We start from the raw sequence: 186,770 nt of genomic DNA on the forward strand, positions 1-186,770 counted from the left end.
CTAATCCCCACCGAAGTGGTTCATCGTTCGACTTGCATGTGTTAAGCACGCCGCCAGCGTTCGTCCTGAGCCAGGATCAAACTCTCCGTGAATGTCATCCCGTAATCGGGACAGCATCATGAGAGCGGAACCACCGATCGGAATAAGACCGGTGATTCACAGCGTCCTCGCTGATGTTTTCTTCAAAGGAACCTCATCCCCGACACCATGACGGTGACCGGGAACGGGGTATCAACATATCTGGCGTTGATTTTTGGCACGCTGTTGAGTTCTCAAGGAACGGACACTTCCTTCGTACTCACCCGAGAGACTCTCTCAGGCTTTCCTCCGGGCGTTTCCCTTCGGTCTTGCGTTTCCAACCTTACCAGATTCTCTTTCCGTTCCGTTTCCGGTCGGAATTCGATTCCAGTGGCCAGTTGGAGGGCCTTTGCCTATTCGATTGCCTTGCGGCTTTCTTTCAGCGATTCCGACTTTATCAGAAGTTTTTGGCCGGACTGACCGGCCACTCTTTCCTGAGTTATCGGGAAGGGCTTCTCTGGAATCGCATCCAGGAAGCTGTCAGAAACTAACCGCCGCCACCGAACCTGTCCAGTTCTAGGCAACTGCTTGAATCTACCTCCCCACGCATCCCGTGTCAACGGTTCTTGTGGGGCGAAGAGGAGACTAGCAGCTTGGCCGGTGTGCCTGCACATCAGGCGGCGGTCGGTACGGAGGCGCTGCGCTCGGCCTCCTCGACGTCGCCGGTCTCGCCGGCCCGCGCCGCTCGACCGCCCAGGACATAGACGTACGCGAGGAAGGCCAGCTCGGCGGCTATACCGATGGTGATGCGCGCCCACGTCGGGAGGCCGGACGGGGTGACGAAGCCTTCGATGGCGCCGGAGACGAAGAGGACGAGGGCAAGGCCTATCGCCATGCCGAGGGCGGCTCGGCCCTCCTCGGCGAGGGCCGAGCGGCGGGTGCGGGGGCCCGGGTCGATGACGGTCCAACCGAGGCGTAGCCCCGTACCCGCGGCTACGAAGACGGCGGTCAGTTCCAGGAGGCCGTGCGGGAGGATGAGGCCGAGGAAGGTGTCCAGGCGGCCGGCCGAGGACATCAGGCCGATGCCTACGCCCAGGTTGAGCATGTTCTGGAAGAGGATCCACACGACCGGCAGGCACAGGAAGGCGCCGAGGACCAGGCACATCGCGGCGGCCTGGGCGTTGTTCGTCCACACCTGGGCCGCGAAGGACGCCGCGGGATGGCTCGAGTAGTACGTCTCGTACTGGCCACCGGGGCGGGTGAGGTCCCGCAGCTCGCTGGGGGCGGCGATCGAGGACTGGATCTCGGGATGGGTGCCGATCCACCACCCCAGGAGGACGGCTACGGCGGTGGAGAGGAGCGCGGTGGGGACCCACCAGTGGCGTGAGCGGTAGACCGCGGCCGGGAAGCCGTACGTGAGGAATCGGGTCACATCGCGCCAGGAGGCGCGGCGGGTGCCTGTTACCGCACTACGCGCGCGTGCCACGAGTTGGCTGAGGCGGCCGGTGAGTTGGGGGTCCGGGGCGCTGGACTGGATCAGGGAGAGGTGGGTCGCCGTGCGCTGGTAGAGAGCGACGAGTTCGTCGGCCTCCGCTCCGGTGAGGCGGCGTTGGCGGCGTAGGAGTGCGTCGAGCCGGTCCCATTCGGCGCGGTGGGCGGACACGAAGACGTCGAGGTCCATCGGGTTGGCTGCTCCTCGGCTGCTCGTCCTGTGGTCAGCTTGTCGCATTGCGGCGCGATGTGCCTCAGCTTGGCAGACTGGCTGTCCTCGGGGCAGTTCGGGGAAGGACGGCGGGCGTGAGTGAGCTTGTGACGGGCGAGGCGGTGGCGCTGGAGCTGCGCCCCGCGAAGCTGCCGAGCCGGGTGCTGGCCGTGTTGATCGACCTGGTGGTGGCGGTGGCAGCGTATGTCGCCGTGACCGTGGCCCTGGTGGCGTCCACGGCCGGTCTCGACGAGGCGGCGCAGACGGCTGTGTCGATCGCCGCTTTCCTTCTTCTGCTCGTGGGCGGACCGATCGCTGTGGAGACGCTCAGCCACGGGCGGTCGCTCGGGAAGCTGGCGTGCGGGCTGCGGGTGGTGCGGGACGACGGCGGGCCGATCCGGTTCCGGCATGCGCTCGTGCGTGGGGCGGTCGGTGTGGTCGAGATCCTGATGACGTTCGGGATCGTGGCGTGCATCGCGTCGCTCGTCTCGGCGCGGGGGCGGCGACTCGGTGATGTGTTCGCGGGGACCCTGGTCGTACGGGAACGGATTCCGGCCGGGCATACGGCCTTCGTGCCCCCGCCGCCGCCTTGGTTGTCGGGGCGGTTCACCGGGCTTGATCTGTCCGGGATTCCGGATGGGCTGTGGCTGGCTGTCCGGCAGTACCTGACGCGGATGCAGCAGCTGGATCCGCAGGTCGGCTGGGCGATGGCGGAGCGGCTCGCGGCCGACGTCGCACAGCACACCGGGGCTCCGGCACCGCAGGGTGTTCCGCCGGCGGCGTATCTGGCGGCCGTGATGCAGGAGCGGCAGGCGCGGGAGGTCCGGCGGGCGTTCGGCGGTGTGGCTGCGGCTGGTGGTGGTCCTGTCGCGGGTGGGTACGGCGCCGGTGGTGTGCCGGGCACAGGTCGGCCGGCGATGCCGTACCCGGCGGCGCAGCCGTCTGGGGCGGCTTACGCCCCTTACCCCTCGGGGGCGGGACCCACGATGCCGCCCGGGCCTGGAGCAGCGGTCGCGGACGCGTCGGAAGCGCCGTCCTCGGCGCCTGCCCCGCAGGACCTCGGCACGGAGCGGCCCGCCACGGGGTTCGCCCCGCCCGCGTAGGGCGGGACCGCGTCCAACGCCGTCGTCAGGCGAACACCGACGGCGGTGATTCGAGGTCCTCGAGTTCGATGCCGGGCGCGGAGAGGACCACGTCGCCGGAGAGGTGCACAGCGTGCTGCTCGCCGGTGTCCAGGGCTGTGACCTGGTATTCCTCCACGGTCAGGGGGCCGTTGTCAGTGGCGTGTGCTTCTCTCGTGATCAGGGCCCAGGACTGGTCGAGGGTGCGCGGGGCGAGGACCGGGTCCGTGAAGGCGACGAGGCGTACGCGAGTGGCGGAGGCATCGGGGGTGAGGCGCAGCAGACGTGCGGTGGCGATGAGGAACGCGGGGGATGTGCCGGTGAAGGCGTGTGCGCGGACGTTGCCTTCGGTGGCGTGAGCTCCCGTGGGGTCGGTGCGGACCCAGGTGACGCCCTCGATGGCGGCGCCGCGGACCTGCCAGCCCGAGGCGTGGAGTTCGAGGCGGATGGGGCGGCCGAGGTCGTCGAGGGCGAGGTCGACGGAGCCGGCAGGGTCGCCGGAGGGGGTGGTGAGTTGGGAGACGTAGCGCCAGCCGGAGGGGCCGGGCGCGCAGTGGAACTGTTCTTCGGCGAGGGGGGTGTGGTCGTGCGGATCATGGAGCGAATATCGGCCGCGGGGCATGGTGGCTCGGGTCCTCGTATGGGGCAGGCCCCCGCCTGGGACGGCGAGGGCCTGCTGACAACCGTTGGCTGAGCGCTGGGCTCAGTAGCGGTAGTGGTCCGACTTGTACGGGCCCTCGACCTCGACACCGATGTAGGAGGCCTGCTCGGGGCGGAGCGTCGTGAGCTTGACGCCGAGCGCGTCGAGGTGGAGACGGGCGACCTTCTCGTCGAGGTGCTTGGGCAGCACGTAGACGTCGGTCGGGTACTCCTCGGGCTTGGTGAACAGCTCGATCTGGGCCAGGGTCTGGTCCGCGAACGAGTTGGACATCACGAACGACGGGTGGCCGGTGGCGTTGCCCAGGTTCAGCAGGCGGCCCTCGGAGAGGACGATGAGCACCTTGCCCTCGGGGAACTTCCAGGTGTGGACCTGCGGCTTGACCTCGTCCTTGACGATGCCCGGGATCTTCGCGAGGCCGGCCATGTCGATCTCGTTGTCGAAGTGGCCGATGTTGCCCACGATCGCCTGGTGCTTCATCTTGGCCATGTCCGAGGCCATGATGATGTCCTTGTTGCCGGTCGTGGTGATGAAGATGTCGGCCTTGTCGACGACCTCGTCGAGGGTCGTGACCTGGTAGCCGTCCATCGCCGCCTGGAGGGCGCAGATCGGGTCGATCTCGGTGATGATCACGCGGGCGCCCTGGCCGCGCAGGGACTCCGCGCAGCCCTTGCCCACGTCGCCGTAACCGAAGACGACCGCGGTCTTGCCGCCGATGAGGACGTCGGTGGCGCGGTTGATGCCGTCGATCAGGGAGTGGCGGCAGCCGTACTTGTTGTCGAACTTCGACTTGGTGACGGCGTCGTTCACGTTGATCGCCGGGAACAGGAGCGAGCCCTCACGCTGCATCTCGTACAGGCGGTGGACGCCGGTCGTGGTCTCCTCGGTCACGCCGCGGATCTCCGAGGCGAGCTGGGTCCACTTCTGCGAGCCGTTGGAGATCGTCCGGGTCAGGAGGTCCAGGACGACGCGGTGCTCGTCGGACTCGGCGGTGTCGAGGGAGGGGACCTTGCCGTCCTTCTCGTACTCGACGCCCTTGTGGACGAGCATGGTGGCGTCGCCGCCGTCGTCCAGGATCATGTTCGGGCCGCCGGTGGGGGTGTTCGGCCAGGTCAGCGCCTGCTCCGTGCACCACCAGTACTCCTCCAGGGTCTCGCCCTTCCAGGCGAAGACCGGAATGCCCTGGGGGTTGTCCGGCGTGCCGTTCGGGCCCACCGCGATGGCGGCGGCCGCGTGGTCCTGGGTGGAGAAGATGTTGCAGGAGACCCAGCGGACCTCGGCGCCCAGGGCGACCAGGGTCTCGATCAGGACGGCGGTCTGCACGGTCATGTGCAGCGAGCCCATGATGCGGGCGCCGGCCAGCGGCTGAGTGGCGGCGAACTCCCGGCGGATCGACATCAGGCCGGGCATCTCGTGCTCGGCGAGTGTGATCTCCTTGCGGCCGAACTCGGCCAGGGAAAGATCGGCGACCTTGAAGTCCTGTCGGTTTTCGACAGTGGTCATACGAGCTGCTCCTCGGGTTGGGGCGAGGTGGGTTCGGCTGGTCTGCGCGGCGGCGGGCACTACGGAGCGCCCTCGGGCACACGAATGCCCGGTGCCTGTGCGCAGCGCAGTCCGTCGGAGGCCCTCTCTCCCTCGGTCGGCCCGTACGGGGCCGCCCGACCGCCATCAGCAGCGACGTCTGGCTCGGTTACGAATCTACACCGATCGGCCCAGTGAACCCCAGCCCGCCCTCGGACATATGGCCGGAAGGGCCGGAGGCGTTGTGCCGGAGGCGTTGTTGGGTGCGGGTTGGGTTGGGCTGAGCGCGCCGTTCCCCGCGCCCCTTAAAAGCGCGCCTGCCGTTGGGGAGGTGGGGCGGGGCCACGACGGGACATCCGATCGCCGCTCTCGGGTAGTTGGGTTGGGGCGGCTTGCCGCGGCGATCGGACATCCCGACGCGGCCCCTCGCGTCGGATGGCGGCTGCCGGTTGGTGGGGGTTCGTGTAATGGGTTCGGGCAACGCGGAGGGCCCGCCGAGCTGTTCGGCGGGCCCTGGGCGTGTGCTCGTGCGGTGTAGGAAAGGGTCAGTGCTCGGCCGGTTGTGTGGGGCCGCCCGGGGCTGCCTCGGGGTCCGGGCCCTTTGCGGCCTCGGTTTCGTTGTAGATGTCGGGCTCGAGGTAGATGACGCGGGCGATCGGGACGGCCTCGCGGATGCGGGACTCGGCTGCGTTGATCGCGGAGGCGATTTCGGTGGCCGTGTCGTCGTGCTGGACGGTGATCTTGGCGGCGACCAGCAGTTCCTCGGGGCCGAGGTGGAGCGTGCGCATGTGGATGATGCCGGTGACGGTGTCGCCGTCGACGATCGCGGCCTCGATCTTGTGGACGTCTTCGAGGCCCGCGGCCTCGCCCAGGAGCAGCGACTTGGTTTCGGCGGCCAGGATGATCGCGATGAGGATGAGCAGGATGCCGATGCAGAGGGTGCCGATGCCGTCCCAGACGCCGTCGCCGGTGGCCAGGGCCAGGCTCACGCCGACCAGGGCGAGGATCAGACCGACCAGCGCGCCCAGGTCCTCAAGGAGGACGACCGGCAGCTCGGGCGCCTTGGCATGGCGTACGAACTCCTTCCAGGACTGCTTGCCGCGCGTGAGGTTGGACTCCTTGATGGCCGTCCGGAAGGAGAAGGTCTCGGCGATGATCGCGAAGACGAGGACGCCCACCGGCCAGTACCAGTGGTCGATCTCGTGCGGGTGCTTGATCTTCTCGTAGCCCTCGTAGATGGCGAACATGCCGCCGACCGAGAAGAGGACGATCGAGACCAGGAAGGCGTAGATGTACCGCTCGCGGCCGTAGCCGAAGGGGTGTTGCGGGGTCGCCTCGCGCTGGGCCTTCTTGCCGCCGAGGAGCAGCAGGCCCTGGTTGCCCGAGTCGGCGAGCGAGTGCACGGACTCGGCGAGCATCGACGACGATCCACTGAAGATGAACGCCACGAACTTCGCTACCGCGATCGCGAGGTTGGCGGCGAGTGCCGCCACGATCGCCTTGGTGCCGCCTGACGCGCTCATGTGCTCCCGATGTCCCTTCGTTGCCAACCCGGCCGCTCGTCTGCCTTCTCGGCTGCCGTCCCGGGCTTTGCCCGTCCTTTGCGGTGGGCCATTGTTGCAGCCCGGGCGGGCATCGGTGTGCCGGGTCGCCAGAGTGACCGTGTCAGGCGACGACGGTGGCCCGGAATACCGTGCCCGCGCCGGAGACTTCCACGCTTTCGCCCGCCGGTACGAACACGGACTGGCCGGGTGCGAGGGTGTGTTCGCCCGCCTGTACTGAGCCCGCGGTGCACAGCAGGATCTGCGGGGTGCGGCGGGTGAGGTCGTGGGCCGGGGCGCCCTCCGGGAGGGCGTAGCGGGAGAGGCGGAACTCGTCGATGGGGGTCTCGTAGACCTCCTCGCCGTCGGGGGACGCCTCGGGGCGCAGTACGCCCGGGTCGCTCGCCTCGAAGCGGACGATGCGCAGGAGTTCGGGGACGTCGACGTGCTTGGGGGTGAGGCCGCAGCGCAGGACGTTGTCGGAGTTGGCCATGATCTCGACGCCGAGGCCGTTCAGATACGCGTGCGGAATGCCGGCGCCGAGGAACAGGGCCTCGCCGGGCTGCAGTTGGACGTAGTTGAGCAGCATCGCGGCGATGACGCCCGGATCGCCCGGGTAGTGGTGGGCGAGGTCGGCGTACGGGGCGTGGTCGCCGCCGAGTCGTGCGCAGGCCGCGGCGGCCTCGGTGACCGTGGTGGCCATCTGCTCGCGGTCCGCGGAGAGCACGGCCGTCAACACCTCGCGCAGGGCGGCGTCTTCGGGGTGGGCGTGCAGCAGGTCGACGTACGGCTTGAGGGAGTCGACCTCCAGGGCCGCGAGCAGGTCGGCGGCCTCCAGCGGGGCCCGGAATCCGCACAGGCCGTCGAACTCGGTGAGCGCGCAGATCAGTTCGGGCTTGTGGTTGGCGTCCTTGTAGTTGCGGTGCGGGGCGTCGATCGGGATGCCCCGGCGCTCCTCGTCCTCGTAACCCTCCTTCGCCTGGGCCAGGTCGGGGTGCACCTGGAGGGAGAGGGGGGCGCCCGCGGCGAGGATCTTGAGGAGGAACGGGAGGCGCGGGCCGAACTTGGCGGCCGCCTCGGGGCCCAGTTCGCGCTCGGGGTCCGCGTCGATCACCTCGGTGAGGGGGCCGCGGGCGGTGCGCGAGGGTGCGCCCGGGTGGGCGCCCATCCACATCTCGGCCTGCGGTTCGCCGGTCGGCTCGACGCCGAGGAGCCGCGGGATGGCCGTGGTGGACCCCCAGGCGTAGGGGCGGACGGTGTTGTCGAGGCGATCCATGATCTGTGTTCTTCTCCGTACGTACGCTGCTCAGCGGGCGCTGGTCAGGAGGCGTGGCTCATGATCAGGCCCCCGAGGCGAGCGCCAGGTAAACCGCGGCGAAATCCGTGATGGCGATCAGCTCGGCGAGGGTTTCCAGGTCGCCGCCGTCCTCCGGTTCGAGCTCGCTGATCGCCGTGTCGTGGCTGAGGGCGAGTTCGCGCGCGGCGTGGGCGGCGCTGAGGCCGGTGGCCGGGCGGTCGCGGAGGAGGACCACGCGCGCGTGCATGACCGGGGCGTCCTCGACCCGGTCCCGGAAGAAGTCGTCGGGGTTCGCGCCGGCGGCCAGCGCGCCCGACAGCAGGACGCTGTGCGCGGCGAGGGCCTCGGGGAGCTCGGCGGCGAGTGCGGGGCGGCCCGCGAGTTCGGCGAGCGCGGCGGCGAAACGGCGGCCGGCCGGGCCGACGGCCGGGCCCTCCGTCCAGATCACCGGGAGCGTGTCGGCGAGCTCGGCGGCGAGGGTCTTGGCGGGGTTGCTGTACGTCGCGATGGCGGGGCCGCAGCGTTCGGCGATCTCGTCGAGGCGGTCGGCGACCTTCTGCAGGGCCTCGGGCGGCGCGGCAATCAGGCCGGTGCGGTCGAGGAGCGCGAGCAGCGGGGTGAGCAGCGCCCACAGGACGCCGGGGGCGGACGCGGCGGCGGGCTCGTCGTGCTCGTACGGGGCGGTCGCCATCGATACGAACAGGCCGTGAGCGCCGTCCACCGCCTCGGTGAGCGGGGAGTCGGCGGGGGCCACGGCGACGACGGTGCTGCCGCGGCGGTAGGCCTGCTCGACCAGGAGCGAGAGGCCGGGCTCGCTGCCGTCGGGGGTGGTGACGAGGAGCAGGTCGACGGGGCCGGCCCAGCCGGGCAGCTCCCAGCGCAGGGCGCCCGCGGCCGGGGCGACGCCGGTGGGGGTCAGGCGGATGACGGGGCAGCCGGCGCCGGCCAGGGTGCCGAGCAGGTCGGCGACGCAGCTCGCGGCGGCGCCGGGGCCGGCGATCAGGATGGCGCGGGGGCGGCCGTCCGGTTTGAGCTCGGTGATGCCCGCTTCGGCGGCGTGCCGGGCCGCTGTGCGGACTCGGGCGCCTGCTTCGGCGGCGCCGCGGAGCAGGCCTCGGCGGTCCGCCTCCGACAGTGCCTCGGGGGTGTCGAGCAGCGATTCGTCCAGCATGGGCAGCAGCCTCCGGTCGCCGGTTCGTCCTTGCAGGCCTTACGCGGGGCGGCGGGCCTCGTCGACCAGGAGTACCGGGATGCCGTCTCGTACGGGGTATGCCAGGCCGCAGTCCTGGCCTGTGCAGATCAGCTCTGTGTCCTGCTCCTTGAGCGGGGCGTGGCAGGCCGGGCAGGCGAGGATCTCCAGGAGGCCGGCTTCGAGCGGCATTGGGGTGTCCCTTCGAGCGGGTTCGGTGTGTGGATGTGCAGGTGGCTGCGGCCTGGTCAGGGTACCGCTGTGGGGGGCTGGGCGCCGGGAGTCCTCGCCCCCGCCGCCCCTACCCGTCCCATCCCTGGGGGCTGCGCCCCCAGACCCCCGCATCGGCCTGAACGGCCTCGTCCTCAAACGCCGGACGGGCTGGATGTGCGGGGGCGGGCTGGGTACGTGGGCGGGAGGTACCTGGGCGGCTGGGTGCGCGGGCGGTCTGGAGGGCAGGGCGCAGCCCGCCCTCCAGGGGCGCGGGGAACTGCGCGATCAGCCACAACCCACCCGCACCCGACACCACACCCCACGGGGTCTGGGGCGGAGCCCCGGGGAGCCTCGGCCCGTGACTCCCGGCGTCAACCCCTTCTCGGTTCAGCCTCTGATGATCGTCAGGACCTCGTCGCGGACCTTGGTCATCGTTGGCTCGTCCCGGGCCTCTGCGTTCAGGCGGAGCAGGGGTTCCGTGTTGGACGGGCGGACGTTGAACCACCAGTCCGTGGACGTGACCGTGAGGCCGTCGAGTTCGTCGAGGGTGATGCCCTCACGGCCCTCGTACGAGAGTTTGATCGCGGTGAGGCGGGCCGTCTGGTCGTCGACCGTGGAGTTGATCTCGCCGGAGCCGGCGTATCGGTCGTACTGGGCGACGAGGGCGGAGAGGGTGCCCTCCTGGCCGCCGAGCGCGGCGAGGACGTGGAGGGCGGCGAGCATGCCCGTGTCGGCGTTCCAGAAGTCCTTGAAGTAGTAGTGCGCGGAGTGCTCGCCGCCGAAGATCGCACCCGAGGTGGCCATCTCGGCCTTGATGAAGGAGTGGCCCACGCGTGTGCGGACCGGCGTGCCGCCGTTCTCCCGGACGACCTCCGGCACCGACCACGACGTGATCAGGTTGTGGATGACCGTGCCCTTGCCGCCGTGCCTGGCCAGCTCGCGGGCGGCGACCAGGGCCGTGATCGCGGACGGCGAGACCGGCTCGCCGCGCTCGTCGACGACGAAGCAGCGGTCTGCGTCTCCGTCAAAGGCGATGCCGAGGTCGGCGTCCTCCTCGCGGACGCGCTTCTGGAGGTCCACGATGTTCGCCGGGTCCAGCGGGTTCGCCTCGTGGTTCGGGAACGTGCCGTCCAGCTCGAAGTACATCGGGACGAGCGTGAGCGGCAGGCCGGCGAAGACCGTGGGGACCGTGTGCCCGCCCATGCCGTTGCCCGCGTCGACCACGACCTTCAGGGGGCGGATCGAGGTCAGGTCGACGAGGCCGCGCAGGTGCGCCGCGTAGTCCGTCAACGTGTCCCGCTCGGTGATCGTGCCCGGCGTCGCGTCCGAGGACGGGGCCGGGGCGCCCGAGTCGATCCAGGACTCGACGAGCTCGCGGATCGTGGAGAGGCCCGTGTCCTGGCCCACCGGAGCGGCGCCCGCCCGGCACATCTTGATGCCGTTGTACTGCGCCGGGTTGTGCGAGGCCGTGAACATCGCACCCGGGAGGTCGAACGCCCCCGACGCGTAGTACAGCTGGTCCGTCGAGCACAGCCCGATCTCGGTCACGTCGACGCCTAGCGCCGCCGCTCCGCGCGCGAAGGCCCGCGACAGGCCCGGTGACGAGGGGCGCATGTCGTGCCCGGTGACGATCGAGTCCGCGCCCGTCACCTGTGCGAAGGCAACGCCGAACAGCTCGGCCAGCGTCTCGTCCCACTGGTCCGGGACCACCCCGCGTACGTCGTAAGCCTTCACCAGCTGCGACAGATCAGCAGTCACGGCCACCCCTCCTGGTTTCTCAACAGTGACCCCAAAGTACCCGTAGCCACCGACACTGAGCCGTGCGGGATCTGACAGGGCACTTCGGAAATTACGGAAGCATCCATTCCAGGACGGGCGAGCTCTGTCCGACGACGATCAGGCACATGACCAGCAGCAGTCCGAGGCTCCACGGGAGCACCTTGCGCAGCAGATCTCCTTCGCGGCCCGCGAGCCCGACCGCCGCGCAGGCGATGGTCAGGTTCTGCGGCGAGATCATCTTGCCCAGTACGCCGCCCGAACTGTTGGCGGCCGCGAGGAGTTCCGGGGACAGGCCGGACTCCCGGGCCGCGGTCACCTGAAGGGCGCCGAAGAGGGCGTTGGCCGAGGTGTCCGACCCGGAGACCGCGACGCCGAACCACCCCAGCACCGGTGACAGGAAGGCGAGTCCAGCGCCGGCCGCCGCCACGAAGTGGCCGATCGTGGCGGCCTGTCCGGAGAGGTTCATGACGTACGCGAGGGCCAGGACGGACGTCACGGTGAGGATCGCGAACCTCAACTCGTGCACGGTCGCCGCCCATTCCCTGACCGCCACGCGCGCGTGCACCCCGAGTACGGCGGCCGTGCCGACCCCGGCGAGCAGCACAAGCGTGCCGCCCGTGGACACGAGCGGCAGCGAGAGGACGTTGCCGCTGACCGGCTCACCGTCCGGGTTCGCGACGTTCAGGAAGGGCCAGTCGAAGGTGCGGGTCGCCTTGGCCAACTGGTCCTTCACCACCGGGATCTGGGCGACGGAGAAGATCGTGATGATCAGCGCGTACGGGGCGTACGCCCGGAGCACCTCGGGGCGCGGGTCGTCCTCGTCCAGGTCCTCGCTGCGTACGCCGGTCAGGACCGCTGCCCGTACGGGTTCCGCGGCGGGCCTGCGTGCGTGCGGCACCGCCATCAGGGCGCCCGCGCCGGCCAGGGCGGCGCCGATGTCGGCGAGTTGGGCGGAGAGGTAGTTGGCGGCGGCGAACTGGGCGACGGCGAAGGCGACTCCGCAGGCCAGGGCGGGCACCCAGGTCTCGCGCAGGCCGCGTCGTCCGTCCACCAGGAAGACGAGCACCAGGGGCACCACAAGGGCGAGCAGCGGCGTCTGACGGCCCACTACGGAGGCGACGGAATCCAGTGGCAGGCCGGTGACTTGGGCCAGCGTCACGACCGGTGTGCCCATCGCCCCGAAGGCGACCGGCGCGGTGTTGGCGACCAGGGCGACCACCGCGGCGCGGACGGGGTCGAAGCCGAGCGCGACCAGCATCACCGAGCAGATCGCGACGGGCGCACCGAAGCCCGCGAGGGCCTCCAGGAGCGCGCCGAAGCAGAACGCGACGACGAGCGCCTGGATGCGCGGGTCGTCGGAGAGCCGTCCGAAGGAGCGGCGCAGGATGTCGAAGTGCTGGGTGCGGACGGTCATCCGGTACACCCAGAGGGCGTTGACGACGATCCACAGGATGGGGAAGAGGCCGAAGACGGCTCCCTGGGCGGCGCTGGAGAGCGTCTGGCCGACGGGCATTCCGTACGCGAACCAGGCGACCAGGGCCGCGGCCGCGAGGCCGATGAGGCCGGCCCGGTGCGCCTTCATGCGGACGCCGCCGAGCAGGACCAGGACGAGGACCAGGGGCAGGGTCGCGACGAGGGCGGACAGGCCGAGCGAGTCGGCCACGGGTTCGAGTTCCTGGACGTACACGGAGCCTCCCCGGATTCCGCGATGCGGAAAGCGATTTCTCACCGGCGGAGGCATGGTCGTGTCCGCGACAAGCGCGCGTCAATGCTTGTGCGTCACCGAATGAAATGCGCCGCGAAACGTGCACCGAATGGGCACGGAGTGAAGTCCCCGTCGAGGGAAGGGCGTTGGGAGTGCGGCTCAGGAGTCCGGTGAGCGCAGCACCCGCAGGTGGCCGCGGCGCCCGACCTCCATCGGGTCCGCCCCGCGGGCGCCGCCACGGGACTGCGCGGCGCGCTCCTGCGGGCGGGCGGCCTCGCGGACCGCGTTGGCGAGCGCTTCCAGGTCGTCACCGCTGGGACGGGAGGGAGCGGAGCCGTCGGCGAGACGGACGACCTCCCAGCCGCGCGGGGCGGTGAGGCGCTCGGAGTGCTCGGCGCACAGGTCGTAGCAGTGGGGTTCCGCGTAGGTGGCGAGCGGGCCGAGGACCGCGGTCGAGTCGGCGTAGACGTACGTCAGCGTCGCGACGGCGGGACGGCCGCAAGCAGTGCGAGAACAGCGACGTACGGGGCTCACGATGTTGGACGGTACCGCACTCTTGAGCGGGCCGCGACGACTCCCCTCGGGGTCACTCCACCGTGTCGTGCTGTGACCCTGGACACAGGAGGCTTCGGACCCGGCTTGTTGACCTGGGCGTACGGGTGTTGACGAGATATCGGACGGTCTCGGATACGGTCACAAGCACGCACAAACACGGTCATTATTCGCGATTTCTACGGTCCTGGAAGGATGTGGAAACGAGCCCAAGCTTGGCCGGAATGGTCATGAAGTGACATGCCGTACGGGCCGGTGGAGTGCGCGGACGCTGGTGGGGCGCCGCGTGGGTGTCCGGCGTGCGGACCCTGCGGGGACTACGCTTCGTCAGTGATGGACAACCCCGTACCGCCCCGCGCCGCCGAACCCAGGCCCCGCCGCCGTGACCGCCACGGGCGGGGGATGCGTGGGCCCGTGGCGCCGCCCCAGGTACCGCTCGCCGCCAGTCGTGCCGAGGTCTTCGCGGATCTGGTGCAGGACTCCGTGGAGCGGCTGGAGAGGCGGTGGCCGCAGCTCGCCGACATGGACTTCATGGTGCTGGAAGTGCCTCGGCTCGATCCGGCGCGGGACGAGGACTGGGGCGACGAGGCGGTGCCCCTGGGCGGCACGATCCCGGCGCGCGAGGGGCGGCCCGCCCGGGTCGTCGTCTACCGCCGCCCGGTCGAGATCCGCACCAAGGGGCGCGACGAGCGGGCCGCCCTGGTGCACGAGGTCGTGGTGGAGCAGGTCGCCGAACTGCTGGGGCTGACTCCGGAGACCGTGGATCCCCGGTACGGCGAGGACTGAGCACACACGCGTGGCGTGCTACTTCTGCAGCACCGAGAGGTCCTGCTCCGCGTCCGGTACCGCCACCGTCCCCCGGTCGTCCGGGAGCGTCTGCACCGTGACCATCGGCAGGCCCTCCTCGGAGATCTCGAGCGCGCGTGCGGCGTAGACGGGGCCGCCGGAGACCGGCTCCACCGTGAGCGCGTACGTGCCCTTGAGGCCGTCGGGGACGGGCAGTTCGACGTTCTGGGTGGTGCCGCCCGTGACCTTGTACGTCTTCGTCGCGGGGGCGCCGCCCTCGCTGCCGGCGGAGGCGGTGACCTTGACCTGGGCGGTGCCGCTCGGGGCTGTCAGGGAGAGCGTGGAGCCCTTGGCGCGGTTGTCGGCGGCCGTCGCGCGCGTGCCCACCGGGCCGGTGGCCGGGATGAACGCCGTCTCCTGCTTGTCGCCCTTGCCGCGCACGACCCGGAGGGCCGCGACGACGGGGACGGACTTTCCGGTCGGTGTCAGCACCAGGGAGCCGGCCTCGCCGCGCGTGATGTCGCCGAGGTCGACGGCGGCCGTCATGCCGGCCTTCACGTGCAGCGTCTCGTTCCCGGCCGGTGTGATCGGCCCGGACGGCGAGGCGAGCCGCAGCTTCAGGTCGGCGTCGGCCTCACCGGGCGCGAAGGCGACCAGGCGCACGGACGTGGCGTCCTTCGGGATGCCCGGCAGAACGAGACTGCCGGCCGGGGTCGCGGCGGCGGCCAGCCAGTCGCCGCCCAGCTTCTCGTCGAGGGCCTGGACGGCGGCCCCGACCCGGCCGCTGCGGACCGTGACGTGCACGGTGAGGTTGGTCTGCGGTTCGTCGACGAGCGTGGACAGCAGCACCGACTCGCTGGCGTGCGGCGGGATCTGGATGCCCTCCCCCACCGTCGACTTGAGAGCACCGTCCTTGCCGTACAGCTCGATGTCCGCGACGGCGGCCGAGTCGTCGGGGTTGGTCAGGTGCACGTAGTCGGTGCGTTCCTTGGCAGTGCTGGCACCCGGGAACCAGAACTCCGTGTCCGGGGCGGTGCAGTTGGTGCCGAGCAGGCCGCGGCCGCTGCCCGCCGCGATCTCGGTGGTCTGCTGGACGGTCCAGCCGGGGGCGAACCTGCCCTCGGCGGTGCCGACCAGCGCGGGCGCCTCGGCGCCGGAGGCCTCGCCGGTGACCGGCTTGCCCGGCTCCTTCGGCGTCAGGACGGCCTTCTTCTCGCCGTCCTCTGACTTCTCGGGCTTCTCGTCGCCTTCCTTGGAGTCGTCGGACTTGCCGTCCGCCGGCTCCTCGCCCGCCGAGGTGAGTTCGGCCGTGCCGCCCGTGCCGGCGCCCTTGGTGACGGGCGTGAAGGACGTGTACGCGGTCTCGGCGAGGTCCGAGATGCTGGGAGCCGGGCAGAGCAGGCTGGTGCGCTCCACGGGCAGCTGGGCGGCCGCCTTCGCCGTGTCGGTGCCGGAGGCGGCCGGCTCGGTCAGCGAGGCGAATCCGGTGACGGCGGCGAGCGCGGCCACGCCGGCGATCAGGGACACGGTGGTGCGGTTCACTGCTGGCTCCCGTCGGGGCGCTCACTGTCGGTGCCGTGCGGCGGCTGCGGCTGCGGCGGCTGCTGGGCCGGGTCGTACGGCGCTTCGTAGCCCTGGGCGTACGTCTGCGTCTGGTCGTAGCCCGCGTTCTCCGCGCCCGCGCCGTACGCGTACGGGTCGTACTGGCCGGCCTGGTACGGGTCCGCCTGGTAGGCCTGCTGCTCGTAGGTGCCCGCCGGGTACTGCGGGGCGCCCTGGTACTGCTCGCCGCCGTAGGTGCCGTACTCGGGGCCTGCGTACGCCGTCGTGTCCCACTCGCCGTAGGCCTGCTGCTGCGGGACTTGCGCGGGGACAGGAGCCTCCTCCGGAGGAGGAGGCGGAAACGGCGGCGGGGCGTCGGGGTTGAAGTGGTCGGGCTGGTCCGTCTGATCGGGCTGGTCCGTCTGTTCGGCCTCTGCCTGGGCGCGCAGCCGGCGGGCCCTGCGGCCCTCGCCGGAGACGGCCTGGACGGGGACTGCGACGGGCTCCTCCGGGAGGTCGTCGTCGACGTCGCGGCGGCGGCCGGGCAGGGCGAGCACCACGAGGACGACGGCGAGCGCGCCCTGCGCCCACAGCCAGCCGGTGTGGCCGATCGGCGCCTCGAAGGTGACGTCCAGCCGGCCGCTCGTGGCGGGCAGTTCGAAGCCCTGGGCCCAGCCGTCGAGCGTGGTCCTGGTGAGCGGCCGGCCGTCCAGGGTGGCCGTCCAGCCCTCGTCGGCGGTGTCGGCGAGGCGCAGCACGCGGCCTTCGGCGCCGGCGGGGATCTTGGTGTGCAGGTTGACGGGGCCCGCGGCGATGGGCTGCGGGTCGCCGGACTTGGGGACGATGGCCGCGCGGGCGACCTGCCGGTCGACGCGCCACAGGGCGCTGCCGTCCTGCTGGCTCAGCCGGCTGAGGCCGGGGGTGGCGTCCAGGACGCGGCTGACCTCGCGAGGGGCGCCGTCGCGCACGAGCACATAGCGCACGGCGAAACCGCCGAGCTGGTCGGCCTGGTCGGCTCCGGATCCCGCTACGAGGTTGGCGACGACCTTGTCGAGCGTCTTGTTCTCGCCGTCCGCCGCGGCCAGTTCGGCGTCGCCGAGCCGGACGCCTGAGCCGCGGACCAGCGTGTAGCCGACCCTGGCCGCCGAGTCGCTGTCGAGGACGAGCGTGCGGGCCTGGTCGCGGGTGCCGCTCTCCTCGGCGACGAACGCGGGCACCTGCACGGGGTCGCGACGCTCCAAGGGCCCGTCGGCGCCGCGGATCATCCACCCGGCGGCGACCAGCAGGGGCCCCGCGGCCGCGGCGAAGGCGATGAGCACGGCGACCGGCTGGCGCCAGCCGAAGCTCTGCTCGGCCACCCGCGAGCGGGCCCCGTCGGCGCCGAGCGCGGCGGCCGCGAGGAAGGCGATGCCGTAGACGAGGGTCGCGGGTCCTGCCCAGGTGGAGCTGTTGGACAGGACGGCGAAGACGAGCCCCACCAGGGCAGCCGCCCAGGCCGTCCAGATTCCCGCCTGGCGCTCCCCGCGCAGGAGCGCGGCGACGGCGGCGCACACGATGCCGGTGAGCATCAGTCCGCTGACGGTTCCGGGGCCGCCCGGGCTGCCGCCCAGCAGGTCGAGCGCGGAGGCCGCCCCCGCCCCGTACTCCATCCCGGCCTCCTGGAAGAAGCCGAACGGGAGCAGCGAGAGCGACCAGGGTGCGAGGACCAGCAGCGGGGTGCCGAGCTGGGCCAGGAAGCGCGGTCCGTAGGCGGTGATGTCGGCCCGGCGCACGGCCAGCAGGGCGAGGCCGAGGACCAGCGCGACGGGCCACACGATCGGCGTGAACGCGGTGGCGACGGTCAGCAGCAGCGCGTACGCCCAGGTGGCGCGCCAGCTGCCGCGTGCCGACTCCGAGGCGAGGCCGCTCGCCGCGATGCCCGCGCGCGCGATGAGGGGCAGCAGGACGGCGAGCACGGCGGTGCCGAGGCGGCCGCCCGCGAGCGCGCCGGTGGCGGCGGGCAGGAAGGCGTACGCGACGGAGCCCCAGGCGCGCAGCAGGCGCGACTCCACGAGCGGCCGGGAGGCGAAGTAGGCGGCGACGCCGGCCAGCGGCACCGAGCCGACGAGGAGGACGGTGACCGCGAGCCCGGCGGAGCCGAACAGCACGCTGGCCAGCATCGCGACGAGCGCGAGGTACGGCGGCGCGGACTGCGTGCCGCCGGTGCCGACCGGGTGCCAGCCGTCCAGGTAGCGCGCCCACAGCTCGGAGGAGTCGGCGGGGGCGGGCAGCAGCGCGCCGCCCGCGAGCGCGCCGCCGCCGAGGAGTTCCCGGCAGGCGATGAGCGCGAAGAAAAGGAGGACCACGAAGAGCACGGGTCCCGGCTTGCGGGCGACGCGTTTGAGGCGGGCGAACTGCTCGACCTCCAGGAAGTCGGCGTCGTCGCCGCCCGGCCCGGACTCCACGGCGCCGCCGTGCCGCCCGGCCGCGTTCAGCTCGGGGTCGGAGCGGCCCACGAGGCTGCTCGCGGCCTGTTCGACGGTGGCCCGCACGGTCGCGCCGGGCGGCGGGAACAGCGGGCGCAGCTCGTCCTTGTCGACCTGGGGGCGGCCGCGTCTGCGCCGGCCCGCGATGATCCGCTCCGGGCGCAGCAGCGTCCCCAGGAGCCCACGGATCTCGTCGACCGCCTGTCCGGGGGCCTTGCCGACGAGGTACGCCACCGTGCGCAGCACCGTGCCGAGCACGAGCCGCAGCAGGACCCAGGGGAGCACCGCGCTGCGGACGTTGACGAGCAGGGTGTAGGCGGCGCCCGCCTTGTCGACCTTGTGCGGGGACGCGGAGGTGCGGCCCACGCAGTCGACGGTGCGCCGCTCGCGGGAGGACGCCTCCGCGTGCCGCACGACCGCTTCGGGGGCGATGAGGACGCGGTGTCCTGCGGCCTGGGCGCGCCAGCACAGGTCCACGTCGTCACGCATCAGGGGCAGCCGCCGGTCGAACCCGCCGAGCTGCTCGAAGACGTCGCGGCGGATCAGCATGCCGGCCGTGGACACGGACAGCACGGGCTGTACGTGGTCATGCTGGCCCTGGTCCTGTTCACGGCGGTCGAGGCCGGTCCAGCGGCGGCCGCTGTTGGCGATGGTGACGCCGACTTCGAGGAGCTGCCTGCGGTCGTACCAGCCGCGGAGCTTGGGGCCGATGACGGCGACGTCCTTGCCGAGCTCCCGCTCGTTCTCCACGACGCGCAGCAGCTGGGCCAGGGCGTCGGGCTCCGGGGCGCAGTCGTCGTGCAGGAGCCACAGCCACTGCTCGGGCTCGCCGTGCGGCAGCTCCGGCATGTCGTACGCGTCGTCGCGCCAGGTGCGGGTGACCGGGTCCCAGCCGCTGGGGCGCTTGAGGTACGGCAGGTCGTCCGGGGTCAGTACACCCGCGGTACGAGTGGCTTCCTCGACGGCCTGGCCGAAGCCGGTGCGCCGGGCCAGGTGCAGCACCCGGTCGGCGCCGAGCGCGTCGGTGACCAGCTGCGCGGAGGCGTCCGCGCTGCCGGTGTCCGCCGCCACGGCGTTCTGTACGGGGCGTTCCTGACCGAGTAGCCCGGCGAGGGCGTCGGGCAGCCAGCGGGCACCGTCGTGCGAGACGAGCACGGCGGTGACCACGTGCCTCGGGAACTCAGGGGCGGCAGTGTCGTACTGACCTGCCGTTTGGCTGTGCGCGGACATCGAGGTACGGGCCCCGGTTCGATGGACTGCGGTGGACGTCTGTGTCCCCAGGGGACAGCGGGACGTCTCGGACGGAGGCCCACACTAACGGCTGAGCAACACAGCGGCCCGCCGCCTGTGGATAACCCACCTGCGACGGGCCGTTCGTTACGTATCAGTACGTAGGAATGTGTGCCGTCCGACCTGCGGCGCGCACGCGTGCGCGCGCTTTCAGACGGCGGCCTTCTTCAAACGACGCCGCTCCCGCTCGGACAGGCCGCCCCAGATGCCGAAGCGCTCGTCGTTGGCCAGCGCGTACTCCAGGCACTCGGAGCGGACTTCGCAGGAGAGGCAGACCTTCTTGGCCTCCCGGGTCGAGCCGCCCTTCTCGGGGAAAAAAGACTCGGGGTCGGTCTGGGCGCAGAGCGCCCGCTCCTGCCAGCCGAGCTCCTCTTCGGTCTCGTCGACCAGCAGTTCCTGAAACAGCTCGGTCATGTGTGCCCCTCGTCCGTCTCGCGTCCCCGTGATGCTGCCGTTACCGATTTCGGCTGAACGACACGAGTGAAATTACAATTGCGCCGCTCCGGCCCAGTCAAGCCGAGATCTGCTATTGGGCCCCTTATTCACTCTGCGGAACCAAGGGTATGCAGAAAGTGTTCAAATCGGCATAAACCCTGACAGGCGAAAGGAGACCCGGCCGAGGGCTCCGCCTCCGCACAGGACCTGTACTAGGGAAGGACGCCCAGGAGTTCGATCTCGTTCCGACGCGAACAACGAAGCGAACCTGATCACATGTGGATCACTGCGGATCACACGGGGATCACGGGGTCGCTGCCGAGGTTTGTGCGCCCGGTTGTGCGCCATGTGTCCCCACAAGCTCCTGCACAAACCTTTCGCCACAGAGATGAACCGGATGAGGTGAAAGATCACCCACATACCGGACGGCAAGTTGACAGTCGGTGTGTGAACCGGTGTCCTTGTGGGCATGCTCGCGAACTCGGTACTCACCTCGACCCGCACCGCCGGGTCCCCCGGTGCTGCCCGCGCTCGCTGTAGCTGTTGCTGTCGTAGCTGTTGAGCCGACCGCGCTCCAGTTGCCGCCGCGTCCACTGAGACCGGCCGTTGGTCCCTTCGCCCGTACCAGGGCACTCCTCACGCCCGCGATCCGGGCGGACGGTACGCGACACCCCAGACCTCCAGCACTCTCTTCCGCCGAGGAACCACCGCACCCATGAACAGCGACAGCGACCTTCAGATCGCCGGCGACATCCTCGAAGTACCGCACCTCCTCCAGGCGCCGCGCGAGCACCCGGCCACGGTGGCCGAGTTCGTCGGCCTCGCCCGCTCCATCGCGGCCGACCGCTCCCAGTGGGAGCACCTCGTCCGCTACGACGCGGCCTCCCGCTGGTACCACCGGCTGCGCACCGGGCCCGGCTACGAGGTGTGGCTGCTGTCCTGGGTGCCGGGGCAGGGCAGCGGACTGCACGACCACGGGCGCTCCTCCGGCGTACTCACCGTCCTGGAGGGCGCGCTGACGGAGCGCACCGAGCGCGGCACGCGCGCGTTGAGCGCGGACGCGGGTGCGCAGCGGGTGTTCGCGCCCGGGTATGTGCACGAGGTCGTCAACGACTCGCTCGAACCGGCCGTCAGCCTGCACGTCTACTACCCGGGGCTGACCGAGATGCCGATGCACGCGGCCCGGTGCGCCGTGGCCGAGGTCGTGCGGGCGGGGCGGTAGCCGCGGGCTCGGGACCGGGTCGCGCGACCGGAGCTCTCGTAACCGGCTGACGCGTTGTCGTAGCCGCCTGCAAGACTGAACGCATGCGCATTGTGGTTCTGGCAGGCGGCATCGGTGGTGCCCGGTTCCTGCGTGGTCTGCGGAAGGCCGCGCCGGACGCGGACGTCACCGTCATCGGCAACACCGGAGACGACATCCACCTCTTCGGGCTGAAGGTCTGCCCGGACCTCGACACGGTGATGTACACGCTCGGCGGGGGTATCAACGAGGAACAGGGCTGGGGGCGGGCCGAGGAGACCTTCCACCTCAAGGGGGAACTCGCGGCCTACGGGGTGGGGCCCTCCTGGTTCGGGCTCGGCGACAGGGACTTCGCGACGCACATCGTGCGGACGCAGATGCTGGGTGCCGGGTATCCGCTCAGCGCCGTGACCGAGGCGCTGTGCGAACGCTGGAAGCCGGGGGTCCGGCTGATCCCCATGTCCGACGACCGCGTCGAGACGCATGTCGCGGTCGAGGTCGACGGCGAGCGCAAGGCCATTCACTTCCAGGAGTACTGGGTACGGCTGCGGGCCTCCGTCGACGCGCACGCGGTGGTGCCCGTAGGAGCGGAGCAGGCCAAGCCGGCGCCCGGGGTGCTCGAAGCGATCGCCGAGGCCGACGTGGTGCTCTTCCCGCCGTCCAACCCCGTCGTGTCCATCGGCACGATCCTCGCCGTGCCCGGCATCCGGGAGGCGATCGCCGACGCGGGCGTCCCCGTGGTCGGGCTCTCCCCCATCGTCGGCGACGCGCCGGTGCGCGGCATGGCCGACAAGGTCCTCGCGGCCGTCGGCGTCGAGTCCACGGCCGCGGCGGTCGCCGAGCACTACGGCTCGGGGCTGCTCGACGGCTGGCTCGTCGACACGGTGGACGCCGCGGTGGTGGAGCGGGTCACCACCGCGGGCATCCGGTGCCGGGCAGTACCGCTGATGATGACCGATCTCGACACGACGGCCGAGATGGCCCGGGAAGCGCTGGCGTTGGCGGAGGAGGTGCGGGGCATTTGAGCGGCGGGCCGACCGAGGGGGGTACGGGAATGCCGGAGGACGAAGTTCCACCGAGAGGCGCCGTCGCGCGGGGGGTACCGCGAGTACATGGGGTGCAGGGGGTACAGGGAGTGGCCGAAGGTCTGCCGCCCGGTGTGCCCGGATATCGGGTCTGGGCGCTGCCCGGGCTGCCCGAGGTCCGGCAGGGGGACGATCTCGCCAAGTTGATCGCCAGTGCCGAGCCCGGGCTCGTCGACGGTGACGTGCTGCTCGTCACCTCGAAGATCGTGTCCAAGGCCGAGGGGCGGATCGTCGAGGCGGCGGACCGGGAAGCGGCCATCGACGCGGAGACCGTACGGGTCGTGGCGCGGCGCGGTGCACTGCGGATCGTCGAGAACCGGCAGGGGCTCGTGATGGCCGCGGCCGGGGTCGACGCCTCCAACACGCCTTCCGGGACCGTGCTGTTGCTGCCCGAGGATCCGGACGCGGCCGCGCGGGCGATCCGGGACGGGCTGCGGGACGCGCTCGGCGTCGAGGTCGGGGTCCTCGTCACCGACACGTTCGGACGGCCGTGGCGGACCGGGCTCACCGATGTCGCCATCGGCGCGGCCGGCGTGCGGGTCCTCGACGACCTGCGGGGCGGCACGGACGCGCACGGGAATCCGCTCAGCGCCACCGTCGTCGCCACCGCCGACGAGCTCGCCGCCGCCGGTGACCTGGTCAAGGGCAAGGCCGCCGGGCTGCCGGTGGCCGTCGTGCGCGGGCTGCCCCATGTGGTGGCCGCGGACGGCTCGGAAGGGGAACCGGAAGGGGCGCGGAGCATGGTCCGGGGCGCGCGTGACGACATGTTCCGCCTGGGCACCTCCGAGGCCGTACGGGAGGCCGTCACCCAGCGGCGTACCGTACGGGCCTTCACCGACGAGCCGGTCGACCCGGGAGCCGTACGCCGTGCGGTCGCCGCGGCCGTGACCGCGCCGGCGCCGCATCACACGACGCCGTGGCGGTTCGTCCTGCTGGAGACGGCCGAGGCGCGCAGGCGGCTCCTCGACGCCATGCGGGACGCCTGGATCGCCGATCTGGAGCGGGACGGGAAGAGCGAGGAGTCCATCGCCAAGCGGGTGCGGCGCGGGGACGTGCTGCGCCGCGCGCCGTATCTCGTCGTGCCCTGTCTGGTCATGGACGGGTCCCACACGTACGGCGACGCCCGGCGGGACGCGGCCGAGCGCGAGATGTTCGTGGTCGCCGCGGGCGCCGGTGTGCAGAACTTCCTCGTCGCGCTCGCCGGGGAGCGGCTCGGGTCCGCGTGGGTGTCGTCGACGATGTTCTGCCGGGAGGTCGTACGGGACGTGCTCGGGCTGCCGGAGGGGTGGGACCCGATGGGGGCCGTCGCCGTCGGGCACGCGGCCGAGGAGCCGAAGGCTCGGCCGGAGCGGGACGCGGGGGCGTTCATCGAAGTCCGCTGATGCCGGACAGTCCTCTGATGCCGGGCAGTCTGCTGATACCGGGCAGTCCGCTGATGCCGAGTAGTCCGCCGATGTCGGGCGCGCAGGGCCTACTCTCTTAGGGCCCCTGTGCACCCCTAGGACATCCAGGACTCATTCGTGGCCGGACGATTCGATCCACGGCCCACGCGTACGACCGTGCGCGGCGGGCATGTCTCCGTGCCCGGACAGATACCGCGGCCGGCCGTCGTTGCCGGGCGTACGCGGAGCTGGACGCCGCCCTGGCCGCTCGATCTCGGGCTCGTGCTCGGGCCGTTGCGGCGGGGGCCCGCCGATCCGGCCTTCCGTACGACGCCGGACGGGTCCGTGTGGCGGGCCAGTCTCACGCCTGTCGGGCCCGGGACGCTGCGGGTCTCGGCACGCGGGGGTGTGGTGCGGGGCGAGGCGTGGGGGCCGGGTGCGGAGTGGCTGTTGGATCAGCTGCCGCGGATGCTCGGGGAGTTGGACGAGCCGGAGGCGTTCGAGCCGCGGCATCGGGTGGTGGCGCTGGCGCGGCATCGGCGGCCGGGGTTGCGGCTGACTCGTACGGGGTTGGTCATGGAGTCGTTGATTCCGTCGATTCTGGAGCAGAAGGTCACGACCGACGAGGCGTATCGGGCCTGGCGGCTGCTCGTGCGGAAGTTCGGGGTGCCGGCGCCCGGGTCCGCGCCCGGGCGGATGTATGTCATGCCGGAGCCTCGGGGGTGGGCGTTGATTCCCTCGTGGGAGTGGCATCGGGCCGGGGTCGACAACAAGCGGGCGTCGACGGTTCTGCGGGCGGTTCGGGTGGCTCGGCGGCTGGAGGAGGCGGTGGGGTTCTCGCCTGTTCAGGCGCGGGCCCGGTTGGAGCTGGTGGCTGGGATCGGGCCGTGGACCTCGGCGGAGGTTGTGCAGCGGAGTCATGGGGCGGCGGATGCGGTGACCGTGGGGGATCTTCATCTGCCGGGGATCGTGGGGTTTGCGTTGGCCGGGGACCGGGAGGCCGATGACTCCGTGATGCTGGAGTTGTTGGAGCCGTATGCGGGGCAGGGGGGTGGGCAGCGGCATCGGGCCGCGCGGCTCATTCTGTTGTCCGGGCGTACGCCGCCTCGGCGGCAGCCGCGGATGCCTCGGGGGGATATCGGGCGGCTTTGAGGTGTGTGGTGTGAGGGGCGGCGGGGTTTTTCGCCCCCGCCGCCCCTACCCGTCCCATCCCTGCGGGCTGCGCCCCCAGACCCCCGCCTATCGGCCTGAACGGCCTCGTCCTCAAACGCCGGACGGGCTGAGTGGGCTGGGTGGTTCGAGGCTACTGGTCCGATGAGAAGCGGAGTGCCGCCGGAGGGATTTGGGCGTCGCACCAGACTCGTACGCCCTCGCGGAGTTCGTTGTCCGGGCCTACCGATGCTCCGTCGCCGACTACGACTCCGGTGAGGATCGAGCGGGTGCCCACCTGGGCTCGGGCGCCGATCAGGGAGTCCGTGATGACCGCGCCCGGTTCGATCACGGCGTCGTCCAGGACCGTGCTGCCGGAGATGCGGGCGCCCTCGCCGACGACCGCGCCGGCGCCGATGACCGTGCCGCCGGTCAGTTTGGCGTCCGGGGCGACCGTGGCCGACGGCAGGACGAGGCAGTCGCCGCAGCGGCCCGGGACTGCCGGGGACGGGGCGCGGCCGAGGACCAGGTCGGCCGAGCCGCGGACGAAGGCGTGCGGAGTGCCCAGGTCCAGCCAGTAGGTCGAGTCGACCAGGCCCTGGAGGTGGGCTCCGCCGGCCAGCAGGTCCGGGAACGTCTCGCGTTCGACCGAGACCGGGCGGCCGGTCGGGATGGTGTCGATGACGGAACGGCGGAAGACGTACGCGCCCGCGTTGATCTGGTCGGTGACGATCTCCTCGGGCGTCTGGGGCTTTTCGAGGAACGCCTCCACGCGGCCGGTCCCGTCGGTGGGCACCAGGCCGTACGCCCTCGGGTCGGTCACCCGGGTCAGGTGCAGGGAGACGTCCGCGCCCGATGACTGGTGGGTGGCGACGAGGGCCGGTATGTCCAGGCCCGTCAGGATGTCCCCGTTGAAGATCAGGACCGGGTCGTCGGGGCCGGAGCGCAGGCGGGAGGCCACGTTTCGGATGGCGCCGCCGGTGCCGAGGGGCTCGTCCTCGGTGACGTACTCGATGTCGAGCCCCAGCGACGAGCCGTCGCCGAAGCAGGGCTCGAAGACCTCGGCCAGATAGGACGTGGCGAGCACGATGTGCTCGACTCCCGCCGCTCTCGCCCGTGCCAGTTGGTGCGTGAGGAACGGTACCCCGGCCGCCGGAATCATCGGCTTCGGCGTGTGCACCGTGAGAGGGCGCAGCCGGGTGCCTTTGCCGCCGACCAGGAGGATCGCTTCTGTCACCTGTCGTCTCTGCTTCCTGCTGGGGCCGGCCGAACTGTCATTCGGCCGGCCAGTGTATGCAGACCGTTCGATGGCTGTGGGGCGCCTCTTGATGGGTGGCTGTGGGGAGCCGTCGGGCATCGCCGCCCGGGCTTTCTCGGCTCTCGACGGTTCGCCGACCGGACCTCATCGTCCCTGGTAGCGGGCCGAACTTGCCCGGGTCTTGCCGAGCTTCGCGTAGAGCCGACCCCCCGGACACTCGGTAGCGAAACCGTCCCGATGACCGGAGATTACATTCAGTCGTACGTTCTTTCCTTTTCGGTAGAGATTTCCACCACCCGACTTGAGATACGTCTTGCCGCGCGGGTTCGCTCCGAAGAGGCCGAGCTTCCATGCCGTGAGCCGGGCGATGGCGTTCACCGCGGCAGCGGGCGGGGCCGAGGCGCCGAAGCTCCCGAGGACGGCGATCCCCATGCTGTTGGTGTTGAAACCGAGAGTGTGTGCGCCCATGACCGGCTTGGCCACACCGCCGGCCCGTCCCTCGTAGATGTTTCCGCACTTGTCGACGACGAAGTTGTAGCCGATGTCGCGCCAGCCGCTGCTCCTCACGTGGTAGCGGTAGATACTGCGGATGACTGAAGAGGCTTGCGCACAGCGGTAGTTGTTGCCCGAGGCGCTGTGGTGAACGAAGGCGGCCTTCACGGTCTTGGTGTAGCTGAAGTTCCGCTCGCGCAGCTTCTCGTCGGCGCCCCAGCCGCGGCGGGTGACGATGCGCGGCCGCGCGCCGATGTACGGCTTCACGCGTTGCCCGGCCGCCGTGTCCGCCATATCCGCGATGTCCCCGCGGGTCGCCAGCAGGTCGGCCTCCGTCTTCTTCTGGCTCAGTTGCGGGATCTCGGTGGCGCCGAGGGGCGCGAGGTCGGCGTTGACCGCGGAGGAGGCGGCGGACTCGACCGTCAGGGCGCTGACGCGCGGGGCCTCCGGTTCGGAGCCCCGGGGCGGGGGTTCGGCGCCGGGGTCGACCAGTTCGAGGTGCAGGCCTCTGGGGAGGGGTCCGGCGGTGACGGCCCGGCCGTCGGGGGCCGCCCTGCCGTCGGCTTCCGCCTGGACGCGGACCTCGACGCCGTCCGAGTCGCCGACCCACAGGGGGGCCGTGGAGCCGCGTACGCGTCCGGAGGTGCGCTCGGCGGTGTCCGGGTCGGCCGCGTGCTCGTGGTTGTGCGTGTCGACGTCCTGCCAGCCGGACCATCTGGTGGTGCCGGTCGCGCGGGTACGGACCTGGACGCGGCCGTGGAGTTCGGTGTCCGGGTTGTCCCAGACGACGCCGACGAGGGAGAAGTGACGTACGTCGCGTTGACGCAGGCCCTGGGTGGGGGCGGCGGGGGTGGGGGGCACGCTGCGGTCGCCGGAGGGCGGGGCGTCGGGGGTGGCGAGGGCGAGGGGGGCGAGCGGGAGGGACTGGGTGCTGCCGGGGACGGCCTGGTCGGGCATCGTCGGGCGGGTGGCCGGGGACACCGCCCGGGTGGCCCCCGTTGTCGCCGGGCTCGCAGCCGCCGGGTGGGCGCGTGCCGCTCGCTCGGGCGCCGGTCTCTCAGCCTCGGGTCTCTCGGCCGTCGGCCGCACGGTCGGCGTGCCGGCCGCGGCGTCGGAGGACAGCGAGAGGGGCAGGGCCAGGGCGGCCGCACAGGTGACGGCGATCGAGGAAGCAAGATGTCCACGCATGCCCCTGATCCTGGACATAGTCATACTTATCTGTCCATCCGGGATGTGACGGACCGTCGGTGTCGTTCGTCCGAACCGGTGGCCCGCACCCCTCCCTCCCGGCAGGCGTCCGCGTACGCTTGCGTCCCGTGACCGCCACCGACCGCACCCCTGCCGACCTGCTGCGATCCGCGCTCGCCACGGATCCCGCGCGGCCCCTGCTGACCTTCTACGACGATGCCACGGGCGAACGTGTCGAACTGTCCGTGGCCACCTTCGCCAATTGGGTGGCCAAGACCGCCAATCTGATCCAGAGCGAGCTGGCCGCCGAGCCCGGTGAGCGGATCGCGCTGCTGCTGCCGGCGCACTGGCAGACGGCGGTGTGGCTGCTCGCGTGCTCCTCGGTGGGCGTGGTGGCCGATGTCGGGGGTGACGCCGGTGCCGCCGACCATGTCGTGGCCGGGCCGGGGCAGTTCGATGCGGGGCTCGCCTGTTCCGGTGAGCGGATCGCGCTGTCGTTGGCGCCGCTCGGGCGGCGGTTCCCGCAGCCGCCCGCCGGGTACGCCGACTACGCCGTCGAGGTGCCCAGTCAGGGGGACCTCTTCCGGCCGTACGCGCCGGTGGATCCGGAGGGGGCCGCGCTGGTCGTCGCCGGGGCGGAGCTCACTGGCGCCGAGGTTGTCGAGCGGGCTCGGGGGGATGCGCCGGGGCTCGATCTGACCGGGCCCGGGTCGCGGATTCTGTCCGCGCTGCCGTATGACACGTGGGAGGGGTTGAGCGCCGGGCTGTATGCGCCGCTTGCCGTTGGGGGGTCTGTGGTGCTGTGCCGGAATCTGGCGCGGCTCGGGGAGGATTCGCTGGCCAAGCGGATTGAGAGTGAGCGGGTTACGGCTACGGCTCGCTGACGGTCCCTGCGGGGCTGGGGCCAGGCTGGGTGGGCCGGGACTGGGCAGGGTGGGCCGGGGCCGGGCTGAAAAGTAGGGCGCAGCCCGCTTTTCAGGGGCGCGGGGAACTGCGCGACCAGCCACAACGGACCCGCACCCGACAACACACCCCACGGGGCCTGGGGCGAAAAGGAAGAACCCTCTCCTCCATTCAGCCCATCCCCCAAAGCCCCCCGCCCTCACCCGGGTCATGGTCGTACCAGTAGGTCCCGTGCGGCATGAGGGGTGGGTGCAGATGTGAGTGGCGTCGGAGGCACGCCCTTGGGGCCCGGTGTGGGGGCGTCCGCCGGCGGGGGTGGCGGCGCGCGGCGTCGGCGGCGGTGGCTGGGGTATACGGCGGTCGGGGTGGGTGTGGTCGTGTTCGGGGCCGCGGGGGCCGGCTGGGCGATGTACGAGAAGCTGAGCGGGAACATCACGTCGGACAACGACGCCGCCGCCGAACTCGCCCGGTACGAGAAGGAGCGGCCCACGGCACTCGTGGGGGACGCGCAGAACATCCTGCTGATCGGGTCGGACTCGCGGTCGGGGGACGGGAACGGGAAGTACGGGCGGGACTCAGGTACCGAGCGGTCCGACACCACGATCCTGCTGCACCTCGCCGCGGACCGGCGCAGCGCGACCGCGGTCTCACTCCCCCGCGATCTGATGGTGGACGTGCCGGGTTGCCGCCGCCCGGACGGCGGCCGCACCGCGCCCGTGTTCGCGATGTTCAACTACGCCTTCCAGAGCGGGGGTTCGGCCTGCACGATCCGTACGGTCGAGAAGCTGACCGGTATTCGGATCGACCACCACGTGGTCGTGGACTTCAACGGGTTCAAGGACATGGTCGACGCGGTGGACGGCGTCGAGGTGTGTCTGAGCGAGCCGATCGACGACCGGGCCGCCAAGCTGAAGCTCCCGGCGGGCAAGGTGAAGCTCGACGGCGAGCAGGCCCTCGGCTACGTACGCGCCCGCAAGAGCATCGGTGACGGCAGCGACACCGACCGGATGGACCGCCAGCAGCGCTTCCTGGGCGCGCTCGTCAACAAGGTGCGCGGCAACGACGTACTGCTGAATCCCGTGAAGCTCTACCCGGTGCTCGACGCGGCGACCTCGTCGCTCACCACCGACCCGGGGTTGGCGAGCCTGCGGGGGTTGTACGACCTGGTGCGCGGCATGCGCAACATCCCTACGGAACGTGTGCAATTCCTGACGGTGCCGAGGGAGGCGTACGCCTACAACGCCAATCGTGACCAGCTCGTGGAGGCCGAGGCGGAGAAACTCTTCGAACAGCTGCGCAGGGACGCGCCGTTGGAAGTCGCCGAGGAACTTCCGGAGGATTCCGGCGTAAAGAGCGGTAATGCGGTGCCGGGTCGCGAGGAGACCCCGTACGAGGGCGGTGGAGAAGACGCGTACGACTCCTCGTACGACTACGAAGAGGAGTCGCGCGGTGACGAGAAGCCGGGTGTGAAACGGCCCGACGGCCCTGCCGGTACACCGGAACCGGCACCGACTTTTCACGGGAACACGGCCGCCCAGGACACCTGCGGGTAAAGCGCACACCAAGGCGGGGAACAGATGCTCTAAGAAATGCGTCGGATTGCCCAGTTGTAGGAACGTGGAATTTGTCACTGGCGTCGCTTGACGTCGAACTGGCCGGATAGTGTGAGCGATCCGGTGCACCCGGCCACCAGGATTGTCCTGAGGTCGAGCACTGGTTGGACCGACTGACCGAGCGTCTTTTGAGGGGGAAAGACGCCGCGTGGCCCCGACGGAGGACTCAGACAACCGTGGACGCGCAAGGCCGTGGGCGGGCGGACGACATCGACCCCGCAGACCAGTGGGTACTCAACCCGAACACCGGCGACTACGAACTGCGACTGCAGGCTTCCGCAGCGCAGCCAGGAGTGCCGGGCCCCCGTGCTCGCAGAGCAGCGGGCGGGGCTGCCGTCGCGCCCCCGCGCGGCCGCACCGCTCCGGGCAGAGAGCGCCGGGGAACGCCCCAGGAGGCGCCGGACCCCGACGTGCCCGGGCCGCGCAGGCGGCGTGCTCCGGAAGGTCCGCCGCCCGGCCGTCGCAAGGGCCGGCCGAAGAAGTCGAAGACCAAGAAGGCGCTGCTCTGGACCGGCGGCACGATGGCCTTCCTGCTGGTCGGGACGAGCACGGCCGGATACCTCTACTGGAAGCACCTGAACGACAACATCACGTCCGTCTCCGACGACGGCGCGGGCACCGGCGGCTTCAGCAAGGACCGCGCGATCAACATCCTGGTGATCGGCACCGACAAGCGCACCGGCGCGGGCAACGGGAGTTACGGCGACGCCAACAGCGCCGGGCACGCCGACACCACGGTCCTGCTGCATGTTTCCAAGGACCGTACGAACGCGACCGCGTTGAGCATCCCGCGTGACCTGATCACCGACATCCCGGACTGTCCCACGGAGCAGGCGGACGGCTCCAGCGAGGTCATCCCCGGCACCCAGCAGACCCGCTTCAACAACAGCCTCGGCCAGGAAGGCCGGACGCCCAGCTGCACGATGCGGACCGTCACCGAGCTGACCGGCATCACGCCGGACCACTTCATGGTGGCCGACTTCAACGCGGTCAAGACGCTGACCTCGGCGGTCGGCGGCGTCAAGGTATGTCTGGCCAAGGACATCAACGACCCGGACTCCAAGCTCAACCTGCCCAGGGGCGAGCACACCATCGAGGGCGAGGAGGCGCTCGCCTTCGTGCGCACCCGCCACTCCGTGGGCTTCGGCGGCGACCTGAGCCGGATCGAGCTCCAGCAGCAGTTCCTCAGCTCGCTGATGCGCGAGCTCAAGTCGAGCGACACCCTCACCAGTCCGACGAAGCTCCTGAAGCTGGCCGAGGCCGGCACCAAGGCGCTCACCGTCGACTCGAAGATCAGCAGCATCACCAAGCTCCGCGATCTCGGCCTGGAACTGGGCAAGTTCGACATGAAGAACCTCTCCTTCACGACAGTGCCCGTGGTCGACAACCCGGCCGAGAAGGTCAAGGCGACGGTCGTCCTGAAGGACGCCCAGGCCAAGGAGCTGTTCGGCCTGATCAAGGACGACGTGTCCCTCACCGCCGTCAAGCAGAAGGAGAAGAAGGAGAAGGCCGCCGTGGCCGCCCGGCTCAAGGGCTCCAAGGCCGAACCTTCCGAGGTGCGCGTCAGGGTCCAGAACGGCGGCGCCCCCGCCGGGTCCGCGCAGGAGACCCTCAACTGGCTGCAGCTCGAAGAGGGCGTGACCAAGTCCGAGAACGCGGGCAACGCCGGGGCGACGGTGCCGAAGACGACGCTGGAGTACGCTCCCGACCAGGCCGATCAGGCACGTACGCTGGCCGGCCTCATGGGTCTGCCCGGCTCGGCGATGAAGCCGGGCGAGAGCGTGACCAACTCCCAGGGCCTGCCCGCGATCTCGCTGACCCTGGGACAGGACTTCAAGGGGGCCGGGGTCTCACTGACCGCTCCGGCGGCCGGGTCGGCGGACGTCGACAAATCCACGGCAGACAAGGTTGAGTGCGCCGAGTAACCCACCGGGTCCCTCGTGCGTCTAACAGACGTACGGGGGATTCCGTGTGTCGGGCGCAGGGTGGGGAGGCAGGGAGATGGTGCAGAGCAGTGTGCGTGGGGAGGGGACCCGAGCACGTGACCGGTCGGCCGCGGGGGCGGGCGGCTCGCACAGTGGTGGGGCCACGCCGGAGGGGGGTGACGCCGGCGGTGGCCGGCGCGGCAGATCGCCGCGACGCCGCGGCAGACAGCACGGCATACTCCGGTGGTCCGCCGCGACTCTCGCGGTGCTCATACTGGGGGCGGCCGGCACCGGTTATCTCTACTACCAGCATCTGAACGGCAACATCCGCAAGGGCGAGCGCACCAGCGGGGACTCCAAGGCCGAGAAGGCGAAGCCGAACGCGGCCGGCCAGACACCGCTGAACATCCTGCTGATCGGCTCCGACAGCCGTAACTCCACGGAGAACGTCAAGCTCGGCGGCAGCAGGGACCAGGTCGGCAGCAAACCGCTGGGCGACGTCCAGATGCTCATCCACCTGTCCGCGGACCGCAAGAGCGCCGCCGTCGTGAGCATTCCGCGCGACACCCGGGTCGACATCCCGAAGTGCACGGATCCCGAGACCGACGAGACGTTTCCGGCGACCAACAACATCATCAACTCGTCGCTCGGCCGCGGCGGGGCCGGCTGCACCCTGGCCACCTGGCAGAACCTCACCGGCGTCTACATCGACCACTGGATGACGATCGACTTCGCGGGTGTGGTGAAGATGGCGGACGCCATCGGCGGTGTCGAGGTCTGTGTCGAGCACAAGATGTGGGACCGCCCGCTGCCCGGCACGCCCGGCGGCTCCGGCCTGCGCCTTGATGCCGGCAAGCAGAAGGTCAAGGGCAAGCAGGCACTGCAGTGGCTGCGCACCAGGCACGCCTTCTACAGCGACCTGGGCCGGGCCAAGGCCCAGCACATGTACATGAACTCGATGGTCCGCACGCTGAAGGACCAGAACGTCTTCACCGACGGCGGGCGGCTGATGGGCCTGGCCGAGGCGGCCACGAAGTCCCTGAAGGTCTCCGAGGAGCTCGGCTCGGTCAAGGAGCTGTACGACCTGGGTATGCAGCTCAAGACGGTGCCGGCCAACCGCATCACCTCGACGACGATCCCGACCGTCGTCGACCAGCAGAACGCCAACCACCTGGTCCCGGCGGGCGCCGACGCCGAGAAGATGTGGACGATGATCCGCGACGACATCCCGTTCGACAAGGGCGGGGACCCGAAGAAGAAGCCGGCCGCGGAGAAGGCCTCCAAGGACCCCGCGGCCGCGGACGACGAGATCGGTGTGATGGTGCGGAACGGCACGCGGTCGGCCACGCTCGGCCCGGTCGGCGGCAGGGCGAACGCGATCACCCAGCTGCTCGCCCAGCAGGGCTTCACCAAGGCGGCGGCCGACCAGTCGGCGGCGGTGGCCGAGGACAAGACGGTCATCCGCTTCCCGAGCGCCGAGCTGGAGGGCGACGCCCAGCGCGTCGCCAAGTCGCTGGGGATTCCGCTCAGTTCGGTGAAGAAGTCGACCGACGTCACCGGAGTCACCCTTGTCGTGGGCGCCGACTGGCGTACCGGCACGGCCTATCCGAAGCAGTCCGCGCCGAAGGCCGGGGAACTCCCCAAGGATGCCGACGCCGTGAGCGGTTCCGACAGCGACGCCTGCATGCCGGTGTACGAGCCGTACCGCCTCTGACGGTCGCCGGTCGGCGTGATGCGCGAAGGGGTCCCGTCCAGCGCGGACGGGACCCCTTGGCGCATCGGTGATCAGATTTCGCTCAGTACCGCCGGCCGCCGCGAGGCGATGACCTTCTTCGCCAGCGACTTCGGGCTGGTCAGGAAGCCGAAGCCCCACGACATGTGCATCGTGGCGAGGGCGACGGGAATCTGCAGCCGCGCCTTCAGCGGCAGCCCCTTGCCCGCGGGGACGGACCCGAGGGCGATCGCCGCGAGGTAGCCGCCCGGGATCAGGAAGCCCAAGGGGTTCAGGGCCGCGCCGACCACGATGCCCGCCGCGATCGCGCAGACCGCGACCGGCGGGGCGAGGTAGCGCAGGTTGATGGAGCCGGAGTGGTAGCGGGCGACGACGTGGCGCCAACGCCCGTAGTCCTTGTACTGCTTGGCCAGCGCCTTCACCGAAGGGCGCGGGCGGTACGAGACCCGCAGCTCGGGCGAGAACCAGATCAGCCCGCCCGCCTCCCTGATCCGGAAGTTCAGCTCCCAGTCCTGGGCGCGGATGAACTCCTCGTTGTAGCCGCCCTGTTGCTCCAGGGCCTCGCGGCGGAAGACACCGAGGTAGACCGTCTCGGCGGGCGCGGCCTCACCACCCGTGTGGAAGGCCGCGTTCCCGACACCGATCTTCGACGTCATCGCGGCGGCGACCGCGTGCTCCCAGTCGTTCTCGCCCTCGGCGTGCATGACGCCGCCCACGTTCTGCGCGCCGGTCTCCTCCAGAAGGCGGACGGCGGTCGCGATGTAGTTCGGCGAGAGGATGCCGTGCCCGTCGACGCGTACCACGATCGGGTGGCGGGACGCCTTGATCGCGGCGTTCAGCGCGGCGGGCGTGCGGCCGGTCGGGTTCGGGACCGTGTGGACACGGGGGTCTTCTGCTACGAGTTCGGCCGCGATCTCGTCCGTACGGTCCGTGGAGGGACCGATGGCGATCACGACCTCCATCTCGCCCGCGTACTCCTGGGCGAGGATCGCTTGGACGGCTCCGCGCAGATGCCGTTCCTCGTTGAGGACGGGCATGATCACGGACACGGCGGGAAGCTGCACGTCGGGCTTGGCGTTCATCGCGGATTACGTTACCGCGAACGGGGGACACCGACGCGCGCCGCCCGGTCCTCGCACCGGTCCGCAGATCGTATGGGCCTACGGTGCTCACGGACCGCCACACCCGGCCGACGCGGAGGTGTCCGCCTTGCCCACGCCGCCCCGCCCACCCGCACGCCCTCAGCGGCCCCGCCCGGCGCGGCCCCCCGTACGGCGCGGCCGGCCGCACTGGGCCATGCGCGTGGTGACCTCGCTGTCCGTGGCGGTGCTCGCGGCGGCCGGTATCGGGCACGCGGTGGTCACCGGTCTCGACGCCGACATCAACCGGATCGACCCCTTCAAGGACATGAAGAACCGTCCCGAGCGGGGCCACGGCATGAACGTGCTCCTCGTCGGCACCGACGGCCGGGACCGCATCACACCGGCCGAGAAGAAGAAGTACCGGCTCGGCGGCGCCCCCTGCCACTGCACGGACACGATCATGATCGTGCACATCTCGGAGGACCGGCGGCGGGCCAGCATCGTCAGCCTGCCGCGCGACTCGTACGCCGAGACGCCCGCGCACCGCGACCGGACCACCGGCAAACTGCACCGCGCGCACCCGGTCAAGCTGAACGCCGCGTACGCCGAGGGCGGGCCGCAGCTGACGGTACGGACCGTCGAGAACATGACCCACGTGAAGATCGACCACTACCTGGAGGTCGACTTCACCAGCTTCATGAAGACCGTGGACGTGCTCGGCGGCGTACGGATGTGCACGGCGCGGCCGCTGAAGGACTCGTACACCGGGCTCGACCTGCCGGCCGGGACGCACGACCTGAACGGCGGGCAGGCACTCCAGTACGTACGCTCGCGGCACATCGACGGTGCCGCTGACCTCGGCCGGATGCAGCGCCAGCAGCGGTTCATGGCCTCACTGATCGCCCGGGCCACGTCGTCCGGGGTGCTGCTCAACCCGATCAAGTTCCGTGACGTGACGGGGGCCGTGCTCGGCTCGGTCCGCGCGGACAAGGGCTTCGGGACGAACGAGCTGATCGACCTGGGGCGGGCGATGCGGGCGTTCTCGCCGTCCTCCTCGGAGTTCACGACGGTCCCGATCGGGAAGATGGGGTACGCCGTGAAGGGCATCGGTTCGACCCTGAAGTGGGACGAGAAGAAGGCGGGCCGGCTCTTCCGGACCCTGCGCGACGACAAGCCGCTCGCCCCGCACCGGGTGCGTGCGAAGGCCCTGCGCGTCGATGTCGCCCCGCAGCAGATCCGGGTCCAGGTCGAGAACGGCACGATGACCGCCGGGCTCGGCAGGCGCGTGGACAGCGGCCTCGCCGCCACCGGGTTCCGCACGACGCGGACCCCCGTGAACGCCCTCGACCGCTCCGTCCGGCGGACGGTCATCCAGTACGACCCCCGCTGGGACCGCTCGGCGAAGTCCCTCGCGGCCGCCCTGCCGGGCAGCGAGCTGCGGCCGATGACGGGCCGGGGCCCCCTGATGAAGGTGATCGCGGGAACCGACTTCAAGGAGGTCAGGAGGGTACGGGCGGAGGACCCGACACAGGGCGAGTTCAAGGCGGTAACGGGCGACCAGGTGGCATGCCCGTAGACCACCAATCCAAAGAGGCCTCACCTCCGAATCCCCGGGTGAGGGGGGCGCGCCCCCAAGGGGCGCGGGGCTGTGACATGTGCGGCTCCGCCGCGTGGGCGCGACAAGCCTCCACCGGCCCGCAGCTTCCGTACGACCTCCCCGGAGCTACAGATCCAGCCCCTCCGCGGAGCGCTTGGCCCGCAACTCCATGATCGCCCGGCGCCGAGCCAACCGGTGCGTACGCCGAATCTGCGCCTCCTGGTAACGCCGCTCATCCCGCTCACTCTCAGGGAGAACCGGCGGCACCCGACGAGGCTTGCCATCGGCGTCGACCGCGGCGAAGACGAGGTAGGCCGACCCGACCTGCTGGGGTGGCGTGGACTCGTTCCAACGCTCGGCGAGGACCCGGACACCGACCTCCATCGACGTACGACCGGTCCAGTTCACCTGTGCCTTCACATGGACCAGGTCCCCTACGCGCACCGGTTCCAGAAACGCCATCTCGTCCATGGAGGCCGTCACGGCGGGCCCGCCGGAGTGCCGCCCGGCCACCGCACCGGCCGCGTCGTCGACCAGTTTCATGATCACACCGCCGTGCACCGTGCCCAGAAGGTTGGTGTCGTTGTGGGTCATGATGTGGCTGAGAGTGGTCCGGGAGGCCGAGGTCGGCTTGCCCGGAATTTCGTATTCCGGGGCTGGGGCCTGGTCTGTCATGGCCCCCACCTTATGCCGGGGTGCGCAAGGCCTGAATTGCATCAGGTCTGCAACAGCGGTGGTGCGATTTTCCACAGACCCTTGTATGCCACATACTCGGGCACTGCACACTGGGGCGCATGAGCGATTGGTCCCAGGGATGGTCCGGAGACAACGGCGGCGACCGTCACGGCCGCGGCAGCGCGAGCGCCCAGCCCGAGGGCGCCCGTGTGATGCGGCAGGTGCAGCGCGGCCCGGGCTCCGTCCCAGGCCAGTCCGCGCCGCCCCACGGGGTCCCGCCACAGCCGGCGTACACCGACGGTTACGGCGAGGACCCTTACAACAACGGGTACAACACGGGCCAGGTCTACGGCACGCCTGGCGGTGGCGGTCCGCAGGACCCGCCCGACGGGTACGGACGCGGTCCGCGGCCCGCGCCGAACTGGCGCAGGCGGATCAAGTGGACCGCGATCACGGTGGTCACCGTGCTGGTCGTGGTCTCCGTGGGCACGTACTTCTGGGCGGACTCGAAGCTCAAGCGTGAGGTCGACCTGTCGAAGGTGATCGAGCGGCCCGACGGGGGCGAGGGCACGAACTACCTGATCGTCGGCTCGGACAGCCGCGAGGGCCTGTCCGACGAGGAGAAGAAGAAGCTCCGCACGGGCTCCGCCGAGGGCAAGCGCACGGACTCGATGATGATCCTGCACGTCGGCGGCAACGGGAACACGATGATCTCGCTGCCGCGCGACTCGAACGTCACGATCCCGACGTTCGTGGGCTCCGAGTCCGGCAAGACCTTCCAGGGCACCGGCCGTCAGGTGAAGCTGAACGCGGCGTACGCGGAGGACGGCCCCGAGCTGCTCGTGCGGACCGTCGAGTCCAACACCGGGCTGCGCATCGACCACTACGCGGAGATCGGCTTCGCCGGCTTCGCGAAGATCGTCGACGCGGTGGGCGGTGTCGAGCTGGACATCCCCAAGGCGTTCAAGGACACGAAGTCCGGCGCCGACTTCCAGGCGGGCAAGCAGACCCTGAACGGCGAGGAGTCGCTGGCCTTCGTCCGTACGCGCTACGCGTTCGCCAGGAGTGACCTGGACCGTACGAAGAACCAGCAGAAGTTCCTCGCGGCCCTGGCGTCCCAGACCGCGACGCCGTCCACGGTCCTCAACCCCTTCAAGCTCTACCCGACCATGGGCGCCGGCCTCGACACCCTCACCGTCGACAAGGACATGTCCCTCTGGGACCTGGGCTCCATGTTCTGGGCCATGAAGGGCATCACCGGCGGCGACGGCAAGTCGATGAACATGCCGATCTCGGGCAACGCCGCCAACGGCAACCTCCAGTGGGACACCGCCAAGGTCAAGACCCTGGTGGACCAGCTGAAGAACGACGAGAAGGTGACGGTGTCGGGGGACTGAGCCGGCCCGGTTCGGAGCCCGTAGCCAGCCCACACAGAGACAGGCCCCCGGCGTGACGCCGGGGGCCTGTTCTGTGTGGGCTGGCTACGGCAGGTTCCTCGCCATTACGATCCGCTGGACCTGGTTCGTGCCTTCGTAGATCTGCGTGATTTTCGCGTCGCGCATCATCCGCTCGACCGGGTAGTCGCGGGTGTACCCGTACCCGCCCAGCAGTTGGACCGCGTCCGTCGTGACCTCCATCGCCACGTCCGAGGCGAAGCACTTGGCCGCCGCGCCCTGGAAAGTGAGGTCGCTGTCGCCGCGCTCGGACTTCGCCGCCGCCTGGTACGTCAGGGCGCGGGCGGCCTCGATCTTCATCGCCATGTCCGCCAACATGAACTGGATGCCCTGGAATTCGGCGATCGCCTTGCCGAACTGCTTGCGCTCCTGGACGTAGCCCTTGGCGTAGTCGAGGGCACCCTGGGCGATGCCGAGGGCCTGGGCCGCGATGGTGATGCGGGTGTGGTCCAGGGTCTTCATGGCGGTGGCGAAGCCGGTGCCCTCGTCGCCGATCATGCGGTCGGCCGGGATGCGAACGTTGTCCAGGTAGACCTCGCGGGTCGGCGAGCCCTTGATGCCGAGCTTCTTCTCCGGGGCGCCGAAGGAGACGCCCTCGTCCGACTTCTCGACGACGAAGGCCGAGATGCCCTTCGAGCGCTTGGTCGGGTCGGTGACCGCCATCACCGTGTAGTACTCGGAAACGCCCGCATTCGTGATCCAGCGCTTCACGCCGTTGAGGACGTAGAAGTCGCCGTCGCGGACCGCCCTGGTCTTCATGCCCGCCGCGTCCGAGCCCGCGTCCGGCTCGGAGAGGCAGTACGAGAACATCCCGTCGCCCTTGGCGAGCGGCGTCATGTACTTCTTCTTCAGCTCCTCGGAGCCGGACAGGATCACCGGGAGGGAGCCGAGCTTGTTCACCGCGGGGATCAGGGACGAGGACGCGCAGACGCGGGCCACCTCCTCGATCACGATGACGGTGGCGAGCGCGTCGGCACCCGAGCCGCCGTACGACTCCGGTACGTGCACCGCGTGCAGGTCCGAGGCGACCAGCGCGTCCAGGGCCTCCTGCGGGAACCGGGCCTCCTCGTCCACCGCGGCGGCGTACGGCGCGATCTTCGCCTCGGCCAGTGAGCGGATCGCGTCACGGAGCATGTCGTGCTCCTCGGACGGGCGGTACAGGTCGAAATCAGCCGATCCGGCCAAGGTCTCTCACGCTCCAAAGACGCTAATTACCGTTAAGTAACCCAAATTTTAGGGGCCTGGCCACACGAGTGATACGTGAGCTTGGCGACAAGCTCGACCACAGGGGGAAATCTGCCCCATGAGGCACTGGTCAGACACCGGTGAGGCCCTCGAACACACCCCGACTATGCTCGTGCAGCGCACTCAAGGACACCACCCCAGGAGCACTCATGGCCCTCAAGATCACCGTGATCGGCACCGGCTACCTCGGCGCCACCCACGCCGCTGCCATGGCCGAGCTCGGTTTCGAGGTGCTGGGCCTTGACGTGGTGCCCGAGAAGATCGAGATGCTCCAGCGGGGCCGGGTCCCGATGTACGAGCCGGGTCTTGAGGACCTGCTGCGCAAGCACGTCGCCGGCATCGAGGGTTCCAGCGGGCGGCTGCGGTTCACCATGGACTGGGCGGAGGTCGCGGAGTTCGGCGACGTCCACTTCGTGTGCGTGAACACACCGCAGAAGCGCGGTGAGTACGCGTGCGACATGTCGTACGTGGACGCCGCCTTCGAGTCGCTCGCCCCGCACCTGAAGGGCCCCGCCCTCGTCGTCGGCAAGTCCACCGTGCCCGTCGGTTCCGCCGACCGGCTGGCGGCCCGCCTGGCCGAGCTCGCACCGGCCGGCGAGGACGCCGAGCTGGCCTGGAACCCGGAGTTCCTCCGTGAGGGCTTCGCCGTGCAGGACACGATGCACCCCGACCGCATCGTCGTCGGCATCCGCAGCGAGCGCGCCGAGAAGGTGCTGCGCGAGGTGTACGCGACGCCGGTGGCCGAGGGCTCGCCCTTCGTGGTGACCGACTTCCCGACCGCCGAGCTGGTGAAGACCTCCGCGAACTCCTTCCTCGCGACCAAGATCTCCTTCATCAACGCGATGGCCGAGGTCTGCGAGGCCGGGGGCGGCGATGTCGTGAAGCTCGCCGAGGCGATCGGGTACGACGACCGGATCGGCAAGAAGTTCCTGCGCGCCGGGATCGGGTTCGGCGGCGGCTGTCTGCCGAAGGACATCCGCGCGTTCATGGCCCGGGCCGGTGAGCTCGGCGCCGACCAGGCGCTGACCTTCCTGCGCGAGATCGACTCGATCAATATGCGGCGGCGCGGTCAGATGGTGGATATGACGCGCGAGGCGCTCGGTGGCGGTTCCTTCCTCGGGAAGCGGATCGCGGTACTCGGCGCGACCTTCAAGCCCGATTCGGACGACGTCCGGGATTCCCCCGCGCTGAATGTCGCCGGGCAGATTCATCTGCAGGGCGGTCAGGTCACGGTCTACGACCCCAAGGGCATGGACAACGCGCGGCGGCTCTTTCCGACGCTGGGGTACGCGGAGACGGTCGAGGACGCGGTACGCGGGGCCCATGCCGTCCTGCACCTCACCGAGTGGCGCGAATTCCGCGAGCTGGACCCGGCGGTGCTCGGCGAGGTCGCGACGGACCGCCTCGTCCTCGACGGCCGCAACGCCCTCGACCCGGCGACGTGGCGGGCGGCGGGCTGGACGTACCGGGCGATGGGACGACCGACGGCCTGAGCCGTACGGGTCGGGTCGGCCCGACGGCCTGAGCCGTATGGGCGGGCGCATTCCCTGCGCGCGCTCCACGCGTTTCCCCCGCATTCCACACCCGTTCCCCACCATCCCCTTGCTCTCTTCCCATTCCCTTCCCGTTTCTCTCCCATTCCGCCTCTCCCATGGGTTCGAATTCAATTCGAGTAATGTGACGGAATTGGCGTGCCTTGTACGCCGATTCTTCACAGCCGCAATGCGCGGAATAACGTCGTTGTAGCCCGTTCTCACAACAGGGGTCCCCCCGAAAGAGAGCCAGGCAACAGGCGATTAACCAACGCGTAGCCGTGCGGAATCCGACCGCCACTCCACTGGTCCGCGTCAAGCGACATTCGTCGATCCGGATTGACCGGACCATGCCAGGAGTGATCATGCCCCTGTTCCGTCGGGCGGACTGGCCACGGGATCACCGCGACGAGGTGGTCGCGGGAGCACTCGTGGGCGCCGTGGTGATCGTGCTCGGCTACGCCTCGGGGATCGGCGCGACACCGTCGTCGGGCTCCGCGCAGGGCGCCGTACCGCCCGCGTCACCGCCGGCGGCCACCGCGCCGCAGAGTCCGATGCCGACACCCGCGCCGACTCAGGACATGCCCGGGGGCTTCGCTCCCGCGCCCCAAGTCCCCATCGGCGGAGGCGGGTTGCCGGTGGGCTGGGGTGGTTTGCCGGTGGGCCCGGGCGGCGTGCCGGTCGAGGGCGGTGGCCACGACGGTCACGGCGGGGCCGGAGGCGGGAGCGACGGCGAGTCCGGCGGCGGACACGACGGCCACGGCTCGTCGCCCACCCCCACGCCCACTCCGGCCCCCTCCGGCTCCACCGGCGAGGAGCCCCCGGACGGCTCCTGCGACGACGGCGACGTACGCCTCGTACAGCCCCTGCTCACCGGAATCGCCGGGCTCACGGGCCAGGTCCTCGACCTGGCGGGCGGTACGGAACCGGAGCCCACTCCCACACCCGAGCCAGGGCCGTCTCAGGCCTCCCCGTCCTCCCCGTCCGCCCAGTCCGCCCTCTGCCTGGGCATCGCCACGCCGAGCCTCCTGGGGGCCACCCCATGACCCGACGCCGGCGCCGACGCCTCCTCGTGGTGCTCCTCACCTCCCTCGTCACCTCCCTCCTCTACGTCCTCACCTGTGCGCCCCTCGCCTCCGCCCACACCGACCTGGTCGGCTCGACCCCCAAGGACGGCGCGGAGTTCGGCAAGGCGCCCAGCCATCTCACCCTCACCTTCGACGAGCCCGTCGACCTGGCCGACGTACGCGTCATGACGCCGGACGGCGACCGGCTCCCCCTCTCCCGCGCCCCGCGCAAGGGCACCGACACCGTGCGCGCCGCCCTGTCCGGCGTACCTCCGGAGACCGGCGAACTCGCCCTCACCTGGTCGGTCATCGACGAGGAGGACGGGCACGCCTCCTCCGGCCGGCTCACCTTCGGCATCGGTACGCCCGCGCCCGCCGCCACCCAGGACCGCGGCGACGAGGCCGCCCCCTCCGCACCCTCCCCCTCGGTGCGTCGTGGCCTCGTCGCCGCTCGCTGGACCGGCTATCTCTCGCTGGCCCTGTTCATCGGCGGGCTCGCGTTCGTCGCCCTGCTCTGGCCGGGCGGGGCGGGTGAGCGCCGGGCGCGGACCCTGCTCGCGCTGGCCTGGGCGGCCGGGCTGCTCTCGACGGTCGCGGCGATCGGACTGCAGGGCGCGTACGCCGGGTTGGGCGGCCTGCGCGACGCCCTCACCGCGTCGGCGTACGCCGATGTCCTCACCACCGAGCCCGGTATCGCGCTCGCCGCCCGGGGTCTGCTGTGGGTGCTGGCCGCGGTGGTGCTGAGCGCGCTGTTGCAGGGCGGTGGCCGCACGGCCCGCTCCCCCGGCTGGCGGGTGGGCGCCCTCGCCGTCTCGCTCGGGCTGCTGCGTACGACCGGTATGACGGGCCACAACTCCGAGGGCCCCGAGCCGACTTGGGGTGCGCTGGCCGACCTCGTCCATCTGCTCGGCGCGAGCCTGTGGATCGGCGGTCTGGCCATGCTCGCGGTGGCCGTGCTACCGCGCCGGGACCCCGACGAGCTGGCGCTGGTCGTGCCCGGCTACTCGAAGCTCGCCGGCGTGTCCGTGGCCGCGATCGCCGGCGCCGGGCTCGTGCTCGCCTGGCAGGTCGTGGGCTCGTACAACGCGCTGCTGCACACCTCGTACGGGCAGTTGCTGCTGGTCAAGACGGCCGTACTCGCCCTCGTTCTGCTCGCCGCGCAGCGCAGTCGTCAGTGGGTGCGCTCGCGTCTCGATCTCGCCGTGCTGCTGCGCGGCGACGCCGCCACCGTGCGGCCCTTCGGTTACTCGGTCGCGGCCGAGACGGGGCTCGTCCTCGTCGTGCTCGCCGTGACGAGTCTGCTGGTCACGGCCGATCCCGGTCGCTGAAATCCCCACACGGACAAGGGAGTTGCTTTGACGCACAGTAATGACACCGACACCGACACCGGGGAACGGCGTCGTCGGGCGCCCGCCGGGAACCGGACCCTGCTCGTCGCCGGGCTCGGTGCGTCCTTCGCGGCGGTGCTCAGCCTGGGACTGCTCCAGGCGACGGCCGGTTCGGCGTCGACGACCGACTCGGCGGCGGGCGCGGCTCAGGCGCCCGCAGCCGCGGCGGCCGAGGCGCGGCCCGCGGCAGCCGCCGCGGCGGCCCACCAGGTCGACATCATGGGCAACAAGTTCGGCGACGGAAAGCAGCTCGTCGTCAAGGTCGGCGACACCGTCCAGTGGACCAACCACGACACGGCCCCGCATACGGTCACCACCACCAAGGGCCCGAAGAAGTTCGACTCGGGCACCCTGCAGAAGGGCGACTCCTGGTCGTACACCTTCACCACGGCGGGGACGTACGAGTACTACTGCGCGGTGCACCCGGACATGGTGGCGTCCGTCAAGGTCGTCGCTGACGACGGCGGGTCGACCGGCGGGTCGACCGGCGGGTCCAGCGGGGGCACGTCCGGTGGTTCCACGGGCGGCTCCACCGGCGGTACGTCGGGCGGCTCGACCGGGGGCTCGACGGGCGGCACCGGCGGCACGAGCGGTGGGTCCACCGGCGGCACGTCCGGCGGCAGCACCGGCGGAACCAGCGGTGGCAGCACCGGTGGATCAACAGGCGGCGGCACCGGTGGTGGCGACGGCGGCGACGAGCAGTGCGCCAGCGCCCAGGACGTACTGATGCCGATCCTGCACCACCTCAACGCCGCTCACCTGGAGCGTTCTCCGGGTGAGCAGGTGCAGGACGCGCTGGCCCTCGACTCGTACATCAAGACGCACACCGTATGGATCGAGTCCATCCTCACGCCCGCCACGGAAGGCGGCGGCGCGGTCGTCGACGACACCCTCAGTGTGCTGCTCCAGCACATCAACTCGGCACACCTGGAGGAGTCGCTCGGCCAGCAGGTCACCGACCTGCTCAACGTCGACAGCTACGTGAAGATGCACACGGTCTGGGCCGAGCACCTGCTCGAACCGACCACGAGCTACCTGACCAACAGCTGCTGACAGCGAGCACGAGGAGGACGCCGGGCCGGCCGAGGCTCAGTCGGCCGGCCCGGCGTCCGTCGCTCATTCTGCCCCGCCCCGTTTTTCCCCGGAAGGAGAAACCGGATGACGACCGTCACCCTGCCCACCGTCTCCCCGCACCCCGGCCGGTACGCCGTCGCGCCCGGCCGGTCGTTCGTCGAACTCAGCGCCCGGTACGGGCCGTTGCCCACTCGACGGCGTCGCCTCACCCTGGCCGGGGCCTCGCTCATGATGCCGGAGTCGGACGACGACCGGCCGGTGTTCCGCTTCGACTTCGACCTCGGCGGCACCACGGGCGCCTCGCTCGTCTCCGACGAGCACGGGGAGCCGCTGGGCCCCCTGAGCGACGGACGGCGGTTGCAGCTGACCGCCGACCTCGTCATCAAGGGCGTGGCCTTCCCCGCGCTGCTGGCGCTGCGCGTGGTCTCGTGCGCCGAGGACCGGCTGCTGGTGGTGGTCTCGGCCCGGCTCCCGTACCGGCTGCTGAGCCGCGCCACCGGCTTCCGGCTGCCGCGGCCGGTCCCGGCGACCGAGCTGCGGCTGCTGCTCGCCGGGGAGTTCGCGTGAGGGCGGGGCGGCAGGCCACCGGGGTCGTCGGAATCGCCGTACTGGCCCTGCTCGTACCGGTGTTGCTGCTGTGGGCGGCACCCGGGAAGGCCTCGGCGGCCACCTACCGGGTGGCGATGAAGGGGTACGCGTTCGGACCCGCGACCCTGACCGTCCCGGTGGGCTCCACGGTGACCTGGACCAACCAGGACACCGCCCCGCACGACGTGAAGACCACGTCCGGGCCCGTCTCGATCCACTCGCCGATGCTGGAGAAGGGGCAGAGCTGGAGTTTCACGTTCACGACGGCCGGGTCGTACGGGTACTACTGCACCGTGCATCCGGACATGACAGCCCGGATCATGGTCCAGCCGGCGGCGACTTCGGCGGCGCCGAGCCATACCCACGCGGGTGGGGACGAGCACGACCACGACGAGGGCGGCGCCGGAGCCGGAACCGGGGCCGGGCAGCGTCCGGCGACCCCGACTCCGCCCGCCACGGCGAACTCGGCATCGCGCACCAAGTCCCCCTCATCCTCATCCTCGTCCGCCAAGTCCCCCTCGGCACCGGCCACTTCGGCCCCGGCGGCCGCCGCCCCGGCGGCCAGCCCGGCGGCCCCTCCGCAGGCCGTCGAACCGGTCGCCTCCGCCCGACGCCTCGACGGCCTGCTCGTCCTGGCCGGGGTGGTGGCGGGCGTAGCCGTACTGTGCCTCCTCCTGGTCGGCTCCCGCTCGGCGGCGAGGGAGGGGCAGGACTCGAACTAGAACAGGCTGCGAAGAACAACAGGCCGCCGATACTGGCTACTTGGCGCGGTAGCGGCGCATCTTCGCCCGTGCGCCGCAGACCGACATCGAGCACCATCGGCCGCGGCCCGCCGGGCTGCGGTCGTAGTACGCCCAGTGGCAGTCCGGCGCCTCGCAGGCCTTGAGCCGGAGCCAGGTGCCCGCGACGAGGGACTCGGCGACGGCCGCGGCCACCCGGGACGCGAGGGCGGCCGGGCCCGCAGGCTCCGCCGGGTCCGCCGGGCGGAGACTCGCCGAACCGTCCGCCGCGGCCACCGTCACGACGAGCGGGGCGGACGCGAGCAGCTCGTCCAGGGGGCGCACCTCGCGATGCGCCGGATGGCCCGCGTGCGCGAGACAGACGGCACGCAGCGACTCGCGCAGCTCGCGCGCGCCCGCCACCTCCCCCTCCGTCAGGCCCAGTGCGGCCCGCCCGTCGGCCGTGTCCAGGGAGTCGGCGCCCGACTCGATGTCCAGGGTGTTCACCAGGGACTGGATCAGGGTCAGTCCACCGGGAGCGGGCGCTCGGTCATTCATGCTTGCGACGTTACCTCTTATGCGGGAGCATGCAGTAACCGTTACCGGCTAAGCCCACATAGAGGTAACGCAACCGAGGAGGAAGCCATGGCTCTCGCCAAGCTGGGCGCCGTCGTCCTGGACTGTCCCGATCCGCGTGCGCTCGCCGGGTTCTACGTCGAGGTGCTCGGCGGGACCGTGGAGGCGGACGGTGACGACTGGTACGACCTGCGGGTGCCCGGCGGACAGACGCTGGCGTTCCAGGCCGCCCCCGGCCACGTACCGCCGAAGTGGCCGGCGCCGGACGCCTCGCAGCAGTTCCACCTCGACGTGACCGTGGACGACCTGGACACGGCCGAGAAGGGCGTGCTCGCGCTGGGCGCCAAGGCGCTGGACGCGGCGGACCGGTCGCGCAGCTGGCGGGTGTACGCCGATCCGGCGGGGCATCCGTTCTGCCTGTGCGCCTGCTGAGGCCGACGCCGGCTCGATCCTTCCTGACGCGGTCCGGCCGCTCAGCCGTCCAGCTCGGCGATCTTCGCCGTGGACGGGTCGCGGCGGCCGCGGGCGGCGCGGGCCGTGAAGTCCGCGCCGCGCAGCACGCGTTGGACATTGCCCCAGGTGAGCAGCGCCACGTCGGACTCGGACCAGCCGCGGACCAGGAGCTCGGCGATGAGCTTCGGGTAGCCCGAGGCGTCGGGCAGGTCCTGCGGGTGCGCGGCCCCGGAGTCGTACGTCCCCGAGAGGCCGACGCACTCCGGGCCCGCGATGCCGCGTACGTGGTCGAGGTGGTCGGCGACGTCCCGTACCGACGGGCCCGTCTGCTCGGCGGTCAGCGGCACCAGGCACAGGCCCTTGTTCGCGCCGAGCTCGGCCAGCGTGTCGTCGGGGAGGTTCGCCGGGTGGGGGCGCAGGGCGCGGGCCGCGGAGCGGGTGCACAGGACCGGGGCCTTCGAGACCCCGAGGACCCGGGTGACGGTCGGGTCGGAGGCACCGGAGAGATCGGCGAGCACGCCGAGCCGGTTCATCTCGCGGACGACCTCCTCGCCGAACCTGGTGAGCCCGTTCTTTCCCGCCCAGGAAGCGCCGGAGAGGGTGAGGACACGTAGGCCGAGGGTGTGCAGGGCGCGCAGGATGCCCAGCGAGTCGCCCAGCGCCGCCGCGCCCGCCGGGCCGAGCAGCACGGCCACCCGCCCGCAGTTCCTGGCATCCGTGACCTGCGCCGCGCTGAGCGCCATCCGCAGGCCCTCGGGATGCGCCTCCACCACCGTCTTGACCAGGTCGAGCTGCTCCAGCGTCGCGCCGACGGCCCGCTCGCCGACGAGTCCCTCGGGCAGATGCAGCGACCAGAACAACGCGCCCACGTGTCCCTCCCGCAGCCGGGGCACATCCGTGTCGATGGTGCTCTCGCCGAGCTCCAGGTCGTACCAGGCCAGATGCCGCAGCGCCCACGGCAGCCCGCTGTACCCGTCGGCGACGGGGTGCGCGGCGAGCAGCGCGTGCGCCCGGGCCAGCGGATCACCGCCCGCACCGGCATCGGCATCGGCATCAAGGTCACCGTCACCGTCACGCTCGAGTTCGCGTTCGACGTCCGGGACCTTCAGCGCTTCCGGCTCGAACTCCCTCTCAAGAGCGGGGTGGTCCAGTTCGCCGACCTCGGCGGTGGTGTGCAGTTCGTCCTGCAGATCAGCCATGGCGGCGCTCCGGGGTCCGGGGGTGGCGACAGGTGTAGCCACCGTGACACGGGAGCGGGACGGGGTCTCGGTGGGTGACGCGTTCGGGGTACCGCCGTGCCCCTTCGGCCGCTCCCCGTCGGCCGCGCTCCTTCAGAGGTCGTTCACGTCGACCAGCCCGTCCTGGACGGCGCGGGCGACCAGGCTTGCCTTGGTCCGCGCGGGGCGGCCGACGTTCGCGTACTTGATCCGCACGCGGTCCAGATACGAGTTGACCGTTCGTACGGAGATGCCGAGACGCTGTGCGACCAGCTCCTTCGACTCCGACTGGAACCACTCGATGAGCACGTTCTCCTCGCGCGCGGAGAGCTGGGGGCGGTCGGCGCGGGTGTTCGTTCCCAGCGCGCCGGCCAGCGCGGGCGGCATGTAGGGCCGCTCATCGGCTGCCGCGAGGGTCGCCTCGACCAGGTGCTCCCGGCCCTCGCTCTTGGTCAGAAAAGTCGCGGCTCCCAGGTCCAAGCAGCTGAGCGCGGTCTGCTCGTCGTCCCGCATCGAATAGACGACCACCTGCCGTCCGGCGTCGACGAGGCTTCTAAGGCTGCCGAAGGCGGGGCCACCATCGCCCAGTTGCAGATCCAGCACGACGACATCGGCCGTGCTGCCCGGCGCGGTCCAGGCTTCGCGTACGGAGCCGCCGGCCGCGAGCACGGTGATGGGCCGCCGCGATGCGGCGTACCACGCCTCCACGCCCGCGAGGATGGCGGGATGGTCGTCGACGACGACCACGCTGACCGGTGCGTTGTCACTCATGTCCGGGTCAGTCGTGTCTGGGTCACTCATGTCCGAGTCACTCACGTCTGGATCACTCACGTCCGGGTCACTCACGTCCGGGTCACTCATGTCAGGGTCACTCATGTCAGCTCGATTCCGGCGGCCGCCGGTCTTCTCCAGCCGGCCTCCACCCACACGCTTTCGCCGCGCGTCGTCCGGGCCACGGTCACCTTCGCGTCACTCGCACGACCGTGCGTTCGTGCGGCCTCTGCCGTGCTACGACCGTCGGTGCGGTCCTCGCTGACCACGCTCACCCGTACCGCGCGGGGAGTCCACACGACCGTCACCCGCGCCGTCGAGCGGGTGCGGCCCAGAATCACCGCCACCGGGTCTATCAGCTCCCTGCGTACCTCCACCGGCACCTCACCCGACCGGCCTCGTACGGCCAGGCTCACCGTCACCCCCTGGTGCTCGGCCACCTCGACGCATGCCCGCAACTCGTTGAGCAGCGGGTCGGAGACGGCGTCGCCCTCGGCGAACAGGCGACGCATACGGGTGGCTTCCACCCCGCACCGCAGCCTGACCTCCTCGTCGTGCGGGCTCAGCACACCGTGGCCGAGGCCCACGAGCAGCGGCACCGTCGTCGCCGTCAGGGCGCGGTAGCGCTCCTTGTGATCACGCTGCATGTCCTCGTGGATACGTTCCCGGGTACGAAGTTCCTCCTCCCGTGCAGCCGCGGTCCCCGCTGCCGGCGCCGTACCGTGGAGCAGGCGCGTCACCAGTGCACCGACGGAGAACTGGAAGCCGCAGGCGGAGATCGTGGAGATCCCCAGGACGGCCGCCTCGGCGGCGGTGGGCGCCCCCGACAGGAACACAGCGGTCGCGTTGAGCCCCATATGCGCCCCGAGGAACGCCGCGTACACCCTGACCGGCAGGTCCGCCAGCAGGAACAGCGCATGCCAGCCGACCACTCCGAACGCCCAGTCCGCCGGACCTGTCGACTGCCCCGGCGGGAGCGTGAACGCGCATACCCCCGAAACGGCCAGCACAGCGCCCAGGCTCCACCCGCGCACCCTCGGCGGGATCTGCCGGCCACGCAGCAGATAGGCGCCCCCGATCACCCCGACGGCGGCGAGGCAGACGAAGGCGCTTGTCTGTGCCCACGCGGGGCGGTACACGTCCTGGTGGACCATGAGCCGGCGCATCGAGACGGTGAACTGCCACACCAGGCTGATCAGCAGTACGGCCAGTTGGGCCCCGTAGAGGAGCTGCCCGCGTATGAGGCGGACGGCGGCGCTGTGCTGTGCCTGGACGCGGGGCGGGCGCGGTACGCCCCCGGTCGCCTGTGCTTCATTTGCTTCATTTGCTTCGTCTGCTTCGTCTGCTTCGTCCACTGCCTGTGACGCCCGGGCCAGGCCGTGCCAGCCCCACTGCACGCGGGTCCCGGTGCCCGGCCGGGAGGTGACGGTAGCGGAGCCTCCGACCGTGTGCATCCTGCCGATGATGGAACCGGAGATGCCCCGGCGCCGGGCGGGGACAGACTGCGGGTCGAAGCCCCGTCCCCCGTCGGACAGTTCGACGACGACACCGTCCTCCGCTGCCCATGCCCTGAGCTCCGCCTCCCGCACCCCGGCATGGCGTGCCACATTGGTGACGGCCTCCCGGACCCCGTTGAATATCGCGAGCCCAGGGCCGGACGGAATCACCAGCGGGCCGTCGATGCGCGTCTTGAGCCGCACCCTGGCCGGCCCCTCCCCCTCGGGCACGCAGCTGAGAAGCGCCGCGAGGTCGACGCTTCCCGTCTCGAATCCGGGCATGGCGGACAACGCCTCCAGATCCTGCTTGGCCCGCGGCGGCAGCCACGACCAGTCCCGGCCGTCGCCCTGGGAGACCATCAGGAGCGTCGCGCTCGCCGTGTCGTGCAGGGTCGCCAGGTACTCGCGCTCGGTCGCCCTCCGCGCGGCGGCGACAGCGGCCTCCCGGCGCGAGGCCGCCCGGGCCGCGGCCGACCGGTCGGCCGCCCTGGCCCGCGCCCGAACCATGAGGTAAGCAGCCCTCGACAGGCCCGCCTGGACAAACATGCGCACCAGGGGCACCACGTCGGGGCTCTGCCCGGGCGAGGCCAGGAGGTCGCCCAGCACGCAGACGACAGTCCCCAACGCGGCCAGGCCGAACGCGGCCATCGGGCGCGTCGCCCACTCGTACTGGAAAGCGACGACGCAGATGCCGACAACCGCCTCCACCATCACATCGCCGCTCTCGCCGCCGAGCACCGGCTGAAACAGCCCGGTCAGCACCACCACGGCCGCGTCCAACGTCCACAGCAGGGCGAGCGGGAACAGGCCCGGGCGGCGCAGCGCGTAAAGGCGCACACCGCAGGCCAGGACGGCGGGCACCAGCAGAGACATCGCCAGCGGAATCTCCGCCGCGGTCGCCAGCACGACGCCCAGCGCACCGCACAAGCAGACCACGCTGGACCGGAGCCACACCCCGTACCGCTCCAGAGTCAGGATCAAGAGGCGTTCGCTGGACCCGGGACCGTCGTCTGTCGGCTCAGCGGCCCCGTCCCTGTTCCCGTTCCCCTCGCGTCCCCCATGCCGCATGGCACAAGGGTAGTTGACCGACGATCAAGGTAGAACGCCCCGTTCCTTTCCTTGTGGGTCGAACGACCGGCACACTCCGCGACCGGACAGGGCTAAGGTGCCCGCCGTACAACGCCACTTTCGACACGGGTCCTGTTCGACACAGGTCCTAACAGCACTCGCACTCCCCCGCCCGCGCCAGCAGCAGCTCCCGTTCCCGCTCGTTGCGGGTGAGCGCGGCCGCGCGCTCGAACTCCGCCCGCGCCTCCTCCGTACGCCCGAGCCGCGCCAGCAGGTCACCGCGCACGCTGGGCAGCAAGTGGTAGTCGCGCAGCGCGGGTTCGGCGGCGAGCGCGTCCACGATGACCAGAGCCGGTTCGGGCCCCTCGGCCATGGACACGGCGACGGCCCGGTTCAGCTCGACGACCGGGGACGGGGTGCGGGCGGCGAGCAGCCCGTACAGCGTGGCGATCCGCGGCCAGTCCGTCTCCTCGTACGTGTAGGCGTGGGCGTGGCACGCGGCGATGGTGGCCTGGAGGACGTACGGCCCCGGGCCGCTGTCCGTGAACACCGCCTCGGCTCGGGCGAGGGCGGCGAAACCGCGGCGGATGAGCAGCCGGTTCCAGCTGGCCCGGCTCTGGTCCCTGAGCAGCACCGGTTCCCCCGACGGCCCGGTCCGCGCGGCCGACCGCGACGCCTGGAACTCCAGCAGGGCCGCCAGCCCGTGCACTTCGGGTTCCTTGGGCATCAACCCTGCGAGTACGCGGGCGAGTCGGAGGGCGTCCTCGCAGAGCGCGGGGCGCAGCCAGTCGTCGCCCGCCGTGGCCGCGTACCCCTCGTTGAAGATCAGGTAGATGACTTCCAGTACGGACCCGAGCCGGGCCTCGCGCTCCGGCCCGTACGGCACCTCGAATGCGACGCCCTTCGCGGCGAGCGTCCGCTTGGCGCGCACGATCCGCTGGGCGATCGTCGCCTCCGGGGCGAGGTAGGCGCGGGCGATCTCGGTGGTGGTCAGCCCGCCGAGCAACCGCAGGGTGAGCGCGATGCGGGCCTCGGCGGACAGCACGGGATGGCAGGCGGTGAAGACGAGCCGCAGCAGATCGTCGTCGATGTCGTCGGGATCGGACGGCTCGTCGACATAGCCGTAGCCGTAGCCGTAACTGTGGGAACTGTCGCCATGGCCGTGGGGCGCGGACGTCTCCAGGTCGCGTCCCATCTCCACCAGCTTGCGCGCGTACCGCTCCCGCCGCCGTACGAGATCGATCGCGCGGTGCTTGGCCGTGGTCATCAGCCAGGCACCGGGGTTGCCCGGCACCCCGTCCCTGGGCCACTGCTCCAGCGCGGCGACCAGAGCGTCCTGCGCGAGCTCCTCGGCGATCCCGACGTCCCGCACGATGCGCGCGACGCCGGCGATGATGCGGGGCGACTCGATACGGAAGACGGTGTCGATGGCGTGGGCGGCGGGGTCCGGCGCGCCTGGCTGGGCGGGGCGCGCGCCCGGCTCGGCGGGGCGGCCCGGGGTGTCTGCCGGTTCCGCCACCGGTTCCGCCGGCTGTGTCGGTTCCGCTGGCTGTGTCGACTCTGGCCTCACACAGCACCATGAGACACCCACCGGACCCCACGGCCAAGCTCAAGCCCAAGCCTCCGAGGCTCAGCCTTCGACGATCTCCCGCACCTCGCAGGTCACCGTCCAGTACGCCTCGTGGACCTGGAGGAACCGCTTGGTCCACTCGACCGCCTCGGCCTTGTCCTTGGCCTGGAGCATCGCGTACCCACCGATGACCTCCTTCGCCTCGGTGAACGGCCCGTCGGTCACGGAGATCTCCCCGCCCTCCCACCGGACCCGCGTCCCGTCCGAGGTCGGCAGCAGCCCGGCGTTGTCGAGCATGACGCCCGCCTTCGTCATCTCCTCGATCAGCTCCCCCATGCGTTCCATCAGCTCGGGGCTCGGCTCTTCGACGGGCGGGTTCTGCTCGTCGATCCGGATCAGCGACAAGTAGCGGGGCATGGTGACTCCTGGTTTTCCTCGATACGGAGACGGGGCTCGTCCCTGTCTCTCCCTCTCACCCGTGCGTCGAACGGGGGACGGCTGGATCGACACGGTCGCCGGATTTCTTCGCGAGAATTTCCGCTGGGGCCGTTTACGCAGGTCAGGAGACCATGAGGTCACATCAGTCGGCGAAATCCTTGAGCTTCTCGGTCTCCAGGGTGAAGCCGACAGGGTCCGGCAACTCGATCACGGCACCGAACGGTTGTGGGGTGCCGGACCGGTACCCACCGCCTTTCGGCTCCGAGTAGACGGTGACAGTCGCTGCCTCGCGGTCAATGAGCAGGTAGACGGGGATGCCTGTGGCCGCGTAGCCCGTCGGCTTCTCAATCCGGTCACGCCGGTTCGCATCGCTGTCACGGGACGTGACCTCGACAACCATCAGCACTCCCTCGGGTTCTGACCACTCACCCTTGCCCGCGAAGAACGTCTGCGGCGCCAGCGACCCGTCCGGGCGGGCCCTCCCATTGCGGTAGCCCTCGATCTTGAGGCCCTGTTCCGGGAAAAGAAACAGGTCAGGGCGATGCTGCATACATCGTTGGAGTAGCCAGGCGACGATCGTCCCGTGATTGCCGTCCGGCATGGGCTTGACCCCGACCTTTCCGTTCAAGAACTCCAGCGACACCGTTTCGGGCGCATGCCGGGCGAGCTCCTCGAATTCCTCGACGAGCATCTGGGGCTGATCGGAAGTCATGGGGGTCATTGCGTCGCCTCCTCCCCTCCATCCTGCCCCCCTCACGGGCGGACCGTGCTGCAAGGTCGTCATGTGCCTGTTCCTTTCTCTGTCATCTCCGTACGCCGCCCCGTGCGCAACGCGGCACGCACCTGCCCCGCACGGGCGTGAACCTGTTCCGCCGCGAGGCCGGACCGCCCACCCCAGCAGCCCCCGCACAGCCCGCCCCGCATCCCACTCCCCTCACCCGGCTCACCACAGGCCGTGCAGACCACCTCGTAGCGGGCCCGGGCCTCGTGGCTCGGCCGCTCGGCCGGCTCCGGCGGCAGCTTGCCGAGCAGCCGGGCCCGTACGAATCCGTACGGGTGCGCCACCTTCTCCGGCAGCCCCGCCAGCACCGCCTGCACGAGCTGCGCCTCACCCGCACCCCGCGCGAACCACTCGGCGGCCTGCTCCTCCAGCGCCCCGCACTCGGCGGCGGAGAGCGTCATCCGCGCGTCGATACGACCAAGCCGGGCGAGTACGTCGTACGCGACCGACCGCGCCAGCCGGGACGGCTCGGTGACCGGCACCTCCCCGCCGAGAAAGGAGTCCCACCAGGCGTCATCGCGTGCCGTCCGCGAGAAGAAGGTGTGCCAGACCCAGCGCGGACAGCCGTCGACGGTGACCGGACGGCGTACGCGGCGCAAGTGCCCTGCCGCGGAGAGGTTGTTGAGGGCGGTCCCGACGGCGCACTGGCCGTACGAGACGTGCTTGGCCAGCGTCTTGATCGACATGTCCGACTCGTCGTCGAGCCGGTCGAGATACCCGGCGATCGCAGCCTCGCGATCGGGCAGATGACCGAAGTCGCGTCCGCTGCGGGGCGCTTGGTCGGGCGCCGACTTCTTCCCGTATCCCGGATTGGCCATGGGATGGGCGGACGGGCGCGGGGCAGCACTAAGCTGGGCGGTAGCCATGGATCGACTCTCATTCGATCTTGTGGTCAGACCCCCGCGCGGTGCGCTAACACCCACGGGGGTCATTTCTTTGGGCGCACGCTACACGTCCGCCACACTCCGCCGCGACCCGATCACAAAAAGTCATCTCCCCTGGCCCGAGCGCCGCTTGAGCCCGCCGCACGCGGCGACAAGGGAGGGAGGGCGGGTTGAGCCGCCCTCCCATTCCAAACAAAAAGAGTCTCGAATCCCGACCCCCGAAGCTCAAGCCCCGACGTGCGCCACGAACTCCGCCCACGCAGAGGCGGGAACGGTCAACTCGGGTCCGTCACCGATCGGGTTGAGCTTCGAGTCCCGCTTCGAGGCTACGGTGTGTCACCGACATCCCACAGGCGTACTGTCCCGTCGCTGCCCGCGCTGACGAGCCACCGCCCGTCCGGGCTGAAGTCGAGGCAGGTGACACCTCCCATGTGCCCGTGGAGTTGCTTCAGTCGCGAGGGCCGCGTGAGAGGGCCGCCGGTGGACCACAGCTCAATGGTTCCGTCGTTCGTCAGGTCCTCGCTGATGCCGCTCTCAGGGACGAGAGCAAGCAGCGGTCTCCTGGGATGGAACGCGGCTTCAAGTGCGGCGGGCAGAGCCGTTCGATGCCACTTCCCACCCGCTCCGAGACGCCACAGCCCGCTGTCCGCATCGTGACGAAGCAACAACAGGAGATCGTCATAGGGACTGGCAACCACGTCCGCCAGTGTTCCGCCCCCGAGCCTGTCAGGTACGGCCTTCTCGATCCGAGAGCCTTTCCTGAATTTCGGTGCCGTGAATTCGTAGACCTCGTCGTCACTGCCGAGGACTGCAAGTCCTCCCCGGCGCAGGAACGCCACGGCCACTGCTTCCAACTCGTCGCCGGGTCCTTTCGCGGGGCTGACGTCCTCAAGCCGGCCGTCGGCGGTTACGCGCCCCACGTAGAGAGCACCGTTGTACAGGGGAGGACGGTAGACGGGCGCACAAGCCAGATAGCCCCCTTGCCCAGGGGGAGCGAAGGCTATGGAGAGGAATGCCTGCACCTCGGCCGATTCCGGGAAGTCTCCCCACTGGGACGGCCGCCGCGCGTTCCAGAGCCGCAGCCGCCCTCCCCGCCCGACGGCAAGCGTCGAGCCGTCAGGATGAAAGGCCGCCTTGGTGACTCCTGGGTCGACGCCGGCACTCTGGTCCGCCTTGCTGAGGTGCACAGGCCCCAGCACCTGCCGCTCCCCGCCGAAACGGCTTCCCCACCAGAGCCTCCCGCCGGTGTCTCCCCAGACCAGCTCATCGGTGCGTGGCCGGAACGCCACCGCGGTCATGGGTGCCTCGTGGGGTGCCGAGAACACCACCGTGCTCTCGTCCCGGTGCCGGCGGATCGCCACCCCGCCCCCGGTGAGGGCCACCGCCGCGCCGGCTGCCAGGACCAGCCGACGGCGTACGGTCCGGGTCGTCGCCGCCCGCTGGGAGAGCGGCGGAACATCGGCGTACGTCGGCTGCCCCGCGAGGGCTTCCTGGAGCCGTATGTGCCGGAACTGGTAGGTGTCACCCGACTGCCGCAGGATCTCCCGTCGCCGGGCTTCCGCGAGGAAGGTGAACAGTCGCCAGGGGAGCCGGCCACGCGCGGCGAGCCAGATCCTGGTCAGCAGGAACCGGGGCCACGCGCGCGACAACAGGACGAAGAGCGTGAACAGCACCGCGGGCAGGACGAGGGGCAGCCCGAAGCCCAGACCGTCCACGCCGAACGACCGGTCCGTGTGGCTCCACTCGTCACGTACGTAGTCCGAGGCGTCGCCGTCCCCCGGCCAGCCCGGCCAGCCGTTGGCCAGCCGGAAGACAAGGCCTCCGGCCAGCAGCCCCGCCTGCAGCCCGAACACCCCGGCGGCACCGAAGACCGCGCCGGCCGCCAGCGCCCCGGTCAGTGCGGAACGCCGGTCCTGAGCGAGTGAGTTCGCGGGACTCACCTGAGTCGCCCTGGACGGCGGCGCGTTGAGCCAGCTGTGTACGGCGAGAGCGAGTCCGGTGACCGCGCACAGCGAGACGCAGACCAGGACCAGCTTGGCCAGTTCCTCCGCGCTCTGCAGTGTCCCAGGGCCGCTGGTGTAGGTGAGCACCCGGAAGGCGGTCCAGCCCACGGCCACCGGCCCCACGGATACCGCACACAGCACGACCCCGTACCGGAACCCGCGCCGCAACCGTCCCGTCGACCCTCGCAGCGACCAGGACAGGCGCCCGGGCGACCGGTCTCCCGCCGCGTACCAGACGAGGGACCCGACGAGTGCGAAGAGAACGGCGATCCCCATGGAGAGCAGCACGATGCCCCCCGCCCCCGAAACCCCCACCCCGGTCACCTCGGTCCACGCCACGGCCCCACCCGCGACCGCCGCCCCGACCACGAGCCCGAGAACCGGCGGCGCCCATGTCGGCAGCAACCGCCCGCTCATCAACCACCACGCCAGATCCCGCTCCCGATGGTCGTGCAGGTAGCAGGCCAGAAACGTCAGCCACCGGCGCGCCTGGTCGGCGCTCCACCGGCCGCGCTCTTCGGCGTCCTCGGATGCGTAAGCGGCCTCGACCACTTGGTGGGTGAGGTGGTCCTCCACGGCGTACCGGCAGTCGAACCGTTCCGCGTCCAGGAGTTCGGCCGGCCGCCCGGTCCCGCTCTGGTACACCAGCCGCGCCGTGGTCACCATCAGCGGTGTGGACAGCGCCTCCGCCACCGGCCCGTCCGGCTCGGCGCGTAATCGTGCGAACACCCCGTCCCACACGGCGTCGTCCGGCCAGTCCACGTCCCGCAGATAGCCGATGACGTCCTCGGGCGGCACCGGCGCCACCTCGACCACAGGCGTCCGTCGCAGGGTCGGGGCCCCACCCCGGATCAACTCCTCGTACTCCACCGCCCGGCAGGTCACGACAACGGGCCGCTCCGCGCCGACCGCCCGGTTGATGGCCCGGATGGCACCACGGCGGGCGGACTCCGGGATCTCGTCCAGGCCGTCGAGCACGGGCAGGAGCAGTCCGTGGGCCAGCAGGGCGCGCGGGATCTCGGGGCGGCCGTTGTAGTAGGGGACGGCGAGGGTTCGTACGATCCAGTCGTCGAGCCGCTCGCGCACCGGATCCCAGGACGAGACCGGGAGCAGCACGGGGACCCGGCCGCCCGGCTCCCGTGCGTCGAGCAGTCCCAGGGTCAGCAGGAGCGCGAGGACGGTTTTGCCCGCACCTGGCTCTCCGATGACGACGAGCCTCTCCTGGGGCAACTGTCGGTATCCGCGGGCAAGTTGATCCGTCACCGCCTCGAAGCGCCCGTCGAGCCTGCCGTCCAGGCGCACCCTCACCACCCTGCCGCCCGCCGCCTCCGCCTGCGGCTCGTCGGCGACCTGCCGCGTGGTGGTCGCCCAGGCCAGCGGTAACACCCGGGGGGCGCGCAGCCGCCTGGCCTCCGCCTCCTCGAGCCACTGCGCCCGGAGCGTGCGTGCCAGGTCGTCGGCGTACTCGGCGGGATCAGGCGGCGGGGAGTCCTGTCTGAAGAAGTCGACCAGCGAGAGAAGCAGCGAAGCGACGCCCACGAACAGCCCGGCCACCGCGGTCAGCGGCTCCGACGGGCCGCCCGCCAGCAACCACACGGCGAACCCGACCGCCACCGTCCCCACGCCCGCGAAAAGGCCGTCGCGAACGAGGCGTCGGCGCGTACGTCGTGGTCTCGGCCCCCGGAGCACATCAGCATTGTGACCGGGTTCAGCCCGCCGTACTCCTCTCGCGACGGGGCAATCTCCTCACCGCAACGACTCCCACAACTCCCCCGCCTCCGGCTCGTCCGCCACCACCCGGTTCCGGTCGGACGGTGCCGGCACCACCGGCATCGTCACCGTCTCGGTGCCGGCCGAGGAGAGGGCCCGCAGGCTCTCGCCCAGGCCCATCAGTTCGCTCAGGGAGTTCAGGCCGGTGTCCGTGGTGAGGCTGCCGGTCAGGGCGTCGGCGACGCTGTAGAGGCGGGTGGGGCTGGTGAGGAGGTTGGTGGAGGCGACCTGTTCCAGCAGGGCCTTCACCAGTTTCTGCTGGAGGCCTATGCGGCCGAGGTCGCTGCCGTCGCCTATGCCGTGCCGGGTGCGGGCCAGGGCCAGCGCGTCCGGGCCGTCGAGGAGATGCGTGCCCGCCTTCAGGTCGAGGTGGCTGTCCTCGTCGGAGATGTCCTCCTCCGTCGTCACCGTGACGCCGCCCAGCGCGTCCACCAGGTCGGCGAAACCGGCGAAGTCGATCTCGATGTAGTGGTCCATGCGGACGTTCGTCATGGACTCCACGGTCTTGACCGCGCAGACGGGCCCGCCGACCGAGTACGCGCTGTTGAACATCGCGCCGTACCGCACCCCTGTCGAGCCTCCCGACTCCAGCGGGCACGAGGGCCGCGTGACGAGGGTGTCGCGCGGGATGCTCACGACGGTCGCCTCCGAACGGCCCTCGTCGAGGTGGACGATCATCGCCGTGTCGGAGCGGGCGCCCTCGCTGCTGCCGCCGCCGAGTTCCTTGTTCCGCTCGCCGTCGCGCGTGTCCGAGCCAAGCACCAGGATGTTGAGCGCGCCGCTCGGGATTGGGGTGGGCGAGGCGGACCCGGAGCCGAACGGGGTCGGCGTCGTCACGGCCCTCGCCGGGCGGTCGTCGCCCAGCGCGCTGTCGATGTCGACGCTCTTGATGTTGTGGTTCAGATGCCAGTACGCCCAGGCCGCACCGGCGACGGATACGACCAGGACACAGCCGAGCGCGATGCCCGCCGCCTTGAACAGCCGTGTGCGTCGTCGGCCGCGTCTCGCGACGCCCGCGCTGTCGTCCCCCGTGCCCCCGTGCCCCTCTTCATCACTCACACACAGGAACATAAGTCCGAATTATTACGAGCAGGAGCCCCTTACTTGATTTCTTGAGAGATTCTCATATTTGGTCGGCTTCCCCCATGGCTTCCCTCATGCCTCTCTCAGACAGCGCTAGACAGCGCTTTCGAAACTTTCGGAGCCCGTCGGCGGCGCCGTACTGCTCCGCACGACCAGGCTCGTCGCCAGTTCCAGGCGTGTCGCCGCCGGCGGCCGCTCCCCGCGTCCCAGGTCGAGGACGAGCCGGGCCGCCGCCTCGGCCATCTCGGTCAGCGGCTGGCGCACGGTGGTCAGCGGCGGGCCGACCCAGCGGGCCACCGGCAGATCGTCGAAGCCCACGATGCTGAGGTCCTCCGGGATGCGGAGACCGCTCTCGCGGGCGGCCTCGTAGAGACCGAGGGCCTGGAGGTCGTTGCCCGCGAAGACGGCGGTCGGGCGATCCGGGAGTTTCAGGAGCTCAAGGCCCTCCCGGTAGCCGCTCTCGTGGTGGAAGTCGCCGGTGCGGATCAGCGCCGGGTCGGCCGGCAGCCCGGCCCTGTCGAGCGCCGCCCGGTAGCCGTCGAGCCGGGCCCGGCTGCACATCATCCGTGACGGCCCGCTGATCACGCCGATGCGGCGGTGACCGAGGTCGGCGAGATGGCGGGTCGCGGCCAGGCCGCCCTGCCAGTTGGTGGCCCCGACGGACGGCACGTCGTCACCGGGGTCACCCGCCGGGTCGACCATCACGAACGGGATGGAGCGGCTGGTGAGCAGCGCCCGCTGGGACTCGTCGAGCCCGTTCAGGACCAGGACGACACCGTGCGGGCGGCGGGCGGCGACCTGGTCGGCCCAGGTGCGGCCGGGGGTGAGCCGGCCCGCGCTCTCGGAGAGGACCACGCTCAGCCCCTCGTCCCGCGCCACGTTCTCGACGCCCCGGATGACCTCCATCGCCCAGGCGCTCTCCAGCTCGTGGAAGACCAGGTCGATGAGGGGCGAGCGGGACGCCTCGGCCCGGCGGCGCCGGTAGCCGTGGTTGCGGAGCAGCTCCTCGACCCGGGTCCGGGTCGAGGGGGCCACATCGGCGCGGCCGTTGAGCACCTTCGAAACAGTCGGGGCCGAGACTCCCGCCTCGCGGGCGATCTCGGCCAGCGTCGCTGACTGGGCAACAGCGGGATTCGGGCGAGTCATGCTCGGGATCGTATCCCTGCGCAACCTCTTGACGAAGCCCTTTAACCGCCATACGTTCCCGGAACATTCGAAGCGACAACCGAAACATTCGCGTTCAACGATATTCGCGGCAACACCCGGAACGTTCGTGAGAGGTGCTGTATGGAGTCGATCAGCAGGCAGTCCGACGGTGGACGGCCCACAGGCGGGCAACCCACTGCCGGGAGCGCCGGGAGTGCCGAGAGCGCCGGGGGCCTGGGCAGCCGGACGTTCAGCCGGCGCTGGATCCTCGGCGCCGGTGCCACCACCCTGCTCACCACGGGACTCACCGCCTGCGGCTCCAGCGACGATTCCGGCGGGGGCGGCGGCACGATCACCGCCTTCGTGTACGGGGACGACGCGGTGAAGGTCCAGGAGGCGTCGATCAAGCGGTTCAACGCGTCGGCCGCCGCCAAGAAGGCCAAGGGCGAGGTCAAGCTGACGAAGGTGCCGGGCTCCGACTACTCCCCCAAGCTGCGTACGGCCATGGGCTCGCCCAAGCAACCGGACGTCTTCTTCAACTGGGGCGGCGGCTCGATCAAGGCGTACCAGGAGTCGAAGCAGCTCGTCGATCTGACCGACATCATCGAGGCCGACCCGGTCCTCAAGGACGGCTTCCTGCCCTCGGTGCTCGCGGCGGGCGACCTCGACGGGCGTCACTACGGCATCCCGATGCGCGGCATGCAGCCCGTGATCCTCTTCTACAACAAGTCGGTCTTCGCCGAGCACAAGCTCCAACCACCGAAGACCTGGGACCAGTTGCTGGACATCAACGCCAAGCTGAAGGCGGCGAAGATCACCCCGTTCGCGCTCGGCGGCGCCGACATGTGGCCCGAGCTGATGTGGCTGGAGTACCTGGTCGACCGCATCGGCGGCCCCGAGGTCTTCAAACGGATCCAGAACGGCGACGCGGAGGGCTGGGGCGACCCGGCCATGCTGAAGGCCGCCGAGCTGGTGAAGGAGCTGGTCGACGACGGCGCCTTCGGCTCCGGCTTCAGCTCCGTGTCGTACGTCAACGGCGGCGCGCCCGCGGCCTTCGCCAAGGGCAAGGCGGCCATGCATCTGATGGGCTCGTGGGAGTACTCGACGCAGCTCGGCAAGTTCCCGGACTTCGCCGAGAAGAACCTGGGCTGGGCCGCCTTCCCCACGGTCGAGGACGGCACCGGCGACGTCCGCAACGTCGTCGGCAACCCCACCAACTACTGGTCCATCAACGCCCGTACGAAGAACCAGGACGCCGCCGTCGCCTTCCTGAAGGACGCCGCGTCGGAGGCGTACGCGAAGGCCCTCGTCGCCAATGGAGACGTACCGACGACCTCCAACGCGGCGAAGCTCCTCGCCTCGGCCCCGAATCCCGAGTACGCGAAGTTCCAGTACGACATGGTCGAGCAGGCGCCCGCCTTCACGCTCTCCTGGGACCAGGCGCTCGGTGACGAGCTCGCCACGCCCATGCACACGGAGATCAGCAAGCTGTTCCTCGGGAAGTCCTCGCCGAGCAAGTTCGTGGCGGCCTGCAAGGAGTTGAAGTGAGCGCCACGAAAGTGAGCACCACGGTCCCGACGAAACACCCGCCGGCGAAAGCGAAGCCCGGCAAGGCGCACGCGGGCCGTCCGCACGCCGCCTGGGCCCTGCCCGGCGTCCTGTTCTTCGCGTTCTTCGCCGTCGTCCCGATGGGCGTGGCGCTCTATCTCTCGTTCACCACCTGGGACGGCCTCGGCGACCCGCAGCCGGTCGGCCTCGACAACTGGCAGAAGCTGTTCGACGACCCGCGCTTCACCCAGTCCCTGTGGCTGACCGTCCTGCTGACGGCCGTCAGCTGGGCCTTCCAGACGGTCGTGGCCCTGCTGCTGGGCGTCTGGGCCGCGGGCCGCCAGCGCAACCGGGCGGTGCTCTCCGCGATCTTCTTCGTCCCGTTCCTGCTCTCCTCGACGGCGATCGCGCTGCTCTTCTACGCGCTGCTCGACCCGAACTTCGGCATCATCCAGAAGGACACGCTGGGCTCGTCCAGCGGAGCGTTCCTCGCGATCGTCTTCGTCGGCGGCTGGCAGTTCATCCCCTTCCACACCCTGATCTACCAGGGCGGGGCCCGCCAGATACCCGAAGTCCTCTACCAGGCGGCGGCGATCGACGGCGCCGGCCGCTACCGCCAGTTCTTCTCCATCACGCTCCCGCAGCTGCGCCACACCGTCACGACGTCCACCGTCCTGATGGTCGTCGGCTCCCTCACGTACTTCGAGACGGTCCTGATCCTCACCAAGGGCGGCCCGGGCACGGACACCGCGATCCTGCCGTACCTGATGTACGAGGCCGGCTTCAAGAGCTACGACTTCGGCTACGCGAGCGCCATCGCGTCCTTCCTGGTCCTGGCCGCCACCGGGCTGTCCCTGATCCTCGTGCGGCTGACCGGCTTCGGCGGCATGCGCAGTACCCGCGAAGGGATGTGACGGAGTGTCACATGATACGTTGCCGCGTCCCACCAAGGCCGAGGAGCGCCCCACGCAGCCGCCCCCGACCCGCCGCCGACGCCACTGGACGAAGCGCGCCAACCCCCTCGCGGGCCTGGGCTCCGTCCTGTGGCTCGCGGTCGTCATCATCCCGATCTACGCGATGCTGTCGGCCTCCCTCACCAGCCAGGACAAGGCGCTCACCGGCAACCCGCTGAATCCGCCCACGAGTCCGACGCTCGACAACTACAACACCGTGCTGAACAGCGGCTTCGGCCATCTGCTCAGCAACACGGCGATCGTGGCCGTGGCGGTCGTGGGCATCGTCCTCGCCCTCTCCGTCCCGCTCGCCTACGTCGCCGTGCGCACCCGCAACCGCTGGTCGGGAATGGCGTTCCGGCTCTTCCTCCTCGGCGTGGCGATCCCGGCGCAGGCGGTGGTCGTACCCCTGTACCTCCTGATCTCCAAACTCGACCTGTACGACAGCCTGTTGGCGGTCATCCTGCCGACGGCGGCCTTCGCGATGCCGGTCTCGGTGCTGGTCCTCGTGGGCAGCCTGCGGGACGTGTCGGAGGACCTGTACGAGGCGATGGCCCTGGACGGCGCCTCACCGCAGCGGATGCTGTTCCAGCTGACCATCCCGATGGCCAAGAGCGGCATCAGCACGGTCGTCATCTACTCGGCGCTGCAGGCCTGGAACGGCTTCCTCTTCCCGCTGATCTTCACCCAGTCCGACGGCCCCCGGGTCCTCACCCTCGGCCTCTTCAACTACGTCAGCCAGTTCGGCGTGAACATCCCCGCCCTGCTCGCCTCGGTCGTCCTCTCCGGCATCCCGATCTTCGCCGTCTACCTGGTGGCCCGCCGCGCGCTGGTGGGCGGCCTGATGGGCGTGGGCGGCAAGTGACCCTCCGGCCGACTTCCCAGAAGCCCCAGCCCCAGACTCAGACCGAATCCCAGCCCCAGTACCAACCCCACCCCCCGCCCAAGTCCCAGTCCAAGTCCCAGTCCCAGTCCCTGACAGGAGTTTCATGACCACCGCCCCCTGGCGTGATCCCGCCCTGCCCGCCGAGGTCCGGGTCGACGACCTGCTCGCCCGGATGACCTTGGAGGAGAAGACCGCCCAGCTGTACGGCGTGTGGGTGGGCGCCGACGGCGACGGCGGCGGAGTCGCCCCGCACCAGCACGAGATGACCTCGGACTACGACTGGGACGAGCTGATCAGCCACGGTCTGGGCCAGCTCACCCGTCCCTTCGGTACGGCCCCGGTGGACCCGGCGCTGGGCGCGCAGGCACTGGCCCGCGCCCAGCGCCGTATCACCGAGGCCGGCCGCTTCGGCATTCCCGCGCTCGCCCACGAGGAGTGCCTGGCGGGCTTCACGGCCTGGGGCGCCACGGCCTACCCCGTGCCACTGGCCTGGGGCGCCACCTTCGACCCGGCCCTGGTCGAGGAGATGGCCCGCCGCATCGGCCACGACCTCGCCTCCGTCGGCGTCCACCAGGGCCTGGCCCCCGTCCTGGACGTCGTCCGCGACCCGCGCTGGGGGCGGGTCGAGGAGACCATCGGCGAGGACCCGTACCTGGTCGGCACGGTCGGCGCGGCCTACGTACGCGGCCTGGAGTCCGCCGGAATCATCGCCACGCTCAAGCACTTCGCGGGGTACGCGTCCTCCGTCGGCGCCCGCAATCTCGCCCCGGTACGCGCGGGCGTCCGGGAGTTCGCCGACGTCACCCTGCCGCCCTTCGAGTTCGCGCTGCGCGAGGGCGGGGCGCGTTCGGTGATGGCCGCGTACAACGAGACCGACGGCGTCCCGGCCACGGCCGACCCCCAACTCCTGACCCAACTCCTCCGCGAGGACTGGGGTTTCACCGGGACGGTGGTGTCGGACTACTTCGGCATCGGCTTCCTGGAGACCCTGCACCGGGTCGCGGGCACCACGGCGGAGGCCGGTCACGCGGCACTGTCCGCGGGCGTCGACGTGGAACTGCCGACGCTGCGGTGCTACGGGGACGCGCTGGTGACGGCGGTACGGGCGGGCGAGGTCCCGGAGTCCCTGGTGGACCGGGCGGCTGCCCGCGTCCTGCGCCAGAAGTGCGAACTGGGCCTGCTGGACGAGGACTGGACCCCGGAGCCGGCCGGCCCGATCGACCTGGACTCCACGGAGAACCGTGTGCTGGCCCGCCGCCTCGCCGAGGAATCGGTCGTCCTGCTCTCCAACCCGACCGGCCTGCTCCCCCTCGCCCCCGACACCCGGATCGCCGTGGTGGGCCCGCGGGCCGCCGACGCCCTGGCCATGCTGGGCTGCTACTCGTTCCCGTCGCACGTGCTCCCGAACCACCCCGAGACACCCCTGGGCATCGAGATCCCGTCCCTCCTGGAGTCCCTGCGCACCGAACTCCCCGACGCCAAGATCACGTTCGCCGAGGGTTGCGACACCACGGACCCGGACCCCGCCGGCTTCGAGGAGGCCATCGCCAGGACCGCCGAGGCGGACGTCTGCGTGGCCGTACTCGGCGACCGGGCGGGCCTCTTCGGCAAGGGCACCTCGGGCGAGGGCTGCGATGTGACGGACCTCCGACTCCCCGGTGTCCAGGGCAAGTTGCTGGACGCGCTGACCGCCACCGGCACCCCGGTCGTCCTCGTCCTCCTCACCGGCCGCCCGTACGCACTGGGCCGCTGGCACGACCGGCTCGGCGCGTCCGTCCAGGCGTTCTTCCCCGGGGAGGAGGGCGGCCCGGCGGTGGCGGGAGTGCTGTCGGGCCGCGTCAACCCGTCGGGCAAGCTCCCCGTCAGCGTCCCCCAGGACCCCGGCGGCCAGCCCTGGACGTACCTCCAGCCCCCGCTGGGCCTCGCGGGCACGGTCAGCAACCTCGACCCGACCCCGCTCCACCCCTTCGGCCACGGCCTCACGTACACGGACTTCACCTGGGACGCCGAGGGCCCGGACGCGGAGATCACCACGGACGAGACGTACGACCTCTCCGTCACCGTCCGCAACACCGGCCCCCGCGACGGCACGGAGGTCGTCCAGCTCTACCTGCACGACCCGGTGGCCCGCGTAACCCGCCCCGACGTCCGCCTGATCGCCTACCAGCGCCTCGACCTGGCCCCCGGCGAATCCCGCCGAGTCACCTTCCACTTCCACCCGGACCTCTCCGCCTTCACAGACCGCACAGGCCACCGAGTGGTCGAACCAGGCACCCTGGAACTCCGCCTGGGCACATCGAGCGCGGACGTACGGCATACGGCACGCGTGCTACTGACAGGCCCGGAACGGGAGTTGGGCCCAGACCGCCGCCTGCACTGCGAGTCAGAGGTCACGGAGACGCGCCCCTTTTAGGGGCGCGGGGAACGGCGCGAGCAACCACAACGAACCCGCACCCTACGAACCAACCTGAGGCACTTTTAGGGGCGCGGGGAACTGCGCGACCAGCCCCCACCGCCCCGCACCCTACAAACCACCCGCAGTCCCCTACCCGTCCACCGACTCGAACCGCCACCGATGAACCGCCCGCCCCACCAACTCCCCAGACGGCTCCGGCAGTTCAGGAAGCTCGGCATCATACGAGGCATCCCACCACGTAATGACGAGCACCCGATCCTCCGGAGCCCGCAGGACCTCCCGACGCAGGGGCCGCGCCGGGAGGTCCTGCTCACACACCCACGCGAGCAGATCCGCCCCCCGCCCTTCAAGCGCCCGGGCCTCCCACATCAACGCAACAGTCACGAGTACAGGTTCCCCTCACCGACCTCATGCACATGATCATGCGAGCCCACAAAGCGCCCCGGCACATGCGTATCCGTCACCGGCAACGACGAGTCCGCAGACAGATCCCAGTCGGAGGCAGCCCGCCCCCGAGCCACCATCTCGGCCCCCAGCGCAGCGACCATCGCCCCGTTGTCGGTACACAACTTCGGCCGCGGCACCCGCAGCCGAATCCCGGCCGCCTCACACCGCTCCTGCGCAAGCACCCGCAGCCGCGAGTTCGCGGCCACTCCCCCACCGATCATCAGATGGTCGACACCCTCGTCACGACAGGCCCGTACGGCCTTACGCGTCAGCACATCCACCACCGCCTCCTGGAAGGACGCGGCCACATCGCGCACCGGCACGTCCTCCCCCGCCGCCCGCTTCGCCTCGATCCAGCGCGCCACGGACGTCTTCAGACCGGAGAAGGAGAAGTCGTACGCCGCGTCGCGCGGCCCGGTGAGCCCACGCGGGAAGGCGATCGCGGTCGGGTCACCCTCCTTCGCGTACCGGTCGATGACCGGCCCCCCGGGGAAACCGAGGTTCAGCACGCGGGCGATCTTGTCGAAGGCCTCGCCCGCCGCGTCGTCGATGGTCGCGCCCATCGGCCGTACGTCACTGGTGATGTCCGAGGACAGCAGCAGCGACGAATGCCCGCCGGAGACGAGCAGCGCCATCGTCGGCTCGGGCAGCGCGCCGTGCTCCAGCTGGTCGACGCAGATGTGGGACGCCAGATGATTGACGCCGTACAGCGGCTTGCCCAGCGCGTACGCGTAAGCCTTCGCGGCCGAGACCCCGACGAGCAGCGCGCCGGCCAGGCCGGGCCCGGCGGTGACCGCGATGCCGTCCAGGTCCTTCGCGCTCACCCCCGCCTCCTTCAGCGCCCGTTCGATGGTCGGCACCATCGCCTCCAGGTGGGCGCGGGACGCGACCTCGGGCACGACACCGCCGAAGCGCGCGTGCTCGTCGACGCTGGAGGCGATCGCGTCCGCGAGCAGCGTGTGGCCGCGGACGATGCCGACGCCGGTCTCGTCGCAGGAGGTCTCGATGCCGAGGACGAGCGGTTCGTCAGTCATGGATCTCTGTCCCATGGATCTCTGTTCCTTGTACGGAAGGTGCACCCGCGGCGGAGCCCGCGCCGGAAACCGAGCCGCTGTCGGACGCCGTGTCGAGCCGCATGACGAGCGCGTCCACGTTCCCCGGCTGGTAGTAGCCGCGCCGGAAACCGATGGGCTCGAAGCCGAAGCGCTCGTACAGCTTCTGGGCGCGGATGTTGTCGACCCGGCATTCGAGCATCACCTCGACGCACTCGAAGGCGGTCGCGGCCCGCAGCAGCTCGGTCAGGAGCAGCGCGCCGAGGCCGGTGCCCCAGTGGTCGCGGGCGACGGCGATGGTCTGTACGTCGCCGGTGTCCCCGGCGGCGGCGAGTCCCCCGTACCCGACGATCCGCCCGCCGTCCTCGGCGACGACATACCGCCGCGTCGCCTCCGGCCCCCGCGCATGGGCCAGGTCCGACCAGAACATGCCCCGGGACCAGGCGTCCTCGGGGAAGAGGTCCTTCTCCAGCTCCAGGACGGGCTCGATGTCCCACCAGCGCATCTCACGCAGCACCGCGGTCGTCACTTCGGGGTGACCACCTTGTAGTTCTTGGGGACCTGGGCGTCGGGCCGGCGCAGGTACAGCGGCCGTGGGGCTTCCAGTTCCTCGCCCGCCGCCAGCCGTTCCGCCGCCAGGGCCGCGAGCGCGGCCGCCGACACGTGCTCGGGCCCGCGGGCGTCCGGAAAGGTGTCGGGATAGAGCAGCGCACCCGCACCCACAGCAGGCAGACCGCCGATGTCCAGGTCCCCCGGCCGGTCAACAGCCGGTTCCGACACCCGCGTACGGGAGTCGGCGTACCGCGCCCAGTAGACCTCTTTCCGCCGGGCGTCGGTGGCCACGACGAAAGGTCCGTCGGCGAGGGAGCCGTCGGCCGCGAACGCGAGGCCGTCGAGCGTGCACAGTCCGTACACGGGCACCCCCAGCGCGAGCCCGAACGTGTCGGCAGTCATCAGACCGACCCGCAACCCGGTGTACGGGCCGGGGCCCACGCCGGCCACGATCCCCGTGACGGCGTCGAGCCGCAGCCCGGCCTCGGTGAGAACCCGGTCGACGGCCGGAAGCAGCAGCTCCCCGTGCCGGCGCGCGTCCACCTGACTGTGGGAGGCGATGACGGACGTCCCGTCGTGCAGGGCGACGGTGACGGCTGGTGTGGCGGTATCCAGAGCGAGCAAGAGCACGCGAACAGCCTACGGCGCCCACGCCCGCAGCACGGCCGCCCCGGTCCGGCGTACAGCTGCTGCTACCGTCACAGCAAATACGGCAGCAAAGCCGCAAACGGAGTACGAGAGGCAGGCGTTCACGGTGGTCAGGAGCAGCTCGGGAATCGTCACCGGGCTCACCGCGGCGGCACTCGCCGCCATCGGCTTCCTCACCTACCAGGCTTCGGCGAACGCGCCGGACGACCTGGCCGAACCGTCGTCGGCCGAGTCCGCCAGAACCACCGCGCAGAAGGCCCCGGGGGCCGGGAAGCACCCGACGGCACTGCCCGCCGAGTCGGGCACGGGTCAGCGGGTCGTCTACTCGGTGGACGGCGACCGGGTGTGGCTGGTCGGCCCGCGCGACCGCGTCGAGCACACCTTCAAGGTCATCCCGGGCACGGTGGATCCGGCGCCCGACGCGTACACCGTCACCTCCCGCTCCGGCACGATCACCGGCTCGGACGGCGTGGCGGTCGAACACGTCGTCCGCTTCGCGAACGTGGACGACATCGCGATCGGCTTCAGCGCGGCGCGCGACGGCTCGACCCCCGCACCCGACCCCACCAGAAAACTCGGCGGCATCCGCGAGTCCCGAGAAAACGGCAACAAGATGTGGCAGTTCGCAACGATCGGCACGAGGGTCGTCGTAGTCGACTAGACAGATACTGCGGCGCCCTCGTAAGGGCTGCGCCGACCAGCGCCCCGAAAGGGGCGCGGGGAACTGCGCGACCAGCCCCCACCGGCCCGCAGCTTCAAACGAACCGCCTACGCAGCCCGGCGACGCTCCTCGCGCACGGGCGGCGCCGGCGGGCGCGGGGGCGGCGTGGACACCAACCGCGCAAGCTCACCCGCCGCAAGCAACTCCCGCACAGACACCCCGCCAGGCCCCGCAGGAACACGGCCAGGCTCCGCAGGAACCCGCTTCACATCACGGTCCGTCGACATGGCGGCCTCCTGTGGGCTCCGGGAGCAGACATGGTTAGGTAGCCCTAACCAACTCCTCCGTCCATGTGAACACGCCGAACCCACCGGACGCAACATCTTCCCGACGACTTGTCGGAACGTTAGGTCGAACCTACGAGGCCCAAGCCGGGACAAGGCCGAAGAAGAACCCGGCGTCAGGCGGAGAGCACGTCCAGATCGGCCGCAGCCCACCGCTCCCCCACCCCGGTCAGGGTCACGTGCCGCACCTCGTCCGTGGTGTCCCCGACGGCCCGGTGGATGAGCACGTGCAGCCGTTCGTCGGTCAGCTCCTCGACCTTGCCCTCGCCCCACTCCACGACGACCACCGAGTCGGACAGCGACACGTCGAGATCGAGGTCCTCCATCTCGTCGAGCCCGCCGCCCAGGCGGTACGCGTCCACGTGGACGAGCGGCGGACCGTCACCGAGGGAGGGGTGCACGCGGGCGATCACGAAGGTCGGCGAGGTGACCGCACCCCGGACACCGAGACCCTCGCCGAGCCCGCGGGTCATCGTCGTCTTGCCCGCGCCGAGCTCCCCGGTGAGCATCACGAGGTCCCCGGCGCGCAGCAACTTGGCGAGCCGCCGCCCCAACTCCCCCATCTGTTCGGGTGAGTTGACGGTGATCTTCGTACTGACGCCGGCCACGGAACGCTCCGCACCCTCCTCCGGGGGGTGCGAGGACTCAGCCGGGTTGTGCGGTGCTGCTGGTGCTTCCATAGCCACCAACGGTAGCCCCCGCCGGGACGGCTCCCGTGCGGGTGAGGAGGTCGGCGAGCCGGTCGGTGACGGCCTCCGGGTGCTCCAGCATCACCAGGTGCCCCGCGTCTGGCACGAGCACCAGCTCGGCGTCCGGCAGCAGGTCCGCGATCGCCTCGCTGTGCTCGCTCGGCGTGACGAGGTCCTTGACCCCGGCCAGTACGAGCACGGGCAGCCCGGCGAAGTACGCGAGCGCCTCCGTCTTGTCGTGGTCGGTGAAGGCCGGGTAGAACTCCGCGACCACGTCGATCGGCGTGCCCTCGATCAGCCGCTCCGCGAACCGCGCGACCGCCGGGTCGATGTCCCTGGACGCGAACGAGTACCGCTTGATGATCCCCGCGAACAGGTCGGCCGTGGCCCGCCGCCCGCGCTCCACCAGCTCGGCCCGCTGCCCCAGCGCCCGCAGTACGCCGGGCAGTATGCGCCGCACCGCGTTGACGCCCGCCACGGGCAGCCCGAAGTTGACCTCGCCGAGGTTCCCCGAGGACGTACCGACGAGGCCGATGCCGACCACGCGCTCGCTGATCAGCTCGGGGTACTCGTCGGCGAGGGCCATCACCGTCATGCCGCCCATCGAGTGGCCGACGAGCACGAGCGGGCCCTCGGGCGCGGCCGCGTCGATGACGGCCTTCAGGTCGCGGCCGAGCTGCTCGATGGTGACGGGCACGTCGTCCTGGACCTGGGCCACCCCTCGCCCGGAGCGGCCGTGGCTGCGCTGGTCCCAGTAGACCGCCCGTACGACACCGCGCAGGGCGGCCCGCTGGAAGTGCCAGGAGTCCTGGCTGAGGCAGTAGCCGTGGCTGAAGACGACGGTGACGGGGGCCGGCGCCTTGCGGCCGAAGAGCCTGCGGCGGCGCGGCGCCAGCGGGGTGGTGTCCGGCTCCACCTCGTCGACCTCGTAGTACAGCTCCGTGCCGTCGTCCGCGACGGCCTTGCCGGGCATGCCGCGCAGCGAGCCGTACGGTCCCGTCGAGTCGAGGGCGAGCCGGGCCTTTCTGCGCATGCCGCGGCCGACCGTGAGCCGCTCGATCGCGACTCCGGCGGCGGCGCCCGCGGCCACCACGCCTATCGCGGCGCTCGCGAGGCCGGCCTTGCGCCAGTTCCCGGCGGCGGCCGAGGTGGCGGCGGCCTTGGCCGCATCCGCGACGGCCCCGACAGCCTCCGCGCTGCTCTCGCTCACGTCCCGCTCCTCTTCACCGGGGTCCGGGTCGCTCCGGTCCTGGGCTGTTGCTGTTGCTGTTGCTGTTGCTGTTGCTGTTGCTGTTGCTGTTGCTGTTCTTACTGTCTGTCCCGCTGCCGGTGGCGGCTTTCTTGTGCCACCCACCTATGCGGTGTTACCCGTCTTGTTCGTTATTCACATTCACGTGGACGCGCGGCACCCGGGTTCCGATCCTGGTGACGATTTCGTACGCGATCGTGCCCGCCGCCTGCGCCCAGTCCTCGGCGGTGGGTTCGCCGTGGTCGCCGGGCCCGAAGAGGATCACCCGCTCGCCGACCGGTGGCTCGTCCCCGCCGAGGTCGACGGCGAACTGGTCCATCGCGACCCGCCCCGCGACCGTCCGCCACTTGCCGCCGACCAGCACGGGTCCGGTGCCGGAGGCATGCCGCGGGATGCCGTCCGCGTACCCGACGGGCACCAGGCCGAGGGTCGTTTCACCGGGCGTGACGTAGTGATGCCCGTAACTGACGCCGTGACCCGCCGGCACGTGCTTCACCAGGGCGAGCGACGCCGACAGTGTCATCACCGGGCGCAGTCCGAGGTCGGCGGGGGTGCCGATCTCGGGGCTCGGCGAGACGCCGTACAGCGCGATCCCGGTGCGTACGAGATCGAAGTGGCTGCCGGGAAGCGTGAGCGTGGCGGGCGAGTTGGCGATGTGCCGCACCTCGGGGCGGACGCCCTGGCCCTCCGCGTACGCCAGCATCTCGTGGAAGCGGGTGAGCTGGGCCTGGATGGACGGGTCGCCGGGCTCGTCGGCGCGGGCGAAGTGGGACCACAGGCCGGTGATCCGGACGTGGCCCTCGGACTCCGCGCGCAGGGCCCGGGCGACCAGCTCGGGCCAGTCGGCGGGCTGGCAGCCGTTGCGCCCGAGGCCGGTGTCGGCCTTGAGCTGGACGCGGGCGACGTGGCCGGACCCGCGCACGGCCCGGGTGACCTCCTCCAACGCCCAGAGCCCGCTGATCCCCAGGTCCAGGCCGGCCTCGACGGCTTCCCGCCAGGGGCCGCCCGGGGTCCACAGCCAGCACATGATCCGCCCCGGCAGACCGGCCGCGCGCAGCTCCAGGGCCTCCTGCGGCGTGGCCGTGCCCAACCAGGTCGCGCCCGCGGCCAGGGCCGCCCTGGCGCACGGGACGGCCCCGTGCCCGTACGCGTCGGACTTCACCACCGCCATCAGGGCGGCGGTGGGTGCCTGGGCGCGCAGGGTCCGCACATTGGCCCTCAGGGCGGCCAGGTCGATCTCGGCGCGGGCGCGCGCGGGTGCTGTCGCAGTCATCGCGCCCAGTGTCTCAGAGCGGTCCGACACCGCCCTCAGGTGCGGGTCCTCAAGTGCGGGGCCCCTCAGGTGCCGGGCCTGCGGCCCCACACGTACACGCGGTCTCCCTTGCGGAGCACGCCCCACAGGGTGCGGGCATCGGCGAGCCGCATGTTCACGCAGCCCATCGAGCCGGGCGGGTTGTAGACGCTGCCGTAGATGGCGTGGAAGGCCTGGCCGCCGCTGAAGAACTGGCTGTACGGCATGGGGGTGTTGTAGAGCGTCGACCAGTGGTTCTTGTGCTTCCAGTAGATCCGGTGCCAGCCCGTACGGGTCCGGTACCCGGCCTTGCCGCTGCGCACCGGAACCGGCCCGAACAGCACCTTCCTCCCCTGCTGCACCCAGGTCAGCTGCCGGGTGAGGTCGACGCAGGCCGTCCGGTACGTCCGTACGGGGCACTTCCCGGCGGCGTTCGGATTCCGCTTCGCGGACAGCAGCCGCATGGTGGACCAGGTGACGGGCCCGGCGAAGCCGATGTCGGGCCGGATTCCGTGCCGCGTCTGGAACCGGCGGATGGCCGCGCAGTCCCCGGCCGACTGCTTGCCGTCCACCCGGAGCCGCAGCCACCGCTCGACCTGCCGCTGATACGGCCCGGTCCGCGTACTGCACGCCACGACACCGGACTGGCGCGCCACGGCGTCGCTGATCGGCACGTACTCGATCAGCGCGTCGCTCTCCACGGCGGCCTCCCGCGGCTCGACGGCGTCCTCCTCGGCGCTCGGCGTGTACACCTCCGGCGCCAGCGCCTGGTCGGGGGTGTCCAACTGCCACGGCTGGTACGGGCCCGGGGGCACCCCGGGCACCAGCTCACTGAGCGGTGCGGGGGCGCCAGGTGCGGGCGGTGCACCCGGGGCGGGCGGCGGCGCGGCGAGGGCACTCTGCTGCACGGGCAGCAGCACGAGAAGGGCCAGCAGCGCGGCCGCGGTTCTTTGACGTTGACGTGGACGTTGACGTTGGTGTCCTTGACGGACTCGACAGACCATGCCCCCAGCGAAACGCCACCGCACGGCGCGTCGGCGTCAGCCGCGCGGCAGGGTCGCCCGTTGTGCGCACGCATACGGCGGCGCCCCCCGCCTCCCCTCCTCCTGTCCCGCCGCCCTCAGCTCATGATGTCCCGCCAAGCCATACGAATCGCCTCGGCCACGTCATGGGCCCCCACAGGCGCCCCGTCCGCCGCGAACCGCCCTGCCAGCCCATGGACGTACGCACCCACGCTCCCGGCGTCCAGCGCCCCGAGCCCGGCGGCAAGCAGGGACCCGGTGAGCCCCGACAGCACGTCCCCGCTCCCCGCGGTGGCCAGCCAGGACGTCCCCGTGGAGTTCACCCGCACCGCCCCGCCCGCCGAGTCGGCCACCAGCGTGGTCGACCCCTTGAGCAGCACCGTCGCCCCGTACCGCCCGGCGAGCTCCCGTACGGAGGTCAGCCGCGCCCCTTCGACCTCCTCGCGCGAGACACCGAGCAGCGCGGCCGCCTCGCCGGCGTGCGGCGTCAGCAGGGTGGGCGCCCGGCGCGCTCGTACGACCTCACGGTCCGCGAGCCGCAGACCGTCCGCGTCCACGAGGACCGGCACGTCCGCCTTGAGCACGGCCGCCACGCTGTCCGCGTCCTCCCCGGCGCCGGGCCCCACGACCCACGCCTGCACGCGCCCGGCCTGCCTGGGCCCCTGGTCGGACACGAGCGTCTCGGGGAAGCGGGCGATCACGGCGTCCCCGGCGGGCCCGACATACCGCACGGCCCCGGCGCCGCCCCGCAGCGCGCCCGCCACGGCCAGTACGGCGGCGCCCGGATAACGCGCCGAACCGGCCGCGATCCCCACGACCCCCCGCCGGTACTTGTCGCTCTCGGCCCCCGGAACGGGCAGCAGCGCCGCCACGTCAGCGTGCTGCAACGCCTCCAGCTCCGGCTCGTCGGGCAGTTCGGCTCCGAGCCCGATGTCGACGAGCCGCACGGACCCGGCGTACTCCCGCGCGGGATCGATGAGCAGCCCGGGCTTGTGCGTCCCGAAGGTCACGGTCAGCTCGGCGCGTACGGCGGCGCCGCGCACTTCCCCCGTATCGGCCTCGATGCCGCTGGGCAGGTCGACGGCGACGACGACGGCCCTGGACGCACGGGCCAGCTCCGCGAGCGGCGCGGCATCGGGCCGCAGCCCGCCCTTCCCGCCGATACCCACGATCCCGTCCATGACGAGGTCGGCCCGCCGGATCGGGTCCTCGGCAGCGGCCGCCCCCCGCACCACCGTGCCGCCCGCGCGACTCAACGCCGCGAGGCCTCCGGCATGGGTGCGTTCGGGCGCGAGCAGCACCGCCGTGACTCCCGCGCCACGCCGGGCCAGCCGGGCGCCCGCGTACAACGCGTCGCCCCCGTTGTCCCCACTCCCGACGAGCAGCACCACCCGGCTGCCGTACACCCGCCCCAGCAACTCGGCGCAGGCCACGGCCAGTCCGGCCGCCGCCCGCTGCATCAACGTCCCGTCCGGCAGCCGCGCCATCAACTCCCGCTCGGCCGCCCTCACCGTCTCCACGCTGTACGCAGTACGCATGGGGTCGAGTGTCTCTCGAAGCCGCCGCTTCCGCTGAAACAGCCCCGGCCCCGGGTCCGCGTACGCGTCTCCGGGGCCGGGGCCGTGCTGTCGTCAACGACGCGTCAGCATTCCATCGGTTCTCCGTCCAGCGAGGACTCGACGCTCATCAGGAAGGTCCGTGACTGCTCGAAGTGCAGCCGCAGGAGAGCCGGCGCACCCGCCAGGTCCTTGTCGAAGCAGACGTCGGCGGGTGCCCCCGGGACACTCGCGTCGACGAGTTCCGAACCGTTCGGAGTCCAGCCGCTCTGCTCCGCCGCCTGCCGGTAGTGGGCGGTCACAGCCTCCTGGCCACCGTCGAACCGGTAGTAGCGGTCGACGGCGAGCCACGCCGCACCACTGTCGTCCATGCACTCGCTTCCGGCGTCCACATGCCCTTCGAGAAGGGTGGCGCCGACGGGCGGCGAGGGCACGACGGACGCCGAGGAAACCTGCGCCATGCGCTTGCCGCTCTCGCTGCAGTCAGCTCCCATGCCGTCCAGGACCAGGCCACCACCGAGGAAGTAGGCGGAGCCGAGTTCCGCGACACACAGAACCGCGACGACGGAAACCGCGAGGTTGAACTGACTTGCCGTCACTTGAGAAACCCCCTTCGGCAGAGCCGGTAGCCGACCGAGAACAGCCCTCCGGGCGAGTGGGACCAGGCAGCCCGAGAACCGTCACCCCTCCGCGATCACCACCGCCGACGCCACCCCCGCGTCATGGCTCAGCGACACATGCCAGGAACTCACCCCGAGTTCCGCCGCGCGGGCCGCTTGGACCGCCCGGGTCCTCGCGGACGGCTTCCCCGCCGGGCTTACGCCGGGATCCACCGCCTCAGCGCCTCGATCGTCTTGTCCGGCGCCGTGTTGAAGCACAGCCGGATCCCGGGCGCCGCTTCGGTGAGGACGTTGACCAGCCGCTCGAACAGCAGGGTGTTCTCCGGCATCAGGCGTACGCCACCGCCGATCATCGCCAAGCCGAACGCGTGCTCCTGGAGGAGCTCCCGGACGCTCGCCTCGGCGCGGTCCGGAGAGGTGTCGATCAGGCACACGACGACATCGAACCCCGCCTCGTGCAGCGCCGCGTTCGCGGCCTCGACCCGGGCGGTGAACACCGTCTCGTCGACGCCGTCGGGCATCTTGCTGTAGTCGAGCACACTCGGATGCAGCCCGATGGACAGTACCTTCGTGTCCTTCGGCAGAGCGGTTGACGTCGTCGGCCGGCCCATGGGCGGTGCCCTCTCTACTCATGCCGCACTCATGCCACGGTGAACTCTCCGGTGTATCACGGAAGTTGGACGCAGGACTTCCTCAGCCCGGAACCCCGGACGCCCCCGGCGAGAGCCGTCACCCCTCCGCGATCACCACCGCCGAAGCCACCCCCGCGTCATGGCTCAGCGACACATGCCAGGAGCTCACCCCGAGTTCCGCCGCGCGGGCCGCCACCGTCCCCGTCACCCGCAGCCGCGGTCGCCCGCTCTCCTCGACGTACACCTCGGCATCCGTCCAGTGCAGCCCGGCCGGCGCGCCGAGCGCCTTCGCCAGCGCCTCCTTGGCGGCGAAGCGGGCGGCGAGGGAGGCGACCCCCCGGCGCTCCCCGCTCGGCAGCAGCAACTCGCTCTCCAGGAACAGCCGTTCGGCCAGACCGGGCGTCCGCTTCAGCGACGCCGCGAACCGGTCGATCTCCGCCACGTCGATCCCGACGCCGATGATGCTCATGCGGGCACCCTATTCCCCGTCAAGCTCCGCACTCGTCCTGAACAGGTCCTCCGCTCGCTCGACCGTTGCGGCCCGGTCGAGCCAGTCGTCGAGGCGAGCATGGTCCGTACAAGTGGTGATGCGCTCGCGGACATCGCCGGAGATGGAAAGCCGCCGTACTTCCAGCACGGCCAGAGTTCCCTTGACCAGCCCCTTCGCCAGGCCTGCGGCATACCCTGAGGCCCACTGCTCAGCGCAACCCGGCGGCCACTTCACCCTTTCGAGGGGCGCCGAAACGTTCACGCGACCGCGGCCAACTCGCACCACACGTACTTGCCCCGGTTGCCCTCCCTGGCCAGCGGGTGCCAGCCCCACAAGTCGGCGCAGGAACGGACCAGGGCGAGCCCGCGCCCCTCCTCCGCGTCCAGGAGCAGGTGACCCAAAGGCCGTGGCGGTTCCGGCGGTTCGGGGTCGGCATCCCATGCCCCGATCCGCAGCACGCCCGCCGACCAGCGCACGCGTAGGGCGGCGGGCCCCTTGGTGTGGCGTACGGCGTTGGAGACGAGCTCGGTCGCGAGTAGTTCGGCCACGTCGACCAGGCGGATCAGCCCGTGCATGGTGAGGATCAGGCGGAGGGTGCGGCGACTGATGGTGACGGCTCGGAGGTCGTTGGGGATGTGTAGGGAGTATTCCCAGGGTTCGATCTCGGTTTCGGGCATGCGGCAACTCCGGTTCGGTGGTGGGGGTTTCGGAGATCTGCGGGAGTGGCGGGCGGTGCCATTGCCGCAGCCGCCATGGCAGGACGGAGCAGTGCGCTTCCGGGGTCCCGGGTTCCGCAGAGTGTGCGTCGCGTCACTGACGGTAGATCTAAATCTAGAGATACGGCAAGCCGGTCGCGTAATCTGACGCCGAACGAGTCACGCGTGTAGGCGCGTTGAACCAAGGAGCGGTCGAGAGCTTTGAGGCGCGAACCAACGGCACGACAGCTGCGTCTGGCAACTGAACTCCGCAGACTCCGTGAGGCAGCGGGCCTCAACGCCCGCCAGGCGGCAGCACTGCTCGGAGTGAGCCCCGCCCAGATCACTCATATCGAGTCCGGACTCGCGGGCGTGAGCGAGAAGCGGCTTCGCCGCCTGGCGTCGCATTACGCCTGTACGGACGACGAGTTCATCGACACCCTGGTCACGATGGCCACCGACCGGACACGCGGCTGGTGGGAGGAGTACCGGGGCCTGCTGCCCACGTCGTTCCTGGACCTCGTCGAGTTGGAACACCACGCCGCGTTCCTGCGAGACGTAGCGATCCTCTACGTACCGGGCCTGCTGCAAACCGAGGACTACGCCCGCGCGGTGTTCTCTGGTCGGGTGCCCGAACTCACGCATGAAGAACTTGAGTTGCGCGTCCACCACCGAATGAGGCGCCAGCAGATCACCATCCCGTACGAGTTGGTGATCCACGAGTCGGCCCTACGCATCAGAGTCAGCGACCGCGCCGCCTCCCAGGCTCAACTCACCAAGCTTCTAGAGCTCTCCGAAGCGGACAACATCACCGTGCGCGTCATCCCCTTCGATCTGGACGGCTTCGCCAGAGCCGCGAGCACGATGACGTACGCCGACGGCCCCGTTCCCAAACTGGACACGGTGGTACGTGATGTCCCTCACGGCTCGGCCTTTATCGACTCCGAAGCACAGCTCAGCGCCTTTCGAACGCGCTTCCGTAAGGTGGAAGCCGTATCACTCGACCCCGCACGGTCGCGTGACTTCATCAACCGGCTGGCGAAAGAGCTGTGAGGCACTCCATGGACAACTGGCGGAAGTCGTCCTACTCAGGACCCGACGACGGCAACTCCTGCGTGGAGATCGCGAACTCGCCCACCCACATAGCCATCCGCGACTCCAAGATCCCGACCTACGCGACCCTCACCTTCCCGACCGCGGCCTTCACTACTTTCGTCAAGGCCCTGAAGGCCAACTCCACCGTCACCGACGCCCCCAGGAACTGGCGAAAGTCGTCCTACTCAGGACCCGACGACGGCAACGACTGCGTGGAGATCGCGAACTCGCCCACCCACATAGCCGTCCGCGACTCAAAGGCCCCGGCCGACCGCACCCTCACCTTCCCGACCAACACCTTCACCCCCTTCATCGAAGCCCTGAAAACAACGGCGGCTCATTCCACCGTCACAGACTTCGCCAGGTTCCGAGGCTGATCCACCTCGTTCCCCCGGGCGGTAGCCAACTCGCACGCGAACACCTGCAACGGCACGGTAGCCACCAACGGCTGAAGCAGCGTCGGCGTGGCCGGAATCCGGATCAAGTGATCCGCGTACGGCACGACCGTCTCGTCCCCCTCCTCCGCGATCACGATCGTCCGAGCCCCCCGCGCCCGGATCTCCTGGATGTTGGACACGATCTTGTCGTGGAGCACGGACCGCCCCCGAGGCGACGGCACGACGACCACCACCGGCAGGTCCTCCTCGATGAGAGCGATCGGCCCGTGCTTCAACTCCCCCGCCGCGAAACCCTCGGCGTGCATGTAGGCCAGCTCCTTGAGCTTGAGCGCACCCTCCAGGGCGACCGGATACCCGACATGCCGCCCAAGGAACAGCACCGTGTTCTTGTCGGCCAGCGAACGCGCGAGCTCCCGTACCGGCTCCATCGTCTCCAGCACCCGCTCGACCTCGCGGGAGATCCGGGACAGGTCACGCACGACGGCCTGGATCTCGTCGCCCCACTTCGTCCCGCGCACCTGCCCCAGATACAGCGCCACTAGGTAACAGGCCACAAGCTGCGTCAGGAACGCCTTCGTCGAGGCGACCGCGACCTCCGGCCCGGCGTGCGTGTACAGCACGGCGTCCGACTCCCGGGGAATCGTCGAGCCGTTGGTGTTGCAGACGGCCAGCACCTTGGCGCCCTGCTCCCGCGCGTGCCGCAGGGCCATGAGCGTGTCCATGGTCTCCCCGGACTGCGAGATGGCGATCACCAGAGTCCGCGCGTCCAGGATCGGATCCCGGTACCGAAACTCACTCGCGAGCTCCACCTCGCAGGGAATCCGGGTCCAGTGCTCGATGGCGTACTTGGCGATCAGACCGGCGTGAAAGGCGGTCCCGCACGCCACCACGACCACCTTGTCGATCTCGCGCAACACCCCCGGCGAGATCCGCACCTCATCGAGCGTCAACGACCCACTCCCGTCGATCCGTCCGAGCAGCGTGTCGGCGACGGCCTTCGGCTGCTCGGCGATCTCCTTGAGCATGAAGTAGTCGTAACCGCCCTTCTCGGCCGCCGACACATCCCAGTCGACGTGGTACGAGCGCACATCGGCGGGCCGCCCGTCGAACCCGGTGACCGTCACCCCGTCCCGGCGCAGCTCGACCACCTGGTCCTGCCCCAGCTCGATCGCCGACCGCGTGTGGGCGATGAACGCGGCGACGTCTGAGGCGAGAAAGGCCTCACCGTCCCCCACACCCACCACGAGCGGCGAGTTGCGCCGAGCCCCGACCACGACATCCGGCTCATCCGCGTGTACGGCCACCAGCGTGAAGGCCCCCTCCAGCCGCCGGCACACCAGCCGCATGGCCTCCGCGAGATCGGCGCTCGCCGAGAACTCCTCGGCGAGCAGATGCGCGACGACCTCGGTGTCGGTCTCGGAGGCCAGTTCATGGCCACGGTCCGCCAACTCGGCCCTCAGGGCGGCGAAGTTCTCGATGATGCCGTTGTGGACGACGGCGACGCGCCCGGCGTTGTCGAGGTGCGGATGCGCGTTCGCGTCGGTCGGCCCGCCATGGGTGGCCCACCGCGTGTGGCCAACGCCCGTGGACCCGGCCGGCAGCGGCCGCTCGACCAGCTCCTTCTCCAGGTTGACCAGCTTCCCGGCCTTCTTGGCGGCGGCCATCCCCCCGTCCGCGAGCACCGCGACGCCCGCCGAGTCGTACCCCCGGTACTCCAGCCGCTTCAGCCCGGCCACCACCACATCGAGCGCCGACTGCGCCCCCACATAACCCACGATTCCGCACATGCGCGGCAGCCTACGGTTCACCGCCCGCCCGAGTCCGGCACCGCGTGCCCGAAATCGGAAATCCCGGCCGAGGGTCAGAAAACAGCCATTCCTCGCTGACACCACCAGCCACACCTCTACCGCTACGACACAGGACCCTCACAAGAAACTCCTGAATGTGAGGGGATTGCGACCTCCGGAGCAAGCCGCTGGGACGGCAGGAGGTTTCACGCCACCCCACCTCGGCATCGACGTAACCCATTGCTCAAGGCCGATCACATATGGCTATGTTGAAGCCTCACATAGCCGGATCTGACCAATCCGTCTTCGCTCATGACCACGAGCGGCCGGGGGAAACAACATGTCCAATCAGGGGCGGGCATCGTCATGCCCAAGTAACCCAGCCCTCCTCGGCTCTCCCTGAGCCTCGTCGGCGGATTTCCGGTCCAACTCCCCCGCGATGGAGGGATACACCCTTGCGTTCCAGACCCCTGCGTTCCAGACGCCCAGGTTTCCTCAGACCAACCCCGAGACGGTCCAGGCGTCTCACCCGGATAATCCCGCTCCTTCTCGCAGTAGCGGTCCTCGCGGGCCTCGGTGTCCGTCCGGATTTGGTCGACCGGTTCGCCGGAGCGGGGGCCATTTCGGCGGGTGATGATTCCTATGACTGGTCCGTGGACACGGCCGCCGAGCAGTTGCGGCAGGACCAGTGTCTGATGGCCGATGTGCTGCGGCTGGGCGGTTCGTCCATGGCCACGACCGCGCAGGACGGCCTCAACCGGCCCCCGGACCAACTCCACGCGCTGGCCGACCGGGAGCGCTGGCAGGACACTGCGCTCGCCACCGCGTACCAGAAGGACAGGGCCGCAGCGAGCACGGAACTGAGTGCCCTGCACGCCCTTCGTGACGGGTGGAAGAAGCCCCTCACCGGTCTGACGACCCCGGCGGGCTTCACCGACACCGACTTTCAATGGCCCCCGGGCTCGCCGGGGGACGGCAAGCAGGACTTCTACGGCCAGACCGGCCTGACCAAGTGGACCGCCGACCGGTTCTGGAAGGACGACGGCGACTTCTACGTCGACTCCACCCCCACCGCGGACGAGAAGACCCTCAAGGCCGTCGACGCCCTGGGTGCCCCCCTTTACGGGGCGGACCCGGCCCCGGGTCTTCCCGCGGACGAGCGGGATCGTGCGCTTGCCGAGCAGAGCGCATTCAAGCAGTTGCACGGAGGCCCGGGCGAGAACGCGGGCGCGGACAACGCCCGTCTCTTCCTCACCTCCGGGGGCTTTCCCCGTACCGCCCCGCAGCCGGACACCGCGGAGTACCGCATCGCAGTGGAGGATCTGAAGTCCCGGTTCGCGTCGTGTGCGTGGCGTGACCCGATCGACCCGAACAAGGCGCTGAACGAGGTGTCGGCCGCGGCCGCTCAGGAGTGGCAGCAGGAGATTGCCTCCCAGCAGACCCAGCGCAACCAGATCCTGAACGCGAACACGGACGCCACCAAGTCCCTGGCCACCGGCGCGAAGGCGCTCGGGGACCTGCTGGGCCACTCGTGGACCGCCGACCATCTCGCCCGCTGGCAGGACTACTGGTCCCCGGGCGGGGCCGGCACGGTCGGCGACGCTCCGGCGGTGATCGAGTTCCATGCCGCGAAGGGCAAGTGCCTCGACGTCGAGAGCAGTGGAAAGACCGACGGCACCCCGGTCCAGCTGTACACGTGCAACGGCTCGGCGGCGCAGAAGTGGCAGGTCTACGGCGACGACGCGGGCCTGCACCTGCAGAACGTCAACTCCCTCAAGTGCCTCGACGTGTCCAGCAACAACCCGGAAAGCGGCACGAAGATCCAGATCTGGACGTGCAACAGCTCCCCGGCGCAGACGTGGAAGTACAACCTTCGCGGCACCACGAGCCTGGAGAACGTCGGCACCGGCAAATGCCTGGACCTGAACAAGTTCGACAACGGCCAGGACGCGTGGCTGTGGGGGTGCAACGGCACGAATCCGCAGCAGTTCGACATCAAGCCGTCCGGAAACAACGGCACGGTGCCGCCGAAGGCCCAGTTCGACAAGGCCAAGACGGGCATCACCGGCGCGCAGACGGCGGCGAAGAGGCAGCTCGCCGTCCTCCAGGCCCAGCTCGGCGTCGCGAAGAAGGCGGCCACCGCCTCGGGCACCGCTGAGCAGGCTGCCTACACCATCGCGGACGGCAACGGCGCTCCTCGGGGCCGCGGTCTGCTCGTCGGTCAGCAGAAAGCCCAGGTCACCCAGGGTGCGGTTGCCGCCCTTGAGGCGATGGTGAAGGCCGGCGAGACCGCCGAGTCCGCCACCCGTGCCTCCGGCGGCGACAGCCTGACCATCACGCAACGCGCACTCGCACAGGCCGCGCAGGCGAAGGCCGAGTTCCGCAAGGAAGCCGCGCACACCGCCGAGCTGCAGGCCAAGGCCGCGGCCGACGCCGCGAAGGTGCACCGCGACAACGCGAAGAAGGACAAGGAGACCGCCGAGGCCAAACTCACAGAGACCCTGAAGGCGGAGGGTGACGCGAAGGCGGCTGCCGCCGACGCCCACGCCAAGCGGCTCGCGGCGGAGGCCGAGGAGAAGACGGCCAAGGCTGAAAAGGAGACCGCCGAGGCCAAGCGGGCCGAGGCAGCCCAACACAGAGCGAACGCCGAGACCCAGGCGACGAAGGCGAAGGACGCCAAGGAGAAGGCGGAAGCCGCCGAGGGCACCGCGGTCGAGAAGAAGAACGACGCGGTCAAGTCCCGTGACAACGCCAAGGCCAAGCGGGACGACGCATGGGAGGCCGAGCAGAAGGCCGACGCCGCCCGCGCCAAGGCGGACGCGAAGGGCGCCTACGCCGATTCCCTGGAGGCGGGCGAGGCGGCAGACGCCGCCCGTACCGCCGCCAACGACGCGGACAAACATGCGGACGACGCCGAGACGGCCGCGACGAGGGCCCGTTCGGAGGCCGACGCCGCCACGAAGGCGGCCGCTGATGCGGACGCGGCAGCCACCCGCGCCGAGGCGGCGGCCAAGCGCTCCCGGGCCCACGCCGAAGGTGCGCAGGCCGCGAAGCTGAAGGCCGACGCCGCGGTGAAGACCGCGACCAGCGCCGCGGCGGACGCCATCGCAGCCTCCAAGCACGCCGCCGCCGAGGCGAAGACCGCTGTCGAGCTGGCCGACATCGCGGATGCGAAGGCCAAGACCGCCAAGGGGCACGCGAACGAAGCGAAGAAGGAGACTGCCAAGGCCCTGCTGGCGTCGGCGAAGGCCGCGGGCTTCGCCCATGTCACCGCCCAGGCCGCCGCGGATGCCGGCAGCTCCGCCGCCCAGGTTGCCGCGCCGGCGAACGACGCGATCCAACTCGGCTCCCCTTACGTCACCACCGACTCGGCCGCGAGCCTGGTCGTGCTGACGGGTCAGGCATCGAAGACGATCGCCGACCAGCAGAAGGCCGTCGCCGATGCCCATGCCAAGAACGCGCAGGAGGAGTCCACAGCCGCCAAGGCCCTTGCCGACCAGGCCTCGGGGGACACGAAGGCCGCCTACCAGCACGCCGCCAACGCCGCCGCGCATTCCTCGAACGCCCGCACCTACGCCAAGGAAGCCCTCGGCTACGCCGCCGATGCCGCCACCGCCGCGTCCAAGGCGACGGCGTCACTGGCCCGCACGATCGAGTACGACCGCCAGGCGACCGAGGACGCAGCAGCCGCGGACAGAGCCGCCGGCCGCGCCGAAGGCCACGCCAAGGACGCCCGCGACTCAGCCGACCAGGCAGCCCTCGACGCCTCCGCCGCCCGCACGGCCGCCTCGGAGGCCGAACAGTCCGCCAAGGAGGCCCGCGCCGCAGCCGACCGCGCCGACACCGCGGCAACCGCAGCCGAAGAGGCGGCGAGGGACGCCGACACGTACGCGACGGAGGCCCAAAAGGCCGCCGAACGGACGGAGACAGCGGACAAGAACAGCAGTATCCAGAAGGGGACGTCGGTCGGCAGCATCGGCAACGTCTTCTACGTCGACCGCATCGAGACCATCGGTGAACCGGAGGACGTCAAGAAAGAAAACTGCAACGTCATCGTCCACTTCGGCGACTGCACGGTCACGGCCACCATCAGGTACAAGGTCGAGATCGACGTCTATCTCTGCACGGCCCTGGATCTGCCCGCCACCCAGTCGGGATGTCCGGCGTGGGAGACGTTGTTCCTCGGAACGCAGCCGGTCGAACCTCAGAAGCAGACGGTCACGAAGACCCTCTCGATGACCGAGTTCAATCAAGGCATCGATCCGGTCGACATCCTCCTCGGGCACTGGATCGAATGCGCCGAGAAGGTCGCCCCAGGTGGCCCGAGCGGAAGCTGGGGAAGCTGCGGCTGGGCCGCCTTCGACATCGCGGCCTTCGTCTTCGGCGGCAAGGTCTCCAAAGCCATCGTCGACAGCATCCAGGCTCTCGACGCCTCACTGCGGACCGGGATCGGGGTCGCCGACGCCTACAAGGCGCTCAAGACCCTGGACATCAACCCCGCCGCCCTCGCCAACATCGGGAGGACGGTAGCCACATACCAGGACGACGTTGCGGCGGCCTGCCTGGTCGCCAGCTCCTCCAGGCTTATGAGGGCAGCAGCCGTAGCAGCGGCAACGGCCGGACCGCCCTGCAAGTTCTGGAGGCTGACCGAGTTCGAAAGCCAGCGGGTGTACCAGAGAGACGACATCATCCGTCCCTCCTACGCATCACCTGCCGATCCCAAGAATCGGAGCAACCTGGAGCGGATGAGAGACGGCCAGGCTCCCCTAGGGCCCGGAAGGAATGCGGATGACGAAGCTCTGAACCTTCACCACATGCTCCAGACGCAAGAAGGACCGATCGCCGAAGTTACGGCCGCGTTCCATTCGAGTAACAGCCGTGCGCTGCACTGGAAGTCGGGGACGAAGATTCCCACAGGAATCGATCGAAACGAATTCCGAAAGTGGTCACAACGATACTGGAAGAACCGAGCAAAGGACTTCGAATGACGACCTTCCGCAAGGCCGGTCATGCATGACAGATAGCGGTGCCCCTCCCGCATCGGATGATGCGGGAGGGGCACCCTGTTGCCTTCGAGAATCGAATGGGTGACGGGTCATGTGAAGTCAGAATATGCGAGGTATTTTTCGCAGACCCTACAACGAAACAGATACGCTGTCGGCTGATCATCCTTGTCGAGCGAGCTGAGATACTGGTTGACCTCCTCCGGAGGCCAGCCCCGACTGGTTGCCTCTTGTCGCAGCATCTCCAACGCATCGGGATAAGCCGTGAGTTCACCAGACCCGGCCAGGCCGATAAATGCGGCTCCGTCGCCGCAGTGGAACAACCAATGAGGTTCCTGCCACGCCGTGAAGCCCGGGGTGCGTGTGCCGACTGCCGAGAACACCTCGGGTAGCACGTCGTCGGCAAGAGTGCCGCCGGTGAAGGAGGCTTTAAACCGTTCGGCTGCGCTGCCATCGGCGATGCACCACGGGCACAGCTGGTCGTCGAGATCCTCGACGGCGTACACCGGACCCGTGTAGATATACCCACGCGCTTGACCGCAGCAGATGCACGCCACACCAGAGGGAACGATCACGCCTGTGGCGACAGGATCTGGATGGTACGGGAACTCTGGAAGCAATCCATTCACGAAATTTACTATAACAGGAACCAATCCAACTTCCAGGCGCTCCGACGTGTCGGCCTTCCCGCCTTCCGGCTGGAGAATGAAGGAGAGAAACCGGAAGGCGCGGTAGTCACAGTGGACCTCGGCGCGGACGCGGCGGGGGGAGTTTTCGTGAACTGGAAATGTGACCTCACACGGGCTGCCGCCAAGAGCCTGCAAGACGGAGACATGCAGGCTCAGGTAATCCGTAAGTCTGGAGCCGTAAGTCAGCACATGCAAAAGGCAATCATCGGACTGCTCAAGGCTGCGGGAATGGACGCCGACGCGGACACGGATGACATGAATCCACTGGCCGTATGCGTCGCTTCGAGATAGCTCACCGGGAGCGGTAAGTCACGCATCCCAGGATTCCCCGAATGGCTACGGTTTCGACTTCGACTACATATCGGGAGACAACATGGAAGAACTGGCCGATGAAGCCTGCCACGCTCTGGCCCAAGCGGGGATTCCCGTTTACCGAGGCGGCCTCGGAGGCGAGTCCGAAGGCCGACCCGGAGCGGAGGTTCATGTGAACCCCCTGGCCGACGGCGGGGTGCTGGTGGAATGGAACACGGGGGCAGAGCTGACAGCTGCCGCTCTGAACATTCCGCCGGGCGAACTTGATCCTTCGAATCTGCCCCACGCGATTCGCCATTACGAAACCGTCCATACCTGCATGCGGGCCACCCTTCTGGGAATCCTCGCCTCGGCGCGGTTCCACGTCGAAGAAGCGGATGGGCACACATACGGGATTGCGGTTCACGTATGGGGCTTCCGGCCCTGATCCCACCCATCAGGCCTCGTCGGCGCCGAACCGTACAGCGTCGATGGGGCCTGCGAGCCGGACGTGTGCTCGTCAAAGGCTTTGAGAGCAGGCTCCAGCGCTGGCGGCCCTTGCCTGTGTGTCCCGGCCGGCAACACACATAGCCACCCCACCTACTCCCCCCGCTCGATCCGCTCGATCGCCTCCCGCACCATCCCCAGGTACTCGACCTCCTCGCAGCGCGGCTTGCTGCCCATCTCGTACAGGTCGATGCAGTCGTTGAGGTACTCCCCCAAGTCCTCGTCCGGCAGATCCACGGACAACTCGCTGCACACCTGCCCCGCCAGGTCCGCCGACGGAACCCCGGCCCCGGTTCCTCCCCCGCCCCCGGTCCCCACTCTGCGTCCGCGTCTGATTAACCCACGCACACGGAAACGTACGGTCATGACGACCACCCCCACCCCCGGAAATCCGGAAGGCGGCTCGCTCCCGGCTGGCCGGACGCTATCCCCGTAGACCCTCCCGGTCCAGACCTGCGGACAGACCGGAGCACAAACCGAACACAGGCCGAGCGCAGATCCAGCACAAGCCCAGCACAGACCGCACACAGACCCAGCAACGCGTGTAGAACGCACCGACGTGACGGACCCCACCCGCCACACCGTTCGTACTCCCGTAACAATGGACTGTGATCTCACCGGTCTCCTCGTTGCCGCGGAGCGCCCACCGGCCCAGGCCGGAGGCGACTCCCTACGTCGACCTCACCCGTACGCAATGGAGCGCGCTGCGGGAGAAGACGCCGCTCCCGCTGACCGCCGAGGAGGTGGAGAAGCTGCGCGGCCTGGGCGATGTCATCGACCTCGACGAGGTACGGGACATCTATCTGCCGCTGTCCCGGCTCCTCAATCTCTACGTCGGCGCGACCGACGGACTCAGAGGGGCGCTGAACACCTTTCTCGGCGAGAAGGGCTCCCAGTCCGGTACGCCGTTCGTGATAGGCGTCGCGGGCTCGGTCGCCGTGGGCAAGTCGACCGTCGCGCGCCTGTTGCAGGCCCTGCTGTCCCGCTGGCCCGAGCACCCGCGCGTGGAGCTGGTCACCACGGACGGCTTCCTGCTGCCCACCAAGGAGCTCCAGGCCCGCGGCCTGATGTCCCGCAAGGGCTTCCCGGAGTCGTACGACCGACGCGCGCTGACCCGGTTCGTCGCGGACATCAAGGCGGGCAAGGACGAGGTGACGGCCCCCGTCTACTCGCACCTCATCTACGACATCGTGCCCGGCAAGCGGCTCACCGTCCGCCGCCCCGACATCCTGATCGTCGAGGGCCTGAACGTCCTGCAGCCCGCCCTGCCCGGCAGCGACGGCCGCACCCGCGTCGGTCTCGCCGACTACTTCGACTTCAGCGTGTACGTGGACGCCCGCGCCGAGGACATCGAACGCTGGTACCTCAACCGCTTCCGCAGGCTGCGCGAGACGGCCTTCCAGAACCCGTCCTCGTACTTCCGCAAGTACACCCAGGTCTCCGAGGAGGAGGCACTCGACTACGCCCGTACGACCTGGCGGACCATCAACAAGGTCAACCTGCTGGAGAACGTGGCCCCGACCCGCGGCCGCGCCACCCTCGTCGTCCGCAAGGGCCCGGACCACAAGGTGCAGCGGCTGAGCCTGCGCAAGCTGTGATCCACCAGCGGTGATCGACCAGCTGTGGTCGACCAGTTGTCACCGGCCACGGCTACTCTGCCCCCATGCTGCACCTGCGCCTGATCACGCCCGCCGACAAGACCGACGACGTGGTCCGTCTGATCGAGAAGACCGTCGGCGCCACCCATCTCGTCGTTATTCCGGGAGCCGCCCGCAACCCCGCCGGAGACATCGTGACGTGCGACGTCGCACGCGAGGCGGGCGACGAACTCATCAGCGCGCTACAGGCGTTGGACATCGACAAGTGCGGCTCGATCGCCGTCGACGACATCCACCTGTCGCTGTCGAAACGCGCCGAGCAGGCGGAGGCGGACGCGCCGGGCGAGGGCGCGGACGCGGTCCTGTGGGAGCACCTGGCGGAGGCCACGCACGAGGAGTCGACGCTCTCCATCACGTACATCGCCTTCATCACCCTCGCCACGATGATCGCGGCCTGCGGCGTGGTCCTCGACAACGCGATCCTGATCGTGGGCGCGATGGCGGTGGGCCCGGAGTTCGGGCCGCTCGCGGGGTTCAGTACGTCGGTCGTGCAGCGTCGTCCGCGACTGGCGGCGCGTTCGCTGATCGCGCTCCTGGTGGGCTTCGCCGTGGCGATGGTCGTGACCGTGGGGTTCAGCTTCTTCATGGACAGCGTCGGCCTGTTCACCGAGGGGCTGTTGGAGGGCGAGCGGCCCAACACAGGCTTCGTCTACGCGCCCGACTGGTTCTCCTTCGTCGTGGCGGTCCTCGCGGGCGCCGCCGGCACCCTCTCGCTGACCTCCGCCAAGTCGGGCGCCCTGGTCGGCGTCGCCATCTCCGTGACAACCGTCCCGGCGGCCGCCAACGCGGCGGTGGCCCTCAGCTACGGCGACATGAGCCAGACCTGGGGCTCCACAGGCCAACTCCTGCTCAACCTACTGGGCATCATCCTCGCCGGCACCCTCACCCTCCTCGCCCAGAAGTGGCTCTGGTCAAGACAGGGCGGCCGCCGCTACGCCCCGTAAGGGGGCGCCCCGCGCCCTTCAGGGGCGCGGGGAACTGCGCGACAAGCCACAACGAACCCGCAGCCCGCCAACAACAGCACCCCCACCCCCTACCCGGAGCCGCGCCCTACCCCAGCGTCGACTTCACCACATCCGCCAACCGCCCAGCCACAGACTGAGCCTGATCAATATCCGCCGCCTCAACCATCACCCGCACCAACGGCTCGGTCCCGGAAGGCCGCAACAACACCCGCCCGGTCACCCCGAGTTCCCGCTCGGCATCGCCAACCGCGGAAGCCAGCTCCGCAGACGTACCCACCCGCGACCGATCGACGTCCGGCACATTGATGAGCACCTGCGGCAACCGCTCCATCACGGACGCCAACTCCCGCAACGTACGCCCGGTCTGGGCGACCCGCGCCGCGAGCAACAGCCCGGTCAGCGTGCCGTCCCCCGTCGTCGCGTGGTCCGAGATGATCACGTGCCCGGACTGCTCGCCGCCGAGCGTGTAGCCGTGCTCCTTCATCTCCTCCAGGACATAGCGGTCGCCGACCGCGGTCTGGATGATGGAGAGCCCCTCGCGCTCCATGGCCAGCTTGAAGCCCAGGTTGGACATGACCGTCGCGACAACGGTGTCCGAGCGCAGCGCGGACCGCTCCCGCATCGCGAGGGCGAGCACGGCCAGGATCTGGTCCCCGTCGACCTCCGCGCCCGTGTGGTCCACCGCGAGGCAGCGGTCGGCGTCACCGTCGTGCGCGATGCCGAGGTCGGCGCCGTGCTCGACGACGGCGGCCCGCAGCAGGCCCAGGTGGGTGGAGCCGCAGCCGTCGTTGATGTTGAGGCCGTCGGGCTCGGCGCCGATGGTGACGATCTCGGCGCCGGCGCTCGCGAACGCCTCGGGCGAGACCAGGGCGGCCGCGCCGTGCGCCTCGTCGAGAACGATCTTCAAACCGTCCAGACGGTTCGGAAGTGCCGCGATGAGATGGGCGACGTATCGCTCGGCTCCCTCCGCGTACGTCCGTACGCGTCCGACGCCCGAGCCGGTGGGCCGGTCCCAGGGAGCGCCGGTGCGGTGCTCCTCGTAGACGGCCTCGATCCGGTGCTCGATGTCGTCGGCGAGCTTGTGGCCGCCGCGGGCGAAGAACTTGATGCCGTTGTCGGGCATGGCGTTGTGGCTGGCCGAGAGCATCACCCCGAAGTCGGCGCCCAGTTCACTGCTCAGATACGCCACCGCGGGAGTCGGCAGTACACCGACCTGTACGACGTCCACGCCGGCGCTGGCGAGACCGGCGACCACGGCGGCCTCCAGGAACTCCCCGGACGCGCGCGGGTCCCGGCCGACCACCGCCGTCGGCCGGTGGCCCTCGAAGGTGCCCGCCTCGGCCAGTACGTGTGCCGCCGCCACGGAGAGTCCGAGCGCGAGCTCGGCCGTCAGATCCGCGTTGGCGACACCACGTACGCCGTCCGTCCCGAAGAGTCGTCCCACTGGTGTCCTCCGAACTTATTCAGAACTTGCTCAGGCTTACTGCACTTGCTCAGACTTACTGCGGCTACTGCAGGATGTGCGGCTCAGCCGGTCAGGGTCCGGCCATGACCCAAGACTGTGGTTAAACGAACGCCCCGGCGGCACAGAACGTGCCGCCGGGGCGTTTCGTGCAAAACAACGAGCGATATTTAGCGCTTGCTGTACTGCGGGGCCTTACGGGCCTTCTTGAGACCGGCCTTCTTGCGCTCGACCGCACGGTCGTCGCGCTTGAGGAAGCCGGCCTTCTTGAGGGCGCCGCGGTTGTTGTCCACGTCGGCCTCGTTCAGGGCGCGGGCCACGCCGAGGCGCAGGGCACCGGCCTGACCGGAGACGCCGCCACCCGAGATGCGGGCCACAACGTCGTAGCGGTCGTCGAGCTCGAGCACCTTGAAGGGCTCGTTGACTTCCTGCTGGTGCACCTTGTTGGGGAAGTAGTCCTCAAGGGTGCGACCGTTGATCTTCCACTTGCCGGAGCCCGGGACGATCCGGACGCGGGCGATGGCGTTCTTGCGACGGCCCAGGCCGGCGGCCGGCTGCGGGTCGCCGAAGCGGCCCGCGAGCTCTTCGCCCTCGGCGCTGAACTGGCCCTCGGCCGGAGCCTCGGACTCGGTGGTGTACTGCTCGATGTCGACAAGCTCGGTCTCAGTCTCTTCGACCGGCTGCTCAACGGTGGTCTCGGCCACGATTCTCCTCAGATTTCTTTTCGTCTTAGGTGTGGCCGGAACTACTGCGCGACCTGGGTGATCTCGTACGCGACCGGCTGCTGCGCGGCGTGCGGGTGGTTCTCGCCCGCGTACACCTTCAGCTTCGAGAGCATCTGACGGCCGAGGGTGTTCTTGGGGAGCATGCCCTTGATGGCCTTCTCGACGGCCTTCTCGGGGTTCTTGGCCAGCAGCTCGTCGTAGCGGACGGAGCGCAGGCCACCCGGGTAGCCGGAGTGGCGGTAGGCCATCTTCTGGGTCCGCTTGTTGCCGGACAGGTGGACCTTGTCCGCGTTGATGATGACGACGAAGTCACCAGCATCGACGTGCGGGGCGTAGATCGGCTTGTGCTTGCCCCGGAGGAGGGTCGCGGCGGTGGTCGCCAGACGACCCAGGACGACGTCCTGAGCGTCGATGACGTGCCACTGGCGAGTGATGTCGCCGGGCTTGGGGCTGTACGTACGCACGGTTCGTAGCCTTCGCTTCTTCAGTGGTTGGGTCCTGACAAGGCCACCACGGACGATCACGACAGCCCTGACCGCACATCGGTGACGCATACCGTGTGGGTCGCTGGTCATCGGCCCCGGTGGACCGGTGTAAGGGCCCCCCACGTGAGAATGGGCAAGCCAATACACATAACGAACCGCAAGAATACCTTTGCTGGCCCGTACGGGTCAAAACGCGGCGTCGCCCACGGGCGCCCGCCGGGTTTCAGGGTAACGCCGACCGGGCAGACGAGGCCCGCCCACGTGCGCCTCGTCACCGCACATACCGGGACGCCGCTCGCACCAACCACCCGGAGATGCCCGCCTTTGGCCGTATTCACTCAGGTCACGCAAGAGGTTTGAGTGAGTGGAGAGACAGACCAGCACACCCCTTGTCCCGTCTAAGATGCGCCCCATGAGCTTTGGGCAGGGGGGACCCCAGTGGGGTTCCGGGGGATCGGGTTCTCAGCCGCCGCAGTGGGGCAGTCAGACCCCCGACTGGGCGGCGCTCGCCGAGGCGTCCCAGGCGCGCAACCGGCGCCGCAGATGGCTGCTGGTCGGCGGTGGCGCGCTCGCCACGATCGCGGTGGGCGCGGCCGTCGCCGTGGCCGTGGTCTCGGCGGACGGCGGCAGCGAGCAGGCCGCGAACAGGCCTTCCTCCGAGCTGCCCGCCACCGCCGACATCCCCTCGGACCCCGCCGGTACGGGCCCGTCCTTCGCGGAGACCTCGGCGCCGCCGCCGCTGGACCCGAAGGAGTTCATATCCAGCGCCACGAAGGACACGGCACCGCTCGCCCCGGACCTGCTCTTCCCGGGTACGCGCCTCACGATGGGTGAGACCGTCTACAAGAAGGGCGAGCTGGCGTCCACCAAGAGGTGCGCGACCGCCGCCCAGGGCACACTCGGCCCGATCCTCACCAAGAACGACTGCACCCGGCTGATGCGCGTCACGTACTCCAAGGACGGCATCGCGGTGACGGTCGGCGTGGCCGTCTTCGACACCGAGGCCAAGGCGCTCAAGGCGAAGAACGACGCGGACAAGCAGAGCGTCGTGCAGTCCCTCGCCGGCTCCGGCGTCCCCGACTTCTGCAGTTCCGCGATCTGCCGCTCGACCACCAACTCGTACGGCCGCTACGCCTACTTCACGGTCGCCGGTTTCACCGGCGGCAAGGACGTGACCCAGAAGGACACCGCGGTCTTCACCACCGGCGACGATCTGGCCGAGTTCACCTTCCGGCAGATCCGCCGCCGCGGCGAGGCCCAGGCCTCGGCGGAGGCCAACCAGTAACACGCCCCACCAGCGCCCGACCAGCGCCCCACCAGCAACGCGCCTGCGGCCACCGGCAGCACCGACTCCGCTCCGACACCGTGAAACCGGGCAGAATCAGTACACATCCCGTCGGAGGGGGAACGGCGACCATGCGTATGCGAGGGCGTGTCCGGCTCATCGGGGCAGGAATCTCCACCGCGCTGCTCGCCCCGCTGGCGGCCTGGGCGGCCTGGCCCGAGTCCGCCGAGCGCAAGCCCCGCCCCGTTCCCACCGAGCTGGCGGCGCGCGACCCGGAGGCGACACCCGCCGCGCGCCGGGTCTACGCGATGCTGGCCGGCCTGGAGAACGACGCGCGCCGCGGTAAGCCGACCCGCACGGTGATCGGCCAGCACATCGAGCTGCAGAACGAGCGGTACAACCCGGAGTACGGCGACTACCGGGGCACCAAGCAGCCCGGCTACTACTACCGCAAGGCCCGCGACATCACCGGCAAGCTGCCCGGCTTCGTCGAGGTGGACCTCGGCCCCGGCTACGGGCAGGAGGGCTGGGCGGTGGGCGAGCCGCGCTCGTACTCCCGCGCCTCCTGGCCGAGTTGCCGCGCAGCCTGGGGCTACGCCGACAACGCGGTGGATCTCGCGGTCGGCGTGTGGGCGGGCCTGCCGCGCGAGGAGGACGGCTCGTACCACCCCTCCGGGACCTACCAGGACTGCGCGTCCGGCACCCGGGTGAGTCTGCCGCACAACGGAGGCGCCCCGGCGGGCATCGTCGGGTTCTCCTTCCACCAGCCGTACCCGGGCAGCGCCGTGAAGGGCTTCGAGCAGACGCTGCACCGCAACTCGCCGGGCGCCGCCGACCCGGACTGGTTCACCCGGGTGGTCACCCAGGGCAGCGCCGAGCACAAGGACCTGCTGCACGACCTCGGCTATCTCGCCGACCACCTCCAGTACCTCGCCGACCTCGGGGTACCGGTCCTGCTGCGGCCGTACCACGAGATGAACACGGTCCCGGGCAAGGGGTTCTGGTGGGCGGGGCAGGACCCCGCGGCGTACCGGAAGCTCTGGCGGATCACGTACGACTACCTCGTGGGCAGCCGCGGCCTGCACAACCTGATCTTCGTGTGGTCACCCAACTCCTGGGACGGCACCTTCGGCAGGGAACCCGGTGACCACTACCCGGGCGGCCGGTACGTCGACATCGTGGGCGTCGACGACTACAGCGACACCCCGTCCCGCCCGTTCCGCGGCGAGACCTGGACCGAGGTCTGGTACCGCGGCCTGGAGCGGTACGGGAAGCCTCGCATCATGGCCGAGTCCTTCCACGTACCTCTCAATTCACAACAAAAACGAACACTTTCGGCGACGCCCTGGGTCCTGTGGACGGTGTGGGGTCAATCACTTACGCACGACAACATCTCGTCGCCGCGCGCCAAGAACACGGGTGCCGACGTGCAGCGGACATACGCCTCTCCGCAGGTCATCACGGGTGGAGGCGACAGCATGTCGGGATTTGACTGGCGATCACTGAACAAGACCTGACGCGGTTACTTTTCCAACACAACTTGCTCACAACTGTTTGTTAGCGCTCACAGCCGTGGCACGATTCGTCTACTTGTACGGCCGGGGGTAAAGAAGCCCGGGGGGGCATCTGAGCTGGCCGTGACGCCGAAGAAGACGTCGAGAGGCATTTTCGCAAGGCCCGGGGTGGGGACAGCCGTTCGTCGCGGCATCATGTCGCGACGAACGTCGCGGCATCATGTCGCGTTTCCCAGCTTCCGTGCGTGCGGTGCCCCTCGGCGCCGCCGATCTCACGGAAGAGCCTGTAGCCGAATGGCATCGACAATGGTCGACGGGGGGGCCTCACACTCCCGGCACAACGCGAAGCTGGCCAAACGTACAGCTGCCTGGAAGCCGGGCATCCTGCCCTTCCTGCTGCCCTTCGGCCTACTGCTCGCCTTCGGGCTCTGGTCCTACCGCCCCAGCTCCTCGCCGATGACCTGGGCCCTCACCGTCGTCTGGTCACTCCCGGTGGTCGGCGTGATGGTGGGCATCCAGGGCGCCTGGCTCATCCGCCGCCGCGAGCGACGCAGCCACCGGATGATCCCGCCGGCCCCGGCCGACCAAGACTTTCTCATCGTCCTCGTGCCGACAATCGGACGGCATGACACCTACCCGGCCCTGGAACGCTCGGTGCTGTCCTACGTCGAGCACCTCCCGGAGTACTTCCCGCACATGCGCGTCGACGTTCTCACCGAGGAGGGCTGCGAGGCGACGGAGACCATTGAGCGGCTCGCCGCCACAAACCCGCTCATCCGGGTCGTGGCCACCCCCAAGGCGTACGCCACCGCCAACGGCACCCGGTTCAAGGCCCGCGCCAACAACTACGCGCACGAGCTGCGGATCGAGGAGGGCGAGGCTCTCGACCACGTCTGGGTGCTGCACATGGACGACGACACCGGAGTCGGCCCCGACACGGCGGCCTCACTCGCCCAGTTCATCAACCGCCAGCGCCGTGCCCGCCCCGAAGAGGCCAAGCACATGGCCCAGGGCATCCTCACGTACCCCCGCGAGAACGCGGTCAACCTCTTCACCTGGCTCGCCGACGCCGTGCGCCCCGCCGACGACATCGCGCGCTTCCGGGCACTCACCGGCATGGGCACTCCGGCCGCCGGCGTGCACGGTGAGCTGCTGGTGCTACGCGCGTCCATCGAGGCCACCATCGGCTGGGACTTCGGCCCCAAGGCCATCGTCGAGGACGCCCAGCTCGCGCTCACCTTCTGCCGCCGCTACCCGGGGCGCAGCGACTGGTTCAACGGCCGCTGCTACGGAGCCTCCCCCGCCACCACCAAAGACTTCGTGAAGCAGCGCGACCGCTGGGCCTGGGGCCTGGTGGCCCTCTGCTTCAACCGCACCATCCCTCTGCGCTACCGGTGGTTCCTCTCGATCTGCGTGGCCACCTGGATCCTCGGACCGATCCAGCACATCGTCGCGATCCTGTGCATCGGACTCCTCGTCGGCGACCTGAACACCTCGCCCGCCACCCAGTCCGTCGTCATCCTGTGGGCCCTCAACTTCGCCTACGTCATCTGGACCTACTGGGAAGGGCTGCGCCTCAACGCCATCGCCTCGGCCAACGGACGACGCAAGTGGTGGGAGCCGATCGTCGTGATCTCCCTCATTCCCGTCTTCTCCGTCCTGGAAGGACTCGGTGGCTTCAAGGGCTTCCTGAAGTTCGTCCGGCGCGAGGAGAACAAGTTCGTCGTGATCGCCAAGCCCGCCTGACCGCAGGAAGCCCATCTGATGAAGCGTTCGCGACTGCCCCTGCTCACCGTCTTTCCCCTGACCGTCCTCACCGTGGTGGTGGGTACCCCGCTGTTCGTCGGCAACCAGCCGGTGCGCTGGGAGTCCGGCTCCGTCCTGCCGAAGATCGTCCTGGACGAGTCGGAGTCAGGCACCACCCCCTCCTCCCCAGGTGACGACTCAACGACCCCCGGATCCTCCGCCCCCTCCTCCGGCGGCACCATCAAGGTGGCCGAGAAGTGGAAGCCGGGCATGCCCGAGTGGGGAGTGCAGGTCTATTGGGAGGAGGACAAGAAGCAGTCCGACACGTTCATCGTGAACCAGGCGCGCAAGCACGCGAAGTACCTCACCGGCCTGCACGCCAACTCGGTGTCTCTCTCCTTCCCCTTCTACACCGGTGGCCGTACGTCCAACACGATCAAGTCAGGTCCCAAAACGCCCTCCGCCGCACGCGTGACGAAGGTGCTGAAGGTGTTCAAGGACGCCGGATTCCGCACGACGATCCGGCCGATCATGGACGAGGCCTCCCTGAACCCGCCGGACGGCTGGCGCGGCAACATCGAACCCGCCTCCCGCTCGGCCTGGTTCACCTCGTACCTGAAGTTCCTCACCCCGTACCTCGAAGTCGCCGAGGAAGAACGGGCCACCACCTTCGTGGTCGGCACCGAGCTCAACTCCATGGAGGGCGACGCCGGCTGGACCTCCCTGGTCTCCAAGGCCGAGAAGCTCTACTCGGGCCAGGTCGCCTACGACGCCAACTGGGACAAGTACGTCGCCGACCGCATCAACATGCCGGTCAACCACCTGGGAGTGGACGCCTACTTCCCCATCAAGGTGCCGGACGACGCTTCCGTCGACACCCTGGTCGACGGCTGGAACGACTGGCTGGACAGGAAGACGACCGCCGACCTCCCCAAGATCACCCTCGCCGAGGCGGGAATCGGTGCCATGGACGGCGCGTACCACGCCCCCGGCGACTTCTACACCAAGCGGGCCGTCAATCCGCAGGTCCAGGCCACCTGGTACACCGCGGTCTGCAAGGTCGTCCAGGAACGCAGGATGGGCGGCGTCTACTGGTGGTCGATCTACTTCGAGGACGACCCCGCCACCCCACCCGATGACAAGACGGCCTCCCGTCTCGACTTCGCCGGACGCCCCAAGTCCGAGAAGGCCATCAAGTCCTGTTTCACCTCCAACTACGCAGGCCCCGGCAAGGCGGCCACCGAGTAATGGAGCGATCCCCCCACGCCACTCATCCCTCGTCCCCGCGACCCAAGGCGGACACCACATGACTGAAGCGATCCTTCTCGTCGGCGGTCAGGGCACCCGGCTGCGGCCCCTGACCAGCCACACCCCCAAGCCGCTGCTGCCGGTGGCCGGGGTGCCGTTCCTCGCGCACCAACTGGCGCGCGCGGCGGCCGCGGGGGTCACCCGGATCGTCTTCGCCACCTCATACCTGGCGGAGCTCTTCGAGGCGGAGTTCGGCGACGGCGCCGGCTTCGGCCTTGAACTGGAGTACGTCACCGAGGAGGTCGCCCTCGGCACCGGCGGAGCCATCCGCAACGCGGCCGAGCGGCTGCGCTGCGCCCCCGACGAGCCGGTGCTCGTCTTCAACGGCGACATCCTCTCCGGCCTGGACATCGCCGCCTTGCTGAGCAATCACCGGGCCTCAGGCGCGGACGTCACCCTGCACCTGAAGACGGTCGCCGACCCCCGGGCCTTCGGCCTGGTCCCGACCGACACCTCCGGTCGCGTCGTGGCGTTTCTGGAGAAGCCGCAGACACCCGAGGAGATCGTCACCGACCAGATCAACGCGGGCTGCTACGTCTTCACCCGCTCCGTGATCGACCGCATCCCGGCGGACCGGGTGGTGTCGGTGGAGCGCGAGACGTTCCCCGAGCTGCTCTCCTCCAACGCGTTCGTACAAGGTGTGGTCGACGACAGCTACTGGCTCGACCTCGGCACGCCCGCCGCCTTCGTCCAGGGTTCCGCCGACCTCGTACGCGGCATTGTCGCCTCCCCCGCGCTGCCGGGCCCGACCGGGGAAGCCCTCGTGCTGCCCGGCGCCCGGGTCCACCCGAGCGCCGTGCTCAGCGGCGGCACCGTGGTGGGTGCCGGCGCCGAGATCGCCGAGGGTGCCGTCATCGAGGGCAGCGTGGTACTGCCGGGCGCCAAGGTCGCCGCCCGCGTCAGCGTGCACGCCTCCGTCGTGGGCCGGCACGCCCAGATCGGCGAGGAATCCTCCCTCGACGCGGCCGTCGTCGGCGACGGCGCCCGCATCGGCGCGGGCAACGAACTTTCGCCGGGCCTGCGCATCGCCTGCGGGGCCGTGCTGCCCGCCCACAGCGTACGGACCTCGGCCTCCCCCGCGCCCTGCGCCGAGCAGAGCGTCGCCTTCTCTGGAGTACCCCATGCATCGTCAGCCGCCCACTGACTACCCGGGCCCCTACGACCCCGGGCAGCCGGAGCCCTATGGGCAGCAGCACGAGCAGGAGCCCCCCGTGGCACCGCAGCAGTACCCGCGGGAGTACCGGCCCCCGGAGATTCCCCATCAGTACGTCGGCGAAGCACCCCGGCAGTACCCGGGTCAGGCACCGCAGCAGTACGCGGATGCGCCGCCGCAGTACGGTCGTGAGAGCGCCCCGCAGTACCAGGGTCAGGTCCCGCGGCAGCCGCAGACCTACGACGAGGTTCCGTACGAACCGGAACCGGAACCGGAACTCGCACCTGAACCCGGGCGCGCAGCCAGGCGCCGCAAGTCGGAACCCGAGCCGGAGGCCGAGTCCGAGCCGAAGCCCATGCGGTCCCGCTTCGAAGCGGTCGACGGACTGCGCGGCATCGCCATCCTGTCCGTGCTGCTGTACCACACCAACTGGTTCAGCAACGGCCTGTTCGGCGTGGATGCCTTCTTCGTCCTCTCCGGCTTCCTCACCACGCTCGTACTCATCCGCGAGGTGGAGCGCACCGGCCGCATCCGCATCGGCCGCTTCTACCGCCGTCGCTTCAAGCGGCTGCTGCCCGGCCTCATGATCGCTTTGGCCCTGGTGGTGGGGATCGCGTACCTCACCAGCCCCCTCAAGGAGGCCCGCGCGGTCTCCGACCAGGCTCTCGGCGCGCTCTTCCAGGTCGGCAACTGGGCACAGATCGCCCGCGGTGACGCGTACTGGGACCACTTCGGTGCCATCCAGCCACTCTCCGCCATGTGGTCGCTGAGCATCACCGAGCAGTTCTACGTGGTGTGGCCGCTGGTTCTCATCGTGGCCTTCGCGCTCTTCCGGCGCCGCATCCTGCCGGTCGCCGTGGTCACAGTGCTGCTCTTCGGCGCCTCGGCACTCGTCGCCCCGCTGCTGTGGCGGCGCGGCAACGGCGACACCGACTACCTGTACCTGGCGACACACACGCGTGCCGTGGCCTTCATGGCGGGCGCTGCTGCCGCGTTCGTGGTGTACCTGGTGCAGCGTCGGGCCCACACGAAGGGGCGGGACTCCGGGGGCGGCTTCGGATACCACCTCGCGTCGATGACCGCGATCGTCTCCCTGGCCGCGGTCGTCTATTACAGCGTCAAGGTGAGCACGTACCACGACCCCTGGCTCTACAAGGGCGGCCTCGCGATCGTCGCCTTCCTGATCGCGCTGACGGCCGCCTGTCTCAGCACGGACCGCGGACCGCTGGCCAAGCTCCTTCGGCTGAAGCCCTTGATGGAGATCGGCCAGATCTCGTACAGCATGTACCTGCTGCACCTTCCGGTGTACTGGCTCCTGCTGATGGCCTACCCGGATATGAAGCCGTACGCCCTGTTCCTGCTGGGCACCGGCCTCACCTGGCTGCTATCGATGATCATGCATTACTCGATTGAGCAGTACCGGGTACGTGACTGGCGCCCTGTCCGGGCGATCCCCCTCTTCACGGCCACATCCCTGGCCATCGGCTTCGGCTCCTACTACCTGCCCACCTACATCGCGGACTCGATGCGCCCGGACGGCAAGCCGCTCGTGCTCACCCTGGGCGACTCGATGGCGGAGGACTTCGCGACGGCACTCGGACAGCACGGTGACGACTACGCCGTGATCGACGGCGGGCAGGGCGGTTGCGGCGTCATGTCGCCCGAAGCGGTACGAGACCGCGTCGGCAAGGTCCTCAAGAACTGGGACGCCTGCCTCGACTGGAAGACGTACTGGTCGGACGAGATGGACAACGCCGGGCCGGACGCCGTCCTGCTGCACCTGGGCTGGGACGCCGCCGAACAGCGCGTCAACGGCAAGTGGCTGACATCCTGCGACGCCGCGTACCGCACGCGTTATCTGAAGCAGCTGGACTCAGCCGTCTCACTCGTCCGGAAGGAGGCCCCGGAGGCGAAGATCCTTCTGATGAACGAGCGCGAGTCGAACGGCGCGATCATCGAGAAGTGGGGCACCTGCTTCAACAAGGTGATCGACACCTATGTGAAGTCGGCGCCGGCCCAGGTCTCCCTGGTGGACCTCGACGCCTATCTCTGCCCCAACAGCGAGTGCACGCAGTACAACGCCAAGGGCAAGCGGCTCTACCCGGACGGCGACGGCGTGCACCTCACCCAGGTCGGCATGGGCTATGTCACCCCCTGGCTGGAGAAGTCGCTGGCCTCGGCCCTCGAGAAGTGACCAGGAGGGCTGCCGGCCTCCGTTACCGGGGCGCTCGGCAGCCCTCTCGGCGCCCCACCCCGCTCAGCAGCACCCGGACGCCCCCGGCAACGACCGCCGGTTCCGCGCCTCCTTGTTACGCGCCGCCAGCAACTCGTCGGCCGGATACCCGACCTCCTCCAGCGTCAGCCCGTGCGGCCGCACCACATGCACGGCGGAGTCCCGCACACCGGCGGCCAGCACCTTGCCCGGCCAGTCCGCCCCCCGATGCCCGTCCCCCACGAACAGCAACGCCCCGATCAGCGACCGCACCATGTTGTGGCAGAAGGCATCGGCCCGGACGGTGGCCGTGATGACCCCGTCGGCCGCACGCTCCAGACGCAGCTCCTGGAGCGTACGAATCGTCGTGGCGCCCTCCCTCTTCTTGCAGTAGGCCGCGAAGTCGTGCTCGCCGAGCAGCGCACCCGCGGCCTCGTTCATGGCGTCGACGTCGAGCGGCCAGTCGTGCCAGAGGACGTGGCTGCGCAACAGCGGATCAACACCGCCGGGATTGTCGGTGACGCGATAGGCGTACCGCCGCCAGACCGCGGAGAACCGTGCGTTGAACCCGCTCGGCGCCTCCTTGACGGACCACACCCGCACATCCTTGGGCAGCCGCCCGGCAAGCCGCTGGAGCAGCTTCTCGCGGTGCTCTGCCCACAGCTCCTCGGGCAGATCGACATGCGCCACCTGCCCCCGCGCGTGTACGCCGGCGTCGGTCCGCCCGGCCACGGTCAGCTCGTACGTGACCTCCCGCGACCGCGTCACCGTACGCAGCGCGTCCTCGATCTCCCCCTGTACGGTCCGGCGCCCCGCGGCCTGCTTGGCCCACCCGGAGAACTCGCTCCCGTCGTACGACAGATCCAACCGCACCCGCACGAACCCGGGCTCCGCCTCGTCACTCACACACAGATCCTCTCAGTGCCGGCTCTTCTGCGAGCCGGCTCTTCTCCGACGAACGCGAAAGCGGGCCCGCCCCCGAAGGGACGGACCCGCTCACAGCCAGGCAGAGCCTCAGGCGTCCTTGGTTCCGGACTCCTCGGCAGCGGCCTCGTCGGCCGGCTTGGCGTCCTCGACGACCTCTTCGGCAGCCTCGGTCGCGACCGGAGCGTCCTTCTTGAAGGCGTCTTCCTTGACGGCACGCTGGGTGGCCGCCTCGGCCTCACCGGTGGCCTCCTGGGCCACGGTCAGGGCCTCCACCAGCTCGATGACAGCCATGGGCGCGTTGTCGCCCCGGCGGTTACCGATCTTGGTGATACGGGTGTAGCCACCCGGGCGGTTCTCGTAGCGCGGGCCGATCTCCGTGAAGAGCGTGTGCACGATGCTCTTGTCGGTGATGACCTGGAGCACCTGGCGGCGGTTGTGAAGGTCACCCTTCTTCGCCTTGGTGACCAGACGCTCAGCGTACGGACGCAGGCGACGGGCCTTAGCCTCCGTCGTGGTGATACGGCCGTGCTCGAAGAGCGACTTCGCGAGGTTCGCGAGCAGCATCTTCTCGTGCGCGGCACTACCGCCCAGACGGGCACCCTTGGCGGGCTTCGGCATGGTCTTTCTCCTTGGTGTCTGCCCCGGCCGTATCAGGTACCGAGGTCAGTGTCCGAGCGGGCGATCGCCCGTCGAAGATCCGGACAAGCCCCGAAGGGGCGAGTCCGGAAGGGGCGCGGGGAACTGCGCGACAAGCCACAGCGCACCCGCACCCAAAAACGGTCCTCGCGGAGCCCTTAGTACTGCTCGGTCTCCACAAAGCCGGCGTCCGCGTCATCATCGGCGCCAAAGGCGTCCGCGGCGGCCGTCGGGTCGAATCCGGGCGGGCTGTCCTTCAGGGACAGACCCATCCCGACCAGCTTCGCCTTGACCTCGTCGATCGACTTCGCACCGAAGTTACGAATGTCGAGCAGGTCGGCCTCGGAGCGGGCGACGAGCTCACCCACGGAGTGGATGCCCTCACGCTTGAGGCAGTTGTACGACCGAACGGTGAGCTCGAGCTCCTCGATCGGCAGGGCGAGATCAGCGGCGAGGGCGGCGTCCGTCGGGGACGGACCCATGTCGATGCCCTCGGCGTCGATGTTGAGCTCACGCGCCAGACCGAACAGCTCGACCAGGGTCTTACCGGCCGACGCCATGGCGTCACGGGGACGCATGGCCTGCTTGGTCTCGACATCGACGATCAGCTTGTCGAAGTCGGTGCGCTGCTCGACACGAGTCGCCTCGACCTTGTACGTGACCTTCAGAACCGGCGAGTAGATCGAGTCGACCGGGATGCGCCCGATCTCCTGACCGACCTGCTTGTTCTGGACGGCGGAGACGTAACCGCGACCGCGCTCGACGGTCAGCTCCATCTCCAGCTTGCCCTTGCCGTTGAGCGTGGCGAGGACGAGGTCGGGGTTGTGCACCTCGACACCGGCCGGGGGCGCGATGTCGGCGGCGGTGACCAGACCCGGGCCCTGCTTGCGCAGGTACATCACGACAGGCTCGTCGTGCTCCGAGGAGACGACCAGCTGCTTGATGTTGAGGATCAGGTCGGTGACGTCCTCCTTGACGCCCGGCACGGTGGTGAACTCGTGCAGGACACCGTCGATCCGGATGCTCGTGACAGCGGCACCGGGGATCGACGACAGGAGGGTACGACGCAGAGAGTTACCGAGGGTATAGCCGAAGCCCGGCTCCAGCGGCTCGATCACGAACCGGGAGCGGAATTCGTCGACGACCTCTTCGGTCAACGAGGGACGCTGAGCGATCAGCATGTGTGGATCAGATCCTTCACTCGTGGACGCCCGCTATTTGACGCCCGACGGGACCGCGCGTTTTACCACGCGGATACTGCAAGGGTACGGGCGGCACGGCCGAAGAGCCGTACCGCCCGAATCCTCAAGACAACCGAGCCTCAGACGCGGCGGCGCTTGGGCGGACGGCAGCCGTTGTGCGGGGTGGGGGTGACGTCCTGGATGGAGCCGACCTCGAGACCGGTCGCCTGAAGCGAACGGATGGCCGTCTCGCGACCCGAGCCCGGGCCCTTCACGAAGACGTCGACCTTGCGCATGCCGTGCTCCTGCGCGCGGCGGGCGGCCGACTCGGCGGCCATCTGCGCGGCGAAGGGGGTGGACTTGCGCGAGCCCTTGAAGCCGACGTGGCCGGCGGAGGCCCAGGAGATCACGTTGCCCGAGGGGTCCGTGATCGAGACGATGGTGTTGTTGAACGTGCTCTTGATGTGCGCGTGCCCGTGAGCGACGTTCTTCTTTTCCTTGCGGCGCACCTTCTTGGCAGCGCCCTGACGACCCTTGGGGGGCATCTATAACTCCTACGGGAGGTGGTCGGTCCTACAGCGAAGACCGCTGATAAGCGTCCGGCTGAGGACTACTTCTTGCCCGGCTTCTTCTTGCCGGCGATCGCGCGACGCGGGCCCTTGCGGGTACGAGCGTTCGTGCTGGTGCGCTGACCGTGGACGGGCAGGCCACGGCGGTGGCGCAGACCCTGGTAGCAGCCGATCTCGACCTTGCGGCGGATGTCGGCCTGAACCTCGCGACGAAGGTCACCCTCGGTCTTGAAGTTGTTGTCCACGTACTCGCGGATCTTGACCAGCTCTTCCTCGGAGAGGTCACGAACGCGGGTGTTCGGGTTGACGCCGGTGTCAGCCAGCGTCTTCTGCGAGAGGGTCCGGCCGATGCCGAACACATAAGTCAGGGCGACCTCCACACGCTTCTCGCGCGGGATGTCAACACCGGAAACGCGTGCCATTCAATGGCTCCAGTTGTCGTTCGGAGGTCTTCCGCAGAACCGGCTCCCGCCCGCCGTCCTCTTCACGCTGTACAGAGATACAGCCGAAGATTCGGTACGACACGGGTCCCCGGCCTCCGACCGGGGGTATCGGAACCGATAACGATCAGATCGCTGATCTGAACACTCGGGTCCGGGCTCTGCGTATGAACATGTACTGCTTGCGTCGCGCGAAGTACCTGCGGATGCAGAAGGTCGGTCGTGCGTCAGCCCTGGCGCTGCTTGTGGCGCGGGTTTTCGCAGATGACCATGACCCGGCCGTGACGGCGGATCACCCTGCACTTGTCGCAGATCTTCTTGACGCTCGGCTTGACCTTCATTAGGTGAGGTTCTCCGGGTCAGGGCCACCACCCCGCGAACGGGGCACAGGCAAGATCTACTTGTACCGGTAGACGATCCGGCCACGCGTCAGGTCGTACGGAGACAGCTCCACCACGACCCGGTCGTCAGGGAGGATGCGGATGTAGTGCATACGCATCTTGCCGCTGATGTGTGCCAGGACCTGGTGGCCGTTCTGGAGCTCCACCTTGAACATGGCGTTCGGGAGAGACTCGACGACAGTGCCTTCGATCTCGATGGCACCTTGCTTCTTGGCCACGCTTCGCCCTTCGAATCGACTACCTTGATCGACTCCGTACGACCGCATACAGACATGCGGATGCACGAGAGCCGACGAGTCAGTCTACGCCAGGGCCCTCGGAAAGACGAATCGAGGAAGAATGCCCCACCACGGAGATCCTTAACCGGACCGACACCCGCAGACGGGCCCCTTTAGGGGCGCGAGGAACTGCGCGACCAGCCACGAACAACCCGCAGCCGCCACCCAACAGAACCCCGCTCCCCCGAAGGCGAACTCAACTCAAGGGATCAGGCGCCGCAGTAACCCCATGCTCCGCGAGCTTCGCCTTACCGCCGTCAGGAGCCGTCAGCACAAGCGGCCCCTCCTCGGTCAGCGCGACAGAGTGCTCCCAGTGGGACGACCACGTACCGTCCGTCGTGATGACCGTCCAGTCGTCCGAGAGCACCTCGGTCCTGGGCGTGCCCAGGGACACCATCGGCTCGATGGCCAGGCAGAAGCCGGGCACCAGCTTCGGCCCCTTGCCCCGCCGCCGCTCCACGTAGTTCAGCAGATGCGGGTCCATGTGCATCTCGGTACCGATGCCGTGACCGCCGTAGTCCTCGACGATCCCGTACTTGCCGCCACCGGGCTTCGGCTGCCGCCGGATGTACGTCTCGATGGCCCGCGAGACATCGACGAGCCGGTTGCCGAGCTTCATCGCCGCGATGCCCGCCCACATCGACTCCTCGGTCACCCGGGAGAGCTCGACGAGCTCCGGCGAGTGCCCGGAGCCGACGAAGGCCGTGTAGGCCGCGTCACCGTGCCAGCCGTCCACGATCGCGCCCGCGTCGATGGAGATGATGTCGCCGTCCTTGAGGACGACGTCGTCGGACGGGATGCCGTGCACGACGACCTCGTTCGCCGACGTACAGATCGTCGCCGGAAAGCCGCCGTACCCGAGGAAGTTCGACTTGGCCCCGTGTTCGGCCAGCACCTTCCGGGCGACCTCGTCCAGGTCCTTGGTCGTGGCTCCCGGGACCGCCGCTTCCCTCGTTGCCCGGTGGATGGCGGCGACGACCAGGCCCGCCTCACGCATCTTGGCGATCTGCTCGGGGGTCTTGATCTGCACCATGAGGGCCCGCGCTCTCCGTCTTCTCTGCCTGCTCGGTTACGTACACAACAGTACGGCCGCGGCACCCGTCAGGGGCACCGCGGCCGACGCTGCACGACGACTACTTGTCGCCGTTTTCGTCCTCGTCCTCACGCTTGAGCGCGTCCATCGCCCGCTTCGTGACGTCGTCCACCTTGCCGAGCGCCGAGATCGTCACCACGAGGCCCTGGGCCTTGTAGTAGTCGATGATCGGCTCGGTCTGGGTGTGGTAGACCTCAAGGCGCTTGCGAACCGTGCCCTCGGAGTCGTCGCCACGCTGGTACAGCTCGCCGCCGCAGACGTCGCAGACGCCTTCCTTCTTCGGCGGGCTGTACGTCACGTGGAAGACGTGCGCCGAGTCGTTGCGGCAGACACGGCGTCCGGCGATGCGCTTGACGACCTCGTCCTCCGGGACCTCAAGGTCCAGCACGGCGTCCAGCTTCATGCTCTCGGACTTCAGCATCTCGTCCAGCGCCTCGGCCTGCGAGACGTTGCGCGGGAAGCCGTCGAGCAGAAAACCGTTCTCGGCGTCGGGCTGCTCCATGCGGTCCTTGGCCATCCCGATGGTGACCTCGTCCGGAACAAGATTGCCGTCGACGATGTAGGACTTGGCAACCTTGCCCAGTTCCGTCTGCTGGCTGATGTTCGCACGGAAGAGGTCGCCCGTGGAGATGTGCGGGATCGACAGGTTCTGGGCGAGGAACGCGGCCTGCGTTCCCTTGCCCGCACCGGGCGGCCCGACGAGGACGATACGCATCAGCGGAGGAACCCTTCGTAATTGCGCTGCTGGAGCTGGCTCTCGATCTGCTTCACCGTCTCCAGACCGACACCCACGATGATCAGGATGCTGGTGCCACCGAACGGGAAGTTCTGGTTGGCGCCGAAGCCGGCCAACGCCATCGTCGGCACAAGAGCGATCAGACCCAAGTACAGCGAACCCGGCCAGGTGATCCGGTTGAGTACGTATCCCAGGTACTCAGCGGTGGGCCGGCCAGCCCGGATGCCCGGGATGAAGCCACCATACTTCTTCATGTTGTCCGCGACTTCCTCGGGGTTGAACGAGATCGCCACGTAGAAGAACGCGAAGAAAACGATCAGGAAGAAGTAGAGGATGATGTGCGGCGGCGCGGCCGTGTCCGCCAGGTTCTGCTCGATCCAGGTCTTCCAGCCGGAGGATCCACCGGCGAACTGCGCGATCAGCGCAGGGATGTAGAGCAGTGACGAGGCAAAGATCACAGGGATGATGCCCGCCTGGTTGACCTTCAGCGGAATGTACGTCGACGTGCCGCCGTAGGAACGGCGGCCGATCATCCGCTTCGCGTACTGGACCGGAATGCGGCGCTGAGCCTGCTCGACGAAGACCACCAGGCCGACCATGAACAGACCGACCGCGATCACGGTGCCGAACTCGATCCAGCCGTCCGCGAGGTCACCCTGCACCTTGATGGACCACAGAGCCGACGGGAACGTGGCGGCGATCGAGATGAACATCAGGATCGACATGCCGTTGCCGATGCCGCGGTCGGTGATGAGCTCACCGAGCCACATGACGGCGGCCGTACCGGCGGTCATGGTGACGACCATCGTCAGGGTGACGAAGATCGACTGGTCGGGCACGATCTGCCCGCCGACCGTGCAGCCCTGGAACAGCGCACCGCTGCGGGCGGTGGCCACGAGGCCGGTGCCCTGCAGCACGGCCAGCGCCACCGTCAGGTAACGGGTGTACTGCGTGATCTTCGCCGTACCGGCCTGGCCCTCTTTCTTGAGGGCCTCCAGACGGGGGATCACCACAGTCAGCAGCTGCAGGATGATGCTCGCCGTGATGTACGGCATGATGCCGAGGGCGAAGATCGTGATCTGCAGCAGCGCGCCACCACTGAACATGTTCACCAGGCCGAACAGACCCTGGTTTCCGTTGCTCGCCTGGTCGATACAGGCCTGGACGTTCGTGTAGTCGACACCTGGGATCGGGATGTGTGTACCCACCCGATAGACCACGATGATGCCGAGCGTGAAGAGCAGCTTCTTGCGCAGGTCGGGCGTCTTGAACGCCCGGGCGAACGCGGTGAGCACGGTGCCTCCTGCGACCCCCGCGCAACTGCGTCAGAGGTGACGGTCTTGAGGTTCGACGAATAAGTAACGGACAGCTAACTAACAGTCAGAGGGCGCCCGGAGTTCCCTGGTGACACACCGGGCGAAAATCAGCAGCGCAGGCCACCTTACCGGCGACACCGCTTCCCTAGGAACGACCAACCGGGGATGCCCCTTTTGTGGGGCATCCCCGGTCGGGATCGCTCAAGTCATCGAGACGCCTGCTGAATTCAGACGAGCTCGGTGACGGTACCGCCGGCGGCGGAGATCTTCTCCTTGGCGGAGCCGGAGACGGCGTCGACCGTCACCTGCAGCGCCACGGAGATCTCGCCCTGGCCGAGGACCTTGACGAGGCTGTTCTTGCGAACGGCACCCTTGGCGACGAGCCCCTCGACGGTGACCTCGCCACCCTCCGGGTACAGCGCGCCCAGCTTGTCGAGGTTCACGACCTGGTACTCGGTCTTGAACGGGTTCCGGAAGCCCTTGAGCTTCGGGAGACGCATGTGGAGGGGCATCTGGCCACCCTCGAAGCGCTCCGGAACCTGGTAACGCGCCTTCGTGCCCTTGGTACCACGACCAGCCGTCTTACCCTTCGACGCCTCACCACGACCCACACGGGTCTTGGCGGTCTTGGCGCCCGGGGCGGGACGGAGGTTGTGGATCTTGAGCGGCTTGTTCTCCGCCATGATCAGTCGACCTCCTCAACCGTCACGAGGTGGCGGACGGTGTGCACCATTCCGCGGAACTCGGGGCGGTCCTCCTTGACGACCACGTCGTTGATCCTCTTCAGACCAAGCGAGCGCAGGGTGTCACGGTGGTTCTGCTTGCTGCCGATGTACGACTTCGTCTGCGTGACCTTGAGGCGAGCCATTACGCACCCGCTCCCGCACGTGCACGAAGCAGAGCCGCGGGGGCGACGTCCTCGAGGGGCAGACCGCGGCGGGCCGCGATCTCCTCGGGACGCTGCAGGCCCTTGAGGGCCGCCACGGTCGCGTGCACGATGTTGATCGCGTTGGACGAGCCGAGCGACTTCGACAGGATGTCGTGAACGCCGGCGCACTCCAGGACAGCACGCACCGGACCACCGGCGATAACGCCGGTACCGGGGGAAGCAGGCTTGAGCAGGACGACGCCCGCGGCCTTCTCGCCCGTGATCGGGTGCGGGATGGTGCCCTGGATACGGGGGACCTTGAAGAAGTGCTTCTTGGCCTCTTCAACACCCTTGGCGATCGCGGCCGGCACCTCCTTGGCCTTGCCGTAACCGACACCGACGGTGCCATCGCCATCGCCCACTACGACGAGCGCAGTGAAGCTGAAGCGACGACCACCCTTCACAACCTTGGCGACGCGGTTGATCGCGACAACGCGCTCAACGTACGCGGTCTTCTCGGCGGCAGCAGCGCCGCCGTCACGGCCCTTCCGGTCCCGCCGCTCGCCGCCACCGGCACCGCTTCCGCGGCGCTGGGGTCCAGCCATTGGATTACCTCTCTCTTTTTCCGCTAGCTACGCAGCATCAAACAGGCGCTGCGCGACGGGCGACTCAGAACTTGAGTCCGGCTTCGCGGGCGGCGTCCGCCAGGGCGGCGATGCGCCCGGCGTACTGGTTACCACCACGGTCGAATACGACAGCCTCGACGCCCGCGGCCTTGGCGCGCTCGGCGACCAGGGCGCCGACCTTGCCGGCCTGCGCGGACTTCTCGCCCTCGCCACGGATGGACGTGTCCAGGGTCGACGCCGACGCCAGGGTGTGACCCTTGATGTCGTCGATGACCTGGGCCACGATGTGGCGGTTCGAGCGCGTCACGACCAGGCGGGGACGCTCGGCCGTTCCGGAGACCTTCTTACGGATCCGGATGTGGCGCCGCTTGATGGCAGCACGCTTGTAAGCGTCGCCCTTAGCGATCTTCGTACCGTATGCCATGGCTTACTTACCCGCCTTTCCGACCTTGCGGCGGATGACTTCGCCCTCGTACTTGACACCCTTGGCCTTGTACGGGTCGGGCTTGCGCAGCTTGCGGATGTTGGCCGCAACCTCGCCGACCTTCTGCTTGTCGATTCCCTCGACAGAGAAGTGGGTCGGGTTCTCGACCTTGAACGAGATGCCCTCGGGCGCCTCGACCGTGATCGAGTGGCTGTAGCCGAGCGAGAACTCCAGGTTGGAACCCTTCGCCAGGACTCGGTAACCGACACCGCTGATTTCGAGCTTCTTCACGTAACCCGTGGTCACGCCGGTGATCATGTTCGCCACCAGCGTGCGGGACAGGCCGTGCAGGGCCTTGTTCTGACGCTCGTCGTTCGGGCGGGTGACATTGAGAATGCCGTCCTCGCCCTTAGCGATCTCGATCGGTGCCGCAATGGTGTGGGAGAGGGCGCCCTTGGGGCCCTTCACCTGGACCGTACGGCCGTCGATGGTGACGTCCACGCCGGCGGGAACCGTGATGGGGAGCTTGCCAATACGCGACATAGCTGTTTCCTCCGTTCCCTTCCGCTACCAGACGTAGGCGAGAACTTCTCCGCCTACGCCCTTCTTGCCGGCCTGCTGTCCAGTGAGGAGACCGTGCGACGTGGAGATGATCGCCACGCCGAGGCCGCCCAGCACCTTGGGCAGGTTGGTGGACTTTGCGTACACCCGGAGACCGGGCTTGGAGATCCGCTTGATGCCCGCGATGGAGCGCTCACGGTTCGGGCCGAACTTCAGCTCGAGGACGAGGTTCTTGCCGACCTCGGCGTCCTCGGTCTTCCAGCCCGTGATGAAGCCCTCCTGCTGGAGGATCTCCGCGATGTGCGACTTGATCTTGCTGTGCGGCATAGCCACGGAGTCGTGGTACGCCGAGTTCGCGTTACGCAGACGCGTAAGCATGTCCGCGATCGGATCAGTCATGGTCATGAATTGGCCTTCGGCCTCTCTCGCCGGGGTTTCCTGTATGCGCCATCCCTCTCCCCACTCAGTGGCGGGACGGGTGCGGTGCGGGGACCTACGGCGTAGTAAGTCGTACGGGCGTCAGGCGCCCAACCCTCCTAGCCTAAGCCATGGAGAGCAGGGCACCTGACCGGACCCTTTACTTACCGAGAGCTTCCGGAATCCCGAAGTAGGGGATTACCAGGAGCTCTTGGTCACGCCCGGCAGCTCGCCACGGTGAGCCATCTCACGAAGGCACACGCGGCAGAGGCCGAACTTGCGGTACACGGAGTGCGGACGGCCGCAGCGCTGGCAACGGGTGTAGCCACGCACAGCGAACTTGGGCTTACGAGCAGCCTTGGCAATCAGAGCCTTCTTCGCCATCTCGGTTACGCCTCCTTGAAGGGGAAGCCGAGGTGACGAAGGAGCGCGCGGCCCTCAGCGTCGTTGGTCGCCGTGGTGACCACGGTGATGTCCATACCCCGGACGCGGTCGATCTTGTCCTGGTCGATCTCGTGGAACATGACCTGCTCGGTGAGACCGAAGGTGTAGTTGCCACGGCCGTCGAACTGCTTGGGAGACAGACCACGGAAGTCGCGGATGCGCGGCAGCGCGAGCGACAGGGTGCGGTCCAGGAACTCCCACATGCGGTCGCCACGGAGCGTGACGTGGGCACCGATCGGCTGACCCTCGCGCAGCTTGAACTGCGCGATGGACTTCCGGGCCTTGGTGATGGCCGGCTTCTGACCGGTGATGGTGGTCAGGTCACGGACGGCACCGTCCATGAGCTTCGAGTCACGGGCGGCGTCGCCGACACCCATGTTGACCACGATCTTGACCAGGCCGGGGGTCTGCATGACGTTCTCGTACGAGAACTCTTCCTGCAGCTTGGCCGCGATCTCCTCGCGGTACTTCGTCTTGAGACGCGGAATCGTGGTGGTAGCCATCAGATGTCCTCACCCGTCCGCTTGGCAACGCGAACCTTGTTGCCCTCGTCGTCGAAGCGGTAACCGACGCGCGTGACGACCTTGTTGCCGTCCTTCTCCACGACCAGCTGGACGTTGGAGACGTGGACGGGCGCCTCGGTCGTGACGATGCCACCGGCCTGCGAACCGCGAGCGGTCGGGGCTGCCTTCGTGTGCTTCTTGACCCGGTTGACACCCTCGACCAGGACGCGCTCGTCGCGCGGGTAAGCGGCAATGACCTTGCCCTGCTTGCCCTTGTCCTTACCGGTGATGACCTGGACCAGGTCGCCCTTCTTGATCTTCATGCTTACAGCACCTCCGGCGCGAGCGAGATGATCTTCATGAACTTCTTCTCGCGCAGCTCACGGCCGACCGGGCCGAAGATACGGGTGCCGCGAGGGTCGCCGTCGTTCTTCAGAATGACGGCGGCGTTCTCGTCGAAGCGGATGTACGAGCCGTCGGGACGGCGGCGCTCCTTGACGGTGCGAACGATGACCGCCTTGATGACGTCACCCTTCTTCACGTTGCCACCGGGGATCGCGTCCTTGACGGTGGCGACGATGACGTCACCGATGCCCGCGTAGCGGCGACCGGAGCCGCCGAGCACACGGATGCAAAGGATCTCCTTCGCACCAGTGTTGTCGGCGACACGCAGTCGCGACTCCTGCTGGATCACGTCTATCTCCTGATTGTCTGCCGGTTCCCGGGGCGGGGCCGACCTTTACGGCGGCCCCGCCCCGAGCCTGGCGGAACTGTCCTGCGGGCTAGTCCCCGCAGGAATTACTTGGCCTTCTCGAGGATCTCGACGATGCGCCAGCGCTTCGTCGCGGACAGCGGACGGGTCTCCATGATGACAACCCGGTCGCCGACGCCCGCGGCGTTCTGCTCGTCGTGGGCCTTGAGCTTGTTCGTACGGCGGATGACCTTGCCGTACAGCGCGTGCTTGACGCGGTCCTCGACGGCGACGACGACGGTCTTGTCCATCTTGTCGCTGACGACCAGACCCTCACGGGTCTTGCGGAAACCGCGGTCCGTCTTGGTGGTCTCTTCGGTCACGTTGCTCTCGCTCATCAGGCGCTCTCCACCGTCTCGATGCCCAGCTCGCGCTCACGCATCAGGGTGTAGATCCGCGCGATGTCCTTACGGACGGCCTTCAGCCGGCCGTGGTTCTCGAGCTGGCCCGTCGCCGCCTGGAAGCGGAGGTTGAACAGCTCTTCCTTGGCTTCGCGGAGCTTCGCGAGAAGCTCCTCGTCACCCAGCTCGCGCAGCTCTGACGCCTTGGTACCGGTCGACATCACGCTTCACCTGCCTCGCGCTTGACGATCCGGCACTTCATCGGCAGCTTGTGCGCCGCACGAGTGAGGGCCTCACGCGCAATCTTCTCGTTCGGGTAGGACAGCTCGAACATCACCCGGCCCGGGTGCACGTTCGCGACCCACCACTCGGGGGAACCCTTACCGGAACCCATGCGGGTCTCGGCGGGCTTCTTGGTCAGCGGGCGGTCCGGGTAGATGTTGATCCAGACCTTGCCGCCACGCTTGATGTGGCGGGTCATCGCGATACGAGCCGCTTCGATCTGGCGGTTCGTCACGTACGCCGGCGTGAGGGCCTGAATGCCGTACTCGCCGAACGCGACCGTCGTACCACCCTTGGCCTGACCACGGCGCTTGGGGTGGTGCTGCTTGCGGTGCTTGACCCTACGAGGGATCAGCATGTCGGTCAGGCCTCCGTTCCAGTGCTCTCAGCCGGAGCGGCAGCGGCGGCGGGAGCGTCGGCCTTGGGGGCCTCGGCTGCCGGCGCGGACTGCTGCTGCGGCTTGCGGCCGCGGCCGCCACGCTCGCCACCACCGCCGCCGCCACGGCCACCACGGGCCGGACGGTCGCCGCCGGGGCCGCCACCGCGGGCCGGGCGGTTACCCGCACGGGCAGCGGCGTTCTCGGCGCGGACCTCGGCGATGTTCTTGACGTCGCCCTTGTAGATCCAGACCTTCACACCGATGCGGCCGAAGGTCGTCTTGGCCTCGAAGAAGCCGTAGTCGACGTTCGCGCGGAGCGTGTGCAGGGGCACACGGCCCTCGCGGTAGAACTCCGAGCGGGACATCTCGGCGCCGCCGAGACGGCCACCACACTGGATCTTGATGCCCTTGGCGCCGGCCTTCATCGTGCCCTGCATGCTCTTGCGCATGGCACGACGGAAGGAGACGCGGGAGGACAGCTGCTCGGCGACGGCCTGGGCCACCAGCTGAGCGTCCGTCTCCGGGCTCTTGACCTCAAGGATGTTCAGCTGGACCTGCTTGCCGGTCAGCTTCTCGAGGTCGCCGCGGATGCGGTCGGCCTCGGCGCCACGACGGCCGATGACGATGCCCGGGCGCGCGGTGTGGATGTCCACACGGACGCGGTCACGGGTGCGCTCGATCTCCACCTTCGAGATGCCGGCGCGCTCCATGCCGGACGTCATCATCCGACGGATGGCGACGTCTTCCTTGACGTAGTCCTTGTACAGCTTGTCGGCGTACCAACGGGACTTGAAGTCCGTGGTAATGCCGAGCCGGAACCCATGCGGGTTAACCTTCTGGCCCATTACCGGGTTCCTTCCTTGCTGCTGACGACCACGGTGATGTGGCTGGTCCGCTTGCGGATCCGGTAGGCGCGGCCCTGGGCACGCGGCCGGAACCGCTTAAGGGTCGGGCCCTCGTCGACGTACGCCTCAGTGATGACGAGGCTGTCGGCGTCGGTGTGGTCGTAGTTGTGCGCGGCGTTGGCGATGGCGCTGTCAAGCACCTTGCCAACCGGCACGCTCGCGGCCTGCGGGGCGAAACGCAGGACCGCCTGAGCCTCCGTGGCATCCATGCCACGGATAAGGTCCACCACGCGGCGGGCCTTCATGGGCGTAACGCGGATGTACCGCGCCTGGGCCCTGGCTTCCATGGTTGTCCTTCCAGTGTCTGTCATGGTCATTCCACCCCGCGTTAGCGGCGCTTCGACTTCCGGTCGTCCTTGACGTGACCCCGGAAGGTGCGCGTCGGCGAGAACTCGCCGAGCTTGTGGCCGACCATCGACTCGGTGACAAACACCGGAATGTGGGTCTTGCCGTTGTGCACCGCGATCGTGTGGCCGAGCATGGCCGGGATGATCATCGAGCGACGGGACCAGGTCTTGATGACGTTCTTGGAACCGGCTTCGTTCTGTACGTCCACCTTCTTGATGAGGTGGTCGTCGACGAAGGGCCCCTTCTTGAGACTGCGCGGCATCTAAACCCGCTCCTAGCGCTTCTTGTTCGTCTTGCGGCGGCGGACGATGTACTTGTTCGAAGCCTTCTTCGGCGAACGAGTACGACCCTCCTTCTGACCCCACGGCGAGACCGGGTGACGTCCACCGGAGGTCTTGCCTTCACCACCACCGTGCGGGTGGTCAACCGGGTTCATCGCCACACCGCGAACGGTCGGGCGGACGCCCAGCCAGCGCTTGCGGCCGGCCTTGCCCCAGTTGATGTTGGACTGCTCGGCGTTGCCGACCTCGCCGACCGTGGCGCGGCAGCGCTGGTCGACCAGCCGGATCTCACCGGACGGCATACGAAGGTGGGCCATCGTGCCCTCCTTCGCCAGCAGCTGCACGGAGGCGCCGGCGGAGCGGGCGAACTTGGCACCGCCACCGGGACGGATCTCGATCGCGTGGATCGTGGTACCGACCGGGATGTTGCGCAGCGCCAGGTTGTTGCCCGGCTTGATGTCTGCCCCGGGACCGTTCTCGACGCGGTCGCCCTGCGACAGGTTGCGGGGGGCGAGGATGTAGCGCTTCTCGCCGTCCGCGTAGTGCAGCAGCGCGATGCGCGCGGTGCGGTTGGGGTCGTACTCGATGTGCGCGACCTTCGCCGGCACGCCGTCCTTGTCATGGCGACGGAAGTCGATGACGCGGTAGGCGCGCTTGTGGCCACCACCCTGGTGGCGGACGGTCACACGACCGGAATTGTTACGGCCGCCCTTGCTGTGCAGCGGGCGAACCAGCGACTTCTCCGGCGTGGACCGCGTGACCTCGACGAAGTCGGCGACGCTGGAGCCACGACGGCCCGGCGTAGTCGGCTTGTACTTGCGGATTCCCATTTCTCAGTCCTCGTCCGATATTCGGACCAGGGCACTCCGTTAGGAGGCCTGGCCGAAGATGTCGATACGGTCGCCCTCAGCGAGGGTCACGATCGCGCGCTTGCTGTCCGCACGCTTGCCGAAGCCGGTGCGGGTGCGCTTGCGCTTACCCTGACGGTTGATCGTGTTGACCCCCGTGACCTTGACCGAGAAGACCGCCTGGACGGCCTGCTTGATCTGGGTCTTGTTGGCCCGCGGGTCCACGACGAAGGTGTACTTGCCCTCGTCGAGAAGCGCGTAGCTCTTCTCCGAGACGACCGGCTTGAGGAGGACGTCACGGGGATCCGTGAAGCTCTTGCTCAGCGGGGTCTCGACGGTGTTCTTGCCCTCGGTGGCGTGGCGCTTCGCCTTGGCGACGCGCGCTGCCTTGGCGGCCTTGGCCGCCTTCGGGGCGATGCTCGGGTGACGCGTAGCCATCAGGCCTCGCTCCCTTCGGTGTCGGCGTTCCGCTCAGCGGGCGCACCGGACACGAAGGACTCGAAAGCGGCCTGGGTGAAGACCACGTCGTCCGAGACGAGAACGTCGTACGTGTTCAGCTGGCCCGGCTCCAGGATGTGCACCTGGGGCAGGTTGCGGGCGGAGAGGAGGCCCTGCTCGTCCTCGCGGGAGATGACCAGGAGCAGGTTCTTGCGCTCACTGATCTTGCCCAGCAGAGTCTTCGCGGCCTTGGTGGAGATCTCGCCCTCGACCACGCCGGTGACGACGTGGATACGGCTGTTGCGGGCCCGGTCGGTGAGGGCGTGGCGCAGGGCCGCGGCCTTCATCTTCTTCGGGGTCCGCTGCGAGTAGTCACGCGGCTGCGGGCCGTGGACGACGCCACCACCGGCGAACTGGGGCGCGCGGGTCGAGCCCTGACGGGCGCGGCCGGTGCCCTTCTGGCGGTACGGCTTCTTGCCGCCACCGCGAACTTCGCCACGGGTCTTGGTCTTGTGCGTGCCCTGGCGGGCAGCGGCCAGCTGGGCGACTACGACCTGGTGAAGCAGCGGGATGCTGATCTTCTCGACGTCGAAGATCTCCGCGGGGAGCTCGACCGTCCCGGTCTTGTCGCCTGCCGGCGAAATGATGTCAACAGTGCTCATCGTTACCTCAGGCCCCCTTGGCCGCGGTGCGGACCAGGACGAGGCCGCCGTTCGGACCGGGGATGGCTCCCTTGATGAGGAGCAGTCCCTTCTCCGCGTCAACGGCGTGGACGGTCAGGTTCTGGGTGGTGACCCGCTCGTTGCCCATACGGCCCGCCATGCGCATGCCCTTGAACACGCGACCGGGGGTGGCACAGCCACCGATGGAGCCGGGCGAGCGGTGCTTGCGCTGGGTGCCGTGACCGGCGCCGAGGCCCTTGAAGTTGTGACGCTTCATGACACCGGCGAAGCCCTTGCCCTTGCTCGTGCCGGTCACGTCCACCTTGACGCCGGACTCGAAGGTCTCAGCGGTGATCTCCTGGCCGAGGGTGTACTCGCTGGCGTCAGCGGTACGGATCTCGACGAGGTGGCGGCGGGGGGTGACGTCGGCCTTGGCGAAGTGACCCTTGAGGGGCTTGTTCACCTTGCGGGGGTCGATCTCGCCGAAGGCGATCTGGACCGACTCGTAGCCGTCGGAGTCATTCGTACGGACCTGGGTCACGACGTTGGGGCCGGCCTTGACGACGGTGACGGGAACAACACGGTTGTTCTCGTCCCACACCTGCGTCATGCCGAGCTTCTCGCCCAGGATGCCCTTGATCTGCTTAGCCATTCTCAGATCACCGGCCCTTAGAGCTTGATCTCGATGTCGACACCGGCCGGGAGGTCGAGTCGCATCAGGGAGTCAACGGTCTTGGGGGTCGGGTCGAGAATGTCGATCAGGCGCTTGTGCGTGCGCATCTCGAAGTGCTCGCGAGAGTCCTTGTACTTGTGCGGCGACTTGATGACGCAGTACACGTTCTTCTCAGTGGGCAGCGGCACCGGGCCTGCGACCGACGCACCAGTGCGGGTCACCGTCTCGACGATCTTCTTCGCCGAGCTGTCGATGACCTCGTGGTCGTAGGCCTTGAGCCGGATGCGGATCTTCTGTCCCGCCATGGCTACTCAGTAGTCCTTAGTCTCGTTTAACGCTCTGCAACCCGGGGGTTTGCGTCCCTGCCTCCGACCCACGCGGTCGGGCGTGTCGCGTCCTCACTGACAGAAATATCCACAAGTGGATTTTCCCTACCGAGGGACACGGCCCAAAAACAACCGCGGAACCGAGGGCTGAACACCCATCGGGCGCCTGGCCGGTACCCCGCTGACACTTCCCGGAAGATTCCCGTACGTCCGCCCCAGCGCTGCCTTACGGCAGTTGGGGCGACGAGTACTGTGGGACTCGCTTCCGGTCCTCCCGGCGGGAGGCGCGCAGCATCGGCAACTCAACCGAGCAACCCCGACAGTCTGCCATACGGGGCACGGGGCTGGCCAATCGGGCGGAAGAGGTTACCCGGAGGGTGACGCACGTCAAACACGGGATCGGGGAACCACCGATGGCGTGTCGGCGCTCCCGCAACGAGCCCCGCATCGGCACCGGCGGATCTCGGCACACGGACGTGACCCGTACGCGCGCGGGCCGCGCGCCCCCGCGCGAGACACGCGCTGTAGCGATCCGATTACCGTGCGTCCTAGCATCGTCCGAATGGGCGCACAGTACGAGTTCGGGATCCTGGGACCGCTTGTCGTCACGCGCGACGGTCTGGGTGTGAACGTCGGCGCCGCACAACTGCGCACACTGCTGGCGGCGCTGCTGGTCGACGCCGGTCGCGTCGTCTCCGTGGACGCCCTGGCAGGCCGGTTGTGGGGCGAGGATCCGCCGCCGGGGGCGCGGAACGCCGTACAGAACTACGTCCTTCGGCTGCGCCGGGCTCTCGGGCCGGAGGTCGTACGGACCGACCGCCGCGGATACGCGCTGGACCCGGGGTCCGCGGACGGCCTGGACTCTCACCGGTTCCACGCGCTCGCCCGGCAGGGCGGGACCGCACTCGCCGAGGACCGTCCTGAGCAGGCGGCGGCCCTGCTGGAGAACGCGCTCGGGCTGTGGCGGGGCGAACCGCTGGCCGACCTGCCGCCGGAGCGGTTCGCGGACGTCGCCCCGGCCTTGTGCGAGCAGCGGCTGGCCGCACAGGAGTCGTGGATCGACGCGGTGATCCGGTGTCGCCGGCCCGCGGACACGCTCCCGGAGCTACGCCGGCTGACCGGGCAGCACCCGTTGCGCGAACGCTTCTGGTCCCAGCGGATGCTGGCGCTCTACCAGTGCGGTCGGCAGGGCGAGGCCCTGGAGTGCTTCCGCGAGATCAGCGGGCTGCTCGCCGAGGAACTGGGCATCGATCCGGGCGTCGAGCTCAAGGCCCTGCACCAGCGCATGCTCACGGCGGCGCCGGACCTCGCCCCGGCCGTGCCCCGGACACCGGCACCGGGGCCGGGAGCGGGGGCGGGGTTGGGGGCGGGGCCGGGCGGAGGCGGGAACCTGCCCGCCGAGACGACGTCCTTCATCGGGCGGGAGCGGGAACTGGCCGAGGCGCAGCGGCTTCTGAGGCTGTCCCGGCTGGTCACGCTGACCGGCGTGGGCGGGGTCGGCAAGACACGGCTCGCGCTGCGCACCGCACGGCGGCCGGCGTCCGCCTTCCCCGACGGGGTGTGGCTCGTGGACCTCGCGGCGGTCACCGACCCGGCACTGGTGGAACGGGCGGTCGCCGAGTCGCTGGGGCTGCGCGACCAGTCCACGCGGTCCGCGGCCGACGTGGTGGCAGGCCATCTGCGCCACCGGCACCTGCTGCTCGTGCTGGACAACTGCGAGCACCTGGTGGACGCCGTGGCCGTGCTGGTGCTGCGGCTGCTGCGGGCCGCGCCGGAGCTGCGGGTGCTCGCCACCAGCCGGGAGCGGCTCGGCGTGCCGGGCGAACACCTGCTGCTGGTCCCCTGTCTGACGCTCCGGGGCGGTCCTGACGGCACGCCGTGCGAGGCGGTGCGGCTCCTGACCGACCGGGCGGCGGCCTGCGCGGTCACGCTGCCGACGGGCGAGCGGCACGGCACGTCGGCCGCCGAGCTGTGCCGGCGCCTGGACGGCATCCCGCTGGCCATCGAACTGGCCGCTGTACGGCTGAGTTCGCTGACCGTGGAGGAGGTGCTGGAACGGCTGGAGGACCGCTTCCGCCTCCTGTCCGGTCCCCTCATGGCGGTGGCGTCCGGGCCGGGTCCGGTGGCGGCGCTCGCCGCCGGCCGCTACCGGCAGACGCTGCGCGGCGTCATCGACTGGAGCCACAGCCTGTGCACGCCCGGGGAGCGGCTGCTGTGGGCCCGCTTGTCGGTCTTCGTCGGCGGCTTCGATCTCCGGGCCGCCGAGGCCGTGTGCGCGGGCGGGGGCATCGCCCGGGAGGACGTGCTGGACCTGATCGACGGTCTCGTCCACAAGTCCGTGGTGACGGTCGAGTCGGCCGTGCCCGCCGGTCGGCACGGCGGCACCACCCGTTACCGGCTGCTGGAGACCATCCGCCAGTACGGTACGGACCGGCTGCGGGCCGAGGGGAGCGCGACCGGACTGCGGATCCGGCACAGCGACTACTACCAGGCCTTCGCCGCCCGCGCCGCCGACGAGTGGTGCGGACCCGACGAGGTCGGCTGGCTCATGCGGCTGCGCCGGGAACTGCCCAACCTCCGCTCCGCGCTCGACTTCTGCCGCGTCCACCCCGGCCGGGCGCTCACCGGCGCGGCCATCGCCGCCGACCTGACGCGGACGCGCTGCTGGTTCTTCGGCAGCACCCTCGGCGAGGCACGTCACTGGCTCGAAAGCCTGTCCGCGTCGCTCGATCCCGCTCTCGGCGAGCCGAAGGTCCTGGTGACAACCATGCAGGCGTTCATCGCGGTGTTCCAGGGAGACCACCCGGCGGCCCGCGCCCTCCTCGACGAGTGCCACGCGACGCCCGCGTCCTCGAAGGCCGCGCCGGTCGTCTACATCGAGGCGGTGTACGCGCTGCTGGTGTCCGGCGACCCCGCCTGCATCGCCCGGTTCGCCCGGGCCCGCGAGGAGTTCATCGCCGCGGGGATGACCGGTGACGCTCACATGGCCACGATGTTCTGGGCCCTCGGCGCCTCCTTCCTCGGGGCGCACGTCGAGGCCCGCGCCGCGTGCGACACGTACGTCGCCGAGGCCGAGGCGTCCGGCGCCGAGTGGGCACAGACCTGGGCCCGGTGGTGCGCGGCTCTCACCGAGCTGCTGCACGGGGAACCGTCCCGCGGACTCCTGCCGCTGTGCGAGGTGCTCGTACGACAGCGCGCCGTCGACGACAACTGGGGTCCCGCGTGGAGTCTGGAGGGCCTCGCCTGGACGCTCGGCGCCCTCGGGCACCACGACCGGGCGGCCGTCGTCCTGGGGGCGGCATACCGGTACCGCCAGGTGACGGGGGCCAGGATCGACGGGCTCCAGCCCGTCGCCGCACTCCACGTCCGTACCCGGAACCTCGTACAGGAGCACATGGCGGCCGAGGCGTACACCGACGCGTGGGAGCGCGGTGCGACGGCCGCGGACGGCGTCACGCTGGCGCTCGGTATCGCGCACGAGGTCCACCGGCGGACGGTCGTGTGAGCGCGGCCGTGGCGACCGCCGGACGACCGGGGTGACCGGCCGCCCGGCCGCCCGGCCGGAGTGACCCAGGTGTGACCGGGGTGACAGCGCGGACAGGAAGGGTGGATCGCGAAAGGTCGAAGGCGCAGTCGCCGACGACACGACGCGAGCCGAGGAAGCCACCGCACATGCCCCCCACCGCACCGGACTTCGGTCCGCGCATCGACCCCTACGCCCTGTACGAGGGGCAGCGGGGCTGCGACCCCGCCGCGAAGCCGGGAGTCCTGGCCTTCCGCGACCTGGTACTCGCCGCCTACCCGAGCACCCGGAGTCTGGGCATCGGCAGAGAGCGCGGCAGACCGGGGGCCAGCGAGCACAAGGAGGGCCGGGCCTGGGACTGGGGTGTTGATGCCCGGTCCCAGGGCCACATCGCCGCCGACCTGATCGACTGGCTGCTGGCCACCGACCGGCACGGCAACCGCCACGCGCCGGCCCGCCGTCTCGGGATCATGTACGTCATCTGGAACCACCGGATCTGGCATGCGAACCGCGCGGACACCGGCTGGACCCCGTACACCGGCGAGAGCCCGCACACCGACCACATGCACTTCAGCTTCGGCTGGGCGGGCGCCCGCAAGGAGACCACGTGGTGGACCGAGCGGGGGCCGGGCAGCCCCGGCGACGCACTGTCCGCCGCCGTGCCCTCACAGCCGCGGGCTCCCTCTCCGTCCGCCGACCGGGTGGGGCGCCTGTGACAGCCGCGGCTCCTGTGGCTCCTGCGGCTCCCTTGGAAAGGAGGTCATCACCTGCGGCTGCAACGACATCGCCCCGGCTACAAGGCGGCCTACCGGTTCACCTGCACCGGCCAGACCGCCGCGCTGTACAACCAACGCGACGGCCAGGGAGTGGTGCACCACACCTTCCGCGGCAGCCAGGAGAGCTGCCCTGCTTCCGGCACTTCAGGTGCTTCCGGTGCTCTCCGCAGCCCACGATGTGTGGTCGAGAAGGGCTCAGTGCCATTCCTCGGGATTGAGAGCGGTCGCGACGAACACGTCCCCCGCGGTGACGGTCAGGTCGGGCTGCCCCACTCGGAGTGCGATCTTCTCGCGATCGAACTCACGGAATTCGAGGACGAAGTGTTCGGCAGTGGCGGGCCGATCCAAGGGGAATCCATCGAGGTCCACCGCCGAATTCGCACGGTCCGCTCCCTGACAGAGGACCGATACGAACAGGGGGAAGTGTTCCGCTTCCAGCAGTCGATCCGCTTCCTCGATGACACCCGCGATCCCGACTCCACCCGTGACCGCACCGCACAAGTCGTCCAGGCAGTCCACCAAGGCGTCCCAGTTTCTTCCGAAATAGCCAGGGAACTGCAGGACTTCCACGAACGAACGATAAACCCCCTGCTCGGTCATCAGATCGCGGGCGTCGAAGCGGTGGACACGCCCACCCTTCGCCTCCAACGCTGCCAGCTGTCGATGGACCTCGGTCGCCCCTCGGGGAACGAAGACGACCCAGGGGGCCGCGGTCCCTGTGATGTCGAACCCGGTCATTTCTGGATCACCCTGTGAATTCACCGACGTAGTAGAAAGTTCCGTAGTGGTCCGGCGTGTAATACGCGGAACCGGGGCCGTCCCGCATCACCCCTCGCCCAGCGCGTCCCGGGAGTCCAGGTCGTTGCCGTACGCCCTGACGGGATAGAAGTCCTCGTCGATGCCCAACAGGCCCTCGCCGGTTTCCCAGTCGTATTCGGACGCCATGGCGGACCCTAAGCCGTCACGCGTCGCACGACGAGAGCACCCGCCACCTCTTGACGGCGTCGATCGCACCCGCGCCTGCAAGTCACGCCGTCCCCTTGGCTTGCTCCCCTTGCTCACGGCCTGTTCCAGGATCGGTCTGGTGTCCCCAAGGACTCCACGAAGTCGTTCACAACGCCCCTGGAGAACGGATCGACAGCGGGATCCTCAGGCGTGACCACGCTGACGGCGTAGTACTGGGACAGAAGCAATGCCGTTCCTTCGACGGCATCCTCGGCCTCGGGAGAGGCGGCCCGGACCCCGGACACTGTCGTCGCGTGCAGCGGAAGCGCATGGAGTCGGTAGAAGACGGAATACGGTCCTTGCCCGGAGGTGTCGAGCGCGTAGCCGTTGTCCTCCCAGAAATCCTCCATCTCCTGACCTGAGGAGAAGGTGACGATGCCCGAGTGGTCGTCGTCCTCCACCTCGGGAAGGGACCAGCCCTCCACGGCTCCGGACGAGAGCGGTTCCCCGTACAGAAACAGTCCCGGCCACCGCTGTTGCCCCCGACGGACGAAACGGTGCATGGCCTCCGGGAACGACGCGTCCACGATGAAGTCGGTCGAGTGGCCGGTGATATCCATGGAAGGTCCTTCTGGGTACGGTGAGACCTCCAGGTTTCCGTACCTCGCCCTCTGACCGATCGACCGCCCCGATCGGTCAGAGGGCGGCGTCGGCCTCCTCGCTCGGGGCTCGCGGGGGGGGTCAGGACTCCCAATACGGAGAACCGACGCGGATTCGGATCTGCCTGTCGCGGTCCACATGAACGGCGACTACGCCCTCGACGAGATCCCCGACCTCGGGCAGGGGGACGGGGGGAGCGTCGGGATCGTTGATCGTGCCGTCAGGGTTGTACGACAGGAGGTCGACGAAGCCGTGGACCTCGGGGGCATCTTCGAGTTCCAAGAATACGCCGAAATCGAATCGGTCCTTGACCTTTCCTCGCGCGGGGGACCCCACCGGGTACCTTCGTTTCGCTTCTTCCCAGGATTCTTTCGTCATTACTTGTGCCGAACTCTCGGGTATTGATTCAGTTCTTCCACGACATTATTCGGAATTTCCAGCTCCTTGTCAGGACCTCCTTCATAGTCTCGTTCATACTTCTGATACTTCGCAGTGTACTCCGACTTTGGAATCTTGATTTCAACCACCCCCTCACCGTAAGACTTGGCATACTTATCAGCTATTGAGCGCTCTTTCGCAAAGTAAACCCGCCCATTGGGATAGATGTAATCAGGGCCGTCCGGATCTCCAGGAAAGTCGTCCGCACGGTACCCGTACTTTTCCTGAGCCTCCCCCAGGTTCCTCCCCGGTGCTTTGAAGATGGACTGCGTGCACTCGTCCGGTGCGAGCCCCAGATGGTCGCTCCAAGTATGGGGGTTCGGAACGTAGGTGTGGGGGTTGGGAGCAGCGGCGAGACCAAGGGGATCCGCGGTGAGATATCGGCCGGTTTCGGGGTCGTAGTGGCGAAAGTAGTTGTAGTGGAGGCCTGATTCCGGGTCGAAGTACTGCCCGGGAAATCGTAGTGGCGTGTACGTCTTGCTATCAGCCACCCAGGCGGTGGTGCCCCAGAGTGCGCCGCGGGCGCGCCAGGCGAGGTTCCCGGTTTCGTCGACGAGTTCGGTGGGGGTACCGACGAGATCGGTGATGATCGAGAAGAAGCGGGAGTCGATCTCATCCTGGGGCGCTTCGGCCGCCGATACCCGTTCGGTCTGCGCGATGGGGTGCAAGCCCTGGTGATCCCAGGTGAGGGTGACCGGATTGGCCAGTTCCTCTGCCACGGTGGTCTGCTCGCAGAGAGTCGTACCGTCCCAGGAGAAGACGGTCTCCTCTATGACCGTTTCGCCGTCGAGGGCGAGGCGCTGCTTGGCTACGCGACGCCCGAGGGGGTCGTACCGGTAGCGCCAGCGTGTGCCGTCCGGCGTGATTACAGTGGTGAGACGGTCCTCGGCGTCCCAGAGGTAGCGCCAGGTCTCTGGTTTGCGGGACAGCCGCGTTTTCTGGCGAAGGGTGACACGGCCGAGGGCGTCGTGCTCGTAACGGAACTGACCGGCGTGGACGATATCGGTGCCCGCGTATGCGCGCGGCCCGGTGCTCTCGTGGCCCGGGTGTGTGCTGGGCCAGTCGGCGTACGTCTGGTTCCCTGCGGCGTCGTAGGCGTAGGTCTCGGTCCATCTGCGGGCGTGGACGGCGGTTACCCGGCCTGCCGGGTCCAGGTCGAAGCGGCGGGCGCCGGCAAGCTGCTCGTCGACGCCGATGACGTTGCCGTCGGCGCGGTAGGTGTAAGCGCGCTTTTGAACTGATTGGCCATCTACCGTGGTCAACGACTGAGCAGCGAGGCGGCCCAATTCGTCAAAGGCCTGGGCCAGGGTGACGTTCGCACCGAGGTGCCGGGCGATCTCCCGACCCGATGCGGCGCGCTCGAAGTCGATCACGCGGCCGGAAGTGACGAGTCGGGCAAGCCTGCCCGCGGCATCATGGGTCCTCACGCTGGTCGCTCCGGTGGGGGTGGTGCGACTGCTGCGGCGCCCCGCCTCGTCGTACGTGAAAGTGAGAGTGCGCCCGTCGACGGTCTCGGAAAGCAGTCGGCCGAGGTGGTCACGCTCAAGCGTGAGCGAGGAGTCCGGCCCTGCGGCATGGGTGAGGCGGCCGGACTGGTCGTGGGCGAAGATGGTGACCGCCCCGGCAGCGTCTTTGCGGATGATCCGGCCGAGCGCGTCGTGGCCGAACGAAACGGTCTCACCAAGAGCACTGGTTCGTGAGACGAGCCGCCCCGCAGCGTCATGCGTGTAAGTGACCGCCCGGCCGCCGAAGTCCGTCTCCGACACCAGCCGTCCTGCAGCGTCGTAGTCATAACTCCAGTTCAGCCCCAGAGGGTTGGTGACCTGTATGACGCGTAGCGACGGGTCGTAGGCGAATTCGTAGCGGGCGCCGTCAGGGCTACTACGGGCTGCGAGCAGGTCGAAATCGGTGTATTCGAAGCGGGAGATCTGTCCCAACTGGTCTATGTGACTGGTGCAGTTGCCCTCACCGTCATAAGTCCACGTCTCACTTTCGCCATCGGCCGTGGTGCGGCGAATGAGATGACCCTCTGTCGACCAGCCGAAGCGGGTGGTGTGTCCTGCCGAATTGGTGAACGTGACGGGTCGTCCCAACGCGTCACGTTCCCACGAGAGCACGTCGGCCAGGGGATCCGTGGTCCGGATGGGCAGTCCTACCGCGTTACAGCACACCGTGGTGGTGCGCCCCAACGCATCGATGACGGCCGCAGGATGTCCCGCTGCCGTGTAGACGCTGCGCTCGGTCTCCCCGGCCGGGTTGGTGATAGCGGTGCAGTTGCCTCGCTCGTCGTAGGTGTACCTCCAGGAGGCACCGTCCGGCAGTTCGATGGCTGCGGCGAGATTGAGGTGGTTGTAGGTGACTCGGACGACGCTGCCGTCCGGTCGACGTATCTCGACGGGCTGCCCCAGCTCGTTGTTGACCACGCTCGTGGTGTGGCCGAGCTGATCCGTGGAGGAGATGAGGTGGTGCCCGCTGTCGTATGCGGTGCGGACCGTGCCACCCAACGGGTCGATCTCGGCGACCACCAGACAGTTGTCGTCAACGACGTACCGGGAGGTGGCTCCGTCAGCCGACGTGATCTCTGTTATGCACGAGCCGGGCCATGCGGGGTCGGCCCCGTCATAGGCGAAGGTGTTGGTCACGTATCCGGCTTCACTGCCCTGCGCGACGCAGCGGTCCTGATCGTCGTATGTGTAGTCGTAACGACTGCCATTGGTGTCCCGCCATGAAGAGACGCGCAGACGCTCGTCGTACATGAACTCCATCGGCAGACCGGACGAGTTGACGACCGATGTGAGGTTGCCGTCCGCGTAGCCGTACCGCTTGAGGGCGAGATCCGAGCCGTCCTCACCCCCACCGGCCAGGCTCAGAGCAGTGACCCGCTCCTCCACCACGGTCAGGACGAGGTGATAGCCGCCCGAGTGCCGGATCGCGTGAGGTACTCCGTCGAAGTCGTAGTCGAAGTCGATGGCGTTGTGATTGCGGTCGACGATGCGCTCCAGAAGCGCCACGCCCTCCCGAGGTGGGGCGAATTGGCGACTCTGCCCGGCGATTGGATCATCGATGCGGTAGCCCCCGGTGCCCAGGCGTGTCAGAGGCCAGCGCGGACCGCTCTCGGGGTGAACGTTCGCGTCCGGCTTCCGAGGGTGGGGATACGTGAGGAGCATGCCGTCCTCGGTGACGAAGACGATGCCGCTGTCGTCGACTTCGAGGCGCTGGTCAATGGTGGAGGACCAGGTGGGGCCGAACCACCAGCCGGTGCGGTAGCCGGAGGCGACGCGGCGGGTGAAGGTGAGAGGGAGGGTGCCCGGCAGCGTGACGTCCGTCTCCGCCAGGAACATCTGACCAGTAGCCGCATCGACCGGGTCACCGCAACCCTTGATCTTGCTCTTGAGTCGGTTGTACGCGCCTTTGGCCCCGTCCGCGAGGGCTCCACGGGCCGACTTGCCCAGGCCCCGGACACCGTTCGCCATGCCCTTCAGACCCTTGAGGCTCTTGAGGCCTTTGGCGAGTCCGCCGAGGCTGGTCAGCCCCTTCATCCCGGGTATGCACTCCAGCGCCGCGAAGGCCACATCCCATAGGGAGGCCTGGCCCTTCATATATTTGTTGAGGGTGTCGGCCAGCACCACGAGCGCCGCGATGAGCACAATCGCGCCCAGGATCGGCCCACCAATGATCATCGCGATGATGCCGAGGACGGCGACGACGACCTTGCAGACCGCCACGATGGTGTCCCAGTTGTCGGAGACCCAGTCCCCGACCTCCTCGTACCACTTACGGTTCTGAATGCCCGCGTCGGACGCCTCGTCGAGCTTGCTCTTCGCCTCCCGCGCGGCGTCCTCCCGCATGGTGCGCGCGTCGGCGGCCATCTTCTTCGCCGCATCCAGCGCGTTCGAGGCGGAGGTGACGTCCGACTGGGCGGAGGTCTGCGCGGACTCGGCGTTGGTCGCATCCCGGGTGGCGGCACGGACCTTGGACTCGTCCGGCTTCGGCACATCCTTGCCCGCCGACCCGGGATCGTCCTTGTACTTGTCGGCTTCCTTGTTCGCCCGGGTCACCCAGGAATCGGCCGTGGACAGACGGGACTTGGCGGAGGACAGGTCCGCCTGCGCCTCGCGGCCTTTGGCCAGGGCCTTGTCGGCGAGGGCCTGGGCCCGCTCCAGCTTCGGCCAGTACGCCGCCAGCGCATCCCCCGCCAGGTCGTACGACTTCTTCAGCTTCTTCAAGTTCTTCGGAACCCCGGAGAACTCGTCCCGGAACACCTCGGCGGTCTTCCCCACCATCGTCAGGACGGCATCCTCCTCCGCCATCCCCTTCACCAACCGCAGCGCATCCTGCACGTCATCGGCAAAGTCATGCAGACTCTTGGCCAACGACCGCACCCGGACCGGATCCCCCGGCGTCGGATCCTTCTCCAGATCCAGGACGTGCCAGTCCGTCGGCCGATAACCCGCCACCACGCGACCCCCGTCACAACTGCCCCGTACGAAACCGTACGCAGCAGCGAATTTACTAGGCGTCGGCGTCCCTCGCATGCAAGAACAGTTCGGATCCCGAGGTCAGGCCTGCCAGTCGAGTTGCTGTTCAGGGGCTCCGACGGAGCGTCCGTGACTCTGGGCCTCGCGACGGCCTTCGGCCTGACCCCGTGGGTAACGGAGACCTTGTCCGCGAAGACCACGAAGGTGTCTGTCGCGGTGTGGAAGTCGGTGTACCAGCCGCCCGTCGGGGCGAGGCAGGTGGCCAACTCGGCCGGCCAGCCGCGGGACTCCGGTCAACTGGGCCCCGACCCTCAGACTCTCGGCGATCAGCACTCCTTCAAGCATCCCTGCCTCCTTGTCGTGGCCGCAGTGAACGCGAACTCCCCGCCGGCCGACGTACTCGGCCCGAGCAACCCACCGCACGCGCCCCACAGCATCCGTGAGGAGTTTCCCCGCCGCACCCCTTCTGTTGGCCAGGTGTGGCTACCTTCGCCTCGCCGGGTCCGGTACAGGAGAGGCCCATTCATGAGCACCCCGATCCACCGCACCTCGACACGGCAGTCTGCAGCCGTCCTGACGCCGGCCCAGCAGCGTCGGGAAGGGAGCAGGACCGGGAGTACGTCCGCACGCTCGACGGAACACGCCCTCCTCGCGATGCAGTCCCGCGCCGGCAACCGGGCCACGACCGCGGCGGTGCAGCGCGCCCGGGACACCGCCCGAGACCCCGCCCGGGACACCGAAAGAGACAGAGCGGCGGAGAACGGCGGCGCGTCCGCCGGAGCGAAGAAGAAGAACTACCGCGACCGGATCGCCGCGCTCCTCGACAGGTTCAAGAAGAATCTCGAACCCATCGACACCTTCATCAAGGGCTTCCAGACCCCCACCAACGCCGCCTTCACCCAGCAGGCCGCCGTCTCGGCCAACGAGGGCCTCAAGCACTCCACCGCCGCCTCGGGGACCTCCGCGGCGTCGGGGAACCTCCTCACGGAGGCCGCCGGCACCGTGGCCAGTGGCATGGACGCGTACAAGAACATGAAGGACGCCAAGAAGCACGAGACCGGGGCCAACCACCACACGGCGAACAAGCGGGCCAAGACCAAGGGTGCCGACGCGGTTGTCGGCGCCGCCAATTCGGGAAGCTACAGCGCCGCCATCGCCAAGGAGGTGACCAAGGTCCAGAAGGCGGCGGGCGCCGCGGTGGCGTCCGAGGCGAGCGGTATCGCCAGCGCCTCCATCGGCGCGATCAAAGGCATGCGGTCCGCCTTCCGCGTCGGCGGAGCGGCCGGCAAGTACCGGCAGATCAAGAAGCTGGGAGACCCCCACGTCGTCCAGGCCGGGGCACTGGCCCGGCTGACCGAGTCGCGGGAGCAGGCCGGCTGGGCCGCCGCGGAGGCCTACGTCGCACTGGACGCCTACTGGGCCCACGACGGCCCGGAACGGCTGGAGCTCGTCTCCGAGGCCATCGACGCCGCCTGGGACGCGATGGGCGAAGCCCGTGACGCCGCCGAGACCCTCCAGCACGCCGAACGAGACGTGGAAAAGCTGAGCACCGTGCAGGGGTACGCGAAGAAGAAGCAGCTCACCAAGATGGGCAAGGAGACGGTCAGCGGCGGGGGCGAGTCCACCAAGGCCGCCGCCGGCATCGTGACGGCGGTCGCGGCGGGAACAGTCGGGCTGGCGAGCAACCCGGTCGGATGGGGCCTCGCCGGGGCCGGGGCCGGCCTCGTCCTCGGCGTGACCATGTACAAGGCGCTCCGCGCCGCCACGAAGCGCTACGAAGAGGTCCACCACCCCGAGCGCTGGGCGCCGAAGGGCGAGACCCCCGCGGAGGCCGCGTCCCGCAAGGAGTCACTGCAGCATGCCCTGAAGTTCTGGAAGAAGGTGTCGAAGGGCGAACGCCAGGCCATGGCGCGCCAGATCTACGCCCTGGCGGCAGGTCCCGACATCTCCGGGAGCGGCAGCACGACGGCCGAGATGCGGGAGTCCGCCAGATCCCTGCTCATCGCGCTCAAATCCGGTCCCGCCAAGCACAAGCTGGAGCCGGAAGCCTGGGTTGAGACCCTCAACGACCCGGCGAAGACCGGCGATTGGATCCAGGAGATAGCGGAACAGCTGGCCTCGGGGTGACCAGCCCCGTTCTACTGGGCCGTCGACAGGGGCGCCACGAATGACGACCAGGCGGCGGGGCTGAGCGTGAGCCGGGGGCCTGCGGCGTTCTTGGAGTCGCGGACGTGGATGGTGGCGGGGGCGTTAGTGGGGGTAGCGGCTATCTCGACGCAGTCGTTGACATCACTGCTGCTGCTGTAGCTGCTCTTGTACCAGTGGAGTTCCGTGGCGGCGGTCATAGTCTCCCCAGCGCTTGCTCGATGAAGGCCAGTGACTCCCTCGGGTCGAGAGCCTGCGCCCGGATCATGCCATAGCGCAGTTCAAGGATACGAAGGTCTCTGGGGTTTGAGACCGGGCGGCCGTTGAACGCGCCATCGGAACGCCCGACTGCCGTGCCGTCGGCGAACTTCAGCACTTCGATCAGGCCCTGCACACCGGAGTGCTCCTCACGGTCGGTCGGCATCACCTGAAGCGCGACGTTCCGCAACTGCCCTACCTCCAATAGGTGTTCGAGCTGTCGGCGCAGCACCGGCTTCCCACCGAGAGGGCGTTCCAGCGTCACCTGTTCCTGGACGAAACTGAGCGTCGGAGCCGGCTCCCGCTCGAAGATGGCTTTCCGGGCCATGCGCGCTGCGGTGCCCCGCTCCAGCACGTCCGGCGAGTACGCGGGCTGCCTCATCTCGAACAGCTTCCGCGCGTACTCCGATGTCTGCAACAGGCCATGGATGTTGTGGTTGCTGTACAGCAGCACCTCAACCGACCGGTCCTCCAGCTCCTTCAACTCCCGCACCTTCTTCGGATACCGAGCCTTCTCCACGTCCTCCCTGAACGCCTTGAGATGCCCACCCGCGTTCAACACCTCGTCCGCCCGGTCCAGGAGTTCCGGCCGGGGAATCCGCGCCCCTCGCTCGATCTTGCGGACCATGTCCTCGCCGTACCCGATGGCCTCCCCGAACTCGGCGACCCGCATCCCGGCCGCCTCCCGGCAAAGCCTGACCAGTCGCCCCACGGCCTCCACCAACGGCGCACTCTCGTCCCCCGGTTCGAGATCCCAGCCCGCCTCGTCCACAGCCACACCCTCACTACTCATGCCCACCCACCTCCAACGCCGACCCGTACCCGCACGACACCCAGGACAGCCGAGACAGAACGAGACAACGACAGGACAGTCCCGGTACGCACAGTCGTCATCGCAGCTCAAGGCAAGCACGGTCCGCCACGCTGAGTGACATGAATCAGGAAACGGCCCGGCACCCGTCCCAACCCGACTACGCCGTCCGCAACTTCAGCGTGCTGCTCTCCTCCACCCCACGCGGCGCCCGCCTCGCCCGGCTGCTCGCCACCGAGCAACTCCGCGCCTGGGAACTGCCCTTGGAGGGGGCAAGCCACATCGTGGCCGAGCTGGCGGCCAACGCGGCGACCCACGGACGCGTACCCGGCCGCGACTTCCGGCTCACGCTCTACGTGATCGGCGGCACCCTCCGCATCGAGGTGACCGACACCCGAGGCGACCGACCGATCCCCCGCCTCCGGCAACTCCCCCCGCCGGAAGCCGAATCGGGCCGCGGCCTCCTCCTCGTCGAGGCCCTCGCCGACCGCTGGGGCGTGACGCCCGGCCGCCCCCCGCGCAAAACGGTCTGGGCCGAGATCAGCGTCGTACGGCGGACCGCTCCCACCGAATCGCGGCGCGTCACGTCCCGGTGAATGGACCGCTGGTGCTGCACGACATCAAAGCTTTTAAAGAACCCAGGGAAAGAACCCCACCAAACCCCACCAGCCTCCCGCGCCCTCCCGCGTCAGCACCGCGAGGCCGCGTCGCCCACAAGGGTGACAATCGCCAACTCAGCTGGATTTCTGTCCGGTTGGCAGGCATATGCTCGCCCCGCGACAAGCAAGGCAACCGGCAAGTCAGTCGATCAGCCGGTGAGACAACTCCAGAACATGCGACGGCCCCCGGCCGGGACTGCAATCCCGATCGAGGGCCTGACCACCGAGGAAGAGAAGGCCTTCCCGATGGATAAGCAGAACCCTAGCGCGCCCACGTGCGCCCAGCCCCGGATTCCGCGGGGCGTCACCCATGTCAACACCCGCCACACCACCCGCTTCACGGTGATCGGCAACCACCTCGCCCAGCACCCGGTCATGTCGCTCACCGCGATCGGGCTCGCCACCCACATCCAGTCGCTGCCCGCCGAGTCCCGCGTCGACATCAAGACGCTCGCGGACCGCTTCGACGAGGGTGAGACCCGTATCGCCGCCGCCCTGCGGGAAATTGAGGCGCACGGCTACCGGGATTCATTCGCAGTGCACCGGGGTTCACCCCGGTGGTGAAGCGAATCTCATACCTGCGACGCGGAGCGTCGCGGTGTCGTTCCGGCGGAGCGGACTTCGCTTCACCACCGGTGATGAGTCGCTCACATGTTCCCGGTGACGGCGCTTGTTCGGCGTGCCTAGTGTGATCGTCATGCAGCTCAGGTACGCCTTCAGGTTGTACCCGGACACCGGCCAGCGCACCGCGCTGGCCAAAGCGTTCGGGTGCGCCCGCGTCGTGTTCAACGACGCGGTGCGTGCCCGTGAGGACGCCCGCAAGGCCCAGCAGCCGTTCCCGAAGATCGGCGAGCTGTCCACCCGCCTGATCACCCAGGCGAAACAGACCACATCACGCTCCTGGCTGGGTGAGGTCTCCGCGGTCGTCCTGCAGCAGTCCCTGCGCGACGCCGAGACTGCGTACCGCAACTTCTTCGCCTCCCTCAAGGGCACCCGCAAGGGCCCGAAACTGGGTGCACCCCGGTTCAAGTCCCGCAAGGACACCCGGCAGTCGATCCGGTTCACCGCCAACGCCCGCTGGTCCCTCACCGACAGCGGCCGGCTGAACCTGCCGAAGATCGGGGCGGTGCAGGTGAAGTGGTCCCGCACCCTGCCCGCCACCCCCACCTCGGTCACCGTCATCAAGGACAGCGCGGGCAGGTTCTTCGCCTCGTTCGTCATCGACACCGACCCGCAGGCGGATGCCGAGCGGATGCCTGCCACCGACCACACGATCGGCATCGACCTCGGCCTGACCCTCCCCCAGACTCCGTCCGGGGGGACCCCCATCGCCGTCCTGTCCGACGGCACGAAGATCGACTCCCCGCGGTTTCTGCGCCGCGCGGAGAAGAAACTGAAGAAGGCCCAGCGGGAACTGTCCCGCAAGCAGAAGGGTTCGAAGAACCGGAACAAGGCCCGGCTCAAGGCCGCTCGCGCCCACGTCAAGGTCACCGACGCCCGCCATGAGTTCCACCACCAGCTCTCCACCCAGCTGATCTCCGAGAACCAAGGGATCGCCGTGGAGGACCTGGCGGTGACGGGACTGGCCCGCACCAGGCTGGCCAAGTCCGTGCACGACGCCGGATGGTCTTCGTTCATCGACATGCTCCGGTACAAGGCGGAGCGGTACGGACGCACCCTGATCAAGATCGGCCGGTTCGAGCCGACGAGTCAGGTCTGTTCCGCCTGCGGCGTCAAAGACGGGCCCAAACCCCTCGATGTCCGGGAGTGGACGTGTGCCGCCTGCGGTGCCGTCCACGACCGGGACACCAACGCCGCGATCAACGTGAAGACGGCCGCCGGACTGGCGGTATCGGCCTGCGGAGCGCCGGTAAGACCTGGAGCAATCCCGGCACAGCGCGAAGAAACAGGAAGCCACGGATTCCCGACCGCGCCCCGTGCCGCGTAGCGGCACAGCAACGATCGAGAAGGCCAGAATCCTCGCCCTTCAGGGCGAGGTGCAAGTCAACTGTCCCGCACCCGGAAGCGCCTGCCGAGCGGCCACCTGGTCACGCACACCGTGTCGTACAACCAGCCGTTCATCCAGGCCGACGCCAAGACCGCCGAGGCCACCGAGCCCGCTCCCCCGGAGCCGCGCCGAGCCACCCCCATCGACGTACCGCCCCCGCAGAACCCCGACCCCGTACCGGCGCCCCCCGCAGCCCCGCCGACCTCGGCGCCCCTGCCCTCGCCCGCGCCACTGCCCGCTCCCGTACCCCCCGCCCCCAAACCCCCACTCTCCGAACCCCACACCCCCGACCCCGACCAGGCCCGCCACCGCACGGCCGCCACCCTCCTCGCAAGCCTGCACCGCCTCCTCCTCCCCGAACGGGACGTACACCGCCTCGCCCCCGCCGGTTTCCTCGCCGATGTGGAGAGGAGGGCGGACGAGTTGGTCAGGGCTGCCGAAACTTTCCACGTCCACGGTCGGGCCTGTGAGGGGATCGATCCAAAAGGCGGCGACATCATCGTCCCCGGCGGCATGTTCACGTACCAGGTCGTCGTGCGCAGCGAGCGTGTCTACGTCGTCCAGATCACTTGTCTGGGTTTCTGAACCTGAACCGTAGGGCGCGTCGCACGCCGCTCCGTTCCGCGCCCGTCCCACCCCCGGATCGCTGCCGCGACTGCCGTTCCAACCTGATGGAGATCGCTCAGCATGATCACCCGCCATGTGTATCGGACGATGCGAAACGTCGTCCAGGCCATGGGCGCCGCCCTTCCCGGCAAGTTCGAGATCACCAGAGAAGGGATCATCCACGACCTTGCCGCACCCAATGCCCTCACGAACTGACCAGGTCGCACCTGCGCAAACGCCTTGAGAAGGTGATGCCGGACGATCTCGTGGCACACACCGGCACCCCGGACGTGGAAGACGAGTCCGCAGGTGTCATGCGCCGCCCCGACGTGATGCTGATCGCCGAGGCGGACATGGAGGGCGACGGGGCCTTCGACCCACGCACGCTGATCGCCGCCATCGAAGTCGTGTCCCGCTCCAACCCGGACAACGACTGGGTGGGCAAAGTGCGCGACTACTCCCTGCTCGGCATCCCCGTCTACGTGATCTTCGACCCGCGCACCGGTGAAGGCGCTGTCCTTTCCGACATCCACTCGACCCCGAGCGGCCCGCGCTACGCCACCCGCAAGGACTTCATGTACGGCGAAGACGTCACCATCGCCGAGTGGACGATCTCGACCGCCGACCTTCCGCACTACCCGGGCAAGCCCGGCGGGCAACACGCCGACTGACGCATCGCCCGCCGCATTGCCCGCCATGACCATGCTCTCTGCCGTGCTGTCTGCCGTGCCGGGATTCAGCGGCCCGACCTCAGCCCCTCCCGCACAGCCCCCCACGCCGGCTTCTCCCCGAACCCTTCATCCAGCAGCGTCGCCGCCCCCTGCCCCTCGAAGACCCCGGGCACCCACGAGTACTTGTCCGTGAAGCCCCAGACGGTGAACGACTTGCAGCTACGCGTCCCCAGGCACGCGTCCAGCAGCCCCCGGAAGTACGCCGCCTGCGTCGCGAGCTTCGACTCATCCACCGGCAGGATCATCCGGACGTCCACCTCTGTGAAGGCCGTCTGCATCCCCAGCTTCGCGAACCGTGCGAGGTTCCCCGGCACATCCCCCGGGAATCCGTACTGGATCGCCAGGTGCCCCTGGATCCCGAAGCCCTGCACCGGAACTCCCTCCGCCCGCAGCCGCTTCGCCAGTTCGTAGTACGCCGTGGACTTCGCGTTGACGCCCTCCACGTTGTAGTCGTTGAGGAAGAGCTTCGCCTTCGGGTCGGCCGCGTGCGCCCAGCGGAACGCGTCGGCGATGTACGACGGTCCGAGCTGCTGCAGCCAGATCGAGTTCCGCAGCGAACCGTCCTCCTCGAAGACCTCGTTCACCACGTCCCACTGCTGGATCCTGCCCTTGTACCGCTTGACCTCCGTGGTGATGTGCTTCCGCAGGATCCCGCGCAGCTCCGCCGCGTCGATCGAACCGTCCGCCACCCCCGACGTCAGCCACCCGGGCAGCTGGCTGTGCCAGACCAGCGTGTGACCGCGGACCACTTGTCCCCGCTCGCGCGCGAAGCGCACCAGCTCATCCGCCCCCGACCAGTCGTACGTCCCGCGCGTGGGCTCGACGACCTCCCACTTCATGACGTTCTCGGCGGTGACGGAGTTGAACTCCCGGCCCGTCGTTCTGCGGTACGCGGTGTCGTCGGCCAGCGCCGCCATGTCCACGGCCGTGCCGATACGCAGATCCGCGCGATCGGCAAGCGTCCGCAGCGGAGCCTGCGCACCACCCCGCGGAGCCTCGTGCGCGGAAGCGGTCTGGACGCCCGTGACCAGCAGAGCTGCGCTGAGCAGGCCCACGAAGGGCAGGCGGAAGTGCTTCATGTGCGGTCCTTCCAGTAAGTAGTACAGGTCAGCGGATCAGCGAATGCGGTGGCTCTCCAGCGGCCCCAGATACGTCGGCGTCAGCCCACCCGTGTCGATCACGAGCCGCTGCACCACGACCGTCGGATCGACCATCCAGAACTTCAGCCGGTGCACTCCGGCCGCGGAGATCGTGTGTTGGGTCGACGTGCGATTGACGTTGTCCGATGTGTTGCGGGCCCACTCCATGTCCATCAGCCCGTCATCGGCTCCCGTGGCCGCGTGGATGTCGACGATCTGCGGGGTGTCCTCGTCGAACGAGATCCCGTACTTCAGCCCGCCCGTCGGCAGCGTCGGATTCCGCGGGGAGAGGTACGCCCAGACGGTCACCGGGCCCGGACCGGAACCGGAACCGGAGGACAGCAGACTCACCTCGTACTCCAACCGCGGCGACGAACCTCCCGGAGTCTGCCTGGGAGCCGTCACCGGCCACGGCGTGACGCCCGCCCCCGTACGCCCGATCCCGTCGATACGCCGCCACGTCCCCACCGAACGCGTGAAGTGCTCGGCATCGACGGCGACGTACCCGCCCGCCTCCACGAACCCCCGCAGCCCGCGCGCGGCCGGTCGCTCGGCGATCACCCCGACCGTCACCACCGCGCCCGCCCCTTCCACGGTCACCGAGGCCTCCGCACGCCCCCGCGGCGCCTTCGACCAGTCCACGGTCAGCACGGCCCGTACCTGCTTCCCGACCCGGCCGCGCGGACGGTCCACCCGCAGCCACGGCACGGACGACGTGATCCGGTAGTCGAAGGCCGTACGCCCCCGGTTGAAGACCTCGATGTACTGGTCGGGCCGCGTCTGGTACGGACTGAAGACCGGCAGCACGGCAGCCGCCCCCGAACCGGGTCCCGCCCCCGGCCACCACTCCCCCGACTCCACCCCGTCCACCGCCACGCCCATCGCGGCCGCCGTCGGCACCTCAATACGCTTGACCGCCGGAAAGATCTCGTCCGGCAACGCCACGTTGTTCCGCTCCGGCTGCTGCCAGGGCGCGTTGGGCCCGTACCGCTCCACATCCCCGTACCCGATGTGCGGCTGCGTCTGGAAACCTCGCCACTTCCCGCCCGCCACCTGCGAGTTGAAGCGCTCGGCGAGCGCGAAGTCCCGTGCGAGCCCGGCCTCCGCCTCGGCCGCCAGGTCGTTGGTCGCGGCCCGCCCCTGCCCGGCGTACAGCAGGTTGGTGAACTCCGCCTCCCGCAGCCCGTACAGGTTGGCCGTCGCCTCCACCTCGTACCCGACCAGCTCGAACCAGGCGTCCTGATCCGCGGCCGGCAGCCGTCGGCCGATCCGGGCCGCGTCCTCGCCCAGCTGCCGCCACTCCTCCGTGACCCGCTCCAGTTCGCGGTGGCCGAAGTAGAAGGGCGTCGCCTTGTCGTCGTACACGACCTTGCCGTCCACCAGTGTGATCCGGCGGTTCAGCAGCTCGGGCTTGCGCCGCGACTGGAGCTGCGCGTACGCCGCCAGCACCGACGCGATCGCGGGAGCCAGCCCTTCCGCCCGCCCGAAGTTCTGCCGGGCGTACCGCCGTTCCCACTCACCCAGGCTCTCCAACGGCCAACGTCCCGGATTCCAGGCGTAGTTGAGGAAGAACTCCGTCGGAAGCTCGTTCCCCTTCAGATCCCCCACATTCGTGACCCACAACTCCCGGTTCCCGTACTCGACCGCCTGATGGAGCTGGTCCCACATGTTCGGCAGCGAAGTGGTGTCCACCCACTTGTAGTTGCGGCCGACGCCCACGTAGTCGAAGTGGTAATACAGCCCGTAGCCACCGCCCCGCATGGTCTCCGCCGGGTCCGGGTGCTTGCGGATGTTGCCCCAGTTGTCGTCGGTCAGTACGACCGTCACGTCGTCCGGCGCCCGCAGCCCGCGGTCCCAGTACCGCTGGACCTCCTTGTAGAGCGTCCAGACCTGCGGGGTCTCGGCCAGCGGCTTCCCCGTGACGTCCGCGATGATCGATCTCTGCGTCGCGATGATCTCCTGCATCAGCTCGATGCCGTCGCCGTCCGGCAGACTCGTGTCGCCGTTGCCGCGCATGCCGAGCGTGACGACACCCTCGAAGTCCTGGTCGACCATGCGCTCGATACCGTCGCGCCAGTACGCCTTGACGGCCGCCGCGTTCCGCCGGAACGACCACTCCCCCGTACCGCCGTACGGGTCACGGCCGGGCGTGACGATCTCCCCGGAGCTGTCCCGCACGGCGGGCACGGCATGCCGGTTCCACTCCTCGATGCCCCGCATCATCGGCGCCTCATGGGACGTGCCCATGACAATCCCGTACTCCTTGGCGCGCGCGTGGTTCGCCGGGTCGTCCTCGGCGAAGGCCCGCCCCCACACCGCCGGCCACAGATAGTTCGCCTTCAGCCGCAGCAGCACCTCGAAGACCTTGGCATAGAAGTCGGCGGTGAAGCCGCCGGGATGCCCGGGCGCCTTCCCCGGCCCGAAGTACCCGGGGGCCCAGGTCCCCAGCGCCGGGTTCTCGTCGTTGATGAAGACTCCCCGGTACTTCACCGCCGGCGTGCCCTGGCTGTACCGCCCCGGCAGCACGTACACCTCACTCCGCCGCACCGGCCGCACGTCGTCCCACCAGTACCAGGGCGAGACCCCGATCCCGTACGAGACGTCGTACGCCCCGAAGATCGTGCCGCGCGGATCGCTGCCCGCGATGACGAAGGCGCGGTCGACACCCGGCATCGGCCGCTCGACGACGGTCTGGAGAGAGGTCTCCCACTTGCCTCGCACGCCGGTGACGTCCAGCTTTCCGGCGGCGACCAGCCCGTCGATCAGCGGACTGCGCCCGATCGTCCCGACCAGGACGACCTGCCGCGCCACCGAGGACCCGGGCCGTACGCCCGTGACCCGCTCGATGTCGGCACGGAGATCCCCTGCCACCCGTACGACTCCGGGGTGGTCGTCGGCGTGGACGACCACCGGAGCGCCCACGAGCGGGAAGGCCCCGTCCTTCGGCGAGAAGGAGATGTACGCCCCCGGGTCCGTGACCGGCGGGGCGTCCGCCGCCCACGCGACCCCGGCCAGGCCGGGCAGTCCGGGTAACGCGGGCAGCGCCGCGAGCCCGGCACCCACCCCGAGAACGGTCCTACGGCTGACGCGCCCAGACATGCCTCACCCCTCGATACCCCTCGATCCGAATTTGGTCAGTGGCATGACAAATGGTGAGGCGAGTGAACCTATGGGGACAACGGGTCGTCAGCGCCGAATACTTTCGTGACGAATCTTTTCGACGCGGCAACACACAGACACGGACAGAGACACGGGCACAGCGAAGGGGCCCGTACGACCGAAGTCGTACGGGCCCCTTCAAGGAGCTCGCGAGGAGCTACCAGGCGTTCAAGCCCAACAGGTAAGCGAGGCTTACTTGTTGATCTTGGTGACCTGGCCGGCGCCCACGGTCCGACCACCCTCACGGATGGCGAACTTCAGGCCCTCCTCCATGGCGACGGGCTGGATGAGCTCGACGATCATCTCGGTGTTGTCGCCCGGCATGACCATCTCGGTGCCCTCGGGGAGGGTCACAACGCCCGTCACGTCAGTCGTACGGAAGTAGAACTGGGGACGGTAGTTGTTGAAGAACGGCGTGTGACGGCCGCCCTCGTCCTTGGACAGGATGTACGCCTGCGCCTCGAACTCGGTGTGCGGGGTGACAGAGCCCGGCTTGATGATGACCTGGCCGCGCTCGACGTCCTCGCGCTTGATGCCACGGAGCAGCAGACCGACGTTCTCACCGGCCTGGCCCTCGTCGAGCAGCTTGCGGAACATCTCGATGCCGGTGACCGTGGTGGTGGTCTTCTCCTGCTTGATGCCCACGATGTCAACGGTCTCGTTGACCTTGAGGACACCACGCTCGATACGACCGGTGACGACGGTGCCACGACCGGTGATCGTGAAGACGTCCTCGATCGGCATCAGGAACGGCTTGTCGACGTCACGCTCGGGCTGCGGGATGTGCTCGTCCACGGCCTTCATCAGGTCGAGAACGGACTGGCCCCAGTCCTTGTCGCCCTCAAGGGCCTTGAGCGCCGAGACCTTGACGACCGGCAGGTCGTCGCCCGGGAACTCGTACTCGGAGAGCAGCTCACGGACCTCGAGCTCGACGAGCTCCAGGATCTCCTCGTCGTCCACCATGTCGGCCTTGTTGAGGGCTACGACGATGTACGGAACGCCGACCTGGCGGGCCAGGAGCACGTGCTCCTTGGTCTGCGGCATCGGGCCGTCCGTGGCGGCGACAACGAGGATGGCGCCGTCCATCTGCGCCGCACCCGTGATCATGTTCTTGATGTAGTCCGCGTGACCGGGGCAGTCGACGTGGGCGTAGTGACGCGTCTCGGTCTGGTACTCGACGTGCGCGATGGAGATGGTGATACCGCGCTGGCGCTCCTCAGGAGCCTTGTCGATCTGGTCGAAGGCCGAAGCCTCGTTCAGGTCCGGGTACGCGTCATGCAGCACCTTGGTAATGGCGGCCGTGAGGGTCGTCTTACCGTGGTCGATGTGACCGATGGTGCCGATGTTGACGTGCGGCTTAGTCCGCTCGAACTTCGCCTTCGCCACTGGGGTCCTCCTGAGAGTGGTTCTGGTACGCCTTACTCATCGGCGCCAGGTGATCTTTGCTGGAAAGCCGGGGCCCGGGACACTCCGCCACGGTTGTGGCGGAATGCCCCAGCAGGCTCCGGAGTCAAGCCTAAGGTGTGAACTCGATTGAGATTGCCTCGGTGAGTTACTCGCCCTTGGCCTTCGCGATGATCTCCTCGGCGACGTTCCGGGGAACCTCGGCGTAGGAGTCGAACTGCATCGAGTAGCTCGCGCGACCCGACGTCTTGCTGCGGAGGTCGCCGACGTAGCCGAACATCTCCGAAAGCGGGACCAGGCCCTTCACGACGCGGGCACCGGCACGCTCCTCCATGGCCTGGATCTGACCACGGCGGGAGTTGATGTCACCGATGACCTCGCCCATGTAGTCCTCGGGCGTGGTGACCTCGACGGCCATCATCGGCTCGAGCAGCACGGGGCTGGCCTTGCGCGCGGCCTCCTTGAAGGCCTGCGAACCGGCGATCTTGAACGCCAGCTCGGAGGAGTCGACCTCGTGGTAGGCACCGTCGAGAAGCGTGATGCGGACACCCGTCATCTCGTACCCGGCGAGGATGCCGAACTGCATGGCCTCCTGCGCACCGGCGTCCACCGACGGGATGTACTCCCGCGGGATACGGCCACCGGTGACCTTGTTCACGAACTCGTACGCCGGACCGTCGGTCTCGGTGATGGGCTCGATCGCGATCTGCACCTTGGCGAACTGACCGGTACCACCGGTCTGCTTCTTGTGGGTGTAGTCCACGCGCTCGACGGCCTTGCGGATCGTCTCACGGTACGCGACCTGCGGCTTACCGACGTTGGCCTCGACCTTGAACTCACGGCGCATACGGTCGACCAGCACCTCGAGGTGCAGCTCGCCCATACCACCGATGATGGTCTGGCCGGTCTCCTCGTCCGAGTGAACCTGGAAGGAGGGGTCCTCCTCCGCGAGACGCTGGATGGCGACACCCAGCTTCTCCTGGTCACCCTTGGACTTGGGCTCGATCGCGACCTGGATCACCGGCGCCGGGAAGTCCATGGACTCCAGGATGACCGGGTGCTTGTCGTCGCTCAGCGTCTCACCGGTGGTGGTCTGCTTCAGGCCCATGACGGCGACGATGTCGCCGGCGCCCACCGCCGCGATCTCCTCACGCTTGTTCGCGTGCATGCGGTAGATCTTGCCGATGCGCTCCTTCTTGCCCTTGACGGAGTTCAGCACCGCGGTGCCAGTCTCCAGGCGGCCCGAGTAGACCCGGACGAAGGTGAGCTTGCCCAGGTGCGGGTCGCTCATGATCTTGAACGCGAGGGCGGACAGCGGCTCGTCCTCGGACGGCTTGCGCTTGACGACCACGTCGGGGTCCTTGACGTCGCGGCCCTCGATGGCCTCGACGTCGAGCGGGGTCGGCAGGTAGCGCACGACCGCGTCGAGCAGGGGCTGGACGCCCTTGTTCTTGAACGCGGTGCCACAGAACACCGGGGTGACCGTGGTGTCGTTGGACTTGCCGGACGCGATGGTGATGCGACGGATCGCGGCGTACAGCTGCTCCTCGGTGGGCTCGACGCCCTCCAGGTACAGCTCCATGATCTCTTCGTCGTTCTCGGCGACGCCCTCGATCAGCTTGCCGCGGTACTCCTCGGCAGCCTCCGCGTGGGTGGCCGGGATGTCGACGACGTCGTACATCTCGCCCTTGGCGGCCTCGGCGGACCACACGAGCGCCTTCATGCGGACCAGGTCCACAACGCCCTTGAAGTCCATCTCGGCGCCGATCGGAAGCTGCATGACCAGCGGCTGCGCACCAAGGCGGTCCGAGATCATGTCGACGCAGCGGTGGAACTCCGCGCCGGTCCGGTCGAGCTTGTTCACGAAGCAGATGCGCGGCACGCCGTAACGGTCGGCCTGACGCCACACCGTCTCGGACTGCGGCTCAACGCCCGCGACACCGTCGAACACCGTGACGGCACCGTCGAGGACGCGCAGCGAGCGCTCCACCTCGACCGTGAAGTCGACGTGCCCCGGGGTGTCGATGATGTTGATGGTGTAGTCGTTGTCCTCAAGCGGCCAGTGACAGGTGGTCGCAGCAGAGGTGATCGTGATGCCACGCTCCTGCTCCTGCTCCATCCAGTCCATGGTGGCAGCGCCGTCGTGGACTTCACCGATCTTGTAGCTGACGCCGGTGTAGAAGAGGATCCGCTCGGTGGTGGTCGTCTTACCCGCGTCGATATGAGCCATGATCCCGATGTTCCGGACCCTGGCCAGGTCAAGTGAAGTAGTAGCCATAAGGCTTCGGTCTTCTCTCGGTCTCGATGTGGGTAGCGACTACCAGCGGTAGTGCGCGAAGGCCTTGTTGGACTCGGCCATCTTGTGGGTGTCCTCGCGCTTCTTGACGGCCGCACCGAGGCCGTTCGAAGCGTCGAGAAGCTCGTTGAGCAGACGCTCGGTCATGGTCTTCTCGCGACGGGCGCGGGAGTAACCGACCAGCCAGCGCAGCGCCAGCGTGCTGGCACGGCCGGGCTTGACCTCGACCGGCACCTGGTAGGTGGCGCCGCCGACGCGGCGGGACTTGACCTCAAGGGTCGGCTTGATGTTCTCAAGCGCGCGCTTCAGCGTGATGACCGGGTCGTTGCCGGTCTTCTCGCGCAGGCCCTCCATGGCGCCGTACACGATGCGCTCGGCGGTGGAGCGCTTGCCGTTCAGCAGCACCTTGTTGATCAGGGAGGTGACAAGAGGAGAACCGTAGACCGGGTCGATGATGACCGGGCGCTTCGGGGCGGGGCCCTTACGAGGCATTCTTACTTCTCCTTCTTGGCGCCGTAGCGGCTGCGGGCCTGCTTGCGGTTCTTGACACCCTGGGTGTCGAGGGAACCGCGGATGATCTTGTAACGAACACCGGGCAGGTCCTTCACACGGCCGCCGCGCACGAGCACGATCGAGTGCTCCTGCAGGTTGTGTCCCTCACCCGGAATGTAAGCGGTGACTTCGATCCCGCTGGTCAGACGCACACGCGCGACCTTACGCAGGGCCGAGTTCGGCTTCTTCGGGGTGGTCGTGAACACACGCGTGCAGACGCCACGACGCTGGGGCGAACCCTCGAGTGCGGGCGTCTTGTTCTTCTCGACCTTGTCCTGCCGGCCCTTCCGGACCAGCTGCTGGATCGTAGGCACTACTTCTCCGGTTTCTGTGTGCCGAGTGTGAAGCTAACCTGGAACATCTCCGACCCACGCGGTCGGGTGTGTCGAATACTGCAGACTCTCGCCGCGAGGCGAAAAGGGCGCAGATTACGGTGGCCGCTTACAGCTCCCCATGCGGTTCAAAGGCACGCACAGAAGCCAGGGCACACCCCAGGCACAAGGTCTGAGCGTACCTACCTCATACGCTGCGGTCAAAACAAATACCCCCGCCCCGGACACGCCGGACGAGAAACCCCCCCCAGAACCGCTGCGCGAGCTAAGCCGAACGATGCCCGGAGCCCCCCGAAAAGCCCCCCGACCTGGCCCACCCCCGGCCCGCCCCGACTCGGCCCGACCTCAACCTCAGGCTCCCCGGGATTCGGTCCCCGAACCGACCAGCCACCCGCCCAGCTTCCCCTGCAAGCAGGCCCTGGCTGATCAGCCACCGCTCGGCATCCCCCGCAAGCAGGCCCCGGGCTGATCAGCCACCGCTCGGCATCCCCCGCAAACAGACCCCGGACCGACCAGCCACCGCTCGACATCCCTCACAAGCAAGCCCGGACCGACCAGCCACCGCTCAGCATCCCTCACAAGCAGGCCCGGACCGACCAGCCATCGCTCAGCATCGCCCGAAACAGCCCCCGGCCGACCAATCCCACCGCTCAGCTTCGCCCGGTAGCAGACCAGGACCGGCCAGCCACTCTTCACGCTCGTCGGAAACAGCCCCGCGTCACCTGACCCGCCGCTCAGGCGCACCGCAAGCGGGCCCGTTCACGCCGGCCCAGACTCAGGCCCGGAGAGCCCAGCCACCGTTCGCGCCGACCCGGTAGCAGGGCCCAGCCCGACCAGCCGCCGTTCACGCACGCCCGGAAGCAGCTCCGCTTCACCGGCCACTGCTCAGGCGCACCCGACCGTACTTCCCGGCCCGCCGCTCAGCCGCCCAGGGGGCCGGTCGAGCTCCAGCCCGGTACGGCTCAACCGGAGCTGGCCCCGGCCACCACCATGAGCATCAGCAGCAGCGCCCATCCGGCCACCGACAGCCAGCCCAGAATCAGACCGGCGATCGCGAAGCCGTCGCCCTGCTCACCAGTGCGGCGGATCTCGGTGCGCGCCTTGTGCCCCAGGACCACCGCGGGGATTCCGGTCAGGCCGAACGTCATCGAGCACAGCACGCCACAGACCATCGAGCCGATGGCCTTGCCGTTCGTCTCCGGCGGCGGAACGGCCATGAAGGTTCTCGGCACCATGGCCGACTGGGTGAGCGCGGGGCCCTGCTGCACGGGCGCGGGCCCCTGCGGCAGGTCGGCCACCAGCAGGGTCAGCTCCCCCACCGTGCGCGCCTGGTAGGCCTTCGCGACCCGTTTCTCGAACTCCTCCTGCTGGAGGCGGCCCTCACCGAAGCCCGCCCGAAGAACATCCACAGCACGCTCACGATCGGCATGGGCGGCAAGCAGCGGCGGACCGCCCTGCGTCTGCCACGGTGCCGGCTGCCACGACGGATTCGTCACGAGAACACTCCCCCGGTACTGGTTGCGCCTCCATCATCCTCCAACGCGCCACGCCGGGCATCGGTTCCCCCACCCCAAAAACTCGCAGTCCTGAACCACCGTGAACCACCGTGAACCACCGCGACGCCCCTGGTGCCCTTCTACGGCCCTACAAGCCTCTGCGGGCTCCCGGGCGTCCCCCGGCGTCCCTCCGCGACCCGAAGGGCGGTCGCATCGCCCGCAGCCTCATCCGGAGCACACCCCGACACGCCGACGGGCGGCCACCCCGTAAGAAACGGAGTGGCCGCCCGTCAGCAGACGTACGCCTTACTGGTTGTACGGACCGTAGTCGTAGTCCTCCAGCGGAACGGCCTGGCCGGAGCCCGTGCCGAACGGCGAGTAGTCGATGTCGTCGTAGCCGACGGCCGAGTACATCGCGGCCTTGGCCTCCTCGGTCGGCTCGACCCGGATGTTGCGGTAGCGGGACAGGCCCGTACCGGCCGGGATGAGCTTACCGATGATGACGTTCTCCTTGAGGCCGATCAGGGAGTCGGACTTGGCGTTGATCGCCGCGTCCGTCAGAACCCTGGTCGTCTCCTGGAAGGACGCCGCCGACAGCCACGACTCGGTGGCGAGCGAGGCCTTGGTGATACCCATCAGCTGCGGACGGCCGGAGGCGGGGTGACCGCCCTCGGTGACCACACGACGGTTCTCGGTCTCGAACTTGCCGCGCTCGACCAGCTCGCCGGGCAGCAGCTCCGCGTCGCCCGACTCGATGATCGTCACACGGCGCAGCATCTGCCGGATGATGATCTCGATGTGCTTGTCGTGGATCGACACACCCTGCGAGTTGTAGACCTTCTGGACCTCGCCGACCAGGTGGACCTGGACCGCGCGCTGACCGAGGATCCGCAGCACGTCGTGCGGGTTGGTGGCACCCACGGTGAGCTTCTGGCCCACCGTGACGCGGTCACCCTCGCCCACCAGCAGACGGGCACGCTTCGAGATCGGGAAGGGCGTCTCGTCGCTGCCGTCGTCGGGGGTGATGACGATCTTCTTGGTCTTCTCGGTCTCCTCGATACGGACGCGACCGTCCGCCTCGGAGATCGGGGCGACACCCTTCGGCGTACGAGCCTCGAAGAGCTCGACGACACGGGGCAGACCCTGGGTGATGTCGTCACCCGCCACACCACCGGTGTGGAAGGTACGCATCGTCAGCTGCGTGCCGGGCTCACCGATGGACTGGGCGGCGATGATGCCGACCGCCTCACCGATGTCGACCAGCTTGCCGGTGGCCAGCGAACGGCCGTAGCACATGGCGCAGGTACCGACGGCGGACTCGCAGGTCAGGACCGAGCGGGTCTTGACCTCCTCGATGCCGTACTTGACGAGCTCGTCGATGAGGACGTCGCCCAGGTCGGTGTTGGCCGGGGCCAGCACCTTGCCGTCGACGGTGATGTCCTCGGCCAGCGCACGTGCGTACACGCTGGTCTCGACGTTCTCCGCCTTGCGCAGGACACCGTCGGCGCCCCGCTCGGCGATCTCCAGACGCAGACCGCGGTCGGTGCCGCAGTCCTCCTCGCGGATGATGACGTCCTGCGACACGTCCACCAGACGACGGGTGAGGTAACCCGAGTCGGCGGTACGCAGGGCGGTGTCCGCAAGACCCTTACGGGCACCGTGCGTGGAGATGAAGTACTCCAGCACGGACAGGCCCTCACGGAAGGACGCCTTGATCGGACGCGGGATGGTCTCGTTCTTCGCGTTCGACACCAGACCACGCATACCGGCGATCTGACGCATCTGCATCATGTTTCCGCGAGCGCCCGAGCTGACCATCATGGCGACCGGGTTGGTCTTCGGGAAGTTCGCGTTCATCGCCTCGGCAACCTCGTTGGTCGCCTTGGTCCAGATCGCGATGAGCTCCTGCGTGCGCTCGTCCTTGGTGATCAGACCGCGCTCGTACTGCTTCTGGACCTTCTCGTCCTGCGCCTCGTAACCCTTGACGATCTCCTTCTTCGCCTCGGGAACGACGATGTCGGAGATGGCCACGGTGACGCCGGAACGGGTCGCCCAGTAGAAGCCGGCCGCCTTCAGGTTGTCGAGCGTCGCCGCCACGATGACCTTGGGGTAGCGCTCGGCGAGGTCGTTGACGATCTCGGAGAGCTGCTTCTTGCCGACCTCGTAGTCGACGAACGGGTAGTCCTCGGGCAGCAGCTCGTTGAAGAGCGCGCGGCCCAGGGTCGTCCTCAGGCGGAAGGTGTCACCCTGCTGCCACTCCGGCTCGCCCTCCTCGCGCGCCGGCGGGGTCCAGCCACGCGGCGGGATGGTACCCACCGGGAAGCGGACGTCCACCCGCGACTGCAGCGAGAGCTCACCGGCGTCGAACGCCATGATCGCCTCGGCGACGGACGAGAAGGAGCGCTCCTCGCCCTTCACGTTGCGCAGCTCACCGTCGGTCGTCAGGAAGAACAGACCGAGGACCATGTCCTGGGTCGGCATCGTCACCGGACGGCCGTCGGCGGGCTTGAGGATGTTGTTCGAGGACAGCATCAGGATGCGGGCCTCGGCCTGCGCCTCCGCGGAGAGCGGCAGGTGCACGGCCATCTGGTCACCGTCGAAGTCCGCGTTGAACGCGGTGCAGACGAGCGGGTGGATCTGGATGGCCTTGCCTTCGACCAGCTGCGGCTCGAAGGCCTGGATGCCGAGGCGGTGCAGCGTCGGCGCACGGTTCAGCAGAACCGGGTGCTCGGCGATGACCTCTTCCAGGACGTCGTACACGACCGTGCGGCCGCGCTCGACCATGCGCTTCGCCGACTTGATGTTCTGCGCGTGGTTCAGGTCCACCAGGCGCTTCATCACGAACGGCTTGAAGAGCTCGAGCGCCATGGCCTTCGGCAGACCGCACTGGTGCAGCTTGAGCTGCGGGCCGACGACGATCACGGAACGCGCGGAGTAGTCCACACGCTTGCCGAGCAGGTTCTGACGGAAGCGGCCCTGCTTGCCCTTGAGCATGTCGGACAGCGACTTCAGCGGACGGTTGCCGGGGCCCGTGACCGGGCGACCACGACGGCCGTTGTCGAAGAGCGCGTCGACGGCCTCCTGAAGCATGCGCTTCTCGTTGTTCACGATGATCTCGGGAGCACCGAGGTCGAGAAGCCGCTTCAGGCGGTTGTTCCGGTTGATCACACGGCGGTACAGGTCGTTCAGGTCGGAGGTCGCGAAGCGGCCACCGTCCAGCTGCACCATCGGGCGAAGGTCCGGCGGGATGACCGGGACGCAGTCGAGGACCATGCCCTTGGGGCTGTTGGAGGTCTGCAGGAACGCAGACACGACCTTCAGCCGCTTCAGCGCACGGGTCTTCTTCTGGCCCTTGCCGGTACGGATGATCTCGCGGAGGCGCTCGGCCTCCTCCTCCAGGTCGAAGGACTCCAGGCGCTTCTGCAGCGCCGCGGCACCCATCGACCCGTCGAAGTACGTACCGAAGCGGTCACGCAGTTCGCGGTAGAGCAGCTCGTCACCCTCGAGGTCCTGGACCTTCAGGTTCTTGAAGCGGGTCCACACCTCGTCCAGACGGTCGATCTCGCGCTGCGCACGGTCGCGCAGCTGCTTCATCTCCCGCTCGGCACCTTCGCGCACCTTGCGGCGCACGTCGGCCTTGGCACCCTCGGCCTCGAGCCCGGCCAGGTCGGTCTCGAGCTTCTTGGCGCGGTTCTCCAGGTCGGAGTCGCGACGGTTCTCGACCTGCTGACGCTCGACGGAGACGTGCGCCTCCAGCGAGGGCAGGTCACGAGTACGGCGCTCGTCGTCGACGTACGTGATCATGTACGCGGCGAAGTAGATGACCTTCTCGAGGTCCTTCGGGGCGAGGTCGAGCAGGTAGCCCAGCCGCGACGGAACGCCCTTGAAGTACCAGATGTGGGTGACGGGAGCGGCCAGCTCAATGTGGCCCATCCGCTCACGACGCACCTTGGCGCGAGTGACCTCGACGCCGCAGCGCTCGCAGATGATGCCCTTGAAGCGGACACGCTTGTACTTGCCGCAGTAGCACTCCCAGTCCCGGGTCGGACCGAAGATCTTCTCGCAGAAGAGTCCGTCCTTTTCGGGCTTGAGCGTGCGGTAGTTGATGGTCTCCGGCTTCTTGACCTCACCGTGTGACCACTGACGAATGTCGTCAGCGGTAGCAAGGCCGATCCGCAGCTCGTCGAAGAAGTTGACGTCGAGCACTTGTCGTCAATCCCTCTTTCGGGGTCGATTCTTCACTGGTCTGACTGGGGTCCGGGGTTAGCCGGGGCTCTTGTTCAAGGAGCCCCGGCCAGACCCGTCAGACCTCTTCGACGCTGCTCGGCTCGCGCCGGGACAGGTCGATACCGAGCTCCTCCGCGGCGCGGAAGACGTCCTCGTCCGTGTCGCGCATCTCGATGGACATGCCGTCCGAGGACAGCACCTCCACGTTGAGGCAGAGCGACTGCATTTCCTTGATGAGCACCTTGAAGGACTCGGGAATGCCGGGCTCGGGGATGTTCTCGCCCTTGACGATGGCCTCGTAGACCTTCACGCGGCCGGTCACGTCGTCGGACTTGATGGTCAGCAGTTCCTGGAGGGCGTAAGCGGCGCCATAAGCCTCGAGCGCCCACACCTCCATCTCACCGAAGCGCTGGCCACCGAACTGGGCCTTACCACCCAGCGGCTGCTGGGTGATCATCGAGTACGGACCGGTCGAACGGGCGTGGAGCTTGTCGTCGACCAGGTGGTGGAGCTTGAGGATGTACATGTAGCCGACCGAGATCGGCTCCGGGAACGGCTCGCCGGAGCGGCCGTCGAACATCCGCGCCTTGCCGGACGGAAGCACCATGCGCTCGCCGTCGCGGTTCGGGATGGTGTGCTGCAGCAGACCGGCCAGCTCGTCCTCACGCGCACCGTCGAAGACGGGGGTGGCGACGTTCGTGCCGGGCTCGATCTTGTCGGCGCCGATGCCCTGGAGGCGCTGCGCCCAGTCGTCCGCGAGGCCTGAGACGTCCCAGCCGCGGCTGGCGAGCCAGCCGAGGTGGATCTCCAGGACCTGTCCCGGGTTCATTCGGGACGGGACACCCAGCGGGTTGAGGATGATGTCGACGGGCGTGCCGTCTTCCAGGAAGGGCATGTCCTCGATCGGAAGGATCTTGGAGATGACGCCCTTGTTGCCGTGCCGGCCGGCGAGCTTGTCACCGTCCGTGATCTTGCGCTTCTGCGCCACGTAGACACGAACCAGCTGGTTCACGCCCGGCGGCAGCTCGTCGCCCTCTTCACGGTCGAAGACGCGGACGCCGATGACCTTGCCGATCTCGCCGTGCGGCACCTTCAGCGAGGTGTCGCGCACTTCGCGCGCCTTCTCACCGAAGATCGCACGGAGCAGGCGCTCCTCGGGGGTCAGCTCGGTCTCACCCTTGGGCGTGACCTTGCCGACGAGGATGTCGCCGGCGACGACCTCGGCACCGATACGGATGATGCCGCGCTCGTCGAGGTCGGCGAGGACCTCCTCGGAGACGTTCGGGATGTCCCGGGTGATCTCCTCGGGGCCGAGCTTGGTGTCACGGGCGTCGACCTCGTGCTCCTCGATGTGGATCGAGGAGAGGACGTCGTCCTGCACGAGGCGCTGCGACAGGATGATCGCGTCCTCGTAGTTGTGACCCTCCCACGGCATGAAGGCGACGAGCAGGTTCTTGCCCAGCGCCATCTCGCCTTCCTGGGTGGCCGGACCGTCGGCGAGAACCTGGTTCTCGACGACCCGGTCGCCCTCGTCGACGACGACCTTCTGGTTGACCGAGGTTCCCTGGTTGGAACGGGAGAACTTGGCCACCCGGTAGGTGGTGTACGTGCCGTCGTCGTTGGCGACGGTGATGTAGTCCGCGGAGACTTCCTGGACCACACCCGCCTTCTCCGCCTTGATGACGTCACCGGCGTCGACGGCGCAGCGGTACTCCATGCCCGTACCGACGAGGGGAGCCTCGGCGGTGATCAGCGGCACGGCCTGGCGCATCATGTTCGCGCCCATGAGGGCACGGTTGGCGTCGTCGTGCTCCAGGAAGGGGATCATCGCGGTCGCGACCGACACCATCTGGCGCGGCGAGACGTCCATGTAGTCGACATCGTCGCCCGGGATGTAGTCGACCTCGCCGCCACGACGGCGGACCAGGACGCGGGCCTCGGTGAAGCGCATGTCCTCGGACAGCGTCGCGTTGGCCTGCGCGATGACGAACCGGTCCTCTTCGTCGGCCGTCAGGTAGTCGACGTCGTCGGTGACGACACCGTCGACAACCTTGCGGTACGGCGTCTCGACGAAGCCGAACGCGTTGATCCGCCCGTAGGAGGCGAGCGAGCCGATCAGGCCGATGTTCGGGCCTTCAGGGGTCTCGATCGGACACATGCGGCCGTAGTGCGAGGGGTGCACGTCACGGACCTCGAAGCCGGCCCGCTCACGAGAGAGACCACCCGGGCCGAGCGCGTTCAGACGGCGCTTGTGGGTGAGACCCGAGAGCGGGTTGTTCTGGTCCATGAACTGCGACAGCTGGCTGGTGCCGAAGAACTCCTTGATGGAGGCGACGACCGGCCGGATGTTGATCAGGGTCTGCGGCGTGATCGCCTCGACGTCCTGAGTCGTCATGCGCTCGCGGACGACGCGCTCCATACGAGCCAGACCCGTACGGACCTGGTTCTGGATGAGCTCGCCGACGTTGCGCAGACGACGGTTGCCGAAGTGGTCGATGTCGTCGGTCTCGACGACGATCGACGTGCCGTTGTCGCCAACGGTCTCGGTCTCACCGGCGTGCAGCTTCACCAGGTACTTGATCGTCGAGATGATGTCCTCGACGGTCAGGACCCTGGCGTCCAGCGGGGCCTCGCCGCCCAGCTTCTTGTTGACCTTGTAGCGGCCGACGTTGGCGAGGTCGTAACGCTTGGGGTTGAAGTAGAGGTTCTCGAGCAGCGTCTGCGCGGCCTCACGGGTCGGGGGCTCGCCCGGACGCAGCTTGCGGTAGATGTCGAGGAGCGCGTCGTCCTGACCCTGGGTGTGGTCCTTTTCCAGGGTGGCGCGCATGGACTCGTACTCGCCGAACTCCTCCAGGATCTGCTCGGTCGTCCAACCGAGAGCCTTCAGGAGAACGGTGACGGACTGCTTGCGCTTGCGGTCGATGCGGACACCGACCATGTCGCGCTTGTCGATCTCCATCTCCAGCCAGGCGCCCCGGGAGGGGATCACCTTGGAGGAGAAGATGTCCTTGTCGGACGTCTTGTCGATGGAGGAGTCGAAGTAGACACCCGGCGAACGGACCAGCTGCGTCACGACGACACGCTCGGTGCCGTTGATGACGAAGGTGCCCTTGTTGGTCATGAGCGGGAAATCGCCCATGAACACCGTCTGGGACTTGATCTCGCCGGTCTCGTTGTTGGTGAACTCGGCGGTGACGAAGAGCGGGGCGGCGTACGTGAAGTCGCGCTCCTTGCACTCGTCGATCGAGTTCTTGGGAGGCTCGAAGCGGTGATCGCGGAACGTCAGGGACATCGACCCGGAGAAGTCCTCGATCGGCGAGATCTCCTCGAAGATCTCTTCCAGACCTGACTTGGTGGGGACGTCCTGTCCACTGTCCAGAGCCGCCTCGACACGAGCCTTCCACGCGTCGTTGCCGAGCAGCCAGTCGAAGCTTTCGGTCTGCAGCGCAAGAAGGTTCGGAACCTCGAGGGGCTCCTTGATCTTTGCAAAGGAGATGCGCAGCGGGGCGGTGCTGGCGCCGTTGTTCGTATTCGCGGTCGAGGCAGTGCGCGAGGCGGCCAAGAGGGGGTCCTTCCGAGGGCTCGGACTCACTACGCGCGTACCGGTCCCAAGCCGGACACAGAGACAGACCTTTCCCGACTCAGCCAGAGAAGGCCAGGTCAGGGCGGTTCCAATCCACTGTGCTCAAGCGAGGGCATGCCCCTGGTGACGGGCAGGAGGCAGCTAACAGGCAGCGCAAAGGGTCAGTGTAGCCACTAGGCCCACTGATGTCCAGTGCGGGTTTTTGAAGACCCTCGTTGTTCTCAACCCCTGCTGCAAGCCACGCCCTCGATGCACATCGATACTGCCCTCTTCGCCACCGATCCATGCCTCGGATCCGGATCGTTGTGACGACGCGTCCTGAGAATTGCGCGCTGCGTGCGGTTCGTCAAGGCCCCCTATGCCCGAACCGGGTGCTGCCATCGTCACTTGCAGCCCGTCCCGCCGCCCGTCACCTGGGCGCCCGGAGGCACGAACGAAGATCACCATACTCGTCGCGTCCGACCACGCAAGGCAGCCGCCGCAAGGCCCCCTCGAACGCCGAAGAGCGACCACCCAGATGGGTGATCGCTCTTAGGTGCGTCCGCGTTACAGCCCTACGTGAAGGCCGTGGTCACGGAAGTCGGGTCACTTGACCTCGACGGAGGCGCCGGCGCCCTTGAGGGACTCGGCAGCCTTCTCGGCGGCCTCCTTGGCGACCTTCTCGAGGACGGGCTTCGGAGCGCCGTCGACGAGGTCCTTGGCCTCCTTCAGGCCCAGCGAGGTCAGCTCACGCACGACCTTGATGACCTGGATCTTCTTCTCGCCGGCACCCGTGAGGATGACGTCGAACTCGTCCTGCTCCTCAGCGACCTCGGCAACGGCGCCCGGGCCGGCGGGGCCGGCGACGGCGACCGCGGCGGCGGCGGTGACGTCGAACTTCTCCTCGAAGGCCTTCACGAACTCGGAGAGCTCGATGAGGGTGAGGGTCTCGAACTGCGCGAGCAGCTCTTCCTGGGACAGCTTCGCCATGATGGCGTCCTTCCACTATTTCGGCAGGTGCCGGATGTACTGGTGAGGCGGGCGTACGTTCGGCCCGCTACGACCGTCGTCTCAGACGGCGGTCACTGCGCGAGCCGAATTACTCGGCACCGCCCTGCTCGTCGAGCTTGACGCGAAGCGCTTCCGCGGTGCGGACGAACTTCGACGGAAGCGCCTGGAAGAGCTGCGCAGCCTGAGTCTGCTTGCCCTTCATGGCGCCCGCCAGCTTGGCGAGCAGAACCTCGCGGGACTCGAGGTCCGCAAGCTTCTTGATCTCGTCGGCGGACAGCGCCTTGCCGTCAAGGACACCGCCCTTGATGACGAGGTTGGGGTTGTCCTTGGCGAAGTCACGAAGACCCTTCGCCGACAGCACCGGGTCACCGGTGATGAAGGCAACCGCTGTCGGACCGTTGAACAGGTCGTCGAGCGTGGAGATCCCGGCCTCGTTGGCCGCGATCTTGGTCAGCGTGTTCTTCACCACGGCGTACTGGGTGTCTTCACCGAGCGAACGACGCAGCGTCTTGAGCTGCGCCACGGTAAGACCCCGGTACTCGGTCAGCACGGCGGCGTTCGAGCTGCGGAACTGGTCCGCGAGCTCGGCTACCGCGGCAGCCTTGTCGGGCCTTGCCATAGAGCGTGGCCTCCTTCCGGGTGATGAGGACCGCTCAGAAGGAGACTGGCAAAACGAAACGCCCCGGCGCAGGCGCACGGGGCGTGACTCGACCGAACGAAACCCGTACGCGAGTACGGGACTGTCCGGGAGTTCATCCACGGTCACCTACGCGGGTCGTCCGCAGTTTCAGCGGATCCTTCGGCCACCGCGCCCTCTTGCAAGCGCACGGCAACGACCAGCGGTCTTTGGCTTCCTCGGAAGGTTACGGGAACGGACGGCTGTCAAGCAAATCCGCCCGTCAGCCGTCCAGGCCGACGGGGTTTCGGACCTCCGGCCAGGCGCTCGCGCTCAGGTCGCCGGCTTGGTCGGCATCAGGTCCTTGAAGTCGGCGGTGTCGCCCGCCGGGGGCACCTCGGCGGAAACCTCCACGCCGTAGTCGCTGTAGTACGCCGTCGAGGACATCGAGCCGGAAACCAGCTCGCCCTTCTCGACCTTCTTGACCAGGAGGTCGTCGTCGCCGACCCAGAGGTCGACCGTCTCGGAGGTGACCCCGGCCTGCTGCAGCTGCTCCTTGAGGGCGTCGGCCCCCTTGAGATCCGCCACACGCACCGTGCCCGAGTAGTGCGTGGTGTGCTCGCCGCGCACCTTCTCCTCGCCGACCTTCCGTACGTCCCCGGAGGCGAGCAGGAGCTTGACCGGCTGGACCGGGGCGGTGTTCTGGAGCTGGTCCTTCAGATACGTGCCCGAGCCCCCCGGCAGGCTCTCCAGATCGTTGTAGGCGTACTTCACCCAGTGCTTGCCGTGCATCCGCGCCGCGAACTTGTCGCCGACCTTCGCGTAGTAGGCGTCGGGCAGCAGTCGGGCCTCCATCGAGGTGCCGCTCAGTTCCCGCATGGTCTCGGCCAGTTGGCCACCCGTGTACGTGAGCACGAGCTTCCCGGTCGAGGCGCCGGCCCAGCCGAGGGCTCCGTCCGTCTTCATGGAGAGCGTGTCGCCCATGGCCGTCGTGGACGCTATACGGGCCGAGCCGGCCCGGTCGATGGCGTCCTCGGCGGCGCGCAGCGCGGCGACCGACGCGGCGTCCGCCCGGTGACTCGCGCCCCGGGTCTCCTCGGACCGGTCCTCCGAAGCGCCCGAGAAGCTGCACGCCGTCACCACCGCCAGCGCGACGGTCACCACGATCGGAGGCACGACCCGCGCCACGATCCTGTGCTGCGTCATCCATACCCCCCAGTACGCCCCGTGATCTTCACGCTAACCCCGCCCCGGGGCAATGGCACCCCCATCCCCCAAAACGACAACGGGCCCCGCACCTCGAAAGGTTGCGGGGCCCGCCATGGAATCGCGTGCGCGACGCCGGCTGCCGGGTGAGCGTCAGGCTCAGACGGCGGCCGGGTCCTCCTCGACGAGGAGGTTGCGGGTGCGGTTGGGGTCGACCGGAACGCCGGGGCCGATCGTGGTGCTGATCGCGGCCTTCTTGATGTAGCGACCCTTGGCGGCCGACGGCTTCAGACGAAGGATCTCGTCGAGCGCGGCGCCGTAGTTCTCCACCAGCTTGGTGTCGTCGAACGACGCCTTGCCGATGATGAAGTGCAGGTTCGAGTGCTTGTCGACGCGGAACTCGATCTTGCCGCCCTTGATCTCGTTCACGGCCTTGGCCACGTCCGGGGTCACGGTGCCGGTCTTCGGGTTCGGCATCAGACCACGCGGGCCGAGGACACGGCCCAGGCGGCCGACCTTGCCCATGAGGTCCGGGGTGGCGACGACGGCGTCGAAGTCCAGACGGCCCTTCGCCACCTCGTCGATGAGCTCGTCGGAGCCGACGATGTCGGCGCCCGCGGCGGTCGCTGCCTCGGCACGGTCACCGGTCGCGAAGACCAGGACCCGGGCGGTCTTACCGGTGCCGTGCGGGAGGTTCACGGTGCCACGGACCATCTGGTCGGCCTTGCGCGGGTCAACACCCAGGCGGAAGGCGACCTCGACGGTGCCGTCGAACTTGCTGGTGGAGGTGTCCTTGGCGAGACGGACGGCCTCGAGCGGGGCGTAGAGCTTCTCCCGGTCGATCTTGGCGTCCGCAGCGCGGAGAGACTTGCTGCGCTTGCTCACTGCTGCTCCTGATGTTTTCTGAGGAGTCGTGGTGCGGGCCGAGCAGGCCCTTCCACGGTTCTTCTACGGGGTGGAGGTCAGCCCTCGACCGTGATGCCCATGGAACGGGCGGTGCCGGCGATGATCTTCGACGCGGCGTCCAGGTCGTTGGCGTTCAGGTCGGGCAACTTCGTGGTGGCGATCTCGCGGACCTGCGCCTGGGTGATCTTGGCGACCTTGGTCTTGTGCGGCTCGCCGGAGCCCTTCTCCACACCCGCGGCCTTGAGGATCATCTTCGCGGCCGGCGGGGTCTTGGTGATGAAGGTGAAGGAGCGGTCCTCGTAGACCGTGATCTCCACCGGGATGACCCAGCCGCGCTGCGACTCGGTCGCGGCGTTGTAGGCCTTGCAGAACTCCATGATGTTGACGCCGTGCTGGCCCAGCGCGGGGCCGACCGGCGGAGCCGGGTTGGCCGCGCCGGCCTGGATCTGGAGCTTGATGAGCCCCGTGACCTTCTTCTTCTTGGGAGGCATTGCTCTCTCCGGGTCCTAGTGAGAGTTTCCAGCCTCCGTTCCGGATCATCCGGATGGAGGCATACCGCACAACGATAACGGGTATCTGTCTGCGGCCAAAAACCGAGCAGGTCAGACGGGCTGCGAGAGCCTGTCTGACCTGGTCGGAGGCATGTGTTCCAGAAGGTGCCCGAAGGCGCTAGTTCTTCTGGATCTGGTCGAAGCTGAGCTCGACCGGGGTCTCGCGGCCGAAGATCTCGACGAGGCCCTTGACCTTCTTCGAGTCGGCGTTGATCTCGTTGATGGTCGCCTGCAGCGTCGCGAACGGGCCGTCGGTGACCGTGACCGAGTCGCCCACCTCGAAGTCCAGCACCTGGACCTCGAGCTTGCGGGACGGAGCCGGCTTGCCCTCGGCCTCGGCGGCCTCGCGGGCGGCCTTCTCCTCGGCCTCCGGGGCGAGCATCTTGACGATCTCGTCCAGGGTCAGCGGGTACGGGTCGTAGGCGTTGCCCACGAAGCCGGTGACGCCGGGGGTGTTGCGGACGACGCCCCAGGACTCGTTCGTCAGGTCCATGCGCACCAGCACGTAGCCGGGGAGCTTGTTCTGCCGGACGGTCTTGCGCTCGCCGTTCTTGATCTGCGCGACCTCTTCCTGCGGCACCTCGGCCGCGAAGATGAAGTCCTCGACGTTCAGTGAGACGGCACGCTGCTCGAGGTTGGTCTTCACTCGGTTCTCGTAACCGGCGTACGTGTGGATGACGTACCACTCGCCGGGCAGCGCGCGAAGCTCTTCGCGGAGGGCCGTGACAGGATCGACCGGCTCGGACTCCTCCTCGGGCTCGGCCTCCTCTGCGGTGGCCTCGTCCTCGGAGTCTGCTGCCTCTGCCTCGGAGTCTTCTGCGACGATCTCGTCCTCGGAGCCCTCGACGTCCCCGCCGGACTCGTCCTCGACGTGAACGGCAGCGTCCTCGGCAGCCTCGCCGGCCTCGGCGTCGGCAGCCTCGACCTCGTCCGGCTCCTCGTTGTCCGAGCCCTCGACGATGTCGAGCTCGTCCTCAACGGACTCGACCGAATCGATGGCGTCGTTCAGGTTCGGGTCAGACACGGTGGCTGCTTCTTCCTGGATCATGGGGGTGGAACACGCGAAAGGGGGCGCCGGGTACGGCGCCCTTCGCGCTTGGCTCAGCCGAAGACGTACTTGGCAGCCTTGTCGAGTCCGAAGTCAATCAGAGTCACCAGACCGATCATGATGACAACGAACACAATCACCACTGTGGTGTACGTCGTCAGCTGATTGCGAGTCGGCCAGACAACCTTGCGGAGTTCCGCGACGATCTGGCGGTAGAAGAGAGCAAGGCGCTTCAGTGGGCCCTTCTTGGCCCGCTTACCGCCCTTGCGGCCCTTCTTCGACTCCGGCGCCTCATCCTGGGCATCAGGCATGTCGATGGAGCCCACGGCGTCCGTCACTCGTCCTCACCTGATTCCGGGTCGTGGCCGTGCCGCGCCCGGTATGAGCCGCACGGCGGTGCAATTGCAGTACGTACATGCGCACACAGCCTGGCGAAAGGTGTGTGTAGCAGGGCCGGAGGGACTTGAACCCCCAACCGCTGGTTTTGGAGACCAGTGCTCTACCAATTGAGCTACGACCCTTTGTTTCCCTTCAACGTACCGCATCCGCCCGAGTGCTCGGTGTGCACCCCGGAGGCGCGGCCGATGAAGGCCAACGAGGTGAGAGTGTACGTGGTCGGCGGCCGGTCGTCGAACAGAACGTGTCCGTACGGGCTTTGTGCGTGGTTGTTCAGTCTGTGAAACCCGTGTGCCGGGGAGGTTTCCGGTCTGGAACGATGGGCCCATGAGCCCTGCAACCCCTCCCACCGAGCGCCGGGTCTCCGCCCGAGTCGGCGCGATCTCCGAATCCGCCACCCTCGCCGTGGACGCCAAGGCCAAGGCACTGAAGGCCGCCGGGCGTCCGGTGATCGGCTTCGGCGCCGGCGAGCCCGACTTCCCGACCCCGGACTACATCGTCGAGGCGGCCGTCGAGGCGTGCAAGAACCCGAAGTACCACCGCTACACGCCGGCCGGCGGTCTGCCGGAGCTGAAGGCCGCGATCGCCGCCAAGACGCTCCGTGACTCCGGTTACGAACCCGACGTCTCGCAGATCCTGGTGACGAACGGCGGCAAGCAGGCCATCTACGAGGCGTTCGCGGCGATCCTCGACCCGGGTGACGAGGTGATCGTCCCGGCTCCGTACTGGACCACGTACCCGGAGTCGATCCGTCTCGCCGGCGGTGTCCCGGTCGACGTGGTCGCGGACGAGACCACCGGCTACCGGGTCTCCGTCGAGCAGCTGGAGGCGGCCCGTACGGAGAACACCAAGGTCGTCCTCTTCGTCTCGCCGTCCAACCCGACCGGCGCCGTCTACACGGAGGCCGAGACCGAGGCCATCGGCCGCTGGGCCGTCGAGCACGGCCTGTGGGTGATGACCGACGAGATCTACGAGCACCTGGTCTACGGGGACGCGGTCTCCGTGTCGCTGCCGGCGCTCCTGCCCGAGCTGCGCGACAAGTGCGTCGTGGTCAACGGTGTGGCGAAGACCTACGCGATGACCGGCTGGCGGGTGGGCTGGATCATCGGCCCGAAGGACGTCGTCAAGGCCGCGACCAACCTCCAGTCGCACGCCACGTCGAACGTCTCCAACGTGGCCCAGGTCGCCGCGCTGGCCGCCGTCTCCGGTGACCTGGAGGCCGTCGCCGCGATGCGCGAGGCCTTCGACCGCCGCCGCAGGACCATCGTGCGGATGCTCAACGAGATCGACGGTGTCGTCTGCCCCGAGCCCGAGGGCGCCTTCTACGCGTACCCCTCCGTCAAGGCCCTCATCGGCAAGGAGATCCGCGGCAAGCGCCCGCAGGACTCCGTCGAGCTGGCCGCGCTGATCCTGGAGGAGGCCGAGGTCGCGGTCGTTCCCGGCGAGGCCTTCGGCACGCCGGGGTACCTGCGGCTGTCGTACGCCCTGGGTGACGAGGACCTCGTCGAGGGCGTCTCGCGGCTCCAGAAGCTGCTCTCCGAAGCACGCGACTGACGTTTTCACGCTCCACGCGCGCGTGCGGGCCGGTCTCCTCATTGCGAGGAGACCGGCCCGCTTCTTCGTGCGAGCAAGACCACGATCGGGGAAAGCGCTACCGGTACGACATTCACGTACGGCAAGATCCGGGGATGGAGCACGTACGTGATGTCTCTGAGTTGCCGAAAGCCCATCTGCACCTGCACTTCACCGGGTCGATGCGGATCGCCACCCTGCTGGAACTGGCCGACAAGCACGGGATCCACCTTCCCGACGCGCTGACCAGTGGCGAGCCGCCGAAGCTGCGGGCCACCGACGAGCGGGGCTGGTTCCGCTTCCAGCGGCTGTACGACGCGGCGCGGTCGTGCCTCAGAGAGCCCGAGGACATTCAGCGGCTGGTGCGCGAGGCCGCCGAGGAGGACATCAAGGACGGCTCCGGGTGGCTGGAGATCCAGGTCGACCCGACCTCGTACGCGCCCCGGCTGGGCGGGCTGATCCCGGCCCTGGAGGTCATCCTGGACGCGGTGGACTCGGCCGTGCGCGAGACCGGGCTCGGGATGCGGGTCCTGGTGGCGGCGAACCGGATGAAGCACCCGCTGGACGCCCGCACGCTGGCCCGTCTGGCCGTGCGGTACGCGGACCGGGGCATCGTCGGCTTCGGGCTCTCCAACGACGAGCGACGGGGCATGGCGCGGGACTTCGACCGGGCCTTCGCGATCGCGCGCGAGGGCGGCCTGCTGGCGGCGCCGCACGGTGGCGAACTGACAGGCCCGGCCTCGGTGCGTGACTGCCTGGACGACCTGCACGCCTCACGGATCGGGCACGGGGTGCGGGCCGCCGAGGACCCGCGTCTCATGAAGCGCCTCGCGGACCGGGGCATCACCTGTGAGGTGTGCCCGGCCTCGAACGTCGCCCTGGGGGTGTACGAAAAGCCGGAGGACGTCCCCTTGCGCACACTTTTCGAGGCCGGGGTCCCGCTGGCGCTCGGCGCGGACGACCCGCTGCTGTTCGGCTCGCGGCTGGCCGCCCAGTACGAGATCGCGCGCCGCCATCACGCCTTCACGGACGCCGAGCTGGCCGAGCTGGCACGGCAGTCGGTACGGGGTTCGGCGGCGCCGGAGGACGCCCGGCGGAAACTGCTGTCCGGCATCGACGACTGGCTGGCCGCCGCGCCCTCCTAGGGAGGGCGATTTGGCGGAGACCGCGGTCCTCTAGAGGCTGACGCCGACCGTCACCGGCTCGTTGACGAGCGTGATCCCGAAGGCGGCATGGACGCCGTCGACGACCTCGCGGGCGAGCGCGAGGAGGTCCTCCGTGGTGGCCCGGCCCCGGTTGGTGAGGGCGAGGGTGTGCTTGGTGGAGATGCGGGCGGGGCCGGTGCCGTAGCCCTTGGTGAAGCCCGCCCTGTCGATCAGCCAGGCCGCGGAGGTCTTGGTGTGGCTGTCGCCCACCGGGTAGGCGGGCGGGGACACGTCGGCGCCCAGCCGTTCCGTCACGCGCGCGTGGAACGCGGCGAACTCCTCGTGCGTGAGGATCGGGTTGGTGAAGAACGACCCGGCCGACCAGGTGTCGTGGTCCTCGGGGTCGAGCACCATGCCCTTCCCGGAGCGCAGCTTGAGGACGGTCTCACGGGCGGCTTCGAGGGGTACGCGGTCGCCGGGTCCGACACCGAGCGCACGGGCCGTCTCGGCGTACTTGACCGGTGCGGACAGCCCGTCCGCGTCCTCAAGACCGAAGCGGACGCGCAGCACGACGAAGCGCTCCGGATCGGCCTTGAAGCGGCTGTGGCGGTACGAGAAGACGCACTCGGCGTTCGGAACGGTGACCGTCTCGCGGGTCTGCCGGTCGTACGCGATCACTTCGGTGATCGTCGACGACACCTCCTGGCCGTACGCGCCCACGTTCTGGATCGGTGTCGCGCCCGCGGAGCCGGGGATTCCGGCGAGGCACTCGATGCCCGCGAGGCCGGCCTCGACGGTGCGGGCGACCGCGTCGGTCCACACCTCCCCTGCGGCCAGCTCCAGCTTCGTACCGTCGAGGTCGAAGCCGCGCGTGGCGATGCGCAGGGCGGTGCCCGCGAAGCCCTTGTCGCCGATGACCAGGTTGGACCCGCCGCCGATCAGCAGCAACGGCGTACCGGAGTCGTCGGCCTCCCGGACGGCGGCGATCACCTCGGTGTCGGTCGTCGCGGTGATCAGCCGCGCGGCGTGGCCGCCGAGCCGGAAGGTGGTCAGCGGGGCGAGCGGGGCGTCATGGAGTTCCTGCACGTGCACCAGAGTACGAGAACGGCCCCGCCGGTCAGGGCGGGGCCGTTCTCGGCGGGCTCGGTCACAGGCGGTGGAACGCCTCGGCAGCGCTTCCCGGCCCTCTACGGGAGGTGCATTTGTTTTCCGGACTCAGTGCGACGCCGTCTCCAGCACCCGCGCGGGCGCCGTCCCCGCTCCCTCTTCCCCCGCCTCGGCCGTACGGCGGCGCCCCGGGATGAACAGCGCCGCCACACCCGCCACGGCTACCGCGAAGGAGCCCGCCCACTGCCGCTGATGATCAGGGCGGGGAGTGGGCGAGGGCCGGCGGCGGATCATAGGGCGGTACGCGTAAGGGGCGCCCGCCATTGCGGGCGCCCCTTACGCGCTGCACTGCGCCTGCCGCTGCTGTCAGGCCAGCCGTACGACCGCCCGGGACATGCCCAGGACCTTCTGGCCCGAGCTCATCGCGATGAGGTCGACCCGGACGGTGTTGTCGTCGAGCTTGGCCGCGACCTTGCCGCTGACCTCGATCGTGGCGCCCTCGTCGTCGTTCGGGACGACGACGGGCCTGGTGAAGCGGACGCCGTACTCGACAACCGCGCCCGGGTCACCGGCCCAGTCGGTGACGACCCGGATCGCCTCGGCCATGGTGAACATGCCGTGCGCGATGACGTCCGGGAGGCCGACCTCCTTGGCGAACTTCTCGTTCCAGTGGATCGGGTTGAAGTCCCCGGAGGCGCCCGCGTACCGGACGAGGGCGGCACGGGTCACGCCGAAGGCCTGGGCCGGCAGTTCGGTGCCGACCTCGACGTCGTCGTATGCGATCTTCGCGGTCATCGTCAGCCCTCCTCGGCAGCGCGGGCCACGAGCTTGGTCCAGGCGGTCACCACGTGCTCGCCCGCCTCGTCGTGGACCTCGCCGCGGATGTCCAGGATGTCGTTGCCCGCCATGGACTTGATCGCGTCGATGGTGGAGGTGACCGTGAGCCGGTCGCCCGCGCGCACCGGGCGCCGGTAGGCGAACTTCTGGTCGCCGTGCACCACGCGGCTGTAGTCGAGGCCCAGCTGCGGGTCCTGGACGACCTGTCCCGCGGCCTTGAAGGTGATCGAGAACACGAAGGTCGGCGGGGCGATCACGTCGGCGTGACCGAGGGCCTTGGCCGCCTCCGGGTCCGTGTACGCGGGGTTGGCGTCGCCCACCGCCTCGGCGAACTCGCGGATCTTCTCCCGGCCGACCTCGTACGGGTCGGTGGGCGGATAGGACCGCCCCACGAAGGACTGGTCGAGCGCCATGGGCTCGGCACCTCCTGGTTGTCTCCGCTGGACTGAACTGGACTGGACTGAACTGGGCTGGGCTGGCTTGTGGTCTCTGGAACAACGACACGAGGCCGCCCCCCAACTGCAGGGGACGGCCTCGTGTACGAGCCTGTATTTATCGCGTTTCGCGGTGCGCGGTATGCGCCTTGCAACGCGGGCAGTGCTTCTTCATCTCCAGTCGGTCCGGGTTGTTACGCCGGTTCTTCTTGGTGATGTAGTTCCGCTCCTTGCACTCCACGCAGGCCAGCGTGATCTTCGGGCGGACGTCGGTGGCAGCCACAGGAGTGCTCCTTGACGAACGGATGGGACAGTTGAACGATTAACGCACAGAAGAGTAGCCGATCGAAGGACCGACCCCACAATCGGCTACTGTCAGTAGCGGTGACCGGACTTGAACCGGTGACACAGCGATTATGAGCCGCTTGCTCTACCGACTGAGCTACACCGCTGTGATGCAATCGGCCCCCGCCTCGCGGCGGGAACCTCTCACACCAGAGCCCCAATACGGAATCGAACCGTAGACCTTCTCCTTACCATGGAGACGCTCTACCGACTGAGCTATTGGGGCGAGCGATGAAGACATTACACGCTCGCCCACCGATCGCCCAAATCCGTTTCGCGGCACCTGCCCCGCCCTGTTCCCGGGCGTGCACAGGCAGTTCCACGCGCCCCTCCCGCACGACGGACCACACCGGTACGACTATTCCGCTCCTCCTCGATGCGCGCCGATCGCCGCCCTAGTCTCGACTCACGCTGTGTGATCTTGTGCCCCCCTCCCGCAGCCGCCGAGCCCCAGGAGCGCGATGCCCGACAGCCAGCCGCAGCCACCCCACTCCTCCTCTTCCTCCTCGTCTGGTTCGTCATCCTCCTCGCCGGGTTCGTCGGGCCGGATCGACGGCTCCGACCTGCTGCTCTGCGGTGCGCGGCTCACCGACGGCCGGACCGTGGACGTCCGGCTTGGCGGCGGGCGCATCGAGGCGGTCGGCACGGCCGGCAGCCTCACCGCGCACAACACGCGCGTCGACCTCTCCGGCTACCTGCTCCTGCCGGCCCCCGCGGAACCGCACGCCCATGGCGACACGGCCCTGTCGGCCGACGGCGACGGACCCGTCTCGTACGACGGACAGGAGGTCCAGCGCCGTACGACGGAAGCCGCGTTGCTCCAGCTCGGGCACGGGGCCACCGCCCTGCGCTCGCACGTACGCGTGGGCGATGTGCAGGGGCTGGGCTCGATGGCGGCGGTGCTCCAGGCGCGGCGCGCGCTGCGCGGGCTCGCCGAGTTGACGACGGTGGCGGTGCCGCGGTTGCTGACCGGGCTCGCCGGTGCCGACGGGCTGTCGATGCTGCGGGACGCGGTGAAAATGGGCGCCTCCGTAGTCGGCGGTTGTCCAGATCTGGACCCCGATCCGACGGGGTACGTGGAGGCCGTCCTGGAGGTCGCCGCGGAGCACGGCTGCCCGGTCGATCTGCACACGGACGGTGACGATCCGGCGCGGCTCGCACGGCTCGCGGCGATGGCGGGCGGGCTGCGGCCCGGGGTGACGCTCGGCCCGTGCGGCGGACTCGGGCGGCTGCCCTCCGAGGTGGCCTCCCGGGCGGCGGACCAGCTCGCCGCGGCCGGGGTGACCGTGGTCTGCCTGCCCCAGGGCGGCTGTTCGGGCGTGGACAGGCGCGGGACGGCTCCGGTACGGCTGCTGCGGGCGGCCGGGGTGCGGGTCGCGGCCGGCAGCGGTGCCCTCCGGGACGTGTCGAACCCCGTGGGACGCGGGGACCCGCTGGAGGCGGCGTATCTGCTGGCCTCGCGGTACGGGCTGCGGGCCGGCGACGCGTACGACGCGGTGAGTACGTCGGCTCGGGCGGTGCTGGGGCTGCCCGAGGTGCGGGTGGAGGCGGGTTTCCCGGCGGAGTTGCTCGCGGTGCGTGGAGACCGGCTCGACGGGGCGTTGTCGCTGGCGTACAGCCGGATCGTGGTGCACCGGGGGCGGGTGGTGGCGCGGACGAGTGCGGTCCGGGAGTACTGCGGTTCGGCCGCGGCGGTGGCGTTGGATCTGCCTCGGCAGGGACGGACCCGAACCGGCGAGCCGTAGCGGGCGTGGGGTGGGGTGAGCCGTAACGGGCGTGGGGTGGGGTGGCGTGTCTGTGCCTTGGTCTTTGGCCGCGGCCTTTCAGCGGTGCCACGCGCGCGTGGAGGGTTGTCGGGCTCCACGCGCGCGCGTACGAGTGCTCTGTACGGCCCCGTCAGGTACAGACGCCGTCCGGCGGGGCCGACGGCATCCCTGATCGGACCGTCAGAAGCCGCCGCCCAGCATGCCGCCGGTGAACGGGTTGCCCGGACCGGAGAGTTCGTCCAAGGGGATCTCGACGGCACCGGACGGGACGCTGAGGTCACCCGCGTCGCCGAAGGTCAGCACCAACGGGAGCTTGACGCTCTGCGGGGTCTCCGCGAGAGCGGCGAGGTCGATGGAGACGCGGTTCAAGTCGCCGTTCTTCAGGGAGAAGTCGACGGCGATGTTCTTGTCCGGGACGTCTTTCAGATCCTTGTCGGAGGGCAGCTCGGTGCCCGCCGGGAGGTCGTCGGTCAGCGGCCTGAGCTTGTCGAGGACACCGGTGAGCAGGTCACGGAACGAGGCCTTGGCGACGATCCGTTCGACGCCGTCACTTTCTCCCTTGTTGCTGAAGGTGACCTCGCGCGCGAAGACGCCGCGTACGGCCTTGAGGATCTTCTGCTGGGTCTTCGAGTCGATCTCGTCGGACTCGGCGGACTTGCCGGACTCGGCGGCGCCCTTGCCGGCCTGCTCGAGTTCACCGGTGTCGATCTTGACCCACTTGCCTTCGAGGACGCTCTTGAACTCCTTCTCGCTCTCCGGGAGTTCGTCGGCCGTCGGCAACGGCATGCCCGTCGCGTCGCCGAGCGCCTGCACATCGGCGCGGAGGTACGTGTAGTCGCCGACGACCCGGAACTCGGCAAGGACGCCGTCGGCCCCCGAGACCGTCACGCCCGTACCGACGATGTCCTTCTCGCCCGAGTCGGCGAGCGGCTTCTTCGACTCGACGGACACCTTGATCCGTACCCCGGCGATGAACTTCGCGAGTTCGGGCGGCAGTTCCTCGCCGGGCTCCGCCTCACCGGCCAGCTCGGTGAGCGCGGAGGGCTTGGCGTCGAGCCCCAACTCGAAGGAGAGCGACTTCTTTTCGCCGAGTCCCTCGACGGCGTTGTCGACCTTCTGTCCGGCGGTGAGATTCTCGACCGTGCCGCAGGCGGCCCCGCCGACGAGCAGAACAGCGGTGCAACCGACCGCCGTGACGGTCTTGCGCATGACAGGACTCTTGCTGGTGGCAGGGCTTCGGCGCATGGCCGGCCTCTGGCGTATGGCGGTGATGACGGTCTCCTTTTTGACGCCGCGCGGCGTCCCCGTTCGTACGCGGTGATCATTGGTGAGACTCATGAGTTATCCACAGGGTTGTGCGGCGAGTGGGTCCGTCCGGGCGTACGGTCGGAAACATGCGCATTGTCATCGCTGGAGGTCATGGTCAGATCGCGCTGCGGCTGGAACGGCTGCTCGCCGCGCGCGGTGACGAGGTGGCGGGGATCATCCGCCGCCCGGAACAAGGAGACGATCTGCGGACGGCCGGTGCCGAACCGGTCCTCTGCGATCTGGAGTCGGCTTCGGTGGAGGAGGTCGCCGCACATCTGCAGGGTGCGGACGCCGCCGTCTTCGCGGCGGGCGCGGGCCCGGGCAGCGGGGCTGCCCGCAAGGAGACCGTGGACCGGGGCGCCGCCGTGCTCTTCGCCGACGCGGCGGCCCGGGCCGGGGTCCGTCGGCACGTGGTGGTGTCGTCGATGGGCGCGGATCCGGAGCACCCCGGGGACGATGTCTTCGACACGTATCAGCGCGCCAAGGGCGAGGCCGACGCGTATGTACGCGCTCACGTGGGCCTGGACTGGACGATCCTGCGCCCCGGGATGCTGACGAACGACGCCGGTACCGGTCTCGTACGCCTGGAAGCCGCCACGGGGCGCGGGCCCATACCGCGCGACGACGTCGCGGCGGTCCTCGCGGAGCTGGTGGACACGCCGGCGACGGCCGGGCTGACGCTGGAGCTGATCAGCGGGTCGACGCCGGTTTCCGTGGCGGTCAAGTCGGTGGCGGGGAACTGACCGGAGCGGCGGGCACGGGCGAGGACGAAGGCACGTACACATGCACGTCCGCTGACGCGGGCGACGGCCGGTGATTGGCTGGGTACGTCCGCCGAGCCGAGGAGTTGCCGTGCCCGTGCCCGCGCCCGCTGAGGTTCCCGCCGCGCAGGAAACCCTGCTGCGCAAGATGTACGCCGTCTTCAGCACCGACGAACGCGACGCCTTCATCCCGCACTGCCTCGCGCCCGACGTGGACTGGCCGAACGTCGCCGACGGGGTTCGGCTGCACGGCCACGAGGCGGTACGCGCCTACTGGGCAGCGCAGTTCGCGGCCGCGCACCCGCTCGTACGACTGGAGGGGCTGCGCCTCGACGAGGACGGGCGGCACGTGGTCGCCACTGTGCGACCGGGCCTGCGGGACGAGGCGGGCGAGCACTGGGCGGAGGAGCCGGTCGAGCACGTGTACCGCTTCGACGCGGACGGTCTGGTGAGCCGTATGGACGTGCGCCGGCCCTGACCGCGCCCTCGCCGGAAGACCGGACGGTGATCAGAAGGCCAGGCGGTCAGGCCGTCGGGCCCGGCGGTCAGAAGAGCGGAAGCTGCCCGGGAAACTCCGCGACGACGTACCCGTCCAACGCCGGCTGGGCCGCTCCGAGCTCCGCCTGCCTGCGCGACCCGGGACACGACACGAGTTCCCCGCTCACCCGCGCCCCCGGCGGATCGTGCCGAGCGAACCGCCCGGCCACGACAGCGATCTCGCGACGGCACTCGGGGCAGTTCCTACGGCGTGAGGACATGAGCTCAGCGTACGAAGAAAACGGCCGGGGGCAGGGGGACGCGGGAGGGGCGCAGCCGATCACTCTGTACGAAATCAGCATCCACCACACGCCCTCAGAGACCGGCGCCTATCCGCCACGCAACAGGATTCCGGCGGTTGGCGGTTCCAAGGCCGCCGGACGGGCCGGCTCCCCCGCGTTGTCAAACTGCCCGGGACTCGGCGTAGAAGCTCCGGAAGAGGGCGCGTACGCCGAGGACGATGGCGCCGGCTACGACCAGGAGGGTGCCCGCGAGAATCCAGTAGCCCATCGACTGGCCTTGCCACAGTGCTGTCCCCGCGCCGACGACCGCTCCCAGCAGAAGACCGAGGGTGGGGCGCCAGTCTTCCGTGCGCACGACAGGGAAGAACCCTGCGAAGACCGCGAACGCAGAGATCATCGTGGCGGCGAAATACTTACCCGTGCCCGGCGGGGCAGCACAGCGGTTGACGCCCCCGGAGCATGACCCACCCACAAGACCCGATATCCCCCACGCGAGAACCGCCACCGTCACCGCGAATGCCGCGAAGCCCGCCCACTTGAGAATCACACAGGGATCGTAGGGCCTGCTCGGCCCACGGCCAGGGCCGCGTTCTGACGGGCACTCCAGGGCGCCCGGGAGGCCGTCCACGTCCCGTCCGCACTCTTCGGAACGGGGCGGACGGAGCAGCGGACGGGGCGTTCGAATGCGAGACGGAGCGAGACAGTACGGCCGTCGCGAGAGCGCACGACAAAGGGCCCTTGGTCTGCGGTTTCCGCAGACCAAGGGCCCTTTGTTTTCGTGTGGCGGCGCCAGGATTCGAACCTGGGAAGGCTGAGCCGGCAGATTTACAGTCTGCTCCCTTTGGCCGCTCGGGCACACCGCCAGGGGTAGCTGCCATTCGAACCGCTTTTCGGCGGTGCTCCGTGGCAACGACGTAAACGATACCCGATGCTCGGGGGTGCTTCGCCACCCGATTGATCGGCGCTCGGAGGGGCGGGGGTGGCTAGGCTTATGCGGATGCGGCCAGGGACCGATGCCGGGCTCGACGGCCGCCCCTACGCACCCCGATACAAGGAGCCACAGGACATGGCCGACTCCAGTTTCGACATCGTCTCGAAGGTCGAGCGGCAGGAGGTCGACAACGCCCTCAACCAGACCGCCAAGGAAATCTCGCAGCGCTACGACTTCAAGAACGTGGGCGCCTCCATCTCCTGGTCCGGCGAGAAGATCCTGATGGAGGCGAACTCCGAGGAGCGCGTCAAGGCCATCCTCGACGTCTTCCAGTCCAAGCTGATCAAGCGGGGTATCTCGCTGAAGTCGCTGGATGCCGGTGAGCCGCAGCTCTCCGGCAAGGAGTACAAGCTCTTCTCCTCGATCGAGGAGGGCATCTCACAGGAGAACGCGAAGAAGGTGGCGAAGATCATCCGTGACGAGGGCCCCAAGGGCGTGAAGGCGCAGGTGCAGGGCGAGGAACTGCGGGTGAGCTCGAAGAACCGTGACGACCTGCAGGCCGTGATCGCCCTTCTGAAGGGCAAGGACTTCGACTTCGCGCTGCAGTTCGTCAACTACCGGTGACATCGCGTTCGTTGCGCGTACGAGGAAGGGTGGGCACCGGCGGTGCCCACCCTTCTCGCCTGCTGGCTGCGGTCTCAGGGGTACGCGCTCAGCTGCGCGAGTTGCCGAACAGGATGCGGTAGGCGATCAGCAGGACCAGCGAGCCGCCGATCGCGGCGGCCCAGGTGGTGCCGTCGTAGAAGTCCTTGCTGATCGGGTGGTCCAGCCAGCGGGCGGATATCCAGCCGCCGATGAACGCGCCCGCGACGCCGATGACGGTCGTGCCGACGAAGCCACCCGGGTCGCGGCCCGGCAGCAGGAACTTGGCGATGGCTCCGGCCAACAGCCCCAGAATGATCCAGCCGATGATGCCCATGCCGTGAACCTGCCTCTCCGTGCTGTGCCTGGACTGTGATCTTGCTCCCGCCAGGCTGTGTTCATGCCGTTCTTGTGCTGCTGGTCGTGCTGTTGTTCGTTCGTTGTTGCCGGGGAAGACGTCGGTGCGACGGTGACCGGTTGCAGTGATCAGTAGGGTGCGGTTCATGACACAGTCCGATTCCGGTTCCGGTCAGCCTGGATCGCCCCGGCCCGATTCGCCGCAGCACGAAGTGGAGCTACGGCGGACGCTCGGCGTCGGAGACGCCGTGGTCATCGGCCTCGGCTCGATGCTCGGCGCGGGGATCTTCGCCGCGCTCGGGCCCGCGGCACGGGCTGCCGGCTCCGGACTTCTGCTGGGCCTGGGCATCGCCGCCGCCGTCGCCTACTGCAACGCGACCGCGTCGGCGCGCCTCGCCGCCCGCTATCCCGCGTCGGGCGGAACCTACGTATACGGGCGGGAGCGGCTCGGGGAGTTCTGGGGCTACCTGGCGGGCTGGTCGTTCGTCGTCGGCAAGACCTCCTCTTGTGCGGCGATGGCGCTCACCGTGGGCGCGTACGTCTGGCCGGGGCAGGCGCACGCCGTGGCCGTCGGGGCCGTGGTGGCGCTGACCGCGGTGAACTACGGCGGTGTGCAGAAGTCGGCGTGGCTTACGCGGGCGATCGTGGCGGTGGTCCTCGCGGTGCTCTCTTCCGTGGTCGTGGTGTGTCTCACCTCCGGGAACGCCGACGCCGGGCGGCTCGACGTGGGGCTTTCCGAGGGTGCGGGCGGGGTGCTTCAGGCAGCCGGTCTGCTGTTCTTCGCCTTCGCCGGGTACGCGCGGATCGCGACGCTCGGTGAGGAGGTACGGGATCCGGCCCGCACCATTCCGCGCGCGATCCCGATCGCTCTGGGCATCACGCTGGTGGTGTACGCGGCGGTGGCGGTGGCTGTCCTCTCCGTGCTGGGTTCGGGCGGGCTCGGGCAGGCGACGGCGCCACTGGCCGACGCGGTACGCGCCGCGGGTGTGCCGGGGCTCGTCCCGGTCGTACGGGTGGGTGCCGCCGTGGCAGCGCTGGGCTCCCTTCTCGCACTGATCCTGGGTGTGTCACGGACGACGCTGGCCATGGCCCGTGACCGGCATCTGCCGGGGGCGCTGGCCGCCGTGCATCCGCGCTTCCAGGTGCCTCATCGGGCGGAGCTGGCCGTCGGAGCGGTGGTTGCCGTGCTGGCGGCGACGGTGGATGTGCGGGGCGCTATCGGCTTCTCCTCCTTCGGCGTGCTGGTGTACTACGCGATCGCCAATGCCTCGGCCTGGACGCTGAGTTCGAACGTCGTGTCGCGCGTGGCGCCGGTGGTGGGGACTGTCGGCTGCGTGACGCTCGCCTTCGCCCTGCCGGGGGTTTCGGTGATCGTGGGCGCGGGCGTGCTCGGTGTGGGGGCGGCCGCGTATGGGGTACGGAGGCGCTGGGTCGCACACCGAACGCCGAGCTGAGTGCCGAACAGCGGCTGTCGAACGCTGGCTGCCGAGCGCTGAGTGCCGAGCGCTCCCTGCGGAGTCCGGTACATAAAGTGCAGGTCGTGCTGGTCTGGTTGTGCCCACGCGGCGTCGCCGCGCAGGGTCGCAGACCGGCACCCCTGACGGGGCGGCCTCGGTAAGAGCTGAGGCCGGCGCGCTATGAGGCCCGCGCAGCCGCCGTACGTATTCGGAAGTCGTCCCAAGGCTCCAGGTCCGGCCCGTCGCTGGACTCGTCGTACCAGCCCGTGCCGTCGAGCCAGACGCGCAGCCAGGCCGTGAGGGTGGGGGCGTCCACGTACCAGGCGTGGTCGGCGTCGTCGGCGTTCGGCTCGAAGAGGAGGACGGTGGCGTCCGGGGTGCGGCAGTCCACGCACGCGTACATGCCGCAGCCCCAGTGGGATATGGGCAGGATGCCGTCGGGCCAGGGCCAGTCAGGGTCCTTGCGGCCGCTCTCACGATGGGCGAGGTACTGCGCGACGACAGCGGGCTCGCCGGACGGCGGGTTGTCGAGCAGGGGCAGCAGACCGTACTCGGGACCGAATCCTCCGTCTCCTATCCGCAGGTAGAGCGCGGCGAGCAGCGGGGGCACGGCGAAGCCCAGGGCGGACTCCGCGCGGGCGAGCGTGGCCGCGTCCACGGGCTCGGGGAGCGAAGGCCATCCCCACGGCCGGGAGTTGCGTGCCTCTTCGGCGACGCTCGTCAGCAACTGCTCGATCTCGGTCATGCGTTCATGATGCAGGGCTGCACTGACAATCGGGCAGCCTGTGGATAACTCTCAGGCGAGACGGACGTCGATGCCTTCGCCCACAAGGAATTCGAGGAGTTCCTCGAACGTCCACGGGCGGTGGTCGGTACGCGGGACGAGGCCGAGGCAGAGGCGGGCGACCTCCGCGTCATGCCAGACGAGGGTGAAGGGCCGCCGGGCGCCCCAGCGGCCGCGGAGGCAGTCCGTGAGCGCGTCGAGCCCCCAACCGAAGTAGCCCCCGGGTCCGTTCACCGCCTCGCCGATCGCGCAGAAGAAGCCTGCCACGTCGGTGATGTGACGGCCTTCGAGGTGGTACGTGCCGCCGGGTTCCGCGTCGGGTCTGTCCGCCTCGCGCCGGTCCAGCGCCACTGTCAGCCAGTGGCGGCGCCCCTGCGCGCCGCACCGGGCCCAGAGGCCGGGCCCGGCCGGGCGGCCGTCGTCCCACAGCTCCCAGACCTCCTCGGCCGCGGTCGGCGGCCGCTCGGACCAGGGTTCCAGCGTGAGGTCCACCAGGCCGCGGCCCCGCGCGGACGGGATCCACGCGATGAGTTCGCCCTCGATGGCGGACTGGACGGTGCGGCCCGACGCGTCGAGGCGTACCAGCTTGGCGTGTCCGAGGTCCTCCTCCCCCGCGTCCAGGGCCGTACGCAGGGCTCCGCGCGGGGAACAGCCGAGCAGTCGCACGGACGGCTCGACGAGGTTCGGCTGTTCCTCCTGGATGTACGCCAGGTCTCGGCAGGTTCCTATTGGTTCGTCTGCCGCTCCGAGGAGCCGGTAGCCCGGGGAGAGCGGCGGGCACTGCGGATAGTCGAACGGGTTGTGCGGGGACTCGCGCGCCTCGATCGTGATGTCGCGCAGCGACAGGTCACGCGCGCAGGGACGGTCTCCGAGAACACGTACGTCCTCCAGGGACCACTCCTCGATCCGCTCGCCCTTCTTGTCGAGGATGTGCAGGACCAGGGAGCCCAGGGGCGCCGAACCGTCGGCACGCGCGCGTGCGAGGACGGATTTCAGCTCCCCTTCCGGTGTACAGCCGATGAGTTCGTACGTCCCTCGCGCGGGAGGGGGCGGATCGCCGAAGAGGTTCTCGGCGTCCGCGCACAGGGCCCAGATCTCGTCGCCGTCACCGTAGGCGTCGACGTCGTACGCGGCCAAGGCGTACTTCGGCTGCCCCACCCCCGCGCCGCTCTACCAGCGTGAGCTGAACGGCTGGTCCGAGCGGACGATTTCGCGTCCCAGGGGGACCAGAGAGACCGGGATCAGCTTGAAGTTGGCGATGCCGAACGGGATGCCGATGATCGTGAGGCACAGAACGATGCCGGTCGCGATGTGGGCGAGGGCGAGCCACCACCCCGCGAGGATCAGCCACAGGACGTTGCCTATGAAGGAGGGCGCTCCCGCGTCCCTGCGCTCCACCGTCGTATAGCCGAAGGGCCACAGGGCATAGACGCCGACCCGGAAGGCGGCGATGCCGAACGGGATCGTCTCGGAACGTTCCCGATCACGCCACAAGGCCGCTCCGTTTCCGCCTGAACGCCTGACGAGCTGATACTTGTCTTGGCAGGCAGTGGCGACGGAGAGACCTGGAGAGGTATCGATCATGAAGCTGTTGAGCTTGCTACTGAACGTCCTGTGGTTCGTCTTCTGTGGCATCTGGATGGCGCTCGCGTACACACTGGCCGCGCTGGTGTGCTTCATCTTGATCGTCACCATCCCGTTCGGCGTTGCTTCGCTGCGTATCGCGGGCTATGTCCTGTGGCCGTTCGGCCGGACCACTGTAGAACGGCCGGATGCTGGCGCGCCGTCGTTCATCGGGAACGTGATCTGGGTGATCTTCGCGGGGTGGTGGCTGGCCCTGGGGCACCTGATCACCAGCATCCCGCTGTTCTTGTCGATCATCGGCATCCCGTTCGGGTGGGCCAACCTGAAGCTCATCCCGATCTCGCTTATGCCGCTGGGGCGTGACGTGGTATCCACGGAGCGAAGGTTCGGCGAGCGGTAGAACCGGGCAGGCAAGGTTGCGAACATTTGATCTCGACGCACTTCGGATGCGTCTGGGAAGTAGGCAGAAACCGGCCATTCCGCTGTACCGTGAGCCTGGCGGCACAGCTTGGAGTGGCATGCATCGTGCAGCTGGTACGTCTCACCATGAGCAACCGACCAACATTCCGTATGAGCGAAATGGGCGGTAAGAGTAGTCGTGACGTGGCGGTCCCGCCCTGAGAGGGTCTCTCCGGACAGCGTTCCTGGCCTCGATAGCAACGCTTCGATCGAACTCATCAAGGACTACTACTCACGAAGCCTGGCTGGTTCTGAAACTGCTCGTGCGCGAGCTCAAACCGCCTTTACCATCGTTAGCGCCTTGGCCACGCTCCTGGTGGGAGGTGCCGCATTCGTAGGAATCACCGACCAACAGGATTCCGTCAAAATCTTCATGATCATCGCTTCAGTCTTCTGGCTTGTAGCAACATTTCTCTACGCTCAGGCGGCCACGGGTACCTTTGGCAGCACCAATTCCAGAAAAGATGCGCAAGAAGTTACGAGCGAACAGGCGGTGCCTGCCGCTAAAGGAATTATCGCTCTGGTACGAACTGAGCGAGACCTCATTCGGTGGAAGACGAAGCAAGCCAACATTTCGGCCTTCCTAGCTGCCATCACTTCAGTCTGTGTCATAGGCCTTATGTGGCTCCTAGACCCTGCCACACAGTCCCGCGCTGTCGTAAGAATTGACAGTCCCGGCGTATCAGAGGTTGCTGCAGTCTGCGATATCCGACCACGTACAGAGTTCACAGCCACACTCGACTTGACTGATCTGTCAAAGACATTTATCACGCTGACGGATATCCAGACGAGAGATTGCAAGAACGCTTCCGAGTTGACGATTCCCACCAAATGGGTAGCGATTGTCGCGGTGCAACCGTGACATCCATGATCCCGGCAGGGCACCACGGTATCCTACTATCATGGGCAAGCGAATTCGACTTCGAACAGTTCAAAAACACGCTGGCCGACCTGTCATCTCAGCATTCCAACCCTCCTACCTCGCTGTCGATGATTCCATTTCGATCATCCGGTGTGCCGGCCGGAATAACCTATCCGACCGGAATTCCAGACGTTAGCAGCCTCCTAGATCGAGTCGCTTCAGTCTCGCTGATCCTCTCCTCTGATAGGAACAGAGGAGCAGATGTATCAGAACTCGCAAGTTTGGCAGCAGACCGGCACGTCAACATCGAAGTATTCCACCCGATCGATGCCCATAAAGCCGTTATTAAGTTCGCTACGAGGCTTGCTAAAGCGTCAAAAGGTGGGTGTGTTTCCCAGGAATACAAGGCGAACGAGCTGCCCGTTCTACTCAAAGCCTGGATCGAGAGACAGGTAGCGCAATCGGAGGGCTCCGCGGAGCGGATCGCCCAGAGTTACAGCGGAAACCATTGGATGGATACTTTTGGAGGATTTCAATGAGTTGGATCGAAGCGGTACTGGCTCGCCCAGCCCAACGTGAGCCAGATCAGAAGCTCACACCCAAGCTAGCATTGTCGCTTTTGACATCTGGTGAATACTGGCGATTTGAACGTGCCTCACAGGAGAGTACACACCTGCCGCCACGCAGGGATTCCCAGGGTCATATCTCTGAGCCATCGTGGGCTCTCGTCTTTGCTTTCTCTCTTGTTAATGACTCGACTTTGACAGAGGAGGGCCTAAATGTTCTATCCGAAGTTGTTTCGTCACCGGAGGTGAGAGAAGACCCTGAGATGGCAGCTGTAGCAAACGCGTTTGCCGCACGAGGACTCTCACGACTTAACCTGTTCCGGCAAGCAATCTCGGTGATTCAGGCCGCTCTCGACGAGCTTGCATTTCACAGCTTGGCCCGCCTTTTCCTTCAACAGCAACTAACAATTTATCTTGCCGATGCGGATAGATACAAAGAAGCGCTTCACTCGGCCAGGCAGGCTCGACGCTTCCTTAATTCATGGAAACATGGCAATTCAGACGCCTACCCACCATCACAGCAGGAGATTTGGCTCGGGCTCTCAGAGGCAGTTGAGTCCAATATTCGTTTGCTGACGAATGTCACATCTCGTCACCCAAAACACGACAGCACCTTTTCTGGAGAGCCTAATAAGTATTGGATGACGCGAAATACGGTTCTGGAAGTAGGATTTTCGACTTATGTGCGCGACTCGTTTGACGACAAGCTACGAGTAACGCTCGGACGCTCCTCTTCTAGGTTTTCAGAAAGAGAGTCGCCTCGAACCGCTCTCACAACCTTTCTCTTCGAGAGTGAGCTAGCAGGTTACTACCGGCGCGTTCTCGTTGCTAGATCTCTCCTTGGAAAGCAACAGGTAGTAGAGCTCGATCTCGCTGATGAAACACGGATCAGGAATTGCACTCACTTGATCCGATACAGTCGAGACACCAAATCATACGAAAAATTCCTGAAGTTTCTTATTGCTGGAGGGCCCCTGCCAACACTGGCAGAGGAAGTACTCCGGGCAGCAGATAGCCTTGGCTGGCCCCCCAGGAAGGAAGACTTCATTGCACTGAAGGTCGCTGGTTCACTACTCCATGAATCAGTCGCTGGCCGTGCTTTGAGCGTCCTCATTGACATGCCGACGCAAGAACATGTTCGAGACCTCAACTCTGCTTATCTGGCCGACGCATATATCTGGCCTGCCATCCGATCCCTTATTCCTGTAGCAGGGGCACATACAGAGGTTTCCAGAAAAATGAGAGAGGTCGCCTCAGTCGCAGGCGCCCACGCGTTCTCGGAGCTTGTCTCCACCGCGAGAGTCATTGATTGGTCTCAGGTAAGCGAGGACGAAAAGACGGCTTGGGTTTCTTGGATCGAGAGCGATAAATCCGACGATGCATCGCTCCTGGAGCAAGAGATTGCGCAGGCCCTCGCCAACGTAGGCAACATGGGTCCACTCGGGCGTTACTACTCGAAGGACACGGATCTTACAATCACCGAAGTCGCCACACTCATCGATTTCGGTAGCGGAAACACTCAATTCAGGGTTCCTAGCTCTGTGGCAAATAGGGTATCCGGGTCACTGAAGTCCGAACTTGACGAGCTGATGCTTGACGCATCTAGAGGGTCTTACAGCTACGGCGTAGTGGACAGCGTTCTTCTCGCCGGTATCTTTTCCAGTCAGTATCCGGATCATTCTATTTGGCAAAAGATCCGGGAAGTGATTCTGCACCCGCGAGTCAGCACATCCCAAAAGTCAGGCCTGTTCGAGTGGATCAGCCGAAACCCCGAAGCCTTGCCATCCGACTTTACGCTTCAAGAAGAGGATAGGTCTCATCTTCTTGGACGTGAAGAGGATTGGATGGGTGAAGGAACACGATTCTCCGCATTGCGCCTGCTGTGCGCCCTAAACGTGCTTCCCCAAGAAGATGTGGCGGAGCAACTCATGAACCTAGCCACGTCAGGTTCTGCCAACGAGCGAGTTGAGGCCGCACGTACACTCCCTATTGCCCGATATTCCACGCCGATAATCTGGCGACTCACCATTTTGGATATGCTGACGCGTGATCCCTCTCCCCTGGTGCGTAGCCACGCGGGAGCAGCTCTCGGAGCTATATATAGGGACTGGGATCTCAGTGACACAAGGGAGATCGACAGCATTGTACGCAGATGCCTCGAATCCGACGGAGTATGGGTTCCTTTGCGAACTCTTCACGGACTGCTGAGAGAAATTAACCGCAAAGTTCCAATCGATATTTCCGAGTTCAAGGAATCTGTTTCTTTGTTGGCGAGCAATCACGTAGATCACTTGATTCGTGATGCCGCAAAACGACTTCTTCGTTCAGCGGGCGATTGATACAGTCTCTATCTCTCTGTGCTGACACAGCGAAGCAGGGAGACCTTCACCCGCCATACCTCGCGAATGGTCAGGATCCCCCTACTTTCTCCGGCAACAGTGTGGGTACGGTCGTATCCGTGTCTGGTGCGCGTCGGGTTGGTCACCCCAAAGCGTGCGCCAGTTGATCGCGCGCGACTAGGGGAGCTGGTACGGGCATGGCGGTTGATGCTGCTCGATCGGAAGAGGGGTTCACGTCGGCGGGGGCTGCGCGGGTGATGGTGGCCGCGTGCCGGGCTGCGGGGCTCGACGACAGAGGCGCGGAGTTGATCCGCCTCGGGGAAAACGCGTTGTTCCGGCTGGCCTCGGCCCCGGTGATCGTGCGTGTGGCCCGTGGGGAAGAGTGGCTGCCGAAAGCGCGTGTTGAAGTGGCTGTCTCGCGGTGGCTGGCAGAGGAGGGGTTCCCTGCTGCCCGCATTATTGAGGATCTTGAGCAGCCGCTTGTGATCGATGGATACCCGGTGACGTTCTGGCACCTGATCGTCGAGGGTGATCGGAAGGCGACCTATGGGGAGTTGGGGGGCGTCCTGCGGGATCTGCACTCCTTGACGGTGCCGGACGGGCTTGAGCTGCCCTCGTTCGAGCCCTTCGACAAGCAAGAGCTCCGGATGAACCGGGCAGCGATCCCGAAGGATGACAAGGCCTTCCTGCGGAAGCGGTGGCGGGAACTGCAGGACAAGTACGCCGAGCTGCGGTTCGAGACGCCCAAGGGCCCGGTGCACGGGGATGCCCACGTGCAGAACCTCATGGTGGACGATCGGGGGCAGGTGATCCTGATCGACTTCGAGGCCTTCTGCTTCGATCACCCCGAGTGGGATCTCATGGTCACCGCCGTGGAACACCACAGTCTCGGGTGGCAGACCGATGAGCAGTACGCCGACTTCGTGGCCGCGTACGGGCGGGATCTGTACGACTGGGAGGGGTACGAGACGCTGCGTGGCCTGCAAGAGTTCGGTATGACGACGTGGCTGATGCAGAACGTGCAGGAAGACGAGCAGACGGCGGACGAGTACCGCCGGCGTATAGCTGGGCTGCGCAATGACGATGCGCCGCGGGACTGGCGGCCCTGGTAGCCGCTACTCGTCGTCCTCCAGGCGGGCGAGTGCGTCGTGTACCTGGTCGTTGAAGGCGGCCACGGTCGGGTTCGTCGCGTGGGTGCTCACCTCTGCCTGAAAGTCGGTCACGTAGCGCTGGAAGCGGGAGGACTGGAGGCTGTCACCGCCCTCCAGGGCCAGGCTGGCGGTGGTGACGGCGGCTTCCAGGTCGCCGTTGAGCAGGTGGCTTTGGGCGAGCACCATGCGGCAGAAGCCGAGGGTGCGGGCGTACTTGGGGTCGGTTTCGTCGACCGCGCGCTGTGCGGCCTCGACCGACTCGCGGCGCATCTTGAGGTCGCGGAAGCAGTGGCAGATCTCGCCCATGAGTTCCGCGGAGTCGAAGTAGCCCAGCCATGCCGGGTCTTCGACCAGGTCGGCGCGCTCGAAGTGGCGTTCCGCTTCGTTCATCGCGCGGCCTGCGCCGGTCGGGTCGCCCGCGTTGGACAGGGCGCGGGCCTCCATCGCTGAGTTCAGTGCCATGGCGCGTGGGGTGGCTCGTCCCTTGGCTCCCTCGACGGCGGCGCGGGCGAGTTGGACGGCCTGGGCGTGGTTGCCGAGGTAGTTGGCCTGGTGGCTGAGGTTGCCGAGGATGCGGGCGCCGAACATGCGGTCGTCGATGACCTGCGACAGACGCAGCGTGGAGGTCAGGTAGCGGTGGGCGAGCCGGTGGTTGCCGGTGTCGTACGCGGTCCACGCGAGCAGCTGGGAGACCTCGGCGGCGGCGCCGAACATCGCGGTGCCGACCTTCTCGCTGTAGCTGGCGTCGAGCAGGGGCAGGACTTCGTGCCGGAAGTAATGGCGCAGTGCCTTGTGGCCGTGGCCTCCGCCGTACTTGAAGTCGAGTTGCATGAACATGCTGGCGGCGTCTCGGATCGCCCGGACGTCGCGCATGCCGACGCGTTGGTGAGCCGGTCGGTCGGCCTGGACGCCATCGGGGCGCGCGATCATCCATGACAGGACGGCAGAGCTGAGATCGGCGTCCGCGATGGCCAGTTGGTTCGGGGCCGGGGCTTCGGCGCGCTCGTCGGCGAGTCCGCCCAGCGTGGTCAGCACGTCGGGGACGGTACTCGGGTAGCCGATCGGCTGCGGAGCGGCGAGCTGTGAGTGGGCGTAGAAGCCGAGATCGCCGGGTGTGATGCGACGGCCCAGCTTGGTGCCGAGTACGTCCGCCATGATCGCTGCCGTCTGGGGCTGGATGCCGGAGCCGTCCCGCCATCGCTGCACGGCGACGTGCGATGTTCCGAGACTCGTGCCGCGCTGTGCGGCGGCATCCCGCATCCGCTTTGCGAGGCCCTTGTTCGAGACCTTCGCTTCGTCCATGACGGCGGCTAACTGCGCGTTCGGCTCTCGGTTCATGCTCCCCTGCCACCCCGAGAAATGACGGCGAGTATTCATCGTGTCACAGCAGTATCGCCCGAGGGGGTTCGTCGGTGAACCCCCTTTGTCTTTGCTGGTGTTCGCGTGAACCCCCTGGTGAACACTCCCGGTCACGCCCTCCGTGTCGTGTACTGGCTTGCCACAAGCAAGCGGTGCCGTAAGGCCCGACGAGGGGTTTGGAAGGGGACCTGATGGACGCCCGAAAATCTGAGCACGTGGTGAACGAGGTGGACGCGTTCGCTCACTGGTTCGCGGCGCCAGATCCGTCCTTCGCCGGGAGGTTCCTGGCGCTGACGCTCTTCGCCGAGTTTCCGGACACCGTTCGCGTGGCGCGTGACATGACGGTCGAGTTCCTGCGAGGCGCGGTTGCGGATGCGGTCGTGGACGATGCCCGGCTGGCCGTCTCGGAACTGGTCGGCAACGTGGTGAACCACGCCGTGCCGGATCGCCATCTGGCGCAACCGGGCGGCGCTCGGCGCATCGATGTGACGTTCAAGATGTGGCCGAAGTGGTTGTTCATCGGCGTTGCTGATGAGGACTCGACACCCCCGGTTCTCCCCATAGGCGAGGCCTACTCTCCGGCGCTGATGGGAGAGCTGTCAGAGGCGGTGTTTCCTGACAGCGGCCGTGGGCTGCTGATCGTTCAGCGTCTGGCCGTGGCGGTCTGGTGGACGCCGGAGGAGCGGGGCGGCAAGACGGTCTGGTGCCGCTTCGACCTCGATGGCGGAACCACGGAGCGGCCGGATTGATGATCTCCGGGCCGTCGCCGTCTGTTCACTCCCTCGCGGATCGGGAGTGGGTGACGGCCCGGAAACCGGCCGGAGTCTGACCCCTTCGGCCAAGGGGCGCGGCTCCTCGGATCATCCCCCGGGGGCTCCCCTCCCGAAAGAGGGGCCGCGCTTCACAACCTCATACCGAGTCCGGACCACCCCCGCGCCTGGCAGCAACCGGGGTGGTCCGGCAGGGGACACGGCGGTCCCCGGTGCCTGATGGTACCGGGGCCGTCGTGCTGCATCTCGGCCCTGGCTAAAGGAAGTTGACGATCGATGGTGTCCCTTGTCGTGGTGTACCGGATCAGTAGCTGGGAGTGCGCGGGCGTCTGCCCGGGGCGCACTTCCATGGGTGAGGACCGCTCCCTGA

Annotated in this window: 171 protein-coding genes, 4 tRNA genes, 1 rRNA gene and 5 pseudogenes; 59 read left to right on the forward strand and 122 right to left on the reverse strand. The window is 68.6% G+C overall.

The window, feature by feature from the left end:
* Positions 1-92, reverse strand: a 16S ribosomal RNA gene (locus tag AB0I18_RS03635); the annotation flags it as partial.
* A 599-nt stretch (positions 93-691) separates the two neighbouring features.
* Positions 692-1,699 carry a stage II sporulation protein M gene (locus tag AB0I18_RS03640; protein ID WP_363103714.1) on the reverse strand — a complete coding sequence of 336 codons (1,008 nt, stop codon included), beginning with the start codon at positions 1,697-1,699 and terminating at the stop codon, positions 692-694.
* 116 nt (positions 1,700-1,815) lie between these two features.
* On the opposite strand from AB0I18_RS03640, the gene AB0I18_RS03645 reads away from it, so the two are divergent.
* Positions 1,816-2,823: an RDD family protein gene (locus tag AB0I18_RS03645; RefSeq protein WP_363103715.1), complete on the forward strand. Its 1,008-nt coding sequence runs from the start codon at positions 1,816-1,818 to the stop codon at positions 2,821-2,823.
* A 25-nt stretch (positions 2,824-2,848) separates the two neighbouring features.
* Here the strand turns inward: AB0I18_RS03645 and AB0I18_RS03650 are convergent, their stop codons facing one another.
* From AB0I18_RS03650 to AB0I18_RS03690, 9 genes are all read right to left on the reverse strand, one after another.
* Positions 2,849-3,463, reverse strand: coding sequence for a hypothetical protein (locus tag AB0I18_RS03650; RefSeq protein ID WP_363103716.1), 615 nt, complete (start codon positions 3,461-3,463; stop codon positions 2,849-2,851).
* Positions 3,464-3,544: 81 nt separating this feature from the next.
* On the reverse strand, positions 3,545-5,002 hold the full coding sequence (gene ahcY / locus AB0I18_RS03655; RefSeq protein WP_363103717.1) for an adenosylhomocysteinase: 1,458 nt from the start codon (positions 5,000-5,002) through the stop codon (positions 3,545-3,547).
* Positions 5,003-5,565: 563 nt separating this feature from the next.
* Positions 5,566-6,543 (reverse strand): cation diffusion facilitator family transporter, encoded by a 978-nt coding sequence (locus AB0I18_RS03660; protein ID WP_363103718.1) that lies wholly within the window; start codon positions 6,541-6,543, stop codon positions 5,566-5,568.
* A 142-nt stretch (positions 6,544-6,685) separates the two neighbouring features.
* The gene (gene manA / locus AB0I18_RS03665; protein ID WP_363103719.1) at positions 6,686-7,837 is read right to left on the reverse strand and encodes a mannose-6-phosphate isomerase, class I; all 1,152 of its coding nucleotides are present in this window, start codon (positions 7,835-7,837) and stop codon (positions 6,686-6,688) included.
* A gap of 64 nt (positions 7,838-7,901) precedes the next feature.
* Positions 7,902-9,029, reverse strand: coding sequence for an SIS domain-containing protein (locus tag AB0I18_RS03670; protein ID WP_363103720.1), 1,128 nt, complete (start codon positions 9,027-9,029; stop codon positions 7,902-7,904).
* Between the two features lie 39 nt (positions 9,030-9,068).
* Positions 9,069-9,239, reverse strand: a complete 171-nt coding sequence (locus AB0I18_RS03675; protein WP_007382472.1) for a Trm112 family protein — start codon at positions 9,237-9,239, stop codon at positions 9,069-9,071.
* A gap of 408 nt (positions 9,240-9,647) precedes the next feature.
* Entirely contained in the window at positions 9,648-11,018 is a 1,371-nt protein-coding gene (locus AB0I18_RS03680) for a phosphomannomutase/phosphoglucomutase (protein WP_363103721.1), read from the reverse strand.
* Positions 11,019-11,109: 91 nt separating this feature from the next.
* A complete protein-coding gene (locus tag AB0I18_RS03685) occupies positions 11,110-12,726 on the reverse strand; it encodes an L-lactate permease (protein WP_363103722.1) in 1,617 nt (538 codons plus the stop codon).
* Between the two features lie 177 nt (positions 12,727-12,903).
* Positions 12,904-13,278 carry a DUF3499 domain-containing protein gene (locus AB0I18_RS03690; RefSeq protein ID WP_363103723.1) on the reverse strand — a complete coding sequence of 125 codons (375 nt, stop codon included), beginning with the start codon at positions 13,276-13,278 and terminating at the stop codon, positions 12,904-12,906.
* A gap of 351 nt (positions 13,279-13,629) precedes the next feature.
* Here AB0I18_RS03690 and AB0I18_RS03695 point away from each other — a divergent pair, with 351 nt between their 5' ends.
* Positions 13,630-14,082, forward strand: a complete 453-nt coding sequence (locus AB0I18_RS03695) for a metallopeptidase family protein (RefSeq protein ID WP_363103859.1) — start codon at positions 13,630-13,632, stop codon at positions 14,080-14,082.
* A gap of 18 nt (positions 14,083-14,100) precedes the next feature.
* Here AB0I18_RS03695 and AB0I18_RS03700 read toward each other — a convergent pair whose 3' ends face one another.
* The 3 genes from AB0I18_RS03700 to AB0I18_RS03710 all read right to left on the reverse strand — a co-directional run bounded on the left by AB0I18_RS03700 (position 14,101) and on the right by AB0I18_RS03710 (position 19,793).
* Positions 14,101-15,624 carry a DUF5719 family protein gene (locus AB0I18_RS03700; protein ID WP_363103724.1) on the reverse strand — a complete coding sequence of 508 codons (1,524 nt, stop codon included), beginning with the start codon at positions 15,622-15,624 and terminating at the stop codon, positions 14,101-14,103.
* Positions 15,621-19,319 (reverse strand): glycosyltransferase family 2 protein, encoded by a 3,699-nt coding sequence (locus AB0I18_RS03705; protein ID WP_363103725.1) that lies wholly within the window; start codon positions 19,317-19,319, stop codon positions 15,621-15,623. The genes AB0I18_RS03700 and AB0I18_RS03705 overlap by 4 nt, the downstream gene beginning before the upstream one ends.
* Positions 19,320-19,529: 210 nt before the next feature.
* A complete protein-coding gene (locus AB0I18_RS03710; RefSeq protein WP_363103726.1) occupies positions 19,530-19,793 on the reverse strand; it encodes a WhiB family transcriptional regulator in 264 nt (87 codons plus the stop codon).
* Between the two features lie 736 nt (positions 19,794-20,529).
* Here AB0I18_RS03710 and AB0I18_RS03715 point away from each other — a divergent pair.
* The 4 genes from AB0I18_RS03715 to AB0I18_RS03730 all read left to right on the forward strand — a co-directional run bounded on the left by AB0I18_RS03715 (position 20,530) and on the right by AB0I18_RS03730 (position 24,673).
* Positions 20,530-21,036: a cysteine dioxygenase family protein gene (locus tag AB0I18_RS03715; protein ID WP_363103727.1), complete on the forward strand. Its 507-nt coding sequence runs from the start codon at positions 20,530-20,532 to the stop codon at positions 21,034-21,036.
* A gap of 83 nt (positions 21,037-21,119) precedes the next feature.
* Entirely contained in the window at positions 21,120-22,079 is a 960-nt protein-coding gene (gene cofD, locus AB0I18_RS03720) for a 2-phospho-L-lactate transferase (RefSeq protein WP_363103728.1), read from the forward strand.
* A gap of 110 nt (positions 22,080-22,189) precedes the next feature.
* Complete coding sequence (locus AB0I18_RS03725; protein ID WP_363103729.1) at positions 22,190-23,521, forward strand: coenzyme F420-0:L-glutamate ligase; 1,332 nt, start codon at positions 22,190-22,192, stop codon at positions 23,519-23,521.
* A 138-nt stretch (positions 23,522-23,659) separates the two neighbouring features.
* A complete protein-coding gene (locus AB0I18_RS03730) occupies positions 23,660-24,673 on the forward strand; it encodes a DNA-3-methyladenine glycosylase 2 family protein (protein WP_363103730.1) in 1,014 nt (337 codons plus the stop codon).
* A gap of 151 nt (positions 24,674-24,824) precedes the next feature.
* On the opposite strand, the gene AB0I18_RS03735 is transcribed toward AB0I18_RS03730, so the two are convergent.
* Both AB0I18_RS03735 and AB0I18_RS03740 read right to left on the reverse strand, forming a co-directional pair.
* Positions 24,825-25,907, reverse strand: a complete 1,083-nt coding sequence (locus tag AB0I18_RS03735) for an NDP-sugar synthase (protein WP_363103731.1) — start codon at positions 25,905-25,907, stop codon at positions 24,825-24,827.
* Between the two features lie 165 nt (positions 25,908-26,072).
* The gene (locus AB0I18_RS03740) at positions 26,073-27,626 is read right to left on the reverse strand and encodes an N-acetylmuramoyl-L-alanine amidase (RefSeq protein ID WP_363103732.1); all 1,554 of its coding nucleotides are present in this window, start codon (positions 27,624-27,626) and stop codon (positions 26,073-26,075) included.
* 110 nt (positions 27,627-27,736) lie between these two features.
* On the opposite strand from AB0I18_RS03740, the gene AB0I18_RS03745 reads away from it, so the two are divergent.
* The 4 genes from AB0I18_RS03745 to AB0I18_RS03760 all read left to right on the forward strand — a co-directional run bounded on the left by AB0I18_RS03745 (position 27,737) and on the right by AB0I18_RS03760 (position 33,763).
* Positions 27,737-28,492, forward strand: a complete 756-nt coding sequence (locus AB0I18_RS03745) for a TIGR03089 family protein (protein ID WP_363103733.1) — start codon at positions 27,737-27,739, stop codon at positions 28,490-28,492.
* A gap of 312 nt (positions 28,493-28,804) precedes the next feature.
* Positions 28,805-30,064 carry an LCP family protein gene (locus AB0I18_RS03750; RefSeq protein ID WP_363103860.1) on the forward strand — a complete coding sequence of 420 codons (1,260 nt, stop codon included), beginning with the start codon at positions 28,805-28,807 and terminating at the stop codon, positions 30,062-30,064.
* 236 nt (positions 30,065-30,300) lie between these two features.
* Entirely contained in the window at positions 30,301-32,049 is a 1,749-nt protein-coding gene (locus AB0I18_RS03755; RefSeq protein ID WP_363103734.1) for an LCP family protein, read from the forward strand.
* Between the two features lie 76 nt (positions 32,050-32,125).
* Positions 32,126-33,763, forward strand: coding sequence for an LCP family protein (locus tag AB0I18_RS03760; protein WP_363103735.1), 1,638 nt, complete (start codon positions 32,126-32,128; stop codon positions 33,761-33,763).
* Positions 33,764-33,834: 71 nt separating this feature from the next.
* Here the strand turns inward: AB0I18_RS03760 and AB0I18_RS03765 are convergent, their stop codons facing one another.
* Positions 33,835-34,863, reverse strand: coding sequence for a glycosyltransferase family 2 protein (locus AB0I18_RS03765; protein WP_363103736.1), 1,029 nt, complete (start codon positions 34,861-34,863; stop codon positions 33,835-33,837).
* Between the two features lie 214 nt (positions 34,864-35,077).
* On the opposite strand from AB0I18_RS03765, the gene AB0I18_RS03770 reads away from it, so the two are divergent.
* Positions 35,078-36,439 (forward strand): LCP family protein, encoded by a 1,362-nt coding sequence (locus AB0I18_RS03770; protein ID WP_363103737.1) that lies wholly within the window; start codon positions 35,078-35,080, stop codon positions 36,437-36,439.
* Positions 36,440-36,586: 147 nt separating this feature from the next.
* Here the strand turns inward: AB0I18_RS03770 and AB0I18_RS03775 are convergent, their stop codons facing one another.
* Entirely contained in the window at positions 36,587-37,135 is a 549-nt protein-coding gene (locus AB0I18_RS03775) for an acyl-CoA thioesterase (protein ID WP_363103738.1), read from the reverse strand.
* A gap of 119 nt (positions 37,136-37,254) precedes the next feature.
* On the opposite strand from AB0I18_RS03775, the gene AB0I18_RS03780 reads away from it, so the two are divergent.
* Positions 37,255-38,532: an LCP family protein gene (locus AB0I18_RS03780; protein WP_363103739.1), complete on the forward strand. Its 1,278-nt coding sequence runs from the start codon at positions 37,255-37,257 to the stop codon at positions 38,530-38,532.
* Between the two features lie 84 nt (positions 38,533-38,616).
* On the opposite strand, the gene AB0I18_RS03785 is transcribed toward AB0I18_RS03780, so the two are convergent.
* Positions 38,617-39,774 carry an acyl-CoA dehydrogenase family protein gene (locus AB0I18_RS03785; protein ID WP_363103741.1) on the reverse strand — a complete coding sequence of 386 codons (1,158 nt, stop codon included), beginning with the start codon at positions 39,772-39,774 and terminating at the stop codon, positions 38,617-38,619.
* Positions 39,775-39,983: 209 nt separating this feature from the next.
* Here AB0I18_RS03785 and AB0I18_RS03790 point away from each other — a divergent pair, with 209 nt between their 5' ends.
* The 6 genes from AB0I18_RS03790 to AB0I18_RS03815 all read left to right on the forward strand — a co-directional run bounded on the left by AB0I18_RS03790 (position 39,984) and on the right by AB0I18_RS03815 (position 46,205).
* A complete protein-coding gene (locus tag AB0I18_RS03790) occupies positions 39,984-41,327 on the forward strand; it encodes a UDP-glucose/GDP-mannose dehydrogenase family protein (protein WP_363103742.1) in 1,344 nt (447 codons plus the stop codon).
* 404 nt (positions 41,328-41,731) lie between these two features.
* On the forward strand, positions 41,732-42,412 hold the full coding sequence (locus tag AB0I18_RS03795) for a hypothetical protein (RefSeq protein WP_363103743.1): 681 nt from the start codon (positions 41,732-41,734) through the stop codon (positions 42,410-42,412).
* The gene (locus AB0I18_RS03800; RefSeq protein ID WP_363103744.1) at positions 42,409-43,761 is read left to right on the forward strand and encodes a copper resistance protein CopC; all 1,353 of its coding nucleotides are present in this window, start codon (positions 42,409-42,411) and stop codon (positions 43,759-43,761) included. The genes AB0I18_RS03795 and AB0I18_RS03800 overlap by 4 nt, the downstream gene beginning before the upstream one ends.
* 27 nt (positions 43,762-43,788) lie before the next feature.
* Positions 43,789-44,874, forward strand: coding sequence for a cupredoxin family copper-binding protein (locus AB0I18_RS03805; RefSeq protein ID WP_363103745.1), 1,086 nt, complete (start codon positions 43,789-43,791; stop codon positions 44,872-44,874).
* A 105-nt stretch (positions 44,875-44,979) separates the two neighbouring features.
* On the forward strand, positions 44,980-45,462 hold the full coding sequence (locus tag AB0I18_RS03810) for a hypothetical protein (protein ID WP_363103746.1): 483 nt from the start codon (positions 44,980-44,982) through the stop codon (positions 45,460-45,462).
* Positions 45,459-46,205 carry a cupredoxin family copper-binding protein gene (locus AB0I18_RS03815; protein ID WP_363103747.1) on the forward strand — a complete coding sequence of 249 codons (747 nt, stop codon included), beginning with the start codon at positions 45,459-45,461 and terminating at the stop codon, positions 46,203-46,205. The genes AB0I18_RS03810 and AB0I18_RS03815 overlap by 4 nt, the downstream gene beginning before the upstream one ends.
* 36 nt (positions 46,206-46,241) lie before the next feature.
* On the opposite strand, the gene AB0I18_RS03820 is transcribed toward AB0I18_RS03815, so the two are convergent.
* On the reverse strand, positions 46,242-46,760 hold the full coding sequence (locus tag AB0I18_RS03820) for a CGNR zinc finger domain-containing protein (RefSeq protein ID WP_363103748.1): 519 nt from the start codon (positions 46,758-46,760) through the stop codon (positions 46,242-46,244).
* Between the two features lie 87 nt (positions 46,761-46,847).
* Here AB0I18_RS03820 and AB0I18_RS03825 point away from each other — a divergent pair, with 87 nt between their 5' ends.
* Entirely contained in the window at positions 46,848-47,210 is a 363-nt protein-coding gene (locus AB0I18_RS03825; protein WP_363103749.1) for a VOC family protein, read from the forward strand.
* 41 nt (positions 47,211-47,251) lie between these two features.
* Here AB0I18_RS03825 and AB0I18_RS03830 read toward each other — a convergent pair whose 3' ends face one another.
* The 11 genes and pseudogenes from AB0I18_RS03830 to AB0I18_RS03880 form a co-directional block, all read right to left on the reverse strand.
* A complete protein-coding gene (locus AB0I18_RS03830) occupies positions 47,252-48,430 on the reverse strand; it encodes a dipeptidase (protein ID WP_363103750.1) in 1,179 nt (392 codons plus the stop codon).
* Between the two features lie 132 nt (positions 48,431-48,562).
* The gene (locus tag AB0I18_RS03835) at positions 48,563-49,219 is read right to left on the reverse strand and encodes a response regulator transcription factor (RefSeq protein ID WP_363103752.1); all 657 of its coding nucleotides are present in this window, start codon (positions 49,217-49,219) and stop codon (positions 48,563-48,565) included.
* Positions 49,220-49,320: 101 nt separating this feature from the next.
* Positions 49,321-51,696 carry an ATP-binding protein gene (locus tag AB0I18_RS03840; protein ID WP_363103753.1) on the reverse strand — a complete coding sequence of 792 codons (2,376 nt, stop codon included), beginning with the start codon at positions 51,694-51,696 and terminating at the stop codon, positions 49,321-49,323.
* Between the two features lie 235 nt (positions 51,697-51,931).
* The gene (locus tag AB0I18_RS03845) at positions 51,932-53,212 is read right to left on the reverse strand and encodes an RNA polymerase sigma factor (protein WP_363103861.1); all 1,281 of its coding nucleotides are present in this window, start codon (positions 53,210-53,212) and stop codon (positions 51,932-51,934) included.
* 201 nt (positions 53,213-53,413) lie between these two features.
* Entirely contained in the window at positions 53,414-53,770 is a 357-nt protein-coding gene (locus AB0I18_RS03850) for a YciI family protein (RefSeq protein ID WP_363103754.1), read from the reverse strand.
* Between the two features lie 163 nt (positions 53,771-53,933).
* A complete protein-coding gene (locus AB0I18_RS03855; protein WP_363103755.1) occupies positions 53,934-54,512 on the reverse strand; it encodes a Uma2 family endonuclease in 579 nt (192 codons plus the stop codon).
* Positions 54,513-54,571: 59 nt separating this feature from the next.
* Positions 54,572-55,438 carry a hypothetical protein gene (locus tag AB0I18_RS03860; RefSeq protein ID WP_363103756.1) on the reverse strand — a complete coding sequence of 289 codons (867 nt, stop codon included), beginning with the start codon at positions 55,436-55,438 and terminating at the stop codon, positions 54,572-54,574.
* A gap of 243 nt (positions 55,439-55,681) precedes the next feature.
* Positions 55,682-55,765 (reverse strand): annotated as a pseudogene (locus AB0I18_RS03865) (DUF397 domain-containing protein); the annotation flags it as partial.
* 17 nt (positions 55,766-55,782) lie between these two features.
* Positions 55,783-59,082 (reverse strand): NACHT domain-containing protein, encoded by a 3,300-nt coding sequence (locus AB0I18_RS03870; protein WP_363103757.1) that lies wholly within the window; start codon positions 59,080-59,082, stop codon positions 55,783-55,785.
* Positions 59,083-59,205: 123 nt separating this feature from the next.
* Positions 59,206-60,300, reverse strand: coding sequence for an LCP family protein (locus AB0I18_RS03875; protein ID WP_363103758.1), 1,095 nt, complete (start codon positions 60,298-60,300; stop codon positions 59,206-59,208).
* Positions 60,301-60,405: 105 nt separating this feature from the next.
* Entirely contained in the window at positions 60,406-61,458 is a 1,053-nt protein-coding gene (locus AB0I18_RS03880) for a LacI family DNA-binding transcriptional regulator (protein WP_363103759.1), read from the reverse strand.
* Between the two features lie 141 nt (positions 61,459-61,599).
* Between AB0I18_RS03880 and AB0I18_RS03885 the strand changes: the two genes are divergently transcribed.
* The 4 genes from AB0I18_RS03885 to AB0I18_RS03900 all read left to right on the forward strand — a co-directional run bounded on the left by AB0I18_RS03885 (position 61,600) and on the right by AB0I18_RS03900 (position 67,258).
* On the forward strand, positions 61,600-63,006 hold the full coding sequence (locus AB0I18_RS03885) for an extracellular solute-binding protein (RefSeq protein ID WP_363103760.1): 1,407 nt from the start codon (positions 61,600-61,602) through the stop codon (positions 63,004-63,006).
* A gap of 98 nt (positions 63,007-63,104) precedes the next feature.
* Complete coding sequence (locus AB0I18_RS03890) at positions 63,105-63,920, forward strand: sugar ABC transporter permease (protein WP_363103862.1); 816 nt, start codon at positions 63,105-63,107, stop codon at positions 63,918-63,920.
* 19 nt (positions 63,921-63,939) lie between these two features.
* Positions 63,940-64,824, forward strand: a complete 885-nt coding sequence (locus tag AB0I18_RS03895; RefSeq protein WP_363103761.1) for a carbohydrate ABC transporter permease — start codon at positions 63,940-63,942, stop codon at positions 64,822-64,824.
* A gap of 124 nt (positions 64,825-64,948) precedes the next feature.
* The gene (locus AB0I18_RS03900) at positions 64,949-67,258 is read left to right on the forward strand and encodes a glycoside hydrolase family 3 N-terminal domain-containing protein (RefSeq protein ID WP_363103762.1); all 2,310 of its coding nucleotides are present in this window, start codon (positions 64,949-64,951) and stop codon (positions 67,256-67,258) included.
* A gap of 132 nt (positions 67,259-67,390) precedes the next feature.
* Here AB0I18_RS03900 and AB0I18_RS03905 read toward each other — a convergent pair whose 3' ends face one another.
* The 4 genes from AB0I18_RS03905 to tsaB are packed head-to-tail and all read right to left on the reverse strand — an operon-like array spanning position 67,391 to position 69,942.
* Positions 67,391-67,645, reverse strand: coding sequence for a hypothetical protein (locus AB0I18_RS03905; RefSeq protein WP_363103763.1), 255 nt, complete (start codon positions 67,643-67,645; stop codon positions 67,391-67,393).
* Positions 67,642-68,742 (reverse strand): tRNA (adenosine(37)-N6)-threonylcarbamoyltransferase complex transferase subunit TsaD, encoded by a 1,101-nt coding sequence (gene tsaD / locus AB0I18_RS03910; protein WP_363103764.1) that lies wholly within the window; start codon positions 68,740-68,742, stop codon positions 67,642-67,644. The genes AB0I18_RS03905 and tsaD overlap by 4 nt, the downstream gene beginning before the upstream one ends.
* Positions 68,735-69,265 (reverse strand): ribosomal protein S18-alanine N-acetyltransferase, encoded by a 531-nt coding sequence (gene rimI / locus AB0I18_RS03915; RefSeq protein ID WP_363103863.1) that lies wholly within the window; start codon positions 69,263-69,265, stop codon positions 68,735-68,737. Before rimI ends, tsaD begins: the two co-directional genes overlap by 8 nt.
* 20 nt (positions 69,266-69,285) lie before the next feature.
* On the reverse strand, positions 69,286-69,942 hold the full coding sequence (tsaB, locus tag AB0I18_RS03920) for a tRNA (adenosine(37)-N6)-threonylcarbamoyltransferase complex dimerization subunit type 1 TsaB (protein WP_363103765.1): 657 nt from the start codon (positions 69,940-69,942) through the stop codon (positions 69,286-69,288).
* A gap of 124 nt (positions 69,943-70,066) precedes the next feature.
* Between tsaB and AB0I18_RS03925 the strand changes: the two genes are divergently transcribed.
* Positions 70,067-70,621, forward strand: a complete 555-nt coding sequence (locus AB0I18_RS03925; protein ID WP_363103766.1) for a hypothetical protein — start codon at positions 70,067-70,069, stop codon at positions 70,619-70,621.
* Between the two features lie 460 nt (positions 70,622-71,081).
* Here the strand turns inward: AB0I18_RS03925 and tsaE are convergent, their stop codons facing one another.
* The 11 genes and pseudogenes from tsaE to AB0I18_RS03980 form a co-directional block, all read right to left on the reverse strand.
* Positions 71,082-71,645: a tRNA (adenosine(37)-N6)-threonylcarbamoyltransferase complex ATPase subunit type 1 TsaE gene (gene tsaE, locus AB0I18_RS03930; RefSeq protein WP_363103767.1), complete on the reverse strand. Its 564-nt coding sequence runs from the start codon at positions 71,643-71,645 to the stop codon at positions 71,082-71,084.
* Positions 71,611-72,864, reverse strand: coding sequence for an alpha/beta hydrolase (locus AB0I18_RS03935; protein ID WP_363103768.1), 1,254 nt, complete (start codon positions 72,862-72,864; stop codon positions 71,611-71,613). The genes tsaE and AB0I18_RS03935 overlap by 35 nt, the downstream gene beginning before the upstream one ends.
* Before the next feature lie 154 nt (positions 72,865-73,018).
* A complete protein-coding gene (gene alr / locus AB0I18_RS03940; protein ID WP_363103769.1) occupies positions 73,019-74,176 on the reverse strand; it encodes an alanine racemase in 1,158 nt (385 codons plus the stop codon).
* 65 nt (positions 74,177-74,241) lie between these two features.
* Positions 74,242-75,102 carry a L,D-transpeptidase family protein gene (locus AB0I18_RS03945; protein ID WP_363103770.1) on the reverse strand — a complete coding sequence of 287 codons (861 nt, stop codon included), beginning with the start codon at positions 75,100-75,102 and terminating at the stop codon, positions 74,242-74,244.
* Between the two features lie 212 nt (positions 75,103-75,314).
* Complete coding sequence (locus AB0I18_RS03950) at positions 75,315-76,754, reverse strand: NAD(P)H-hydrate dehydratase (protein ID WP_363103771.1); 1,440 nt, start codon at positions 76,752-76,754, stop codon at positions 75,315-75,317.
* Between the two features lie 104 nt (positions 76,755-76,858).
* Positions 76,859-77,371 (reverse strand): hypothetical protein, encoded by a 513-nt coding sequence (locus tag AB0I18_RS03955; protein WP_363103772.1) that lies wholly within the window; start codon positions 77,369-77,371, stop codon positions 76,859-76,861.
* An 81-nt stretch (positions 77,372-77,452) separates the two neighbouring features.
* Positions 77,453-77,548 (reverse strand): annotated as a pseudogene (locus AB0I18_RS03960) (holo-ACP synthase); the annotation flags it as partial.
* A gap of 41 nt (positions 77,549-77,589) precedes the next feature.
* Positions 77,590-78,003: a hypothetical protein gene (locus AB0I18_RS03965; RefSeq protein WP_363103773.1), complete on the reverse strand. Its 414-nt coding sequence runs from the start codon at positions 78,001-78,003 to the stop codon at positions 77,590-77,592.
* Between the two features lie 118 nt (positions 78,004-78,121).
* The gene (locus AB0I18_RS03970) at positions 78,122-78,493 is read right to left on the reverse strand and encodes a holo-ACP synthase (protein ID WP_363103775.1); all 372 of its coding nucleotides are present in this window, start codon (positions 78,491-78,493) and stop codon (positions 78,122-78,124) included.
* A 9-nt stretch (positions 78,494-78,502) separates the two neighbouring features.
* On the reverse strand, positions 78,503-78,661 hold the full coding sequence (locus tag AB0I18_RS03975; protein ID WP_363103776.1) for a hypothetical protein: 159 nt from the start codon (positions 78,659-78,661) through the stop codon (positions 78,503-78,505).
* A gap of 110 nt (positions 78,662-78,771) precedes the next feature.
* Positions 78,772-79,191: an ATP-binding protein gene (locus tag AB0I18_RS03980; protein ID WP_363103777.1), complete on the reverse strand. Its 420-nt coding sequence runs from the start codon at positions 79,189-79,191 to the stop codon at positions 78,772-78,774.
* Between the two features lie 240 nt (positions 79,192-79,431).
* Here AB0I18_RS03980 and AB0I18_RS03985 point away from each other — a divergent pair, with 240 nt between their 5' ends.
* The 3 genes and pseudogenes from AB0I18_RS03985 (at position 79,432) to AB0I18_RS03995 (ending at position 80,681) form a co-directional block, all read left to right on the forward strand.
* Positions 79,432-80,262 carry a helix-turn-helix transcriptional regulator gene (locus AB0I18_RS03985; protein ID WP_363103778.1) on the forward strand — a complete coding sequence of 277 codons (831 nt, stop codon included), beginning with the start codon at positions 79,432-79,434 and terminating at the stop codon, positions 80,260-80,262.
* An 8-nt stretch (positions 80,263-80,270) separates the two neighbouring features.
* Positions 80,271-80,441, forward strand: a pseudogene (locus AB0I18_RS03990) (DUF397 domain-containing protein); the annotation flags it as partial.
* Complete coding sequence (locus AB0I18_RS03995; protein WP_363103864.1) at positions 80,433-80,681, forward strand: DUF397 domain-containing protein; 249 nt, start codon at positions 80,433-80,435, stop codon at positions 80,679-80,681. The pseudogene AB0I18_RS03990 and the gene AB0I18_RS03995, both read left to right, overlap by 9 nt.
* On the opposite strand, the gene glmS is transcribed toward AB0I18_RS03995, so the two are convergent.
* The gene (gene glmS, locus AB0I18_RS04000; RefSeq protein ID WP_363103779.1) at positions 80,642-82,489 is read right to left on the reverse strand and encodes a glutamine--fructose-6-phosphate transaminase (isomerizing); all 1,848 of its coding nucleotides are present in this window, start codon (positions 82,487-82,489) and stop codon (positions 80,642-80,644) included. The two genes, AB0I18_RS03995 and glmS, sit on opposite strands and share 40 nt — an antisense overlap.
* A 695-nt stretch (positions 82,490-83,184) precedes the next feature.
* Here glmS and AB0I18_RS04005 point away from each other — a divergent pair.
* Complete coding sequence (locus AB0I18_RS04005; protein ID WP_363103865.1) at positions 83,185-87,477, forward strand: RICIN domain-containing protein; 4,293 nt, start codon at positions 83,185-83,187, stop codon at positions 87,475-87,477.
* A 107-nt stretch (positions 87,478-87,584) separates the two neighbouring features.
* Here AB0I18_RS04005 and AB0I18_RS04010 read toward each other — a convergent pair whose 3' ends face one another.
* Positions 87,585-88,121, reverse strand: coding sequence for a CbrC family protein (locus AB0I18_RS04010; RefSeq protein ID WP_363103866.1), 537 nt, complete (start codon positions 88,119-88,121; stop codon positions 87,585-87,587).
* On the opposite strand from AB0I18_RS04010, the gene AB0I18_RS04015 reads away from it, so the two are divergent.
* On the forward strand, positions 88,026-88,472 hold the full coding sequence (locus tag AB0I18_RS04015; RefSeq protein WP_363103869.1) for a hypothetical protein: 447 nt from the start codon (positions 88,026-88,028) through the stop codon (positions 88,470-88,472). The genes AB0I18_RS04010 and AB0I18_RS04015 overlap by 96 nt on opposite strands.
* Before the next feature lie 82 nt (positions 88,473-88,554).
* Entirely contained in the window at positions 88,555-88,920 is a 366-nt protein-coding gene (locus AB0I18_RS04020; protein ID WP_363103780.1) for a hypothetical protein, read from the forward strand.
* Between the two features lie 152 nt (positions 88,921-89,072).
* Here the strand turns inward: AB0I18_RS04020 and AB0I18_RS04025 are convergent, their stop codons facing one another.
* Positions 89,073-89,345, reverse strand: coding sequence for a hypothetical protein (locus AB0I18_RS04025; RefSeq protein WP_363103781.1), 273 nt, complete (start codon positions 89,343-89,345; stop codon positions 89,073-89,075).
* 242 nt (positions 89,346-89,587) lie between these two features.
* Between AB0I18_RS04025 and coaA the strand changes: the two genes are divergently transcribed.
* Entirely contained in the window at positions 89,588-90,577 is a 990-nt protein-coding gene (gene coaA / locus AB0I18_RS04030) for a type I pantothenate kinase (protein ID WP_363103782.1), read from the forward strand.
* Positions 90,578-90,642: 65 nt separating this feature from the next.
* Positions 90,643-91,581, forward strand: a complete 939-nt coding sequence (locus AB0I18_RS04035) for a DUF389 domain-containing protein (protein ID WP_363103783.1) — start codon at positions 90,643-90,645, stop codon at positions 91,579-91,581.
* A gap of 106 nt (positions 91,582-91,687) precedes the next feature.
* On the opposite strand, the gene glmM is transcribed toward AB0I18_RS04035, so the two are convergent.
* The 3 genes from glmM to rplM form a co-directional block, all read right to left on the reverse strand.
* Positions 91,688-93,046, reverse strand: coding sequence for a phosphoglucosamine mutase (glmM, locus tag AB0I18_RS04040; RefSeq protein WP_363103784.1), 1,359 nt, complete (start codon positions 93,044-93,046; stop codon positions 91,688-91,690).
* Between the two features lie 188 nt (positions 93,047-93,234).
* A complete protein-coding gene (gene rpsI / locus AB0I18_RS04045) occupies positions 93,235-93,768 on the reverse strand; it encodes a 30S ribosomal protein S9 (RefSeq protein WP_363103785.1) in 534 nt (177 codons plus the stop codon).
* A gap of 41 nt (positions 93,769-93,809) precedes the next feature.
* A complete protein-coding gene (gene rplM, locus AB0I18_RS04050) occupies positions 93,810-94,253 on the reverse strand; it encodes a 50S ribosomal protein L13 (RefSeq protein WP_363103786.1) in 444 nt (147 codons plus the stop codon).
* 433 nt (positions 94,254-94,686) lie between these two features.
* Between rplM and AB0I18_RS04055 the strand changes: the two genes are divergently transcribed.
* The 6 genes from AB0I18_RS04055 (at position 94,687) to AB0I18_RS04080 (ending at position 103,474) form a co-directional block, all read left to right on the forward strand.
* A complete protein-coding gene (locus AB0I18_RS04055) occupies positions 94,687-95,559 on the forward strand; it encodes a hypothetical protein (RefSeq protein ID WP_363103787.1) in 873 nt (290 codons plus the stop codon).
* A gap of 131 nt (positions 95,560-95,690) precedes the next feature.
* Complete coding sequence (locus AB0I18_RS04060; RefSeq protein ID WP_363103788.1) at positions 95,691-97,076, forward strand: glycosyl hydrolase; 1,386 nt, start codon at positions 95,691-95,693, stop codon at positions 97,074-97,076.
* Between the two features lie 291 nt (positions 97,077-97,367).
* Positions 97,368-98,819, forward strand: coding sequence for a glycosyltransferase family 2 protein (locus AB0I18_RS04065; protein WP_363103789.1), 1,452 nt, complete (start codon positions 97,368-97,370; stop codon positions 98,817-98,819).
* Positions 98,820-98,837: 18 nt separating this feature from the next.
* The gene (locus AB0I18_RS04070) at positions 98,838-100,067 is read left to right on the forward strand and encodes a hypothetical protein (protein WP_363103790.1); all 1,230 of its coding nucleotides are present in this window, start codon (positions 98,838-98,840) and stop codon (positions 100,065-100,067) included.
* Between the two features lie 58 nt (positions 100,068-100,125).
* Positions 100,126-101,271, forward strand: coding sequence for an NDP-sugar synthase (locus tag AB0I18_RS04075; RefSeq protein ID WP_363103791.1), 1,146 nt, complete (start codon positions 100,126-100,128; stop codon positions 101,269-101,271).
* Positions 101,249-103,474: an acyltransferase family protein gene (locus AB0I18_RS04080; RefSeq protein ID WP_363103792.1), complete on the forward strand. Its 2,226-nt coding sequence runs from the start codon at positions 101,249-101,251 to the stop codon at positions 103,472-103,474. Before AB0I18_RS04075 ends, AB0I18_RS04080 begins: the two co-directional genes overlap by 23 nt.
* Positions 103,475-103,537: 63 nt before the next feature.
* On the opposite strand, the gene truA is transcribed toward AB0I18_RS04080, so the two are convergent.
* The 31 genes from truA to rpsJ form a co-directional block, all read right to left on the reverse strand.
* Positions 103,538-104,398 carry a tRNA pseudouridine(38-40) synthase TruA gene (gene truA, locus AB0I18_RS04085; RefSeq protein WP_363103793.1) on the reverse strand — a complete coding sequence of 287 codons (861 nt, stop codon included), beginning with the start codon at positions 104,396-104,398 and terminating at the stop codon, positions 103,538-103,540.
* A gap of 108 nt (positions 104,399-104,506) precedes the next feature.
* Positions 104,507-105,037: a 50S ribosomal protein L17 gene (gene rplQ / locus AB0I18_RS04090; RefSeq protein WP_363103794.1), complete on the reverse strand. Its 531-nt coding sequence runs from the start codon at positions 105,035-105,037 to the stop codon at positions 104,507-104,509.
* A 176-nt stretch (positions 105,038-105,213) separates the two neighbouring features.
* Positions 105,214-106,236: a DNA-directed RNA polymerase subunit alpha gene (locus tag AB0I18_RS04095; RefSeq protein ID WP_363103795.1), complete on the reverse strand. Its 1,023-nt coding sequence runs from the start codon at positions 106,234-106,236 to the stop codon at positions 105,214-105,216.
* A gap of 140 nt (positions 106,237-106,376) precedes the next feature.
* Positions 106,377-106,781: a 30S ribosomal protein S11 gene (gene rpsK, locus AB0I18_RS04100; protein WP_003956432.1), complete on the reverse strand. Its 405-nt coding sequence runs from the start codon at positions 106,779-106,781 to the stop codon at positions 106,377-106,379.
* Between the two features lie 65 nt (positions 106,782-106,846).
* Positions 106,847-107,227, reverse strand: a complete 381-nt coding sequence (rpsM, locus tag AB0I18_RS04105; protein WP_363103796.1) for a 30S ribosomal protein S13 — start codon at positions 107,225-107,227, stop codon at positions 106,847-106,849.
* A 245-nt stretch (positions 107,228-107,472) separates the two neighbouring features.
* Complete coding sequence (gene rpmJ, locus AB0I18_RS04110; protein WP_003998809.1) at positions 107,473-107,586, reverse strand: 50S ribosomal protein L36; 114 nt, start codon at positions 107,584-107,586, stop codon at positions 107,473-107,475.
* Positions 107,587-107,642: 56 nt separating this feature from the next.
* Positions 107,643-107,864 carry a translation initiation factor IF-1 gene (gene infA / locus AB0I18_RS04115; RefSeq protein WP_003948620.1) on the reverse strand — a complete coding sequence of 74 codons (222 nt, stop codon included), beginning with the start codon at positions 107,862-107,864 and terminating at the stop codon, positions 107,643-107,645.
* A gap of 256 nt (positions 107,865-108,120) precedes the next feature.
* A complete protein-coding gene (gene map / locus AB0I18_RS04120) occupies positions 108,121-108,957 on the reverse strand; it encodes a type I methionyl aminopeptidase (protein WP_363103797.1) in 837 nt (278 codons plus the stop codon).
* Between the two features lie 100 nt (positions 108,958-109,057).
* Complete coding sequence (locus AB0I18_RS04125; protein ID WP_363103798.1) at positions 109,058-109,732, reverse strand: adenylate kinase; 675 nt, start codon at positions 109,730-109,732, stop codon at positions 109,058-109,060.
* Positions 109,732-111,048, reverse strand: coding sequence for a preprotein translocase subunit SecY (gene secY, locus AB0I18_RS04130; RefSeq protein WP_363103799.1), 1,317 nt, complete (start codon positions 111,046-111,048; stop codon positions 109,732-109,734). The genes AB0I18_RS04125 and secY overlap by 1 nt, the downstream gene beginning before the upstream one ends.
* Before the next feature lie 248 nt (positions 111,049-111,296).
* Positions 111,297-111,752, reverse strand: a complete 456-nt coding sequence (gene rplO / locus AB0I18_RS04135) for a 50S ribosomal protein L15 (RefSeq protein ID WP_363103800.1) — start codon at positions 111,750-111,752, stop codon at positions 111,297-111,299.
* Between the two features lie 2 nt (positions 111,753-111,754).
* Positions 111,755-111,937, reverse strand: a complete 183-nt coding sequence (gene rpmD / locus AB0I18_RS04140; RefSeq protein WP_363103801.1) for a 50S ribosomal protein L30 — start codon at positions 111,935-111,937, stop codon at positions 111,755-111,757.
* Positions 111,937-112,542 (reverse strand): 30S ribosomal protein S5, encoded by a 606-nt coding sequence (gene rpsE / locus AB0I18_RS04145; RefSeq protein ID WP_006376045.1) that lies wholly within the window; start codon positions 112,540-112,542, stop codon positions 111,937-111,939. The genes rpmD and rpsE overlap by 1 nt, the downstream gene beginning before the upstream one ends.
* 64 nt (positions 112,543-112,606) lie before the next feature.
* Complete coding sequence (gene rplR, locus AB0I18_RS04150) at positions 112,607-112,987, reverse strand: 50S ribosomal protein L18 (RefSeq protein ID WP_363103802.1); 381 nt, start codon at positions 112,985-112,987, stop codon at positions 112,607-112,609.
* Between the two features lie 3 nt (positions 112,988-112,990).
* Positions 112,991-113,530, reverse strand: a complete 540-nt coding sequence (rplF, locus tag AB0I18_RS04155; RefSeq protein WP_363103803.1) for a 50S ribosomal protein L6 — start codon at positions 113,528-113,530, stop codon at positions 112,991-112,993.
* A gap of 24 nt (positions 113,531-113,554) precedes the next feature.
* Entirely contained in the window at positions 113,555-113,953 is a 399-nt protein-coding gene (gene rpsH, locus AB0I18_RS04160; protein ID WP_160506666.1) for a 30S ribosomal protein S8, read from the reverse strand.
* A 210-nt stretch (positions 113,954-114,163) separates the two neighbouring features.
* Positions 114,164-114,349 (reverse strand): type Z 30S ribosomal protein S14, encoded by a 186-nt coding sequence (locus tag AB0I18_RS04165; RefSeq protein ID WP_049567381.1) that lies wholly within the window; start codon positions 114,347-114,349, stop codon positions 114,164-114,166.
* 5 nt (positions 114,350-114,354) lie between these two features.
* Entirely contained in the window at positions 114,355-114,912 is a 558-nt protein-coding gene (gene rplE, locus AB0I18_RS04170; protein WP_363103804.1) for a 50S ribosomal protein L5, read from the reverse strand.
* Positions 114,912-115,235, reverse strand: coding sequence for a 50S ribosomal protein L24 (gene rplX / locus AB0I18_RS04175; protein WP_363103805.1), 324 nt, complete (start codon positions 115,233-115,235; stop codon positions 114,912-114,914). The genes rplE and rplX overlap by 1 nt, the downstream gene beginning before the upstream one ends.
* Positions 115,236-115,237: 2 nt before the next feature.
* Complete coding sequence (gene rplN / locus AB0I18_RS04180; protein WP_003992364.1) at positions 115,238-115,606, reverse strand: 50S ribosomal protein L14; 369 nt, start codon at positions 115,604-115,606, stop codon at positions 115,238-115,240.
* A 104-nt stretch (positions 115,607-115,710) separates the two neighbouring features.
* A complete protein-coding gene (gene rpsQ / locus AB0I18_RS04185) occupies positions 115,711-116,001 on the reverse strand; it encodes a 30S ribosomal protein S17 (RefSeq protein WP_363103806.1) in 291 nt (96 codons plus the stop codon).
* A complete protein-coding gene (gene rpmC, locus AB0I18_RS04190) occupies positions 116,001-116,225 on the reverse strand; it encodes a 50S ribosomal protein L29 (RefSeq protein WP_363103807.1) in 225 nt (74 codons plus the stop codon). Before rpmC ends, rpsQ begins: the two co-directional genes overlap by 1 nt.
* Complete coding sequence (rplP, locus tag AB0I18_RS04195; protein WP_190037507.1) at positions 116,225-116,644, reverse strand: 50S ribosomal protein L16; 420 nt, start codon at positions 116,642-116,644, stop codon at positions 116,225-116,227. Before rplP ends, rpmC begins: the two co-directional genes overlap by 1 nt.
* Before the next feature lie 5 nt (positions 116,645-116,649).
* On the reverse strand, positions 116,650-117,510 hold the full coding sequence (gene rpsC, locus AB0I18_RS04200) for a 30S ribosomal protein S3 (RefSeq protein WP_363103808.1): 861 nt from the start codon (positions 117,508-117,510) through the stop codon (positions 116,650-116,652).
* The gene (rplV, locus tag AB0I18_RS04205; protein WP_093777432.1) at positions 117,510-117,857 is read right to left on the reverse strand and encodes a 50S ribosomal protein L22; all 348 of its coding nucleotides are present in this window, start codon (positions 117,855-117,857) and stop codon (positions 117,510-117,512) included. The genes rpsC and rplV overlap by 1 nt, the downstream gene beginning before the upstream one ends.
* Positions 117,858-117,898: 41 nt before the next feature.
* Entirely contained in the window at positions 117,899-118,180 is a 282-nt protein-coding gene (rpsS, locus tag AB0I18_RS04210) for a 30S ribosomal protein S19 (protein ID WP_006376029.1), read from the reverse strand.
* A gap of 12 nt (positions 118,181-118,192) precedes the next feature.
* Positions 118,193-119,029: a 50S ribosomal protein L2 gene (gene rplB / locus AB0I18_RS04215; RefSeq protein WP_006376052.1), complete on the reverse strand. Its 837-nt coding sequence runs from the start codon at positions 119,027-119,029 to the stop codon at positions 118,193-118,195.
* A 39-nt stretch (positions 119,030-119,068) separates the two neighbouring features.
* Positions 119,069-119,485 carry a 50S ribosomal protein L23 gene (rplW, locus tag AB0I18_RS04220; RefSeq protein WP_055614927.1) on the reverse strand — a complete coding sequence of 139 codons (417 nt, stop codon included), beginning with the start codon at positions 119,483-119,485 and terminating at the stop codon, positions 119,069-119,071.
* The gene (gene rplD, locus AB0I18_RS04225) at positions 119,485-120,147 is read right to left on the reverse strand and encodes a 50S ribosomal protein L4 (protein ID WP_363103809.1); all 663 of its coding nucleotides are present in this window, start codon (positions 120,145-120,147) and stop codon (positions 119,485-119,487) included. The genes rplW and rplD overlap by 1 nt, the downstream gene beginning before the upstream one ends.
* A gap of 7 nt (positions 120,148-120,154) precedes the next feature.
* Positions 120,155-120,799, reverse strand: coding sequence for a 50S ribosomal protein L3 (gene rplC, locus AB0I18_RS04230; RefSeq protein WP_363103810.1), 645 nt, complete (start codon positions 120,797-120,799; stop codon positions 120,155-120,157).
* A 17-nt stretch (positions 120,800-120,816) separates the two neighbouring features.
* The gene (rpsJ, locus tag AB0I18_RS04235) at positions 120,817-121,125 is read right to left on the reverse strand and encodes a 30S ribosomal protein S10 (protein WP_003948644.1); all 309 of its coding nucleotides are present in this window, start codon (positions 121,123-121,125) and stop codon (positions 120,817-120,819) included.
* A 583-nt stretch (positions 121,126-121,708) separates the two neighbouring features.
* Here rpsJ and AB0I18_RS04240 point away from each other — a divergent pair.
* Together AB0I18_RS04240 and AB0I18_RS04245 are read left to right on the forward strand one after the other, a co-directional pair.
* Positions 121,709-124,651 carry a BTAD domain-containing putative transcriptional regulator gene (locus AB0I18_RS04240; protein WP_363103811.1) on the forward strand — a complete coding sequence of 981 codons (2,943 nt, stop codon included), beginning with the start codon at positions 121,709-121,711 and terminating at the stop codon, positions 124,649-124,651.
* 167 nt (positions 124,652-124,818) lie between these two features.
* Positions 124,819-125,385: a hypothetical protein gene (locus AB0I18_RS04245; protein WP_363103812.1), complete on the forward strand. Its 567-nt coding sequence runs from the start codon at positions 124,819-124,821 to the stop codon at positions 125,383-125,385.
* 255 nt (positions 125,386-125,640) lie between these two features.
* Here AB0I18_RS04245 and AB0I18_RS04250 read toward each other — a convergent pair whose 3' ends face one another.
* From AB0I18_RS04250 to AB0I18_RS04265, 4 genes are all read right to left on the reverse strand, one after another.
* Complete coding sequence (locus AB0I18_RS04250) at positions 125,641-126,183, reverse strand: barstar family protein (protein ID WP_363103813.1); 543 nt, start codon at positions 126,181-126,183, stop codon at positions 125,641-125,643.
* A 320-nt stretch (positions 126,184-126,503) separates the two neighbouring features.
* Complete coding sequence (locus AB0I18_RS04255) at positions 126,504-127,010, reverse strand: hypothetical protein (RefSeq protein WP_363103814.1); 507 nt, start codon at positions 127,008-127,010, stop codon at positions 126,504-126,506.
* A gap of 121 nt (positions 127,011-127,131) precedes the next feature.
* Positions 127,132-127,332, reverse strand: coding sequence for a hypothetical protein (locus tag AB0I18_RS04260; RefSeq protein WP_363103815.1), 201 nt, complete (start codon positions 127,330-127,332; stop codon positions 127,132-127,134).
* 95 nt (positions 127,333-127,427) lie between these two features.
* The gene (locus AB0I18_RS04265) at positions 127,428-131,948 is read right to left on the reverse strand and encodes a DUF6531 domain-containing protein (RefSeq protein WP_363103816.1); all 4,521 of its coding nucleotides are present in this window, start codon (positions 131,946-131,948) and stop codon (positions 127,428-127,430) included.
* Between the two features lie 543 nt (positions 131,949-132,491).
* On the opposite strand from AB0I18_RS04265, the gene AB0I18_RS04270 reads away from it, so the two are divergent.
* The gene (locus tag AB0I18_RS04270) at positions 132,492-134,093 is read left to right on the forward strand and encodes a hypothetical protein (RefSeq protein WP_363103817.1); all 1,602 of its coding nucleotides are present in this window, start codon (positions 132,492-132,494) and stop codon (positions 134,091-134,093) included.
* An 11-nt stretch (positions 134,094-134,104) separates the two neighbouring features.
* Here the strand turns inward: AB0I18_RS04270 and AB0I18_RS04275 are convergent, their stop codons facing one another.
* Positions 134,105-134,311, reverse strand: a complete 207-nt coding sequence (locus tag AB0I18_RS04275) for a DUF397 domain-containing protein (protein WP_363103818.1) — start codon at positions 134,309-134,311, stop codon at positions 134,105-134,107.
* The gene (locus AB0I18_RS04280) at positions 134,308-135,162 is read right to left on the reverse strand and encodes a helix-turn-helix transcriptional regulator (RefSeq protein ID WP_363103867.1); all 855 of its coding nucleotides are present in this window, start codon (positions 135,160-135,162) and stop codon (positions 134,308-134,310) included. Before AB0I18_RS04280 ends, AB0I18_RS04275 begins: the two co-directional genes overlap by 4 nt.
* Before the next feature lie 140 nt (positions 135,163-135,302).
* Between AB0I18_RS04280 and AB0I18_RS04285 the strand changes: the two genes are divergently transcribed.
* The 5 genes and pseudogenes from AB0I18_RS04285 to AB0I18_RS04305 all read left to right on the forward strand — a co-directional run bounded on the left by AB0I18_RS04285 (position 135,303) and on the right by AB0I18_RS04305 (position 139,124).
* Positions 135,303-135,776, forward strand: a complete 474-nt coding sequence (locus AB0I18_RS04285) for an ATP-binding protein (protein ID WP_363103819.1) — start codon at positions 135,303-135,305, stop codon at positions 135,774-135,776.
* A gap of 309 nt (positions 135,777-136,085) precedes the next feature.
* Positions 136,086-136,361: pseudogene (locus AB0I18_RS04290) on the forward strand (helix-turn-helix domain-containing protein); the annotation flags it as partial.
* Positions 136,362-136,536: 175 nt separating this feature from the next.
* Positions 136,537-137,787, forward strand: coding sequence for an RNA-guided endonuclease TnpB family protein (locus AB0I18_RS04295; RefSeq protein ID WP_363103820.1), 1,251 nt, complete (start codon positions 136,537-136,539; stop codon positions 137,785-137,787).
* Between the two features lie 111 nt (positions 137,788-137,898).
* Positions 137,899-138,432 (forward strand): hypothetical protein, encoded by a 534-nt coding sequence (locus tag AB0I18_RS04300; RefSeq protein WP_363103821.1) that lies wholly within the window; start codon positions 137,899-137,901, stop codon positions 138,430-138,432.
* Between the two features lie 102 nt (positions 138,433-138,534).
* A pseudogene (locus tag AB0I18_RS04305) lies at positions 138,535-139,124 on the forward strand (Uma2 family endonuclease).
* Between the two features lie 65 nt (positions 139,125-139,189).
* Here the strand turns inward: AB0I18_RS04305 and AB0I18_RS04310 are convergent.
* The 17 genes from AB0I18_RS04310 to AB0I18_RS04390 all read right to left on the reverse strand — a co-directional run bounded on the left by AB0I18_RS04310 (position 139,190) and on the right by AB0I18_RS04390 (position 163,210).
* On the reverse strand, positions 139,190-140,263 hold the full coding sequence (locus tag AB0I18_RS04310) for an endo-1,4-beta-xylanase (protein ID WP_363103822.1): 1,074 nt from the start codon (positions 140,261-140,263) through the stop codon (positions 139,190-139,192).
* A 36-nt stretch (positions 140,264-140,299) separates the two neighbouring features.
* Complete coding sequence (locus AB0I18_RS04315; protein ID WP_363103823.1) at positions 140,300-143,422, reverse strand: glycosyl hydrolase 115 family protein; 3,123 nt, start codon at positions 143,420-143,422, stop codon at positions 140,300-140,302.
* Between the two features lie 252 nt (positions 143,423-143,674).
* Positions 143,675-144,868: an elongation factor Tu gene (tuf, locus tag AB0I18_RS04320; protein WP_363103824.1), complete on the reverse strand. Its 1,194-nt coding sequence runs from the start codon at positions 144,866-144,868 to the stop codon at positions 143,675-143,677.
* Between the two features lie 166 nt (positions 144,869-145,034).
* Entirely contained in the window at positions 145,035-147,164 is a 2,130-nt protein-coding gene (fusA, locus tag AB0I18_RS04325) for an elongation factor G (protein WP_363103825.1), read from the reverse strand.
* A 39-nt stretch (positions 147,165-147,203) separates the two neighbouring features.
* The gene (rpsG, locus tag AB0I18_RS04330; RefSeq protein WP_030345396.1) at positions 147,204-147,674 is read right to left on the reverse strand and encodes a 30S ribosomal protein S7; all 471 of its coding nucleotides are present in this window, start codon (positions 147,672-147,674) and stop codon (positions 147,204-147,206) included.
* A gap of 2 nt (positions 147,675-147,676) precedes the next feature.
* Entirely contained in the window at positions 147,677-148,048 is a 372-nt protein-coding gene (gene rpsL, locus AB0I18_RS04335; RefSeq protein WP_003948652.1) for a 30S ribosomal protein S12, read from the reverse strand.
* A 980-nt stretch (positions 148,049-149,028) separates the two neighbouring features.
* Positions 149,029-149,562, reverse strand: coding sequence for a DUF1707 and DUF4190 domain-containing protein (locus AB0I18_RS04340; RefSeq protein ID WP_363103826.1), 534 nt, complete (start codon positions 149,560-149,562; stop codon positions 149,029-149,031).
* A 306-nt stretch (positions 149,563-149,868) separates the two neighbouring features.
* A complete protein-coding gene (locus AB0I18_RS04345) occupies positions 149,869-153,768 on the reverse strand; it encodes a DNA-directed RNA polymerase subunit beta' (RefSeq protein WP_363103827.1) in 3,900 nt (1,299 codons plus the stop codon).
* 97 nt (positions 153,769-153,865) lie between these two features.
* Positions 153,866-157,351 carry a DNA-directed RNA polymerase subunit beta gene (rpoB, locus tag AB0I18_RS04350; protein ID WP_363103828.1) on the reverse strand — a complete coding sequence of 1,162 codons (3,486 nt, stop codon included), beginning with the start codon at positions 157,349-157,351 and terminating at the stop codon, positions 153,866-153,868.
* A gap of 606 nt (positions 157,352-157,957) precedes the next feature.
* Entirely contained in the window at positions 157,958-158,341 is a 384-nt protein-coding gene (rplL, locus tag AB0I18_RS04355; protein ID WP_363103829.1) for a 50S ribosomal protein L7/L12, read from the reverse strand.
* A 109-nt stretch (positions 158,342-158,450) separates the two neighbouring features.
* Entirely contained in the window at positions 158,451-158,981 is a 531-nt protein-coding gene (gene rplJ / locus AB0I18_RS04360; RefSeq protein WP_363103830.1) for a 50S ribosomal protein L10, read from the reverse strand.
* A 330-nt stretch (positions 158,982-159,311) separates the two neighbouring features.
* Complete coding sequence (locus tag AB0I18_RS04365) at positions 159,312-160,184, reverse strand: hypothetical protein (RefSeq protein ID WP_363103831.1); 873 nt, start codon at positions 160,182-160,184, stop codon at positions 159,312-159,314.
* 159 nt (positions 160,185-160,343) lie between these two features.
* Positions 160,344-161,069 (reverse strand): 50S ribosomal protein L1, encoded by a 726-nt coding sequence (gene rplA, locus AB0I18_RS04370; protein WP_363103832.1) that lies wholly within the window; start codon positions 161,067-161,069, stop codon positions 160,344-160,346.
* A 77-nt stretch (positions 161,070-161,146) separates the two neighbouring features.
* The gene (gene rplK / locus AB0I18_RS04375) at positions 161,147-161,581 is read right to left on the reverse strand and encodes a 50S ribosomal protein L11 (RefSeq protein ID WP_010986329.1); all 435 of its coding nucleotides are present in this window, start codon (positions 161,579-161,581) and stop codon (positions 161,147-161,149) included.
* Positions 161,582-161,759: 178 nt separating this feature from the next.
* Positions 161,760-162,665 (reverse strand): transcription termination/antitermination protein NusG, encoded by a 906-nt coding sequence (gene nusG / locus AB0I18_RS04380; RefSeq protein WP_363103833.1) that lies wholly within the window; start codon positions 162,663-162,665, stop codon positions 161,760-161,762.
* Between the two features lie 77 nt (positions 162,666-162,742).
* Positions 162,743-163,027, reverse strand: a complete 285-nt coding sequence (gene secE, locus AB0I18_RS04385; RefSeq protein ID WP_363103834.1) for a preprotein translocase subunit SecE — start codon at positions 163,025-163,027, stop codon at positions 162,743-162,745.
* A 110-nt stretch (positions 163,028-163,137) separates the two neighbouring features.
* Positions 163,138-163,210 (reverse strand) — tRNA-Trp (locus AB0I18_RS04390).
* Between the two features lie 202 nt (positions 163,211-163,412).
* On the opposite strand from AB0I18_RS04390, the gene AB0I18_RS04395 reads away from it, so the two are divergent.
* Both AB0I18_RS04395 and AB0I18_RS04400 read left to right on the forward strand, forming a co-directional pair.
* Positions 163,413-164,639, forward strand: coding sequence for a pyridoxal phosphate-dependent aminotransferase (locus tag AB0I18_RS04395; protein WP_363103835.1), 1,227 nt, complete (start codon positions 163,413-163,415; stop codon positions 164,637-164,639).
* Between the two features lie 134 nt (positions 164,640-164,773).
* Positions 164,774-165,802, forward strand: coding sequence for an adenosine deaminase (locus AB0I18_RS04400; protein ID WP_363103836.1), 1,029 nt, complete (start codon positions 164,774-164,776; stop codon positions 165,800-165,802).
* 30 nt (positions 165,803-165,832) lie between these two features.
* Here the strand turns inward: AB0I18_RS04400 and AB0I18_RS04405 are convergent, their stop codons facing one another.
* From AB0I18_RS04405 to AB0I18_RS04435, 7 genes are all read right to left on the reverse strand, one after another.
* Complete coding sequence (locus AB0I18_RS04405) at positions 165,833-166,897, reverse strand: UDP-N-acetylmuramate dehydrogenase (protein WP_363103868.1); 1,065 nt, start codon at positions 166,895-166,897, stop codon at positions 165,833-165,835.
* Positions 166,898-167,017: 120 nt separating this feature from the next.
* Entirely contained in the window at positions 167,018-167,233 is a 216-nt protein-coding gene (locus AB0I18_RS04410; protein ID WP_363103837.1) for a hypothetical protein, read from the reverse strand.
* A 42-nt stretch (positions 167,234-167,275) separates the two neighbouring features.
* Positions 167,276-167,704, reverse strand: coding sequence for a MaoC family dehydratase (locus AB0I18_RS04415; RefSeq protein ID WP_363103838.1), 429 nt, complete (start codon positions 167,702-167,704; stop codon positions 167,276-167,278).
* Between the two features lie 2 nt (positions 167,705-167,706).
* A complete protein-coding gene (locus AB0I18_RS04420; protein WP_363103839.1) occupies positions 167,707-168,159 on the reverse strand; it encodes a MaoC family dehydratase N-terminal domain-containing protein in 453 nt (150 codons plus the stop codon).
* Positions 168,160-168,298: 139 nt separating this feature from the next.
* A complete protein-coding gene (gene rpmG / locus AB0I18_RS04425; RefSeq protein WP_006347275.1) occupies positions 168,299-168,463 on the reverse strand; it encodes a 50S ribosomal protein L33 in 165 nt (54 codons plus the stop codon).
* A 96-nt stretch (positions 168,464-168,559) separates the two neighbouring features.
* Positions 168,560-168,632, reverse strand: a tRNA-Met gene (locus AB0I18_RS04430).
* Between the two features lie 46 nt (positions 168,633-168,678).
* Positions 168,679-168,751, reverse strand: a tRNA-Thr gene (locus AB0I18_RS04435).
* Positions 168,752-168,986: 235 nt separating this feature from the next.
* Between AB0I18_RS04435 and AB0I18_RS04440 the strand changes: the two genes are divergently transcribed.
* Positions 168,987-170,270, forward strand: a complete 1,284-nt coding sequence (locus AB0I18_RS04440; RefSeq protein WP_363103840.1) for an amidohydrolase family protein — start codon at positions 168,987-168,989, stop codon at positions 170,268-170,270.
* A 201-nt stretch (positions 170,271-170,471) separates the two neighbouring features.
* On the opposite strand, the gene AB0I18_RS04445 is transcribed toward AB0I18_RS04440, so the two are convergent.
* Positions 170,472-171,500, reverse strand: a complete 1,029-nt coding sequence (locus AB0I18_RS04445) for a hypothetical protein (RefSeq protein WP_363103841.1) — start codon at positions 171,498-171,500, stop codon at positions 170,472-170,474.
* A gap of 185 nt (positions 171,501-171,685) precedes the next feature.
* On the opposite strand from AB0I18_RS04445, the gene AB0I18_RS04450 reads away from it, so the two are divergent.
* Complete coding sequence (locus tag AB0I18_RS04450; protein ID WP_363103842.1) at positions 171,686-172,342, forward strand: NAD(P)H-binding protein; 657 nt, start codon at positions 171,686-171,688, stop codon at positions 172,340-172,342.
* A gap of 115 nt (positions 172,343-172,457) precedes the next feature.
* Complete coding sequence (locus AB0I18_RS04455) at positions 172,458-172,838, forward strand: nuclear transport factor 2 family protein (protein ID WP_363103843.1); 381 nt, start codon at positions 172,458-172,460, stop codon at positions 172,836-172,838.
* 67 nt (positions 172,839-172,905) lie between these two features.
* Here AB0I18_RS04455 and AB0I18_RS04460 read toward each other — a convergent pair whose 3' ends face one another.
* The 3 genes from AB0I18_RS04460 to AB0I18_RS04470 form a co-directional block, all read right to left on the reverse strand.
* The gene (locus tag AB0I18_RS04460) at positions 172,906-173,118 is read right to left on the reverse strand and encodes a hypothetical protein (RefSeq protein WP_363103844.1); all 213 of its coding nucleotides are present in this window, start codon (positions 173,116-173,118) and stop codon (positions 172,906-172,908) included.
* A gap of 181 nt (positions 173,119-173,299) precedes the next feature.
* The gene (locus AB0I18_RS04465; protein ID WP_363103845.1) at positions 173,300-173,494 is read right to left on the reverse strand and encodes a hypothetical protein; all 195 of its coding nucleotides are present in this window, start codon (positions 173,492-173,494) and stop codon (positions 173,300-173,302) included.
* A gap of 426 nt (positions 173,495-173,920) precedes the next feature.
* A tRNA-Tyr gene (locus AB0I18_RS04470) sits at positions 173,921-174,002 on the reverse strand.
* Positions 174,003-174,205: 203 nt separating this feature from the next.
* Here AB0I18_RS04470 and AB0I18_RS04475 point away from each other — a divergent pair.
* Positions 174,206-174,694 carry a YajQ family cyclic di-GMP-binding protein gene (locus AB0I18_RS04475; protein WP_363103846.1) on the forward strand — a complete coding sequence of 163 codons (489 nt, stop codon included), beginning with the start codon at positions 174,206-174,208 and terminating at the stop codon, positions 174,692-174,694.
* 88 nt (positions 174,695-174,782) lie between these two features.
* Here the strand turns inward: AB0I18_RS04475 and AB0I18_RS04480 are convergent, their stop codons facing one another.
* On the reverse strand, positions 174,783-175,049 hold the full coding sequence (locus AB0I18_RS04480; protein ID WP_363103847.1) for a GlsB/YeaQ/YmgE family stress response membrane protein: 267 nt from the start codon (positions 175,047-175,049) through the stop codon (positions 174,783-174,785).
* A gap of 166 nt (positions 175,050-175,215) precedes the next feature.
* Here AB0I18_RS04480 and AB0I18_RS04485 point away from each other — a divergent pair, with 166 nt between their 5' ends.
* On the forward strand, positions 175,216-176,523 hold the full coding sequence (locus tag AB0I18_RS04485) for an APC family permease (RefSeq protein WP_363103848.1): 1,308 nt from the start codon (positions 175,216-175,218) through the stop codon (positions 176,521-176,523).
* Positions 176,524-176,704: 181 nt separating this feature from the next.
* Here the strand turns inward: AB0I18_RS04485 and AB0I18_RS04490 are convergent, their stop codons facing one another.
* From AB0I18_RS04490 to AB0I18_RS04500, 3 genes are read right to left on the reverse strand one after another with little or no spacing between them, the layout of a single operon-like run.
* On the reverse strand, positions 176,705-177,271 hold the full coding sequence (locus AB0I18_RS04490) for an SMI1/KNR4 family protein (RefSeq protein WP_363103849.1): 567 nt from the start codon (positions 177,269-177,271) through the stop codon (positions 176,705-176,707).
* A 51-nt stretch (positions 177,272-177,322) separates the two neighbouring features.
* Positions 177,323-178,468, reverse strand: a complete 1,146-nt coding sequence (locus AB0I18_RS04495) for a barstar family protein (protein ID WP_363103850.1) — start codon at positions 178,466-178,468, stop codon at positions 177,323-177,325.
* 12 nt (positions 178,469-178,480) lie between these two features.
* Complete coding sequence (locus AB0I18_RS04500) at positions 178,481-178,804, reverse strand: YccF domain-containing protein (RefSeq protein ID WP_363103851.1); 324 nt, start codon at positions 178,802-178,804, stop codon at positions 178,481-178,483.
* Positions 178,805-178,892: 88 nt separating this feature from the next.
* Here AB0I18_RS04500 and AB0I18_RS04505 point away from each other — a divergent pair, with 88 nt between their 5' ends.
* From AB0I18_RS04505 to AB0I18_RS04525, 5 genes are all read left to right on the forward strand, one after another.
* A complete protein-coding gene (locus AB0I18_RS04505; RefSeq protein ID WP_363103852.1) occupies positions 178,893-179,294 on the forward strand; it encodes a YccF domain-containing protein in 402 nt (133 codons plus the stop codon).
* A 360-nt stretch (positions 179,295-179,654) separates the two neighbouring features.
* Positions 179,655-180,215, forward strand: coding sequence for a hypothetical protein (locus AB0I18_RS04510; RefSeq protein ID WP_363103853.1), 561 nt, complete (start codon positions 179,655-179,657; stop codon positions 180,213-180,215).
* Positions 180,212-180,754, forward strand: a complete 543-nt coding sequence (locus tag AB0I18_RS04515; RefSeq protein ID WP_363103854.1) for a hypothetical protein — start codon at positions 180,212-180,214, stop codon at positions 180,752-180,754. The genes AB0I18_RS04510 and AB0I18_RS04515 overlap by 4 nt, the downstream gene beginning before the upstream one ends.
* Positions 180,751-183,120: a hypothetical protein gene (locus AB0I18_RS04520; protein WP_363103855.1), complete on the forward strand. Its 2,370-nt coding sequence runs from the start codon at positions 180,751-180,753 to the stop codon at positions 183,118-183,120. Before AB0I18_RS04515 ends, AB0I18_RS04520 begins: the two co-directional genes overlap by 4 nt.
* A 197-nt stretch (positions 183,121-183,317) precedes the next feature.
* Positions 183,318-184,232 carry an aminoglycoside phosphotransferase family protein gene (locus AB0I18_RS04525; RefSeq protein WP_363103856.1) on the forward strand — a complete coding sequence of 305 codons (915 nt, stop codon included), beginning with the start codon at positions 183,318-183,320 and terminating at the stop codon, positions 184,230-184,232.
* 3 nt (positions 184,233-184,235) lie between these two features.
* Here AB0I18_RS04525 and AB0I18_RS04530 read toward each other — a convergent pair whose 3' ends face one another.
* Positions 184,236-185,609, reverse strand: coding sequence for a sporulation protein (locus AB0I18_RS04530; RefSeq protein ID WP_363103857.1), 1,374 nt, complete (start codon positions 185,607-185,609; stop codon positions 184,236-184,238).
* Between the two features lie 212 nt (positions 185,610-185,821).
* Here AB0I18_RS04530 and AB0I18_RS04535 point away from each other — a divergent pair, with 212 nt between their 5' ends.
* Complete coding sequence (locus AB0I18_RS04535) at positions 185,822-186,379, forward strand: ATP-binding protein (protein ID WP_363103858.1); 558 nt, start codon at positions 185,822-185,824, stop codon at positions 186,377-186,379.
* Positions 186,380-186,770: the final 391 nt, after the last annotated feature.

Origin of the sequence: Streptomyces sp. NPDC050704 (assembly GCF_040654355.1) — a bacterium.
GTDB lineage: Bacteria > Actinomycetota > Actinomycetes > Streptomycetales > Streptomycetaceae > Streptomyces.

Coding starts and splice junctions, on each gene's coding strand:
- AB0I18_RS03640 (WP_363103714.1), bottom strand. CDS start 1,699: ATGGACCTCGACGTCTTCGTGTCCGCCCACCGCGCCGAATGGGACCGG.
- AB0I18_RS03650 (WP_363103716.1), bottom strand. CDS start 3,463: ATGCCCCGCGGCCGATATTCGCTCCATGATCCGCACGACCACACCCCC.
- ahcY (WP_363103717.1), bottom strand. CDS start 5,002: ATGACCACTGTCGAAAACCGACAGGACTTCAAGGTCGCCGATCTTTCC.
- AB0I18_RS03660 (WP_363103718.1), bottom strand. CDS start 6,543: ATGAGCGCGTCAGGCGGCACCAAGGCGATCGTGGCGGCACTCGCCGCC.
- manA (WP_363103719.1), bottom strand. CDS start 7,837: ATGGATCGCCTCGACAACACCGTCCGCCCCTACGCCTGGGGGTCCACC.
- AB0I18_RS03670 (WP_363103720.1), bottom strand. CDS start 9,029: ATGCTGGACGAATCGCTGCTCGACACCCCCGAGGCACTGTCGGAGGCG.
- AB0I18_RS03675 (WP_007382472.1), bottom strand. CDS start 9,239: ATGCCGCTCGAAGCCGGCCTCCTGGAGATCCTCGCCTGCCCGGCCTGC.
- AB0I18_RS03695 (WP_363103859.1), top strand. CDS start 13,630: ATGGACAACCCCGTACCGCCCCGCGCCGCCGAACCCAGGCCCCGCCGC.
- AB0I18_RS03705 (WP_363103725.1), bottom strand. CDS start 19,319: ATGTCCGCGCACAGCCAAACGGCAGGTCAGTACGACACTGCCGCCCCT.
- AB0I18_RS03710 (WP_363103726.1), bottom strand. CDS start 19,793: ATGACCGAGCTGTTTCAGGAACTGCTGGTCGACGAGACCGAAGAGGAG.
- AB0I18_RS03715 (WP_363103727.1), top strand. CDS start 20,530: ATGAACAGCGACAGCGACCTTCAGATCGCCGGCGACATCCTCGAAGTA.
- cofD (WP_363103728.1), top strand. CDS start 21,120: ATGCGCATTGTGGTTCTGGCAGGCGGCATCGGTGGTGCCCGGTTCCTG.
- AB0I18_RS03740 (WP_363103732.1), bottom strand. CDS start 27,626: ATGTCCAGGATCAGGGGCATGCGTGGACATCTTGCTTCCTCGATCGCC.
- AB0I18_RS03760 (WP_363103735.1), top strand. CDS start 32,126: ATGGTGCAGAGCAGTGTGCGTGGGGAGGGGACCCGAGCACGTGACCGG.
- AB0I18_RS03765 (WP_363103736.1), bottom strand. CDS start 34,863: ATGAACGCCAAGCCCGACGTGCAGCTTCCCGCCGTGTCCGTGATCATG.
- AB0I18_RS03770 (WP_363103737.1), top strand. CDS start 35,078: ATGCGCGTGGTGACCTCGCTGTCCGTGGCGGTGCTCGCGGCGGCCGGT.
- AB0I18_RS03775 (WP_363103738.1), bottom strand. CDS start 37,135: ATGACAGACCAGGCCCCAGCCCCGGAATACGAAATTCCGGGCAAGCCG.
- AB0I18_RS03780 (WP_363103739.1), top strand. CDS start 37,255: ATGAGCGATTGGTCCCAGGGATGGTCCGGAGACAACGGCGGCGACCGT.
- AB0I18_RS03790 (WP_363103742.1), top strand. CDS start 39,984: ATGGCCCTCAAGATCACCGTGATCGGCACCGGCTACCTCGGCGCCACC.
- AB0I18_RS03795 (WP_363103743.1), top strand. CDS start 41,732: ATGCCCCTGTTCCGTCGGGCGGACTGGCCACGGGATCACCGCGACGAG.
- AB0I18_RS03800 (WP_363103744.1), top strand. CDS start 42,409: ATGACCCGACGCCGGCGCCGACGCCTCCTCGTGGTGCTCCTCACCTCC.
- AB0I18_RS03810 (WP_363103746.1), top strand. CDS start 44,980: ATGACGACCGTCACCCTGCCCACCGTCTCCCCGCACCCCGGCCGGTAC.
- AB0I18_RS03820 (WP_363103748.1), bottom strand. CDS start 46,760: ATGAATGACCGAGCGCCCGCTCCCGGTGGACTGACCCTGATCCAGTCC.
- AB0I18_RS03825 (WP_363103749.1), top strand. CDS start 46,848: ATGGCTCTCGCCAAGCTGGGCGCCGTCGTCCTGGACTGTCCCGATCCG.
- AB0I18_RS03830 (WP_363103750.1), bottom strand. CDS start 48,430: ATGGCTGATCTGCAGGACGAACTGCACACCACCGCCGAGGTCGGCGAA.
- AB0I18_RS03835 (WP_363103752.1), bottom strand. CDS start 49,219: ATGAGTGACAACGCACCGGTCAGCGTGGTCGTCGTCGACGACCATCCC.
- AB0I18_RS03850 (WP_363103754.1), bottom strand. CDS start 53,770: ATGCCCCGCTACTTGTCGCTGATCCGGATCGACGAGCAGAACCCGCCC.
- AB0I18_RS03855 (WP_363103755.1), bottom strand. CDS start 54,512: ATGACCCCCATGACTTCCGATCAGCCCCAGATGCTCGTCGAGGAATTC.
- AB0I18_RS03860 (WP_363103756.1), bottom strand. CDS start 55,438: ATGGCTACCGCCCAGCTTAGTGCTGCCCCGCGCCCGTCCGCCCATCCC.
- AB0I18_RS03875 (WP_363103758.1), bottom strand. CDS start 60,300: ATGTTCCTGTGTGTGAGTGATGAAGAGGGGCACGGGGGCACGGGGGAC.
- AB0I18_RS03880 (WP_363103759.1), bottom strand. CDS start 61,458: ATGACTCGCCCGAATCCCGCTGTTGCCCAGTCAGCGACGCTGGCCGAG.
- AB0I18_RS03885 (WP_363103760.1), top strand. CDS start 61,600: ATGGAGTCGATCAGCAGGCAGTCCGACGGTGGACGGCCCACAGGCGGG.
- AB0I18_RS03900 (WP_363103762.1), top strand. CDS start 64,949: ATGACCACCGCCCCCTGGCGTGATCCCGCCCTGCCCGCCGAGGTCCGG.
- tsaD (WP_363103764.1), bottom strand. CDS start 68,742: ATGACTGACGAACCGCTCGTCCTCGGCATCGAGACCTCCTGCGACGAG.
- rimI (WP_363103863.1), bottom strand. CDS start 69,265: ATGCGCTGGTGGGACATCGAGCCCGTCCTGGAGCTGGAGAAGGACCTC.
- tsaE (WP_363103767.1), bottom strand. CDS start 71,645: ATGGAAGCACCAGCAGCACCGCACAACCCGGCTGAGTCCTCGCACCCC.
- alr (WP_363103769.1), bottom strand. CDS start 74,176: ATGACTGCGACAGCACCCGCGCGCGCCCGCGCCGAGATCGACCTGGCC.
- AB0I18_RS03950 (WP_363103771.1), bottom strand. CDS start 76,754: ATGCGTACTGCGTACAGCGTGGAGACGGTGAGGGCGGCCGAGCGGGAG.
- AB0I18_RS03965 (WP_363103773.1), bottom strand. CDS start 78,003: ATGGGCCGGCCGACGACGTCAACCGCTCTGCCGAAGGACACGAAGGTA.
- AB0I18_RS03970 (WP_363103775.1), bottom strand. CDS start 78,493: ATGAGCATCATCGGCGTCGGGATCGACGTGGCGGAGATCGACCGGTTC.
- AB0I18_RS03980 (WP_363103777.1), bottom strand. CDS start 79,191: ATGCCCGAAACCGAGATCGAACCCTGGGAATACTCCCTACACATCCCC.
- glmS (WP_363103779.1), bottom strand. CDS start 82,489: ATGTGCGGAATCGTGGGTTATGTGGGGGCGCAGTCGGCGCTCGATGTG.
- AB0I18_RS04005 (WP_363103865.1), top strand. CDS start 83,185: ATGGCCGATGTGCTGCGGCTGGGCGGTTCGTCCATGGCCACGACCGCG.
- AB0I18_RS04020 (WP_363103780.1), top strand. CDS start 88,555: ATGGAAGAACTGGCCGATGAAGCCTGCCACGCTCTGGCCCAAGCGGGG.
- AB0I18_RS04025 (WP_363103781.1), bottom strand. CDS start 89,345: ATGACCGTACGTTTCCGTGTGCGTGGGTTAATCAGACGCGGACGCAGA.
- AB0I18_RS04035 (WP_363103783.1), top strand. CDS start 90,643: ATGCTGCACCTGCGCCTGATCACGCCCGCCGACAAGACCGACGACGTG.
- AB0I18_RS04055 (WP_363103787.1), top strand. CDS start 94,687: ATGAGCTTTGGGCAGGGGGGACCCCAGTGGGGTTCCGGGGGATCGGGT.
- AB0I18_RS04060 (WP_363103788.1), top strand. CDS start 95,691: ATGCGTATGCGAGGGCGTGTCCGGCTCATCGGGGCAGGAATCTCCACC.
- AB0I18_RS04065 (WP_363103789.1), top strand. CDS start 97,368: ATGGCATCGACAATGGTCGACGGGGGGGCCTCACACTCCCGGCACAAC.
- AB0I18_RS04070 (WP_363103790.1), top strand. CDS start 98,838: ATGAAGCGTTCGCGACTGCCCCTGCTCACCGTCTTTCCCCTGACCGTC.
- AB0I18_RS04075 (WP_363103791.1), top strand. CDS start 100,126: ATGACTGAAGCGATCCTTCTCGTCGGCGGTCAGGGCACCCGGCTGCGG.
- AB0I18_RS04080 (WP_363103792.1), top strand. CDS start 101,249: ATGCATCGTCAGCCGCCCACTGACTACCCGGGCCCCTACGACCCCGGG.
- rplQ (WP_363103794.1), bottom strand. CDS start 105,037: ATGCCGAAGCCCGCCAAGGGTGCCCGTCTGGGCGGTAGTGCCGCGCAC.
- AB0I18_RS04095 (WP_363103795.1), bottom strand. CDS start 106,236: ATGCTGATCGCTCAGCGTCCCTCGTTGACCGAAGAGGTCGTCGACGAA.
- rpsK (WP_003956432.1), bottom strand. CDS start 106,781: ATGCCCCCCAAGGGTCGTCAGGGCGCTGCCAAGAAGGTGCGCCGCAAG.
- rpsM (WP_363103796.1), bottom strand. CDS start 107,227: ATGGCACGCGTTTCCGGTGTTGACATCCCGCGCGAGAAGCGTGTGGAG.
- rpmJ (WP_003998809.1), bottom strand. CDS start 107,586: ATGAAGGTCAAGCCGAGCGTCAAGAAGATCTGCGACAAGTGCAGGGTG.
- map (WP_363103797.1), bottom strand. CDS start 108,957: ATGGTGCAGATCAAGACCCCCGAGCAGATCGCCAAGATGCGTGAGGCG.
- AB0I18_RS04125 (WP_363103798.1), bottom strand. CDS start 109,732: ATGCGTATCGTCCTCGTCGGGCCGCCCGGTGCGGGCAAGGGAACGCAG.
- rplO (WP_363103800.1), bottom strand. CDS start 111,752: ATGGCGGAGAACAAGCCGCTCAAGATCCACAACCTCCGTCCCGCCCCG.
- rpmD (WP_363103801.1), bottom strand. CDS start 111,937: ATGGCTCGCCTCAAGGTCACGCAGACGAAGTCGTACATCGGCAGCAAG.
- rpsE (WP_006376045.1), bottom strand. CDS start 112,542: ATGGCTGGACCCCAGCGCCGCGGAAGCGGTGCCGGTGGCGGCGAGCGG.
- rplR (WP_363103802.1), bottom strand. CDS start 112,987: ATGGCATACGGTACGAAGATCGCTAAGGGCGACGCTTACAAGCGTGCT.
- rplF (WP_363103803.1), bottom strand. CDS start 113,530: ATGTCGCGTATTGGCAAGCTCCCCATCACGGTTCCCGCCGGCGTGGAC.
- rpsH (WP_160506666.1), bottom strand. CDS start 113,953: ATGACCATGACTGATCCGATCGCGGACATGCTTACGCGTCTGCGTAAC.
- AB0I18_RS04165 (WP_049567381.1), bottom strand. CDS start 114,349: ATGGCGAAGAAGGCTCTGATTGCCAAGGCTGCTCGTAAGCCCAAGTTC.
- rplE (WP_363103804.1), bottom strand. CDS start 114,912: ATGGCTACCACCACGATTCCGCGTCTCAAGACGAAGTACCGCGAGGAG.
- rplX (WP_363103805.1), bottom strand. CDS start 115,235: ATGAAGATCAAGAAGGGCGACCTGGTCCAGGTCATCACCGGTAAGGAC.
- rpsQ (WP_363103806.1), bottom strand. CDS start 116,001: ATGAGCGAGAGCAACGTGACCGAAGAGACCACCAAGACGGACCGCGGT.
- rpmC (WP_363103807.1), bottom strand. CDS start 116,225: ATGTCGACCGGTACCAAGGCGTCAGAGCTGCGCGAGCTGGGTGACGAG.
- rplP (WP_190037507.1), bottom strand. CDS start 116,644: ATGCTGATCCCTCGTAGGGTCAAGCACCGCAAGCAGCACCACCCCAAG.
- rpsC (WP_363103808.1), bottom strand. CDS start 117,510: ATGGGCCAGAAGGTTAACCCGCATGGGTTCCGGCTCGGCATTACCACG.
- rplV (WP_093777432.1), bottom strand. CDS start 117,857: ATGGAAGCCAGGGCCCAGGCGCGGTACATCCGCGTTACGCCCATGAAG.
- rpsS (WP_006376029.1), bottom strand. CDS start 118,180: ATGCCGCGCAGTCTCAAGAAGGGGCCCTTCGTCGACGACCACCTCATC.
- rplB (WP_006376052.1), bottom strand. CDS start 119,029: ATGGGAATCCGCAAGTACAAGCCGACTACGCCGGGCCGTCGTGGCTCC.
- rplW (WP_055614927.1), bottom strand. CDS start 119,485: ATGGCTACGCGTCACCCGAGCATCGCCCCGAAGGCGGCCAAGGCCGCC.
- rplD (WP_363103809.1), bottom strand. CDS start 120,147: ATGAGCACTGTTGACATCATTTCGCCGGCAGGCGACAAGACCGGGACG.
- rplC (WP_363103810.1), bottom strand. CDS start 120,799: ATGGCTAAGCAGATCAAGGGCATCCTGGGCGAGAAGCTCGGCATGACG.
- rpsJ (WP_003948644.1), bottom strand. CDS start 121,125: ATGGCGGGACAGAAGATCCGCATCCGGCTCAAGGCCTACGACCACGAG.
- AB0I18_RS04240 (WP_363103811.1), top strand. CDS start 121,709: ATGGGCGCACAGTACGAGTTCGGGATCCTGGGACCGCTTGTCGTCACG.
- AB0I18_RS04245 (WP_363103812.1), top strand. CDS start 124,819: ATGCCCCCCACCGCACCGGACTTCGGTCCGCGCATCGACCCCTACGCC.
- AB0I18_RS04250 (WP_363103813.1), bottom strand. CDS start 126,183: ATGACCGGGTTCGACATCACAGGGACCGCGGCCCCCTGGGTCGTCTTC.
- AB0I18_RS04255 (WP_363103814.1), bottom strand. CDS start 127,010: ATGGATATCACCGGCCACTCGACCGACTTCATCGTGGACGCGTCGTTC.
- AB0I18_RS04270 (WP_363103817.1), top strand. CDS start 132,492: ATGAGCACCCCGATCCACCGCACCTCGACACGGCAGTCTGCAGCCGTC.
- AB0I18_RS04275 (WP_363103818.1), bottom strand. CDS start 134,311: ATGACCGCCGCCACGGAACTCCACTGGTACAAGAGCAGCTACAGCAGC.
- AB0I18_RS04280 (WP_363103867.1), bottom strand. CDS start 135,162: ATGAGTAGTGAGGGTGTGGCTGTGGACGAGGCGGGCTGGGATCTCGAA.
- AB0I18_RS04285 (WP_363103819.1), top strand. CDS start 135,303: ATGAATCAGGAAACGGCCCGGCACCCGTCCCAACCCGACTACGCCGTC.
- AB0I18_RS04295 (WP_363103820.1), top strand. CDS start 136,537: ATGCAGCTCAGGTACGCCTTCAGGTTGTACCCGGACACCGGCCAGCGC.
- AB0I18_RS04310 (WP_363103822.1), bottom strand. CDS start 140,263: ATGAAGCACTTCCGCCTGCCCTTCGTGGGCCTGCTCAGCGCAGCTCTG.
- AB0I18_RS04315 (WP_363103823.1), bottom strand. CDS start 143,422: ATGTCTGGGCGCGTCAGCCGTAGGACCGTTCTCGGGGTGGGTGCCGGG.
- fusA (WP_363103825.1), bottom strand. CDS start 147,164: ATGGCTACTACTTCACTTGACCTGGCCAGGGTCCGGAACATCGGGATC.
- rpsG (WP_030345396.1), bottom strand. CDS start 147,674: ATGCCTCGTAAGGGCCCCGCCCCGAAGCGCCCGGTCATCATCGACCCG.
- rplL (WP_363103829.1), bottom strand. CDS start 158,341: ATGGCGAAGCTGTCCCAGGAAGAGCTGCTCGCGCAGTTCGAGACCCTC.
- rplJ (WP_363103830.1), bottom strand. CDS start 158,981: ATGGCAAGGCCCGACAAGGCTGCCGCGGTAGCCGAGCTCGCGGACCAG.
- AB0I18_RS04365 (WP_363103831.1), bottom strand. CDS start 160,184: ATGACGCAGCACAGGATCGTGGCGCGGGTCGTGCCTCCGATCGTGGTG.
- rplK (WP_010986329.1), bottom strand. CDS start 161,581: ATGCCTCCCAAGAAGAAGAAGGTCACGGGGCTCATCAAGCTCCAGATC.
- AB0I18_RS04395 (WP_363103835.1), top strand. CDS start 163,413: ATGAGCCCTGCAACCCCTCCCACCGAGCGCCGGGTCTCCGCCCGAGTC.
- AB0I18_RS04400 (WP_363103836.1), top strand. CDS start 164,774: ATGGAGCACGTACGTGATGTCTCTGAGTTGCCGAAAGCCCATCTGCAC.
- AB0I18_RS04410 (WP_363103837.1), bottom strand. CDS start 167,233: ATGGCGGGCGCCCCTTACGCGTACCGCCCTATGATCCGCCGCCGGCCC.
- AB0I18_RS04415 (WP_363103838.1), bottom strand. CDS start 167,704: ATGACCGCGAAGATCGCATACGACGACGTCGAGGTCGGCACCGAACTG.
- AB0I18_RS04420 (WP_363103839.1), bottom strand. CDS start 168,159: ATGGCGCTCGACCAGTCCTTCGTGGGGCGGTCCTATCCGCCCACCGAC.
- AB0I18_RS04440 (WP_363103840.1), top strand. CDS start 168,987: ATGCCCGACAGCCAGCCGCAGCCACCCCACTCCTCCTCTTCCTCCTCG.
- AB0I18_RS04445 (WP_363103841.1), bottom strand. CDS start 171,500: ATGCGCAAGACCGTCACGGCGGTCGGTTGCACCGCTGTTCTGCTCGTC.
- AB0I18_RS04450 (WP_363103842.1), top strand. CDS start 171,686: ATGCGCATTGTCATCGCTGGAGGTCATGGTCAGATCGCGCTGCGGCTG.
- AB0I18_RS04460 (WP_363103844.1), bottom strand. CDS start 173,118: ATGTCCTCACGCCGTAGGAACTGCCCCGAGTGCCGTCGCGAGATCGCT.
- AB0I18_RS04475 (WP_363103846.1), top strand. CDS start 174,206: ATGGCCGACTCCAGTTTCGACATCGTCTCGAAGGTCGAGCGGCAGGAG.
- AB0I18_RS04480 (WP_363103847.1), bottom strand. CDS start 175,049: ATGGGCATCATCGGCTGGATCATTCTGGGGCTGTTGGCCGGAGCCATC.
- AB0I18_RS04485 (WP_363103848.1), top strand. CDS start 175,216: ATGACACAGTCCGATTCCGGTTCCGGTCAGCCTGGATCGCCCCGGCCC.
- AB0I18_RS04490 (WP_363103849.1), bottom strand. CDS start 177,271: ATGACCGAGATCGAGCAGTTGCTGACGAGCGTCGCCGAAGAGGCACGC.
- AB0I18_RS04505 (WP_363103852.1), top strand. CDS start 178,893: ATGAAGCTGTTGAGCTTGCTACTGAACGTCCTGTGGTTCGTCTTCTGT.
- AB0I18_RS04520 (WP_363103855.1), top strand. CDS start 180,751: ATGAGTTGGATCGAAGCGGTACTGGCTCGCCCAGCCCAACGTGAGCCA.
- AB0I18_RS04525 (WP_363103856.1), top strand. CDS start 183,318: ATGGCGGTTGATGCTGCTCGATCGGAAGAGGGGTTCACGTCGGCGGGG.
- AB0I18_RS04530 (WP_363103857.1), bottom strand. CDS start 185,609: ATGAACCGAGAGCCGAACGCGCAGTTAGCCGCCGTCATGGACGAAGCG.
- AB0I18_RS04535 (WP_363103858.1), top strand. CDS start 185,822: ATGGACGCCCGAAAATCTGAGCACGTGGTGAACGAGGTGGACGCGTTC.